This is a genomic window from Pseudomonas sp. ASL7 (genome assembly GCF_056680375.1).
Window position 1 is genome coordinate 115,344 of record NZ_CM155279.1, and the last position, 229,455, is coordinate 344,798.

Sequence of the window (229,455 nt, forward strand, 5' to 3'; positions counted from 1 at the left end):
TGTGGCTGCAAAGCCTGGGGGCTGAGGTCACAGGTTTTGCCCTGGACCCGTCCACTGAACCGAGTCTGTTCGAACTGGCGCGAGTGGCTGAAGGCATCAACGATCAGCGTGGCGACCTGCGTGATCTGGCGGCCTTGCTGGAACTGATCGCCGAGGTTCAGCCGGAAATCGTCCTGCATCTGGCAGCCCAGCCGTTGGTACGCGAAGGCTACCGTGATCCGCTCGGGACTTACTCCAGTAACGTCATGGGCACCCTTAATCTGCTTGAGGCGATTCGCCAGATCGGCGGGGTGCGCGCCTGTGTGCTGGTGACCACCGACAAGGTCTACGCCAATCAGGAATGGTTGTGGCCATATCGCGAGAATGAAGCGCTGGGCGGTCATGACCCTTACAGCAGCAGCAAGGCCTGTTGCGAATTGTTGGCGCAGTCTTACGCCGCCTCGTTTTTCCCTGCCGAGCAGCATGCCGAGCACGGTCTGGCATTGGCCACGGCACGTGCCGGGAATGTGCTCGGTGGCGGCGATTTTGCCCCGGAACGTTTGATTCCCGATGTGCTCAAGGCGTGGTCGGCGAATGAGCCGGTGACCCTGCGTTACCCACAAGCCGTCCGCCCTTGGCAGCACGCGCTGGAACCTCTGGCCGGTTACCTGCAACTGGCGGCGGGCCTCTATGAGTACGGTCCGCAATTCGCCGGCGCCTGGAACTTCGGGCCGAGTGAGAGCGATATGTGCAGCGTCGGTGACGTGGTCGAATTGCTCGCCAAGCGTTGGCCGCATGCGCGCGGTTTGCGTGTAGAACCCAGTGAGTTGCATGAGGCCGGCCTGTTGCGCCTGGACAGCAGTCGCGCCCGTCAGTTGTTGGCATGGCAACCGCGCTGGTCGTTACAGGATTGCCTGACGCATACCCTGGATTGGCACCTGGCCTGGGAAAATGGCGACGACATGCGTGCGGTTACTTTGAGCCAGTTGCACCTGTATCGGGGGCTGCGGTGAGCGAATTGCGCATCAGTGCGTTGCCACTCCAGGGCTTGTTCAGCGTTCAGCACACACGCCATGAAGATCAGCGTGGGCACTTCGCCCGGCTGTTCTGCGAAGGCAGCCTGAGCGCGTTTAGCCAGCGATTCCACATTCGCCAGATCAACCATTCCTGCACGCGTGAGCGTGGCAGCGTGCGTGGTCTGCATTATCAGAATGCCCAGGCCCCGGAAGCCAAGCTGATTACCTGTATGCGCGGAGAGGTCTGGGATGTGGCAGTGGACTTGCGACCCGACTCGCCGACCTTTTTGCAGTGGCACGCTGAACACCTGCGTGCTGGCGATGGCCGTGGTTTGTTGATTCCGGCTGGTTTTGCCCATGGCTTCCAGACCCTCACGGACGATGCCGAGCTGTTGTACCTGCACAGCGCTGACTATGCGCCGGAACATGAAGGCGGGTTATCGGTAAACGATCCACGACTGGCGATCACTTGGCCATTGCGTGTCAAAAATCTGTCAGCCAGGGATGCGAATCATCCCTGGCTGGATGAACACTTTTCTGGAGTGCCTCTATGAACTGCCGTGGTTGCGCTACTCCGCTGGTCTTGCCGTTGATCGATCTGGGCACCTCGCCGCCGTCCAACGCCTATGTGCGCGCCGATCAGCTCGAACAAGCGGAGCAATGGGTTCCGCTCAAGGTCGCTGTCTGTCAGGAGTGCTGGTTGGTCCAGACCGAGGACTACACCCGCGCCGACAGTCTGTTTGATGCCGAGTACGCCTATTTCAGTTCGTTCTCCAGCACCTGGCTGGCTCACGCCGAGCGTTATGTGGCCGAGATGGCCGAGCGCTTTGGACTGGACGCAGACAGTCGCGTGGTGGAAATCGCCGCCAACGACGGCTATCTGTTGCAGTACCTGGCCGGGCGCGGCATTCCTTGCCTGGGCGTCGAGCCGACACGCAGCACCGCGCAAGCGGCCCGTGAAAAAGGCCTGGAAATCCGCGAGCTGTTTTTTGGCCGCGAGACAGCCCGGCAACTGCGTGAAGACGGTTGGGCGGCGGACTTGATGGCCGCCAACAACGTGCTTGCCCATGTTCCGGACATCAACGATTTTCTCGGCGGTTTTGCCACGCTGCTCAAGCCTGCCGGTGTGGCGACGTTCGAGTTTCCGCAGCTGCTGACACTGATGGCCGGACAACAGTTCGACACGCTGTACCACGAGCACTATTCCTACCTGTCGCTGACCGCCGTGCAACGTCTGTGCGAGCGCAACGGCCTGGAAGTGTTCGACGTCAGTCAGTTGTCGACTCACGGTGGCTCGTTGCGGGTATTCGTTCAGCGGATGGACGGCCAGCGTCGTGAAGTACAGCCTGCGGTTGCGCAACAGTTGCAGGTCGAGCTGACGGCCGGGGTCATGACGCCCGAGTATTACGCGACCCTGGCTCCGGCCGCCGAGCGGATCAAGCACGAGTTGCTGCGTTTCCTGTTGCAGGCCAAGGCGCAGGGCAAACGCGTGGTCGGCTATGGCGCCGCGGCCAAGGGCAATACCTTGCTCAATTATGCGGGGGTCAAACCGGACCTGCTGGCCTGGGTCGCTGATGCCAATCCGCACAAACAGGGCAAGTTCCTGCCGGGCAGCCGTATTCCGATCGTGGCGCCGCAGCGTCTGGCCATCGAGAAGCCGGACTACATTCTGGTGCTGCCATGGAACCTGTTGCATGAAGTCAGTGAGCAGCAGAGTCAGGCGCGCGAGTGGGGCGCACGTTTCGTGATCGCCGTGCCTGAGTTGACGGTGCTGTGAAGAGCATGAAGGTGTTGGTCACCGGCGCCACCGGCTTTGTCGGTCGCCACCTGGTCTCGGCGTTGCTCGCGCAGGGCTGCGAGGTCCGGGCGGTGGCACGTCGTGCCGAGGTCGCACAAGGCCTGCCGTGGATCGATGCGGTGGAGTTCGTCGCCGCGGATATTCATGCCGCCGACCTCGATGTCGAGGCGTTGACCGAAGGCATCGATGCCCTGGCGCATCTGGCATGGCCCGGTTTGCCGAACTATCAGGCGTTGTTTCACTTTGAACATAACCTGATGGCCGACTACCGGTTCATCAAGCGTGTGGTCGAGGCGGATGTGTCTCAAGTGCTGGTCACCGGCACCTGTTTCGAATACGGGATGCAGAGCGGACCGCTGAGTGAGGGGACGCCGCCGCAGCCGAGCAATCCTTACGGTCTGGCGAAGAATACCTTGCGCCTGTTCCTTGAGGCGTTGCAGCACGAGCGGCCATTTACCCTGCAGTGGGCGCGTCTGTTTTATCTGTATGGCGCCGGGCAAAACCCCAACAGCCTGCTGGCCAGTCTTGACCGTGCCATCGAGGCGGGTGATGCATCGTTCAATATGTCGGCCGGTGAGCAGCTGCGCGATTACCTGCCGATTGAAACCGCTGCCGGCTACTTGGTGACGGTGTTGCAGCACAGAGAGTTTGACGGCGTGATCAATTGTTCCAGCGGCAGGCCGATATCGGTCCGAGCGCTGGTCGAGCAGCGGCTGCGCGAACGCAACGCATCGATCACGCTCAATCTGGGTCATTACAGTTATGCCACCCATGAACCCATGGCGTTCTGGGGCGTGGCCGAGCGGTTGCAACAGCTAACGGGAGCTGAGCATGGTGCATGAGTTGTATCGGGTCGCCGACCTGCCGGTCTTGCAGAACCGGACCTTTGCCGACGCGGCTTCGGCCAGGGCGTCTGCCTGCGCCGACATCGTGCTGGTGCAGGATGCGATCAGTGGGCTGATCTTCAATCAGGCCTTCGACGCAGACAAGTTGAGCTACGACAGCGACTACCAGAATGAGCAGGCGCATTCGGCCGAGTTCAAGAAACACCTGGACGATGTCGAAGCCATCATTGCCCGACACTTCAAGGGCCAGAACCTGATTGAAGTCGGTTGTGGCAAGGGTTACTTCCTTGAGCAGCTGCGTGGTCTTGGCTATGCCATCACCGGGATCGATCCGGCCTACGAAGGCAGTAGCGCCGATGTGATCAAGGCACCGTTCACCCGAGGTCTCGGGTTGTCGGCGGATGCCATCGTGCTGCGTCACGTGCTGGAACACATCGCTGATCCGGTGACTTTTCTGGCGCAGATTTGCGAAGCCAATCAGGGCGGTCAGATCTATATCGAAGTGCCGTGCTTTGACTGGATCGTCGAGCACCGTGCCTGGTTCGATGTGTTTTACGAGCACGTGAACTACTTCCGTCTCGATGATCTTCGTCGCTTGTTCGGTACCGTGCATGAAGCCGGACATCTGTTCGGCGGCCAGTACCTGTACATCGTGGCGGATCTGGCGAGTCTGCACGTGACGTCCACTGAATCCGTGCGCCGGATGGACATGCCGACGGGCTTCACCGCCAGCATCGAACGCGCGGTGCAGATCATTCAGGACGCGCCCCAACAAGGCTCCGGCATCTGGGGAGCGTCCTCCAAAGGCGTGATTTATTCGTTGTTCCTGCAGCGAGCAGGCGTGGCGGTGGATCAGGTGGTGGATATCAATCCGGCCAAGCAAGGTCGTTATCTGCCGCTGAGCGGTGTGCGCGTTTCATCGCCGCAAGAGGCCATGGATGCGTTGCCCGATGGCGCCAATCTGTTTGTGATGAACTCGAATTACCTCGAAGAAATCAAGCGAATGACGGGGGGACGTTACGTCTACCACGCCGTCGACAGTGCTTCGTTCCAATGACTTGTTAATGAGACCGGACAATGACCAATAACGTAACCAAAGCCTTTGAAGCCGAATGCCAGGCAGAAATCGCCCGTCAGGGCGATGACCAGAAACTCAAGGGGCTGGCGCGCGACTTCTTCAATGAGTCTGCCAAGCACAAGTACAGCTACCACTACTCCTGGATGGGGCGCCCGATCATCCAGCTGCCTCAGGACATGATGGCAATGCAGGAGATCATCTGGCAGGTCAAACCGGACTTGGTGATCGAGTGCGGTATCGCCCATGGCGGCTCGATCATCTACTACGCCTCGCTGCTGGAGCTGCAAGGCCACGGTGAAGTGCTGGGCATTGACCTCGACATCCGCCCGCACAACCGCGAAGCCATCGAAAGCCACCCGATGAGCAAACGCATCTCGATGATCGAAGGTTCGAGCATCGATCCTGCAATCGCCGCGCAAGTGCGTGCCGCTGCCGAAGGCAAGAAAGTCATTCTGGTGCTGGACTCCAACCACACCCACGACCACGTGCTTGAAGAGTTGCGTCTCTACGCTCCACTGGTTTCGGTCGACAGCTACTGCGTAGTCATGGACACCGTGGTCGAAGACATGCCGCTGGAGTTCTTCCCGGATCGTCCGTGGGGCAAGGGCGACAACCCGAAAACCGCGGTCTGGGCGTACCTGGAAGAGAATCGTGATTTCGAGATCGATGTGCAGATGGACAACAAACTGCTGATCAGCGTGGCTCCAGACGGCTATCTGCGTCGGGTTCGTTAAGTAACAACACCATTGTTGAGTTCATAGGGCGAAACGCCGGTTGTGGGGAAGAATATGCAAGGCAAGTACGGTTCTGAAAGCGGATTACCACTGAGCGAGTTGTTGACGGTGGTGCTGATTACCCACAATCGTCCGGCTTTTTTTCGCCGGGCCTTGAAGTATTACAGCGCCTTGCCTTGCAAAGTTCTGGTGCTGGACTCCTCGAACGAGCGTCCCGAGGGTGACTTCTCTGCGGTCGACTATCAGCACGTTCCGCAGTTCGCCTATTGGGGCATGCAGGCCAAACTGGCCTATGGTATCGAGCAACTGACCACGCCTTATATGGTTCTGGCGGCCGACGACGACTTCATCGTTCACGATGCGGTGTTTGAATCGGTGAGGTTCCTGGAGGCGAACCAGGACTACGGCATGTGTCATGGTTATTGCCTGATGTACCTGACGCTCGCCGGCGGCGTGAGCTACTACCGACGTGACAAGAAAGTTTGCGAAGACTACTCGTCCGAGCGCGCCCAGGACCGTGTGCTGGACTACATGCATCAGTACCTTCCGCCATTCTACGCAGTGACTCGCACCTCACTGTTGAAACAATGGCACGCCGCACTGCCCAAAGGCACCAGCTTCGAGTGGCAGGAAATCGGCCATGTGTATTACATGCTGGCCTGTGCCAAGGCGCGGATTCTGCCGACGGCGTATATAGTGCGTGAGATCAACTATGGCCGCTCGGAACACAGCACCGAGGTGTATCACTCACTGACCTATACCGACGCCAAGTCGGTGGCCGAGCGTGAAGCCTTTGCCGAATTTCTGGCGTCGCTGCCCACCGGCATCAAGGACCTCGATCCACAGCAGGCCAAGCAGTTTGCGCTGGAGAGTTTCGAGGCCATGACCGACAGCCTGCAAACCGGGCGGTCGCTGACGGCCGAGCTGATTTTCCAGTCCACCTGGAGCAACACCCTGAAGGCCCCGGAGCGACGCTTCGGGCCCAAGCAATACGTCGAAATGCCGTTCTACAACCAGGCGTTTTTCGATCAGCTGACCCAGTTCGAATTTTTGCTTCACGCTATGCCGGCCGGCCATGTTCAGCTGCAAGGGCTTGAAGGTGTATGGGCGCGCCAGGAAGACCTGCTGCGGCCGCACAACAACGATACCCCCGAGAGCATTATCGACCGCTTGTGGTTGGCCCACGACTGCAACGCATTCAATCGTACGGTGGTGACACGTCTGGCTGCGCAGCTGGACAGCCTGGGCGAGACCGAAGATGCACAGGCGATGCACGACTGGGTCGCACGCCTGGATGAAGTATCGACCCCGGATCATCGCCAGACGTTCGAGAAGATGCGGTCCGGCCGTCTGCTCAAGTGGCTGGCCCCTCGCGTCCCGAATACCGAAGAGGGCGAGTCGATTGCCCGGTATCTGGCGGCCAATGATGGTGGTCCGAAGTTCGGCATCCTGTTGCTGGACCTGGACAATGACGTCGTCAAATTGCAGGTCACCCTCGACAGTCTGCTCGAAGGTCATAGCAAGGCGTTCAATGTGGTGGTTTTCACCACCGGTGAACCACCGGCGGCAACGACCGCGCAAAACACCCTGCACTTTGTCCGTGTCACTCAGAGTAACTATGTCGACAAGCTGAACCAGAGCGCCCGTCAATCCACCTGTGACTGGGTGCTGTTGGCCGAGGCGGGCGATGAGTTCACCGCTGGGGGCCTGTTGCGTGCGAGTCTGGAGCTGTTATCGGCTCCCCAGTGCCGAGCGGTCGCCACTGACGAAATCCAGCGCAACGCCGATGGCGCTCTGGTGGATGTGTTCCGTCCGGGCTTCAACCTGGACTTGCTGCAAAGCCTGCCGGCATTGATGGCGCGGCACTGGCTGATTCGCCGGGACGTGCTGCTCGAGGCCGGTGGTTACCAGGCCGATTTCAGCAAGGCGCTGGAATTCGATCTGTTGCTGCGAGTTATCGAGCAGGGCGGCATGAACGGGCTGGCCCACCTGGATGAGCCATTGCTGATCACTCAGGCTCCGACGCTGGAGGAAAACCCTCACGAGCGTCTGGCATTGTCGAGACATCTGGGCAACCGGGGTTACAAAGCGAAAATCACTTCGGCGGTGCCAGGCACCTACCGGATCGATTACCGCCATACCGAGCGTCCGCTGGTTTCGATCATTGTGCCGGCCGGGGACGACATGTCCGTGCTGCAACGCTGCCTGGAAGGTGTGTTGTTGCGAACCCGTTACACCCGCTATGAAGTGCTGGTCGCGGCTAACCCGAATCAGTCAGCTGCCGTCGCCGATTGGCTGGGCATCCAGCAAAATGCAAAAGTACGCATCCTGCGTGCCGATCAGCCGTTGAGCGAGGCAGCGCTGTTCAATGCGTCCAGCCAGGGGGCTCAGGGCGAGTATCTGGTGTTGCTGGCGGCCGACAGCGAAGTGGTCAATCCGAACTGGATCGAATCCTTGCTTAACCACGCACAGCGTCCGGAAGTGGGCATTGTTGGTCCCAAGCTGATCGATCGCGACGGCAAGGTCACCCAGGCCGGACTGATTCTGGGGATGAACAGTGCGGTTGGCTCGGCCTTTGTCGGCGAGCCTCAGGATGCCAGTGGCTACCTGCATCGTCTGGCGCTGGAGCAGAACTACTCGGCGGTCTCGGCTACTTGCCTGATGGTCCGTAAAGCGCTGTTCGAAGCAGTGGGAGGGCTTGATGAAGCCGCTTTCGCCGAAGGCTTCAGTGATGTCGATTTGTGCCTCAAGGCGGGTCAGGCCGGTTACCTCACAGTCTGGACGCCGCAGGTACAGGTCATTCATTCAGGCGCTGTGCCGCAGGTGCCGCAGGCCCTCGACGCGTTGCGTGAAAAATGGGCGGCAGCGTTTGAACAGGATCCGGCTTACAACAAGAACCTGGCCCTGACTGGCAAGGGCTTTACTCTAGGCGCGGCTTGCACTGTGGGCTGGGCGCAGTTGCTTGCATAAGCCTGGCTGACAGGAAAAGGACTCAAGGCATGTTCAACGGCAAATCGATTTTCATCTCCGGCGGCACCGGCTCGTTCGGTCGCAATTTCATCCGCCGTTTGCTCGAGCAGTACCAGCCCAAGCGCGTCGTGGTGTTCTCCCGCGACGAGCTCAAGCAGTACGAAATGCAGCAAACCTTCAACGCGCCCTGCATGCGTTACTTCCTGGGCGACGTGCGCGATGCCGAGCGTTTGCGTCAGGCGATGCGCGGGATCGATTACGTGGTGCATGCCGCGGCCCTCAAGCAGGTGCCGGCGGCAGAGTACAACCCCACCGAATGCATCCGCACCAACGTCAACGGCGCAGAAAACATCATTGCTGCGGCCATCGATAATGGCGTGAAAAAGGTCGTCGCCCTGTCTACCGACAAGGCCGCCAGCCCGATCAACCTGTACGGTGCGACCAAGCTGCTCTCGGACAAACTGTTCGTTGCGGCGAACAATATCGCTGGTGATCAGCAAACCCGGTTTGCGGTGGTGCGCTATGGCAACGTCGCCGGTTCGCGGGGTTCTGTGGTGCCGTTCTTCAGCAAACTGATTGCCGAGGGCGCGAAAGAGCTGCCGATCACCGACGAGCGCATGACTCGCTTCTGGATCACCCTCGATCATGGTGTGCAGTTCGTGCTCGACAGCTTCGCGCGAATGCATGGCGGCGAAATTTTCGTGCCGAAGATTCCATCGATCCGCATTGTCGATCTGGCGCGGGGGATGGTCGAGCACTTGCCGCACAAGATCGTCGGGATTCGTCCAGGTGAAAAGCTTCATGAGTTGATGGTGCCGCTCGATGACGCACGGATGACCCTGGAGTTTGCCGATCACTACACCATCGAGCCATCGATTCGCTTTACGCACGTCGACATCGATTTTTCGCTGGACAGTGTGGGTGAGCAGGGCCGGCGCGTGAGCGAGGACTTTGAGTACCGTTCCGACACCAATGCGCAGTTCCTCTCGGTCGGGCAGATCGCCGAGTTGCACGCTGAGTTGTCGGCATGATTCCGTATGGTCGGCAAAGCCTTGATCAGGCGGATATCGACGCAGTGGTCGCGGTGTTGCAAACCGACTGGTTGACCCAAGGGCCGACCATCGAACATTTTGAACAGGCCATGGCCCAACGTTGTGAAGCCGCTCACGCGGTGGCGGTGTGCAACGCCACTGCGGCGTTGCACATTGCTTGTCTGGCCGCCGGGTTAGGGCCGGGCGATCGACTCTGGACCAGCCCGAATACCTTCCTGGCGTCAGCCAACTGCGGACGTTATTGCGGCGCCGACGTCGATTTTGTCGATATCGATCCGTTGACCTGGAATCTCGATGCCGGGGCATTGGCGTTGAAACTGCAAGCCGCTGAACGCGAAGGCACGTTGCCGAAGGTCGTGGTGGCGGTGGCGTTTTCCGGGCAGAGCTGCGACTTGCGGGCGATCGGTGAACTGGCTGAGCGTTATGGCTTCACCGTGATTGAAGATGCCTCCCACGCAGTTGGCGCCTCCTATGCCGGGCGTCCGGTAGGCTGCGGTGAATTTGCCGCGATGACGGTGTTCAGTTTTCACCCGGTGAAAATCATCACCAGCGCCGAAGGGGGCATGGTCCTGACCAATCGCCCTGAACTGGCCGAGCGTTTACAGCGCTTGCGCAGTCACGGCATGACCCGCGACCCGCAGCAGATGACCGAGCCCAGCCACGGCCCCTGGTATTACCAGCAGGTGGAGCTGGGTTTCAATTACCGGATCACTGACCTTCAGGCGGCTCTGGGGCTTTCGCAACTGGGCAAGCTCGACGGTTTCATTGCCCGGCGTCGTGAGCTGGTAGCCCGTTACGACCGACTGCTGGCGGATCTGCCGCTGACGTTGCCCGGTGCTCAACCGCAGGCATCATCGGCCTGGCACCTTTATGTGGTGCGCTTGCAGCTGGAACGGATCAAGCAGAGTCACCGGCAGGTCTTCGAGGCGTTGCGTGCAGCCGGGATTGGCGTGAACCTGCACTACATTCCTGTGCACTTGCAGCCGTATTACCGCGAACTCGGGTTTTGCGACGGCGATTTCCCTGAGGCCGAGCGTTATTACGCCGAGGCCATCAGCTTGCCGATGTATCCCGGCTTAAGTGATCAGCAACAGGACTATGTGGTCGAACAATTGCGCCGAGCGATCGGTTGAACACTTTTGGAAAGAGCGAACCATGCGTGAGATGAGCGAGCAGGAAGTGTTTTGGCAGGGCGAATTCGGTGACGCCTATGTGGCACGCAATCTGGGGCAGACGCTGGTGGCCGCCAACCTGGCATTGTTTGCCAAGGCGCTGGCGCGCACCGGGCGAATCGATAGCCTGCTGGAGCTTGGCACCAATGCCGGTAACAACCTTCTGGCCTTGCGTCAGTTACTGCCTGAATGCGACCTGCACGGTGTGGAGATCAATGCCAGAGCGCATGCCGAGGCGCAAGCGCTGGGGATTGCCAAGGTCTGGCAGGGTTCGCTGTTCGATTATCCGTGCGAGCGAAGTTTTGATCTGACCTTGAGCAAAGGCGTGTTGATTCATCTGGCGCCGGAGTCACTGCCGGCGGCCTACGCACAGCTCTATGAACTGAGCCGGCGGTATATCCTGATTGCCGAGTATTACAACCCGGTACCGGTTGAAGTGTCTTATCGTGGTAACAGCGGCAAGTTGTTCAAACGCGATTTTGCCGGGGAAATGCTCGACCGTTACAGTGATCTGCAACTGCTCGATTACGGGTTCAGCTATCGACGCGACCCGCAGTTCCCGACGGACGATATCAACTGGTTTCTGTTGGAAAAACGCCCTTGAGTGCAATCGCAATTATCCCGGCCCGTGGCGGCAGCAAGCGCATCCCGCGCAAGAATCTCAAGCTGTTTCACGGCGCGCCGATGATTGCTCACTCGATTCGCGTCGCCCTGGAATCGGGCCTGTTCGATGACGTGATAGTCAGCACCGAAGACGAGGAAATCGCCGCGCTCGCCCGGACCCTGGGTGCGCAGGTGCCGTTCATGCGACCGGCAGAACTGGCGGATGATTTCACCGGTACGGCGGCGGTGATGTCGCATGCCCTTGAGACGTTGCAGCAGCAGGGGCATTTTTTTGATCAGGCCTGCTGTATTTACGCAACCGCACCGTTGCTGCAAAAACGCTATTTGCGTCAGGGGGCAGAGTTGCTGGCTCGGCATCCGGAAAAATCCTTTGCCTTTTCCGTCTGCGATTTCGGTTTTCCGGTGCAGCGCGCCTTGACCCTCAACCCGCAGGGTGCCTTGACGCCCTTGTATCCCGAGTATCGCAACACACGCTCCCAGGACCTGCCGACTGCCTATCAGGATGCCGGGCAATTCTACTGGGGACGTAGCGAGGCCTGGCTGCAAGGGACGATTTTGTACTCTGAGCAGAGCGTGCCGGTGATACTGCCCCGGCATCTGGTCCAGGACATCGATACCGAAGAGGACTGGGTGCGCGCGCAATACTTGTACTCGGCACTTAAAGCGGCCGGGGAGCTGGAGTCGTGAAAGTCCTGATCCGCGCCGATGCGTCGTCAGCCATTGGCAGCGGCCATGTGGCGCGTTGTTTGACCTTGGCTCAAGTGTTGCGCGATAGCGGTGCCGAGGTTCTGTTCGCCTGCCGTGCGTTGCCGGGCAATTCGTTGGCGCGCCTGCAAGCGCAGGGCTTTCGCACGCTTGCTTTGCCTGCGGTCTATCCGGGAGAAAACCCGTCGCTGGGGATCGAGGCGCTGTTGCCCTGGCAAGCAGACATCGCCGCACTGGGTGATTGTCTCGCGGCGCAGGGGCGTTTTGACTGGATTGTGGTGGATCACTACGGTCTCGATCACCAGTGGCAAGGCGCGGCCCGTCAGTGGGCTCGGTGCATCGCCGCGATCGATGACTTGAACAATCGCGAGCATGCGGTCGATCTGCTGTTCGATCAAAACCTGACGGCCAACGATCCGGCGTACGCACAACGTGCTCAGTACCCTTGCCGGCAACTGTTCGGCCCTCGTTATGCGCTGATTCGCGATGAATTCCGGCGTGCGCCCTTGCCGATCAACCCTCGAGCAGCTCGGGTTCTGGTGAACTTCGGCGGCCTTGATGGCGCGGGTGAGACCTGGAAGGCCATGCGCGCGCTGGCCGATTTTACCGAACTGGAAGTGGATTTCATTGCCGGTGCTGCCAATCCGGCTCTGGAGCAGATGCAAGCAATGGCGGCGCAGCGTCCCCAGTGGCGGGTGCAGACCTTCGTCAGTGACTTTGCGCAGTTGATGGCGCAGGCGGACCTGTTCATTGGCGCGGGCGGTGGAACCACTTGGGAGCGCGCAGCGTTGGGACTGCCGACCATTTGCATTGCCGTGGCAGGAAATCAGCAAGCTAATGCCGAGCGTCTGGCTGCAGCGGGTGCCCATGTGTACCTGGGCACCAGCGAGCAGGTGGATGTCGATTGCCTGCGTCAGGCCACCGGTTTTGTGTTGAGCAACATCAGCCTGCGGCAAAGCCTGGCGCAATGCTCTCGCCGATTGGTCGATGGCCTGGGGGCTCGGCGATTTGCCGTCGCGTTGAGCGGCGAGAGCCTGCAACTGCGTCTGGCGCAAAGCGCTGACGAACGGCTGTTGTTTGACGGGCGCAATGCCGAGGCAGTGCGTCGCGGGTCGATTAGCCAAGCTCCGATCAGTTGGCCGGCTCATCAAACCTGGATGGCGGCCAGCCTGGTCAATGCGCAGCGCTTGTTGCTGATCGGACAGGCGGCCGACGGCCCGGTGGGAGTGCTGCGCTATGACCGCTGCGGCACACGGGCCGAGGTTTCGGTATATCTCTTCGAAGGTCGTTTCGGCGTGGGCTGGGGCAGGGCGCTGTTGGCGCGTGGTGAGGCGTTCGTGAGCCAGCATTGGCCAGATCTGACGGCTATCGAGGCTCAGGTGCTGCCCGCCAATATCGCTTCGATCAAGCTGTTTGATGAGGCCGGGTACACTCAGTCGGCCTGTCGCTTCGTGCGCGTATTAAAGGATCGGAACAATGACTAGCTTCAGTATTGGCTCGCGTTTGATCGGAGCGCAGGCGCCACCGTTCATCATCGCCGAGATGAGCGGCAACCATAACCAATCCCTGGAGGTCGCGTTGCAGATCGTCGAGGCGGCGGCCAAGGCCGGTGCGCACGCCTTGAAGCTGCAAACCTATACCGCCGACACCATGACCCTGGACCTGGACCACGGTGAGTTCTTTATCAAGGATCCCGATAGCCTTTGGGCAGGCTCTTCGCTGTATGCGCTGTATGAGAAGGCACACACCCCGTGGGAATGGCATGCGCCGATTTTCGCCCGGGCCAGGGAACTGGGCATGCTGGCATTCTCGACACCATTCGATGAGACGGCCGTGGATTTCCTCGAAAGCCTGGGCGTGCCGGCCTACAAGATCGCCAGTTTTGAAAACACCGACCTGCCGCTGATTCGCCGGGTGGCGGCCACCGGTAAACCGTTGATCATCTCCACCGGGATGGCCAGCATCGCCGAGCTCGATGAAACCGTGCGTGCGGCGCGCGAGGCAGGTTGCAAGGATCTGGTGCTGCTCAAATGCACCAGTACCTATCCAGCCACGCCGGCCAACAGCAATGTGCGAACCATTCCACACCTGCGCGAGCTGTTTGGTTGCGAAGTAGGGCTGTCTGATCATTCCATGGGCGTCGGGGTCGCGGTGGCGGCGGTGGCCCTTGGGGCTACCGTGGTGGAAAAACACTTCACCCTGGATCGGGCTGCGGGAGGCGTCGACGCGAGTTTCTCGCTGGAACCGGCCGAGCTGGCCAGCCTGGTGGTCGAGACCGAACGCGCCTGGCAGGCCATGGGGCAGGTGCGTTATGGCGTCACCGAGGCCGAGCAGAAGTCGCTGGTGTATCGCCGTTCGCTTTATGTCGCCCAGGACATGGCCGCCGGCGAGGTGTTCACACCTGACAACCTGCGGGCCATTCGTCCAGGTTTTGGCCTGGCGCCCAAACACGCTGAAAGCATCTTCGGACGACGTGCCCGCGAGCCTCTAAAGCGCGGTACACCGCTGGCCTGGACACTCGTCGAGTGACGGCTTATGTGGCTGTTTGCGCAAAATAGAGTGACCTGCGAGTCATAACGCGCATCTTCACTGTATTGTATTGATCGGGAAGATGGCGCCTGGCCGGTCATCGGCTCAGTGATGGCCCTTTAGGCTTTCCGTGGTTGCCCGTTGCGGGTAGCGCAAACTCTATGTGTCGGCGCCCCTCGATTCGTGCGAACGGGGGTATTCAGCTGTTAATTATTGGGAAGCCGTAATGATTGGCATAAAAAGCATTGCGAGCTACATACCTGTAGCCGGCGTGGACAATTACGCACAAGGTGCAAAATTCGAAAAGGATGAAGAATTCATCCTGGGCAAGATCGGTTCCGCTTTCCTGCCGCGTAAAGACGCCGGGCAGGAAACCTCGGACCTGTGTGTCGAAGCGGTCAATACGCTGTTCGCCAATAACCCTGAACTCAAGCGCGAGTCGATCGATGTGCTGATCGTCGTCACCCAGAATGGTGACGAAGAAGGTCTGCCGCACACCGCTGCGATCGTTCAGGACAAACTCGGTCTGCCCACCACCGTTGCCGCCTTCGATATTTCCCTGGGTTGCTCCGGCTACGTTTACGGTATCTACGCGATCAAGGGCTTCATGGAAGCTGCAGGCCTGAAGAACGGCTTGTTGGTGACCGCCGACCCTTACTCTAAAATCGTCGATCCCGAAGACCGTAACACCACCATGCTGTTCGGTGATGCCGCCACTGCCACCTGGATGGGCGAAGACGCCACGTGGCAGTTGGGCAAGGCCAAGTTCGGTACCGATGGCTCCGGAGCACCGCACCTGAAAGTCACTGACGGGGTGTTCTTCATGAACGGTCGTCAGGTGTTCAACTTTGCACTATTGAAAGTCCCGGCGCATTTACGCGAGCTGCTCGACGAGTCCGGCCTGCACGCCGACGATATCGATGCGTTCTGCATTCATCAGGGTAGCGCGGCGATTGTCGATGCCGTGGCGCGGCGCTTTGAAGGTGATCCGGAAAAATTCATCAAGGACATGGTCGAGACCGGTAATACCGTGTCTTCGAGCATTCCGTTGTTGTTGGAAAAACACGTACTCGATTCCAAATGGAAGCGCGTTGCGCTGAGCGGTTTTGGTGTAGGACTCTCATGGGGGTCGGCGATCATTTATCGCCCTTAAGCTAAATTTTATGTCATAAAAAAATAGCGTCCAAGGTGTACCTTGAACGCTATTTTTTTTGCCTGAATGACCATCGAGGTGGCATGAGCGTTAGCGTTGAACCCAATTTTCAGGTGATAGAACGTCGCTGGCCGGCGCTGTATGTGCGGTTGATGACGGAAGACAGTGCAACGGTTCAGGCTGAGTTGGTGGACGGTTTGGGTTCGACCCTCAGCATTGCCGGCATCCAGCTCACCAGTCGCCATGACCGTACGCGTGAAGCGCGGTTGCAAGCAGCCAGCCTGCCACCCGCGAGTTCTGTGGTGCATGTCTACGGCACCGGTCTGGGTGACTTGCAGTCTGTATTGCTTGAAAACACCGAACTTCAGCGTTTGTACGTGCATATCCTCAATGGCGCGATTTTTTCGTTGACGCTGCAGTTGTTCGATCAGCGACAGTGGCTCAGTGATCCGAGGGTCGAGTTGATCTATGCTGGTGAGCTGTCGGACATCCACCTGCCATTTTTTGCGCTGCCGTCCGAGATGCTGCTGGCAGATGATTTCAACGCCAAAATTCGCGATCGGCTGATCAGCGAAGTGCACCTGGGCTTCAATAATCGCGAGTTCGATCCGCAGTCCCCTGCGATCATCCAGCGGCTGGAAGAGAGTCGTGAACTTGTTAGCCGTGATCGCGATGTGGCCGAGTTGTTCGCGACGTGTACCGGTCGGGAAGTCTATGTGATCGGCACCGGGCCAAGTCTTGAACTGCATTTTGATCAGCTTCGGGCAATACGCGAACGCGAACAGCGGCCCTTGTTCATCAGCGTCGATACTGCCTATCGACCGTTGCGCGAGCATGGCATCACGCCGGACCTGGTGGTCAGTATCGACCGACGAATCAGTTTCAGGCACCTGCCGTCCGAGGACACCGACAGCATTCCGTTGGTGTACCTGCCCATGAGCGATCCTCAGGTGTTGAAGGCCTGGAAGGGCGTGCGTTACGTGGGGTACTCCGCCAGCCCGGTCTATGCCGCTATCCGCCAACAGATCAGCAAGGCTGAACTGTATGTCGGTGGCAGCGTGATCCATCCTGCAGTGGACCTGGCGGTGAAGATGGGCGCGGACCGGGTTACCCTGTTCGGCGCCGACTTTGCGTTCCCGATGAACAAGACCCATGCCGGCTGGAACGATGGCGATCTGGGGCAGGGGGTCAACCTGGCCAGACACTGGGTGCTCGACGGGCACGGGCTACGGGTTCGAACGCAATTGAACTTCCGCAGCTACCTGTGTGAACTGGAGCGCTACATTGCCGGGCATCCGCAAGTACGTTTTTTTAACAGTAGCCGGGCCGGGGCGATGATTGTGGGGACGACGTTCAATCAGGAGTTCGTGCAATGAGCGGGTTTGCACACTGTGTCATCGATTGCCGACAGTGCGCCAGGTTGTTTCGTCTCGGGCGTGATGTTGAGGCGGCGCTGACCATGGTCGATGTATTCGATGAGATGCAACGTCTCTTGAGCCAGGCCTCTGAGGATACCCGGCAACAGTGGGCGCAATTGCTCGTGTCGATGTTGGCCGCTCAGGAGGCGCAGGACTGGCTGGGGTTGGCCGACACAATGGAGTATGAGTTGATCGACTTGCTGGAAGCCGGTGACGCTCACCTCTGAACTGTTTACTACCGGCCAAAGCGGCTTTCTCGCGTCTTCGTTGCCGGCAATTTCCTGACGTCATTTTTCTCTTGTGGGGCTCGTACAGGCCTTGGTTTTCGCGGGGGTGGCAGGGTGATGGCATTTTTTTTTAAAAAAGCCCTCAAGCAACTTGCTGTCGCGACGATAACTATTACGAAGGTTCTCTAGGCCATACCCGGCGGTTGCCAGGGCCGGAAGCCGCAGTACCCAACCCATGAGGAACTCAGCATGTTAAGCGTAAACACTAACGTTACATCGTTGGCAGTTCAGATGAACCTGAACCGTGCATCCGATGCTCTGTCGACTTCGATGACTCGCCTGTCTTCCGGCCTGAAAATCAACAGCGCTAAAGACGACGCTGCCGGCCTGCAGATCGCTACTCGTATGAGCAGCCAGATCCGCGGTCAGAACGTCGCGGTGAAAAACGCCAACGACGGTATCTCGATGGCTCAGACCGCTGAAGGCGCTTTGCAGGAATCCACCAACATTCTGCAGCGTATGCGTGAACTGGCTGTTCAAGCCCGTAACGGCACCAACGGCACTGCTGACCAGACCGCAACCAACTCCGAATTCGCTCAGATGTCTGACGAATTGACCCGTATCTCTGCTGCGACCAACCTGAACGGCAAAAACCTGCTCGACGGTTCCGCCGGTATCATGACTCTGCAAGTGGGTGCCAACACGGGCACTGCCAACCAGATCAGCCTGACCCTGAGCAGCAAGTTCGACGCCGTCAGCCTGTCGGTAGGTAGCGGTACTGTTGTTCTGACCGGTGCTACCAGCGCTGCTGCTGCTTCGAACATCGACAACGCGATCACCGCGATCGACGCTGCAATCGCTTCCATCGGTGCCACCCGTGCCAACCTCGGTGCTTCGCAGAACCGTCTGACCAGCACCATCTCCAACTTGCAGAACATCACTGAAAACGTGACTGCCGCTCAAGGTCGTGTACAAGACACCGACTTCGCCGCAGAAACAGCTAACCTGACCAAGCAGCAAACCCTGCAACAGGCTTCTACTTCTGTTCTGGCCCAGGCTAACCAGCTGCCTTCCGCTGTACTGAAGTTGCTTCAGTAATTTCGGAATGAGTTTTGGCGGGGGGGTGCGCTTGCGTGCTCTCTCGCTTTTTACTTTTTAAGGTGATGGTCATGGACATGAGCGTGAAGCTGAACCTGTCTTATCCGGCGGTAAAACCGGCAAGTAGTGTTGCCGACAAACCGGCCGAAACGTCTCGCGTTGAAGGCGTCAAGGCTGTCGCTGGAAATAATGATCCTGACTCTGAAAAGTTGAAGAAAGCAGTGCAGGATATTGAGAAGTTCGTTCAATCGATCAAGCGCAATCTGGAATTTTCGATTGATAAGACGTCCGGCAAAGTGGTCGTCAAAGTGATTGCCAGCGAGTCTGGCGAAGTGGTCAGGCAGATTCCTTCAGAAGAAGCCCTTAAACTGGCAGACAGTTTAAGCACGGCCAGTAACGTGTTGTTCGACGCAAAAGCCTGACACTGGCATGAAATTTGTTTGCTGGGTTGCTTGACCGCAGATAGTGGTCAATAGACCGGCGGCACACTGAAAGGGAGATGTACATGGCAAGTCCAATTTCATCGACTACGGGGCTGGGTTCCGGTCTCGATATCGGTTCGATCGTCACGGCGTTGGTCAATTCTGACAAATCGGCAAAGCAGGATCAGATCACCAGTCAGGTCTCGGATACCACCGCACGAATTTCTGCTGCGGGCGCGTTGAAGTCGGTTCTGGCAGCCTTTCAGACAGCCATGACCGGTCTCAATAACCCCAGTGCACCGGCTTTCTCTGGCTTTTCTGCCACTTCCGGCACGCCGACGACCCTGACCGCAACGTCCGATAACACGGCGGTTAACGGTAGCTACAATGTCGTAGTCAACAATTTGGCCACCAGTTCGAAAGTTGCCAGTGCAGCGTTTTCCGGCGGTGCCACCAGTGCCATTCCGACTGGTACCCTGACAGTCAGTCAAAATGGCATTAATTACGCCGTCAATATTCCGTCCGGTGCGACCTTGCAGTCGACCCGTGACGCTATCAACAGTACTCTGCAAGGCAATGGCATTACTGCCAACATCGTCACTGATACCAATGGCTCTCGGTTGGTGGTGGGTTCGACCACGACAGGTGCCGGCTCGGATATTTCCCTGAGTGGCATTGCCGGGCTGACGGTCAATGGCACCACCAAGATGGACGGTACAGCGACAGGTGCCGGCTATATCAGTGCATTAGCCACAGATGCATCCTTTAGCGTTGATGGCCTGGCGATGACCAGCAAGAGCAACACCGTCAGCGGGGCCGTTGGTGGCCTCAGCATGACGTTGCTCGCGGGAAATGGGGCGTCGTCGGTTGTCACGGTCGGTACCAACAGCACAGGCTTGCAATCGAGCCTTCAGACCTTTGTTGATGCTTACAACAAAGTGATCACTACCCTGGCCAGCTATACGGCGCCAAGTCAGGACGCCAACGGCAATCCTGTTTCCAATGCAATGACGGGTGACTCGCTGCCTCGCGACCTGATTTCGGCTGTGCGCAACCAACTGGTCAATGTCCCGGCCGGTACGGGCGGGAATGGTCAGTTGGCCGTGTTGGCGCAGTTGGGGATTCAGACAGATCAGATCGCTGGGACCCTGAGTATCGACAGCACCAAGTTCACCGCGGCGATGGCCAGTGGGCTGGGTGGTCAGGTGCAGGCGCTATTCAGCGGCACCAACTCCACCAATGGCCTGTTGTCGCGCATGAACAATGCGATCACTCCATACACCCAGATTGGTGGCATCCTGGATCAGCGCACCACCACTCTGAACGCGACCCAGAGCGACTTGACCAACCAGCAGTCCGCTCTGGATCTGTACGTCAGTAACCTCACCACCACGTTGACCGCCAAGTACAATGCCATGGACCTGTTGGTCGGGCAAATGAAGGCGACAGCCACTAGCATTACGTCGTTCTTCACATCGATGAACGCACAGAAATCCAGCTGATCGTGAGCTGACGCCAAAAACCCGGCTACGCTTTCAGGCGTGCCGGGTTTTTGTCTTCTGATCTAAAGTTTTTTGACTTGCAGACGATACAGTTGTTAATGAGTTATTGAGTTGAGATGAGGTAGAGCATGAATCCGATGTTAGCTCTTCGGCAATACCAAAAGGTGGGAGCGCAAGCCCAGACTTCCGAGGCGAGCCCGCACCGGCTGGTGCAAATGCTGATGGAGGGCGGCCTGGACCGTATCGCTCAGGCCAAGGGCGCGATGGAGCGCAACGATATTCCCGGTAAGGGTGTATTGATCAGCAAGGCTATCGGGATTGTCGGTGGTCTGCGTGAAGGTCTGGATCTGGAAAACTCGGCAGAAGCAGTAGGTGACCTGGACAGTTTGTACAGCTATATGATGAAACGTCTGGCTGAGGCCAATATCCAGAGTGATCCCAATATTCTCGACGAAGTCGCAGGTTTGCTTCGCACCGTGAAGGAAGGCTGGGATGCCATTGCTGCACCGGGCCCGCAGTTTTAAGGAGATCACCATGAGTCTTGTACTGCAGCGTATCGAACATACCCGTGAAGCCCTGGTCGGGGCATTGGCCGAGCGCAACTGGGAAGCTATCGGTCAATTGGACCTTGATTGCCGTTCCTGCATGGAAGATGTATTGATTGAACCTTCGCTGGACGAAGTGGCGTTGCGGGCCAACCTGGAGGAGTTGCTGGGGGTCTACAAGGAGCTTCTCGAGGTCGCGATGGGGGAGAGGCAGGCGATTGTCGACGAGATGTCTCAGATCCATCAAGCACGGAACGCCGCAAAGGTTTACCATCTGTTTGGTTAATCCTCTGTTAATCCAAACATAGTGCGCCATAAATTTGACTGTGCACGTTTTTTTGACTTAACTAGTGGCTGTTTCCAGATTTCAGGCGTCTACAGGCGTAACGTGTCTGCAAGCGTCTAGCTTGCCCCAGCATTTGGGCATTGAGTTGACTAGGGAAGTTGCTATTGCATGTGGCGTGAAACCAAAATTCTGCTAATTGATGACGATAGCGTCCGCCGCCGCGATTTGGCGGTGATTCTAAATTTTCTCGGCGAAGAAAATTTACCCTGCGGTAGTCATGACTGGCAGCAGGCTGTCGGGTCTTTGTCGTCAAGTCGTGAAGTGATCTGTGTCCTTATCGGGACGGTCAATGCTCCTGGCGCACTTGCGGGCTTGTTAAAGACACTCGGAACCTGGGATGAGTTCCTTCCGATTTTGTTAATGGGCGATAATTCGTCCGTTGACCTGCCGGAAGACCAGCGCCGCCGAGTGCTTTCGACCCTCGAAATGCCACCCAGCTACAGCAAATTGCTCGACTCCCTGCACCGTGCCCAGGTCTATCGCGAGATGTACGATCAGGCCCGCGAGCGCGGTCGTCACCGTGAACCCAATCTTTTCCGCAGTCTTGTCGGCACCAGCCGGGCGATTCAACACGTGCGCCAGATGATGCAGCAAGTCGCCGACACCGATGCCAGCGTGCTGATCCTCGGTGAGTCCGGGACCGGCAAGGAAGTGGTTGCGCGTAACCTGCACTATCACTCCAAGCGCCGCGACGCGCCGTTCGTACCAGTCAACTGCGGGGCGATCCCGGCCGAGTTGCTGGAAAGCGAATTGTTCGGCCACGAGAAGGGGGCCTTCACGGGGGCTATCACCAGCCGTGCCGGACGTTTCGAGCTGGCCAATGGCGGTACCCTGTTCCTCGACGAGATCGGCGACATGCCGCTGCCGATGCAGGTCAAGTTGCTGCGCGTATTGCAGGAGCGCACCTTCGAGCGCGTGGGGAGCAACAAGACCCAGAGCGTCGATGTGCGGATCATCGCGGCGACCCACAAGAATCTCGAAAGCATGATCGAGATCGGCACCTTCCGTGAAGACCTTTACTACCGTCTGAACGTGTTCCCGATCGAAATGGCGCCATTGCGCGAGCGTGTCGAAGATATCCCGTTGCTGATGAATGAGTTGATCTCGCGCATGGAGCACGAGAAGCGCGGTTCGATCCGTTTCAATTCCGCGGCGATCATGTCGCTGTGCCGCCATGGCTGGCCAGGCAACGTCCGCGAACTCGCCAACCTGGTGGAGCGCATGGCGATCATGCATCCCTACGGAGTGATCGGCGTGGTCGAGTTGCCGAAGAAATTCCGTTATGTCGATGACGAAGACGAGCAACTGGTCGATAGCCTGCGCAGCGATCTTGAAGAGCGAGTAGCCATCAATGGTCACGCGCCGGACTTTGCGGCGGGTGCCTTGCTACCACCAGAAGGCCTGGACCTGAAGGACTACCTCGGCGGTCTGGAACAAGGCCTGATTCAGCAAGCGCTGGATGATGCCAATGGCATTGTGGCGCGAGCGGCAGAGCGGCTGCGCATTCGTCGCACCACCCTGGTGGAAAAGATGCGCAAGTACGGCATGAGTCGTCGCGAGGGTGATGAACAGGCGGATGATTGACGCCTGTTTTTCAAGTCCTTCATTTTTGGGCGGTTTTTTTTAGGCACGGGTATTGCTACATCCCTCGTAACGTTCCGTTTAACTGACGGTCAGCCTAGCGAGAGAGCACAATGCCCCAAGCCGCCCAGATGTCTCCTGTCCCTGACGTTTCGGGGCAACCGTCGTCCGTAGAGCAGGCAAGCCGGCTTGGTCTTGAGCAGGCTTTCGCACTGTTCAGCCAGATGTCGAGCCAGTTGACTGACTCCTACAGCATGCTCGAAGCCCGGGTCACCGAGCTCAAGGGTGAGCTGGCGGTTGTCAGTGCTCAACGCATGCAAGAACTGGCGGAAAAAGAACGCCTGGCCAACCGTCTGCAAAACCTTCTGGATCTGTTGCCCGGCGGTGTCATCGTGATCGACGCCCAAGGCATCGTGCGCGAAGCCAACCCCGCCGCCTGTGAATTGCTCGGCCTGCCCCTCGAAGGCGAGTTGTGGCGCCAGATCATTGCGCGTTGCTTTGCGCCGCGTGAAGACGATGGTCATGAAGTCTCCCTCAAGGATGGTCGTCGCTTGTCGATTGCCACTCGCTCACTGGATGCCGAGCCCGGTCAGCTGGTGCTGCTCAACGACCTGACTGAAACCCGTCACCTGCAGGATCAACTGGCCCGCCACGAACGTCTTTCGTCCCTCGGTCGCATGGTTGCGTCGCTGGCCCATCAGATTCGTACACCGTTGTCCGCCGCTCTGCTTTACGCCAGTCATTTGACTGAGCAAGAGCTGCCTGTCGCCACTCAGCAGCGATTTGCCGGACGCCTTAAAGAGCGCCTGCATGAGCTGGAGCATCAGGTTCGCGACATGCTGGTGTTCGCGCGCGGCGAATTGCCGCTGACCGATCGCGTCACTCCCAAGCTGTTGATGCAGGCGCTGCAAGCGGCGGCGCTGACGCACGTGCAGGATTTGCCAATCCGCTGGCAGTGCGACAGTCATTCCGGCGAGCTGCTGTGCAATCGTGACACGTTGGTCGGGGCGATCCTGAATCTGATCGAGAACGCTATCCAGGCCAGTCCCGGCGATGTTCGTTTGAAGGTCCATCTCTATACCCGAGACAACCACCTGCGTCTGTGTATCAGCGACAGCGGCAGCGGCATCGACGCCAAGGTGCTGGCCCGTTTGGGGGAGCCGTTTTTCACCACAAAAACCACCGGAACCGGCCTCGGCCTGACCGTGGTCAAGGCAGTGGCTCGTGCCCATCAGGGAGAATTGCACCTGCGTTCGCGGCTGGGTCGTGGCACTTGCGCGCAGGTGATTCTGCCGCTTTTTTCGGATGAAAAGCACAGCGCTCGGGATGCGGAGTGACCGGCATGGGGATCAAGGTTCTATTGGTCGAGGATGATCGCGCACTCCGGGAAGCGCTGGCGGATACGCTGTTGCTCGCCGGGCACGATTACAAGGCCGTCGGTTCGGCAGAAGAGGCGCTGACGGTGGTGGGTGTCGAGGCCTTTAATCTGGTGGTCAGCGACGTCAACATGCCGGGCATGGACGGCCATCAGTTGCTCGGACTGCTGCGCGCTCGCCAGCCTCAATTGCCCGTTTTGCTAATGACGGCTCACGGCGCGGTAGAGCGGGCGGTCGATGCGATGCGTCAGGGGGCGGCGGATTATCTGGTCAAGCCATTTGAACCCAGGGCGTTGCTCGATCTGGTGGCGCGGCATGCGCTGGGTAGTCTCGGCGCGACCGAGAGCGAGGGGCCGGTGGCGTTCGAACCGGCCAGTGCGCAATTGCTGGAGCTGGCCGCGCGTGTCGCGCGCAGTGATTCCACGGTATTGATCTCCGGCGAGTCCGGGACCGGTAAAGAAGTGCTGGCGCGCTACATCCATCAGCACTCCCATCGCGCCAGTCAGCCGTTCATTGCGATAAACTGCGCCGCCATTCCTGACAACATGCTTGAAGCGACGCTGTTCGGTCATGAAAAGGGCTCGTTCACCGGCGCCATCTCGGCACAGGCCGGCAAGTTCGAGCAGGCTGACGGTGGAACCATTCTGCTCGACGAAATTTCCGAAATGCCCCTTGGTCTCCAGGCCAAGTTGCTGCGTGTACTGCAAGAGCGCGAGGTCGAGCGGGTCGGTGCCCGCAAGCCGATTGCACTGGATATTCGAGTCGTCGCGACCACCAACCGTGATCTGGCCGGGGAAGTGGCGGCGGGGCGTTTTCGCGAAGATCTTTACTATCGCCTGTCAGTCTTTCCTTTGGCCTGGCGCCCATTGCGCGAGCGTACTGCGGACATCCTGCCGCTGGCCGAGCGACTGCTGGCCAAGCACGTCAATAAAATGAAGCATGCTGTGGCGAGACTGTCGCCCGAAGCTCGGGCGTGCCTGATCGCTTATCCATGGCCGGGCAATGTGCGCGAGCTGGACAACGCCATTCAGCGGGCGCTGATTCTGCAGCAGGGTGGTTTGATCCAGCCTCAGGATTTTTGCCTGTCCGGGCCGGTCGCTTGTGCACCATTGCCGGCATTGCCGGTGCGAGCCGTGGAGGTTGAGTCCGAGTCGGCGGGGGCGTTGGGCGATGACTTGCGTCGTCGTGAGTTCCAGATGATCATCGACACCTTGCGCTCCGAGCGCGGCCGTCGCAAAGAAGCTGCCGAGCGTCTGGGTATCAGTCCACGCACGCTGCGCTACAAGCTGGCGCAAATGCGTGACGCTGGAATGGACGTGGAAGCCTATCTGTTCGCCACCTAAACGTTGACGGCGGCAACACCGATCTAATTGTGGGAGCGAGCGTGCTCGCGAAGAGGGAGTGTCAGTCGACATTTATGTACCTGTCACGCCGCCTTCGCGAGCAGGCTCGCTCCCACAATGGTTTTGCGGTGATTCACGCTTAAGGCAAAGCTGGGACGGGCTTTTGTTCAGCGTGGCCATGGAGCTGGCACCCTTGTTGCTAACACCTCACTACCCGCCGAGTGAGTGTCAAAAAATTGCGGGTCGCCAATGAGAGTAGACCATGAGCCAAGGTATTGAATTTAATCGGTTGATGCTGGATATGCGCTCCATGCAAATGGATGCCATGTCTGCGTCGAAATCGACTGCCGCAGTCCCTGAACTGGGTGGCAGCAGCTTTTCCGACATGCTCGGTCAGGCCGTCAATAAAGTGAACGACACTCAACAGGCGTCCAATCAGTTGGCCAGTGCCTTCGAGATCGGCAAGAGCGGCGTCGACCTGACGGACGTGATGATTTCCTCGCAGAAGGCCAGCGTGTCCTTCCAGGCGTTGACCCAAGTGCGTAACAAACTGGTTCAGGCCTATCAAGACATCATGCAGATGCCGGTTTAAGGACGAGATTGAGTCATGGCAGAAGCAGTCGCCGATAATGTTCCGGCCAAGGCCTCCCCGATAGACGGCAAACCGCCGCTGTTCGGCTTGTCCTTCCTGGAAAACCTCTCCGAGATGACCATGTTGCGTCAGGTGGGCCTGTTGGTTGGCCTGGCTGCGAGCGTGGCGATTGGCTTTGCCGTGGTGTTGTGGTCCCAGCAGCCGGACTACCGGCCTCTGTACGGCAGTCTTGCCGGTATGGACGCCAAACAGGTCATGGATACCCTGGCCTCCGCTGATATCCCTTATACCGTTGAACCCAATTCCGGAGCCTTGCTCGTCAAGGCCGATGACCTGTCCCGTGCGCGGCTCAAGCTTGCGGCCGCTGGTGTCACTCCCAGCGACGGCAACATCGGTTTTGAAATCCTCGACAAGGACCAGGGCCTGGGGACCAGCCAGTTCATGGAAGCCACCCGCTATCGTCGCGGCCTCGAAGGTGAACTGGCCCGGACCATTTCCAGCCTGAACAATGTCAAGGGTGCCCGCGTGCACCTGGCGATTCCGAAAAGTTCGGTGTTCGTGCGCGACGAGCGCAAGCCGAGCGCTTCAGTGCTGGTGGAACTGTATTCCGGCCGTTCGCTGGAGCCAGGTCAGGTGGTGGCGATCATCAACCTGGTCGCGACCAGTGTTCCGGAACTCAGCAAATCCCAGATCACCGTTGTCGACCAGAAGGGCACGCTGCTCTCGGATCAGGCGGAAAACTCTGAACTGACCATGGCTGGCAAGCAATTCGATTACAGCCGTCGCATGGAAAGCATGCTCACCCAGCGTGTGCACAACATTCTGCAACCGGTGCTGGGCAACGACCGCTATAAGGCCGAAGTCTCGGCTGACGTGGATTTCAGTGCCGTTGAATCCACCTCCGAGCAATTCAACCCGGATCAACCGGCGTTGCGCAGCGAGCAGTCGGTGAATGAACAACGCACCGCCAGCAATGGTCCGCAAGGTGTGCCGGGTGCTTTGAGCAACCAGCCACCAGCGCCTGCCTCCGCGCCGCAAACCACCGGTGGCTCTGCCGCGTCGGCCGGCATGGTACAGCCAGGCCAGCCACTGCTTGACGCCAACGGCCAGCAAATCATGGACCCGGCCACCGGGCAGCCGATGCTTGCACCTTACCCGGCGGACAAGCGTCAACAATCCACCAAGAACTTCGAACTCGACCGCTCCATCAGCCATACCAAACAACAGCAGGGCCGTTTGAATCGCCTGTCGGTGTCGGTGGTGGTGGATGACCAGGTCAAGATCAACGCTACCACCGGTGAAACCACCCGGGCGCCATGGAGCGCCGACGAATTGGCGCGCTTCACACGTCTGGTGCAGGACGCCGTCGGCTTCGACGCCAGCCGCGGCGACAGCGTCAGCGTAATCAACATGCCGTTCTCCGCCGAGCACGGTGAAGTGATCCCCGATATTCCGTTCTACGCCCAGCATTGGTTTTGGGACATCGTCAAGCAAGTGCTGGGTGTCTTGTTCATCCTGGTGCTGGTATTCGGTGTGCTACGCCCAGTACTCAACAACATCACCGGTGGTGGCAAAGGTAAACAGCTGGCAGGCATCGGCAGCGATGTCGAGTTGGGAGGCATGGGCGGCCTGGACGGCGAACTCGCCAACGATCGCGTCAGCCTTGGTGGCCCGCAAAGCATCCTGCTGCCGAGTCCGAGCGAAGGCTATGACGCACAGTTGAATGCAATCAAGAGCCTGGTGGCCGAAGATCCGGGTCGTGTGGCCCAGGTCGTGAAAGAGTGGATTAACGCAGATGAGTGATAACCGAGCCGTTGCCGCCAAACTTTCCAAGGTCGACAAAGCTGCGATTCTGCTGCTATCCCTCGGTTCGACCGATGCTGCCCAAGTGTTGCGCCACATGGGGCCTAAAGAGGTCCAACGTGTGGGTGTAGCGATGGCCCAGATGGGCAACGTGCACCGTGAGCAGGTCGAACAGGTCATGAGCGAATTCGTCGAGATCGTCGGCGACCAGACCAGCCTGGGCGTCGGCTCCGACGACTACGTACGCAAAATGCTCACCCAGGCCCTTGGCGAAGACAAGGCCAACGGCCTGATCGACCGGATCCTGCTCGGCGGCAACACCAGCGGGCTCGACAGCCTGAAGTGGATGGAGCCGCGCGCGGTTGCCGACGTGATCCGTTACGAGCACCCGCAGATCCAGGCGATCGTCGTGGCGTATCTCGACCCCGACCAGGCCGGCGAAGTGCTGGGCAACTTCGACCATAAGGTGCGACTGGACATCATTCTGCGGGTTTCCTCACTCAATACCGTACAGCCAGCGGCGCTGAAAGAACTCAACCAGATTCTCGAGAAACAGTTCTCGGGCAACTCGAATGCTTCGCGCACCACCCTGGGTGGCATCAAGCGCGCGGCCGACATCATGAACTTCCTCGACAGCTCGATCGAAGGTCAGTTGATGGACTCGATCCGTGAAGTCGACGAAGACCTGTCCGGTCAGATCGAAGACCTCATGTTCGTGTTCAACAACCTGTCCGATGTCGACGACCGCGGCATTCAGGCGCTGTTGCGCGAAGTGTCTTCCGACGTGCTGGTACTGGCCCTCAAAGGCTCGGACGAAGGCGTCAAAGAGAAGATCTTCAAGAACATGTCCAAACGGGCTGCCGAACTGTTGCGCGACGACCTCGAGGCCAAAGGCCCGGTGCGCGTCAGCGACGTGGAAACGGCGCAGAAAGAAATCCTCACCATTGCCCGCCGTATGGCCGAAGCCGGAGAAATCGTTCTCGGCGGGAAGGGCGGCGAAGAGATGATCTAAGGTCACTATGTCGTCCAAACATGATGAGTCCCAGACCGACCTGATCCGTGCCAAGGACGTCGGTGGTTTCGATGTCTGGTCGCTGCCCAGTTTCGACCCGTTCGTGCCGGAGCCTGAACCTGAGCCCGAGCCTCCACAAATGGAAGAAGTGCCGCTGGACGAAGTCCAGCCACTGACCCTTGAAGAACTCGAAAGCATTCGCCAGGAAGCCTACAACGAAGGCTTCGCCACTGGCGAAAGAGAAGGCTTTCACAGCACCACGCTCAAGGTCCGTCAGGAAGCCGAAGTGGCGTTGACGGCCAAAATTACTAGCCTGGAGCAGTTGATGGGCCACCTGTTCGAGCCTATCGCCGAGCAGGATACCCAGATTGAAAAGTCGTTGGTCGACCTTGTGCAACACATCACCAAACAGGTGATTCAGCGCGAACTGGCCATTGACTCGACCCAGATCGAGCACGTCATGCGCGAAGCGCTCAAACTCCTGCCGCTGGGGGTGGGCAATGTGCGGCTGTACATCAATCCACAGGATTTCGAACAGGTCAAAGCCCTGCGCGAACGCCATGAGGAAACCTGGCGCATCGTCGAGGACGAGGCCCTATTGCCGGGTGGTTGCCGGGTCGAGACCGAGCACAGTCGCATCGATGCCACAGTCGAAACCCGTGTTACGCGGGTCATGGACAAACTGTTCGATCAGTTGCACGAGCAGGCGCTGCACCCGGCCACGTCGGATCTGAGCCTGGAATTGCCGATCGACGACAAGCCAGCGGTTGCGCCAGCACCGGACGCTTCCGATGCGCCTTGATCGCACCAGCTTCGCCAAGCGCCTCGGCAGTTACGCCGAGGCTACGGAGTTGGCCGGCGCACCGATCCTCGAAGGCCGCTTGTTGCGCATGGTCGGCCTGACCCTCGAAGCCGAAGGCTTGCGCGCCGCCATGGGCAGCCGCTGCATGGTCATCAACGACGACAGCTATCACCCGGTACAAGTCGAAGCCGAAGTCATGGGCTTCTCTGGCAGCAAAGTCTTCCTGATGCCGGTTGGCAGCGTCGCCGGCATCGCTCCCGGTGCCCGTGTGGTTCCGTTGGCCGACACCGGTCGCTTGCCGATGGGCATGAGCATGCTCGGGCGGGTGTTGGACGGCGCCGGTCGTGCGCTGGACGGCAAGGGCGGGATGAAGGCCGAAGACTGGGTGCCGATGGATGGCCCGACCATCAACCCGCTCAAGCGCGAACCGATCAGCGAGCCGCTGGACGTGGGCATTCGCACCATCAATGGTTTGTTGACGGTCGGTCGTGGTCAACGGCTTGGGCTGTTCGCCGGTACGGGCGTCGGCAAGAGTGTGCTGCTGGGCATGATGACTCGCTTCACCGAGGCCGACATCATCGTCGTGGGCCTGATCGGTGAGCGGGGTCGTGAAGTTAAAGAGTTCATCGAGCACATCCTCGGTGAAGAAGGGCTCAAGCGTTCGGTCGTGGTTGCATCACCGGCGGACGATGCGCCGCTGATGCGTCTGCGGGCGGCCATGTATTGCACGCGCATCGCCGAGTATTTTCGCGACAAGGGCAAGAACGTCCTGTTACTGATGGACTCCCTGACCCGTTTCGCCCAGGCCCAGCGGGAAATTGCCTTGGCCATCGGCGAGCCACCCGCGACCAAGGGTTATCCGCCATCGGTGTTCGCCAAGTTGCCCAAGCTGGTGGAGCGGGCCGGTAACGCCGAGAAGGGCGGCGGCTCGATCACCGCGTTCTACACCGTATTGTCCGAAGGCGATGACCAGCAGGATCCGATTGCCGATGCGGCGCGGGGCGTGCTCGACGGGCACATCGTCCTGTCCCGGCGTCTGGCCGAGGAGGGGCATTACCCGGCCATCGACATCGAGGCGTCCATCAGCCGGGTCATGCCGTCGGTGGTGTCGCCGGAGCACATGATGCGTGCCCAATACTTCAAGCAACTGTGGTCGCGCTATCAACAGAGTCGAGACCTGATCAGTGTCGGTGCTTATGTCGCCGGCGGTGATCGGGAGACCGACCTGGCGATTTCCCTGCAACCGCAGTTGGTCAAATACCTGCGCCAGGGCCTGAACGACAGCATTAGCCTGGGTGAAAGCGAAGCCTATCTCGGCTCGATCTTCGCCCCTGCGGCCGGGGGCTAATCGATCATGGCCCAGAGTCGGGCAGGGCGCTTGGCGCCGGTGGTCGAAATGGCCGAAAAGGCCGAAAAAACGGCCGCCCAGCGGTTGGGGCACTTTCAGGGCCAGGTGCGCCTGGCCGAAAGCAAGCTCGCCGACCTTGAAGCGTTTCGCCTCGATTATCAGGAACAATGGATCGTGCGCGGCAGCAGCGGTGTGTCGGGGCAATGGCTGCTGGGTTATCAAGGCTTCCTTGCGCAACTGGGCACCGCCATCGATCAGCAGCGACAAAGCCTGGTTTGGCATCAGAACAATCTGAGCAAGGCGCGGGAATCCTGGCAGCAGGCGTTTGCTCGGGTCGAAGGCTTGCGCAAGCTGGTTCAACGCTACGCGTATGAAGCGCGGCAGCTGGAAGACAAGCGCGAGCAGAAGCTGCTGGATGAGTTGTCTCAGCGGTTGCCGCGCCAGGATCCGTATTGATTGTTTGGCGGTGGCAATGCCCCCCCTGTAGGAGCAGCCGGTCGACGCTCGATTGCTCGCGATGGTCGTCAACGATAACGCTGTTTTCCTGATACCCCCGTGCGCGCTCAGGTTCATCGCGAGCAAGCTCGCTCCTGCACTTGCCCCCATCTGCGCCAAATGCTAAACCTTGTACACGTACGTTCCCCCAAGACAAGGAAGCCGTTCAATGTCAGTCGTTACCGAAGTCTCCCAGGATGGGCAAAAGCTGACGATATCGATCAAGGGACGATTCGATTTCGCCAAGCATCAGGAATTTCGCGAGTCCTACGAAAACCTTGCGCCAAAGCCCCAGTCCTTCGAGGTGAACTTGAAAGACGCCACCTACCTCGACAGTTCAGCGCTGGGCATGCTGTTGCTATTGCGTGATCACGCTGGTGGCGAGAGTGCCGAGGTCACATTGAGCAACGCCAATGCCGATGTGCGCAAAATTCTCGCCATCTCCAACTTTGAACAAATATTCGACCTGGCATGAGCGTCCAGCTTCCCCCGTTCGAGTCGCTGACGATACTGATCGCAGAAGACAGCGCGGCCGATCGCATGCTGTTGTCGAGTATCGTTCGTCGCCAGGGCCATCAAGTGCTCACGGCGGCAAACGGTGCTGAAGCGGTCGAAGCGTTTCGCCAGCAACGTCCGCAATTGGTGTTGATGGACGCGATGATGCCGGTGATGGATGGTTTCGAGGCGGCGCAACAGATCAAGGTGCTGGCCGGGGAAACCCTGGTGCCGATCATCTTTCTGACCTCGTTGAGCGAAAGCGAAGCGCTGGCCCATTGTCTGGAGGCCGGGGGCGATGACTTTTTGGCAAAGCCTTACAACCAGGTAATCCTCGCTGCCAAGATCAAGGCGATGGACCGCTTGCGGCGCTTGCAGGCCACCGTATTGCAGCAGCGCGACCAGATCGCCAGGCACCACGACTACCTGCTCAATGAGCAGCGTGTGGCCAAGGCCGTGTTCGACAAAGTGGCCCACTCCGGTTGCCTGAGTGCCCCGAATATTCGCTACCTGCAATCGCCCTATGCGTTGTTTAACGGCGACCTGCTGCTGGCTGCGTTCACCCCGGCCGGCGACATGCACGTGCTGCTCGGCGATTTTACTGGCCACGGGTTGCCAGCGGCGGTCGGGGCTATGCCCCTGGCCGAAGTTTTTTACGGCATGACCGCCAAAGGTTACGGCTTGTCAGAAACCTTGCGCGAGATGAATGCCAAGCTCAAACGCATCCTGCCGGTGGACATGTTCTGTTGTGCAACGTTGCTGTGCCTGAGCTTTCAGCGGCGCTCGGTGGAAGTCTGGAATGGTGGCATGCCGGACGGTTACCTCCACAGTATTGCCAGTGACACGCGGACGCCGCTCAAAGCGCGCCATTTACCACTCGGCGTGCTGAGCCCGCAAACGTTTGATGACCGCACTGAAGTGTTTCCCATGGCGGTCGGGGATCGGGTCTTCCTGTTGTCCGACGGAGTGATCGATACCTGCGACGTAAACGAGCAATTATTCGGCGTAGAGCGCTTGCAGCAGGTGTTTGCAGCCAATCGCCACCCTGATGAGCTGTTCGAAGAGATCGAACAGGCGCTACGGGACTTTCGCGGTGAGGCTCGTGACGATGTCAGTATGGTCGAAGTCCGGTTGCTGGAAGCTGCGCAGCTTAGTCCGCCGGCCCTGGTCTATTCCGACAGCGGTCAGTCCTGCCCGCTGGACTGGTCGGTGAGCTTCGAGTTTCGCGCCGCCACGCTCAAACGCTTCAATCCGCTGCCGTATCTTCTGCAATTGCTGCTTGAGGTCCATGGTCTACGGGCCCAGAGCGGAGCGCTTTACAGCGTGCTGGCTGAACTTTACTCCAATGCGCTTGAGCATGGTGTGCTGGGTCTGGACTCAAGTCTCAAGCGCGATGCCTCAGGTTTTTCTCGCTATTATCAAACGCGTAACGCGCGCCTGGACGCGTTGCAGGATGGCTATGTGCGGGTGAATTTGCAGGTGGCGCCAAAGGGCGAGGGCGGTTGCCTGACGATTCGTGTCGAAGACAGTGGCCAGGGATTCGATGTGGCGAAAGTGATGGCGCGGCCCCTCGATGGCATCCGTTTGTCTGGGCGCGGGGTCAGTCTTGTTCGCCAACTGGGCCGCAACGCCAGCTGGTCCGACGAGGGTCGAAGTGCCCGCGTGGAATTTTTCTGGGAGGCTCTGGCATAATCCACGCATTCTTGATCAAGGAGTGAGCAAGTGGCTAACCCACATCTGGACCGAAACGTACTGAGCGCATTGCAGGAAGTCATGGAGGATGAGTATCCGACGTTGCTGGATACCTTTCTCGCCGATTCCGAAGAGCGTTTGAATCTGTTACGCAACACTGACGATGCCGCGCAGCTCATGGAAACTGCCCATAGTTTCAAGGGTAGCAGCAGTAATCTGGGCGCGATTCGCTTGGCCGAGTTGTGCCATGGGCTTGAGCAGCGGGCCAAAAACGAAGGTCTCGTCGGTATTGCACAGCTCGTCGGTGAAATCGACCGTGAATTTGCCATCGTGCGACCACTCTATGAGGCAGAGCGCCAGCGCTCTCTCGCAGCCCATCCCACCGTTCGGCGCTATTAGCACCAATTGGAAAAAGCTGGCTCGACCTTTGCAGTAATCTCCCTCAACTGTACCTACGATCCCAGTGCAGCGGAGCCCGTGTCATGCCCGTTACCCCCAATACCCTTCTTCAGGCTGCCGCGCAGGCCAAGACTCAGGCCAAGACTCAGGCCGCCTCCGCCAATACCCCGGCGCTGGCCGCTGAGCCTGCGGACAAGGCCTCCAGCTTCGCCAAGCTCTACGCCAATCATGCCCAGATCAAACCCTCCGCCGTGAACAACGAGCCGGCAAAGCCGGTACGTGATCACGCCCCGGACCGTAACGGCAAAAAAGACGTCTGCCACGACAAGTCTGCCGCCCCGGAACCGGCGGTTGCCGATAGCGGCAATTCCTTGCCCGCCGATAAACCGGCGCCGGCCGACGGCCAGACCGCGAGCAATGATGCGTCGAATACACCTGATACGCCGGTGACCGATGCCGCGCCTGTTGACCCGGCGCTCGATCCTGCGTTGATGCAGGTAGTACAGTCGGCGGTTGCAGCGCCAGTGACGACCACTGCGCCAGTGACGACCGCCGCACCCGTGGCGGCCACCGAGCAACCACCGGTCGTTGCGGCTGCAACGCTCCCCCCTGCATCCTCGCCAACGACCGGTGCCGCAACTGATACCACTTTCGATCCCGAAGCCGATCCCCTCGACGCGCTGCCGGCCCTGCGCATGGCCATGGAGCAGAGCGGGCACGTTTCCGCCTCCAGCCAGGCACAGCCTAAAGCGCCGCCGACCTCGGCTCAGACCCAGGCCGACGGTGATCTGACCTCGGCGCAAAACTTTGCTGCGGGTATGGCGACCATGCTCGATGTCAAAGCCGACAAAGACAGCACCAGTCAGGGCGGTGACAAAGCATTCAGCGGGCTGATCGATGACGGTCTCAAGGACCTGAAGTCGGCCAGTAGCGATACCCGTGTCGACGATTTTGCCAACCGTCTGGCGGCGCTGACACAGGCCGCCACGCCGAAAACCGCCAATGCAGTGCCGGTTAACCAGCCGATCGCCATGCATCAGAGTGGCTGGACCGAAGAAGTGGTGAACCGGGTCATGTACCTGTCCAGCGCTAATCTCAAGGCGGCCGATATCCAGTTACAACCGGCCGAGCTGGGGCGCCTCGACATTCGGGTGAACATGATTCCGGACCAACAGACCCAAGTAACGTTCATGAGTGCGCATGCAGGTGTTCGTGAAGCGCTGGACGGCCAGATGCACCGCTTGCGTGACATGTTTGAGCAGCAAGGCATGGGCCAGGTCGACGTCAACGTTTCCGATCAGTCCCGTGGCGGGCAGGGACAGGGACAGGCGCAGGGACAGGCGCAGCAGGGCCAAGGCCAGGGCGGGCGCACCAGCGCCAGTGGTGGTCGAGTTGATTCCATGGATGAAGCGGTCGCCTCGAACGTTGCTGAAGTAACAGCAACGACTACCAGCGTGATCGGCTCCAGCGCCGTCGACTACTACGCCTGATCCACCCCCCTGTAGGAGCGAGCCTGCTCGCGATGGTCGCCAACGATACCCCGCCAAACCTGACACCCCGCGGCGGCCTCGGGCTTTTCGCGAGCAAGCTCGCTCCTACATGGCATTTGGCTTCAGCGCCGCCGATTATTACGCCTGATCCCCCCTGTAGGAGCGAGCCTGCTCGCGATGGTCGCCATCGATAACCCGCCAAACCTGACACCCCGCGGCGGCCTCGGGCTTTTCGCGAGCAAGCTCGCTCCTACAGGGCATTTGGCTCCAGCGCCGCCGATTATTACGCCTGATCCACCCCCCCTGTAGGAGCGAGCCTGCTCGCGATGGTCGCCAACGATAACCCGCCAAACCTGACACCCCGCGGCGGCCTCGGGCTTTTCGCGAGCAAGCTCGCTCCTACATGGCATTTGGCTTCAGCGCCGCCGATTATTACGCCTGATCCCCCCTGTAGGAGCGAGCCTGCTCGCGATGGTCGCCATCGATAACCCGCCAAACCTGGCACCCCGCGGCGGCCTCGGGTTTTTCGCGAGCAAGCTCGCTCCTACAGGGCATTTGGCTCCAGGGCTGTCGATTACAACGCCTGGTCCACCCCCCCCCCTGTAGGAGCGAGCCTGCTCGCGATGGTCGCCAACGATACCCCGCCAAACCTGACACCCCGCGGCGGCCTCGGGTTTTTCGCGAGCAAGCTCGCTCCTACATGGCTTTTGGCTCCAGGGCTGTCGATTACAACGCCTGATCCACCCCCCCCCCTGTAGGAGCGAGCCTGCTCGCGATGGTCGCCAACGATAACCCGTCAAACCTGACACCCAGCGGCGGCCTCGGGCTTTCGCGAGCAAGCTCGCTCCTACATGGCATAACACTTGCTCTTGCCTTGCCGTGCGACTGTGAAAACCCGAATAGTGACGGATTATTGGCATGGCGAAGAGCGACGCAGCAGTAAAAGATCCCGCAACCAAAGGCAAACTCAAGCTGATCATAGTGATCGTGGTGGCCCTGCTGCTGGCGATCGGCTTGTCCGTGGGGGCGACCTGGTTCTTCATGCACAGTGCCCAGAGCAAGCCGGTCGTCGCGGCTGATACAGCGTCTGTTGGCAAGCAACCCGCGATTTTCGAGCCCATGGCCCCGGCCTTCGTGGCCAACTACAACCAGAACGGTCGTCAGCGTTACATGCAGGTGAGCATCACCCTGCAGGGGCGCAATCAGGCTGATCTGGATGCGCTCAAAGTCCACATGCCGGTGATCCGCAATAACCTGGTCATGCTGTTCTCCGGCCAGGACTTCGCCACCCTGGCGTCGCCGGTAGGCCAGGAAATGTTGCGTCAGAAAGCCACGGCCAGCGTCCAGGAAGTGGCGCAGAAAGAACTCGGCAAAGTGGTGATCGAACAGCTGCTTTTCACTAATTTCGTACTGCAGTAGGAACACGACATGGCCGTGCAGGACCTGCTGTCCCAGGATGAGATCGATGCGCTGTTGCATGGCGTCGACGATGGTCTGGTTCAGACCGATATCGCTGCCGAACCCGGCACCGTTAAAAGCTACGACCTGACCAGCCAGGATCGCATCGTCCGTGGACGCATGCCGACCCTGGAAATGATCAACGAGCGTTTCGCCCGCTACACCCGCATCAGCATGTTCAACATGCTGCGCCGCTCGGCGGACGTTGCCGTCGGTGGCGTGCAGGTGATGAAATTCGGCGAGTACGTGCACTCGCTGTACGTACCGACCAGCCTCAACCTGGTCAAGATCAAACCGTTGCGCGGCACTGCGCTGTTCATCCTCGACGCCAAACTGGTGTTCAAACTGGTGGACAACTTCTTTGGCGGCGACGGCCGTCACGCGAAGATCGAAGGGCGTGAATTCACCCCGACCGAACTGCGTGTGGTGCGTATGGTGCTGGAACAGGCCTTCGTCGACTTGAAGGAAGCCTGGCAGGCGATCATGGAAGTGAACTTCGAGTACATCAACTCGGAAGTAAACCCGGCCATGGCCAACATCGTCGGTCCAAGCGAAGCGGTTGTCGTGTCGACGTTCCACATTGAGCTCGATGGCGGTGGCGGTGATCTGCACGTAACGATGCCGTACTCGATGATCGAGCCGGTGCGCGAAATGCTCGACGCCGGCTTCCAGTCGGACCTCGACGATCAGGACGAGCGCTGGGTCAACGCCTTGCGCCAGGACGTGCTGGACGTCGACGTGCCAATCGGCGCCACGGTCGCCCGTCGCCAGCTGCGTCTGCGGGACATCCTGCACATGCAGCCGGGGGACATTATCCCGGTCGACATGCCGGAAGAAATGATCATGCGCGCCAACGGCGTTCCTGCGTTCAAGGTCAAGATGGGCTCGCACAAAGGCAACCTCGCGTTGCAAGTGATCGAGCCGATCGAGCGCCGCTGATTCGCTTTAACTGACCGCACCTTATTGAATTTTTGCCCGCCGAGGACAAATGATGGCTGACAATATGAATACCCAGGACGACCAGGCGCTGGCCGATGAATGGGCTGCGGCCCTGGAAGAAACAGGCGATGCCGGCCAGGACGACATCGATGCCTTGCTGGCTGCCGACGCTGCCGGTTCGCGGTCCAACCGTCTGCCGATGGAAGAGTTCGGCAGCGTGCCGAAGAACAACGACCCGGTCAGCCTGGAAGGCCCGAACCTGGATGTGATTCTCGACATTCCAGTGTCGATTTCCATGGAAGTCGGCAGCACCGAAATCAACATCCGCAACCTGCTGCAGCTCAACCAGGGTTCGGTGATTGAGCTCGATCGTCTGGCCGGTGAGCCGCTCGACGTACTGGTCAATGGCACACTCATCGCTCACGGCGAAGTGGTCGTGGTCAACGAGAAGTTCGGCATTCGCCTGACTGACGTGATCAGCCCAAGCGAACGCATCAAGAAGCTGCGCTAAGTGAAAAAAGTTCTGGGTTCTTTGCTGGGGTTAGCGCTGGCGTTGCCGTTCAGCGTGCTGGCTGCCGAGCCGATGGCTAACGCAGCCGCCGCGGCCACCACGGCGGCTGCGCCTGCGGTCAGCAGCGGTGTGGCCGGGCAATTGACGCAGTTGGTATTCGGCTTGCTGCTGGTGCTGGGGTTGATCTTCTTCCTCGCCTGGCTGTTGCGCCGGGTCCAGCAGGCCGGGCCTGCCGGTAAAGGGCAGGTGATCGAATTGATCGGCTCCCGCGCGCTCGGCCCTCGTGACCGATTGGTGCTGGTGCAAGTGGGCAACGAGCAGATTCTGCTCGGCCTGAGCCCCGGCACCATCACCGCGTTGCATGTGCTCAAGGAGCCGGTGCAAGTGCCGAGCACCGAGAAGGCGACACCCGAGTTCGCCCAGCGCCTGATGGAGCTGTTGGGCAAGGATCAGAAGGATAAGAAGTAATGGGTGCGCTACGCATCGTCTTGACGCTGGCCCTGATGCTGGCGGCGCCGTTGGTATTCGCCGCCGATCCGTTGTCGATTCCGGCGATCACCCTGGGCACCAACGCCAATGGCGCTCAGGAATACTCGGTCAACCTGCAAATCCTGCTGATCATGACTGCGCTGAGTTTCATTCCAGCGTTCGTCATGCTGATGACCAGTTTTACCCGGATCATCATCGTCTTCTCGATTTTGCGTCAGGCCCTGGGCCTGCAGCAGACGCCATCGAACCAGATCCTCACGGGCATGGCGCTGTTCCTGACCCTGTTCATCATGGCGCCGGTGTTTGACCGGGTGAATCAGGACGCCTTGCAGCCCTATCTCGCGGAAAAAATGACCGCTCAGGATGCCGTGGCCAAGGCGCAGGTGCCGATCAAGGGCTTCATGCTCGCCCAGACGCGCAGCAGCGATCTGGAGTTGTTCATGCGCTTGTCCAAACGCACCGATATCGCGTCGCCGGACCAGGCGCCGTTGACCATTCTGGTCCCGGCATTCGTCACGTCCGAGCTGAAAACCGCGTTCCAGATCGGTTTCATGATCTTCATTCCATTCCTGATCATCGACCTGGTCGTGGCCAGTGTGCTGATGGCCATGGGTATGATGATGCTGTCGCCGCTGATCATTTCCCTGCCGTTCAAAATCATGCTGTTCGTGCTGGTGGATGGCTGGGCATTGATTATCGGCACGCTGGCGAGCAGTTTCGGCGGTGTTTCGCCATGACCCCGGAAGTTGCGGTAGACATCTTCCGGGAAGCGCTGTGGCTGACCACCATGATGGTTGCGGTGCTGGTGATCCCGAGCTTGCTGGTCGGTTTGCTGGTGGCGATGTTCCAGGCCGCCACCCAGATCAACGAACAAACCCTGAGCTTTCTGCCGCGCTTGCTGGTGATGCTGGTGACGCTGATCGTGGCTGGCCCGTGGATGTTGCAGACCTTCATGGAGTACATCCTGCAGTTGTACGGCAGTATTCCTCAGGTCATTGGCTAAGCCATGTCGCTGCTGCAACTGACCGATACCCAGATCGGCACGTGGGTGGCAACGTTCATGTTGCCGCTGTTTCGCGTCGGCTCCCTATTGATGGTCATGCCGGTGTTTGGTACGACCCTGGTGCCCAAGCGCGTGCGTCTTTACCTTGCACTGGCGATTACCGTGGTGATTGCGCCCGGCCTGCCACCGATGCCGCCGGTCCATGCATTGGACTTGAGCGGCCTGCTGCTGATTGCCGAGCAGATTCTCGTCGGCGCGGTATTGGGGTTCTCCCTGCAGCTGTTCTTCCAGGCCTTTGTGGTCGCCGGGCAAATCATCGCGATTCAGATGGGCATGGGCTTCGCGTCCATGGTCGACCCTACTAACGGCGTGTCGGTGGCGGTGATCGGGCAGTTTTTCACCATGCTCGTGACGCTGATGTTCCTGTCGATGAATGGCCATCTGGTGGTCTTCGAGGTCCTCACCGAAAGCTTCACTACATTGCCCGTCGGCAGCGGCTTGATGGTCAATCACTACTGGGAACTGGCCGGCAAACTGGGCTGGGTGCTCGGGGCAGCGTTAATGCTGGTGCTGCCGGCGGTCACCGCGCTGCTGGTGGTCAACATCGCCTTTGGCGTGATGACCCGGGCGGCACCGCAGCTGAACATCTTCTCCATTGGCTTCCCGCTGATCCTGGTACTGGGGCTGGTTATTCTCTGGGTCGGGCTGGCGGACATTCTCAATCAGTATCAACCGCTGGCCGTCGAGGCCTTGCAGTTTTTACGCGAATTGGCGCGGGCGAGCTGAGTCATGGCTGAGAGTGAAAGCGGTCAGGACAAAACAGAAGACCCCACGGACAAGCGCAAAAGTGACTCTCGTGAGAAGGGTGAGGTTGCGCGTTCCAAGGAACTCAATACCCTGGCGATCATGCTGGCCGGTGCCGGCGCTCTGCTGATTTTCGGCGGCGCACTGGCTCAGGACATGATGGAGGTCATGCGGATTGACTTCTCGCTCTCGCGGGAAGTCATACTGGATCAGCGCAGCATGGGCACCTTCCTGCTGCACTCCGGGTGGATCGCGCTGGTGGCCATTCAGCCGGTGATGATCACCTTGCTGTTGGCCGCGCTGATTGGCCCGATCTCGCTCGGCGGCTGGCTGTTTGCAGCGGGCTCCATGGCGCCGAAGTTCAGTCGCATGAACCCTGGCCCGGGGCTCAAGCGAATGTTCTCGACCAAGGCCCTGGTGGAATTGCTCAAGGCCCTGGCGAAGTTTTTCATTGTGTTGTTCGTGGCACTGGCGGTGTTGTCCTCAGACATTGACGACCTGCTGCGCATTGCCCATGAACCGCTGGATCAAGCGATCACACACAGCCTGCAAGTGGTTGGTTGGAGCACCTTGTGGATGGCCTGCGGCCTGATCATCATCGCCGCCGTCGACGTGCCCGTGCAGCTGTGGGAGAGCCACAAGAAACTGCTGATGACCAAGCAGGAAGTGCGCGACGAGCACAAGGATCAGGAAGGGCGGCCGGAGGTCAAACAGAGGATTCGCCAGTTGCGGCGCGAAATGTCCCAGCGCCGGATGATGGCGGCGATTCCCAAAGCGGATGTGGTCATCACCAACCCGACCCACTACGCCGTGGCGCTCAAGTACGACCCGGACAAGGGCGGGGCACCGACGTTGATTGCCAAGGGCAGTGATTTCCTGGCCCTCAAAATCCGCGAAATCGCCGTGGCGAATGAAGTGTTGTTGCTGGAGTCACCGGCGCTGGCGCGGTCGATCTATTACTCCACCGAGCTTGATCAGGAAATCCCCGGGGGCCTCTATCTCGCCGTCGCCCAGGTGTTGGCCTACGTCTACCAGATTCGACAGCACCGGGCTGGCAAGGGCAAGCGTCCGGATCCGCTCAAGGACGATTTGCCGATTCCGCCGGATTTGCGCAGAGATTCCTGATACAGCGATAAATCCTGTAGGAGCGAGCTTGCTCGCGATGGTGTGTCAGACACATTGATGTCAACTGACACACCATCGCGAGCAAGCTCGCTCCCACAGGGGATTGCCTCGGCTCAAGGCATTCGCTAGCCCTGCGGATCGATGTTATCCAGCGCGCGATTCACCGTCAGTTCTCCCAGCATGATGATCTGCTGAATCGCCAGCATCGTATTGCGCTGCGGCCCCTCCAGACATCCCGCGAAATCACTGGCCAACACACTCGCCGAAGCCAGGGACTCACAGGCATGCGCCAGCAGGCTTTCGGTATCGATGCCGGGCGCAATGACGAACATCGTGCTGGGCTTTCGCGTGGTGGCGTTTATGCGGGCGGACAGGTTGACGAAGTCATCGAGCGCGCGGTCGGCGGCTTCGTGGAGTTTTTGCGGATCGATTGAGGGGGAGTCGTCGGCTTTCGGCGGGTTGGGTGTTGGTTTGAACATGGATGAAACTCCAGGTAAGACATAAGGAGCCATCACCCTCGCTACCAAACGAAGGGTGGCGGCCATACGCAGGTTGGTAGACCGGTTACCTGGAGCAAAAGCCCGGCGCGTCCGAGGACGCCCTACGCATGACCACCATAAAAACAGAAGACGAAGAAGCATCTGCATTACGTTGTATTATGCGACAGGTAACCGGGCTACCAAACCCGATCGCTGTTTTTCAGCGACCCGGCAACGATAGAACCCGGCCCTTAGACGCACAAGCCGGCGGATTCTGGCGTAGTCGTAGGCAGTGGCGCAAGGATGTGTAGGCTCTATAGGTATCTGGAGATGTCGATTAAACATAAATGTTTAAAATCAAAAGATCGCAGCCTGCGGCAGCTCCAAGTGTTCATCGATCCCCTGTAGATACCGTCTTGAACCTCACCGAGCAAGCGCCAGTACCGGGCTGGCAAGGGCAAGCGGCCTGATCCATTGAAGAATGATTTGCCGACTCCGCCTGATTTAGGGCGGAACTCCTAGAACTGGATGTTTAGTTGATTGATGTCTCTAAAATTCAAGAGGTAAAGGGGACGGATTTATTTACATTGCAGGCCTGCCTTGCCCTCGACCAATTATTCGAAGCCCTGTGATGTGTTCGATTTCATCTACGAAACGGGAAGTCCCTGTCAGCTGCCCGCGCTGAAGAGCATCTCTTATTAGCTCCACCTCGCCACTCGGAGCGACCTGCTCTACAAATTCTTTGTAGCGATTACGGCGAACGAGCTCAGTATCGCCAAGCGCTTGAAAGCAGGGGTCGATATCCAACCAGTTATTTTCTGCAGGCTCTATCACGCGAAGACGGTAGCTTGACCACGGATAGTTCTCTGCTCGCGACACGATATGAGCCCTCACGGGGTTCAGCTCAATATATCGGCTGCACGCCAGAAGATAGGTGTCAGATTGAACAACACTGGATTTGTAACGACTCTCCCATAGGGTGCCCGATCGTCCTTCCAGCTTATTACGATAGCGAGTCATGCGAGCCGCGAGGGCTTTCATCAGTTGACCCAGGCTTGATGCAGTGTCACCAGGGGCAAGCAAAAGATGGACATGATTGGTCATCAAGCAATAAGCATAAACGCTTACACCAAAGGCCTCTTTTAGCTCGCGCAGATCGGAGAGATAGTATTCAAAATCACCTGCATCAGCGAAAACGACCTGTCGATTATGGCCTCGCTGTACGACATGGTGGGGGTAGTTGGGCAGCACAACGCGTCCTATTCTGGGCATACATTTTCCTACTTCCTTGTAGTGATCAGTAGAGATTAGTGGGAGCGAATACCTCCGTTCCTTTTTGTTGTTAGTAAATTTTTCAATTTCTTTGCTGTTAAAATAAATCTGTCCCCTTTTCTACTGAAGATTCGTGAAATTGCGGTGGCGAATGAAGTGTTGTTGCTGGAGTCGCCGGCGTTGGCTCGGTCGATTTATTACTCCACGGAGCTGGAGCAGGAAATTCCGGGTGGGCTGTATCTGGCGGTTGCTCAGGTGCTGGCTTACGTCTACCAGATTCGACAGCACTGCGCGGGCAAGGGCAAGCGGCCGGATCCGTTGAAGGATGACTTGCCGATTCCGCCGGATTTGCGGCGGGATTCGTAGTAGCGTGATATATCGTTCGATGAGCGAATTTACCTTACTAGGATTGGGTCATAATCACGAAGGGCTGGTGAATCGGGATGAACCCCTCTTATTTCACCATTCAGAGCTTTTGCTTTTAGATCTATTATTGCTTGCTTATTGTAAGTGCCTCTTAATTTCCATTCGGCATTTAGGTAGTTTGCCATATTTACAGTGTCGTCGATCATTGGAAGCATTCCGGTGTTGTGCAGCTTTTTTAAAGCTTTGCCTTCTAACATGGAATAGCTCAGTTCTTGAAGGGTTGCTTTTGGATTGATCATTTTTAGCTCGCCATGTTTATCTTGGATTTCTATCCAGTTAGGGAAGCTGCGCTCGGTCATCTCTTTCATTGGGAGGGGGGTGCGATTAGGGTCTGCAGATATTAGGTATTTATTGCGTTGTAATTTTTTAGCAGTGGGAGTCGTTGTTGCAGGTTTTTTGAGATGATTGAGCATTGTTGTGGATTTTACTTCTTTTTGTATATTGATGCGTTTTAGTAAGCTTTGCATTAGGTTTGATGCGTCGGCGAAAAAAGAAATGTGTCCGTTGGGATCGCTAAGATTGACTGGGTCTCCCAAGCAGTACGTGTACGCGTTCAGTCCACCCTTCCCAAACGGACTCAAACTATCCGGACTATTAAATCGCAACAACACGGGATTAAACGCCCGATACCCATTCCCCAACAAATAATGCCCAGTCACTGGATCCGGCCGTTCGCCGTTGAACCCGAGCAGGCTGAGTAACCCGTTTTCAACGGAGCGGTGGCCATAGGGCGCATAGGCGATGGATTGTCGTGGATAATTGGTCTTAAGCGCGTGCAACACCGAACGCTGTTGATCGGTGGCCAGCAGCGTGGCATCGAGTGCTTCGCCCTCGCTCTGCTGTTGCGCCAGCAGGTGGTCACCGTGCTGGAATATCGAATATTGGTTCGCGCCCTGGATCTCGGTGGCCAGCCGGCTTTTGCAATAAAAGCGTTGGCACCCGGGCGTACTCGGCAGCTCATTGGCGATCAGCCGGTCGAGGGCGTCGTAGCGATATTGGCAGAGCGGAGTTTCGTGCTGTGAGGGCATGAGTGAGTGCTCCAAAGGTCCGAAGGACTGGCACTCAGTATTGGCGGTTTCGCAAGGGTTGGGTACTAGCAGAACTGATAGGTTCGCTGGGGTTTGCCCGTTCGATTGGCTTCTGCGTCGAGCTTGGCTCACCGGATAGGCAGCACGATTCCCGAGCGACGCTTGTAGCAGCTGCCGAGCCCGCGAGGCTGCGTTCGAGGACGAAGTCCTCGCCAGGATTTCACGACTGCTGCGCAGCCGGACGCAGCCTCGCAGGCTCGGCAGCTGCTACATGAGGTAAGCCGTGAGTCCAGACATTCCTGTTCTCCAAATCAAAAGATCGCAGCCTTCGGCACCTACAGTGAAATGCGTACACCTGTAGCTGCCGAAGGCTGCGATCTTTTTTGTCTGCGAAATCCCGCTATTTAAAACCCCGCCTAAAGTTGGAAAGCTTCTTGCAGTACCCGCTCTGCGCCTGCTTGTGGCGTCAAAAGATTGCTTTAAAGGAACGGGGAAAACCGGTGGATCGCTCTCAGTTACTCAACAGTGCCCGCACCAACGTTGCCGACTTAAGTCGGGGCAATCTGGGCGTGCCGTTGTTGCTGCTGGTCATGCTGGCGATGATGATGTTGCCGGTGCCACCGTTCCTGCTCGACGTGTTTTTCACGTTCAACATTGCGTTGTCGATTGTCGTGTTGCTGGTCTGTGTCTACGCCTTGCGGCCGCTGGATTTCGCGGTGTTCCCGACCATTCTGCTGATTGCGACACTGTTGCGACTGGCGCTGAACGTGGCCTCCACGCGGGTGGTGATGCTGCACGGGCAGGACGGCCATGCCGCAGCCGGCAAGGTGATCCAGGCCTTCGGCGAGGTGGTGATCGGCGGTAACTACGTGGTCGGTATCGTGGTCTTCGCGATTTTGATGATCATCAACTTCGTCGTGGTGACCAAGGGTGCCGGGCGGATTTCCGAGGTGAGCGCACGCTTCACCCTCGATGCGATGCCCGGCAAACAAATGGCGATCGACGCCGACCTGAACGCCGGTTTGATCGATCAGAACCAGGCCAAATTGCGCCGGATGGAAGTGGCTCAGGAAGCCGAGTTCTACGGTTCCATGGACGGTGCCAGCAAATTCGTGCGCGGTGACGCCATTGCCGGCCTGCTGATTCTGTTCATTAACCTGATCGGCGGCATGGCGGTGGGTATCTTCCAGCACGGCATGGGCTTCGCCGACGCCGGCAAGGTTTACGCGCTGCTGACCATCGGTGACGGTTTGGTGGCGCAATTGCCATCACTGCTTTTATCCACAGCTGCAGCGATCATGGTGACGCGTGCTTCCGGTTCGGAAGACATGGGCAAGCAAATCAATCGCCAGATGTTCGCCTCGCCCAAAGCGTTGGCGGTGGCTGCTGGCTTGATGGCGGTCATGGGCCTGGTGCCCGGCATGCCGCACTTCTCCTTCCTCAGCATGGCAGCCCTGGCGGCAGGCGGTGCGTACCTGTTCTGGAAGAAGCACAACATCGTCAAGGTTCAAGCCCTGCAAGAGGTCAAGCGTCAGCAGGAACTGTTGCCTTCGCCGGCCCGCGCTCAGGAAACCAAGGAGCTTGGCTGGGACGACGTCACCCCGATCGACATGATTGGCCTGGAAGTCGGCTATCGCCTGATTCCTCTGGTGGACCGCAACCAGGGTGGCCAGTTGCTGGCGCGGATCAAAGGCGTGCGCAAGAAGCTTTCCCAGGATCTGGGCTTCCTGATGCCGACCGTGCACATCCGTGACAACCTCGACCTGGCGCCGAGTGCTTATCGGCTGACGCTGATGGGGGTGATCCTGGCCGAAGCGGAGATTTACCCGGATCGCGAACTGGCGATCAACCCTGGGCAAGTCTACGGTTCGCTCAATGGCATCACCGCCAAAGATCCGGCTTTCGGCCTGGAGGCGGTCTGGATCGAGGTCAGTCAGCGTTCCCAGGCGCAATCACTCGGTTATACGGTGGTCGATGCCAGTACGGTGGTGGCCACGCACTTGAACCAGATTCTGTACAAGCACTCCAGCGAGCTGATCGGTCACGAAGAAGTGCAGCAACTGATGCAGTTGCTGGCGAAAAGCTCGCCGAAACTGGCGGAAGAGCTGGTGCCGGGCGTGGTTTCGCTGTCGCAATTGCTCAAGGTGTTGCAAGCGCTGTTGGCGGAGCAAGTGCCGGTACGCGACATTCGCAGCATTGCCGAAGCAATCGCGAACAATGCCGCCAAGAGTCAAGATACTGCCGCATTGGTGGCCGCGGTGCGCGTTGGCGTCTCGCGCGCTATCGTCCAAAGCATTGTAGGGACTGAGTCCGAGCTGCCAGTTATCACCTTGGAGCCAAGGTTGGAACAGATATTGCTCAATAGTCTTCAGAAGGCAGGACAAGGCTCGGAAGAAGGCGTTCTGTTGGAACCAAGCATGGCAGAGAAGCTGCAACGCTCGTTGATCGATGCGGCACAGCGTCAGGAAATGCAAGGTCAACCGGTGATTCTGCTGGTAGCCGGTCCGGTTCGCGCCATGCTTTCGCGATTCGGCCGACTGGCAGTCCCGGGTTTGCATGTGTTGGCTTACCAGGAAATTCCTGACAACAAGCAAGTGACCATCGTTGCGACAGTAGGGCCCAACGGCTGAGGTAGTGGTTTATGCAAGTTAAGCGTTTTTTCGCCGCCGATATGCGTCAGGCCATGAAACTGGTTCGTGATGAGCTGGGCGCTGACGCCGCTATCATTGGCAATCGCCGGATCGCCGGTGGTGTCGAGTTGACGGCTGCCCTGGATTACAAGTTGTCGGCGCTGGCACCGCGTGTTCCGAACATGGAACTCGAAGACGAGCTGCGCAAGACCCAATCGCGGATCGTGACCGCCCAGGCCGAACTGAGCCTGCGAGGCGACGGCGAGAGCGACAATAGCACCAACCGCCAGTTGTTCGCCGGCCTGCCGCTGACCGCTGCCGAGCCATTGATCGAACCGACATACACCCAACCCCGTCGTCCTGCGCCGGCCCCTGCACCGGCCTCATCCGGTGTGGATCCTCGGGCGTTCGACTCGATGCGTTTCGAGCTCAATAGCCTGCGCGAGTTGATGGAAGTACAGCTTGGCTCCTTGGCGTGGAATCAGCTGCAAGGCAGCCGTCCGGCCCAGGCTAACCTCTGGCGTCGCCTGCAACGCATCGGCCTGTCCGGCCCGTTGTCGCGCGATTTGCTGGCGATGATTACCGACATTGAAGAGCCCCGCCAGGCCTGGCGCATGTTGCTGGCGTACCTGGCGCGAATGATCCTCACACCGGAGATCGAGCCTCTGGAAGAGGGCGGTGTGATTGCCATGGTCGGTCCTGCCGGTATGGGCAAGACCACCACCCTGGCCAAACTGGCCGCCCGCTACGTGCTCAAGTACGGCGCGCAAAACATCGCACTGGTGAGCATGGACAGCTACCGTATCGGTGCTCAGGAACAGCTCAAGACCCTCGGCCGGATCCTCAATGTGTCGGTGACACACGTCGACCCGGGCCAGTCGCTGGTTCAGGCGCTGGATCCATTGCTGCGCAAGCGCGTGGTGCTGATCGATACCGCCGGCCTTCAGGCCAGCGACCCGGCACTGCGCATGCAGCTCGAAAGCCTCGCGGGTCGTGGCATCAAATCGAAAAATTACCTGGTTCTGGCAACCACCAGCCAGAAACAGGTTCTAACGGCCGCTTATCACAGTTACAAGCGCTGCGGGCTGGCCGGGTGCATCCTGACTAAACTGGATGAAACGGCAAGTCTGGGCGAGGTGTTGAGCCTGGCCATCAGTCATGAATTGCCGGTGGCGTACCTGACCGATGGCCCACGGATCCCGGATGATTTGCATCTGCCGCGCCGTCATCAGTTGGTCAGTCGCGCCGTGAGTGTGCAAATGCAGGAAGAACCCAGCGAAGAAGCCATGGCTGACATGTTCGCTGATATTTACCACAGCCCGACCAAACAGGTCGGCTGAGGTAGTAATGAACAGTTTTTATACCTACATCGATGGTCTGCCATGCATTGTTCCATCTGTGAACGCGCAGCCAGTAATGTGGCCTCCGTCTATGCAAGACAAGGTAAAGAAATAACATGGGCAGCATGCATCCCGTACAGGTGATCGCGGTGACCGGCGGCAAAGGTGGCGTCGGCAAGACTAACGTGTCAGTGAATTTGTCACTGGCCCTGGCTGAACTCGGCCGTCGCGTCATGCTGTTGGACGCCGACCTGGGTTTGGCGAACGTCGACGTCCTGCTGGGACTGACACCCAAACGCACCCTGGCCGACGTGATCGAAGGCCGATGTGAGCTGCGCGACGTTCTGTTGCAGGGCCCTGGCGGCATCCGCATCGTCCCGGCTGCGTCCGGCACCCAGAGCATGGTTCATCTGAGCCCGGCTCAACACGCCGGCCTGATCCAGGCGTTCAGCGATATCGGCGACAACCTCGACGTATTGGTGATCGACACGGCCGCGGGCATTGGTGATTCGGTGGTCAGTTTCGTCCGCGCCGCGCAGGAAGTCCTGCTGGTGGTGTGCGATGAACCGACTTCGATCACGGACGCCTATGCACTGATCAAACTGCTTAACCGCGATTACGGCATGAACCGCTTCCGCGTCCTGGCCAACATGGCCCAGAGCCCGCAGGAAGGTCGCAATCTGTTCGCCAAGTTGACCAAGGTCACGGATCGCTTCCTCGACGTCGCCTTACAATACGTCGGTGCAGTGCCATACGACGAAAGCGTGCGCAAGGCCGTACAGAAGCAACGTGCCGTCTATGAGGCGTTCCCGCGTTCCAAGTGCTCTCTGGCGTTCAAGGCCATTGCGCAGAAGGTTGATACGTGGCCGCTGCCTGCCAATCCCCGCGGGCATCTGGAGTTTTTTGTCGAGCGCCTCGTGCAACAAACGGCAGGACCGGTTCTATGACAGCCAGCGGTTACAACTTCTACAAGAAGTCGGCACGTGACGCGCAGTACGAGCTGATCGAGCGTTACGCGCCACTGGTTAAACGCATTGCTTACCACTTGCTGGCCCGTCTGCCGGCCAGTGTCCAGGTCGAAGACCTGATCCAGGCCGGGATGATCGGTCTGCTGGAAGTATCGAACAAATACGACCCCAGCAAAGGCGCGAGTTTCGAGACGTACGCGGGCATTCGAATCCGCGGCGCAATGCTCGATGAAGTCCGCAAGGGGGATTGGGCGCCACGTTCGGTCCACCGCAATACCCGGATGGTCAGCGACGCAATTCGCTCGATTGAAGCTAAAACCGGTCGTGACGCTAAAGATCACGAAGTTGCGGCCGAACTCCAATTGAGTCTCGACGATTATTACGGGATTTTGAACGACACCCTGGGTAGCCGCTTATTCAGTTTCGACGATCTGTTGCAGGACGGCGAACACGAAGGGCTGCACGAGGATGGCGCAAGTGCTCATCTCGAGCCGTCACGCGATCTGGAAGATGAACGCTTCCAGGCGGCGCTGGCGGACGCGATTGCCAATTTGCCGGAGCGTGAGCGACTGGTGTTGGCGCTGTACTACGACGAAGAGCTGAATCTGAAGGAAATCGGTGAGGTCCTGGGGGTCAGTGAATCGCGGGTCAGCCAGTTACATAGCCAGTGCGCGGCCCGTTTACGGGGGCGTTTGGGGGAGTGGCGAGCGCGCTGAAGGCAGTGTGGGGACACTGCGAACGTGGCTGGTGTGGTGTTGAACTGCGCCGGTCTCGATCTGTTGTGCTCCAGACAGTCATTGAGTGCTTTGCCAGATTGATTGAAATGGCGCGTCCAGGTGCTGGGCGCGTTTAAGACTGCTTGGAGGTCGAATTGGACAAGAACATGAAAATCCTCATCGTTGATGACTTCTCAACGATGCGGCGGATCATTAAAAACCTGTTGCGTGACCTTGGGTTCACCAACACGGTCGAGGCCGACGATGGCACCACTGCCATTCCGGTTCTTAACAGCGGGAGCATCGACTTTCTGGTAACGGACTGGAACATGCCTGGCATGACCGGTATCGATCTGCTGCGCCACGTGCGCGCCGATGAAAAGCTCAAGCACCTGCCGGTGCTGATGGTTACCGCTGAAGCCAAGCGCGAGCAGATCATCGAAGCGGCCCAGGCCGGCGTTAACGGCTATGTGGTCAAACCCTTCACGGCCCAGGCGTTGAAAGAAAAAATCGAGAAGATTTTCGAACGCATCGGTTGATGGACTGCGCCACGGGGGAGCTATGGAGCATAAAGAATCTTCACTGGGCGATTTTGAATCGACCCTGAAAAAACACGCGGTCGAATTGGTCGAGAGCCTTGAAAAAGGCAAATTCGGCGACGCTGTGCAATTGATCCATGAGCTCAATCAGACCCGTGACCGCGGCCTGTATCAGGAAGTGGGCAAGCTCACCCGGGAGCTGCATAGCGCGATCGTCAATTTCCAGATTGACCCGACCATGCCGCAAGCCGAGGAAGTCTCGCAGATCACTGATGCCACGGAGCGTCTGGGCTACGTGGTCAAGCTGACCGAGGCGGCGGCCAACCGCACCATGGATCTGGTGGAAAACGCCACGCCGCTGGTCAACAGCCTGAGCGAAGAAGCCCAGGCCTTGAGCACGGACTGGGGGCGGTTCATGCGTCGCGAAGTCGGTGCGCAAGAGTTCCGCGAACTGGCCCGGCGCGTCGACGGTTTCCTGACGCGCAGCCGTGAAGACAATCGCGTCGTGTCGAGCAATCTCAACGACATTTTGCTCGCGCAGGATTACCAGGACCTCACCGGCCAGGTGATCAAGCGTGTGACCCAATTGGTCACCGAAGTTGAAAGCAACCTGCTCAAGCTCGTGCTTATGGCCAGTCAGGTAGATCGCTTTGCGGGCATCGAACATGACCGTGAAGCGATACTTGCAGAAAAAGATCCACAAAAACATCTCTCTCAGGGTGAAGGTCCGCAGATTCATGCCGATAAAAGAGAAGACGTTGTGTCCGGTCAGGACGATGTGGACGATTTGCTATCCAGCCTAGGGTTTTAGAACTTTAGGTATTTTAGGTTTTTAGACCTGTTAGGAGCACACCCTTAATGAGCTTCGGCGCCGATGAAGAGATCCTTCAGGATTTTCTGGTTGAGGCCGGCGAGATTCTAGAGCAACTGTCCGAACAGCTGGTCGAGCTTGAAAGTCGACCTGATGATGCGGACTTGCTCAATGCAATTTTTCGCGGTTTTCACACTGTAAAAGGGGGCGCCGGCTTCCTCCAGCTCAACGAGCTGGTGGAGTGCTGTCACATCGCCGAGAACGTGTTCGACATCCTGCGCAAGGGTGAGCGTCGCGTCGACTCGGAACTGATGGACGTGGTTCTCGAAGCGCTGGACGCGGTGAACAGCATGTTTACCGAAGTCCGCGAACGCAGCCCGATCACGGCTGCAACGCCTGAATTGCTCGCAGCGCTTGCCCGTCTGGCCGAGCCGCAAACCGCTGATGAGTCGGCGCCGGTTGCCGAAGTCTTCGAAGCGCCTGTCGCTGAAAGCGAGTCGGGCGACATCACCGATAACGAATTCGAACAACTGCTGGACTCGCTGAATGCCGTCAAGGCACAAGCCGAGGCCCCCGTGGTGGCTGCGCAGCCTGCTTCGCTGCCTGCCGGCAATGCAGCCGCCAGCGACGAAATTACCGATGCCGAGTTCGAGTCGTTGCTCGATCAACTGCACGGCAAAGGCCAGTTCGCCGTCGATGCGATAGCCGCACCCACCGCACCCGCGGCTGCCCCGAAAGCGGCAGGCGACAGCTCCGACATTACCGACGACGAATTCGAGGCACTGCTCGATCAGTTGCACGGCAAGGGCAACTTTGCGGTCGACGCGCTGGAGTCGGCCATTGCCGCGGTGCCGACCCCGGCCGCGCCCGCCGCAGCGGCGGCGGGCAGCGATCTGATCTCCGATCACGAATTCGAATCGCTGCTCGACGAATTGCATGGCAAAGGCAAGTTCACTGAAGTCGGTAGCGCTTCGGCGACTGCCTCTGCTGTTGCTTCAGTGCCGGCTTCTGTTGCCAAGGCTGCACCGAAACCGGTGGCCAAGGCGCCCGAGCCTCAAGCCGAAACAGCGAAGCCTGCTGCAGCGGCTCCGGCCCGTGCACCGTCCGCGCCGCCCGCCGAAAAGCCGGCCAGCGAAGCCGAGACCACGGTTCGGGTCGATACGGCGCGTCTCGACGAAATCATGAACATGGTCGGCGAGTTGGTACTGGTGCGTAACCGTCTGGTTCGTCTGGGCGCCAACAGCGCTGATGAGGCCATGTCCAAGGCCGTGTCGAACCTCGACGTGGTCACGGCTGACCTGCAAACCGCGGTCATGAAGACCCGGATGCAACCGATCAAGAAGGTTTTCGGGCGCTTCCCGCGCCTGGTTCGCGACCTGGCTCGCCAGCTCAAGAAAGAAATCAACCTGGAATTGGTCGGCGAAGAAACCGATCTCGACAAAAACCTTGTCGAGGCGCTGGCCGATCCGCTGGTCCACTTGGTGCGCAACGCGGTCGACCACGGCATCGAGTCGCCGGAAGAGCGCGAAGCCTCGGGCAAGTCCCGCGGCGGCAAGGTGATCCTTGCGGCGGAGCAGGAAGGCGACCACATCCTGTTGTCGATCTCCGATGACGGCAAAGGCATGGACCCGAACGTCTTGCGATCCATCGCAGTAAAACGCGGTGTGATGGACAAGGACGCGGCCGATCGCCTGAGCGATACCGAGTGCTACAACCTGATTTTCGCGCCAGGGTTCTCGACCAAGACCGAGATCTCCGACGTGTCGGGCCGTGGCGTCGGCATGGACGTGGTGAAAACCAAGATTTCCCAGCTCAACGGTTCGATCAATATCTTCTCGGCCAAGGGGCAGGGCTCGAAGATCGTCATCAAGGTCCCGTTGACCCTGGCGATCATGCCGACGCTGATGGTCATGCTCGGCAATCAGGCGTTTGCGTTCCCGCTGGTAAACGTCAACGAGATTTTCCACCTCGACCTGTCGCGCACCAACGTGGTGGACGGTCAGGAAGTGGTGATCGTGCGGGACAAGGCGCTGCCTCTGTTTTACCTCAAGCGCTGGCTGGTCAGCTCCGCCGCTCACGAAGAGCAGCGCGAAGGCCATGTGGTGATCCTTTCGGTGGGCACCCAGCGAATCGGCTTCGTCGTCGATCAGTTGGTGGGCCAGGAAGAAGTGGTCATCAAGCCATTGGGCAAAATGCTCCAGGGAACTCCGGGCATGTCCGGCGCCACCATTACCGGTGACGGCCGCATTGCACTGATTCTCGATGTTCCGAGCATGCTCAAGCGTTACGCCGCACGGCGTATTTGATTCTGGCGGGGCGGGGCGACTGTGCCTCGCTCCGTCTAACGGAGTGTTTATGGCAGTCAAGGTCCTGGTGGTGGACGATTCGGGGTTTTTCCGCCGCCGCGTCTCGGAAATTCTTTCAGCGGATCCGAATATCCAGGTCGTCGGCACGGCGACCAACGGAAAAGAGGCGATCGATCAGGCACTGGCGCTCAAGCCCGATGTGATCACCATGGACTACGAGATGCCGATGATGGATGGCATCACGGCAGTGCGGCACATCATGCAGCGCTGCCCGACACCCGTATTGATGTTTTCCTCGCTGACGCACGAAGGCGCCCGGGTCACCCTGGACGCACTGGACGCTGGCGCGGTGGATTTCCTGCCGAAAAATTTCGAAGACATCTCGCGCAATCCCGAGAAGGTCAAGCAACTGCTGTGCGAGAAGATTCTCAGCATCTCGCGCAGTAACCGTCGTGCCAGCACTTACAGCGCTCCGGCTCCCGTCGTTACGCCGCCCCCGACCCCGACGCTTTCGAGCGTCAGCAGTTATGGCAGCAGCGTGCCGGCGCGTCCGGCACCGGCACCGATCCCTGTGCGTACGCACGCGCCTGGATCAGCCGGTCCGTTGTCGCCCGCGCCGAAACGCAAAGCCTACAAATTAGTTGCCATTGGCACCTCCACTGGCGGCCCGGTGGCGCTGCAGCGGGTGCTGACCCAATTGCCGGCCAATTTCCCGGCGCCGATCGTATTGGTCCAGCACATGCCGGCTGCCTTCACCAAGGCGTTCGCCGAGCGTCTGGACAAGCTGTGCCGTATCAGTGTCAAGGAAGCCGAGGATGGTGACATCCTGCGTCCGGGCCTGGCGTTGCTGGCACCGGGTGGCAAGCAAATGATGATCGACGGCCGTGGTGCGGTGAAAATCCTCCCTGGCGACGAGCGTCTGAATTACAAACCGTGCGTGGACATTACCTTCGGTTCCGCGGCCAAGTCCTACGGTGACAAAGTTCTGGCGGTCGTGCTGACCGGCATGGGCGCCGACGGTCGCGAAGGCGCGCGTCTGCTCAAGCAGGGCGGCAGTTCGATCTGGGCTCAGGACGAAGCCAGTTGCGTGATCTACGGCATGCCGATGGCCATCGTCAAAGCTGAACTCGCCGATGCCGTGTACAGCCTCGACGACATTGGCAAGCACCTGGTCGAGGCGTGTGTCTGATGGATGTTCTAAGCCTTATCGGGATCATCATGGCGTTCGTCGCCATTATTGGCGGCAACTACCTTGAGGGAGGGCACCTCGGCGCGCTGGCCAACGGCCCGGCGGCGTTGATCGTGCTCGGCGGGACCATCGGTGCAGCGCTGCTGCAATCACCGATGAGCGCTTTCAAGCGCGCCATGCAGATACTGGCCTGGATCCTGTTTCCGCCTCGCGTGGATCTGGCCGGTGGTATCGATCGTGTCGTGAACTGGAGTCTGACGGCGCGCAAGGAAGGTTTGCTCGGTCTGGAAGGGATGGCCGATACCGAGCCCGACAGCTACTCGCGCAAAGGCTTGCAACTGCTGGTGGACGGGGCGGAGCCGGAAGCGATTCGCAGCATCCTGGAAGTGGATTTCTACACTCAGGAAAGCCGCGACATCGAAGCGGCCAAAGTCTTCGAAAGCATGGGTGGCTACGCGCCGACCATCGGCATCATCGGTGCGGTGATGGGCCTGATCCATGTCATGGGCAACCTGGGTGATCCATCGCAACTGGGCAACGGCATCGCCGTCGCCTTCGTCGCCACCATCTACGGCGTGGCCAGTGCCAACCTGGTGCTGCTGCCGATTGCCGCCAAACTCAAGTCCATAGCGTTGCGCCAGTCGCGTTATCGCGAAATGTTGCTTGAAGGCATCCTGTCGATCGCCGAAGGTGAAAACCCTCGCTCTATTGAGTTGAAGCTTCAGGGCTTCATGGATTGATGGGGGTAATGGATTATGGCTCGTCGTCGTCAGCCTGAAGAACACGTCAACCACGAGCGCTGGCTGGTGTCCTATGCCGACTTCATCACCTTGCTGTTCGCTTTTTTCGTGGTGATGTACTCGATCTCTTCGATCAACGAAGGCAAGTACAAAGTCATCTCGGAAGCATTGATCGGGGTCTTTACCGACTCCGACCATGCGCTCAAGCCGATCCCGATTGGTGACGAGCGGCCGAAGACCGTGACCCCGGCCAAGCCGTTGGTCAAGGACAGCGAGCAGATCGATGCCGGCATCGCCCAGGCTGCCAACGACCCGCTCAAGAGCATCGCCGATGACATCAGCGCGGCGTTCGGCGACTTGATCAGCTCCAACCAGATGACCGTTCGCGGCAACGAACTGTGGGTCGAGATCGAACTCAATTCCAGCCTGTTGTTCGGCAGCGGTGACGCCATGCCCAGCGACATCGCGTTCAACATCATCGACAAGGTCGCCGGGATTCTGAAGCCGTTCGACAACCCGATTCACGTCGAAGGTTTCACCGACGACCAACCGATCCGGACCTCGCAATACCCGACCAACTGGGAGTTGTCGTCGGCCCGTTCGGCCAGCATCGTGCGCATGCTGGCGATGCAGGGGGTGAACCCGGGTCGCCTGGCGTCGGTGGGTTACGGTGAATTCCAGCCAGTGGCCAACAACGCCACCGCCGAAGGCCGGGCGCGTAACCGTCGCGTCGTGCTGGTGGTATCACGAAATCTCGATGTCCGTCGCAGCCTCACCGGTACCGGAACCGCGAATGCGAAACCGGATGCCGCATTGAAGCGTGCTGGCACACAAACTGCACCGACCCCGGTCAAGTCGCCGGGACGAGAGAGCGCCGTCAATTCTCCGTCACCCGCATTAACACGCTGAGCTATTTCTCGGTCGGCCATTTCGACCGGGAGGAACTATCTGAATGAGAGTCTGGGCAGTCGCCAATCAAAAGGGTGGTGTCGGTAAAACCACTTCCTCTATCGCTTTAGCCGGTTTACTGGCCGAGGCGGGCAAGCGTGTGGTCATGGTCGATCTCGACCCCCACGGCTCCATGACCAGCTACTTCGGCTACGACCCCGACAGCCTGGAACACAGCAGCTACGACCTGTTTCTGCACAAGGGCAGCGTGCCGCAAGGCTTGCCCGGTCAGTTGTTGTTGCCCACCAGTCACGAGAGTATTTCGTTGTTGCCGTCGAGCACCGCGCTGGCGACCCTTGAACGCCAGTCGCCAGGCCAAAGCGGTTTGGGCCTGGTGATTGCCAAGAGCCTGGCGCAGTTGTGGCAGGACTTCGATTACGCCGTTATCGACAGCCCGCCATTGCTCGGCGTGCTGATGGTCAATGCCTTGGCGGCGAGCCAGCAGTTGGTGATCCCGGTGCAGACCGAACACCTGGCTGTCAAAGGCCTGGAACGGATGGTCAATACGCTGGCGATGATCAATCGCTCACGCAAACAGGCGCTGCCCTTCAGTATCGTGCCGACCCTGTTCGACCGCCGCACGCAAGCGTCCCTGGGGACGCTGCGCGTCTTGCGTGACATGTACCCGGAAGAAATCTGGCAGGGCTACATCCCGGTCGATACCCGCTTGCGTGACGCCAGCCGGGCCGGGCTGACGCCTTCGCAATTCGACGGCAAGAGCCGTGGTGTTCTCGCTTACCGCGCACTGCTCAAGCATTTGCTTGCTCAGCAGCTCGTTCCGCAGGTGGCTTGAGATGAATCGGCCGGTAAAAATCACCTCCCGTCCGCAACTGGCGCTCCAGTCTTATCTGGACAGCTTGCTGCAGGATGCGACCGAAGAATTGCCGGTTGAAGTTGAAGCGCTTGTAGAAGTGGTCGCGGTTGTTGAGGCTGTCGAGGTTGAAGCTGCACTGGACGAGTTCCAGGCGGCAGTGCTCGAAGAGCAGGCTCGCGATGCACATAAACCGGCCGTGGTGGCTGCCCCGGTTCCGGCACCGGTTGCAAAAGCCCCGGTTGCGCTGTTCGAAGCTCCAGCACCGATCCTTGCGCCGGTATCGACCATCGCTCCGTTGCTGCAAACCCTGGTGCCGCCAGTCGTCGACGTTCATCTGCCACCCAGCAATACGCCGCCACCGGTGGAAACCGACGGTCGCCCGGCATGGGCTGCCGAGCCGTTCGAATGCCTGTTGTTCGATGTGGCCGGTTTGACCCTTGCCGTGCCGTTGGTGTGCCTGGGCTCGATTTATTCCCTGGCCGGTCACGAACTGACACCGCTGTTCGGGCAGCCGGAGTGGTTCCTCGGGATCCTGCCGAGCCAGGCCGGCAACCTGAAGGTGCTGGATACCGCGCGTTGGGTCATGCCCGATCGCTATCGCGAAGATTTCCGTCAGGGCCTGCAATACGTTATTTCGGTTCAGGGCTACGAGTGGGGGCTGGCGGTGCATCAGGTCAGCCGCTCGTTGCGCCTGGACCCGAACGAAATCAAATGGCGCAGCCACCGTGGTCAACGGCCATGGTTGGCGGGCACGGTGATTGAACACATGTGTGCATTGCTCGACGTTTCCGAATTGGCCGAATTGATCGCCAGTGGCGGGGCGAAGCACATGGACTTGGGCGGCAGCAAGCCAACCCATAAACCGACATAAAAACACGCGGGGCAAGTTGATTGCCATCGCACAGAACACACACCGCTAGGGCGGTTTTTCGAGGGGTCAGGGTATGAATGATAAGGCGTCGTCTGCAAAGGGTTCCGAAGATCCGATCCTGCAATGGGTAACCTTCAAACTGGACAACGAAACCTACGGCATCAACGTGATGCGCGTTCAGGAAGTCCTGCGTTACACCGAAATCGCCCCGGTCCCGGGTGCTCCAAGCTACGTGCTGGGCATCATCAACCTGCGCGGTAACGTGGTTACCGTGATCGACACCCGTCAGCGCTTTGGCCTGATGAATGCCGAGATCAGCGACAACACCCGTATCGTTATCATCGAAGCCGACAAACAGGTTGTCGGGATCATGGTCGACAGCGTGGCCGAAGTGGTTTACCTGCGTCAGTCGGAAATCGAAACCGCGCCGAACGTGGGTAATGAAGAGTCCGCGAAGTTCATTCAAGGCGTGTGCAACAAGAACAATGAATTGCTGATCCTGGTCGAGCTGGACAAGATGATGAGCGAAGAAGAATGGTCGGACCTGGAGAACATCTGATTGATTCTTGAGGTGGCGGTCATTGTCCTGTTCCTGTTTTGGGCAGGCACGCTGGTGATGTTCCTGGCGTACATTCGCGGCCAACGGCAGATCGCTGCGCAACAGGCAAAGAGCGATGCGCTGCGTGATCAGCGCATCAAGGAGCTGGCCAGGCGCGTCGACAACTACCAGAGCGGCAATGTACGCATGGGTGAAGACCTGCACGAACTGCGTGCGGTGGTCGGGCCGTTGCCGGACAAGCTGGCTCAACTGGAACAGCGCGATCCGTCGAGCCTGTCGTTTGCCCAGGCGGCAAAACTGGTCGGGATGGGCGCCAGTGTCGATGAACTGACTCAGTCTTGCGGGTTGACCCAGGCCGAGGCGGAGTTGATGAGCAAGTTGCACAAGAACTGACACAGCCAATCGCGAGCAGGCTCGCTCTCACAGGGGACCGGTGATGGACACGGAATGTGTGAATGCCGCCAATCCACTGTGGGAGCGAGCCTGCTCGCGATGGCGTCCTCGAAAACTTAGTAATCATCCCCGCGCTCGGTAATGTCCTTTTCCACCATTACCGCATGCGGATCATGTCCTGCCGGAAACTTGCCCTTCAAACGCCACGCAAACGCAATGATCTCGGCGATCGTGCGGTACAACTCTTCCGGAATGCTGTCTCCCAGCTCCATCCTCGCCAGCAGCTTCACCAGCTCGGCATTCTCGTAGATTGGCACGTCATAATCGCGGGCGATTTTCAGAATGGTTTCAGCCAGTTCTTCATCACCTTTGGCCGTGAGGGTAGGGGCGTGGGTGCCGTCGTACTTGAGTGCGATGGCCTGGCGCGGCGTGTCGGAATGTCTCATGCGGTTTCGTCGACCCAGCGTTGTTCGAGGCGGGTTTGCGGGCCTTGCGGCGGTGTGCCGAGGTGGCAATCAAGATCGCCGACGTTGAGGCCTGAGGCCTGCAAGCGTTCGCGTAGCCCGGCCAGATTGCTTTCGATCAGGTGGGCGGTGTAAGGGCGCTCAGCCCAGAGTTGGCTGGAAAGGCTGCCTTTGATCAGCTGCGCCTGAACCTGTAGCGGGCCTAACGGCTCCATGTCGAACGCCAGACTCACTCGCCACAGTGGTTGCTTGGGCTCGCGTTCGTCGCGGCGTTCGTGCGGTTGTTCTTTGTCGGGCGCTTCTTCGCGCTGGAACTTGACCTGCAATGGCACGATGTCCTGCAAGTTGCGCATCGGGATTTCCAGCTGCCAGGTGCTGAGCAGGCGACCGTCGTCAGTGACACCGGTCTGTTCCAGGCTCGACAACTGGTGGCTTTGCAGGCGCGAAACCGCTGCCGCTGCCAGTCGCAACAAATGCTCCAGATCACCTTCACCGTCCATGCTCTGCAACAAACGCTCCGGGATCGGGAAACTGGTCGGCGACGGTTTGGCGCTGACTTGGCCGAGCATGCCGAGGGCGCTGCGCACGAAGCTCGGCATCGTCTGGACGAGGGTATTGGCGGCGATGATTGCGCCGAGGGTGGTGTTGGCCGGCAGCCCCGGTGTCAGTTGGGCGATCAGCTTGAGCAAATCGCTTTTCATGTCCGGTGCCAGCGTCGGGTTTTGCCCGGTCAGCAGTTTCGCTTCGAGGAACAGGCCGCTATTGGCCAGCGCCTGGGCCAGGCCTTTTGGTGAGCTCAGTTGCTGAACATCGGGCAGGCCCGCGAGTAATTTGTCCACGGCAGCGCTCAGGTCGCTGGACGTCTGATCCGACTGCGGCAGATTTTGCAGGGCGTTGATCAGACCATCCAGCGAGCCTTGGCGGCTTTGCTGGCTGACCAGTTGTTGGGTGACTGCCAGCTGCTCCTGGCGGCTGCTCAATGGCACGAATTCCAACGTCTGCGTGTCCTGCACCAAGGCGCTCAATAGTGTGCCGATGCGCAGGGGTGTCGGGCTGTCGATGCTCAGCATGCTGCCACTCAACGCGGTGTTGATCAGGCTGACTATCGAGCGAAACACCGTCGGTTGGCCCGGAACCTGCGGCATGACTTGCGAGGTCAGTACTTTGCCCTGCAACAAGGTGCCGACGGGCAGTTGTGCCGTGTCGATGCGGGTAAGCGTGGCGACGCTGGAGGCGATGGCCTGTTGCACGGTGACCGCCAGATTGCTCGCCGTGGGCTGAGTGACCAACAAGCTGGTGCCTTGAGCCAACGGCTGGGTGCTGGTGGCCTGGACCGTGGTCTGACGGCCGCTGTCGAGGGTGACCTTGAGCAGCAATTGAAAAGTCTGATCCGCCTGCTTGAGCGACAGCACTTCGGCGTTGGCGGTCTGACCGGCGGTGATCAGGCCCTCCATCGGCGTCAGCAGCTTGATCAGCTCGCCACTGACCACCAGCGGACGTGTAGTCGCCGGGTTAGTCTGCGGTAGCGGGAGGATGTTCATTTCGCCTGTCATACGCGGTCACAACCTTGGGAAAATGCACGCTTGAGAGTAGGGCATGGCATGTATAATGCCGCCCGTCTTTGCGAGAGTGGCGAAAACATTGCAATTGTTTGACGCAGCTCTACTAGAACAAAGCGTCATTGCATCTATGCTGCATCCCTTTAACGGCCGCGCCAGAGCCGACTTGAACCGTATAAGGCCCGTGAACCCTTGACCAGTCCTGTCCTGCAAACCGTTGCCCTCGCCTGTGAGCGAGACCTTCGGCTGCTCTTCGAAAATCTCGAATTGAGACTGGCCAGTGGCGAAATGGTACAAATCAGCGGCCCCAACGGCAGCGGCAAGACCAGCCTTTTACGCTTGCTGTGTGGCCTGATGCAACCGACCGCCGGTCAAGTGCTGCTCAACGGCCAGCCGCTGAACGAGCAACGCAGCGAGCTGGCGCGCAATCTGTTGTGGATCGGCCATGCCGCCGGCATCAAGGACCTGCTGACGCCGGAAGAGAACTTGAGCTGGCTTTGCGCCCTGCATCAACCAGCCTCCCATGACGCCATCTGGCAGGCGCTGGCGGCGGTCGGACTGAGTGGTTTCGAGGATGTCCCTTGCCACACCCTGTCTGCCGGGCAACAACGACGCGTGGCATTGGCGCGCTTGTATCTGGACAGCCCGCCGCTGTGGATTCTCGACGAGCCGTTCACCGCGCTCGACAAACAAGGCGTAGCACAACTCGAAGAGCACCTGGCCGCACACTGCGAACGGGGCGGTATGGTGGTGTTGACCACTCACCACACGCTGACCCGGATGCCGGCCGGCTATCGTGACATTGATCTGGGGAACTGGGCCGTATGAGTGTTTTCGGCCTGTTGGTCGCCCGTGAGGCCCGTTTGTTGTTCCGCCGCCCTGCGGAGTTGGCCAATCCGCTCGTGTTCTTCGCGATCGTGGTGTCCCTGTTCCCGTTGGCGGTCGGCCCCGAGTCTCAATTGTTGCAAACCTTGTCTCCGGGACTGGTGTGGGTGGCAGCCCTTTTATCGGTGCTGCTCTCGCTGGACGGGCTTTTCCGCAGCGATTTCGAAGATGGATCCCTTGAGCAGTGGGTCCTTTCGCCGCACCCCCTGCCTCTTCTGGTTTTGGCCAAGGTGCTGGCACACTGGTCGTTTTCCGGCCTGGCACTGGTTTTGCTCGCACCTTTACTGGCATTGATGCTCGGTTTACCAACCGCCTGTCTGCCAGTGTTGCTGCTTTCGTTATTGCTCGGTACACCAGTGCTGAGCCTGCTCGGTGCGGTGGGCGCAGCCTTGACGGTGGGATTGAAGCGCGGTGGCCTGTTACTGGCACTGCTGATTCTGCCGCTGTACATCCCGGTATTGATTCTTGGCAGTGGCGCCTTGCAGGCAGCCTTGCAGGGCATGCCGGCGACCGGTTATCTGTTGTGGCTTGGCAGCCTGACCGCCCTGGCGATAACCCTGACACCCTTTGCAATCGCTGCTGGCCTGAAGATCAGCGTCGGCGAATAATAATGAGGCCTGATCAATTTCTGATCACTTCTTTTTGAAGAAAGGCAGACTCCTGGCGCTTGATAGCCAAGAGCAACCGTGATGGAAACAGTAATGAACTGGACCTGGTTTCATAAGCTCGGCTCGCCCAAATGGTTTTACGGCATCAGTGGCAAACTGCTGCCGTGGCTGAGCGTCGCGGCGTTGCTGCTGATCGGCGTTGGCGTGGTTTGGGGCTTGGCCTTTGCGCCGCCGGACTACCAGCAAGGCAACAGCTTTCGCATCATCTATATCCATGTTCCGGCCGCCATGCTGGCGCAGTCCTGCTACATCATGCTGGCTGTGTGCGGCATCGTCGGACTGGTGTGGAAAATGAAACTGGCCGATGTCGCCCTGCAATGCGCGGCCCCCATCGGTGCCTGGATGACCGCCGTGGCGCTGGTCACCGGCGCGATCTGGGGCAAGCCGACCTGGGGTTCGTGGTGGGTCTGGGATGCCCGACTGACGTCCATGCTGATTCTGCTGTTTCTGTACTTCGGTCTTATTGCGCTGGGCAACGCGATCAGTAATCGTGACAGTGCCGCCAAAGCCTGCGCGGTACTGGCGATTGTCGGCGTGATCAACATCCCGATCATCAAATATTCGGTGGAGTGGTGGAATACCCTGCATCAGGGCGCGACCTTCTCCCTCACCGAAAAGCCGGCAATGCCGGCCGAGATGTGGCTGCCGTTGCTGCTGACGGTGCTGGGTTTCTACTGTTTCTTCGGCGCGGTATTGCTGCTGCGTATGCGCCTTGAAGTGCTCAAGCGTGAAGCCCGGGCCAGTTGGGTCAAAGCTGAAGTGCAGAACAGTCTGGAGGCCGCTCGATGAGTTTTGCTTCATTCGGCGACTTCCTCGCCATGGGCCATCATGGCCTGTATGTCTGGTCAGCCTATGGCATTTGCCTGGCAGTGTTGGCCCTTAACGTGGCGGCGCCAATCCTGGCCCGCAAGCGGTATCTGCAACAAGAGGCGCGTCGTCTGCGCCGGGAGAACGGCAAGTGAATCCGCTGCGTAAAAAGCGTCTTATCATCATTTTCGCCATCCTGGTCGGTGTCGGCGCTGCCGTCGGCCTGGCCCTGAGTGCCCTGCAGCAGAACATCAATCTGTTTTACACCCCGACCCAGATCGCCAACGGCGAAGCCCCGCAAGACACACGCATTCGCGCGGGCGGCATGGTCGAGAAGGGTTCGCTGCAACGTTCCGGCGACTCGCTGGACGTGAAATTCATCGTCACCGACTTCAACAAATCCGTGACCATCACCTACCGCGGCATCCTTCCGGACCTGTTTCGCGAAGGGCAGGGCATCGTTGCCTTGGGCAAACTCAACGCCGACGGCGTGGTGGTCGCTGATGAAGTCCTGGCCAAGCACGACGAGAAATACATGCCGCCGGAAGTGACCAAGGCCCTGAAAGATAGCGGCCAGTCGGCACCCACTCCCGCCAAAGAGGGCTAACTGATGACGTCTGCACTTTATAGCTCAGGGCTGTTCATTCCCGAACTGGGCCACTTGGCCATGATTCTGGCGCTGTGTTTCGCGTTGGTTCAGGCCATCGTGCCGTTGCTCGGTGCCTGGCGCGGTGACCGTTTGTGGATGAGCCTCGCTCAGCCGGCCGCCTGGGGCCAGTTCACCTTTCTGGTGTTCGCCTTTGGTTGCCTGACTTACGCGTTCATGACCGATGACTTCTCCGTCGCCTACGTCGCCAGCAACTCCAACAGTTCGTTGCCCTGGTACTACAAATTCAGCGCCGTCTGGGGCGCGCACGAAGGCTCGTTGCTGCTCTGGGCTTTGATTCTCGGTGGCTGGACGTTCGCGGTGTCGGTGTTCTCCCGGCAGTTACCGCAGGTCATGTTGGCGCGGGTTTTGGCAGTAATGGGCATGATCAGCACGGGTTTTCTGCTGTTCCTGATCCTCACGTCCAACCCGTTCAAGCGCATCCTGCCGCAAGTGCCCAGCGATGGCGCCGATCTCAATCCGTTGCTGCAAGATATCGGCCTGATCGTTCACCCGCCGATGCTGTACATGGGTTACGTCGGTTTCTCGGTGGCATTCGCCTTCGCCATCGCGGCGCTGATGGGCGGTCGCCTTGATGCCGCGTGGGCTCGCTGGTCGCGTCCGTGGACCATCGTCGCCTGGGCGTTCCTGGGTATCGGCATCACCCTCGGGTCGTGGTGGGCCTACTACGAACTTGGCTGGGGTGGCTGGTGGTTCTGGGACCCGGTGGAAAACGCCTCCTTCATGCCTTGGCTGGTGGGTACGGCGCTGATTCACTCGTTGGCGGTCACAGAAAAACGGGGCGTGTTCAAGAGCTGGACCGTATTGCTGGCAATCGCCGCATTTTCGTTGAGCTTGCTCGGAACCTTCCTGGTGCGCTCTGGGGTGCTGACCTCGGTTCACGCGTTTGCGTCCGACCCTGAACGCGGTGTGTTCATCCTGATTTTCCTGCTGTTCGTGGTCGGTGGTTCGCTGACGCTGTTCGCCCTGCGCGCTCCGGTGGTCAAGAGCCACGTCGGGTTCAATCTCTGGTCCCGGGAAACCCTGCTGCTGGGCAATAACCTGGTGCTGGTGGTCGCCGCATCAATGATCCTGCTCGGCACGTTGTACCCATTGATTCTGGATGCGATGACGGGCGCCAAGTTGTCGGTGGGCCCGCCGTATTTCAACGCGCTGTTCATTCCGTTGATGGCGTTGTTGATGGTGGTGATGGCGGTCGGCATGTTGGTGCGCTGGAAAGACACCCCGGTCAAATGGCTGATGAATATGCTCACGCCGGTGCTGCTCGGCAGCGCCGTGTTGGCCGTTGTGGCTGGCGTCGCCTATGGCGATTTCAACTGGGCGGTGATCGCGACCTTTATGCTCGCCGCGTGGGTACTGCTGGCCGGTGTGCGTGACATCTTCGACAAGACGCGTCACAAAGGTCTGATCAAAGGCCTGCCGACCCTGACCCGCAGCTATTGGGGCATGCAGCTCGCGCACTTGGGCATCGCCGTGTGCGCCCTGGGTGTCGTGCTGTCGAGCCAGAACAGTGCCGAGCGCGATTTGCGCCTGGCACCGGGCGAGTCCATGGACCTGGCCGGTTATCACTTTGTGTTCGAAGGCGCCAAGCACGTCGAAGGCCCGAACTTCACGTCCGACAAAGGCACCATTCGGGTGATCCGCGATGGCAAGGAAGTCAGCGTGCTGCACCCGGAAAAACGTCTCTACACCGTGCAGAGGTCGATGATGACCGAGGCCGGGATCGACGCCGGTTTCACCCGCGACCTTTACGTCGCGCTCGGCGAACCGCTGGGCGATGGCGCCTGGGCTGTACGCGTCCACGTCAAACCGTTTGTGCGCTGGATCTGGTTCGGTGGCCTGCTGACCGGTTTGGGTGGGTTGCTGGCGGCGCTGGATCGCCGTTATCGGGTCAAGGTGAAAAGCCGTGTGCGTGAAGCACTGGGCATGACAGGAGCCACTGCATGAGACGTTGGTTGATGCTGTTGCCTCTGGTGATTTTTCTGGTGGTCGCTGTGTTTCTTTATCGCGGGCTGTACCTGGACCCGGCCGAGTTACCTTCGGCGATGATCAATAAGCCGTTCCCTGCGTTTTCCCTGCCAGCCGTGCAGGGCGACAAGACCCTGACCCAAGCTGACATTCTGGGTAAACCTGCGCTGGTCAACGTCTGGGGCACCTGGTGCATTTCCTGCCGGGTCGAGCACCCGGTGCTGAACAAACTGGCCCAGCAGGGCGTGGTGATTTATGGCATCAACTACAAAGACGTCAACATCGACGCCTTGAAGTGGCTGGTGGAATTCCACAACCCCTATCAACTCGACATCCGCGACGATGAAGGCACCCTCGGCCTGAACCTCGGTGTGTACGGCGCACCGGAAACCTTCTTTATCGACGCCAAGGGCATCATCCGCGACAAATTCGTCGGCGTGATCGACGAGCAGGTCTGGCGCGAAAAACTGGCGGCCAAATATCAGGCGCTGGTCGATGAGGCCAAGCCATGAAGCGCTGGATAGCTGCCGCCGTTTTGGGTTTGAGCATGGCCGGCGTGGCACACGCCGCCATCGATACTTACGAGTTTGCCAAAGAAGGCGACCGTGAGCGCTTTCGCGAGCTGACCAAGGAACTGCGTTGCCCCAAGTGCCAGAATCAGGACATTGCCGATTCCAACGCACCGATCGCCGCGGACCTGCGCAAAGAGATTTTCCGCATGCTGGGCGAGGGCAAGGACGATCAGCAGATCATCGACTTCATGGTCGACCGCTACGGTGATTTCGTTCGCTATAAACCCGCCCTCAATGCCAAGACCGCCTTACTCTGGTTCGGCCCGGCCGGCCTGTTGCTGGGCGGTTTTGTGATCATCGCCGTGATCGTCCGCCGTCGTCGCGTGCAACGCGCTGATACCAAGGATGAGCTTTCCTCTGATGAGCGCGAGCGCCTCGACCACCTGTTGGATAAAAACCAAGAATGATTGATTTCTGGCTCGCTGCAGGTCTGCTGCTTCTGGTTGCCCTGAGTTTTCTGTTGATCCCCGTTTTGCGCGGCCGCCGCGCCCAGCTTGAAGAGGATCGTACTGCCCTGAACGTCGCGCTGTATCAAGAGCGCGTGGCTGAGTTACAGACTCAGCAGGAAGAGGGCGTACTCGATGCCGCGCAAATGGACGCCGGTCGCGCCGAAGCGGCCCGTGAATTGCTGGCGGATACCGAAGGCGTCGCGGCGCCTCGCGTGTCGCGACTGGGCAAGCCATTGCCATTGCTGGCGGCGATTCTGGTGCCGGCGCTGGGTCTCGGGCTGTACCTGCATTTCGGGGCCAGCGACAAAGTCGAACTGACCCGCGAATTCTCCCAGGCGCCACAATCGATGGAAGAGATGACCCGTCGCCTGGAGCGCGCAGTCGCGGCGCAACCGGATTCGGCTGAAGGCTTGTACTTCCTCGGTCGTACCTACATGGCTCAAGACCGTCCTGGCGATGCGGCGAAGATCTTCGAACGCACCGTGAACCTGGCCGGTCGTCAGCCGGAACTGCTCGGCCAATGGGCTCAAGCCCAATACTTCGCCGACGGCAAGAAGTGGTCGGACAAGGTCCAGGCGCTGACAGATGAAGCATTGAAAGCGGATCCGAAAGAAGTCACCAGTCTTGGTCTGCTCGGGATTGCTGCGTTTGAAAGCCAGCGGTATCAAGACGCGATCGACTACTGGAACCGGCTGCTGGCGCAATTGCCACCGGACGACAATTCCCGCGAGGCGCTGCAAGGCGGGATCACCCGGGCCACCGAGAAACTCGAAGCCAGCGGCGGCAAGGTTGCCCAGGCACCTGCGGCCAAGGTTGCGGCGCTGCTCAAGGTTCGCGTGGATCTGGCGCCAGACCTGAAAGCCAGCGTCCAACCGGGCGATAGTGTGTTCATCTTTGCTCGCGCCACCTCGGGTCCACCGGCACCGCTGGCCGCCAAGCGCCTGACCGTGGCCGACTTGCCGGCAACTGTCGAACTGGGCGATGCCGACGCAATGATGCCGCAGTTGAAACTGTCGAACTTCCCTGAAGTCCAACTGGTTGCACGCGTCTCCCGCGCCGGACAACCGACTGCCGGGGAATGGATCGGTCGCAGCCAGCCTCTGGCCAGCAGCACCACCGCGCCGCAACAACTGACCATCGACAGCCCAGATAAATAATAGGAATATCCGTTATGACCGCCATCGCTCGTATCACCCTGCTCAGTCTGGTTATGGGGCTGAGCGCTTGTGCGGTCCAACGGCCCGAGCCAACAACGCTGCCACCGATCCCGCCGTCGCAGCCCAGGCCCACGCCGTCTACATCACCCACGCCCGGCAAACCGGGCATTCCAGCCAAACCCGGCAAGCCGATGCCAAGCACTTCCGCCAGCTTCGCGCCACCGCCGGGTGGAAACAGCCATTGGGACGCCAAGCTCGGCGTCTATGTGCTGGATGACCAGCCCAATACCTTCTACCGCCAGCGCACCTACTACCGCTGGGACAATGGCTGGAGCCGGTCGATCAGCCCGAACGGGCCGTGGGAAGAGACGGATATCCATGGCGTACCGGGTGGCCTGGGGCGGCAATTCGGGCAGTAACGCAAAGGCGACCTCGGGTCGCCTTTTTTGTGCCTGCTGAAAAAGCTGATTCAACCGAAAAACCCTGTAGGAGCGAGCTTGCTCGCGATGGTGTGTCAGCCACATTGACGTCGACTGACACTCCATCGCGAGCAAGCTCGCTCCTACAGGGTTCTTCGCATGATCAAAAAAGTCAGGTCGGCGCGGGCGCTTCAACCTTTCATCAAATGGTTATTCCCGCGACTTGTGCGAATCATAGGGCTAACACAGCCCATGCCTAAAGTCGGTTGAACTTGGGCATACCTTCGATGCCTGGTTGATGCAGCACCGCGGCCAATTGCCGGGGAATGTCGCTGTGGGCTTTGACGGTTGCGTGCTTTAGCGGTTGCTTTCTGGCGCTTGAAAAGATCGCAGGCTTCGCCAGCTCCAGGATCGTGTATGACGATGATTCGTCGGTATGCGCGGTCAATGCAGGAGCTGGCGAAGCCTGCGATCTTTTGATCTTGATTCGGCGATTTCTCAAGCCAACAGCCCCTGCACATACTCCACAAACGCACGAGCCTTGGCGCTGGCCATTCTGCCGGTCGGGAACGCGGCCCACAGGTCCAGATTCGGCAGCCGCCAATCCTTCATCACTTCCCTGACCGCACCGCTGGCCAACTCCGGCGCAAACATCCACTCGGACACCATGCTCAGCCCCTGGTGGGCGAGCACGGCTTCACGTAAACCTTCGGCGGCGTTGACGCGGATTCGACCGTTGATAATGACGGCTTGCTCCTCTGTCTTGTTGCGGAACTGCCAATTGGCGCCACCGCCCAACGTGTAAACGACTGCCTGATGCTTGCACAGGTCGGCCGGGCAGGCGGGTTCACCGTGTTTTTCGAAGTACGCCGGGGTACCCAGCACCACGCGCCGGCATTCGGCGATCTTGCGGGCCGTGAGGCCGGAGTCGTTCAATGCCCCCATGCGCAGGGCGATGTCGACGCCTTCTTCCACGAGATTGACGTTGCGGTCGTCGAGCATCAGGTCGATGTTCAGTTCCGGATTTTGCTCAAGGAACGGTCCGAGGTGTGGAACGATATGCAATCGGCCGAAAGTCACAGCGGCGCATATGCGCAAGTTGCCGGTGAGGCCGCTGGCGGCACCGCGTGCGGCATTGTCGGCCTCATCGGCTTCTTCGATGGCACGCTTGGACCGTTCGAAAAACGCCAGACCGGCTTCGGTGGGCGTCAGGCCGCGGGTCGAGCGCAAAAGCAGCCGGACAGCCAGCCGCGCCTCCAGTTGTGCGATGGCCTTCGACACGGCGGGCTGGCCGATATTCAGGCGCCGGGCAGCGGCGGAAAATGAACCGGTTTCCACCACGTAGACGAAAGTTTCCATTGCGCTGAGGCGATCCATCTTAAGTCCTTGTAAAGATCAAAATGTGGGAGCGAGCCTGCTCGCGAAAGCGGTCTTTCAGTCGGCATCAATAGTGGTTGTTACGTCGCCTTCGCGAGCAGGCTCGCTCCCACAGGGGATTTGTGTTGCCGGTCAGAATGCAGCTTTGCCGATCGAAGCGCCTCCGTCGACAAACAAGGTTTGTCCGGTAATGAACCCACTCTGCTCCGATAACAAAAACGCAATCGCCGCCGCGATTTCCTGTGGCTGACCCAAACGTCCCATTGGCACGCCGGCCAGGTAACGTGCCTCGCCTTCGCTGCCCAGCGGATTGTTGGCGCGAAACAGTTCCGTTTCAGTCGGTCCCGGCGCCACGGCGTTTACCGTCACACCGGTTTGTGCCAGCTCCAGCGCCCATGATCGCGTGAAGCTGATCAGCGCCGCTTTGGCGGCTGCATAAGCTGTGCGTTGAGTGATGCCAAGCACGGTCAGGCTGGAGATGTTCACCACCCGGCCCCAGCCGTTGGCGCGCATGTTCGGCAGCAGTGCTTGAGTGGCCTGCAAGGCCGAATGCAGGTTGACCCGCATCACGTCATCGAACGTATCCAGGTCGATTTCGCCCAGCACTTGTGGGCGCACCAGGCCGACGTTATTCACCAGCCCGTCGAACTCGTAAGTCCTGGCCAGATCCGCCAGCACTTCCTGAGTCAGCGCCCGGTCGCTCAGGTCCAGCGGAAACAATATGCCCGGAAAGCTCAAGTCAGGTGATCGAGCAATGCCGACCACCCGGTGCCCCGCACGGTCCAGGTGCTCGGCCACCGCTCGGCCAATGCCTTTGCTGGCGCCGGTGATGAGAAAGGTACGTCGGGTCATTGCAAGCTCCTTGAGCGAACACGCCGCGGGTCAGGCGGCCTTTGAAAGGGTCAGCCGCGAATAGCATCCAGCATCGCTTCAGGCTCCGGACGATGAGTGTAATCCGGGTTGACCTCGGCGTAACGAATCACGCCATCCTGACCGATCGGGGCATAAGGAGTCATGCCTGTACGGAATGAACTTGCCTTGAATCACACTCTGTAAAACAACCGAACGTCGCGATGCGGATTTTTATGCTTGAGTAAAGATAACTCTAGGGTTATTTTTGTTGGGCCTGGGCAAGGAGGCTATTGGTGCAGAGCAGGCAATTGATCAAGGAATTGGAGGAAGCCGGTTGGATACTGTATCGGATTACCGGCAGTCATCACCTCTTCAAACATCGATACAACCCGTACACGATACCCGTCCCCCATCCGAAAAAGAATTTGCCGATCGGGACGGTCAAAAGCATCAGGAGGCGAGCCGGGTTGTATTGCCCGGGAGCCAGTTATGCAGGAGATCCATAATGCAATATCCAATCTGTATCGAGTGGGGCGACGAGAACACCGCCATCGGTATTCAGATCCCCGATATTCCAGGCGCCGTAACGGCCGGGGATACGTTTGAAGACGCCTACAATGCGGCAGTCGAGATTGCCCACATCATGCTTCAGGAAATGGCCGCTGACGGGGAGTCGATTCCGATGCCTACATCGGCGGCGGCTCATCGCGGCAATCCGGATTTTGCCAACATGGGCTGGGGCATGCTGGAGCTGGACATCGCGCCGTACATGGGCAAGACCGAGAAGGTCAACGTGACGTTGCCTGGTTATGTTATCCAGCGCATTGATCGATATGTGCGTGAGCATAATGTCAAAAGCCGCTCCTCCTTTCTGGCCGATGCGGCGATGGAGAAGTTGGTTCGACATTGAGTGCCGTCAGCCCAATCGCATTCGCGAGCAGGCTCGCTCCCACAAGTTGTCAGTTACCCTGTGGGAGCGAGCCTGCTCGCGAAGCTTTTAGCGATTAAGCCGTCGCCAACGAAGCCTCTTTGGACACACTCAAAAACCGCAACAACGCCAATAACGGAAACACGCTACCCACGATCACGATCCACAACCAGCCGCCGTGTTCATACACCACACTGGCCACCGAGGAACCAAACGCGCCGCCGATAAAGATGCTGGTCATGTACAGCGCGTTCAGACGACTGCGGCTTTTGGCGTCGAGGGCGTACACCGCGCGTTGACCGAGGACCATATTCATCTGTACGCAGAAGTCGAGTACCACGCCCGTTGCCGCGAGGCCGATGACGCTATAGACCGGATGGACGAACGCCGGCAGGAAGCTCAGGCTCGCGAACAGCAAGGCCAGCAGCGAAGCGATGCGGGTGTGTCCGGCATCGGCCAGTCGACCGGCGATAGGTGCGGCGATGGCGCCGATGGCACCCACCAGGGCGAAGATCGCTATCTGTGTTTGTGACAGGCCATGATTGCGCGCCAGTTCAAGCGGCACGGCGGTCCAGAACAGGCTGAACGTGGCGAACATACAACCCTGGTAAAACGCGCGCTGACGCAATACCGGTTGCTGGCACAGCAGCGTCCACAGAGAACCCAGCAACTGCCCATAAGAAGCGCTGTGATCAGGCTGGCGCTTGGGAATGGTCAGCGCCAGCACGATGCTGATCGCCGCCATCAACCCCGCCGCAATCACAAACATCGCCCGCCAGCCGAAGTGGTCAGCCACCACGCTGGACACTGGTCGAGCCAACAGAATCCCCAGCAGCAACCCTCCCATGATCCCGCCGACCACTCGGCCGCGGGACTCTTCCGGCGCGAGGTGCGCGGCCAGTGGAATCAGGATTTGCACCGACACCGAACTGAAACCCACCAACAGCGAAATGAGCAAAAACAGGTTCGGCTTATCGGTTAACGCTGCAGCCAGCAGACTGGCGATCGCCACCAGGGTGGTGATGATCATCAACCGGCGGTTTTCCAGCAGATCGCCCAATGGCACCAGGAAGAACAGGCCCAGCGCGTAACCAATCTGGGTCAGCGAAACAATCAGGCTGGCCAAGGTGCTGGTCAGGCCGATGTCCGGCGCGATCAAACCAATGATCGGTTGGGCGTAGTAAATATTGGCAACAATGGCGCCGCAGCAGAAGGCGAACAGCAGCACCATGCCTCGGGTCATCGTCGCGGTGCCGTGGGGCACTTGGGTCGCTGGGTTCATAACAGGTCTCGCTGAACAATAGGGCAATGCGTGCAGGCTAAGTGGCAGGCCAAAACGGCGGAAGAGAGGTTGGCGTGATAGCACTCATTCCATTGCGGAATCAGTGACGCAGGTCTGGGCGGGCCGCCGATGAACCTTGCGTCCGGACATAGAGCACCGATAATACATTCACTTACATCCTGTTCGATAGCGTGCTTATGTTCACGCCTAACGTTTCATAACCGGAAGACTCCTCCATGAATGCGATGTTCCGTCACCTGATTCGCGGCGCTTCAGCGTTTACCTTGATCACCTTATTTACCGCAGGCCTGGCCCAGGCCGACGACGCGCCAGGCATGCGTATCGGCGTGCGTGGCGAGATCACCGAGGTCAGCCCTGATGTGTTGAAAGTCCACGTCAACAGCGGCGAAAACGTGATCATCCATCTGAACCCGGACACTAAAGTCCGCGCCGTCACCCTGGCCAATATCGATGACATCAAACCCGGCAGCTACATCGGTTCGGCGGCCATTCCACAGGAAGATGGCACCCTCAAGGCGCTGGAAGTCCACGTCTTCCCACCGGAACTGGCCGGCAGCGGTGACGGCCATCGGCCCTTTGATTTAGTCAAGGGCAGCAGTATGACCAATGGCAGCGTGGGCGATTTGGTGGTCAGTAATGGTCGCGTATTGACCGTTAACTACAAGGGCGGCCAGAAGAAGATTCTGGTGCCGGAAGATGTGCCGATCGTGAACCTGGTGCCGGGTGATCGCAGCTTGCTGAAGGTGGGAGTGAAGATCGTGACATTCGTCACCCAAAGTGCCGATGGAACGCTGACGGCTCAATCCATCTCGGCCGGCAAGGACGGCGTAACCCCGCCGATGTAACTGCCTGTCGCAGACACTGTGGGAGCTAGCCGGCTCCGGGCGGCGTTCCGACGAAGACGACCTGACAAACGACGCATCATTTGCGGTGTAGGCAACACAGGCCGTATCGCAATGCCTGCTGGGTAAACCTGCGGTGAAATTGTGGCGAGGGAGCTTGCTCCCTCGCCACAGAGATGCATAACGGATACCGGGTTATCGCGAGCAACCTGGTGCTCACAAAAAAGGCGACCTGAGAAGGTTAATGCCAGTCAGTTAAGCCGTAACGCGATCTGTAGCAGCTGGCGAAGCCTGCGTTCGGCTGCGTAGCAGTCGTAAAACCTGAGCGCAAGGTCTTCCTGAAGCACCGCGCCGCCTGATTTTACGACTGCTACGCAGCCGAACGCAGGCTTCGCCAGCTGCTACCAAGAGCGTGTTTCGCCTGAGATTTTCTTAACTGACTGGCATTAACCTTCACAGGTCGCCTTTCCATTGGACTCAGGACTTACTGGCCGTTGTAAATCTGGTCAAAGATCCCGCCATCGTTGAAGTGAGTCTTCTGCACGGTGCGCCAGTCACCGAAGGTCTTCTCTACCGACAGGAAGTCCACTTTCGGGAAGCGATCGGTGTACTTGGCCAGCACCGCCGGATCACGCGGACGCAGGTAGTTTGCCGCTGCGATTTCCTGGCCTTCCGGTGACCACAGGTACTTCAGGTAGTCCTCAGCCGCTGCGCGAGTGCCTTTCTTCTCGACTACTTTGTCGACCACCGACACCGGTGGCTCGGCTTCAGCAGAAACGCTCGGGTAGATCACTTCGAACTGATCACGGCCGAACTCACGGGCAATCATTTCCGCTTCGTTTTCGAAGGTTACCAGCACGTCGCCGATCTGGTTGGTCATGAACGTGGTGGTGGCGGCGCGACCGCCGGTATCGAGTACTGGCGCTTGTTTGAACAGTTTGCCGACGAAGTCTTTGGCCTTGTTTTCGTCGCCGCCGTTTTTCAGCACATAACCCCAGGCCGACAGGTAGGTGTAGCGGCCGTTGCCCGAGGTTTTAGGGTTGGGCACGATCACTTGCACGCCGTCCTTGAGCAGGTCGGGCCAGTCTTTCAGGGCTTTCGGGTTGCCTTTGCGGACGATGAACACGGTGGCCGATGTGAACGGTGCACTGTTATTCGGCAGGCGGGTGACCCAGTTGTCGGGGACCAGTTTGCCATTGTCCGCCAGGGCGTTGATGTCGGTGGCCATGTTCATGGTGATGACGTCCGCCGGCAGGCCGTCGATCACCGAACGCGCCTGTTTGCTGGAGCCACCGAAGGACATCTGCACGATGATGTTTTCATTGTGCTCGGCTTGCCAGTGTTTCTGGAAGGCAGTGTTGTAGTCTTTGTAGAAATCTCGCATCACGTCGTAGGAAACGTTAAGCAGGGTCGGTGCGGCCTGAACCACGCTGGTCAGTGCCAGGCCGGCGGCCAGCAGTGAGGCGGCAAAGATTTTTTTCACTGCGCATTCCTTGTTCGAAAGGTTTTTATTCAAAAGTGAGGCCATTTGCCAGCGACTATAACTGCGCTCTTATAGTCCTTTAAAGATTAAAAAGTACTTTGCTTATTCCAGTTTTTTGAACAATGGATTGCCGCAACGCGAGCAGAACGCCGCGTCATGTTCATGGCTGTTTTTCTTGCACACCGGGCAGTCGTGTTGCAGCTGTTCGCCGCGCATGGCGTTGGCCAGTTCGGCGGTGAAAATCCCGGTAGGCACCGCGATAATCGAGTAACCGGTGATCATCACCACCGATGAAATCACCTGACCCAACGTTGTCTTCGGCACGATGTCGCCGTAGCCAACAGTGGTCAATGTCACGATAGCCCAGTAGATGCTTTTGGGAATGCTGGTAAAGCCGTGTTCCGGACCTTCGATCACATACATCAGCGTGCCGAACACGGTCACCAATGTGCAGACGCTGGCCAGGAACACCACGATTTTCTGTTTGCTGCCGCGCAGCGCCGACATCAAGTAGTTGGCTTGCATGAGGTACGGGCTGAGCTTGAGCACACGGAAAATCCGCAGCATCCGAATGATCCGGATGATCAGCAGGTACTGCGCATCGGCGTAATACAGCGCGAGGACGCCGGGCACGATCGCCAGTAAGTCCACCAACCCATAGAAGCTGAACGCATAGCGAAATGGCTTGGGCGAGCAGTACAGGCGCAAGCCGTATTCAATGGCGAAGATGATCGTGAAGCCCCACTCGGTGTACGCCAGCAAGTTGGCGTAGTCCTGGTGGATGGCGTCGATGCTGTCGAGCATCACGACGATGATGCTCGCGAGGATGATCAACAGCAGGATGCCGTCGAAGCGACGTCCTGCCTTGGTGTTGCTGTGGAAAACCATGACGTAAAGCTCTTTACGCCAGTTTTTACTGCTGTCCATGGATACCGCCCGAACCAATGATCAGCGAAGCCTAGGTTGATTCTCCTTCAAAGCGCAAGGCGCGCTGTCTATCGTTGTCTGGCGCAACAGGCGAAGGCTGGCGCGGATCAGCCAGCAGGCGAGGATGAATGGCGCGGTGAGCGTGGCCAGACCGAGTGCGGCGAAAGCCGGTGTGAGCAGTATTGCCAGTGTAATGCCCAGCAGCGGCAGCCAGGGGTGGCGGCGAACCTGGCTGAAGGCAAGGGCGGCCAACACGGGGTTGTAGCTGTTCAAACCGAGCAATGCGCTAGACGTTTCGTGATGCAGCAAGGCGAAGCCGAGGCCGGCAGCGGACGCCAGCAGCGCCCATAAAAACGCACGGCGGTCGGCGATCAGCAAGCCGAGGGCAATCAGCGCTCCCGCCAATGGATGACCCAGAAACATCACCTGGCCAAGCCCTTTCAGTGAAGCGGCGAGCAGGTTGAGCGTGTTCATTTCGAGGAGCGGCGCGGGGGCTTGGGGGGCTGCGAACGACAGCAGCAACCAGCTTATGCCGACAAAGGGCGCGGTGTAGGCGGGCGGGTAATGAAGGTCGCGGGCGCGTTTGAGCCATTGCTCAGTGAGCATTGCACTCAGTCCGCCAGCGGCGATGATCACCAGCGGCAACATCGCTGACCAAGGGAAATAGAGACTCAGCAGCAAGCCGAGCAAAACGCCGTTGTAACTGAACAGCCCGGCCTGACGATCGGCCTTGGCATAGCCGCGACGTTGCGCAGTGAGCAATCCGGCGACGCCACCCAACAGCGCACCGCCGAGCAGGGTTGGCGCGGTAAAAAGAATCGCCAACAGGCACAGCAGGCCGCACAGCGGATGGCGCTGGAGGAAGATCTGGCTGAAGCCGTTGAGCAGGGCAGTCGCCCAATCGGGGCAGTGGGTGTTGAAGTGATTGGCAGGCATGGTGGAATCTATAAAGTTTCAGGTGAATCGTGGCGCCTGCATCGCGAGCAAGCTCGCTCCCACATTGAATCTCTGTTCAGTTGATGGATTTGTGAACAATACAAATCCACTGTGGGAGCGAGCTTGCTCGCGATGAGGCCAGTACAGGCGCTAAATCAACGTTTCGATGCGCAATGAGTTAGTCGACCCCGGCTGCCCGAAAGGCACACCTGCCGTGATCAATAACGTATCGCCACGCTTGGCCATGCCCTGTGCCTGTGCAATCTCCAACGCCGTCGAGCACACCTCATCCACCTGGCGCAGCCGGTCGTTGACCACCGAATGCACGCCCCACGCCACGGTCAACCGGCGTGCGGTCTGCAAGTTCGGCGTCAGGTTCAGAATCGGTACCGTTGGCCGTTCCCGCGCCGCACGCAGACTCGACGTACCGGACTCGCTGTAGTTGACCAACACCGCCACCGGCAGCACATTGCTGATGCGACGGATCGCGCAACTGATTGCATCGGACACCGTCGCTTCAGCCTTCGGCCGGCTCACATCCAGTTGCGTCTGATAGTCCGGGCCGTTTTCCACCTGGCGGATGATTTTGCTCATCATCTGCACGGCTTCCAGCGGGTACTCGCCGGACGCGGTTTCCGCCGACAACATCACCGCATCGGCACCTTCGGCGACGGCGTTGGCAACATCAGTCACCTCGGCACGGGTCGGTGCCGGGGAGAATCGCATTGACTCCAGCATCTGCGTCGCCACCACCACCGGTTTGCCCAGTTCGCGGCAAGTGCTGATGATGTTCTTCTGAATCTGCGGCACGCTTTCGGCCGGCACTTCAACGCCGAGATCTCCGCGAGCGACCATAATTGCGTCGCTCAACTCGGCGATTTCCCGCAGCTGTGTCACCGCGGATGGTTTTTCGATCTTGGCCATCAAAAATGCTTTATCGCCGATCAGTTCGCGGGCTTCACGAATGTCTTCCGGACGCTGTACGAACGACAGCGCCACCCAGTCCACACCCAGCTCCAGACCGAAGCTCAAGTCGCGACGATCCTTGGCTGTCAGTGGGCTCAGTTCCAGCACCGCTTGCGGCACGTTCACGCCTTTGCGGTCCGACAGCTCGCCGCCATTGAGCACGGTGGTGTCGATGGCATCGGCATACTTGGTCACCACCCGCAGGCGCAGCTTGCCGTCGTCCAGCAACAGGTCCATGCCCGGCTCCAGCGCCGCGATGATTTCCGGGTGTGGCAGGTTGACCCGGCGCTCATCCCCCGGCGTCGGGTCCAGGTCCAGGCGCAAGGCCTGGCCACGATGCAACTGCACCTTGCCCTCGGCGAACTTGCCGACCCGCAGTTTCGGACCTTGCAGGTCCATCAGAATCCCGAGCGGGTAATTGAGCTGGCGCTCGACTTCGCGAATCCACTGATAGCGCTGGGCGTGGTCGGCGTGATCGCCATGGCTGAAGTTCAGGCGGAAGATGTTGACCCCGGCCAGCACCAGCTCACGGATGTCGTCGATTCCGTCGGTGGCCGGGCCGAGGGTGGCGAGGATTTTGACTTTTTTGTCAGGCGTCATGTTTAGGGCTCTCGAGAATCAGGATGGCGCGGAAGTCGTTGACGTTGGTACGGGTCGGCTCGGTGACGATCAGTGCGTCCAACGCCTCGAAATAGCCGTAGCCATTGTTGTTATCCAATTCGTCGCTGGCGCTCAGGCCCAGGGCGATGGCGCGGGCGTAGCTGTCCGGGGTCATGATCGCGCCGGCGTTGTCTTCGGAACCGTCAATGCCATCGGTGTCACCGGCCAGCGCGTAGACACCGGGCAGGCCTTTGAGGCTGTCGGTCAGGCTCAGCAGAAATTCGGCGTTGCGTCCGCCCCGGCCATTGCCGCGTACGGTGACGGTGGTTTCACCGCCGGAGAGGATCACGCACGGCGCCGCCAATGGCTGGCCATGCAAGACCACTTGCCGCGCGATGCCGGCGTGAACCTTGGCCACTTCGCGGGATTCGCCTTCCAGGTCACCGAGGATCAGCGGGCTGAACCCAGCCTGGCGGGCTTTCACCGCGGCCGCTTCGAGTGACTGTTGTGGACGGGCGATCAACTGGAAATGACTGCGTTCAAGACTCGGATCGCCGGGTTTTACCGTCTCCGATTCCGCACTTTGCAGCCAGTTGCGTACCGACGCCGGGACGTCGATGCCATAGCGCTTGAGGATTGCCAACGCTTCAGCCGAGGTGCTTGGATCGGCCACGGTCGGGCCGGAGGCGATAACCGTGGCGAGGTCGCCCGGTACATCGGAAATCGCATAGGTATAAACAGTGGCAGGCCAGCAGGCTTTGCCGAGGCGGCCACCCTTGATCGCCGAGAGGTGCTTGCGCACGCAGTTCATCTCGCCGATGGTTGCGCCGGATTTGAGCAGGGCTTTGTTGATGGATTGCTTGTCCGCGAGGGTAATGCCGGCCGCAGGCAGGGCCAGCAGGGCAGAGCCGCCGCCCGACAGCAGGAAGATCACGCGATCGTCTTCGGTCAGGTTGCTGACCAGTTCCAGCACCCGTTTGGCCACGGCCAGACCCGCCGCGTCCGGCACCGGATGAGCGGCTTCGACGACTTCGATTTTTTCGCAGGGGGCGCCGTGGCCATAACGGGTCACCACCAGACCTGAGACTTCACCCTGCCAGCAGCGCTCGACGACTTGAGCCATGGCGGCTGCAGCTTTGCCGGCGCCAATGACGATCACCCGACCGCTGCGGTCTTTGGGTAAATGAGCTTCGAGGACTTGCTGTGGATGGGCCGCGTCAATGGCTGTGGCAAACAGCTCGCGCAGGAATTGTTGCGGATCGACCGACATGGCGGGCTCCCGGAATTCTTGTTATTGGGATTAAACGACAGCAGGTGTTGCGACGCGGTCCTGTGGGAGCTGGCTTGCCTGCGATTCAGGCGACGCGGTCTCTCAGGCAGACCGAGGCGATGCCATCGCGAGCAAGCTCGCTCCCACAGGGGACCGAGCCAGCTTCAGGCCGGTGTTACTTATCGCGAATCGAGAAATTCGCCATATGCTCCAGGCCCTTGATCAGTGCCGAGTGGTCCCAGTTGCTGCCACCGATGGCCGCGCAGGTGCTGAACACTTGCTGGGTGTTGGCGGTATTCGGCAGGTTGATGCCCAACTCACGTGCGCCAGCCAGGGCCAGGTTAAGGTCCTTCTGGTGCAGGCTGATGCGGAAACCCGGGTCGAAAGTGCCTTTGATCATGCGCTCGCCGTGCACTTCGAGGATCTTCGAAGAGGCGAAACCGCCCATCAGCGCTTCACGCACCTTGGCCGGATCAGCACCGTTTTTCGACGCGAACAGCAGGGCCTCAGCCACGGCCTGGATGTTCAGCGCCACGATGATCTGGTTGGCCACTTTGGCGGTTTGACCGTCGCCATTGCCGCCCACCAGGGTGATGTTCTTGCCCATGGCCTGAAACAACGGCAGAGCGCGTTCGAAGGCATCGGCATCGCCGCCGACCATGATGCTCAAGGTCGCAGCCTTGGCGCCGACTTCACCGCCGGACACCGGCGCGTCGAGGTACTGAGCGCCTTTTTCGTTGATTTTGGTCGCGAAGGTTTTGGTGGCGGTGGGCGAGATCGAGCTCATGTCGATCACGATCTTGCCTTTGCCAACTCCGGCTGCAACACCGTCGGCACGGAACAGCACGTCATCGACCTGCGGGGTATCCGGAACCATGACGATGATGAACTCGGCTTCCTGCGCGACTTCTTTCGGGTTCGCCAGAGCGACGGCGCCCGCGGCGATCAGGTCGGCCGGCGCAGGGTCGTGGTGCGCCGACAGGAACAGGCTGTGACCGGCTTTCTGCAGGTTCAATGCCATTGGGTGGCCCATGATGCCGGTGCCGATAAATCCGATTTTAGCCATGAGAAAATCCTCTTGTTTTTGTCTTGCTCAAGCAAATATGGGAGCGCTGCTTTTGTAGGCGCGAGCTTGCTCCGGGCGGCGTTCCGACGATGGACGATTTCGCGCCCGGTCCATCCAGGCGGTACGCGTTATCGTTGGCGTCCTTCGCGAGCAAGCTCGCTCCTACAGGGTTTTGTGTCAGATCGCGTTGTGGGTTTTGAGCCAGCCCAAACCCGCTTCTGTGGTGGTCAGCGGTTTGTACTCGCAGCCGATCCAGCCCTGATAACCGATGCGGTCCAGGTGTTCGAACAGGAAGCGGTAGTTGATTTCACCGGTGCCTGGTTCGTTCCGCCCCGGGTTGTCGGCCAACTGGATGTGGTTGATTTCGCCCAAGTGCGTGGCCATGGTGCGGGCCAGGTCACCCTCCATGATTTGCATGTGGTAGATGTCGTATTGCAGGAACAGGTTGGCGCTACCGACCTGTTCGCGAATCGACAGGGCTTGCGCCGTGTTGTTCAGGTAAAAGCCCGGGATGTCGCGGGTGTTGATCGCTTCCATCACCAGTTTGATGCCCGCCGCTTGCAGCTTGTCGGCCGCATATTTGAGGTTGGCAACGAAGGTTTTTTCCACGGTGGCATCGTCGATGCCTTGTGGGCGGATGCCGGCCAGGCAATTGACTTGGGTGTTGCCCAGCACTTTGGCGTAGGCAATCGCCAGGTCGACCCCGGCGCGGAACTCCTCAACCCGGTCCGGCAGGCACGCGATACCGCGTTCGCCCTTGGCCCAGTCACCGGCCGGCAGGTTGAACAGCACCTGGGTCAGGCCGTTGGCATTGAGTTTGGCCTTGATCTCGGCGGAACTGAAGTCGTAAGGAAACAGGTACTCGACACCACTGAAACCGGCCTTGGCGGCCGCTTCAAAACGGGCAAGAAAATCCTGCTCAGTGAACAGCATGGACAGGTTGGCTGCGAAACGCGGCATGGTGGTCTCCTGTAAAAGTAGGTGCCTGTAGCAGCTGCCGAGGAACGAGGCTGCGTTGGGCTGCGAAGCGGCCCTCGGCGGCGGTCCTGCGGACACGCAACGCAGCCTCGTACCTCGGCAGCTGCTACAGGTATCAGGTCAATTTAATCGAGCAGCGAAATCGCGGTCGGCGCGTCGTTGCCGACCAGAGCCAGGTCTTCGAATTCGTTGACCGCGTTGATTTCGGTACCCATGGAAATGTTGGTCACACGCTCCAGAATAATCTCGACGATCACCGGCACCTTGAACTCTTCGATCAGTTCCTGAGCCTTGCGCAGGGCAGGCTGGATCTGACTCGGTTCGAACACCCGCAGGGCCTTGCAGCCGAGGCCTTCGGCGACGGCAACATGGTCGACACCGTAACCGTTGAGTTCCGGAGCGTTCAGGTTATCGAAGGACAGCTGCACGCAGTAGTCCATGTCGAAACCGCGCTGAGCCTGACGAATCAGCCCCAGGTACGAGTTGTTTACCACCACGTGGATGTACGGCAGCTTGAACTGCGCGCCCACCGCCAATTCTTCGATCATGAACTGGAAGTCGTAGTCGCCCGACAATGCCACGACCTTGCGGGTCGGATCGGCCTTGACCACGCCCAGCGCAGCCGGGATGGTCCAGCCCAACGGGCCGGCCTGACCGCAGTTGATCCAGTGACGCGGCTTGTAGACGTGCAGGAACTGCGCGCCGGCAATCTGCGACAGACCAATGGTGCTGACGTAGCAAGTGTCTTTGCCGAACACCTGGTTCATTTCTTCGTACACGCGCTGCGGCTTGACCGGCACGTTGTCGAAGTGAGTCTTGCGTTGCAGGCTGGCCTTGCGCTGCTGGCAGTCTTGCAGCCAGGCGCTACGGTTTTTCAGCTTGCCGGCGGCTTGCCATTCGCGAGCCACTTCGATGAACACGGTCAGCGCGGCAGCGGCGTCGGACACGATGCCCAGGTCCGGGTTGAACACGCGGCCGATTTGCGTCGGCTCGATGTCGACGTGAATGAACTTGCGGCCTTCGGTGTACACGTCGATCGAACCGGTGTGACGGTTGGCCCAACGGTTACCGACACCCAGCACCACGTCGGACTTGAGCAGCGTGGCGTTGCCGTAGCGGTGCGAAGTCTGCAGACCGACCATGCCGACCATCAATGGATGATCGTCCGGGATCGTGCCCCAGCCCATCAGGGTCGGGATCACAGGAATACCGGTCAACTCGGCGAACTCCACCAGCAACTCGCTGGCATCGGCATTGATGATGCCGCCACCGGCCACCAGCAGTGGGCGCTCGGCCTGATCGAGCATGGCCAGGGCCTTCTCGATTTGCACGCGGTTAGCCGATGGCTTGGCCAGCGGCAGTGGTTCGTAGGCGTCGATGTCAAATTCGATTTCAGCCATCTGCACGTCGAACGGCAAATCGATCAGCACCGGGCCGGGACGGCCGGAGCGCATTTCGTAGAAGGCTTTCTGGAACGCATAAGGCACCTGGCCCGGCTCCATGACGGTAGTTGCCCACTTGGTCACTGGCTTGACGATGGTGGTGATGTCGACCGCCTGGAAGTCTTCCTTGTGCATACGGGCGCGGGGTGCTTGCCCGGTGATGCAAAGGATCGGGATCGAGTCGGCCGAGGCGCTGTAGAGCCCGGTGACCATGTCGGTACCGGCAGGCCCGGAAGTACCGATGCACACGCCGATGTTGCCGGCCTTGGTGCGGGTGTAGCCCTCGGCCATGTGCGAGGCGCCTTCAACGTGGCGAGCGAGGACGTGATCAATGCCGCCGACCTTTTGCAGGGCGGAGTACAGAGGGTTGATGGCTGCACCCGGGATGCCAAAAGCGGTATCAACCCCTTCACGGCGCATCACCAGAACGGCGGCTTCGATTGCTCTCATTTTGCTCATGGTTTTGTGCCTCTTACGTTTTGTAATTGTATACAAGTGGCTTTGCGCAGAGTGTATTCACGGCGGACGGCGCAGGTCAATCCATTTTCTCAAGCGGTCGTTTCATTCGTCGAAAGCCGGTTCTGCTGTGGCTTTTCGTCGCATGTGGCGCTTTTCGAAAATTATTGTATACAAAAAAATAAGTTGTTGTGTTCTATTTGTCCTATCGGACTTCTGAACAAAACGAAGGCCTACCGCTTTCCGTATAACAAAATGAGGACGGCACCATGAGCGCTTTAACCTTGAAAGTTGCAGTCAACCTGACCAGTCAGGCCATCTCCGCGGGACGTGCAATCTCGGCGGCTCCGTTGACCATTGCCGTGCTGGATGCCGGTGGGCACCTGGTGTCCCTGCAGCGCGAAGACGGCGCCAGCCTGCTACGCCCGCAGATCGCCATCGGCAAAGCCTGGGGCGCCATCGCCCTGGGCAAAGGCTCACGCCTGCTGGCGCTGGACGCACAACAACGCCCGGCGTTCATCGCGGCTTTGAACAGCCTGGGGCAGGGCAGCGTGGTGCCGGCACCGGGCGGTGTGTTGATTCGGGATCAGGAAGGGAACGTGTTAGGGGCGGTGGGGATCAGTGGTGATCTTTCTGATGTCGATGAGCAATGCGCAATCAATGCGATCGAGGCGTTGGGATTGCGGGCGGATGCTGGGGTTAGTGCTTGATTTGTGGTGATTGAACTGCCGCCATCGCGAGCAAGCTCGCTCCCACAGGGGGGCGAGTGTTCACATATTTTGTGTTCATCCCAAATCCACTGTGGGAGCGAGCTTGCTCGCGATAGCTATCTTCAGGACACATCCAGCTAAAAGTCTGCCTCACCCTCAAGCATTCACGGGCCTAGTCTTCACATGACTTAAATCATGAGAGCGGCAAAGGAATGCCTGATCTTCCAGCTTCACATCGACTACGCCTTGGGCGCTATGCCGAACCAAACCGAATCTATCTACTGACCACCAATACACTTGGCCGAGAGCCTGTTTTCAAGGACTTCTCTCTGGGCCGGTTGATCGTGGGTCAGTTTCGTTATGCTCAAAATCAGGGTTGGGCGAATTCACTGGCTTGGGTGGTTATGCCTGATCACTTCCACTGGTTGATTGAGTTGCAGCAGGGATCATTGAGTGAACTGATGCAAAAGACCAAATCACTGAGCACGCGAGCGGTGAACATGTCCACCGGTCGCCAGGGCAGCCTTTGGCAGCAGGGCTATCACGATCGAGCATTGAGGCGAGACGAGGATTTGGTGAAGCTAGCTCGTTATGTCGTGGCCAACCCATTGCGGGCTGGCTTGGTAGAGCGGCTTGGCAACTATCCGCTGTGGGATGCTATCTGGATTTGATCAGATACCGAGTTGCCGCTATCGCGAGCAAGCTCGCTCCCACAGGGGATTTGTGAATGCCTGAGATCAAGTGTGGGAGCGAGCTTGCTCGCGATGGTCTCGACTCGGTCTACCGATCCGGCTCACACCCCTTGAGCACCAACCGGATGATCGTCTGCGCCGCCGCTTCGTAATCTTCTTCATCGAGCTTGGCCTTGCCGGTAATGGCCGTGATCTGCCAGTCAAAGTCGGCGTAGGTCTGGGTTGCGGCCCAGATGCTGAACATCAGGTGATTGGGGTCGATGGGGGCGATCTGGCCGCGGTCGATCCAGGTCTGGATGCAGTCGATGTTGTGCCTGGCCTGACCGTTGAGCTGCTCGACCAGGTCGGCGCTCAAGTGCGGGGCGCCGTGCATGATTTCGCTGGCGAACACCTTGGAGGCGAAGGGCAGGTCGCGGGAGATGCGGATTTTCGAGCGGATGTAGCCGCTGAGCACTTCGCTTGGCACACCGTCGGCGTTGAACGGCGTCGAGGCCTGCAGGATCGGCTCGATGATACTTTCAAGGACCTCGCGGTAGAGGTTTTCCTTGGATTTGAAGTAATAGTAGACGTTGGGCTTGGGCAATCCCGCCTTGGCTGCGATGTCGCTGGTTTTGGTCGCAGCGAAGCCCTTGTCGGCAAATTCTTCACTGGCGGCACGCAGGATCAATTCTTTGTTGCGCTCGCGGATGGTGCTCATAAACCAGGTGGTTCCTTGCCTGTGCTGGCGGTTGCGCATGTTAGCACCGGGCTCGCGCGGCGCTCAAGAATGCTCAGGGTCTGGTACTCGTCGCATCAGGCTGTCGCGTATCTGAACAAACTTGCCATCCTTCAGGCTGAGAACTGGGGCGCTGCTAGAGTGTAGGCAGCAATCAGATGCAAGGGGCGGGCAGCCGTGGAGAAACACAGGCAAGGCAAGTTCGTTCTTATCTTCGGCGTGGTGCTGTTGCTGGTGTTCGCCCTGTGGTTTTACCTGAGCGGCGGCCAGCACAAAGCCAAACCGCCGCCACCGGCCGAACCCGTGGCGGCGGTGGCGGTGAAGTTGCAGGACGTACCGGTTTACATCGACGCCCTCGGCACCGTGACGCCGACCCGTAGCGTCACGGTGGTGAGCCAGGTGGACGGCATTCTCAGTACCGTGGAATTCAAAGAGGGCCAGCGCGTCAGCAAAGGCCAGGTCATCGCCCGGATTGACGACCGCGCACTCAAGGCTCAACTGGCCGTGGCTAAAGGCACCCTGGCCCACGATCAGGCGGTGCTGAGCAACAACCAGCGCGATCTGGCGCGGTTTCGCGAACTGATCAAAATCGGCTCCACCAGCCAGCAAACCCTCGATACTCAGGCCTCCCTCGTCCAGCAACAGCAGGGCACGGTCGCGGCCGATCAGGGCAACGTGCAAAACCTCGAGGTGCAATTGAGTTATTGCACCATCACCTCGCCCATCGACGGTGTGGTCGGCCTGCGGCTGGTGGATCCGGGTAATTACGTGACCAACGGCAGCGTCACCGGGATCGCGGTGATTACTCAGATGAACCCGGCCACCGTGGTTTTCGCCGTGCCCGAGGATGATCTGGGCTCGATCAATCAGGCGCTGGCCCGTGGCCCGGTAACGGTGCTGGCCTACGACCGCAACAAGCACAATCTGCTGGCCACCGGCAGCCTGCTGGCCCTGGACAACCAAGTGGACATCAGCACCGGCACGATTAAGGTCAAGGCGCAGTTCGATGACTCAGGCAATGCGCTGTTTCCCAACCAGTTCGTCAATGCCCGGCTCAAGGCTGACACCCTGAGCCAGGCGCCGGTGGTGCCGACCACCGCGATCCAGCATGGCAGCAAGGGCGATTTCCTGTTCGTGGTCAACAGTGACAAGGCCAGCCTGCGCAACATCAAGGCTGGCCCGGCAATGGGCGATGTCACGGCGATTCTCGACAACGGCGTCAAGAACGGTGAGCAAGTCATCACCGAGGGCGGGGACAAACTCGACGATGGCTCGACGGTGAAGGTCGTCGGCCAGTGAGGAGTCGCTCGCCATGAATGTCTCGCGTCCCTTTATCGAACGGCCGGTTGCCACCACTTTGTTGATGGTTGCGGTGCTGTTGATGGGGATGCTCGGTTACCACTTGCTCTCGGTCTCGGCCCTGCCGGAAGTCGATTACCCGACTATTCAGGTATTTACCCAATACACCGGTGCCAGCCCGCAAGTAATCAGCTCGTCGATCACCGCGCCGCTGGAACGGCAACTGGGGGAAATGCCCGGGCTCAAGTCGATGAGCTCCACCAGCTCCGACGGGGCTTCGGTGATCACCCTGCAATTCGACCTGGCGCTGTCTCTCGACGTCGCCGAGCAGGAAGTGCAGGCCGCGATCAATGCCGCCGGCACCTTCCTGCCGACCAACCTGCCGTACCCGCCGGTGTACAGCAAGGTCAATCCGGCGGACGCCCCGGTGCTGACCCTGTCGCTGACTTCCGATGTGCTGCCGCTGACCAAAATCGAAGACCTGGCCGACACCCGGCTGGCGCAGAAAATTTCCCAGATCAGCGGCGTCGGACTGGTGACCATCAGTGGCGGTCAGCGCCCGGCGGTGCGGGTCCAGGCCAATACCTCGGCGCTGAATAACCTCGGGCTGTCGATGGAGGATTTGCGCACGGCGCTGAGCAACGCCAACGTCAACCAGGCCAAGGGCAACATCGACGGCAAGTTCCAGGCGTATTCGATTGGCGGCAACGATCAACTGCAATCGGCCGAGGAATACCGTGACCTGGTGATCGCCTATAAAAACGGTGCGCCGATCCGGCTGGCGCAGATCGCCAGTTCGATTCAGGGCCCGGAAAACCCGCGTCAGGCCGCGTGGACCGACCGTACGCCATCGATTGTGCTGAACATCCAGCGCCAACCCGGCGCTAACGTCATCGATGTGGTCGATCGTGTGCAGCAGCTGCTGCCGAAACTGCGCGCCAGCCTGCCGGGCACGCTCAAGGTCGCGGTACTCACCGACCGCACCCAGACCATTCGCGCCTCGGTCACCGATGTGCAATACGAACTGGCGGTGGCCGTGTTGCTGGTGGTGATCGTGATTTTCATCTTCCTGCGTAACATCGCGGCCACAGTGATTCCGGCAGTGACCGTACCGCTGACTCTGGTCGGCACCCTGGCCGTGGCTTATGTCCTGGGTTTTTCCCTGAACAACCTGACGCTGATGGCGCTGACCATCGCCATCGGCTTTGTGGTCGATGACGCCATCGTCATGATCGAGAACATCACGCGCTACATAGAGGCTGGCGACTCGCCGCTGGACGCTGCGCTCAAGGGGGCGGAGCAGATCGGTTTCACCATTATTTCGCTGTCTATTGCACTGATCGCAGTGATGATTCCGTTGCTGTTCATGGGGGATGTGGTGGGCCGGTTGTTCCGCGAATTCGCCATGACAGTCGCGGTGACCATTGTGATTTCCACGCTGATCTCCCTGACCCTGACGCCCATGATGTGTTCGCGGATGCTCAAGGCGAAAAAAGGCGAGCGTCGGGTCGACTTCTTCGACCGGATCAACGCCTATTACGTGCGGGGGCTGGACTGGGTGCTGGTGCACCGGACCCTGACGTTGATCTCGGTGGTGTGCACCGCGCTGTTGACGCTGATGGTCATCATGATCATGCCCAAGGGCTTTTTTCCCGAACAGGACACGGGTCTGATCCAGGGGATTTCCCAGGCCGCGCCGACCATTTCCTTCCAGCAGATGCAGGTCGAGCAACAGCGGCTGGCAGACCGTATCCTGCACGATCCGGCAGTGGCCAGCCTGTCGTCCTTCGTTGGCATCGACCAGACCAATCCGACGATCAACCAAGGCAACCTGCTGATCAACCTCAAGCCCCGAGGCGAGCGCGACAGCAGCGCGACGGTGATCCGTCGACTGGCAGATGCCAACGCCGATGATTCGGGGATTCGCCTGTATCTGCACGCGGTGCAAGACCTGACCCTCGACGCCACCGTATCGACCACCCGTTACCGCGTCGGCTTGCAGGCCACCGACCCGGACGTGCTGGAACTGTGGGCCGGCAAATTGCTGGAGGCGATAAAGAAAGACCCGATGTTTACTGACGTGCAGAGCCAGGCGTTGCAATTCGGCAATCAGATCCAGCTGACCTTTGACCGCGCCACGGCCTCACGGCTGGGCATCACGCCCCAGGCCATCGACGATGTGCTGTACGACAGTTTCGGTCAGCGCCAGGTGTCGACCATTTACACCCAGCTCAACCAGTATCACGTGGTCATTGCCACCGATCATCCGCCGCACAACCTGTCCGACCTGCTGACCGGGCTCTACGTCGACATCCCCGGCGGCGGGGTGGCGCCGCTGTCGAGCATGGCCATCCTGCACGTGGTGCGCACGCCGATCACCCTCAATCGCCTCGGGCAGTTTCCGTACGCCGATGTCTCGTTCAACCTCGCGCCAGGCCAGACCCTCGGCGCCGCCGTCAACCGCCTGAAGGACATCGAAACGCAGTTGGCTTTGCCTCTGACCGTACAGGCGTCTCTGGAAGGCGCGGCGGCGACCTTTGAGGCGTCGTTGTCGAATCAGGTGTTTCTGGTGCTGGCGGCGATTGTCGTGGTGTACCTGATGCTGGGGATTCTTTACGAAAGTTTCGTGCACCCGGTCACCATCCTGTCGACACTGTTGTCGGCGGCCCTCGGCGCCTTGCTGGCGTTGCTGATCACCGGGACACAGTTCGACATCATCGGGCTGATCGGCATCGTGCTGTTGATTGGCATCGTCATGAAGAACGGCATCATGATGGTCGACTTCGCCCTGGAGCTGGAACGCAAGGGCGGCCTTGACGCTGTCGCGGCGATTCGGCAGGCCGCCGAGTTGCGTTTTCGACCGATTTTGATGACCAGCATGGCTTCGTTGTTTGGTGCGGTGCCGTTGGCGCTGGGCACCGGGATCGGGTCTGAGCTGCGCCATCCGCTGGGTATTGCCATCATCGGCGGTCTGTTGTTGAGCCAGTTGCTGACGCTGTTCTCGACGCCGGTGATCTTCCTCGCCATGCATTCGCTGGAACGGCGCTTCGGTGGTCGACGTTCTGCTGATCCAGAGCTACGGCAATGAACCTCAGCGCGCCGTTTATCCAGCGTCCGATCGCCACCACCTTGCTGGCGACAGGCCTGGCGTTGTTCGGCATGTTGGCGTTTACCCTGCTGCCGGTGGCGCCATTGCCGGAGGTGGATTTCCCGACCATTAGCGTGCGCGCCTCTTTGCCCGGTGCCGATCCGCATACCATGGCGACCTCGGTAGCGACGCCGCTGGAGCGTCAGTTCGGGCAAATCGCCGGGGTCACCCAGATGACCTCTGCGAGCACGTTGGGCTCGACCCGGATCACCCTGCAATTCGACTTGAACCGCAACATCGACGGCGCCGCACGGGACGTGCAGGCCGCGATCAACGCGGCGCGGACCAACCTGCCGAGTGATCTGTCCGGCAATCCGACCTACCGCAAGGTCAACCCGGCCGACTCACCGATACTGATCATCAGCCTGACCTCTGACAACGCCACGCCGGGGCAAATGTATGACGTCGCCTCGACCCTGCTGGAGCAGAAGCTGTTGCAGACCACCGGCGTGGGTGACGTTACGGTCGGCGGTGGCGCCTTGCCAGCGGTGCGCATCGAACTCAACCCGGATCGGCTCAACCATTACGGCGTCAGCCTGGAGCAGGTGCGGGCGGTGGTTTCGGCGTCCAACGCCAACTTGCCCAAAGGCTCGGTGGCGATCGGCGCCGAGAGCCACGGCATCGCGGCCAACGACATGCTCTACCAGACGCAAGACTATGAGCCACTGGTGGTCAAGCAAAGTAACGGCGACGTGGTGCACATCGCCGACCTTGGCTATGTACGCGAAGACGTCGAAGACTTGCGCAATTTCGGCCTGTTCAACGGCAAACCGGCGGTTCTGCTAGTGGTGTTCAAGCAGCCGGGGGCCAATGTCATCGAAGCCGTGGACGCGGTGAAAGCGGCGCTGCCGTTTTTGCAGAGTTCGATCCCGGCCAACATCAAGCTGAGCCTGCTGATGGACCGCACCACGACCATCCGCGCCTCGCTGCGCGACGTCGAGTTGTCGTTGATCGCCTCGATCCTGCTGGTGACGTTGGTGACCTTTGTGTTCTTTCGCGACTGGCGCAGCACGCTGGTACCGGCAATCGTGGTGCCGCTGTCACTGCTCGGCACGTTCGGCGCGATGTATTTTTTGGGCTACAGCCTGAACAACCTGTCGCTGATGGCATTGACCATTTCCACCGGGTTCGTGGTGGACGACGCCATCGTGGTCGTGGAAAACATCATGCGCCACCTGGAAAACGGTGAAAGCCGCCTGCAAGCGGCATTGGCCGGGGCGCAGGAAGTCGGGTTCACGGTGCTGACCATCAGCGTCTCGCTGGTGGCGGTGTTCATTCCGTTACTGTTGATGGGCGGGATTGTCGGGCGGCTGTTCCGTGAGTTTTCTATTTCGTTGTCGGTGGCCATCGTCATTTCGATGCTGATTTCCCTGACAGTCACGCCGATGCTGGCCAGCGTGCTGTTGCGCAGCAAGGGGGCGGCAACAGGGGACAGCGATCATCCGGATTCACGGTTTCACCGCTTCTATGATCGGACCCTGGGTTGGGTCATCGAGCATTCGATTTTGATGGGCCTGATCACGGTACTGGTGATTGTCCTCGCGGTGGTGCTGTATGTGCTGGTGCCCAAGGGCTTCTTTCCACAGGAAGACACGGGGCGGCTGTCGGGGAGCATCGTGGCACCGCAGAGCATTTCCTATGCGGCGATGCAGCGACAATTCAGCGAGATCAATCGCAAGGTCATGCTCAACCCGAATGTGCAGACCGTCGGCGGTTTTGTCGGTGGCGGAGGTGGCGGAGGTGGGGCGATCAACAGTGCGCAGCTATTCATTAACCTCAAGCCGCTGAACCAGCGCAGCGACAGCGCCGATCAGGTCATCGCCCAGATCCGTCACACGCTGGGCGACATGCCTGGCACCCGCTTGTATTTGCAGTCGGCCCAAGACATCACTGTCGGCGGTCGGCAGAGCGGTGCGCAGTACCAATACACCCTGACCGCCGACGACCAGAGCACGCTCGATGAATGGGTTCCAAAAGTCGTCGCGGTGCTGCATACCTTGCCGCAACTGACCGACATCAACACCGATCAGCAGGACAACAGCCTGCTGGCCAACGTGAAGATCAATCGCGATGCGGCGGCGCGACTCGGGGTGAGTATTTCGGCGATTGACCAGACCCTCTACGACGCGTTCGGCCAGCGTCAGGTGTCGACCATTTACCGCGCTGCCAACCAATACCACGTGGTGATGGAAGTCGCGCCGCCCTACTGGACCGACCCGAGCACCCTCGGCTCGATCTATGTGCCAGTGGGCACCGTTGTCCCGACCAGGGGCAGTAACGTCGCACCGGACCTGAGCGCTAACGCCAACCCGCAACTGCTGCCGTTGTCGGCGATTGCCGAATATTCGGTAGACCGCACGGCGATCTCCATCAGTCACCAGGGCACTTTTCCGGCGGTGACCGCCTCCTTCAATCTTGCCCCCGGCGTCGCCATCGGCCAGGCCACGGCGCTGGTGGACAACGCCGTGGCACAGCTGCTGATGCCCTCCAGTGTGGTCGGTCAGTTCGCGGGCACGGCCCAGGTGTTTCAGTCGTCGGTGGCCAGCGAACCGTTGCTGATCGTCGCGGCGCTGCTGTCGGTGTATCTGGTGCTGGGGATTCTCTATGAGAATCTGGTGCATCCGCTGACGATCCTGTCGACTTTGCCCTCGGCGGGCGTCGGTGCGCTGATCGCGTTGCTGCTGACCGGCACCGAGCTGTCGATCATCGCGCTGGTCGGGGTGATTCTGCTGATCGGCATCGTCAAGAAAAACGCGATCATGATGATCGACTTCGCCATCACCGAGCGCAAACAGCAAGGCCTCGGCGCCAAGGAGGCGATTCATCGAGCCTGCTTGATTCGCTTCCGGCCGATCATGATGACGACGCTGGCGGCGATTCTCGGCGCATTGCCGCTGGTGCTCGGCAGCGGTTATGGCTCGGAGCTGCGCAGGCCGCTGGGCATTTCGATCATTGGCGGGCTGGTGTTCAGCCAACTGCTGACGCTGTACACCACCCCCGTGATCTACCTCTGGCTCGACCGGGCGTCACAACGCCTGCACGGCAAGGAGAAATAGATGAATCGTCGCATTCCTGCTTTACCTGTGGGAGCGAGCTTGCTCGCGAAGGCATCAGGTCAGCCAACATTTATGTTGAACGTTAAGCCGCTTTCGCGAGCAGGCTCGCTCCCACAGGGTTTGGCGGTGTTATTTCTGGCTGCGTTACTGAGCGGCTGCATGGTCGGGCCGGACTATCAAAAACCGGCCATCGAGTTGCCGATGTCGTTCAAGGAAGGCACCCAGTGGGAGCGTGCTGTGGCCAATCCGCAAGGGGCGTTGGACAGTCAATGGTGGCTGGATTATCACGATCCGATACTCAATGACCTGGTGAATCGTTCGGCCACGGCTAATCAGTCGATCATCGCGGCCGAGGCGGCGTATCGCCTGGCCCAGGCCCAGGTGGCGTCGAGCCGTGCCGGGCTGTGGCCGACGGTGGGCGTCGGGCTGGCGGGGACGCGTGGCGTCGTCGGCGGGGGGAATGTCAGCAGTTCCAACACCGTGTCCGGCAGCAGTTCCGCACGCGTCCAGCAAACCGTCAGCGCGACGTTGAGCGCCAGTTGGGAGCCGGACCTGTGGGGCGCCGTGCGCCGTAACATTGAGTCAAGCAAGGCTTTGGCCGAGGGCTCCGATGCGCTGCTGGCGGGTGTGCGGTTGTCGATCAGCGCCAGTGTGGCGAGCAATTATCTGGGGCTGCGGCAATTGGATATCGACATCGGATTGCTGGAGCAACAGCAGCGGATCAACCAACAGTTGCTGGACATGATCCAGGTCGATTTCGTCCAGGGCACCGCGTCCAACGATCAGCTGCTGGTGGCCCAGGATCAACTGACCACGGTGGTCGCCGCGTTGCAGACCGCCCAGCGTTCACGGGAGCAGTTCGAACATGCGTTGGCGGTGTTGGTGGGCGTAGCGCCGGCGGATTTCAATTTGCCGCCCAAGAGCACATACACCTTCGTCCTGCCCAAACCGCCGCTGACGCTGCCGTCGACGCTGTTGCAACGCCGGCCCGACGTGGTGGCCGCCGAACGTGCCGCTGCGGCGGCGAATGCCCGAATCGGCGTGGCTGAGGCCGCGTTCTATCCGACGCTCGACCTGAGTGCCGAGGCCGGCTATCGCGGCACCGCCCTCGGTGGCCTGTTCTCAGTGCCCAACCGTATCTGGACCCTCGGCCCCGCCCTGGCGGAAACCGTGTTCGAAGGCGGTGCCCGGGAAGCAGCGGTGCAGCAAGCCCAGGCGAGCTACGATCAGGATGTCGCCAATTACCGAGGCACCGTGCTCGGTGCGTTGCAGAACGTCGAGGACAACCTGTCGGCGATCAATCACCTGCAACGGCAGGCCGAGGCGTTCGGGCAAATTTATCAGCGCAATCAGCAATTGTTCGGCAGCCAGGAGGCGCAGAAGCGCGCCGGCACGGTCAGCCAGCAAGCGGTGCTGACCCAGCAATTGGTGTTGGTACAAACCGAGCAGAGCCTGCGCGATACCCAAGGCCTGCTCAGCCAGGGCAGCGTTGCGTTGATTCAGAGCCTGGGCGGTGGTTGGCAAACGCCTTGAGCGCTATGCTTCGCGCACTTTGTTTGTATAGGGAAGCCTGACCCATGGCAGGAAGCAGTTTACTGGTGCTGATCGACGACATCGCCGCGGTACTCGACGACGTTGCGTTGATGACCAAAATGGCCGCGAAGAAGACGGCTGGCGTGCTCGGCGACGACCTGGCGCTCAATGCCCAGCAAGTCAGCGGTGTGCGTGCCGAACGGGAAATCCCGGTGGTCTGGGCCGTGGCCAAGGGCTCATTTTGCAACAAACTGATTTTGGTACCGTCGGCACTGGCCATCAGCGCATTCATTCCGTGGCTGGTCACGCCGCTGTTGATGGTCGGTGGCGCTTACCTGTGCTTCGAAGGGTTCGAGAAACTGGCCCACAAGTTTCTGCACAGCCAGGCTGAAGATGACGCCGACCATGCGCAACTGGCCAAGGCAGTGGCCGATCCGGCGACCGATCTGGTGGCGTTCGAGCAGGGCAAGATCAAAGGCGCCATCCGCACTGACTTCATTCTTTCGGCGGAAATCATCGCCATCACTTTGGGCACCGTGGCGGGGGCGTCGCTGACTCAGCAGGTGATCGTGCTGTCGGGCATCGCCATCATCATGACCGTTGGTGTCTATGGCCTGGTGGCGGGCATCGTCAAACTCGACGATCTGGGCCTGTGGCTGACCCGCAAGCCTGGACAGATGGCCAAAAGCATCGGCGCCGGAATATTGCGTACGGCGCCGTACATGATGAAAAGCCTGTCGGTGATCGGCACGGCAGCGATGTTCCTGGTGGGCGGCGGGATCCTCACGCACGGCGTGCCGGTGGTCCATCACTGGATTGAAAGCGTTAGTGCGGGGGCGGGTAGCGCCGGGTTTATAGTGCCGACGTTGTTGAATGCGGTGGCGGGGATTGTGGCGGGCGCGGTGGTGCTGGCCGGGGTGATGGCTGCCAGCAAAATCTGGAAGGCACTGAAAAACTGAAGTCAGCACATAACAAATGTGGGAGCGAGCTTGCTCGCGATGGCGGTGTAACAGTCAACATAGAGGTTGAATGTTATGGCCTCATCGCGAGCAGGCTCGCTCCCACAGTTATTTTTGACTGTCGCAATTACTCGGCGATCTGCAATTTACGCGCCTCGGTGTACACGTAACGCACTTTCTCGTATTCGAACGGCGAGTTCAGCTGGCCGTAGCGGAAGGTGGTCTGGTAGCGCTTGTCGATGCCGCGCAGGAGCCAGATTTCCGGGTGGTTTTCGCTGACGTGGGAGACGTTCAGGAAGTTGATTGCCGATTCCGCGGAGAAGTCGAACACCAGGCCGCCCGTGTCGCGAATGTTCGAAGGTCCGAGGATGGGCAGCACGAAGTAGGCGCCGCCCGGTACACCGTAGAAGCCCAGTGTCTGACCGAAGTCTTCGTTCTTGCGCGGCAGGCCCATGGCAGTGGCGGGGTCCCACAAGCCGGCAATACCGATGGTGGTATTGAGCAGCAGGCGCCCGGTGATATCCATCGAGCGCTGGCCCTTGAACTGCAGCAAGCTGTTCAACAGGTTCGGCACGTCACCGAGGTTGTTGAAGAAGTTGCTGACACCGGTGCGCAGGAAACTCGGGGTGATGTAGCGATAGCCGTTCACCACGGGCAGGAACACCCATTGGTCGAAGCGGTAGTTGAAGTGATAAACCCGGCGGTTCCACTCTTCCAGCGGGTCATAGACGTTCAGCGCGTTGAGCGTCGAACGTTCGAACTCGCGCTGATCCATCCCCGGGTTGATTTTCAATTTGCTCAGTGGCTCCTTGAAGCCGTCACTGTCGACCACAACAGGCGCGTTGGCCTTGCTGTCGTCGGCATTGGCGACGCCTGCACAGAGTAACGCAGCGATAAGCAGGAGGTGTTTAGCCACGGAAAAACTCCAGCATGGCGTCGCTGTTGACGCGGTAATTAAGGTTGCCGCAATGGCCGCCCAGTGGATAAACAGTCAAGCGATCGCCGAACGTCCTGCGTAGAAAACCGAGGTCGCCCGGGCCGAGGATCACGTCGTCAGCGTTGTGCATGACGGCGATTTTCGGGCTGTCGTGCAGGTAGTCTTTCAGCGCATACAGACTCACCTGATCGATCAGTTGCAGCAGGCTGCCGCCATCGGTGCGGGCGCGCCACATTGGAATGAGCTGCTCGGTGATGTAGCAGTCGAAGTCGCATTGCAGCGCACGCTTGAGGAACGGCGTGAGGCTGGTGCCTTCGGTGATCGGGTACTTCGGTGGAGTGATCAGGCCCCGACGGTTGATCAGGTCCGAGGTGAAGGCAATGTCGGCCGCCGAGAAGCGGAACGAGGTGCCGATCAGCATGGCCATCTGTTCGTTCGTCAGGTGTTCCTTGGACTGCTGGATGTCGTAGAGCAGGGCATCGTTGAGGTCGATATAGCCTTTTTGCTGGAAGTAGCGGGTCAGTTTGTTCAGCACAAGCTCATAGAACGTGGTGGTGCTGTTGATGCCCTTGACCTCGGTCTGGACCAGTTTGTCCAGGTTGGTGATCGAGGTGTAAAGGTTGACCGGCGGATTGAGCAGCAGGACTTTCTTGAAGTTGAAGCTGCGGCGGGTTTCGTCCAGGTGCGCGACGAACGCGGCATCCAGTGCGCCCAGGCTGTAACCGGTCAGGTAGTAATCGGTGACGGGCACTCTCGGGTTCTGCGCGCGAACGGCCTGCATCACCCGGTACATGTCTTCGGCGTCTTCCTTGGTGATGCCCGGGGTGGCAAAGCGTGAGGCGGCACTCATGAAGTCGAAGCTGGTAGGCGACGACAGTTGCACCACGTGGTAGCCAGCCTTGTAGTAGAGCTTTTTCAGGAATTCGTTGAGGCTGCTGTCATAGCGCGCGCCGGTGCCGGCGATCAGGAAGATCAGCGGCGCCGCTTTATCTTGAGTGGCGATGCGGTAGGTGAGCTTCTTTACCGGCCAGAAGTTGTCCGGCAGTTCGAATGCTCGCTCCGGGCGCAGGGTGATGCTGCGATCCGACTGGTTGATGTCCTCGTCCCGCGGCAACTCTGGGCGCAGGTCCGGCGGAGTCGTGGCAATTGTCGCCTCGAACGGGTTGGTCAAGGGGTAGCCATAACTGGCGGCGTCGATGTCCACCGCCAGTGCGGACGCACTCAAAATAATGCCGCCAAACAGGGCGGCGAAGCGCAAGGAACGGAGCATGACTAGATCCCTTAGAAAAGGTGCCGAATGAGTTCGCAGGCTATGACCACTGGATTTGCGCCAAAGTGCCGTGTATCGGCAACAAACAGGCCTAATTCTGAGTAATAGTAGCTGGACGATACACTTTGCAGCGATTGGCTGGCCAGTTAACTGTTGTTAACGCTTGCGTAAGGCCGTCGGGAGATTAAGCTGGCCGCCGTTTTTGGTTAATTGGAGTGCTTCATGTCCCGCCGTCTGCCCGTGGTTTTGCTGCTTGTTTTGCTGCCCTTATGGTTGGCCGCTAGTTATGGCGCGCGCTATGGCTTCATGGAGGATGCGCAGTGGGTCGGCCTCTGCGTGGATGACGCGAACCGGTGGGAATGCCTGGTTCGTTCGAATCTGGGGTTGATGATTCACTTTGCTGTGTTGGGCTGGGCGGCACTGGCCGCGGCCGTGATCGGCTTCGTGTTGCCGGGGCGGGCAGGGTGGTGGTTGGCCGTGTTGGCGCTGGTGTTCGGTTTTCCGGCGTTGGCGTTGTACAACACGACGTTGGCGGTGTTTGCGGTGGTGATTGCCGGGTTGCGGCTGGTCAGGGCTTCCCGTAGCGCCTGATAGTCCGTATTCGCGAGCAGGCTCGCTCCCACATGTGACCGCGTTCTCATGATCGATGCGGTGGAGTGTGGGAGCGAGCCTGCTCGCGAAGAGGCCAGGAGGCTGGCGAAGTTTCCTCTCAATTCCTATCAGTTCTGATAGTAGACAGTCGTCCTCATAACTCCGAATCTAGCAGTCCAAGCCCTTGGATACGAAACGGAGCAACGCCATGACTGCTCAGCGCGAAACGTTGCTCTGCCGCTATCAATACGATCCGCTGGATCGGGTTGTTGGTTGTACGCCGCTGAATCGCGACAGTGTTCAGCGCTTTTACCGAAAAAATCGTTTGGCCACGGAAATACAGGGGCAGGCGCAGTACTCCGTGTTTGAACACGAGGCTCAGCTATTGGCGCAGCGTCGGTTTGAAGCGGATAGCGTCGACTGTGCGTTGTTAGCCACCGACCTGCAGCGTTCGGTCTTGCACTCCATCGCCGTCGGTCAGCACCAGCAACCCGTTTATTCCCCCTACGGTCATCGTTCTCCCGAAGGCGGCTTGATCAGTCTCCTGGGTTTCAACGGTGAACGACGGGACCCGGTGACTGGGCATTACTTGCTTGGGAACGGATACCGCGCTTTCAATCCGGTGTTGATGCGATTCAACAGTCCGGACAGTTTGAGTCCGTTTGGGAAAGGGGGGGTGAATGCTTATGCGTATTGCGCGGGGGATCCGCTTAATCGGGTGGATCCGATGGGGAATTATTTTGTTCCAGCGCTTGTTGCCGGGTTGGCTCGAGGGGCGATGGCACGGCGTGTCTTCAATATCGTGGACCATGTGATTTCAGTCCCAACAGCCGCTGTAAATAAGGTGGTTGGTGGGTTTTCCTCGGCGAGTAAGCGGGTTGGGAATTTTTTAGATGAGGTTTCTGGAAATGCGCGACATAACAGACTTGTCGGTAAAAAAAATGCAGCTATTAATGCTCTCAATGATTTCAAAGATTCATCAGTAAAAAATTTCGAAGAGCTTACAGGGCAGAAAGTGACGTTCGACAAGCTCAGGACGCATGCAGAGCAATTGAAAACTAATCTTCAAACCCAAGAGGCTCATCTGAAGAAATTTGGCTCCTTCGACAATCTTTCAGTCGAAGACGTTAAATTATTTAAAGCGACGGAAAGTAGCATGCAGCTAGGGAGAGTTTCCGAGAAAAGGGTCGGCAATTTGCTTGAGAAACTCCAGCCATTAGAATTCAACGTGTATAGGTATGAGGTTAAGCTAAATCATCCGGGGCTACAGTCTGAAGTCCGATTTGCACATCTAAAGAACAAACTCGTCCGCAAGCAAAGCTAAGCGCACCCACGGTAGTGCGGATGCGCTTTCTGTCAGCCCTTACGAACCCGCAAACTGCGCCACAACGCCACCAACATCAACACACTCACCAGCGCCCAACCCCAGGCCTGCTGGTTCTGCAGGCCTTCACGAAACAGCTGCGGCGCAATGCCGGCGCCGATGATGAAGGTCAGCAGGGCGATCTCGCGACGTGGGACGCTCACCGGGCGGCACAGGTACACCAGCGCTGGCACGATGAACGCGACACTCGGGAAACTGCGATAGCGCGGATCGAACACCATCTCCAGCATCATTACCGCCGCCGCAAACCCTGCTGTTGCCAGCAGCCAGCCCGCCCGCCGCTCCAGCACGTCGAAGGCCCGCCCACGCCAGCCAGTGCGAGCGCTCAGCGTCAGCGCGGCATGCGCCAACACCAGCACATTCAAACCAGTCAGCAGAGCAACCCACCACCATTCACTGGCAAACCGAGTGCTGACCCGTGCGAGATCGCCCCAGGCGCCAATCGAGCACGCCGCCAACGCCCCCAGCAGCGGCAGAACCAGCGCCGCGCGAGTATTGCGTACACGACCACCGAAAATCAGCGTGCCGAGGAAAATCAAGCCGCCCACCGCCAGCCACTGTTTCCAGTACGGCACGTTCGACACTGGGCCTGCCAGCACGCCCTTGTCCTGGCGATCGGCATCGAACAGGCCCCAGTAACCACCGACCGCGCCTTCGCTGGCGCGTTTCCATGGCTGGTCGAAGGCTTCGATCAGGTTGTAATGCCAGCCGTGCTGCTCGGCCATGGTCACAAAACCACGAATGAATCGGGCTTCATTGACCCTGCTAGGCAGGGCGGTTTCGCGCTGGCGGCCTTCGCTTGGCCAACCGGTTTCGCCAATCATCACGTCCTTGGGCGCGAATTTGTTGCCGAACACCTGGCGGACTTCGGCTACATGCTGCAGTGCGGCGTCGATGTTCGACGGATCGTCTTCCCAGTACGGCAGCAAGTGGATGGTCAAGAAGTCCACCGCCGGCGCGACTTCCGGGTGCTTGAGCCAGAACTCCCAGACGTCGGCATAAGTGACAGGCTGTTTGACCTGGCTTTTGACCTTGTTGATCAGCTTGGCCAATTGCGCGCCGGTGACTTCCTTGCGCAGCAGCGTCTCGTTGCCGACGATCACCGCGGTCACCACATCCGGGTTGGCATTGGCCGAGGCGATCAACAGGTCAACTTCCTTGGCGGTGTCCACCGGGTTGCTGTTGACCCAGGCGCCGATCATCATTTTCAGCCCGTGCTTTCGCGCGAGATCCGGCAGCGCCTCAAGGCCGGTCATCGAATAGGTGCGGATGCATTCGAAGCGAGTCGCCAACAGTGCAAGGTCGGCGTCCATACGCTCGGGGCGCAACTTGAATGGCTGATCGAACGGCGATTGGTCCTTGTCGAACGGCGTGTAGGACGCGCATTGCAGCTTGTGTGTCGCGCTGGCCACGTCAGCCAGAATCACCGGTTTGCCGAGGCCGTACCAAAAGCCACCCAAGGCAAAAAGCCCGAGCAGGCAGGCGAATAGATAAGCAAAAAAGGGGAAGCGTGATGTCGCGGGCATGGTCAGGCCGTCTGGGAGCAAAGCCGCGCATGTTACCTGCATTTGCCGCGCGCTTGGTGGCTTGCAGTGTTTTGACATGCAAAGTTCGGGCGGATTGACTAGCCTGTTTCCCATGCTCGAGATTAATGGCGTTCTGATGTCGTTTCTCGATGCATTGAGGTCGCAGACAGCACAGGTCGCGGTTGGCGTCAGGTTGATTATCGAGGCGTCAGTACTCCGCTGATGTTCGAACGAGTTTGCGGTTGGGCGTGATGGGGGCGCGGTGCACCATAACAATACGTTGACGCGACTCGGCATCCGTCGAGCGCAGCACTTTCGGGGAAGTAACGATGAAGATGCGACGACTTTTAGGCGCGGGTGCCGCACTGGTACTTGCGATTGGCTCCACTATGGCCAATGCCGAGAGCAAAACCCTGAGCATCGGTTATGTCGACGGCTGGTCCGACAGCGTCGCGACGACCCATGTGGCCGCTGAAGTGATCAAGCAGAAGCTCGGTTATGACGTGAAGCTGCAAGCAGTGGCCACCGGGATCATGTGGCAAGGTGTGGCGACTGGCAAACTGGACGCCATGCTGTCTGCCTGGCTGCCGGTGACCCACGGCGAATACTGGGCCAAGTACAAGGACCAAGTCGTCGATTACGGCCCGAATTTCAAAGACGCAAAAATCGGCTTGATCGTGCCTGAGTACGTCAAGGCCAAGTCCCTCGCCGATCTGAAAACCGATGACAGTTTCAAAGATCGCATCGTCGGCATCGACGCCGGTTCGGGTGTCATGCTAAAAACCGAGCAGGCGATCAAGGACTACGATCTGACTGGCTATCAACTCAAGGCCAGTTCCGGCGCCGGCATGATTGCCGAGCTGACCCGTGCCGAGAAGAAAAACGAATCCATTGCCGTCACCGGTTGGGTGCCACACTGGATGTTCGCCAAGTGGAAACTGCGCTTCCTGGACGACCCGAAAGGCGTTTATGGCGCCGCTGAAACCGTGGACAACATCGGCAGCAAAGAACTGGCAACGAAGGCGCCGGAAGTGGCCAAGTTCCTGAAGAACTTCCAGTGGGCCTCGAAAGACGAAATTGGCGAAGTCATGCTCGCAATCCAGGATGGCGCCAAGCCTGAAGTCGCTGCGAAGGACTGGGTAGCCAAGCACCCGGATCGTGTTGCAGATTGGATTAAATGATTTGAGCTGACGCGTCTGGTCAGCACCTCTCAAGGCCGCTTGGCGTAATTGCCAAGCGGCCTTTTGCTTATCCATGTGGGAGCGAGCCTGCTCGCGAAAGCAGTGTGTCAATCGACATCAACGTTGACTGACACGCCGTCTTCGCGAGCAGGCTCGCTCCCACATTTATTTAATGCGCGCCGGAAATTGGCGAAAACGTCATGTCGTTCTAATACTAAGGTCGTCTGGAACCTGTCCTTGAGCCGAATAGAGTGGATATGTTCCAACTTAATCTGTGCTGCGAGGATAAAAACAATGAACGACAGCATTTACCTCTCGATTCAAAACAGCCCGCGCTTCAAGGAGCTGGTTCGCAAGAGGGAACGATTCGCCTGGATTCTTTCGGCGATCATGCTTGGGCTCTACTCCGGATTCATCCTTTTGATTGCTTACGGGCCGCACATATTGGGTGCGAAAATCAGCCCTGAGTCATCGATTACCTGGGGGATACCGATTGGTGTCGGGCTGATTGTTTCGGCCTTTGTCCTGACGGCAATCTACGTACGACGCGCCAATGGCGAATTCGACGACCTGAACAATGCGATTCTCAAGGAGGCTCAGCAATGATCCGGCGTCTAATGGCTCTATTGAGCATCGCAGCCTTTGCACCAGGTGCCTGGGCGGCTGAAGCCCTGACGGGCGAAGTACACAAACAACCGCTCAACGTTTCCGCGATCCTGATGTTCGTGGGGTTTGTCGGTTTGACTTTATGCATCACCTACTGGGCTTCCAAGCGCAGCAAATCGGCGGCCGACTACTACGCGGCGGGTGGCAAGATCACCGGTCTGCAGAACGGTCTGGCAATTGCCGGTGACTACATGTCGGCGGCGTCCTTCCTGGGTATTTCCGCCCTGGTGTACGCCTCGGGCTACGATGGCCTGATTTACTCGATCGGCTTCCTGGTGGGCTGGCCGATCATTCTGTTCCTGATCGCCGAGCGCCTGCGTAACCTGGGTAAATACACCTTTGCCGACGTGGCGTCCTACCGCCTCGGGCAAACCCAGATCCGCACACTGTCCGCTTGCGGTTCGCTGGTGGTGGTGGCGTTTTACCTGATCGCGCAAATGGTCGGTGCCGGCAAGCTGATCCAGCTGCTGTTCGGTCTCGATTACTACGTCGCGGTGATCCTGGTCGGTATCCTGATGTGCCTGTACGTATTGTTCGGCGGCATGCTGGCAACCACGTGGGTGCAGATCATCAAGGCCGTGCTGTTGCTGTCCGGTGCCTCGTTCATGGCGCTGATGGTGATGAAACACGTCAACTTTGATTTCAACACCCTGTTCTCCGAGGCGATCAAGGTTCACCCTAAAGGTGAAGCGATCATGAGCCCGGGCGGTCTGGTGAAAGATCCAATCTCGGCGTTCTCGCTCGGCTTGGCACTGATGTTCGGCACTGCAGGCCTGCCGCACATCCTGATGCGCTTCTTCACCGTGAGTGACGCAAAAGAAGCTCGCAAGAGCGTGTTGTATGCCACCGGCTTCATTGGCTACTTCTACATCCTGACCTTCATTATCGGCTTCGGCGCGATCCTGCTGGTCAGCACCAACCCGGCCTTTAAAGATGCGACTGGCGCGCTGTTGGGCGGCAATAACATGGCGGCGGTGCACCTGGCCGACGCGGTAGGTGGCAGTATCTTCCTGGGCTTTATCTCGGCAGTAGCCTTCGCGACCATTCTGGCCGTCGTTGCCGGTCTGACCCTGGCCGGTGCTACAGCGGTGTCTCATGACCTTTACGCCAGTGTGATCAGGAAGGGCAAGGCCAACGACAAGGACGAGATCCGCGTCTCCAAAATCACCACCATCTTCCTCGGGGTGCTGGCGATCGGTCTGGGTATTCTGTTCGAAAGCCAGAACATCGCGTTCATGGTGGGCCTGGCGTTCTCCATCGCGGCGAGCTGTAACTTCCCGGTGCTGTTGCTTTCCATGTACTGGAAGAAGCTGACCACCCGTGGTGCGATGATTGGGGGCTGGATGGGGCTGATCAGTGCTGTTGGCTTGATGGTGCTTGGGCCAACCATCTGGGTGCAGATCATGCATCACGAGAAGGCTATCTTTCCGTATGAGTACCCGGCGCTGTTCTCGATGGCCATTGCTTTTGCCGGGATATGGTTCTTCTCGATTACTGACAAGTCGACCGCGGCTGACAATGAGCGGGCGCTGTTCTTCCCGCAATTTGTTCGCTCGCAGACTGGGTTGGGGGCGAGTGGGGCGGTTTCTCACTAAGGGTTTGGGTTTGTTTGGTTAAGTGACGTTAAACGGAAATGCCCTGGTCGAGAGATTGGGGCATTTTTTTTTTTGATGGTTTGGTGGTTTGGTGGTTTGGTGGTTTGATTGTGTGAATATCCGTTTTTTTGGTAGTGGCTGCTGGCGGTTTCGCTTTTACAGCGACTCACTTTTGCAGACGCCCAAAAGTAAGCAAAACGCTTTGCCCCTCCATTCGGTGCCTCGCTAAGGCTCGGCATGCCCTCACTCCGGCATTGCTCCGGGGGCCCGCCGCCATCGGCCATCCATGGCCGGGGGCGGCTACCGCGGCATCCTTGCCGCGGTGCCCCCTGCGCAACGCCTGCGTTCGGCCTCTGGGAAAGGGGCGGCAGATCTAAAGCCGAAGCAACGGCAACGGCAAGATCAACAGCTTCGCGAGCAGGCTCGCTCCCACAGTGGATCGGTGCACGGAAATTGTTTTTCACCACCCACAATGGCGCGGCGTGCCGCTTTTGATTCTCACCACTCATCGGGCCGAGCGTTAGCTCGCCTGCAGCTTTTGATCTCGATGCACCGCCCCCTCGAGAGGCTGAGTGGAGGTTCTGCGCAGTGGGCAACCCGGCAAGGATGCCGGGTTAGCCGCCCCCGGCCATGGATGGCCGATGGCGGCGGGCCCACGGAGCAGGACCGGAGCGAGGGCATGCCGAGCCTAGGCGAGGCACCGAACGAAAGGGGCAAGAGCGTTTGGTTACTTTGCGCTTTTCAAAGTGACCCGCCGTAAGGGCGGAACCAATAGCCGCCATCACCAAAAAAACGGATATACCCCCAATCAAAGACCCAACCGCCATAAACAAAAACGGCCTCTATATATAGAGGCCGTTCTCGGTACAACTTAAGACGTTATCGCAAGACAGGTCTTATTTGCGGTCTTCCAGCTTGGTAATGTCACGCGACTCGTAGCCAGTGTACAACTGGCGCGGGCGGCCGATCTTGTACGGGCTGGAGAGCATTTCTTTCCAGTGGGAGATCCAGCCGACAGTCCGCGCCAGGGCGAAGATCACGGTGAACATACTGGTTGGAATGCCGATCGCCTTGAGGATGATCCCCGAGTAGAAGTCGACGTTCGGGTACAGCGAACGTTCGATGAAGTACGGGTCGGTCAGGGCAATCTCTTCCAGGCGCATGGCCAGTTGGAGTTGCGGATCGTTGTTGATACCCAGCTCTTTCAGCACTTCGTCGCAAGTCTGCTTCATAACCGTGGCGCGTGGGTCGCGGTTTTTGTAAACCCGGTGACCGAAGCCCATCAGTTTGAACGGATCATTCTTGTCCTTGGCCTTGGCGATGTACTTGTCGATGTTCGAAACATCGCCAATTTCATCGAGCATGGTCAGAACGGCTTCGTTCGCGCCGCCGTGGGCAGGGCCCCACAGTGCAGCGATACCGGCGGCGATACAGGCGAACGGGTTGGCACCCGAAGAGCCGGCCAGGCGTACGGTGGAAGTCGATGCGTTCTGCTCGTGGTCGGCATGGAGGATGAAGATCCGGTCCATGGCCTTGGCGAGCACCGGGCTGATCGGTTTGATCTCGCACGGGGTGTTGAACATCATGTGCAGGAAGTTTTCCGCGTACGTCAGGTCGTTGCGCGGGTACATCATGGGTTGGCCCATGGAGTACTTGTAAACCATCGCTGCCAGCGTCGGCATCTTGGCAACCAGACGGATCGCGGAGATTTCGCGATGCTGCGGGTTATTGATGTCCAGGGAGTCGTGGTAGAAGGCCGAGAGGGCGCCGACTACACCGCACATGACGGCCATCGGGTGGGCGTCGCGACGGAAACCGTTGAAGAACGTCTTGAGCTGCTCGTGAACCATGGTGTGGTTCTTGACGGTGCTGACGAACTGGGCCTTCTGTTCTGCGGTCGGCAATTCGCCGTTGAGCAGCAGATAGCAGGTTTCCAGGTAGTCCGACTTTTCAGCCAGCTGTTCGATCGGGTAGCCGCGGTGCAGCAAAATGCCGTTGTCGCCGTCGATATAGGTGATCTTCGACTCGCAGGAAGCAGTCGACATGAAGCCAGGGTCAAAGGTGAAACGGCCCGTGGCCGTCAGGCCCCGAACATCGATAACATCGGGACCAACGGTGCCGGTTAAAATGGGCAGCTCGACGGGGGCTGCGCCCTCGATGATCAACTGCGCTTTTTTGTCAGCCATGTGGCCTCCTATTTATGCTTGAAATCATCAGACAGACCCCCCACGCAGGGCCCGCACCACTATAGTGAGATAAATTCGAATGTCAATTTGCCTAAAGTCTTGCTCCAGAAGGCTTTAACCGGACTTTTTCCTCGAATTTGACTGCCATTTACGCCTTTTATCCAACTTGTGCAATGCGCTATTTGGGGTAGGTGAACGCGTTGTCATTAGTAGCCTAACTGTCTATACTCGGCCTCCGACCGCCAGGGGCTTTTGGGCCTGCTTTATTGGGGGTCGCACTCCCTGGGTGGTGGGTACCTGACCAGTGCACTCCCCAACAACTTTGCCCTGATTGTTAGGGGCTCTTCAGTGTGAAAAAAAGCCGTGAATAGCCAACGACCTGTAAACCTAGACCTAAGGACCATCAAACTCCCAGTCACTGCTTACACGTCCATTCTTCACCGAATCTCCGGTGTCATCCTCTTTGTCAGCCTGGCCATCATGCTTTATGCATTGGACAAATCGCTGAGCTCAGAAGAAGGCTTCGGTCAGGTGAAAGCGTGTCTGACCAGTCCGCTAGCCAAGCTAGTGATTTGGGGAATCCTGTCCGCCTTGCTGTATCACCTGGTTGCCGGTGTGCGCCATTTGATCATGGACATGGGCATCGGCGAGTCGCTTGAAGGCGGCAAACTGGGCTCGAAAATCGTTATCGCCGTTTCCGTGGTGGTAATCGTTCTGGCAGGAGTTTGGATATGGTAACTAACGTCACGAACCTGTCGCGTTCGGGCCTCTATGACTGGATGGCACAACGTGTGTCTGCGGTCGTTCTCGCGGCTTACTTCATTTTCCTGATCGGATACGTCGTCGCCCATCCTGGCCTCGGCTACGCCCAATGGCATGAACTGTTCGCAAGCAACTGGATGCGTATTTTCAGTCTCCTGGCTCTCGTTGCCCTCGGCGCTCACGCCTGGGTCGGCATGTGGACCATCGCGACCGACTACCTGACGCCAATGGCGTTCGGCAAGTCCGCGACTGCAATACGTTTCCTCTTCCAGGCTGTATGCGGCGTCGCGATGTTCGCGTACTTCGTCTGGGGTGTGCAGATTCTTTGGGGTATCTGATTCATGTCTACTACAGTTAATACGCTTTCGTTCGACGCCATCATCATTGGCGGCGGCGGTGCTGGCATGCGCGCTGCTCTGCAGCTGGCACAAGGTGGTCACAAGACTGCCGTGATCACCAAGGTTTTCCCGACTCGTTCGCACACTGTATCCGCCCAGGGTGGCATTACCTGCGCCATCGCTTCGGCAGATCCGAACGATGACTGGCGCTGGCACATGTACGATACCGTCAAGGGTTCCGACTACATCGGTGACCAGGACGCTATCGAATACATGTGTTCCGTAGGCCCGGAAGCGGTCTTCGAACTCGAGCACATGGGCTTGCCGTTCTCCCGTACCGAACAAGGCCGCATCTATCAGCGTCCGTTCGGCGGTCAGTCGAAAGACTTCGGTAAAGGTGGCCAGGCTGCACGTACGTGTGCCGCTGCCGACCGTACCGGTCACGCACTGCTGCACACCCTGTACCAGGCCAACCTCAAGGCCGGCACCGTATTCCTCAACGAATACTACGGCGTCGACCTGGTGAAGAACGAAGACGGTGCCTTTGTCGGCATGATCGTCATCTGCATCGAAACCGGCGAAACTTCCTACGTCCGCGCTAACGCCACCGTATTGGCGACTGGCGGTGCAGGCCGTATCTACTCGTCCACCACCAACGCCCTGATCAACACCGGTGACGGCGTCGGCATGGCTCTGCGTGCAGGCGTGCCGGTACAAGACATCGAAATGTGGCAGTTCCACCCGACCGGCATCGCCGGCGCCGGTGTACTGGTTACTGAAGGCTGCCGCGGTGAAGGCGGTTACCTGATCAACAAGCACGGCGAGCGTTTCATGGAGCGTTATGCTCCGAACGCCAAAGACCTGGCGGGTCGTGACGTTGTTGCTCGCTCGATGGTTAAAGAGATCATCGCCGGCAACGGTTGCGGTCCGGATGGCGACCACGTAATGCTGAAACTCGATCACCTCGGTGAAGAAGTTCTGCACAGCCGTCTGCCAGGCATCATGGAACTGTCCAAGACCTTCGCTCACGTCGATCCAGCCGTGGCGCCGATTCCGGTCGTTCCAACCTGCCACTATATGATGGGCGGCGTTGCCACCAACATTCATGGTCAGGCAATCACCCAGGACGCCGACGGCGTAGACCAGATCATTCCTGGTCTGTTCGCAGTAGGCGAAGTGGCTTGCGTATCGGTTCACGGTGCCAACCGTCTGGGCGGTAACTCGTTGCTCGACCTCGTGGTATTCGGTCGCGCCGCCGGCCTGTTCCTGGAACAGACCCTGAAAGCAGGCGTTGATTACGCTCGCCCTCGCCAGTCCGACATCGACGCAGCCTTGGCTCGTCTCGATGGCCTGAACTCGCGTACCGAAGGCGAAGACGTCGCCACGCTGCGTAAAGAACTGCAAAGCTGCATGCAGAACTACTTCGGTGTATTCCGTACCGGCGAATACATGCAGAAGGGTATTGCTCAACTGGCTGATCTGCGTGGCCGTATCGCCAACGTCAAGATCAACGACAAGAGCCAGGCGTTCAACACCGCTCGTATCGAAGCGCTGGAGCTGCAGAACCTGCTGGAAGTGGCCGAAGCCACCGCCATCGCTGCAGAAATCCGCAAAGAGTCCCGCGGCGCTCACGCCCGTGAAGACTACGAAGACCGCGACGACGAAAACTGGCTGTGCCACACCCTGTACTTCCCGGGTGACAAGCGCGTAACCAAGCGCGCCGTGAACTTCTCGCCGAAGACTGTTCCGACTTTTGAACCCAAGATTCGGACTTATTAAGGGTGGCCGCCATGTTGCAAGTCAGTGTTTATCGCTACAACCCTGATCAGGACGCTGCGCCGTTCATGCAGGAATTCCAGGTCGACACCGGTGGTAAAGACCTGATGGTGCTGGACGTGCTGGCCCTGATCAAAGAGCAGGACGAAGGTTTCTCCTATCGTCGCTCTTGCCGTGAAGGTGTTTGCGGTTCCGACGGCATGAACATCAACGGCAAAAACGGTCTGGCGTGCGTTACGCCGCTGTCTTCTGTCGTAAAAGGTAACAAGCTGATCGTTCGTCCGCTGCCAGGTTTGCCGGTTATCCGTGACCTGGTCGTCGATATGAGCATCTTCTACAAGCAATACGAGAAAGTTAAGCCATACCTGCAGAACGACACGCCGGCTCCGGCCATCGAGCGTCTGCAGACCCCTGAAGAGCGTGAAAAGCTCGACGGTCTGTACGAGTGCATCCTGTGCGCTTGCTGCTCGACCTCTTGCCCGTCCTTCTGGTGGAACCCGGACAAGTTCCTGGGTCCAGCTGCCCTGCTGCAAGCGTACCGCTTCCTGGCAGACAGCCGTGACACCAAGACTGCCGAGCGTCTGGCTTCACTGGATGACCCGTTCAGCGTATTCCGCTGCCGCGGGATCATGAACTGCGTCAACGTCTGTCCGAAAGGCCTTAACCCGACTAAGGCCATCGGTCACGTACGTAACATGCTGCTGCAAAGCGGCGTGTGATTCAGCTGCTGTACCTGTAACACCGCGGTACCTGTAGATGCTACGGCGCAGGCTTCAACCGGCGCCGTAGTTTTAACCTGAGCAGCAGCTCATAAAGCTGCGGCTCTTATTTTGAAGAAATGAGACAAGCAGGGGCATCCGGGCTGGTACCCGGACTATCAGCGTGATCCTAAGTGGCTTGTTTTGGTCGCTGCATTCGGACTTCTGCAAGCGTGCTCGGTGTCGACGCCGGTGGTGTTCCCCTAACCGAGGGTGACCAAGCATGCAAGAAAGCGTGATGCAGCGCATGTGGAACAGCGCCTACCTATCCGGTAGTAACGCTGCCTATGTGGAAGAGCTCTACGAGCTCTACCTGCACGACCCTAACGCTGTGCCAGAAGAGTGGCGCACCTACTTCCAGAAGTTGCCTGCTGACGGCAACACTGCCACCGATGTTTCGCACTCCACAATTCGCGATCATTTCGTCTTGCTGGCAAAGAACCAGCGCCGCGCCCAACCGGTTTCCGCCGGAAGCGTGAGCAGTGAGCACGAAAAGAAGCAAGTTGAAGTGCTGCGGTTGATCCAGGCCTACCGTATGCGTGGCCACCAGGCAGCCCAGCTTGACCCGCTGGGGCTGTGGCAGCGTCCTGCACCTGCAGACCTGTCGATCAATCATTACGGCTTGACCAATGCCGATCTTGATACGACCTTCCGTGCCGGCGACCTGTTCATCGGCAAAGAGGAAGCGAGCCTACGCGAAATTCACGAAGCGTTGCAGCAGACATATTGCCGCACCATTGGCGCTGAATTTACGCATATCACCGATTCCGAGCAGCGCCAGTGGTTCCAGCAGCGTCTGGAAAGCGTGCGCGGCCGTCCGACGTACTCCGCCGACATCAAGAGCCACCTGCTCGAGCGCGTCACCGCGGGCGAAGGTCTGGAAAAATACCTGGGGACCAAATACCCGGGTACCAAACGTTTTGGTCTGGAAGGCGGCGAGAGCCTGATTCCGATGCTCGATGAGCTGATCCAGCGTTCCGGTTCCTACGGCACGAAGGAAATCGTCATCGGCATGGCCCACCGTGGTCGTCTGAACGTGCTGGTCAACACCTTCGGCAAGAACCCGCGCGAGCTGTTCGACGAGTTCGAAGGCAAGAAGAAGGTCGAGCTGGGTTCCGGTGACGTTAAATATCACCAGGGCTTCTCGTCCAACGTAATGACCGCCGGCGGTGAAGTTCACCTGGCCATGGCCTTTAACCCGTCCCACCTGGAAATCGTTTCTCCAGTGGTCGAAGGTTCGGTTCGCGCCCGTCAGGATCGTCGTAACGACCCTACCGGTGAGAAGGTCCTGCCGATCTCCATCCACGGCGACGCTGCAATTGCAGGTCAGGGCGTGGTGATGGAAACCTTCCAGATGTCGCAGACCCGCGGTTTCAAAACCGGCGGCACCGTGCACATCGTGATCAACAACCAGGTTGGTTTCACCATCAGCAACCCGCTGGACGCGCGCTCCACCGAGTACGCGACCGACGTTGCGAAAATGATCCAGGCGCCAATCCTCCATGTGAATGGTGACGATCCGGAAGCTGTATTGTTCGTGACCCAGCTGGCCATTGACTACCGCATGCAGTTCAAGCGCGATGTGGTCATCGACATGTTCTGCTACCGTCGTCGCGGCCACAACGAGGCCGACGAGCCAAGCGGTACCCAGCCTCTGATGTATCAGCAGATCACCAAGCAGCGCACGACCCGTGAGCTGTACGCCGATCGTCTGACGCAAAGTGGTGTGCTGGACGTCGAGCGTGTTCAGGCGAAGATCGATGAATACCGCAACGCGCTGGACAACGGTCTGCACGTAGTGAAAAGCCTGGTCAAAGAGCCGAACAAAGAGTTGTTCGTGGACTGGCGTCCGTACCTGGGCCACGCCTGGACTGCGCGTCACGACACTCGCTTCGACTTGAAAACCTTGCAGGAACTGTCTGCCAAGCTGCTGGAAATTCCAGAAGGCTTCGTGGTTCAGCGCCAGGTTGCCAAGATCTACGAAGATCGCCAGAAAATGCAAGTCGGCGGCCTGCCGATCAACTGGGGTTATGCCGAAACCATGGCGTACGCGACCCTGGCGTTCGAAGGTCACCCGATTCGCATGACTGGCCAGGACATCGGCCGCGGTACGTTCTCGCACCGTCATGCTGTCTTGCACAACCAGAAAGACGCTGGCAGCTACATCCCGCTGCAGCATCTGTACGACGGTCAGCCACGTTTCGACCTGTACGACTCGTTCCTGTCCGAAGAAGCGGTGCTGGCGTTTGAGTACGGTTACTCGACCACCACGCCAAATGCGCTGGTTATCTGGGAAGCCCAGTTCGGCGACTTCGCCAACGGTGCCCAGGTGGTTATTGACCAGTTCATCACCAGTGGCGAGCACAAGTGGGGCCGTCTGTGCGGTCTGACCATGTTGCTGCCACACGGTTATGAAGGTCAGGGGCCAGAGCACTCCTCGGCTCGTCTTGAGCGTTACCTGCAGCTGTGCGCCGAGCACAACATCCAGGTGTGCTTGCCGACAACGCCGGCTCAGATCTACCACTTGCTGCGCCGTCAGGTGATTCGCCCGCTGCGCAAACCATTGGTCGTCCTGACGCCGAAGTCGCTGCTGCGCCACAAGCTGGCCATCTCGACGCTGGAAGATCTGGCCGAAGGTTCGTTCCAGACCGTTATCCCGGAAATCGATGCTCAAGACCCGAAAAAGGTTGAGCGCATTGTTCTGTGTAGCGGCAAGGTCTACTACGACCTGCTGGAAAAACGCCGTGCCGAAGGCCGTGACGATATCGCCATCGTGCGTCTTGAGCAGCTGTACCCATTCCCTGAGGACGACTTGAATGAAGTCCTGGCTCCGTACACCAACCTCAAACATATCGTTTGGTGTCAGGAAGAGCCGATGAACCAGGGTGCCTGGTACTGCAGCCAGCACCACATGCGCCGCATCATTGGCAATCACGACAAGTCGCTCGTACTCGAGTACGCGGGCCGTGATGCTTCTGCTGCACCTGCGTGCGGTTATGCATCGATGCACGCTGAGCAGCAGGAAAAACTGCTGCAAGACGCCTTTACTGTTTAACGCCTTCGCGCACCTGAAACCGAATTTAAGGAACCACAGATAATGGCTATCGAGATCAAAGCCCCCACTTTCCCGGAATCGGTCGCCGATGGCACCGTTGCCACCTGGCACAAAAAACCGGGCGACGCCGTCAAGCGTGATGACCTGATCGTCGACATCGAAACCGACAAGGTTGTGCTGGAAGTGTTGGCGACTGCCGACGGCGTACTGGGCGCTATCGTCAAGAACGAAGGCGACACCGTTCTGTCCGACGAAGTCCTGGGCTCCATCGAAGCGGGCGGTGCTGCTGCCGCTCCAGCCGCTGCCGCTGCTCCGGCTGCTGCACAGGCCGCTGCTCCAGCTGCCGAAGGCGAAGACGATCCTGTTGCTGCACCGGCTGCTCGCAAGCTGGCTGAAGAGAATGGCATCAACATCGCTTCCGTTGCCGGCACTGGCAAAGGCGGTCGTGTGACCAAGGAAGACGTGGTAGCGGCTGTTGCTGCCAAGAAAGCCGCTCCGGCTGCCGCACCTGCCAAGGCGGCTGCTCCTGCCGCTGCTGCACCGGTGTTCGCTGCTGGCGATCGCATCGAGAAGCGCGTACCGATGACCCGCGTGCGGGCCACCGTTGCCAAGCGTCTGGTTGAAGCTCAATCGAACATGGCAATGCTGACCACGTTCAACGAAGTCGACATGACCGAAGTCATGGCCCTGCGTTCGAAGTACAAGGACCTGTTCGAGAAGTCCCACAACGGCGTACGCCTGGGCTTCATGTCGTTCTTCGTCAAGGCTGCCACCGAAGCGCTGAAACGCTTCCCGGCTGTCAACGCGTCGATCGACGGTGCGGACATCGTTTACCACGGCTACGCTGACGTCGGTGTGGCTGTTTCCAGCGACCGCGGTCTGGTCGTACCGGTTCTGCGTAACGCCGAACTGATGAGCCTGGCTGAAATCGAAGGCGGCATCGCCACCTTCGGCAAGAAGGCTCGTGATGGCAAATTGTCGATGGACGAAATGACTGGCGGTACTTTCACCATTACCAACGGTGGTACCTTCGGTTCGATGATGTCGACCCCGATCGTCAATCCGCCGCAAGCGGCAATCCTGGGCATGCACAACATTCTGCAGCGTCCTATGGCGATCAACGGTCAGGTCGTTATCCGTCCGATGATGTACCTGGCTCTGTCCTACGATCACCGTTTGATCGATGGCAAAGAAGCTGTGACCTTCCTGGTTACCATCAAGAACCTGCTGGAAGACCCGGCTCGTTTGCTGCTGGATATCTGATAGAAGCAGCTGCAGGTTTCAAGCTACAAGCTGCAAGAAAGGGCAGCTTGGCTTGAGGCTTGTGGCTTCAAGCTTGCCAAAAGAGGATTTTTTGAATGTCGCAGAAATTTGACGTAGTAGTGATCGGTGCGGGCCCTGGCGGCTATGTGGCTGCCATCAAAGCAGCGCAGCTTGGCCTGACGACTGCCTGCATCGAGAAGTACACCGACAAGGAAGGCAAACTGGCTCTGGGCGGTACTTGCCTGAACGTCGGCTGCATTCCATCCAAGGCGCTGCTGGACAGCTCCTGGAAGTACAAGGAAGCCAAAGAAGGCTTCGCGATCCACGGTATCAATCACGCTGGCGTGACCATGGACGTGTCAGCGATGGTCGGCCGTAAAGCCAATATCGTTAAAGGCCTGACTTCCGGTGTTGCCACCCTGTTCAAGGCTAACGGCGTTACTTCCCTGCAAGGCCACGGCAAACTGCTGGCCGGCAAGAAAGTTGAACTGACCAAGCCAGACGGCACCGTCGAAATCATCGAAGCCGAGAACGTGATTCTGGCTTCGGGCTCGCGTCCGATCGACATTCCACCGGCTCCGGTTGACCAGAACGTGATCGTCGATTCGACTGGCGCGCTGGAATTCCAATCCGTACCTAAGCGTCTGGGCGTGATCGGCGCTGGCGTTATCGGTCTGGAACTGGGTTCGGTATGGTCGCGTCTGGGTTCTGAAGTGGTTGTTCTGGAAGCGCTGGAGAAATTCCTGCCGGCTGCTGACGACGCTGTGTCCAAAGAAGCCTACAAGACCCTGACCAAACAAGGTCTGAACATCAAGCTGGGTGCTCGCGTTACCGGTTCCAAAGTGAACGGCAACGAAGTCGTGGTGAACTACACCGATGCCAACGGCGAACAGAGCATCACGTTCGACAAGCTGATCGTTGCCGTTGGTCGCCGTCCAGTGACCACCGAACTGTTGGCTGCCGACAGCGGTGTGACCCTCGACGAGCGCGGTTTCGTATTCGTTGACGACCAGTGCGCGACCAGCGTTCCGGGCGTTTACGCCATCGGTGACGTGGTTCGCGGCATGATGCTGGCGCACAAGGCGTCTGAAGAAGGCATCATGGTTGTTGAGCGCATCAAGGGTCACAAGGCCCAAATCAACTATGACCTGATCCCTTCGGTTATTTATACTCACCCGGAAATCGCGTGGGTTGGTAAAACCGAGCAGACCTTGAAAGCAGAAGGCGTTGAAGTTAACGTCGGCACTTTCCCGTTCGCAGCTTCTGGCCGTGCCATGGCCGCCAACGATACCGGTGGTTTCGTCAAGGTCATCGCAGATGCCAAGACCGACCGCGTATTGGGTGTTCACGTCATTGGCCCGAGCGCTGCAGAACTGGTTCAACAGGGCGCGATCGGTATGGAATTCGGCACCAGCGCTGAAGACCTGGGCATGATGGTCTTCTCCCATCCGACCCTGTCCGAAGCCTTGCACGAAGCAGCGCTGGCGGTGAATGGCGGCGCCATCCACATTGCCAACCGCAAGAAGCGTTAAGACATAATAAGAAACCACGGCGGTTTGGCCCGTCGTGAGCCTTGCATGCAAGACTCACCGCGGAATATCCGCTGGACGCAGTCTTGCGTAGCTGCACCGGTTGTCCGGAAAGGCTACGCAAGCAGCAGTCACAGGTGGTGCGGCACTTGAACAAGTGCAGCACCGAATGCGCAGTACCTAACGAAGACGGTAATAAGCATGAATCTTCACGAGTATCAGGGTAAGCAGCTGTTCGCTGAATACGGCCTGCCAGTTTCCACCGGTTACGCAGTAGACACCCCGGAAGCAGCAGCAGAAGCTTGCGACAAAATCGGCGGCACCGAGTGGGTTGTCAAAGCCCAGGTCCACGCGGGTGGTCGCGGTAAAGCGGGCGGCGTCAAGCTGGTTCGCAGCAAAGAAGACGCCAAGGCATTCGCACAGCAGTGGCTGGGCAAGCGTCTGGTGACTTACCAGACTGACGCCAATGGTCAGCCAGTCACCAAGATCCTGGTTGAATCGTGCACTGATATCGCTAAAGAGCTGTACCTGGGCGCTGTCGTTGACCGTTCGAGCCGTCGCATCGTGTTCATGGCTTCCACCGAAGGTGGCGTGGACATCGAGAAAATCGCTCATGACACCCCTGAGAAAATCCTCAAGGCCACTATCGATCCACTGGTTGGCGCTCAGCCATTCCAGGGTCGCGAGCTGGCATTCCAGCTGGGTCTGGAAGGCAAGCAAGTTGCTCAGTTCGCCAAGATCTTCGTAGGTCTGGCCAAGCTGTTCAAGGATCACGACCTGGCTCTGCTGGAAGTGAACCCTCTGGTGATCAAGGCTGACGGCGATCTGCATTGCCTCGACGCCAAGATCAACATCGACGCCAACGCCATGTACCGTCAGCCTAAGCTGAAGACTTTCCACGATCCGTCGCAAGACGATCCGCGCGAAGCGCACGCTGCCAAGTTCGAACTGAACTACGTAGCACTGGAAGGCAACATCGGTTGCATGGTCAACGGTGCTGGCCTGGCCATGGGTACCATGGACATCGTCAACCTGCATGGCGGCAAACCAGCCAACTTCCTCGACGTGGGCGGCGGTGCTACCAAAGAACGCGTTACCGAAGCGTTCAAGATCATCCTGTCCGACACTAACGTCGCTGCAGTATTGGTCAACATCTTCGGCGGCATCGTTCGCTGCGACATGATTGCCGAAGGCATCATCGGCGCTGTGAAAGAAGTCGGCGTGAAAATCCCGGTTGTTGTTCGCCTTGAAGGCAACAACGCTGAGCTGGGCGCTAAAGTACTGGCAGAAAGCGGTTTGAACATCATCGCTGCTACCAGCCTGACCGACGCTGCTCAACAAGTCGTTAAAGCTGCGGAGGGCAAATAATGAGCGTCCTGATCAATAAAGACACCAAAGTTATCTGCCAGGGTATTACCGGTTCGCAAGGTAGTTTCCACACCCAGCAAGCCCTCGAATACGGCACCAAGATGGTCGGTGGCGTTACTCCGGGTAAAGGCGGCACCGAACACCTGGGTCTGCCAGTGTTCAACACTGTGAAAGACGCTGTAGCTGCCACTGGCGCCACCGCCAGCGTGATCTACGTTCCAGCTCCTTTCTGCAAAGACTCCATCCTGGAAGCAGCCTTCGGCGGCATCAAGCTGATCGTTTGCATCACTGAAGGCATTCCTACCCTGGATATGCTGGATGCCAAGGTCAAGTGCGACGAGCTGGGTGTAGTCCTGATCGGTCCTAACTGCCCAGGCGTGATCACTCCAGGCGAATGCAAGATCGGCATCATGCCGGGTCACATTCACTTGCCAGGCAAGGTCGGTATCGTTTCCCGTTCCGGCACCCTGACTTACGAAGCTGTCAAGCAAACGACTGACGCCGGTTTCGGCCAGTCGACTTGCGTCGGCATCGGCGGTGACCCGATCCCAGGTTCGAACTTCATCGACATCCTGAAGCTGTTCCAGGAAGACCCGAAGACCGAAGCGATCGTCATGATCGGTGAGATCGGCGGTTCGGCTGAAGAAGAAGCGGCTGCCTACATCAAGGCACACGTGACCAAGCCGGTTGTTTCCTACATCGCTGGTGTGACTGCCCCTGCGGGCAAGCGCATGGGCCATGCTGGCGCAATCATCTCTGGCGGCAAAGGCACTGCAGACGAGAAGTTTGCTGCCCTGGAAGACGCAGGCGTTAAAACCGTGCGTTCGCTGGCAGACATCGGCAAGGCTTTGTCCGAGCTGACCGGTTGGGCGATGAAGTAAGCCTCGCGCTTAATTCACGCTTCACCAAACAAAGGCCACCTTCGGGTGGCCTTTGTCGTTTGTGGCTTCCGGGTTATGGGTGCTGGCTTCTTCGCGAGCAGGCTCGCTCCCACAGGAATGGACGCACCATTTAGGGTGGGAGCGAGCCTGCTCGCGAAGGCGGACTGATAGGCACCCACCAATTACATGCAAAAACGCGACACAGAGATGTCGTAGAGCGGATAGTTCGCCCCTAAACAGTGCGTTTATTACCCAAATTCGTTAGGCTAGCAGCCATTTTTGCGTCCGCGGCCCACAAGGCAGCTACGCGCTAAAGGGTCAGTCCTATACGGGCCGACAGCATTTCCCTCACCCATATGGGAAATCCCTCTCTAAATTCCGATTCAGTAGTGTGGTATTTCCTTAATGAAAGTGTTGAAAGGCCAGGACATCCTGGCACTTGGTTTTATGACGTTTGCCCTGTTTGTCGGGGCTGGCAACATCATCTTCCCGCCCATCGTCGGTTTGCAGTCCGGACCTCATGTCTGGATGGCGGCGCTGGGTTTTCTGATCACGGCGGTCGGATTGCCGGTGATTACCGTGGTTGCACTGGCCAAGGTCGGTGGCGCAATGGATGCGTTGAGCAGCCCGATCGGTAAAGTCGCCGGCGGTTTACTGGCCGCCGCGTGCTACCTCGCCGTTGGCCCGCTGTTCGCGACACCGCGTACCGCAACGGTCTCCTTTGAAGTGGGGCTGGCGCCGCTGACGGGCGAGAGCCCGCTGGCGCTGTTCCTCTATAGCTCGGTGTACTTTCTGCTGGTGTTCTTCATCTCGCTCTACCCGGGCCGTTTGCTGGATACCGTAGGACGTTTCCTCGCACCGCTGAAAATCATCGCCCTGGCTGCGCTGGGTATCGCGGCGTTTGCCTTGCCGGCCGGTGATATTGGCGTGGCGACCCCGGAATACGTAGCGGCGCCGTTCTCCCAAGGGTTCATCAATGGTTACCTGACCATGGATACTCTGGGCGCATTGGTGTTCGGCATTGTTATCGTCAACGCCATCCGTTCCCGTGGCGTCGATTCGCCAGTGCTGATCACCCGTTACGCAATCATTGCCGGGTTGATTGCCGGCGTCGGTCTGGCACTGGTTTACGTCAGCCTGTTCCGCCTCGGTTCGGGCAGTCACGAAGTTGCAGCGGGTGCCACCAATGGCGCGGCGGTGTTGCACGCTTATGTGCAACACACCTTCGGTTCGTTGGGCAGCGGTTTTCTGGCGGTGTTGATCTCGCTGGCCTGCCTGGTCACTGCGGTGGGTCTGACGTGCGCTTGCGCGGAATACTTCAGCCGCGTGCTGCCACTGTCCTACAAGACGCTGGTCATTATCCTGGCCGCGTTCTCCCTGCTGGTGTCCAACCTGGGCCTCACCAAGCTGATCGCGTTCTCGATCCCGGTACTGACCGCTATTTACCCGCCGTGCATTGCCTTGGTGGCGTTGAGCTTCTGCAAGGACTTCTGGCATGAGCAAGGCCGCATCGTCGGTCCGGTCATGCTGGTGTCGTTCCTTTTCGGCCTGATCGACGCCCTCAAGGGCGCGGGTCTGGCGGACTGGATGCCGACTCAGTTGTCCCACCTGCCGCTGAGCGAGCAGGGGCTGGCATGGCTGGTGCCGTCGGTCATGACGCTGGTGGTCGCCGTAGCCTGCGACCGTCTGCTGGGCAAGCGTGAAGAAGTGCTGGCTTAAGCCACTGCAAGGCCTGTCACAAGCGGGTCGTGAGCAGTAACAGAAATGCCCCGTATCAATCGATACGGGGCATTTTTTATGGGCGTGCTGCAGTGTCTTTTTCCTTGAGCTAACGTCGAAGCATTGCAATTCCCATGTGGGAGCGAGCCTGCTCGCGAAGGCGGTGTGACAGTCAACGATGATGTTGAATGTGATGTCCTCTTCGCGAGCAGGCTCGCTCCCACAAGACTTCAGTAAATCGCAAACCCATCACAAGGACCTGCATGTCGTTCATCCACGCCAACCTGATCCACATCCTCGCCGCGCTCTGGTTCGTCATCTGCTGGGGTGGTTACACCCGTTATGCCTCGTGGAAGGGCCGCGACACCGCGTGCCTGGCCAGCGTGCTGCACTTGTACCGCGAAGACTGGATGCGCCGCATGCTGCTGCGCGATAACCGCATCGCTGACGCCAGCGTGGTGGGCAATCTGGAACGCAACGCCTCGTTCTTTGCCTCAAGCACGCTGATTATCCTGGCTGGTATTCTCACTGTACTCGGTGCGTCCGAAAGGGCCGTCTCGTTGTTGGCGGACATTCCAATGGTGCAACAGGCGTCCCAGGGAATGTCTGAGATCAAGTTGCTGTGTCTGGCGTTGGTGTTCGTCTACGCGTTCTTTACGTTCAGCTGGTGCATGCGTCAGTACAACTTTGCAGCCATCTTGATTGGCTCGGCGCCGATGGTCGGTGAGCGCCATGTCTCCGAGCAGGAGCGCAAAGCGTTCGCGTCCCGTGCGGCGCGTGTCATCTCCATGGCCGCCAACCAGTTCAACTTCGGCCTGCGCTCCTATTATTTCGGCATGACCATGCTGGCCTGGTTTGTCAGCCCCTGGTTGTTCATGTTGATGAGTACCGGCGTCGTGTTGGTGTTGTATCGCCGGGAGTTTCATTCCGACGTTCTCGACGTGATGGTCTATACCCCTACAGAGGCACCATTGCCTGAGGCGAGTAAAGAGGCTGCTTGATGAGTATTCCGTTCTGGTGTGTGTTTATCAGTGCCTTATTGATTTACGTAGCTCGTATACCAGTGGCCAAGGCCATGAAAGAGCAGGGGGGTTACAACAATCACTTGCCGCGTCAGCAACAGGCACAACTCACGGGCTTGGGTGCCAGGGCGTTGGCGGCCCATCAGAATTGTTTCGAGGCGTTCATCTTGTTTGCGGTGGGGGTGTTGATGGCCCACACCACACAGACAGCGGGATGGTTGATCGACGCGCTGGCAATCATCTTTGTGATTTTGCGGATCATTTACTTGCTGTGTTATTGGATTGATCTTGCCTGGCAGCGCAGTCTGGTGTGGTTTGTCGGTCTGGTTTGTTCGTTGCTATTGATGATTAGTCCGACTTTTAGAACTTTTTTGCTCTAACGGGATAAATCACAGACAAAAGAAAACCCGCATTTGGCAAATGTCGTCTTTGTAGGAGCGAGCTTGCTCGCGATGGACTCAAGAACGGCGCCTTCATTCAGAAAGCGCGCATTATCGTTAACGTCCATCGCGAGCAAGCTCGCTCCTACATGATCGGCATTACCACCATTTTGCGGGTTTTCTTTATTACGCTAAAAACTATTTAGTTTTTAGGTGCTTCTTTCGCAGCGGCTTCGTTCGATTCAGCCTGAGCTTTGGCGGATTCGGCGTTTTCTTTAGCCGCGTCGTTCACTTTATCCTGAGCTTTGCTCATGTCTTGCTGAGCTTGTTCAGCATGTTGGTTAGCTTCTTGAGCTTTGTCCTCGGATTTTTTACCGCAAGCGGCGAGACCGAGGGAAGCGGTCAACATCAAGGCAATAGCTAAAGTTTTACGCATGGGGTGTTTCTCCTATGGAAAATATCTACTGGCCTTTCGAGCACAGCCCACAGCGTTAAGTTCCTCAATTCGTTCAAATATATAAGATTATTCCCACGGGAACTTTTACCGAATATGCCTCGTGCGATGTTCCAATACTAAGAAGAGTTCTTATCAAATGGCGGAAAACCCCGTTTTTGAACGCGCAATGCGATTTATGTCGGCGCTGCGACATTGTCAGGTGCTGGGGCTGCGGGTTCACAGTGCGAGCAGCGACGGCCTGACCGTCATTCTGCCGTACAGCACGCAGATCGTTGGCAACCCGCAAACCGGCGTGATTCACGGGGGCGCCCTGACCACGCTGATGGACACGGCCTGCGGCATGTCCACCCTCTGCGTGTTGCCGGCATTCGAAGTCTGCCCGACCCTCGACCTGCGGATCGATTACATGCATGCCGCCGAGCCCTATAAAGATGTCTACGGTTTTGCCCAATGCTACCGGGTGACGACTGACGTGATATTCGCCCGGGGTTTCGCCTATCAGGATGATCCCGAGCAACCCATCGCCCACGTGGTGGGCACCTTCATGCGCATGGGCACCGCCATCAAAGGCACAAAAGGCTTTGGTGGCGTCATCGCCGGAGGTGCGAAATGACCGATTTCAAGGCTCAGCTGCAACAGGCGCATGAAAAGGGCGACTACGCGTCGCTGCTGCACCTGATTCCCTACGCCAAGCTGATAGGCGTCGACTGTTCGCGTGTAGGCGATGAGCTGCTGTTTCGCCTGCCGGCCAACAAGGACAACATTGGTAACCCTTTATTGCCGGCGATTCATGGGGGGGTGATTGCCGGGTTCATGGAACTGTCCGCCGCGCTGCACCTGCTGATTTGCACGGGCTCGCCGGGCATACCGAAGATCATCGACTTCTCCCTCGACTATCTGCGTGCCGGGCAGTTTCGCGATACCTGGGCTCGATGCCAGGTTTGCCGTCAGGGGCGGCGGGTCGCCAATGTGGCGATTACGGCCTGGCAAACCACCGAAGCCGAGCCCATTGCCACGGCCCGGGCGCATTTCAAAATTGAAGAGCCCTTGAAATCCGAGTCGCAGCCCCAACCTTGATGACATCCCGCCGCCAACCCTTTCGGGCGCGGCCAATGCCATCCAAGTTGGAGTTTGATGACTATGAGCGTGGAAACTCAAAAGGAAACCCTGGGCTTCCAGACCGAGGTGAAGCAACTGCTGCACCTCATGATCCATTCGCTGTATTCCAATAAGGAAATTTTCCTTCGCGAATTGATTTCGAACGCCTCTGACGCTGTCGACAAATTACGTTTCGAAGCCCTGTCCAAGCCTGAACTGCTGGAAGGCGGCGCGGAACTGAAAATCCGTGTGAGCTTCGACAAGGACGCTAAAACTGTCACCCTCGAAGACAACGGCATCGGTATGAGCCGTGAAGACGCGATTACCCACCTGGGCACTATCGCTAAATCCGGCACTGCCGATTTCATGAAACATCTCTCTGGCGATCAGAAGAAAGACTCCCACCTGATTGGTCAATTCGGTGTTGGTTTCTACTCGGCCTTCATCGTCGCCGATAAAGTCGATGTATTCAGCCGTCGTGCCGGTGTTGCCGCCAGCGAAGGCGTGCACTGGTCGTCCAAAGGTGAAGGCGATTTTGAAGTTGCCACCGTTGAGAAAGCCGACCGCGGCACCCGTATCGTCCTGCACCTGAAGTCCGGTGAAGACGAGTTCGCCGATGGCTGGCGTCTGCGCAACATCGTCAAGAAATACTCCGACCACATTGCTCTGCCGATCGAGTTGCCGAAAGAAGTGGCCGCCGCCGAGGGTGAAGAGAAGCCGGCTGTTGAATGGGAAACCGTCAACCGCGCCAGCGCCCTGTGGACCCGTCCTCGCACCGAAATCAAGGAGGAGGAATACCAGGAATTCTACAAGCATATTGCCCACGACTTCGAAAATCCGCTGAGCTGGAGCCACAACAAGGTCGAAGGCAAGCTCGAATACAGCTCGCTGCTGTACGTGCCGACCCGCGCTCCGTTCGACCTGTACCAGCGTGAAGCGCCGAAAGGCCTGAAGCTGTATGTGCAGCGCGTTTTTGTCATGGACCAAGCCGAATCGTTCCTGCCGTTGTACCTGCGCTTTATCAAAGGCGTGGTCGATTCCAACGACCTGTCGCTGAACGTGTCGCGGGAAATCCTGCAGAAAGATCCGATCATCGACTCCATGAAGTCGGCGCTGACCAAGCGTGTGCTGGACATGCTGGAAAAACTGGCGAAGAACGAGCCTGAGCAATACAAAGGCTTCTGGAAAAACTTCGGTCAGGTCATGAAAGAAGGCCCGGCAGAAGACTTCGCCAACAAAGAGAAAATCGCTGGCCTGCTGCGTTTTGCGTCCACTCAGGGCGAAGAAGGTGAGCAGGTTGTGGGTCTGGCCGAGTACCTGGCACGCGCCAAGGAAGGTCAGGACAAGATTTACTACCTGACCGGCGAAACCTACGCGCAAGTCAAAAACAGCCCGCACCTGGAAGTCTTCCGCAAGAAAGGCATCGAAGTGCTGCTGCTGACTGATCGCATCGACGAGTGGCTGATGAGCTACCTCAGCGACTTCGACGGCAAGAGCTTTGTCGACGTGGCGCGCGGTGACCTGGACCTGGGCAACCTGGACTCGGAAGAGGACAAGAAAGCGGCGGAAGAAGTCGCCAAGTCCAAAGAAGGTTTGGTCGAGCGTTTGAAAACGGCCTTCGGCGACTCCGTTGCTGAAGTGCGGGTTTCCCACCGTCTGACCGATTCCCCGGCGATTTTGGCCATCGGCGAGCAAGACCTGGGCATGCAAATGCGTCAGATCCTCGAAGCCAGCGGTCAGAAGGTTCCGGATTCGAAGCCGATCTTCGAATTCAACCCGGCTCACCCGCTGATCGAGAAGCTCGACAACGAGCAAAGCGACGAGCGCTTCGGCGACCTGTCGCACATTCTCTTCGATCAGGCTGCCCTGGCCGCCGGAGACAGCTTGAAGGACCCGGCCGCCTATGTACGCCGTCTGAACAAGCTGCTGGTTGAACTGTCGGTTTAACACTTTGTAGGAGCGAGCTTGCTCCGGGCGGCGTTCCGACGATGGACTCAAGAACGCCGCGTTTAGCCAATAAACACGCGTATTCGTTAACGACCATCGCGAGCAAGCTCGCTCCTACAATCCGGCATTACCCGCTTCGGCGGGTTTTTTTATTCTGGTGTCTTTTACTGGGAGTTAGTCATGAGTCAAATCACTGTTCGTTCGGTTGCTTACCAGCTTGATGGCCAGTCCTTTGAAAGCCGTCTGGCATTTGATGCCAACCACAAAGGCCCGCGCCCGGGATTGTTGATGGCGCCAAACTGGATGGGTATCAGCGCCGGCGCCGAGGAAATCGCCAAGTCGGTGGCGTCCAAGGGGTATGTGGTGTTGATCGCGGACGTTTATGGCCAATCGGTTCGTCCACAGAACGGCGACGAGGCGGGGGCGGCGATGATGCCCCTGAAGAATGACCGTGCGTTGCTGCGCAAGCGCTTGCAGGCGGCATTCGAACAGTTGCAGAGCCAAGGCGAGGCCGCAGTCGATACCTCGAAACTGGCGACGTTCGGTTTCTGCTTCGGCGGTTGCTGCGCGTTGGACCTGGCCCGTACGGGTGCGCCAGTGAAGGCGGCAGTCTCGTTCCACGGGAGTCTGGATTCACCGAGTCCGGCCGATGCCAACAACATCAAGGGTTCGGTGTTGGTGTTGCACGGCGCCTCTGATCCACTGGTGCCAAAGGAGCAACTGCCCGCGTTCGAAAATGAAATGAATGCGGCGGGGGTGGATTGGCAGTTGCTGAGCTATGGCGGCGCCGTGCATTCGTTTACGGACCCGCATGCGAATGTGCCGGGGATGATGATGTATGACGCGAAGACGGCCGCTCGGGCGTTTACGTCGATGCATAATCTGCTGGATGAAGTGTTTAAAGGTTGATTGCTGTTTTCTCCACTGAAAATATCGCTGTCAGTGCTGGCCTCTTCGCGAGCAGGCTCGCTCCCACAATGGAATGCATTCCCCCTGTGGGAGCGAGCCTGCTCGCGATGGCGGTGTAGCTACCACCGAGGATTCTAGGGCAGTTCGATCCGCTCACTTTCCCCCGGCACCGTCGGCCAATCCCCGGCCGCCCAACGTCGCCGGGCTTCATCGATGACTGCCGGATCGCTCGCCACAAAATTCCAGTTGATCCGTCGCGGCCCATCCAGCGGCGCCCCACCAAACAGCACTGCATGACAGTCACTCTCGGCGAACAGGGTCATCTCTTCGCCGGCCGGCAGCACCACCAGCGAATTCAGCTCCAGCGGCTCACCCTCAAGCAGCGCCTCTCCGCTCAACACATACAACGCCCGCTCTTCATGTTCGGTGGGAATCAGCAATGTCGTTGCCGTTTGCAGGTTCAACTCCGCATACAACGTAGGAGAAAGCACCGGTACGGGTGATTCCAGGCAAAAGCCTGACCCGGCAATCATCCGGATCTTCACGCCAAGGTTGTCGCTCACGGGCAATGTGGCGGCTGGATGGTGGCTGTAGTGTCCCGGGCCCTGCTCACGATCCTTGGGCGATGCCAGCCAGATTTGCAAGCCGTGCAGGGTGAACCCGTTGCTCTTCAATGCCTCGGGCGTGCGCTCGACATGGGCAATCGCGCTACCAGCGGTCATCCAGCTGACATCGCCGGCATCCACGATCTGATCGGACCCGAGGCTGTCTTTGTGCTGGATTTGCCCCTGGAACAGGTAGGTGAGGGTGGAGAGGCCGATGTGCGGATGCTGGCGGATGTTCATGCCTTTGCCCGCCGGATAGTGGGTTTCCAGCATGTGGTCGAAAAACACGAAAGGTCCGACACTGCGGCATTTGGCGGATGGCAGCGGGCGAAGAATCGGCTGGCCTTCGACATCTTCGGCGCGGGGGCGGATCACGAGCGGAGTGTTCATGGTGCATTCCAGGCTGAGCGGGTGACGCATGGAGCATAACCCGCTTGTGCAGCCCTTGCCGCTATTGGCTGAAGGCACCTTCGGACAAGTGGGTTTCAATGCTGACGTCGGTAGTGGTCATCAGCTTGTGGACCGGGCAGCGGTCGGCCACGCGGTGCAGTTCTTCGCGCTCGGCGTCGGTGAGCACACCCTTGAGCGTCAGTTTGACATGCAGTGCATATTTGCCTTTTTGCTCTTCGCTGTTGTCGCGTTTGACCTCGACCGTCACGCCCGTCAGCGGGATGTTTTTCTTCTTGGCATACATCTTCAGGGTCAGGGCTTTGCAGGTGCCGAGGGCGGCGTCGAAGTAGTCGTGTGGCTCCGGTGCCGAGCCTTCGCCGCCTACGGATTGAGGCACATCGGCAAACAGTTCATGTTCATCGATCTGCACGCTGTGACGAAAACCTTCGCTGGAGAGGGTATTGACGGTAACGGACATGGGAAGCCTCGCAGGCAGTAGGAAAAGTCAGTCGATCAAAAAAGACCTTGAAGTTATAGAGCATTCCTCTTAACGGGCGTTCCACTATTTGCAACCCGCTCGTGATCACGCTGAATCAATACGACGATGCGACCGACTGGCTGCGCACGGTTGCGAGTGGGCCAATCCCGGCCTATGGTCCAAGCGATGCCCAGGTGTGACTGGCACGCGATGACTCGCCGCCGGTTGCTGTCCATCCAGTGGGATTCCCACCTCGAGGTGACGACATGCCGAACGACTCCCGCCCTGCCGTACTCGAACTGATCGGCAATACGCCACTCGTGCGCGTCAGCCGTTTCGATACCGGCCCTTGCACCCTTTTTCTCAAGCTCGAATCGCAGAACCCGGGCGGTTCGATCAAGGATCGCATCGGCCTGGCGATGATCGACGCCGCCGAACGTGATGGCCGCCTGCGGCCCGGCGGCACTATCGTCGAAGCCACCGCCGGCAACACCGGCCTCGGCCTGGCCCTGGTCGGCCGCGCCAAGGGCTATCGGGTGGTGTTGGTGGTGCCGGACAAGATGTCCTCCGAGAAAGTCTTGCACCTGAAAGCGATGGGCGCCGAGGTGCACATCACCCGCTCCGATGTCGGCAAGGGTCACCCTGATTATTACCAGGACGTCGCTGCGCGGCTGGCGCAGGAAATTCCCGATGCCTTCTTCGCCGATCAATTCAACAACCCGGCTAACCCGCTGGCCCACGAGTGCAGCACCGCGCCGGAAATCTGGGCGCAGACCCAGCACGACCTGGATGCCATCGTCGTTGGCGTCGGTTCGGCCGGCACGCTGACCGGGCTGACCCGTTTCTTCCGCCGGGTGCAGCCGGACCTGGTCATGGTGCTGGCCGATCCGGTCGGCTCGGTGATGGCCGAGTACAGCCGCAGCGGCACCCTCGGTACGCCCGGCTCCTGGGCGGTCGAAGGCATCGGCGAAGACTTCATTCCGTCGATTGCCGACCTGTCCAGCGTACGTCACGCTTATTCGATCAGCGACGAGGAAAGTTTCGATCATGCCCGTCAACTTTTGCGCGCCGAAGGCATTCTCGGCGGTTCTTCGACCGGCACCTTGCTGGCGGCGGCGCTGCGCTACTGCCGCGAGCAAACCGAGCCGAAGCGGGTGGTCAGCTTTGTCTGCGACACCGGCACCCGCTACCTGTCGAAGGTCTATAACGATCAGTGGATGAACGATCAGGGGTTGCTTGCGCGTAAGCCTTATGGCGATCTGCGTGATGTGATCGCGCGGCGCTTCGAGGACGGCCGGGTGATCAGCGTGGGCCCGGATGACACGCTGCTCACGGCCTTCCAGCGCATGCGCCTGGCGGATGTATCGCAACTGCCGGTGCTGGAGGGCGGGCAGCGGTTGGTCGGTGTGATTGACGAGTCCGACATTCTGCTCGGCATGCAGGAAGACCCCTCGCACTTCCGCCTGACCGTTGCCAGCGCGATGACCGACACATTACAAACCCTGCCGCCCGGCGCCAGTATGGCTGAACTACGGGCGGAGCTGGACCGTGGGCTGGTGGCGATCATCGCCGACGCCTCAGGCTTCCACGGCTTGATTACTCGAGTCGACATGCTCAATCACTTGCGGAGATCCCTGACATGAGTCAACACGATGAAACCGCTGCGCCACGTGGCTTTGCCACGCGGGTGATCCATGCCGGACAGTCGCCGGACCCTACCACCGGGGCGCTGATGCCGCCGATTTACGCCAACTCCACCTATTTGCAGCAGAGCCCGGGTGTGCACAAGGGCTTCGACTACGGGCGCTCGCACAATCCGACCCGCTTTGCGCTGGAGCGTTGCGTGGCGGACCTCGAGGGCGGCACGCATGCGTTCGCCTTTGCTTCGGGGCTGGCAACTATTTCCACTGTGCTCGAACTGCTCGACACGGGCGCCCATATCGTCTCCGGCAATGACCTGTACGGCGGTACTTTTCGGTTGTTCGACAAGGTGCGGCGCCGTAGCGCCGGGCATCGCTTCAGTTTCGTTGATCTGACTGATCTGTCGGCCTTTGAAGCGGCGCTACAGGACGATACGCGGATGGTCTGTGTCGAGACGCCCAGCAATCCTTTGCTGCGTCTGACGGACCTCGCTGCCATCGCGCGCATCTGTCGTGATCGAGGCATCATCTGTGTGGCCGACAACACCTTTGCCAGCCCGTGGATACAGCGCCCGCTGGAACTGGGCTTCGATATCGTGGTGCATTCGACGACCAAGTACCTGAATGGCCACTCTGACGTGATCGGCGGTATTGCGGTGGTCGGGCAGAACGTCGAGCTGAGTGAGCGTCTGGGCTTCCTGCAAAACGCGGTGGGCGCTATCGCCGGGCCGTTCGACGCTTTCCTTACCCTGCGCGGAGTGAAGACACTGGCGCTGCGCATGGAGCGCCACTGCAGCAATGCGCTGGAGCTGGCGCAATGGCTGGAGCGTCAGCCGCAGGTGGCGCGCGTCTATTATCCGGGCCTGCCGTCGCACCCGCAGCACGAACTGGCGAAGCGGCAGATGCGCGGTTTCGGCGGGATGATTTCCCTCGATCTGAACAGCGACCTGGCGGGCGCCAAGCGTTTCCTCGAGAGCATGCAGATTTTCGCCTTGGCCGAGAGCCTGGGCGGGGTGGAAAGCCTGATCGAACATCCGGCGATCATGACGCACGCGACGATTCCCGCAGATACCCGCGCGCAACTCGGCATTGGCGATGCGCTGGTGCGTTTATCGGTAGGGGTCGAGGATGTCGAAGACCTGCGTGTCGACCTGGCCCAGGCACTGGCGCGGATTTGAATGCAACAGGCATAAAAAAATCCGGAATCCTTATCGGATTCCGGATTTTGGTGTCGATCCGGATCAGCTGCCTTTGACAGTCTTGCCGTTGACCGTGCCGTCGAGGAGCATGATGTTGTACTCCTTGCCGTCGGTTTCAACTTGTTGCAGGCGGACCAGCAGGTAATCCCAGTCCTTGGCAAACCACAGGACGGTGATGCGTTTGTTTTGTGTCGGGTCGCGTACACGCTCGACCTTGATCGCATCGATGTTGCCAGCCTTGGTCTCGACCTTTTCCGAGCCCAGCACGCGGAAGTCGTAGGTATCGACGTCGTTGCCGTCAACTACCTGATAGCTCATGCTTTTTTTGCCGGCGGCGACGTCGCGCTGCAAGGCCAGTTGATAAGTGGATTTGTCGACCATGCCAGTGTTTAGCGGGACCTTGACCGGGTCGCCGCGATCCGTGCCAGTGACCATCTTGGTGGTCCAGTCGAAATCCAGATCCGACTTCTTGGCTTTGCCCAGGCCGCTACGTTCAAAGTGGTAGGACTGAGGCAGCAAAGTGTCCTTGTCCAGGGTCAGGGTGCTTTCTTCAGTCAGGCTGGCGATCATCATCGACGCCTTGAAACTGAGTTTCCAGGCGCTGTTGGCTTCTTTGGTCAGGCTTCGTTCAGCCGTGCCGCTCATGGGAAGTTGCTTCCAGTCGGCGGTATAGCTGGCGGAGAAGGGGTGAAGGTCCGCAGCCTGCGCCAAGGGCAGGGCGAGCAGAGCGCAAGCGAAGAGCAGGGCGCGACGCATAAAATCTCCTAGGTTCGAATCAAGTGACCGCTGGCCGCAAGTAACTGACCATCCAGTAAAGCACCTTGTTCACCGAGTGATAAACGACCTTCGGCAAACCAGAGTACGGCCATCGGGTAGATCAGGTGTTCCTGAGCGTGGACCCGCTGCGCCAGACTCTGCGGCGAATCGTGCAACTCTACCGGTATTACTGCCTGTACGACCAGTGGTCCGCCATCGAGTTCCTCGGTGACGAAGTGCACGGAGCAGCCGTGTTCACTATCGCCAGCGTCCAGCGCGCGCTGATGCGTGTGTAACCCTTTGTATTTGGGTAGCAGCGAGGGATGGATATTAAACAGGCGACCCTGATAGTGGCGCACGAAGTCAGCGCTGAGAATGCGCATGAAACCGGCCAGTACCACGAGCTTGGGATTGAAAGCGTCGATCAGTTCGATCAGCGCGGCGTCGAAGGCTTCACGGCCTTCGAACGCCTTGTGATCCAGGGTGCGGGTGTCGATACCCGCGTCCCTGGCGCGTTGCAGGCCATAGGCGTCGGCGCGGTTGGAAATCACCGCAGCGATGCGGACGGGGCTCTCGCCGGTCCGCGTGCTGTCGATCAAGGCCTGCAAATTACTGCCGGTGCCGGACAACAGCACCACGACATCACAGGTGACGGACATTAGTGCGCCTTTAGGTTCTTCAATTCGACCTGGGCCGCGCCTTCAGCCGCGGTGGAGATCTGCCCGATGACCCACGGTTGCTCGCCGGCTTCACGCAGCACGTTCAACGCGGTTTCGACGTGCTCTTGAGCCACGCAGATAACCATGCCGACGCCGCAGTTCAACACGCGGTGCATTTCGTTTTCGTCGACGTTGCCTTTCTCTTGCAGCCAGTCGAACACGGCAGGGCGTGTCCAGCTTGCCACGTCAACCACCGCTTGAGCGCCTTTTGGCAGAACGCGCGGGATGTTGTCGAGCAGGCCGCCACCGGTGATGTGGGCCATGGCTTTGACGGCGCCGGTTTCCTTGATCAGCTTGAGCAACGGCTTCACGTAGATGCGGGTTGGGGCCATCAGCAGGTCGGTCAGCGGTTTGCCTTCGAGCTGGATGTTTTCGATGTCTGCACCAGCAACTTCAATGATCTTGCGGATCAGCGAGTAGCCGTTGGAGTGCGGGCCCGAAGACGGCAGGGCAAGCAGTGCGTCGCCGGCAGCAACTTTGGAGCCGTCGATGATTTCGGATTTTTCCACGACGCCGACGCAGAAGCCGGCCAGATCGTAGTCTTCGCCTTCATACATGCCCGGCATTTCAGCGGTTTCGCCGCCGACCAGGGAGCAGCCGGACAGTTCGCAGCCAGCGCCGATGCCGGTGACGACCTGGGTCGCGGTTTCGACGTTCAGTTTGCCGGTGGCGTAGTAGTCGAGGAAGAACAGCGGCTCGGCGCCGCAGACCACCAGGTCGTTTACGCACATGGCAACCAGGTCGATGCCGATGCTGTCGTGCTTGTTCAGGTTCAACGCCAGGCGCAGCTTGGTGCCGACGCCGTCAGTGCCGGAAACCAGCACAGGCTGCTTGTAGCCGGCCGGGATTTCGCAGAGGGCGCCGAAACCGCCCAGGCCGCCCATGACTTCCGGGCGCGCAGTGCGCTTGGCGACGCTCTTGATGCGTTCGACCAATGCTTCACCGGCGTCGATGTCTACACCGGCGTCCTTGTAGCTCAGGGAGGGTTGCTTGCTCATGATCCAGGCCTTTAGGGGGGATTCAGGGGTAACGACCGAGTCCAGTGGGACCGCCGAAATATACGAGGACGAGTGCCGAGCGCATATTTCTGGGTGCCCGGCTGTTGCCGGTCTGCGAAGGCGCGCGATTTTATCAGGCTTGAGGGGCAGCGGCCATCCTCACACCGACGGCAGGGGCATATCGCATTAAAAAAATTGATATTGACGGTGTGGATGACGTCTCGCATGGCTGTATAAGGTATCGCCATTAACCGTCTATCGTTATGACAGTGCGAAAACTTCCAGTGATCGTGTGAATGTTTTGCGCAAGGAGGTAGTCACAGCCTTGCCCGATCATCTTCATGCGGTCTGTTCCAGCCGCTCTTGTCGTCAGGAATCTTCCATGCGTCTGTGTAACTTCGTGTTTGTGGGCTGTTTGTCATTTTTCAGTGTGGCGAGCCATGCCGAAACCGTCAAAGGTCTTTATCAGGTTCGCGAGCCTGTCAGTAGTCAATCGCAGGAGGAGCGCGATCAAGCGACACAGCGTGCGCTGGATACGCTGGTCCTGCGCCTGACCGGCGATCCCAAGGCGGCGCAAAGCCCGGGTCTGGCGGCTGTACGTAAAGATCCGCAGCAAATCATCAGTCAGTACGGCTTTGACGCCGGTCCGCCGCAAGTGCTGAAAGTCGATTTCGATCCGGCGACCACCGAACAAGCGTTACGCCGGGCCGGGCTGTCACTGTGGGGGGCTGATCGGCCGTCTATTCTCGGTTGGTGGTTGAACGATACCACCGAGGGTTCGAGCCTTGTGGGCGATGCCCAGGCCAGCGCGGTGCCGCTGCGCCGAGCGGCGCAACACCGGGGTTTGCCATTGCGTTTGCCACTGGCGGACCTGAGTGAACAACTGGTCGCCACGGCGCCCAATCTTGAAGGCTCGGACGCGGCGCCACTGCGTGGCGCCTCGGAACGTTACAACGCTGACGCCTTGCTGGCGGTGCATGCCCGCGAAGAGGGTGGCCAGTGGCAGGCTAAATGGCATTTGTGGCTGGGCGATAAGAAAGAAGCGGGGACCGTGCAGGGCGCGGATCAGGCCGCTGTGGCCGATGCGGTGATGCTGGCGGTCAGCGAGCGTCTGGCGCCGCGATTTGTGGTGAAGGCAGGTGTTTCGGGCGAACAATTGCTGGAAGTGCAGGGCATGAACCTGGAGCACTATGCTGCGCTCGGGCGTTTGCTGGAGCCGTTTGGTGCGCGCCTGCAAAGCGTTGATGGCGACCGCATTCTTTACCGGGTCAATGGCAGTGCCGAGCAATTGCGGTCGCAGTTGTCGCTGGCGAAGTTGCAAGAGGTGCCGGCCGGACAGGCGCCGGCCCCGACGGCCCCCGTTCAACCGGTCGCCGATGGGGCGGCACCTGCTGTAGCGCCAGCCCCTGCACCGACGCCGCAATTGCGTTTCCGCTGGTAGATTTTTCTTTCCTTCCTTTTATATAAGTGCTGAAGCAGGAGTGGTTCATGGCCGATACGCGGCGTTGGTTCTGGTTGGGTGGGGTCGTCCTGCTCTGCGCGTTTGTCTGGCTGTTGCATCCGATCCTGACACCGTTTCTGGTCGCACTGCTATTGGCCTATCTGTTCGATCCACTGGTGGATCGGCTGGAAAAGGCCGGGCTGTCACGCACCTGGGGTGTCATCGCGGTGTTTTCGCTGTTCACCCTTATCTTTACGACGCTGCTGCTGGTGTTGGTGCCGATGCTTGCCAGGCAGCTCTTTCGTTTGTACGAGCTGGCGCCGCAAATGCTTGACTGGTTGCAACACACCGCCTTGCCGTGGGCGCAATCGAAGTTGGGGTTGGCGAATAACTTCTGGAAATTCGACAAGCTCAAGGCGGCGATCAGCGAGCACATGGGCGAGACCTCGGACATTGTCGGTGTGGTGCTGAGCCAGGCGACGGCTTCGGGGCTTGCGTTGATCGGCTGGCTGGCGAATCTGGTGCTCATTCCTGTGGTCAGTTTCTACCTGTTGCGGGACTGGGACGTGATGATGACCAAGATTCGCAGCCTGCTGCCCCGCAATCGCGAAGAGCGTGTGGTCGCCCTGGCGGATGAGTGCCATGAAGTGCTGGGGGCGTTCGTTCGCGGACAGTTGCTGGTGATGCTGGCGTTGGGCGTGATTTACGCGGCGGGCCTGATGCTGGTGGGGTTGGAGTTGGGGTTGTTGATCGGCCTGATTGCCGGTCTGGCGGCGATTGTGCCGTACATGGGGTTCGTCATCGGCATCAGCGCGGCATTGGTTGCCGGTCTGTTCCAGTTTGGCGGGGACCTGTATCCCATGATCGGCATCGTCGCGGTGTTCATGGTCGGCCAGGCGCTGGAAGGCATGGTGCTGACCCCATTGCTGGTGGGGGACCGCATCGGTTTGCACCCGGTGGCAGTGATTTTCGCGATTCTGGCGGGTGGCGAGCTATTCGGCTTTACCGGAGTCCTGTTGGCGCTGCCGGTGGCGGCGGTGATCATGGTGCTGGTTCGCCATATGCACGATTTGTATAAGGATTCCGATATGTACAGTGGCGTCGACAAGCTGGAACTCTGACGTGCGTCGAGCGTGCGTGGCGGGCAGCCTGGTTCGATAGCAGGTGGGCCCGCCTCTTGCGTGCGGCTGTCACATGCACCGCCAAAGAAACTGTCATAAAACCAGTGTGTTAACGCAAACCTTTGATTTTGCTTGTGGTCTGTCGCATTGTGCGACCCGCGTCACGGGTATAAACTTCGCAAACTTTACACAGAGGCCACTAACGGTTCCGTTGGAACTGTTCAGTCAGCATGAAACCGATTCAGCTGCCCCTAGGTGTGCGTCTGCGTGATGACGCTACCTTTATCAATTACTACCCAGGCGCCAATGCCGCAGCACTCGGCTATGTCGAGCGGCTATGCGAAGCCGACGCCGGCTGGACCGAAAGCCTGATTTATCTCTGGGGCAAGGACGGGGTAGGGCGTACCCACTTGTTGCAGGCGGCGTGCCTGCGCTTCGAGCAATTGGGCGAGCCGGCGGTGTATTTGCCACTGGCTGAGCTGCTGGATCGCGGCACCGAAATCCTCGATAACCTCGAACAATACGAACTGGTCTGCCTGGATGATTTGCAGGCAGTCGCCGGGCGCGCGGATTGGGAAGAGGCGCTGTTCCATCTGTTCAATCGTCTGCGTGACAGTGGACGGCGTTTGCTGATTGCCGCTTCGACCTCCCCGCGTGAACTGCCGGTGAAGCTGGCGGACCTCAAGTCTCGTTTGACCCTGGCGCTGATCTTTCAGATGCGGCCGCTTTCCGACGAAGACAAATTACGGGCCTTGCAACTACGCGCTTCGCGTCGCGGCCTGCACCTGACCGATGAAGTCGGGCATTTTATTTTGACTCGCGGCACCCGCAGCATGAGTGCGCTTTTCGAGTTGCTGGAACGTCTCGATCAGGCCTCACTTCAAGCCCAGCGCAAGCTCACCATCCCGTTTCTAAAAGAGACACTGGGCTGGTAAAACCTAGTGCCTACAAGGTTTTTGGCAGATTTCAGGCGCCAAAAAATCCGCTGTCCTACAGGGCGTAGGACACGCAGGTGTCTAAATGGGGCATTAGCGCTTAGATGTAATCGCGAAACCGGAAAGTCACATAAAGATCGATTGAATTTGCAAATGAGGTTGATAGCGGGCATAGTCTCGCCTTCTTTACAACTATCAGCCACGGTCGTGCCCATGCTAAATCGCTTTGCACCCCTCGTGCCCCTCGCACTCGTCACCCTGTTGTTCGGTTGCGCTGCTCACTCTCCAGTGTCCCAGCAAGAGCAACAACAGCAGGTTCAAAATTCTGTTACTGCCCAGTCTTCCGCTCTTTACCAGGAAGAGATGGCCACCGAAAAAGAACTGGCCGACTTTGCTGGCGGCAAGTCGTACAAGCTTCCGGGTCTGGCCGACAGCATCCTCGAACGTGGCATGTCCCTGATCGGTACCCGTTACCGTTTCGGCGGTACCTCTGAAGACGGTTTCGATTGCAGCGGTTTCATCGGTTACCTGTTCCGTGAACAGGCCGGCATGAATCTGCCGCGCTCCACTCGCGAAATGATCAACGTCGACGCGCCACTGGTTTCTCGCAGCAAGCTGCAGCCGGGCGACTTGCTGTTTTTCGCCACCAATGGTCGACGCGGTCGCGTCAGTCATGCCGGGATCTACCTGGGTGACAACCAGTTCATCCATTCCAGCAGCCGCCGCAGCGGTGGTGTCCGGATCGATAGCCTGGGCGACAGTTACTGGAACAAAACCTTCATCGAAGCCAAGCGCGCACTCGCGATGGCCCCGACCGCAGCCCCGACGATCGTCACGGCGCGCCAATAAGCGGACAGTTTGTAAGGTGAACTTAAAGTCTTACTTGAAGTTTGCCGTTTAGCCGCTAGAATCCAGATCTATTATTGATGGCAAACCGCCTGCGTCCTGCGCAGGCGGTTTTCTTTTCTGCGTCCCCTGCAGAAAAAGCCGCAGCCAGATCAGGATGTTCTGCCATGACGACGTCGGCCCGCCTCGCAATCATGTTCTTTGCCGCGCTGCTTGGCGCCTGCGCGAGCCGCCCACCGCCTCCTGCTCCGGTGGTTCGCGCGCCGATCATTTTCGGCTCATCCCAAGCCTTCTCCCCCGAAGCAGAAGAAGTACTGTTCCGCGCGTTGGGCCTGGTCGGCACACCTTATCGCTGGGGCGGCAACACGCCAGACTCCGGATTTGATTGCAGCGGCTTGATCGGCTACGTCTACCGTGATGTCGCCGGTATTTCCCTGCCGCGTACCACCCGCGAGCTGATCAGCATGCAGGCGGCTAATGTGGGCAAGGAAGGCCTGCAAACCGGTGACCTGATTTTCTTCGCCACCCATGGCGGCTCCCAGGTCAGCCACGCCGGCATTTATGTCGGCGAAGGCCGATTCGTCCATGCGCCAGCCACCGGCGGCACGGTGAAGCTTGACAGCTTGTCCAAAGCGTATTGGCAGAGAGCCTACCTGAGCGCCAAACGTGTCCTGCAACCTGAGCATCTGGCGCGTAACCCATAGTTCGCAGAGGTTGTCATGACCGCTCGCACGCTCAATCTCGACGATTCCCTGTATCAATACCTGCTCGACGTTTCCTTAAGGGAAACGTCGGTGCTCAAGCGCTTGCGCGACGAAACCCAGGCGCTGCCCATGGCTCGCTGGCAGGTGGCGCCGGAGCAGGGGCAATTTCTCGCGTTACTGGTGAAGATCACCGGTGCCAGGCATTTGCTTGAAGTGGGCACCTTCACAGGCTACAGCGCCTTGTGCATGGCGGCTGCATTGCCGGATGACGGTTCGCTGATCTGCTGTGATATTCCCGGCGACTACAACGCCATCGCGCGCCGCTACTGGCAGGAGGCGGGGCTCACCGAGCGGATCGATCTGCGTTTGGCGCCTGCACTGCAAACGCTCAACCAGCTCAATCAGCCAGGCCACTTCGATTTGATTTTCATTGATGCCGACAAGGCTAACTATCCAGCCTATCTTGAGCACGCCCTGCGTTTGCTGCGCGTGGGTGGTCTGGCGGTGTTCGATAACACGCTGTGGAGCGGGCGGGTACTTGAGGAGCATTCCGAGAGCGCAGACACCCGGGCCATCCAGGCACTCAATCGTGCCTTGAAGGATGACTCGCGCGTGGATCTGTCGTTATTGCCGTTGGGCGATGGATTGACGTTGTGCCGTAAGCGCTAAAACGTCGGGCCCGTGTAGGAGCGAGCTTGCTCGCGATGGTGGGTCAGTTACATCGATGTCGCCTGACACACCATCGCGAGCAAGCTCGCTCCTACAAGGTGATGTGTTCGGCGGTAATGCCTTATTTAACCGCCGAAACGCGCCACACCTTGTTCCCCACATCATCCGCCACCAGCAAATCCCCCTGCTGATCAATCACCACGCCCACCGGACGACCCATGGCCTCTTCTTTGGCGTTGAGGAAACCGGTGAGCACATCAATTGGCTGCCCGATTGGTTTGCCTGCGCTGAACGGCACGAAAATCACTTTATAGCCACTGTGCGGATTACGGTTCCACGAGCCGTGCTGGCCGATGAATGCCCCTTCCTTGAACGGCACCGCAAGTGTGTTGCCTTCAGCAAATGTCAGGCCCAGCGACGCAGTATGCGGGCCGACTGCGTAGTCCGGAGGGATCGCCTTGGCGACCAGGTCCGGGTTTTGCGGATCGACCCGAATGTCGACATGCTGGCCGTAATAGCTGAACGGCCAGCCATAAAACGCGCCGTCCTTGACCGAGGTGATGTAGTCCGGCACCAGGTCGCTACCGATTTCGTCTCGCTCGTTGACCGCCGTCCACAAGGCGCCGCTGTGCGGCTCCCACGCCATGCCGTTGGGGTTACGCAGGCCCGAGGCGAAGATCCGGTGATTGCCGGTGGCTCGGTCAACCTCCCAGATCGCCGCGCGACCTTCTTCCTTATCCAGGCCGTTTTCGGCGACGTTACTGTTCGAGCCCACCGTGACGTACAGCTTGCTACCGTCTTTGCTGGCGATGACGTTTTTGGTCCAGTGATGATTCAGCGGGCCGGCTGGCAAGTCGACCACTGTGATCGGCGGCGAGGTGATCGCCGTATCGCCGTTTTCATAGTGGAAGCGCAACAAGCGGTCGGTGTCGGCCACGTAGAGGTCATTGCCGACCAGCGTCATGCCGAAGGGGGAGTTCAGGTGTTCGAGGAACACCGTGCGGGTTTCGGCAATGCCATCGTGGTCCTTGTCTCGCAGCAGCGTGATGCGGTTCGGACTCGGTACGGCCGCGCCGGCGCGGCCCATGACTTTGCCCATGATCCAGCCGCGAATACCTTTGCTGTCATCGGGTTTCGGTGGTGCGTTGGTTTCGGCCACCAGCACGTCGCCGTTGGGCAACACATAGAGCCAGCGAGGGTGATCGAGGCCTTCCGCAAAGGCCGCGACCTGAGTTCCGGCGGCTGCAATGGGTTTTGCGCCAGCCGGCCAGCCAATCGCCGGGGCGATGTTCACCGTCGGGATCAGGGTCTTGTTGGGTTCTGGCAGTTTTGGCGACGGACCCGTGCCGTCGGAGACTTGCAGGCTGGCGGTTTCACCACAGCCGGCGAGCCCTCCGGCGAGCGCGATGACAATGATGAGTTGGAGCTTGCACATGCCGGTCGTCCCTATGAATGCCCTATCTATTCATAGAGACGCCGAGAGGATTGAAGGTTCAACCGGTCAGCCGCGTGCTTCCTTGAATAGCACGGCGATGCCCGGGTGATAGTTGCCCGCTTCATTGCGCAATTTTCGGTAAGCGTAGGGGAAATACCAGGCGACGGCGCAGCTGTGTTCCTTCTGCAGGTCGTCGACCATGTCCTGGAGTTCTTCCGGCGTGGCGCCATGCTGGGCCTTTTGCGGCGCGACAAACAGGCAGCCGAGTTTCAGGTCGCTGGCGTAGCTGATTTTCTTCGCGTCGCTGGTGATATCGAGCAAGGCTTGAGTCAGGTTCAGGCTATTGACCCGAGGCCAGCGCTGCGTGGCCTGGAGGTAAGCGCGTTCTTCAGGGGTGGCGATAAACAGATCGGCGCGCGCATTGCGTTCGCCTTCTTCGGTTTGCTTACGGGTCGACGTTTGTTGCAGCGTGACCATTTCCGCCATCCAGGCTGCAGTGGAAAGCAGCCCGAGGTTGGCTTTTTCATCGAACCAATACGGGGTTTCGTTATCGCCGCGCACAGCGTTGTAGCGGTCGATACAGACAAACCAGCGCTCCAGCACCGGGCGCAGGAATTCCAGCTTCGGATTGCTGATGATCATGCCTTGCATGTTGCTCACCCTTGTTATTTTGATTGCGGTTATGGCTCTTTGATATCACTGCTCGCGCTGTGACACAACCTTGGCGTCAGCCGATTGACCGGCGGCAGTATATCGTTCACCGGGGTTCTGTCTTCATTTGACGCTCCACCCCCAACCCTCTAACCTTCGCGGCTTGTTTCAGGTGCTCTGTGACCCTGGTCGACAGAGTGAAACAGGGAAGCCGGTGAGTCATCCCTTCAAACGAAGGGGGTCACGATCCCGGCGCTGCCCCCGCAACGGTAAATGAGTGAAGACTGCGCCTTGAGCCACTGTGTCGACTGTCGACATGGGAAGGCGCGCAGTCCGGCGTATCGCCGCTTATGAGCCCGGAGACCGGCCTGATTCATCCAGCGGCATCACGGTGGGCGATGCCAGGCTTTTTGCCGTCAATTCTTGTGCCTGCCCGCCGTTATCCAGCCTCAACGGAGAGCTCCCCCATGACTGATTCCCCTGATCGTGACGAACGCCATCTGGCGCGCATGCAGCGCAAAAAAGCCGTGATCGACGAACGCATCGCCAACTCCCCGAATGAATGCGGCCTGCTGTTGGTGCTGACCGGCAACGGCAAAGGTAAAAGCAGTTCAGCCTTCGGCATGCTGGCCCGGTCCATGGGCCATGGCATGCAATGCGGCGTGGTGCAGTTCATCAAAGGTCGCAACAGCACCGGCGAAGAGTTGTTCTTCCGGCGCTTCCCGGAGCAGGTGCGTTTTCATGTGATGGGCGAGGGCTTCACCTGGGAGACCCAGGATCGCCAGCGCGATATCGCTGCCGCCGAAGCCGCCTGGGCCGTGTCGCAGCAATTGCTGCGCGATCCGTCGATTGGCCTGGTGGTGCTCGACGAGTTGAACATCGCGCTGAAGCACGGCTATCTGGATCTCGATCAAGTGCTCAGCGATTTGCAGGCCCGTCCGCCGATGCAGCACGTGGTCGTCACCGGTCGCGGCGCCAAGCCTGAGATGATCGAACTGGCCGATACCGTCACCGAAATGGGCGTGATCAAGCACGCGTTCCAGGCCGGGATCAAAGCGCAAAAAGGCGTCGAACTGTGAGTCAACCACGTCATTGCCCGGCGGTACTGATTGCCGCGCCGGCTTCCGGTCAGGGCAAGACCACCGTCACCGCCGCGCTGGCCCGTTTGCATCGCAATCAGGGGCGCAAGGTTCGCGTGTTCAAATGCGGCCCGGACTTTCTCGACCCGATGATTCTCGAGCGTGCCAGCGGTGCGCCGGTGTACCAACTGGACATGTGGATGGTCGGCGAGCAGGAGAGTCGCCGGCTATTGTGGGAAGCCGCTGGCGAAGCCGACTTGATCCTGATCGAAGGCGTCATGGGGTTGTTCGACGGTACGCCGTCCAGCGCGGACCTGGCGCGGCACTTCGGTGTGCCGGTGCTCGCTGTGATCGACGGCACGGCCATGGCGCAGACGTTTGGCGCACTGGCCCTGGGGCTCGCGCGTTATCAGCCGGACTTGCCATTTGCCGGTGTGTTGGCCAACCGCGTCGGCACGCTGCGTCATGCGCAATTGCTCGAAGGCAGCCTGACCGAAGGGCTGCGCTGGTACGGCGCCTTGTCCCGGGAAACCGGGATCGAATTGCCGAGTCGGCACCTGGGGTTGGTTCAGGCCAGCGAGTTGAACGATCTTGATGTGCGCCTCGATGCGGCGGCGGACGCCTTGGCCAGCAGTTGTGAGGTCGCGCTGCCGCCAGCGGTGGAATTCGCCGCCCCGGATGTGATCGCTGCTGAGCCTTTACTGGCAGGGGTGCGGATAGCGGTCGCCCGCGACGAAGCGTTTGCTTTCACCTATGGCGCGAGCCTGGATTTGCTGCGAGCCATGGGCGCCGAGTTGCTGTTTTTCTCGCCGATCCGTGACGCCCGATTACCAGAGGCAGACAGCCTTTACCTGCCGGGCGGTTATCCTGAATTGCACCATCTGGCGCTGTCACAGAATGCCACGATGCTGGCTGCGATCCGTGCGCACCACGTGGCGGGCAAACCGTTGTTGGCCGAGTGTGGCGGCATGCTTTATCTGCTCGATTCGTTGACCGATGTCGAAGGCACTCGCGCTGAGCTGGTTGGCCTGCTGAGCGGTGATGCGGTGATGCAGAAGCGTCTGGCCGCGTTAGCGTTACAAGCGGTCGAACTGCCCGAAGGTGTGTTGCGCGGGCATACCTATCATCACTCGTTGACCAGCACCGAGCTGGAACCGATTGCTCGTGGTTTAAGCCCTAACGGCGGGCGCGGGGCGGAGGCGGTTTATCGTGAGGGGCGGATGACCGCTTCCTACGTGCACTTCTATTTTCCCTCCAATCCGACCGCTGTAGCCGCGTTGTTTGCGCCTGATCATGACACCGCCATCGCGAGCAGGCTCGCTCCCACATTTGAGAGTGTGTTGCCTGAAGAAATGCTGTCCACTGTGGGAGCGAGCCTGCTCGCGAAGAGGCCATGACCGATAACGCATTCTCCGAAGCCGAACGCGCGGCGGTCTACCGAGCCATCGGCGAACGCCGCGACATGCGTCACTTCAGCGGCGGCAGCGTCGAGCCAGAGTTGCTCAGGCGCCTGCTCGAAGCCGCGCATCAGGCGCCGAGCGTCGGCCTGATGCAGCCTTGGCGTTTCATCCGCATCAGCGATCGGGCCCTGCGCGGCAAGATTCAGGTGCTGGTGGAAGAAGAGCGTATCCGCACCGCCGAAGCCCTCGGCGAGCGCACCGACGAATTCATGAAGCTCAAGGTCGAAGGCATCAACGACTGCGCCGAAGTTCTGGTCGCCGCGTTGATGGATGATCGCGAGCGGCATATTTTCGGCCGTCGCACCTTGCCGGAAATGGACATGGCCTCGTTATCGTGTGCGATCCAGAACCTCTGGCTGGCCTCCCGCGCCGAAGGGCTGGGCATGGGCTGGGTCTCGCTGTTCGAACCGCAAGCGTTGGCGGACCTGCTGGGGTTGCCCATCGGCGCAAAGCCGATGGCGGTGCTTTGCCTCGGACCGGTCAAGGAGTTCTACCCGGCGCCGATGCTGGTGCTCGAAGGCTGGGCGCAGGCGCGTCCACTCAGCGAATTGCTGTATGAGAATTATTGGGGAGAGAGTCAATGAGTGTGGCGTTGTTGAGTGTTGCCGCCGTGGCGCTGGATGCGCTGCTGGGTGAACCCAAACGCTGGCATCCGCTGGTGGCGTTCGGCCGTTTTGCCGACCGCATCGAGCAACGATTCAATGGTGGCGGTCGCGGCTGGCGCAGTCACGGCGTCACCGCGTGGGTGATCGCGGTAGTACCGCTGACGCTGCTGGTCACGGCATTGTCCTGGGCGCCTTATGTCGGCTGGATCGTCGAGATTCTCGCACTCTATTGCGCCCTTGGCCTGCGCAGCCTTGGCGAGCATGTCGTGCCGGTGGCCAGCGCGTTGCGCAGCGACGACCTGGACCAGGCGCGCCAACGCGTGAGTTACCTGGTCAGCCGTCAGACCAGTGAACTGGATAAAACCGAAGTCGCCCGTGCGGCCACCGAGTCGGTATTGGAGAACGGCAGCGACGCGGTGTTTGCCGCGCTGTTCTGGTTTGCCGTGGCTGGCGCGCCGGGCGTGGTGCTCTACCGTTTGAGCAATACGCTGGATGCGATGTGGGGCTACCGCAATGAACGCTTCGAACGTTTCGGTTGGGCCGCGGCAAAAATCGACGACATCCTCAACTACATTCCAGCGCGACTGGTGGCATTGACCTACGCGCTGCTGGGCAAAACCCGACTGGCGCTTAAATGTTGGCGCACCCAAGGCCCGACCTGGGACAGCCCGAATGCCGGTCCGGTAATGGCCGCCGGTGCGGGAGCACTTGGCGTCGAGTTGGGCGGGGCGGCGATTTATCACGGTGAACTGCATCAGCGTCCACCACTGGGCGAAGGCGTGCCGGCGGATGCCGACGCCATTGACCGTGGCTGGCAATTGGTCCAGCGCGGCGTAGGGTTATGGCTGCTGATTCTCTGCGTGGGGGCTGAATTTTATGCTTGAACACGGTGGTCGGTTACGTAAAGCGGCGCTCGATTTCGGCATTGCCGAAGCCGATTGGCTCGACTTGTCCAGTGGCCTCGCGCCCTGGCCGTTTGCGGTTCCGGAGATTGCGCAGCAGATCTGGGCGCGTTTGCCGGAAACCGATGATGGCCTGGAGCAGGCCGCTTGCGATTATTACGGCGCCGCCCAGGTGTTGCCGGTTGCCGGTTCGCAAATGGCGATCCAGCTGCTGCCACGATTGCGTCGGGCCGGCAAGGTCGGCGTGCTATCACCCTGTTACGCCGAACACGCCGAAGCATGGCGACGCAATGGCTACATTGTGCGCGAGGTGATAGAGCAGGAAGTCGACTTCTATCTCGACAGCTTCGACGTGCTGGTGGTGGTCAATCCGAACAATCCCACTGGCCTGAGCCTGCCCCCAAGCAGGCTGCTCGACTGGCATGCACGACTGGCTCAGCGCGGTGGCTGGCTGGTGGTCGACGAGGCGTTCATGGACAACACGCCGTCCTTGAGCCTGGCGCCTTTTACCCATCAGGTCGGTTTGATTGTGCTGCGCTCCTTCGGCAAGTTTTTCGGCCTGGCCGGTGTGCGGCTGGGTTTTGTCCTGGCCGAGCGCAAGCTGCTCAAGTTGCTGGCCGAACAAGTGGGGCCGTGGGCGGTCAGCGGGCCTACCCGGGTGGTCGGCCACGCCTGCCTGCTGGATACCGAAGGGCACGTCAGGCAACGGGCGCGCACCGAAGCGGCCAGCGAGCGTCTGGCGCTGCTGCTTGAGCAGCACGGCTTCAAGCCCCAGGGTGGTTGCGCGCTGTTCCAATGGCTGATCACCGAACGCGCCGAACAGCTGCATGAATTCATGGCCCGGCGCGGCATCCTGCTGCGGCTATTCACCCATAACAGCAGCCTGCGTTTTGGTTTGCCCGGCAATGAAGCGGACTGGGCGCGTCTCGCGCAAGCGTTCGGTGCCTACGCTGAGGAAAACCGATGACTGAGTTGATAGCTCCGAGCGCCACTTCGATGGTTCCGAGCGCCACTTTGATGGTGCAAGGCACTACGTCGGACGCCGGCAAAAGCACACTGGTGACAGCGCTGTGTCGTTGGGTCACGCGTCAAGGCGTGCGCGTCGTGCCATTCAAACCGCAAAACATGGCGCTCAACAGCGCAGTGACTGCCGACGGTGGCGAGATCGGGCGCGCGCAAGCGGTGCAGGCCCAGGCGGCCAACCTTGAGCCGCACACCGACATGAACCCGGTGTTGCTCAAACCCAACAGCGACACCGGTGCCCAGGTGATCATTCATGGCCGCGCTGTCACGACGATGAACGCCGTCGCCTATCACGATTACAAAGCCATCGCGATGCAAGCGGTACTGGCCTCCCATGCACGGTTGAGCGCGGCGTATCCGGTGGTGATGGTTGAAGGTGCCGGCTCGCCCGCCGAGATCAATCTTCGCGCCGGTGACATTGCTAATATGGGCTTTGCCGAGGCGGTGGATTGTCCGGTTGTGCTGATTGCCGACATCAATCGCGGCGGTGTCTTCGCCCATCTGGTGGGGACCCTGGAACTGTTGTCGCCAAGCGAACAGGCGCGGGTCAAAGGTTTCATCATCAACCGCTTTCGCGGCGACATCGCCTTGCTGCAATCGGGCCTCGATTGGCTGGAGGCGCGCACCGGCAAGCCGGTGATCGGCGTGTTGCCCTACGTGATGGATCTGCACCTGGAAGCCGAAGACGGCATCGATCAGCGTCAGATCGACAAGGCAGATCAGGTGCTGAAAGTACTGGTGCCGGTGCTGCCGCGCATCAGCAACCACACGGATTTCGATCCGCTGCGCCTGCATCCACAAGTGGATCTGCAATTTATAGGTCCCGGCCAGACGATTCCGCCCGCGGATCTGGTTATTCTCCCCGGTTCGAAAAGCGTGCGCAGCGACCTTGAGTATCTGCGGGCCAGCGGCTGGGATAGCGCTATTGCCCGACACTTGCGCTACGGCGGCAAAGTGTTGGGGATCTGTGGCGGTCTGCAAATGCTCGGCGAACAGGTGCACGACCCTCTGGGGCTCGAGGGCGCGCCGGGTTCCAGTGCCGGTTTGGGCTTGCTGGCGTTCGACACGCAGCTCGAAGCAGAGAAGCAATTACGTAACGTGCGCGGGCGTCTGGCGTTGGAAAATGCAGCCGTCAGCGGCTACGAAATTCATGCCGGCGTGACGACTGGGCCGGCCCTGGAAAACGCCGCCGTGCAGTTGGACGATGGGCGCTGCGATGGTGCACAAAGTGTCGATGGGCAGATTTTCGGAACGTATCTGCATGGGCTCTTCGAATCACCGGCGGCGTGCAGTGCGCTGTTGCGCTGGGCGGGTTTGCAAAAGGTCCAGGAGGTCGATTACCACGCATTGCGCGAGCGCGATATCGAGCGGTTGGCGGATTTGGTGGAGAAGCATCTGGATACTCGGCTATTGCGCGAACTCTGCGGGATTTAAGGTGATTTGAAGTAAGCCATCGCGAGCAAGCTCGCTCCCACATTGGATTTTCGGCGTTCACAGAGCCCCTGTGGGAGCGAGCTTGCTCGCGATGAGGCCCGTCGCTCCACCGCCAATTAGAAGGTTATAAGTATGCTGCAACTGATCCTCGGCGGCGCCCGTTCCGGTAAAAGTCGCCTGGCCGAAAAACTCGCGTCCGACAGCGCTCTGGCGGTCACCTACATCGCCACCAGCCAAGCCCTCGACGGCGAAATGAACGAACGGGTGGCCCATCACCGCGCCCGTCGTCCGGCCGAATGGGCGTTGATCGAAGAACCACTGGAACTGGCCCGCGTGCTGCGCGAAACCGCCAGCGAAGAGCATTGCTTGCTGGTGGACTGCCTGACGCTGTGGATGACCAATCTGCTGATGCTCGACAATTCCGAGCGCCTGACGGCCGAACGGGAGGCCTTGCTGGACTGCCTGGCGTCATTGCCAGGTGAAATCATTTTTGTCAGCAACGAGACCGGAATGGGTGTCGTACCGCTGGGCGAATTGACTCGCCGCTACGTCGATGAAGCCGGTTGGCTGCATCAAGCTTTGGCCGAGCGCTGTCAGCGAGTCGTCTTGACCGTCGCCGGCCTGCCCCTGACTTTAAAAGGAACCGCGTTATGACTCAATCCTGGTGGCTGAACCCGTGCAAGCCGATCGATACCCAAGCGGTCGAGCAGGCAGAGGCCCGTCAACAGCAGCTGACCAAACCCGCCGGTTCCCTCGGTCAACTGGAGGCGGTGGCAGTGCAACTGGCGGGTTTGCAGGGGCGGGTCAAACCGCATCTGGATGAACTCTGGATCGCCATTTTTGCCGGTGACCATGGCGTGGTGGCCGAAGGCGTGTCGGCGTTTCCCCAGGAGGTCACGGGGCAGATGCTGCACAACTTCGTCAGCGGTGGTGCGGCGATCAGCGTGTTGGCGCGACAGCTGGGGGCTGCTCTGGAGGTGGTTGATCTCGGCACCGTGACGCCGTCCTTGAACCTGCCGGGCGTGCGTCACCTGAATCTCGGTCCGGGCACGGCGAATTTCGTCGAGGGCCCCGCCATGACGGCGGCCCAAGGCGAGCTCGCCCTGCAGGCGGGTCGCGACAGTGTGCTACGCGCCATTGCAGCGGGCACGCAGTTGTTTATCGGCGGTGAGATGGGCATCGGCAATACCACCGCGGCCAGCGCGTTGGCCTGTGCGTTGCTGGATTGCCCCGTGGTGCATTTGACCGGGCCGGGCACCGGGCTGAACGCGGCGGGTGTCAGCCATAAAGCCCGGGTCATCGAGCGCGCGTTGGCGGTGCACCAGGCTCAGCGCGGTGATCCGTTGCAAACCCTGTTTAACCTCGGCGGTTTTGAAATTGCCGCACTGGTCGGTGCGTACCTGGCCTGTGCTCAGGAAGGCGTCGCGGTGCTGGTAGACGGGTTCATCTGCAGCGTCGCCGCGTTGGTGGCAGTGCGATTGAATCCTGCGTGCCGTCAGTGGCTGTTGTTCGGTCATCGCGGCGCCGAACCGGGTCATCGTCATGTGTTGGAAACCCTGAACGCTGAACCCTTGCTGGACCTCGGTCTGCGTTTGGGCGAGGGCAGCGGCGCTGCATTGGCTGTGCCGCTGCTGCGTCTGGCCTGCGACCTGCACGGGCAAATGGCGACTTTCGCCGAAGCTGCGGTGGCGGATCGCCCGGCATGACCTTGCGCCTCGATCTGTTGCGCCACGGTGAAACCGAACTCGGTGGCGGCTTGCGCGGCAGCCTCGACGATGCGCTGACCGACAAGGGCTGGGCGCAGATGCGTGCGGCAGTGGTTGAGCAGGGGCCCTGGGATCGCCTGGTCAGCTCGCCGTTGCAGCGTTGTGCGCGGTTCGCCGAAGCGCTCGGGGCGCAACTGGGGTTGCCGGTGCAGCTGGAGAAAGACCTGCAAGAACTGCACTTCGGTGCATGGGAAGGGCAGAGCGCTGCAGCGCTGATGGAAACCGATGCCGAAGCGTTGGGGCTGTTCTGGGCCGACCCTTATTCGTTCACCCCACCTCAGGGTGAGCCCGTCGCGGACTTTTCAGCGCGAGTGTCGGCGGCGATCGATCGGTTGCACGCGACCTGTGCCGGCGAGCGCGTGTTGCTGATCAGTCACGGCGGCGTCATGCGTTTGTTGCTGGCGCGGGCACGGGGACTGCCCCGTGAGCAGTTGCTCAACGTTGAAGTCGGTCATGGTGCGTTGTTTTCGCTGTCGGTCGAGTCGGGTGGCCAGCTTAAGGAAGTGCTCTGATCATGTTGCCGTTCTGGATCGCCCTGCAATTCTTGAGCAGCCTGCCGATTCGTCTGGCGGGCATGCCGACGCCAGAGGCGGTGGGGCGGTCGCTGTTGTTTTATCCGCTGGTCGGTCTGCTGTTTGGCGTGATTTTGTGGGCGCTGAACTGGGTTTTGCAGGGCGCACCGTTATTGCTCCACGCCGCGTTGCTGCTGACGGCGTGGGTGTTGCTCAGCGGCGCGCTGCACCTGGACGGCCTGGCCGACAGTGCCGATGCGTGGCTCGGTGGGTTCGGCGACCGTGAGCGCACGCTGACGATCATGAAAGACCCGCGCAGCGGGCCGATCGCGGTCGTGACGCTGGTGCTGGTGTTGTTGCTTAAATTCGCTGCGTTGCTGACATTGATCGAGCAGCAGCATGGCGCTGTGCTGATCATCGTTCCATTGATGGGGCGTGGCGCAATGCTGGGCTTATTCCTGACCACGCCTTATGTGCGTGCCGGTGGTTTGGGGCAGGCGCTGGCCGATCATCTTCCACGTTCGGCTGGCAAGCAGGTGTTGGCGGTCAGTGCGTTAGCCTGTGTTCTGATTGCAGGCCTCAGCGCTGTGTGGGCGCTTGCGTTGTCGGCGGTGGTGTTTGTCTGGCTGCGGAAAACGATGCTCCGGCGATTGGGTGGCACGACGGGTGATACGGCGGGGGCATTGCTGGAATTGCTAGAGGTTGCGGTGTTGGTGGGGTTGGCATTGACCTGATATTTATGTGGTTGATGTGCTGGCCCCTTCGCGAGCAAGCTCGCTCCCACATTGGAATGTGGTCACCTGTGGGAGCGAGCTTGCTCGCGATTGCGGTTTACCAGACACTCTCAAAACCTCTGAACGAACTCATCTGTAACTTGATTTAATACAACCGCGGGTATATACACGCACCATGCTCGACTCTCAATGTTTATGCATCAATCTGCGACGCGCCGCCCGTGGCGTCAGCAGGCATTACGACGGCGCTCTCGACGGCTTCGGGATCAACGTTGCCCAGTATTCTCTGTTGTGCAATCTACAGCGTCTGGACCAACCGAGTATTTCCACCCTGGCCGAAGCGATGGGGCTGGATCGCAGTACTCTCGGGCGCAATTTGCGAGTACTGGAAGGCGAAGGGTTGCTCACGCTGGTCGAGGGCGAGGACATGCGCAACCGCATTGTGAGGCTTACCGAGGCCGGTGTTGAACGGCTGGCAGCTGCGTTGCCTGCGTGGGAAGCGGCGCAGCAGCGCTTGATTGATCGCCTGGGCGCCGAGAAGCGCGAAACCTTGCTGAGACTGCTGGACGAACTGGCTTGAGGCCAGTTTGTATGATCTTAAGCGGGTATATACCCGCTACCGGAGAACAAGAATGACATCGATGTGGCGTACGTGCGGGTGGGTTCTGTTGGGGAGTGCGCTGATTCTTGCGTTGTCGCTGGGCGTGCGGCACGGCTTCGGGCTGTTTTTGGCGCCGATGAGTGCGGAGTTTGGTTGGGGGCGCGAGACGTTTGCTTTTGCCATCGCCTTGCAAAACCTGATCTGGGGGCTGGCGCAGCCATTCACCGGTGCGTTGGCTGACCGTTTCGGCGCCGCGAAAGTGGTGCTGGTTGGCGGTGTGCTGTATGCCTTGGGCTTGATGTTCATGGGCTTGTCCGACTCGGCGGTGACATTGTCCCTGAGTGCGGGTCTGTTGATTGGTATCGGCCTGTCGGGTACGTCGTTTTCGGTGATTCTTGGCGTGGTCGGGCGCGCAGTACCGGCGGAGAAACGCAGTATGGGCATGGGCATCGCCAGTGCCGCCGGCTCTTTTGGCCAGTTCGCCATGTTGCCGGGGACGCTGGGGCTGATCGGCTGGCTCGGCTGGTCGGCGGCATTGCTGGTGCTGGGCTTGTTAGTGGCATTGATCGTGCCGCTGGTGAGCATGCTCAAGGATAAGCCATTGCCGCTGCTGGGCCATGAACAAACCTTGTCCGAAGCCCTGCGCGAGGCGTGCTCGCATTCGGGTTTCTGGCTGCTGGCGTTCGGCTTTTTTGTCTGCGGTTTCCAGGTGGTGTTCATTGGCGTGCATTTGCCGGCGTATCTGGTGGATCAGCATCTTCCGGCCACCGTGGGCACCACGGTGCTGGCGCTGATCGGGCTGTTTAATATCTTCGGTACTTATACCGCTGGCTGGCTCGGCGGGCGGATGTCCAAGCCGCGTTTGCTCACCGCTCTGTATGTGCTGCGGGCAGTGGTGATCGGGTTATTTCTGTGGGCGCCGGTGACGACCACCACCGCGTATCTGTTTGGCATGGCGATGGGCTTCTTGTGGCTGTCGACGGTGCCGTTGACCAACGGCACTGTGGCGACTTTGTTCGGTGTGCGAAATCTGTCCATGCTCGGCGGGATTGTTTTCCTGTTCCACCAAATTGGATCGTTCCTCGGCGGGTGGTTGGGCGGGGTCGTGTATGACCGGACCGGAAGTTACGACTTGATCTGGCAGGTGGCGATTCTCTTGAGCCTGGTGGCCGCTGCCCTGAACTGGCCGGTGCGTGAGCGGCCGGTGGCGCGTCTGCAAACCCAAATGAGTGTGGCATGAACAGTCTCTGGCCGCGTATCGCTGTAAGCGCCGTCTGCGCCTTGCTGCTGGCCCTGGCGTGGTGGGGGTGGCATCAGGGCGGGTTGGCATTGATGCAGCTGGGCATGGGTGTTTGCTAGCACGATGTAAGGACGAATAACGACGCCCACTAAAAAGCCCCGCCTCTGTACAAGAGAGCGGGGCTTTTTCAATTCAGGCGGCGAGGGGTTCAGGTCCGCCGTGAATCATCAGAAGCGGTAGGTCGCGCCAACACCGAAACCGTTCGCACTGTTTTCGTACTTGGCGTTGTAGGACTGACCCAAAGCGTTAGAGTCGTTGACAGTGACAGATTGTTCCTTGAGGTAAGAGTAAGCCACATCAATGGTCCAGTCGTCGGTTGGGCTGAAGCCCGCACCGACACTGAAGATAGTCCGGTCGCCGGTAGGAATGCGTGGTGAACGATCAGTGTTGTTGGTGGGCGACTGGTCAAGGGAGAGACCGGTACGCAGTACCCACTGCTTGTTCAACTGGTAGGAAGTACCCACGGCGTAGGCCCAGGTGTCATGCCAGTTCTGTTCTTCCGTGATGGTACCAACGATTGGTGGGGCGAGGGCGCCACCGCTTTGTGCCGTTACGCCTTCGTTGTTGATCGTGATGTCTTTCAGGCGGCTCCAGCGAGTCCAGGTAGCACCGGCATAGAGCTTCCAGGCTTCATTCAGATCTTGAGTCACGGAAAGGTCATAGGACTCAGGTGTTTCGATCTTCAGCGAGGCATCGTAACGGTTGGATTTGAGCAGCTGAGGTGGCACGCCAGCGGCGGCAGTCACATCGGTGTGGCCGTCGAGCTTGTAATTCACTTTCGAGTGATAGGTCAGGCCCACGCGAGTGGTGTCGGTGGCTTGCACCAGGACGCCGGCGTTAAAGCCCAAGGCCGTATCGTCGCCCTTGACCTCCACATTGTTGTCGCCAGTGCGGGGGATAGGGAGACCAATGTCCGATTCCAGGGTGCCGGAAATCCGGTTGATGGTAGGGCCAAAACCGATCGATACTTTATCGTTGAATGCGTAGCTGACGGTTGGCTGCAGAGTGACGACTTTGACTTCGCTCTTGCTGCCGAAAGCGCGGCCCTGAAAGCCGTTTTCGTAGTTGGTGACCAGCCCGAACGGAGCGTAGACACCAAAACCAACAGCCCATTCATCGTTGAGTTTATTTGTATAGAAACCCATCGGTACTGTAGTGAACGGGACCATATCGCCTTTGTTGGTTCCGCTGGAACGGCCGCCGGTATCGCTGATATCGGTCTTGGCGTCGATCGATGCGATACCTCCAGTGATTTGCTGGCCTTTGAGGCGGGCCATACCGGCAGGGTTGCCGACAACTGTACTGGCATCATCGGCAGATGAAGAGCGCCCCGCAAAACCAGTCCCCATTCCGCTGATGCTCTGTTCGTTAAGGGCAAAGCCACTCGCAAAGATCTGGGAGGATGCCAAGGCAACGGCGAGGCTAATGGTGGTTTTGAGCATTACTTTTTTCATTATTAGAACTCCTTGTGATCACCGTGGCGAAAATTACCAACATTTTCGTCCCAGCGCCATAGGCTGTATTGCTTGATTTAGAGCGGTTTTGTAGGACAATCAGACCAGATTCGCGACCTGATGTGCGATCTTGTGGAAATGGCGGATCAGCAGGCGACCTGATTCAACGATGAAACACAGGTTTGCCAGGCGTAGGTGAAGTCTCTCAGGCGTCCTTGAGGCTGGAAGGTCTGGCGCCAGATTCGGGCCATTCCCAGCAGGTCGTCTGCTTCGGGGAGTGGGGTGTTCTGTTCTTCTACCAGCAGCCACGCGATAGCGGTGGCGTAACGCAGGTTGACGGTCAATTCGAGGTGCGGGCTACTCAGGAAGGCATGTTGGCTGGCCAGGCCGCGGACCAGGCTTGCGCGTTCCGGGTCAAGTGCCAGGTACCGGTCCCAGAGTGCCTGGTGGCGGGGTTCGGCGATTCGGTACAGGCCGTGTCCGCGGCGGTCATGCAGGGCGGTACCAAGGGCAGACTGGCTGGCGGCGATGCCCAGCAGCAGGGATTCGGCAGTTGCGCTATGGCGTCCGAGATAGATCAATGTCGGACGGATTACATAGCGGCACAGTTCGCTGGCAGCGATACCCATAAAACCCTCGAAACATCAAATGGGCGGCGATACCTGAAGGGGCCTTGGCAGCAGTGATCGGTTCAGGCTCGCCGGAAGCGGAACAAAGGCCGCTTGAGTTGAAGTGTAGTGTCATATTTGCGCTATAAAGGACTGTTTTTAAAATATTTCCAGCTTCGAGTTATAACCGTTATATCGGTTGGTGCTTAGGCGTAGTTGGCCAAAAGAGAAATATCGGGCAATAAAAAGCCCCGCTTTTTGAGCAGGGCTTTTGGGGGTTTCAGTCTTTGCGGCGTATCAGGCAACCAGTGCCTGACGGGTACGCTCGATCACAGCCTGCAGCGGTTCGGCGCTGGAATATTGATCGGGGTACAGGCGTTCGCTGTGACGAGCGATGCCGTGTTCATTGACCAGAGTGAAGCTGAAGCAGCCTTTGCGAGCGGCCATGATCAGGCAGTTCATTGGTGCAAAAGCGTTGGTGAGGGTGCGAATGGCATCCTGGGTATGGATTTGAGTAGACATAATTGGTGTTCCTGCAAGCGACACGGATAAGAACCGTGCAAAGTTAAAACGTTCCAGTGACGACGACCACCATTGGTCGAACGAAGAACCCGACTGGAACAAAGCAGCCAGTTTGAAGCGCTAATGAGTTTGGCGCGCTTGGGCTGGCAGGTAGGTACTTAGGAGGGCAGGCAACACATCAAGGGCAAAGGTTCTGGGCCCGGGGTGAAGATCCTGATCAATTTGCAGGTTGGTTCGGTCAGAGTAAGTGAGCTTGGCAACACCCTTTGCTTTCGATTCAAAGGCTGTGTTGGTGCAAGGTTTACCTGGAAACCATCGAGGTGGTCGATCCCGCTTTTTCGGTTGAAGCTTCTTTCGGGAAGGCTGTCCGGGGGATTTGTTCGACCAGAATTGACTTTCAGCTTGGTACTAACGCCGCGGATACTAACGGATTGAATTGCCGAAGGGAAGCGTGTTAGCAAAAAAATCCCTGAAGTCCATTCAAGCGATAACGCAGGCTTCGCCAGCTGCTACGGAGTATGCGGGCAGCTGAATGTGTTTAACCCGCCCTGTAATAGCACAAAATCCGACGGCTGGTCGTCGACCTTCGTCCTGCCAGGGCCTGCCTGAATCAAGGGTTTGCGCAGGTTTATCCCCAGGCTCAGGTAAAAAATGCGCCGAAAAAGAGCGTCGATATAACCGCCTCGAAGGGACTTGTGCACATATGTCGGGCAGCCTGTCACCGCGCTGTCATCTTCCCTTCAACTGCAGTGGGTGCCTGTAACCAAAATTTAAGTCAATGAAAAACATCGCTTTTTTTTACTGGTGAAAAAATCGTCAGTTTGACTGCGAGCCCCATTCCATAGGGCTTTGCGAGAGTTCAAGGGCGGTTGTCCACTGAGTTATCCACAGCTTCTGTGGATTGTCCCGAGCGCTTGCTCTAGGACGGGCGTGCAGGTTTTTTTAGACTTTACCTGTAAGAAAAAAAGAGTAGAGTTGCGCGCCTTCCGATCCGCCCCACAGAACTTTATGAAGTTTCGCTCTGCATCAATCTCCGCAACCGCTACACCTGTCGGTGTTGTCCCACCCAAGCGCTTTTCGATACGGCTGGCCGAGTGGCTTCTGGATAGCCCGCGACTGGGTGATAACCCCAACGTGAAGCATTTTGCCGGACGTTTGCTCAAGCAGCCGGCCCGCGAAGGGGTTGTGGTCGCGCAAAGTCGCCTGGGCCAGTTGATGTGCCGTGAATGCGGCAATGCCCGGGACCGCCGGATTGGTCATGATCTTTTGCGTCAGGCCGCGCGGGCAGGGGATCGGCGCGCCCAGCAGGAACTTGGCCAGATCGAAGACTGAGCTGTCCAAGACCTGACGCCTTGGTTAACCTTCAAGTTTTATCTCATCGGCAGGAGTCGCTATGGCTATGGACTTGACCAGCATTTTGCTCGGTCTGGCGGGCGCTGCATTGCCGTTACTGGTACTGGCCTGGCAACTTCAACGCCGGGCGAGCACCACGCAGTCAGCGGTAGCGTTGCTGGAGGAGCGTCTGGCCATCGCCCATCTGGCGCAGGATGGCTTGAACGCTCAACTCGAAGCGTGTCGCGACGAAATTGCCGATCTGGGTCAGGCCAATGCCGCCAAACAGGCAGACCTGGCCGCCGTGCGCCGTGAAGTCGAACTGCTGCAGATCGAACGTGACGATGCCCGCGACGCTTCCCACGCCTGGAATCTCGAGCGAGCCGGTAAAGATGCCGAGTTGCGCCGTCTGGATGCTCAGGCGGCCTCGCTCAATGCAGAATTGCGCGAGCAGCAGGAAAGCCATCAGCAGCGCCTCAGCGACCTGCAGGGCTCGCGAGACGAGTTGCGCGCGCAGTTTGCCGAGCTTGCCGGGAAAATCTTCGACGAGCGTGAGCAGCGTTTTGCCGAAACCAGTCAGCAGCGATTGGGACAATTGCTCGATCCCTTGAAGGAACGCATCCAGTCTTTCGAAAAACGTGTCGAAGAAAGCTATCAGGCTGAAGCCCGTGAGCGCTTTTCCCTGGCCAAGGAACTGGAGCGCCTGCAACAGCTCAACCTGCGTCTGAGCGACGAAGCCACCAACCTGACCCGCGCGCTGAAAGGTCAGAAAACCCAAGGTAACTGGGGCGAGCTGATTCTAGAGCGAGTGCTTGAGCATGCGGGGCTGGAGAAGGGCCGCGAGTACCAGACCCAGGTTAATCTCAAGGGGCCCGACGGTGAGCGGTTTCAGCCGGACGTGATCATTTATCTGCCGGGCGACAAGCAGGTCGTGGTCGATTCCAAAGTCAGCCTCACGGCCTATCAGCAATACGTGGCAGCGGAAGACGATGCCATTGGCCAAATTGCTATCAAGCAGCACGTGCTGTCACTGCGTAGTCATGTCAAAGGCTTGGCCGGCAAGGATTACAAACGTCTCGACGGCTTGCACAGCCTGGATTTCGTCTTGCTCTTCGTACCGATCGAAGCGGCGTTTTCCGCCGCATTGCAGGCTGAGCCGACGCTGTTCCAGGAGGCTTTCGACCGCAATATCGTGATTGTCAGCCCGACTACTTTGCTGGCCACACTTCGGGTCATCGACAGCCTGTGGAAACAAGAACGGCAGAGCCAGAACGCCCGGGAAATCGCCGAGCGCGCCGGGTGGCTGTACGACAAGTTCGTATTGTTCATTCAGGATCTGGATGAAGTCGGCAATCGCTTACAGCAACTGGATAAGGCCTATAGCTCCGCGCGCAACAAGCTGACAGAAGGACGCGGCAACCTGGTCAGCCGCAGTGAGCAGCTCAAGCTGCTGGGCGCGCGCGCTAGCAAGAGTTTGCCAGCGGACTTGCTGGAGCGGGCAATGACCGATGTCGATGGGCTGGCGGAATTGCCGGAATAAAGATCAAAAGATTGCAAGCTTCGCCAGCTCCTACACACTACTGATCTTGTAGGAGCGAGCTTGCTCGCGATGAACTCAAGAGCAACGCGTTTACTCCGGAAAAACGCGTTATCGTTAACGTCCTTCGCGAGCAAGCCAGCTCCTGCATTGATCGTGTGCAAACCCGATCTTTTAGCGCCTACAACGGCAAATGCCGACTCAACAGCGCTCGCAACGCCGCCGGTTTCACCGGTTTAGCCAGATAATCCAGTCCTGCTGCGTGCACCTGGGCCACCGTCTCCGGTCGTCCATCCGCGCTGATCACCACCCCCGGCACCGGTTCACCCAAGCGCGTGCGCAACCATGCCATCAGTTCGGTTCCCGTCTCGCCATGGTCCAGGTGGTAATCCACCAGTGCCAATTGCGGGCGAACTCCATCGCTCAGCAGCGCGGCACATTCATCGCGATTGCGCGCCGTCCAGACCTGGCAGCCCCAACGGGTGAGCAGGCTGTTCATGCCGATCAGGATGCTGTCTTCGTTGTCGATACACAGCACCTGCGCGCCGCTCAGCACTTTGCCATTGAGCGGCGCGACCTTGGCCGGCATCGCGGTTTGCGCCTGGGCCAACGGCACGCTGACGCTGAACACACTGCCGCGACCCGGCCAGGAACGAACCTGCAATGAATGACCCAGTACGCGACACAGGCCATCAGCGATCGCCAAGCCCAACCCCAGGCCTTTCTCGGCTCGGGTCTGATGGCTGTCGAGGCGTTTGAATTCCTCGAAAATCACCTGCTGTTTATCTTCCGGAATGCCCGGTCCACGGTCCCAGACCTCCAGACACAGCTCACCCTTGCGCCGCCGAACCCCCAACAACACCGGCCCTTGGGCGTAACGGAAGGCGTTGGTCAGGAAATTCTGCAAGATCCGGCGCAGCAGTTTGATATCGCTGTCGACCCGCAACGTGCTGCCCCGGACGCGGAATTTCAGTCCCTGGTCTCGGGCCAGTGCCTGGAATTCGGCACCCAGAATGTCGAACAACTCATTGAGCACGAACGGTTTGGGATCGGGGTTGATCTTGCCGTTCTCCAGGCGGGAAATGTCCAGCAGATCGCTGATCAAATCCTCAGCCGAGCGCAGTGAGGAGTCCAGGTGATGGACCAGTTTCTGCGCCTCGCTGGACAGGCCATCGTCTTGATGGGACAGGGCCGCGGAGAACAACCTCGCAGCGTTCAGCGGTTGCATCAAGTCATGGCTGACAGCGGCCAGGAAACGGGTTTTCGACTGGTTCGCCAATTCGGCAGTACCCTTGGCTTCGGTCAGGGCCACGTTGAGTTGCGAGAGTTCGTGGGTTCGCTCGGTGACGCGCTGTTCCAGGCCTTCGTTGGCTTCGGTCAGCGCTTGCTCGGCTTCGCGGAACGCGGTGATGTCGGTGAAACTCATGACGAACCCGCCGCCAGGCATTGGGTTGCCGATCAGTTCGATCACCCGCCCATTGGGGAACAGACGCTCGGACGTGTGGGCCCGGCCCTGACGCATCCAGTGCAGACGGCGGGCGACGTGAACTTCGGCTTCACCGGGACCGCACAGACCGCGCTCGGCATTGTAGCGAATGATGTCGGCAATCGGTCGGCCGACGCTGATCAAACCCTCCGGGTAATTGAACAGCTCCAGGTAACGGCGATTCCAGGCCACCAGTTTCAGCGACTGGTCGACCACGCTGATGCCCTGGGTAATGTTCTCGATCGCCCCTTGCAGCAACGCGCGGTTAAATTGCAGCACTTCCGAGGCTTCGTCGGCGATACGCACGACATCCTCCAGTTGCATCTCCCGACCTTCGATGGCGGCTTTTACCACGGCCCGAGTCGAAGACGCACCAAGCACACCGGCCAGCAAGCGTTCGGTGTGGGCGATCCATTCGCCGTCGGCATTCTGGTTCGGGTTGAAGCCTTTGCCCTGACGGTAGGCGAAACGGATGAAACTCTGCCGGGCGCGTTCTTCACCGACGAAGCGGGCGGCCAGTTGCAGCAAATCGTCGATTTGTACGGACAGCAGCGAGCGGGCGCTGGGACGGGCGCTGATTTCCTGACCGATGAAACGACCGGCCTGCCAGTGTTCCGAAACCCGTGTACGTGACAGCACCGACACCCAGGCGAACAGGGTGAAGTTGGCCGCCAGCGACAACACCACGCCTTGGGTCAGCGGGGTGAGCGGCAGATTCAACGGGTTGCCATGCAGCCAGGCCAAGCCAGGGAAACTGCTCAGCGACCAACCCAGGCTACGGGCGGCAATCGGCAGGATCAGCGTGTAGAACCAGAGGAATGTCCCGGCAGCGAGGCCGGCAAAGACACCACGGCGATTGGCCTGTTTCCAGTACAGCGCACCGAGCATGGCCGGCGCGAGTTGAGTCACGGCAGCGAAGGCGATCTGGCCGATGGTCGCCAGGCTCGCGGTCGACCCCAGCAGGCGGTAACTGACGTAGGCCAGCAGCAGAATCACCACGATACTGACGCGGCGTACCGAGAGCATCCACTGGCGGAACACTTCAAAGGGCCGCTCGGCATTGTTGCGGCGCAGCAACCACGGTAACAACATGTCGTTGGAGACCATGGTCGACAGCGCCACACTGGCCACAATCACCATGCCGGTCGCCGCCGAGGCGCCCCCGATAAATGCCAGCAGCGCCAACGCAGGGTGCGCCTGAGCCAGTGGCAGGCTGATGACGAAAGAATCCGGCAACACCGAACTCGGCAGCATCATCTGACCCGCAAGCGCGATCGGTACTACAAACAATGCAGCCAACGCGAGGTAGGCCGGGAACACCCACTTGGCCAGGCGCAGATCCTGAGGATCGATGTTTTCCACAACCGTCACATGGAACTGTCGGGGCAGGCAGATGATTGCCATCATCGCCACACCGGTCTGCACCACCATCGACGGCCAGTTGACGGTTTCCTTCCAGTACGCTTCCAGGCGTGGGGCGAGCATGGCCTGGTCGAACAGGTCGTCGAAGCCGTCATACAGGCCGTAGGTCACGAATGCGCCGACCGCCAGAAAGGCGAACAGCTTGACCAGCGCCTCGAACGCAATCGCCAGCACCATGCCGCGGTGGTGTTCCGTGGCGTCGAGGTTGCGAGTACCGAAGACGATGGTGAACAACGCCAGCACCAGTGACACGATCAGCGCAGTATCCTGCGCGCGAACTCCCATGGCATCGGCGCCCGCGCCAATCAACAGGTTCACCCCGAGCACGATGCCTTTGAGTTGCAACGCAATGTAGGGCAGCACGCCGACCAGGCAGATGAGCGCCACCACCACCGCCAGTGACTGCGATTTGCCGTAGCGCGCGGCGATGAAGTCGGCAATGGAGGTGATGTTCTCCTGCTTGCTGATCATCACCATTTTTTGCAGGACCCACGGCGCACAGACCAGCAGCACAATCGGCCCGAGGTAAATCGGCAGGAATGACCAGAGTTGCTCGGCGGCCTGGCCCACCGCGCCAAAGAAAGTCCAGCTGGTGCAGTAGACCGCCAGTGACAGACTGTACACCCAGGCTCGCACCCGCGGCGGCAATGGCGCGCTGCGTCGATCGCCGTAAAAGGCGATGGCGAACATGATGGCCATATAGGCAAGGGCGACGGCTGCGATCAGCCCGCTGGACAGCGACATGAGAACTCCAGGCAAAAGACTCCCGGGACTCCCGCCCGGTCTAGACAGTCTCGCACGATGACAGGGGTTAGTCAGTGTCGACCAAGGTCGCGGGGCGGCGGGGTGTCGCAGGGTGTGCATCAGGTGTCTGGGTGAGTTTACTGGCCCCTTCGCGAGCAGGCTCGCTCCCACACAGGAACGCGATCACCTGTAGGAGCGAGCCTGCAGGCGAAGGGCTTGAAAGCAACGCATTCATTCAGGACGAACGCGTTATCGTTAACGTCCTTCGCGAGCAGGCTCGCTCCCACACGGGCGCGCGATCACCTGTAGGAGCGAGCTTGCTCGCGAAGGGCTTGAAAGCAACGCATTCATTCAGGACGAGCGCGTTATCGTTAACGTCCTTCGCGAGCAGGCTCGCTCCCACACGGGAGCGCGATCACCTGTAGGAGCGAGCTTGCTCGCGAAGGGCTTGAAAGCAACGCATTCATTCCGGACGAACGCGTTATCGTTAACGTCCTTCGCGAGCAGGCTCGCTCCCACGCGGGAGCGCGATCATCTGTAGGAGCGAGCTTGCTCGCGAAGGCGTTGTTAAGGTCGAAGCTTTTTATCATCTGTAAAATAGATAACAGTTAGAGATATTACCCGTTATATCGATATTCGATTTGGATCTACCATGAGCTCCACCCCACCAGGGGACAGGAGATCGCCATGACATGCCTCAATAGCGCCAAGCCCGGTATCAAACCGTTCACTCACTTGCAGCACCCGCGCGAAGTCATTCGCCAGTTCACCCCCAACTGGTTCGCGGCCACCATGGGCACCGGCGTATTGGCGTTGGCGCTGGCGCAATTGCCCGTCGCGATGCCCGGCTTGCGAGTGTTTGCCGAAGCCCTATGGCTGTTCAATATCGTCCTGTTCATTTTGTTCACGGCGGTTTACACCGCGCGTTGGGCGCTGTTTTTCGACGAGGCGCGGCGGATCTTCGGCCACTCCACGGTATCGATGTTTTTCGGCACTATCCCCATGGGCCTGGCGACGATCATCAATGGTTTTCTGGTGTTTGGTCTGCCGCGCTGGGGCGACGGCGTAATTCATGTCGCCGAGGTGCTGTGGTGGCTGGACGTGGCGATGTCGCTGGCCTGCGGTGTGCTGATTCCCTACTTGATGTTTACCCGTCAGGAACACAGCATCGACCAGATGACCGCTGTTTGGCTGTTGCCGGTGGTGGCAGCGGAAGTAGCAGCTGCCAGCGGTGGTCTGTTGGCGCCGCATCTGGTGGATGCCCATTCGCAACTCGTTGTACTGGTGACCAGCTACGTGCTTTGGGCCTTTTCCCTGCCGGTAGCGTTCAGCATCCTGACCATCCTGTTGCTGCGCATGGCGTTGCATAAATTGCCCCACGAAAACATGGCAGCGTCGAGTTGGCTGGCGCTTGGTCCGATTGGCACCGGGGCGCTCGGCATGTTGCTGCTGGGCGCCGACGCGCCGGTCATCTTTGCCGCCAACGGCTTTGCGGGCATCGGTGAAATCGCCGCCGGACTAGGGCTGGTGGCAGGCATTACGCTGTGGGGGTTTGGTTTGTGGTGGATGCTGGTGGCGGTGCTGATCACGGCGCGTTATCTGCGCTCCGGCATCCCGTTCAACCTCGGCTGGTGGGGCTTCACCTTTCCGTTGGGGGTCTATTCTTTAGCGACGTTGAAACTGGCCAGCACCTTGAACCTCACCTTTTTCAGTGCTTTTGGCTGTGTGCTGGTGGCGTTGCTGGCAGTGATGTGGGTGATCGTCGCCAGGCGTACCGTGCAAGGCGCGTGGCGGGGCGAATTGTTTGTTTCGCCGTGCATTGCAGGATTAAAGAAATAACCCCTAAAGATTAGGTAATGTGTGGCCTGGATCGATGTTCGGCATTCCAATAACAGAATCCACGCCACTCTATGCCAGTCAGGGACACACGGAAGATGAGCCACCCCTCACAGTTCACCTTGCTTCGCACCCGGCGCTTCTTGCCGTTTTTCGTGACACAGTCCCTCGGGGCGTTCAACGACAACATTTTCAAGCAGTCGTTGATCCTTGCCATTCTGTACAAATTGACTATCGAGGGTGATCGCTCTATTTGGGTCAACCTGTGTGCGCTGCTATTCATCCTGCCGTTCTTTCTGTTCTCGGCGCTGGCCGGTCAGTTTGGCGAGAAGTTCGCCAAGGATGCGTTGATCCGTCTGATCAAGCTCGGGGAAATCGCCATCATGGCGGTCGGCTCGGTCGGTTTCCTGTTCGATCATCTGTCGCTGATGCTGGTGGCGTTGTTTGCCATGGGCACGCACTCGGCGCTGTTCGGGCCGGTGAAATACTCAATCCTGCCCCAGGCCTTGCATGAAGACGAGCTGGTGGGCGGCAACGGGCTGGTGGAAATGGGCACCTTCCTGGCGATTCTCGCCGGGACCATTGGCGCCGGAATCATGATGTCGTCCGCTCATTACGCGCCCATCGTCTCCACGGCGATCATTGGTGTCGCAGTGCTTGGCTATCTGGCCAGTCGCAGCATTCCTCGCGCCGTAGCGGCATCGCCGGAAATGCGCCTGAACTGGAATATTTTCAGCCAGTCCTGGGCCACGTTAAAACTGGGCCTGGGCCAGACTCCGGCCGTGTCGCGCTCGATTGTCGGCAACTCGTGGTTCTGGTTTGTCGGGGCGATTTATCTGACGCAGATCCCGGCGTATGCCAAGGAGTGGATGCACGGTGACGAAACCGTGGTGACGTTGATTCTGACGGTGTTTTCGGTCGGTATCGCACTCGGTTCGATGCTCTGCGAGAAACTCTCCGGGCGCAAAGTCGAGATCGGTCTGGTGCCGTTCGGGTCTTTCGGTCTGACGGTGTTTGGTTTGCTGTTGTGGTGGCATTCCGGTGGAATCCCGGACAGCGTCGAGGGCCATGGCTGGATTGCCGTCCTCGGTTTTGGCCACGCCTGGCTGGTGTTGATGGATGTCCTTGGGTTGGGGATTTTCGGTGGCTTCTACATTGTGCCGCTGTACGCACTGATCCAGTCGCGTACGCCGGAGAAGGAACGGGCGCGGGTGATCGCCGCCAACAACATTCTTAATGCGTTGTTCATGGTGGTGTCGGCGATTGTCTCGATCGTTTTGCTGAGCATCGTCAAACTGTCGATCCCGCAGCTGTTCCTGGTGGTTTCGCTGTTGAACATCGGTGTTAACGCCTACATCTTCAAAATTGTCCCCGAGTTCAGCATGCGCTTCATGATCTGGCTGCTCAGCCATTCCATGTACCGCGTGGAGCATCGCAACCTGGAGTTGATTCCCGATGAAGGCGCGGCATTGCTGGTCTGCAACCACGTGTCGTTTGTTGATGCCTTGCTGATTGGCGGTGCGGTGCGTCGGCCGATTCGTTTTGTGATGTATTACAAAATCTACAACCTGCCGGTACTGAACTTCATTTTTCGCACCGCCGGGACTATTCCGATCGCCGGGCGTCAGGAGGATATTCAGATTTACGAAAAGGCCTTCACCCGGATTGCCCAGTACCTGAAGGAGGGTGAGCTGGTGTGCATCTTCCCTGAAGGCAAGTTGACCGCCGATGGCGAGATCAACGAGTTCAAGGGCGGGCTGACGCGGATTCTCCAAGAGACGCCAGTGCCGGTGATTCCGTTGGCTTTGCAGGGGCTGTGGGGGAGTTTTTTCAGCCGCGATCCTGGCAAGGGGTTGTTCCGTCGCCTGTGGTCTCGGGTTACGCTGGTGGCGGGACCTGCGGTGGCCGTCGAGGTGGCAGAGCCGGCCAGATTGCAAGGTTTGGTAGGGGCGTTGCGTGGCGCTGTTCGCTGACGTCAACCTGTAGGAGCGAGCTTGCTCGCGATGTACGTGAGGGCGCCGCGTTCATCCAGGCAGCCCCCGTCATCGTTGACGATCATCGCGAGCAAGCTCGCTCCTACAGGTCAGCGGGGTTCAACCCGCCATTGCTAAGCGGTTACGTCCCTCGCGCTTGGCCACATACAGTGCACTGTCGGCACGTCGCAACAGGCTTTCGACAGATTCGCCGGGCAACAGGGTCGAGCAGCCAAGGCTGACCGTCAGCTCGATCACGCTGCCATCGGCCGAATAGTCATGGGCCTGCACTGCAAACCGCAGTCGTTCGCCAACCATGGCGGCGGCTTCCCGGCTGGTGTTGGACAGCAGGATCAGGAACTCTTCGCCACCAAACCGGAACACCATGTCCACGTTGCGCAACTGCTCTTTGATCGAGGTGGCGACAGCTTTGAGCACGTCATCGCCGGCACTGTGGCCGTGGGTGTCGTTGATGTGTTTGAAGTGATCGATGTCCAGCATCAACAGCGACAGAGGCTGCAGGTGGCGCCGCGACATCTCGACTTCCCGCAGTAGCGTCTGATCCATCGCGATGCGGTTTCCGGTGCCGGTGAGCGGATCGCGCAATGCACTTTGGGTGGCGGCGCGGTATAGCAGGGCGTTGCGCATCGGAAACAGCAGCGCAGACAGTGACGACTCGAGGTTGCCCTGTTCCTGATCGCTGAAGCGTTGATTACGGCGGAAGACCAGTTCACCCAGGTGTTCGCCTTCATGGCTGAGACTGTAACTGATCGAGTGATGGCCGCGCAGGCCGAACTCCAGGCGTAAGTCACTGGACTTGTGCTCATAGCTCAAGGCGTCCAGCGGTATCAGTTTCTGAATTTCACGAAAGAACAGCCCGAGGATGCGTTGTGGCTCAAGACTGGTTTGCAATTGCAGGTTCAGTTGCTGGCGCAATTGCGCAAGGTTGACTGGCCTCGTCAGAAGGGGCGGCTGTTGACCAAAGCCCAGGCGTTGCAATTTGGCGCTATCGAAGTCAATTGCGTTGGTCTGGGAAGGTGATTTCATATGGTGTGCGCCCCTTAGCGGTAAGGCTGTCTTACAGGCTGGGCGAGAGCGGCTTTGGGCTGCGCGTCGTACTGGTCCGTCAGTCCCGTAGGACATTTCGTACAAGTCTAATCCGCTTTTCCGGGGATTAGTAACCTATCGACTTTAGCGCTAACCACAACTGCTTTCACACGGCGTGTCTTAGGGAATTTAGAGCGAAAGTCGTGCCATTCGGTTCAGTCGATTAAAAATCGTTTTAAATCAGTATCTTGATGGCTTTTAGGCAGAGGTGGTGGAGTGCGGCGGCATTTGTTTGACTTTAAACAGGTGCAGTTGCGACGCGCTTTGAGTGCCGCGACAGGAATTCGTCGCGGCACAAATGCGACGCGCGGCGCAAGCGCGTGGCGTCACTGAGCGTTGAACGCCTGACCGTTGATGCCCTTGCTGTCCGCTCCCATCAGGTAGAGATAGACCGGCATGATCTCCTCGGGCGTCGGGTTGTTCAGCGGGTTTTCGCCCGGGTAGGCCTGGGCGCGCATGCTGGTGCGGGTGGCGCCGGGGTTGATGCTGTTGGAGCGCACTGGAGCCACGGTATCGACTTCGTCGGCCAGGGTTTGCATCAAGCCTTCGGTGGCGAACTTGGAGACGCCGTAAGCGCCCCAGTACGCACGACCCTTGCGGCCGACGCTGCTGGAAGTGAACACCACCGAGGCATCCTCAGACAGCTTGAGCAGTGGCAGCAGGGTGCTGGTGAGCATGAACATGGCGTTGACGTTGACGTGCATCACCCGCATGAAGTTTTCGCCGGAGAGTTGCTCGATCGGCGTGCGCGGACCAATGATCGACGCGTTGTGCAACAGGCCATCAAGGTGGCCGAACTCGGTTTCGATCATCGCCGCCAGCTCATCGTATTGATGGGGCAGGGCGGTTTCCAGATTGAACGGAATCACGGCCGGTTGGGGATGGCCAGCGGCTTCGATTTCGTCGTATACCTGAGTGAGGTTGGCTTCGGTCTTGCCCAGCAACAGCACGGTCGCACCGTGAGCGGCGAAGGTTTTCGCAGCGGCAGCCCCAATGCCCCGGCCAGCGCCGGTGACCAGGATGACCCGGTCCTTGAGCAGTTCGGGGCGGGCGGAATAATCAAACATAAAAAAACCTCAACAAATCAGAATACGGGCGCCCCCTGTAGGAGCAGCCGGTCGACGCTCGATTGCTCGCGATGGTCGTCAACGATGACGCGACAAACCTGACACCCAGCGGCGTTCTCGGGTTTTTCGCGAGCAAGCTCGCTCCTACAATTACAGGCTCAGCAGCTACAGAGGGCGCTATCCAGCACCTTGCGCAACTCCAATGGATGATCCACCACCACATCCGCGCCCCAATGCCGCGGATTATCATCCGGATGAATGTAGCCATAGGTCACAGCGGCAGTCTTGGTCCCGGCATCGCGACCGGACTCGATGTCGCGCAAGTCATCACCCACAAACAGTACGCTGGCAGGGTCCAGGTCGAGCATCTTGCACGCCAGAATCAACGGCTCCGGGTCGGGTTTGCTGTTCTTCACATGATCCGGGCAGATCAACAGCGCCGAGCGCTCGGCCAGCCCCAGTTGCTGCATGATCGGCTCGGCGAAGCGCAGCGGTTTGTTGGTGACCACGCCCCAGATCAGGTTGGCTTTTTCGATATCGGCCAACAATTCGGCCATGCCGTCGAACAGCGCGCTATGAACTGCGCAACCTTTGACGTAACGCTCAAGGAACTCCAGGCGCAATTCCTCGAAACCCGGCGATTCCGGGTCCATGGAGAAGGTCACGGCAACCATCGCCTTGGCGCCACCGGAAATCTCGTCGCGAATGTGTTGGTGGTTCATCGGCGGCAAGCCACGGTCGGCGCGCATGGCCTGACAAATCGCAATGAAGTCCGGCGCGGTGTCGAGCAGCGTGCCGTCCATGTCAAAAAGGACTGCTCTGATACGCATCGGCTTACTCCTCGCGCAGGGTCTGGATCATGTAGTTGACGTCCACGTCGGCCGCCAGTTTGTAATGCTTGGTCAGCGGGTTGTACGTCAGGCCAATGATGTCCTTGACGGTCAGGCCAGCCATGCGGCTCCAGGCACCCAGCTCGGAAGGGCGGATGAATTTCTTGAAGTCGTGGGTGCCGCGCGGCAGCAACTTCATGATGTATTCGGCACCGACGATGGCGAACAGATACGCCTTCGGGTTGCGGTTGATGGTGGAGAAAAACACTTGGCCACCGGGCTTGACCATGCGGAAGCAGGCGCGGATCACCGACGACGGGTCTGGCACGTGCTCGAGCATTTCCAGGCAGGTGACGACGTCGAACTGCTCGGGCATTTCTTCTGCCAGGGCTTCGGCGGTGATCTGCCGGTACTCGACGCTCACGCCCGATTCCAGCTGATGCAGTTGAGCGACCGCCAGCGGCGCTTCGCCCATGTCGATGCCCATGACGGTCGCGCCGCGTTGGGCCATGGCTTCGCTGAGGATGCCGCCACCGCAACCGACGTCGAGGACTTTCTTGCCGGCCAAGTTGACGCGTTCGTCAATCCAGTTGACCCGCAGCGGGTTGATGTCGTGCAGCGGTTTGAATTCGCTTTCCCGATCCCACCAGCGATGGGCCAGGGCTTCGAATTTGGCGATTTCGGCGTAGTCGACGTTGCTCATGGTTAAGTCCTCTAAAACTTGAAAAATCCTGTCGCCCCGGTGATTGGACCGGGGAGCTTACGATTCGTTATGGCCGCTGATGCGCTGGCCCCAGGCCTTGGCGGTGGCGCAGAGCTGCTCTTCGTCCAGGCGGGTCAGGCGGCGGTCGTCGAGCAGTTGCTTGCCGGCGACCCATAGGTGTTTCACGCAGTCCCGGCCGGTGGCATATATAAGCTGCGAAACCGGGTCATAGACCGGTTGCTGCGCCAGCCCCGAGAGATCGAACGCCACGATGTCCGCGGCTTTGCCCACTTCCAGCGAGCCGACTTCAGTCTCGATTCCCAGCGCGCGGGCGCCGTTGAGCGTGGCCATGCGTAGCGCCCGATGGGCGTCGAGTGCGGTGGCCGAGCCGGCAACGGCTTTGGCCAGCAGCGCGGCGGTGCGGGTTTCGCCGAGCAGGTCCAGGTCATTGTTGCTGGCCGCGCCATCGGTGCCGACGGCCACATTGACGCCGGCCTGCCACAAACGCTCGACCGGGCAGAAACCGCTGGCCAGCTTCAGGTTCGACTCCGGGCAATGAATCACACTGGTATTGCTTTCTACCAGCAACACCAGGTCTTCATCGCTGATCTGGGTCATGTGAACGGCCTGGAAGCGCGGGCCCAGCAGGCCCAGGCGACCGAGTCGTGCCAACGGGCGTTCGCCGCGCTGCTCGACCGACTGCTGCACTTCGAAGGCGGTCTCGTGGACGTGCATGTGAATCGAAGCGTCCAGTTCTTCGGCAATCACCCGGATTTTCTCCAGGTTCTCGTCGCCCACCGTGTAGGGGGCGTGGGGGCCGAAGGTGACTTTGATGCGCTCGTGGTGCTTCAGATCGTTGAACAATTCGACGCCCTGACGAATGGCGTCGTCCGCCGTGCTGGCGCCCGGGATCGGGAAATCGAGGATCGGAATGGCGATTTGTGCGCGAATGCCGCTGTTATGGACGCGGTCGGCGGCAACCTTCGGGAAGAAATACATGTCTGAGAAGCAGGTGATGCCACCTTTGATCTGTTCGGCGATCGCCAGATCGGTGCCATCGCGTACAAAGGCCTCGTCGACCCATTTGGCTTCGGCCGGCCAGATATGGTTTTCCAGCCAGGTCATCAGGGGCAGGTCGTCGGCAAGACCACGGAACAGTGTCATCGCCGCATGGCCATGGGCGTTGATCAGGCCTGGGCTGAGCAGTACGTCCGGCAGTTCACGGACTTCGGTTGCGTTAAGCTTCAGCGCGGCGGAACGTGGGCCGATGAAGACGATGCGCCCGTCGCGGATACCCAGCGCATGTTCCTTCAGGACAACACCAGCGGGTTCGACGGGTACCAGCCAGGTCGGCAGCAATAACAGGTCGAGCGCAGCGGCAGTGTTCGGCATCGAGGATTGGTTCCAGTGCTTTTGTAAAGGATGGCGAAGTATACCCGAGCGTCTTCGCGGAGGGATCGCTATAATCGGCGGCTTTTGTTCATGAGTGCGGGGTATAGGATGCGCGATCGACTGTTGGCTGCGGAGAAGGTGAAGGCCATCGATTGGCGTGATGGCGGCCTGTACCTGCTGGATCAGCGTATTTTGCCGTTCGAGGAAACGTGGATCGCCTACACCAGCGCTGCTGGCGTGGCCGAGGCCATTCGTTCGATGGTGGTGCGTGGCGCGCCGGCCATTGGCATCAGTGCCGCCTATGGCGTTGTGCTGGCGGCTCGTGCCCGGTTTGCCGAAGGAGGCGACTGGCATGCGGCGCTTGAAGAGGATTTCGCGCTGCTCGCCGACTCCCGACCGACCGCCGTCAATCTGTTCTGGGCCCTGGGGCGGATGCGCGAACGGCTCGAGCGACTGAAAAAACACACCGACCCGCTGGCGGTGCTGGAAGCTGAGGCCATTGCCATTCATGAGAGTGATCGTGAAGCCAACCTGACCATGGCGCAACTCGGTGTGGACCTGATCCGCAAGCACCAGGGCAACGCCCAGGCGATCCTGACCCACTGCAATACCGGCGCCCTGGCCACTGGCGGCTTTGGAACGGCGCTGGGCGTCATTCGCGGGGCGTTCATTGAAGGGATGGTCGAGCGTGTCTACGCCGACGAAACCCGCCCATGGCTTCAGGGTTCTCGATTGACGGCGTGGGAATTGGCCAACGAAGGCATTCCCGTCACCCTCAATGCCGACTCCGCCGCTGCCCACATCATGAAAACCAAAGGCATTACCTGGGTGATCGTCGGCGCCGACCGGATCACTGCCAATGGCGACGTGGCCAACAAGATCGGTACCTATCAACTGGCGGTGAACGCCATGCACCACGGCGTGCGTTTTATGGTGGTGGCGCCCAGTTCGACCATCGACATGAACCTGGCCAGCGGCGATGACATTCCCATTGAAGAGCGTGATGGTCGCGAGTTGCTGGAGGTTGGCGGCAAGCGGGTCGGGGCAGATGTCGATGCGTTCAACCCGGTGTTCGATGTGACCCCGGCGGACTTGATTGACGCGATCGTCACCGAAAAAGGGATTGTCGAGCGGCCGGACACAGCGAAAATGGCGCAGTTGATGTGCCGTAAGCGTCTGCATTAAGCATCTCCGGCGCCTGTTAGATCGCTATCGCGAGCAAGCTCGCTCCCACAGGTTTTGTGAACGCCGCAGAACAATGTGGGAGCGAGCTTGCTCGCGATGGGGCCCGCAAAGTCAATAAATCAGCTTGAATTCGGCATTCAGTAACCCTCTAAGCCTCTCTCGTCCCCTATCAGCCTGTCACCGGTCAACTAACTATGCTCCATGCGCATCAGGGGGATAGGTGCGTGGCGGCTCTTGTGATAACATCCGGCGGTTTCCAAGGTAGCCCGATGTGGCTACCTTTACTGCGCAGATCCATGGCATAACTCGTTGATTTGTCGTAAGTCGGTGCATGGCACTCAGCCTGCAGCGGCGAGCTTCGTTCGTCCCATATGGATGTGACGAAGTTTCACCAGAAAAAGGAATCAGGCTTCTCATGGGCGAACTGGCCAAAGAAATCCTCCCGGTCAATATCGAAGACGAGCTGAAGCAGTCCTACCTCGACTACGCGATGAGCGTAATTGTCGGGCGGGCACTGCCGGATGCGCGCGATGGCTTGAAGCCCGTGCACCGGCGTGTGCTGTTCGCGATGAGCGAGCTGGGTAACGACTTCAACAAGCCGTACAAGAAATCTGCCCGTGTTGTCGGTGACGTGATCGGTAAGTATCACCCGCACGGTGATACCGCGGTGTACGACACCATCGTTCGGATGGCGCAGCCATTTTCGCTGCGCTACCTGCTGGTAGACGGTCAGGGCAACTTCGGTTCGGTGGACGGCGACAACGCCGCGGCCATGCGATACACCGAAGTGCGCATGACCAAGCTGGCGCACGAGCTGCTGGCTGACCTGCACAAAGAAACCGTGGACTGGGTGCCGAACTACGACGGCACCGAAATGATCCCGGCGGTCATGCCGACCCGTATTCCCAACCTGTTGGTCAACGGCTCCAGCGGTATCGCCGTGGGCATGGCGACCAACATCCCGCCGCACAACCTCGGTGAAGTCATCGACGGTTGCCTGGCGCTCATCGACAACCCTGAGTTGACCATCGATGAGCTGATGCAGTACATCCCCGGCCCGGACTTCCCGACCGCCGCGATCATCAACGGTCGCGCCGGCATCATCGAAGCCTACCGCACCGGTCGCGGCCGCATTTACATGCGCGCCCGCTCGATGATTGAAGACATCGACAAGGTCGGTGGTCGCCAGCAGATCGTCATTACCGAACTCCCTTACCAGCTGAACAAGGCCCGTCTGATCGAGAAGATCGCCGAGCTGGTTAAAGAGAAGAAGCTCGAAGGCATCACCGAACTGCGCGACGAGTCCGACAAGGACGGTATGCGCGTCGTGATCGAGCTGCGTCGCGGCGAAGTGCCAGAGGTGATCCTCAACAACCTCTACGCCCAGACCCAGCTGCAAGCTGTATTCGGTATCAATATCGTCGCGCTGATCGACGGCCGTCCGCGGATCCTGAACCTCAAGGACCTGCTGGAAGCGTTCGTTCGTCACCGTCGCGAAGTGGTGACCCGTCGTACCGTGTTCGAGCTGCGTAAAGCCCGCGAACGTGGCCACATCCTTGAAGGTCAAGCGGTTGCCCTGTCGAACATCGACCCGGTCATCGCCCTGATCAAGGCGTCGCCAACCCCGTCGGAAGCCAAGGAAGCGCTGATCAGCACAGCCTGGGAATCCTCCGCCGTGGTCGCGATGGTCGAACGTGCCGGTGCCGACTCTTGCCGTCCAGAGACCCTGGACCCGCAATACGGTCTGCGCGAAGGCAAGTACTTCCTGTCGCCGGAACAGGCGCAAGCCATTCTGGAACTGCGTCTGCACCGTCTGACCGGCCTGGAACACGAAAAGCTGCTGGCCGAGTATCAAGAGATCCTCAACCAGATCGGCGAGCTGATCCGCATCCTCAACAGCGCCACGCGCCTGATGGAAGTGATCCGCGAAGAACTGGAAGTGATCCGCGCCGAATACGGCGACGTGCGCCGCACCGAGATTCTCGATGCCCGTCTCGACCTGACCCTGGGTGACATGATCCCTGAAGAAGAGCGCGTCGTGACCATTTCCCACGGTGGCTACGCCAAGACCCAGCCATTGGCTGCGTACCAGGCTCAGCGTCGTGGCGGTAAAGGTAAATCGGCTACTGGCGTCAAGGATGAGGATTACATCGCTCACCTGCTGGTCGCCAACAGCCACACCACGCTGCTGCTGTTCTCCAGCAAAGGCAAAGTGTACTGGCTGAAAACCTACGAAATCCCGGAAGCGTCCCGCGCCGCCCGTGGTCGTCCGCTGGTCAACCTGCTGCCGCTGGACAGTGATGAATACATCACCACGATGCTGCCGGTCGATGAATACACCGAAGGTCACTTCATCTTCATGGCCACTGCCAAAGGCACCGTGAAGAAGACCCCGCTGGAATCCTTCAGCCGTCAACGCAGCGTCGGCCTGATCGCGCTGGAGCTGGACGAAGGCGATGTACTGATTTCTGCCGCCATTACCGATGGCGAGCGCGAAGTCATGCTGTTCTCCGACGGTGGCAAGGTCACTCGCTTCAAGGAAACCGACGTTCGCGCCATGGGCCGTACCGCTCGCGGTGTCCGCGGCATGCGTCTGCCGGAAGGCCAGAAGCTGATTTCCATGCTGATCCCGGAAGAAGGCAGCCAGATCCTCACCGCTTCGGCGCGTGGTTTCGGCAAGCGCACGGCGATCACCGAGTTCCCTGAGTACAAGCGTGGCGGTCAGGGCGTTATCGCCATGGTCAGCAACGACCGTAACGGCCGCCTGGTCGGCGCGGTCCAGGTGCTCGACGGCGAGGAGATCATGCTGATTTCCGACCAGGGCACGTTGGTTCGTACCCGTGTCGACGAAGTCTCCAGCCTGGGTCGTAACACCCAGGGTGTGACCCTGATCAAACTGGCCAGTGACGAAACGCTGGTAGGTCTGGAGCGGGTTCAGGAGCCGTCGGAAGTCGAAGGCGAAGAGCTGGAAGGTGAAGAGGGTGCAGTGTTCGACAGCGAAGTCGTGATCGACGACGTTGTTGAAGATCAGCCACTCGACGCCGCCGCTGACGAAGAACCACAGGAGTAAGCGGGCAAGCAGGGGGCGGATGAAAATTCGCCCCCTTGTTGTTTGTCCCTATTGAAAATATCGACACCCCTGTAGGAGCGAGCTTGCTCGCGAAGAATGTTAACGATGACGCGGGTTTTCTGATTAAACGCGGCGCCCTCAAGTACATCGCGAGCAAGCTCGCTCCTACAGTGTTTGATTTATTGCGTGATACCACCAAATCAGAGCGAGATTGGATGTGAGCAAGAGAGCCTATAACTTCTGTGCCGGTCCTGCGGCACTTCCCGAAGCTGTCCTGCAGCGCGCCCAGGGTGAACTCCTTGATTGGCACGGCAAGGGCCTCTCGGTCATGGAAATGAGCCATCGTAGTGATGAGTTCGTGTCCATCGCCACCAAGGCCGAGCAGGATCTGCGTGATCTGCTGAATATCCCTTCGAACTATAAAGTGCTGTTTCTGCAAGGTGGCGCCAGCCAGCAATTTGCTCAGATTCCTCTGAACCTGTTGCCGGAAAGCGGCACCGCCGACTATATCGACACCGGTATCTGGTCGCAGAAAGCCATCGAAGAAGCTTCGCGCTACGGTCACGTCAATGTTGCCGCGACTGCCAAGCCTTACGATTATTTCGCCATTCCCGGTCAGAACGAATGGAAGCTGTCGAAAGATGCGGCTTACGTTCACTACGCGCCGAATGAAACCATTGGCGGTCTGGAATTCCAGTGGATTCCGGAAACCGGTGATGTTCCGCTGGTCGCCGACATGTCTTCGGACATCCTGTCGCGTCCTATCGATGTTTCGCGCTTCGGCATGATCTACGCCGGTGCCCAGAAAAACATCGGCCCGAGCGGCATCGTTGTGAACATTGTTCGCGAAGACTTGTTGGGCAAGGCCCGTTCGCTGTGCCCGACCATGCTCAACTACAAGGTCGCGGCCGATAACGGCTCGATGTACAACACACCGCCAACCCTGGCCTGGTACTTGTCGGGTCTGGTATTCGAGTGGCTGAAAGAGCAGGGTGGTGTTGCAGCCATCGGCAAACTCAATGACGTGAAACAGCGCACGCTGTATGACTTCATCGACGCCAGTGGCCTCTACAGCAACCCGATCAACAAGTCGGATCGCTCGTGGATGAACGTGCCGTTCCGCCTGGCGGACGATCGTCTGGACAAGCCATTCCTGGCCGGTGCCGACGAGCGTGGCCTGTTGAATCTCAAGGGTCACCGTTCCGTGGGCGGCATGCGCGCCTCCATCTATAACGCCGTCGACATCGTTGCGGTCAACGCACTGATTTCGTACATGGCAGAGTTCGAGAAGGAACACGGCTAATGTCTGAGCAAGAACTCAAGGCACTGCGCCTGCGCATTGATGCCCTGGACGAAAAAGTCCTGGAGTTGATCAGTGAGCGCGCACGCTGCGCCCAGGAAGTTGCGCGAGTAAAGATGGCCTCGCTGGCCGAAGGCGAAGTGCCGGTGTTCTATCGTCCTGAGCGCGAAGCTCAGGTGCTCAAGCGCGTGATGGAGCGAAACCAGGGGCCGCTGGGCAACGAAGAAATGGCGCGGTTGTTCCGCGAAATCATGTCTTCGTGCCTGGCCCTCGAGCAGCCGCTGAAAGTGGCTTACCTCGGCCCTGAAGGCACCTTCACCCAGGCGGCGGCCATGAAACACTTCGGCCACGCCGTGATCAGCAAGCCGATGGCGGCGATCGATGAAGTGTTCCGTGAAGTGGCCGCCGGTGCGGTGAACTTTGGCGTGGTCCCGGTGGAAAACTCCACCGAAGGCGCGGTCAACCACACCCTGGACAGCTTCCTCGAACACGACATGGTCATCTGTGGCGAAGTCGAGTTGCGGATTCACCACCACTTGTTGGTGGGTGAAAACACCAAGACCGACAGCATCAGCCGCATCTATTCCCACGCCCAGTCCCTGGCCCAGTGCCGCAAGTGGCTGGACGCCCATTACCCGAATGTCGAGCGCGTGGCGGTGTCCAGCAACGCCGAAGCGGCGAAGCGGGTCAAGGGTGAGTGGAACTCGGCGGCGATTGCCGGCGATATGGCGGCAGGTTTGTACGGGCTGACCCGTCTGGCCGAGAAAATCGAGGACCGCCCGGACAACTCCACGCGATTCCTGATGATCGGCAGCCAGGAAGTGCCGCCAACCGGCGACGACAAGACGTCGATCATTGTCTCGATGAGCAACAAACCCGGCGCGCTGCATGAGTTGCTGGTGCCGTTCCACGACAACGGTATCGATCTGACGCGCATCGAGACACGTCCTTCGCGCAGCGGTAAGTGGACCTACGTGTTCTTCATCGATTTCGTCGGTCATCACCGCGACCCATTGGTCAAAGGTGTGTTGGAAAAGATCAGTCAGGAAGCAGTAGCACTCAAAGTGCTGGGCTCCTACCCGAAAGCAGTTCTCTAAGGGCGGTAGCAAATGAGTGGCAACTTCCTCGCTCTGGCACAGCCGGGCGTGCAACAACTTTCGCCTTACGTTCCGGGCAAGCCCGTGGATGAACTGGCTCGCGAGCTGAACATCGATCCGGTCAGCATCGTCAAACTGGCGAGCAACGAAAACCCGTTGGGCGCGAGCCCCAAGGCGTTGGCGGCCATTCGTGAAGCATTGGCCGAATTGACCCGTTATCCAGACGGCAACGGTTTTGCACTGAAAACCTTGCTGGCTGAACAGTGCCGTGTCGAACTGAATCAGGTGACGTTGGGCAATGGTTCCAACGACATTCTGGAGCTGGTTGCGCGTGCCTATCTGGCGCCAGGTCTGAACGCCGTGTTCAGCGAGCACGCGTTCGCGGTCTACCCGATCGTGACCCAGGCCGTTGGCGCCCAGGCCAAAGTGATCCCGGCCAAAGACTGGGGTCATGACCTGCCGGCCATGCTGGCCGCGATTGATGCCGACACCCGTGTGGTCTTCATTGCCAACCCGAACAACCCGACCGGGACCTGGTTTGGCGCCGAAGCGCTGGACGAATTCCTGCAGGACGTGCCAGAGCACGTGCTGGTGGTGCTGGATGAAGCGTACATCGAGTACGCCGAAGGCGGTGACTTGCCGGATGGTCTGGATTTCCTGGCGGCGTACCCGAACCTGCTTGTCTCGCGTACCTTCTCCAAGGCTTACGGGCTCGCGGCGTTGCGGGTCGGTTATGGCTTGTCCACTGCCGTGGTTGCGGATGTGCTGAACCGTGTGCGTCAGCCGTTCAACGTCAACAGCCTGGCCCTGGCTGCCGCGTGCGCGGCATTGCAAGACGCCGAGTACCTGGCTGAAAGCCGTCGCCTGAACGAATCCGGGATGCAGCAACTGGAAGCGGGTTTGCGCGAATTGGGGCTGACCTGGATTCCGTCCAAGGGCAACTTCATCTGTGTGGATGTGGGGCGCGTTGCGGCTCCGGTTTTCCAGGGCTTGCTGCGTGAAGGCGTGATCGTGCGTCCGGTGGCCAACTACGGCCTGCCGAGCCACCTGCGCATCACCATCGGTTTGCCGGCTGAAAACAGCCGCTTCCTTGAGGCACTGACCAAGGTTCTGGCTCGTGGTTGATGTGACTGTCCCTTCTGCTGAGCCTGGGATCGGCCGCCTTGTGGTGGTCGGTCTGGGGTTGATCGGTGGTTCGTTTGCCAAAGGCTTGCGTGAAAGTGGCCTGTGCCGCGAGGTGGTCGGGGTTGATCTCGATCCACAATCGCGCAAGCTCGCCGTAGAGTTGGGCGTGGTAGATCGCTGCGAAGAGGATCTGGCCGTTGCTTGCCAGGGGGCTGATGTCATTCAGCTCGCCGTACCGATCCTCGCCATGGAAAAAATGCTCGGCCGCTTGGCCAGCATGGACCTGGGGCAAGCCATTCTTACTGACGTCGGCAGCGCCAAAGGCAATGTGGTGCGTGCGGCCACCGAGGCGTTTGGCGGCATGCCGTCGCGTTTCGTGCCTGGGCACCCGATTGCCGGTTCCGAGCAGAGCGGGGTAGAGGCTTCCAATTCCGAGCTGTTCCGTCGCCATAAAGTGATCCTGACGCCGTTGGATCAGACCGATCCGGCCGCCCTGGCCGTGGTCGATCGCTTGTGGCGTGAATTGGGCGCCGATGTCGAGCACATGCAGGTGGAGCGTCACGACGAAGTGTTGGCGGCGACCAGCCATTTGCCGCACTTGCTGGCGTTCGGTTTGGTCGATTCGTTGGCCAAGCGCAATGAAAATCTAGAGATCTTCCGCTACACTGCGGGCGGTTTCCGCGATTTCACAAGAATCGCCGGGAGCGACCCGGTCATGTGGCACGACATCTTCCTCGCCAACCGCGAAGCTGTCCTGCGCACACTCGATACATTTCGCAGCGACCTCGACGCCTTGCGCGACGCGGTCGATGCAGGGGACGGGCACCAATTGTTGGGCGTATTCACTCGCGCCCGGGTTGCCCGCGAGCATTTCAGTAAAATCCTGGCCCGCCGGGCCTATGTGGACGCTATGAACTCCAACGACCTGATTTTCCTGGCACAACCTGGTGGCCGCCTGACTGGGCGGATTCGTGTACCGGGCGATAAATCGATTTCCCACCGCTCGATCATGCTCGGCTCCCTGGCCGAGGGCGTCACTGAAGTGGAAGGTTTCCTTGAGGGCGAAGATGCCCTGGCGACGCTGCAAGCTTTTCGCGACATGGGGGTCGTGATCGAAGGTCCGCACCACGGTCGCGTGACCATTCACGGTGTCGGCCTGCATGGCCTGAAACCTGCGCCGGGCCCGATCTATCTGGGCAACTCTGGCACGTCGATGCGTCTGCTCTCTGGCCTGTTGGCTGCGCAGAACTTCGACAGCACCCTGACAGGCGACGCGTCGCTGTCCAAGCGTCCGATGAATCGCGTGGCCAATCCACTGCGTGAAATGGGTGCGGTGATCGAAACGGCGGCGGAAGGTCGTCCACCGATGACCATTCGTGGTGGCAACAAGCTTAAAGGTCTGACCTACACCATGCCGATGGCCAGCGCCCAGGTTAAATCCTGCCTGCTGCTGGCGGGCCTGTATGCCGAAGGCAAGACGACTGTCACCGAGCCCGCACCGACTCGCGATCACACCGAGCGCATGCTGCGTGGCTTCGGCTATCCGGTCAGCGTCAACGGCGCAACCGCGTCGGTCGAATCCGGCCACACGTTGACCGCGACCCACATTGAAGTGCCGGGTGATATCTCGTCGTCGGCGTTCTTCCTGGTGGCCGCGTCGATTGCCGAAGGTTCGGAGCTGGTGCTCGAGCACGTAGGCATTAACCCGACCCGTACCGGCGTGATCGATATTCTTCGTTTGATGGGCGCCGATATCACGCTGGAAAACCAGCGTGAAGTGGGCGGCGAGCCGGTTGCTGATTTGCGCGTGCGTGCAGCTAAACTTAAAGGTATCGAGATTCCGGAAGCGCTGGTTCCGCTGGCCATCGACGAATTCCCGGTGCTGTTCGTCGCAGCTGCGTGTGCCGAAGGGCGGACCATTCTGCGTGGCGCCGAAGAGTTGCGAGTCAAGGAGTCGGACCGTATCCAGGTGATGGCCGATGGCTTGCTGGCGCTGGGCGTCAAATGTGAACCAACCCCGGACGGCATCATTATCGATGGCGGCCTGATCGGCGGCGGCGAAGTGCATGGCCACGGCGACCACCGGATTGCCATGGCATTCAGTGTTGCGTCGCTGCGTGCCACTGCACCGATCCGCATCCATGATTGCGCCAACGTCGCGACGTCGTTCCCCAACTTCCTCGCGCTGTGCGCGCAGGTCGGTATCCGGGTTGCTGAAGAGGCTCAGTCGTGATCAATAAGTCGCCAGTTATCACCATCGATGGTCCGAGTGGTTCCGGTAAGGGCACCATCGCCGGGATATTGGCGAAGCGCCTGGGCTGGAATCTGCTGGACTCAGGCGCGCTGTACCGTTTGCTGGCATTCGCGGCGCACAATCACGGTGTTGATCTGACCAATGAAGAGTTGTTGAAGGCGCTTGCCGCTCATCTGGATGTGCAATTTATCGCTGCGACGGACGGTCAGTTGCAGCGAATCATCCTGGAAGGCGATGAAGTCAGTGATGTGATTCGGACTGAAAGTGTCGGCGCTGGCGCGTCCCAGGTCGCGGCGCTGCCCGCCGTACGCGAGGCGCTGCTGCAGCGCCAGCGGGCATTTCAGGAGGCTCCGGGGCTGGTGGCCGATGGTCGCGACATGGGCACCGTAGTTTTTCCGGATGCGCCGCTGAAGATTTTCCTCACTGCCAGTGCCGAGGAGCGTGCGCGCCGTCGATACTTGCAGTTGAAGGGCAAAGTCGATGGTGTTAGTCTGTCGAGTCTGCTAGATGAGATACGTGTTCGCGATGAGCGTGACACCCAGCGAGCGGTAGCCCCGCTCAAACCGGCGGCTGACGCCATACAGCTGGATTCCACGGAATTATCCATCGATCAGGTGCTGGAACGCATCATGAGCGAGATCGCCATTCGCGATATCGCCGGGTGACCAGAAGCGACCCAGGGGACCAGTCATAGTCCTGAGTCGTTTCTTCTAATGAACGTAACCCACGTCGTCTGGGATGTGGAGATGGGCGTATCCTTCGCCCTTATTCAACAGGAATTAAAATGAGCGAAAGCTTTGCGGAACTCTTTGAAGAAAGCCTAAAAACCCTGAACCTTCAGGCAGGCTCCATCATCACCGGTGTTATCGTTGATATCGATTACCAAGCTCGCTGGGTAACCGTTCACGCTGGCCTGAAGTCTGAAGCACTCATCCCGCTTGAGCAGTTCTACAACGACGCTGGCGACCTGACTATCAACGTCGGTGACGAAGTTCACGTTGCTCTGGACTCGGTTGAAGACGGCTTTGGTGAAACCAAGCTGTCCCGTGAAAAAGCCAAGCGCGCTGAATGCTGGATTGTTCTGGAAGCAGCCTTCGCAGCCGAAGAAGTGGTCAAGGGCGTTATCAACGGTAAGGTTAAAGGCGGCTTCACTGTCGACGTTAACGGCATCCGTGCGTTCCTGCCAGGTTCTCTGGTTGACGTCCGTCCAGTGCGCGACACCACGCACCTGGAAGGCAAAGAGCTGGAATTCAAGGTCATCAAGCTCGACCAGAAACGCAACAACGTTGTCGTTTCCCGTCGCAGTGTCCTCGAAGCCGAGAACTCCGCCGAGCGTGAAGCTCTGCTGGAATCCCTGCAGGAAGGCCAGCAAGTCAAAGGTATCGTCAAAAACCTCACCGATTACGGCGCATTCGTCGATCTGGGTGGCGTCGATGGCCTGCTGCACATTACCGACATGGCTTGGAAGCGTATCAAGCATCCTTCCGAAATCGTCAACGTTGGCGACGAGATCGATGTCAAGGTTCTGAAGTACGATCGCGAACGCAATCGTGTTTCCCTGGGCCTCAAGCAACTGGGCGAAGATCCATGGGTTGCTATCAAAGCCCGTTACCCAGAAAGCACTCGCGTTACCGCTCGTGTAACCAACCTGACCGACTACGGCTGCTTCGCTGAGCTGGAAGAAGGCGTTGAAGGCCTGGTACACGTTTCCGAAATGGACTGGACCAACAAGAACATCCACCCTTCGAAAGTCGTACAAGTCGGCGACGAAGTGGAAGTTATGGTTCTGGACATCGACGAAGAGCGTCGTCGTATCTCCCTCGGCATCAAGCAGTGCAAATCTAACCCATGGGAAGATTTCTCTGGCCAGTTCAACAAGGGCGATAAAATCTCCGGCACCATCAAGTCGATCACCGATTTCGGTATCTTCATTGGTCTGGACGGCGGCATCGACGGTCTGGTTCACCTGTCCGACATCTCCTGGAACGAAGTGGGCGAAGAAGCCGTTCGCCGCTTCAAGAAGGGCGACGAGCTGGACACCGTTATCCTGTCGGTTGACCCAGAGCGCGAGCGTATCTCCCTGGGTATCAAGCAACTGGAAAGCGATCCGTTCTCCGAGTACGTTCAAGAGAACGACAAAGGCGCAATCGTTAAAGGCATCGTGAAAGAAGTTGACGCTAAAGGCGCCATCATCACTCTGGCCGACGATATCGAAGCAACTCTGAAAGCCTCCGAAATCAGCCGTGACCGCGTTGAAGACGCGCGCAACGTTCTGAAAGAAGGCGAAGAAGTAGAAGCCAAGATCATCAGCGTTGACCGTAAGAGCCGCGTAATCCAGCTCTCGATCAAGTCGAAAGACGTTGAAGACGAGAAAGAAGCAATCCAGAGCCTGCGCGACAAGCCAGCGACTTCGGAACCTGCTGCTGGTCCTACCACTCTGGGCGACCTGTTGCGTGCACAGATGGAAAAACAGAACTAAGTTCTGTCAGACCATGAAAAAGGGCGACTTCGGTCGCCCTTTTTTGTGCCTGGAATTTGGCGAGCCTGCGCTCGCGCAGGCGCTATGTCGCTTGATCATGAAACCAACGGGTCCCGCACGATGTCTCTTTCTTTAATCGGATCAATCGCTTATTTATAGCTAGTCTTTAGTCTGTAGTGAACGGCAGTCGGGCAGGGTGTCCGGCATAGGGAAGTGGATGAACAAGCTCATTGTCGCAGTAGTTGTACTGACATTGGCGGGGTGTACCACTGGCGCCAAGACTCACGCGGTGCGTGGGGTCAGTGGCATCGAGATCGATTGCTCGGGGTTGGGGTCCGGATGGGAGAAGTGTCAAAAGAGGGCGGCCAAGGAGTGCGGTGCGGCGGGTTACAAGGTCGTGGCAAGGTCTGATGATGCCAAAGATGAGGATGAGTTTCCTTTTGGTTTCAATCCGGCGGGCTATCTGACACGCACCATGCTGGTTATCTGTGGATGAGTGCGCAAAGCGGAATCGGTGTTCCGTAGGTCTGAAATCGGGCGTCTCATAGTTGATAAAGATATGTCGGGAGTCGGGCTGTTCAAATTCATCCGGGCGTGCTAAAACCTTTGAAGCGCTGATCTAGCTGCTTGAAAAAGAAGGGAAAAATATGACGAAGTCGGAGTTGATCGAACGAATTGTCACCCATCAAGGGCTGCTCTCATCAAAGGATGTGGAGCTGGCCATCAAGACCATGCTTGAACAAATGTCCCAATGTCTGGCCACCGGTGATCGCATCGAAATTCGTGGTTTCGGCAGCTTCTCACTGCACTATCGTGCGCCTCGCGTAGGCCGTAATCCAAAAACCGGTCAGTCTGTCAGTCTCGACGGCAAGTTCGTTCCTCATTTCAAGCCGGGTAAAGAACTCCGGGACCGTGTGAATGAGGATGAGGAAGAGGGCGAGGGGCTTTGACGGTCTTTATTCAAGGAGCGGCTCATGCATAACCTCAAACGCATACTCCTCGGCGTCTTTGTTGTGTTGCTGGTTTTGGCAGTAATGATATTCGTGCTGGAAAACCAACAGTCGGTTTCGCTCCTGTTCCTGGGGTGGACTGGGCCGCAATTGCCGATATCGGTAGTTATGGTTCTGGTGCTGCTAATAGGGATGGTGATCGGTCCGATCCTTGGCTGGTTCGCTCGCAAAGCCAGAATGTCGCGAAAGTACCGCGCCTGACCGCGACAAAGACGGGGTTGGCATCGAATTTGTGCCACGGTTTGTCTATATTCATTAGTAAAACCTTTATTAAACTGTAAAATGTTACGCCTGCCCGAATAGCTGCTCATTCTCCATTCGGTTCAGGCTGACTCTTTCAGAAGCCTTTGCTAAACCAGGTGGCTTCTGCATTTATGGATTAGGCAGTGCTCGGTAGGCAGCCCTGTCAGCAACTCAAGGGTATGGTTTCGCGTGAAAATTCTAGTAACCGGCGGTGCCGGATTTATTGGCTCTGCAGTCATTCGTCACATCATCTCCAATACTGCAGATTCCGTAGTCAATGTGGATAAGCTGACCTACGCTGGCAACCTTGAGTCGTTGGCTGAAGTGGACCAAAGCCCGCGCTATGTGTTCGAGCACGTCGACATCTGCGATCGCGAGCAGGTTGACCGCGTCCTTCGTGATCATCAGCCCGATGCCATCATGCATCTTGCCGCTGAATCTCATGTTGATCGCTCGATCTCCGGTCCTTCCGAGTTCATCCAGACCAACATCATCGGCACCTATACACTGCTGGAGGCTGCGCGCCAGTATTGGAACGTGCTGGATGAGGAGCGCAAAGCCAAATTCCGCTTCCACCATATCTCGACTGACGAAGTCTACGGAGACCTCGAAGGTCCGGAAGACCTCTTCACCGAAACTACGCCGTACCAGCCAAGCTCGCCGTACTCGGCCAGCAAGGCCAGTTCCGATCACCTGGTTCGCGCCTGGAGCCGTACCTACGGCCTGCCGACCCTGGTCACCAACTGTTCGAACAACTACGGCCCGTGCCACTTCCCTGAAAAGTTGATCCCACTGATCATCCTCAATGCACTGGAAGGCAAGCCGCTGCCGGTCTATGGCAAAGGTAATCAGGTTCGCGATTGGCTCTATGTCGAAGACCACGCCCGTGCCCTGTACAAAGTCGTGACCGAAGGCGTTATCGGTGAGACGTACAACATCGGTGGCCACAACGAAAAGCAAAACATCGAAGTAGTGCACACCCTGTGCGCATTGCTCGATGAACTGCGTCCGGACTCCGCTCATCGCCCGCACGCCAGTTTGATCACCTACGTCCAGGATCGCCCGGGCCACGATCAGCGCTACGCGATCGACGCGAGCAAAATTCAGCGCGAATTGGGTTGGGTGCCTGAAGAGACTTTCGAAACCGGTATTCGCAAGACTGTCGAGTGGTACCTGAACAACACTGAGTGGGTAGCTCATGTGAAGAGCGGCAGCTATCAGCAGTGGATCGACAAGAACTACGCGGATCGTTCGAACAAAGCATGAAAATCCTCTTGCTGGGAAAAAACGGCCAGGTGGGCTGGGAACTGCAACGTTCCCTGGCACCACTTGGCGAGTTGATTGCCCTGGATCGTCATACGGTCGATGGTTTGTGCGGTGACCTGTCGGATCTCGACGCATTGCGCGCCACGATCCGCCTGGTCAAACCCGATGTCATCGTCAATGCTGCGGCCTATACCGCTGTCGATAAAGCCGAGTCCGAGACCGAGCAGGCTGATCGCGTGAACAGTCAGGCAACTCAGGTCATGGCTGAAGAAGCTGCGGCCCTGGGCGCCTGGCTGATTCACTATTCGACTGACTACGTCTTCAGCGGCCAGGGTTCGACGTCATGGCGGGAAACAGATGCAGTCGCTCCCGTGAATCACTACGGCGCCAGCAAACTGGCTGGCGAACAGGCAATTGTCGCATCTGGCTGCAAACACCTGATATTCCGCACCAGTTGGGTCTACGGTGCTCGCGGCAACAACTTTGCCAAGACCATGCTGCGACTGGCCAAGGATCGCGAGACCTTGAGCGTCATCGCTGATCAGGTCGGTGCTCCAACCGGTGCCGACCTAATTGCCGACATCACCGCGCTGGCCATTCAAAAAGTCATGCGCAGCCCTGAGCTCGCTGGCATTTACCACTTGGCTGCCAGTGGCGAAGTTTCTTGGCATGGCTATGCTAGTTATGTGATTGATTTTGCCCGTCGCCACGGTGAACAACTCGTGGTGACCGAAGTCAATCCGATCGAGACTACGGCCTATCCAACACCGGCTCGCCGCCCGCTGAACTCGCGTCTGAACACTCAGAAGCTGCACGACAATTTCTCTCTACACTTGCCGGAATGGCAAAGTGGCGTAGCCCGAATGCTTATGGAAATCCTGAATAAATGACCACGATCAATCGTAAAGGCATCATCCTCGCTGGCGGTTCAGGTACGCGCCTGCACCCGTTGACCCTTGGCGTGTCCAAGCAGATGCTGCCGATCTACGACAAACCGATGATCTTCTATCCGCTATCGGTGTTGATGCTCGCGGGCATGCGCGAAATTCTGATCATCTCTACCCCGGAAGACTTGCCCTGCTTCCGTAAGCTGCTCGGTGACGGAAGCCTGTACGGCATCAAGCTGACTTACGCCGAGCAGCCTAGCCCGGACGGTCTGGCGCAAGCGTTCATCATCGGTGAAGAGTTCATAGGCAAGGATCCTTGCTGTCTGATTCTGGGCGACAACATCTTCTACGGTCAGCACTTCTCGGACAACCTGCGCTCCGCCAGCTCTCAACAGCATGGCGCTACGGTGTTCGGTTATCACGTGTCTGACCCCGAGCGTTTCGGTGTGGTTGAGTTCGACGCCTCCGGTCGCGCCCTGAGCATCGAAGAAAAACCACTGAAGCCAAAATCCAGCTATGCGGTCACCGGCTTGTACTTCTACGACAACCAGGTTGTCGAGATCGCCAAGAAAATCAAGCCATCAGAGCGGGGCGAGCTGGAAATCACCGACGTTAACCGCGCCTACCTCGAGCAGAACACCCTCAATGTCGAAATGCTGGGGCGCGGTTTTGCCTGGCTGGATACGGGGACTCACGACTCGTTGCTCGAAGCCAGTCACTTCGTGCACACGATCGAGCAGCGTCAAGGCTTGAAAGTGGCCTGCCTGGAGGAAATCGCCTACAACAACGGTTGGATTACCGCTGAGCAGTTGAGCGCTCAGGCCGATAAGCTGAAAAAGACTGGTTATGGTCAGTACCTGCAAAAACTGCTGGATTTGGGTTCCCTCTGAGTCGAGAGGGTTTACTTTCAAACCTAGCGTTTAATCCGTGCAAGCAGGAATAGCATGCCAGTAAAACATCCCAAGGTTGCAGTTTTGCTGGCTGCGTACAACGGAATGCAGTGGATCGAGGAGCAACTGGTCTCGATTCTCGGCCAGTTAGCGGTCGACGTTACCCTGCACATTAGCATCGACCCCTCCACTGACGGCACCGAGGCGTGGTGTGAAGCTTATGCGGCTGAGCATCCAGCAGTTGTAGTGCTCCCAGGTGCCGATCGCTTCGGCGGCGCATCGCGCAACTTCTTTCGGTTGATCCGGGACGTTGACTTCGAGGGCTACGACTTCGTCGCCTTCGCCGACCAGGACGACATCTGGTATCCCGACAAGCTGCACAGAGCAACCCAGGCACTGCAGGCTCGTGGAGTAGATGCCTACTCCAGTAACGTGACGGCGTTCTGGCCAAACGGTAGAACCCTGCTGCTGGATAAGGCGCAGCCTCAGGTCGCCTGGGATTTTTTGTTCGAGGCCGCGGGGCCTGGCTGCACCTATGTCTTTAGAAAAAGCCTGGTAGAAGCCTTGAAAGGTTCGATGCTCGCCAACTGGCAGCAACTGCAAGGTGTAACTTTGCATGACTGGTATTGCTACGCCTTTGCGCGCAGTCATGGTTACCGCTGGTATATCGATCCGGTACCCAGCATGGATTACCGGCAGCACGAGCGTAATCAGGTCGGTGCCAACACAGGCCTGAGTCCCTTGATCGCTCGTTACAAAACCATTCATGACGGTTGGTGGTTCAGTCAGGTGCGCCTGATTGCAGATCTGGTGGGGCAGGGGGCGAAGCCCTTCGAAAGCGTTTTGCTGCAACTGCGGCGAACAGAACTGATGAAACTGTCCTTCAGTGCCTGGCAATGCAGGCGCCGGGTGCGGGATAAGATTTTCTTCTTTTTTATCTGTTGGGTCACCGCGTTGATAGGAAACAAAGCTCAATGACAGCCCCAAAGGTATTGGTCACGGGGGCAGGCGGTTTCGTGGGTGAGGCGCTGGTTTTCAGGATGTTGGTGGACAAACAGTTCGCCCCGATCGCAGCAGCTCGTAGTCCCACGCGGTTACAGGGTTTATGTCCAGTTGTGCCTTTTGATCTGAGCAATCCTAAAGCTTTGTCTGAGCTGAATGATATAAGTGTGGTCGTCCACGCGGCGGCCAGAGTTCATGTGATGAACGAAATCGCTTCTGACGCCTTGGCCGAGTTTCGCAAGGTCAATGTGGAGGGCACTCTTCGGTTGGCAAAGCGCGCCGCTGAATCGGGAGTCAAACGCTTCATCTTCATCAGTTCGATCAAGGTCAATGGCGAAAGCACCCTTCCCGGCAAGCCGTTCAAGGCTGATGATGTTCCGGCCCCGGTGGATCCTTATGGCGTGTCCAAGCACGAGGCTGAACAAGCCCTGAGGCAACTTGCTCGTGAAACCGGAATGGAAGTGGTGATTATTCGCCCGCCATTGGTCTATGGGCCGGGGGTTAAAGCCAATTTTCTGAGTATGTTGCGCTGGCTCAGCAAAGGTATTCCGTTACCGTTGGGAGCAATCAGCAATCAGCGTAGCCTTGTGGCGATCGGAAACCTGGTGGACCTTATAATCACCTGCATGGATCATCCTGCCGCAGCGAACCAGACCTTTCTGGTCAGTGATGGCCAGGACTTGTCCACAACCCAAATGCTACGTCGCTTGGGCAATGCACTCGGGACGAAGGCCCGGCTCTTGCCATTGCCAGAGTGGTTGCTGGTAGTGGCGGCTGCGGCATTGAGAAAGCAATCCGTTGCTCAACGGATCTGCGGGTCATTGCAGGTCGACATCAGCAAAAATCGTGAATTATTGGGGTGGACGCCACCCATCAACATGGACGAAGCCATGCGCCAAACCGCAGGCCACTATCTGGACGCGCAGACGAAATGACTTTTTTGTGGCTGCTGCTTGCAGTATTCATTATTTCCTGGGGGCTGACGCTTATTTTACGCCGTTATGCTTTGGCTAAGAGCTTGATGGATATACCAAACGAGCGCAGCTCTCACTCTGTGCCCACTCCTCGGGGTGGAGGTGTCGCTATTGTTGTTTCCTTTCTGCTGGCGCTTCTGATCCTCCGCGGCCTTGATCTGATGAGTCTGGCGACGCTCTATGGTTTGCTGGGGAGCGGTTTATTGGTCGCGATTATCGGTTTTGCCGATGATCACGGGCATATCGCTGCAAGGTGGCGCTTATTGGGACATTTTGCTGCCTCGATATGGGCGTTATATTGGCTGGGAGGCGCTCCTTCCATCACGCTCTTTGGCGCTACCGTTGATCTAGGATGGATTGGGAATATTTTGTTTGCGCTGTATTTGGTTTGGATGCTGAATCTTTACAACTTCATGGATGGCATCGACGGCTTGGCGAGTGCTGAGGCGATCAGTGTCTGCCTTGGAATGATTCTGGTCTATTGGTTTGGCGCAAACCTTGAACTGGCGTGGGGGCCTCTGGCTCTGGTGGCAGCAGTCGCGGGTTTTCTCTGTTGGAACTATCCGCCGGCGAAAATTTTCATGGGCGACGCAGGCAGCGGTTTTTTGGGGGTTGTATTGGCAGGGATGTCCATTCAGGCAGCTTCTAAGTCGCCCGAGTTGCTCTGGAGCTGGTTGATCATGCTTGGTGTTTTCATTGTTGATTCGACGTGGACCCTGATCCGTAGGCTTTTTCGAGGTGAAAAAGTATATGAAGCCCACCGCAGTCATGGTTATCAGTATGCCTCTCGGAAGCACCGTAGCCATAAAGCAGTAGTGCTGGCATCTATTGCTATTAATTTGGTATGGCTGATGCCGCTATCGATCGCTGTAGCCAGTGGGTGGATTTCTGGATTTGTTGGAATGGTTGTGGCTTATGCTCCACTTCTATTTATCGCATGTGCCTATAAAGCTGGAGAGTCGGAGCAAGTAGTGTAATTAAAAAGCGTCAGAAACACATGTCAACACAGGTTTGCATAGTTGTCTCTCTTGTAGAGTGTCTTAGGGTATGCCTACTGCTGATGTTGTGATATTTGCAGGTCGCTAAGTTGCATTGGTTAGGAGTTTCGATTTGATGAGTGATTTATTCGGTATGGTTATTTCAAAGATTTGGCAAGTCGTAATGCGTTTTTTCCGAGGGCTGCGCTTTTTTTTGGCTAAGTCCAAAGCGTTCATTCGACCCTTTTATCAAAAGTTTCCTTTCCTTGTGTGGGTTCGTGTTCGTATACATTTGTTCTTCAAGCGTTTGCGCGAAAATATAATGTTGGTGATTAATTCGCGGAATAATACCAAGGCTATACAGGCTATATTGGATCGGCGTTTCTCACCGCAGCAGAACTCGTCGGTCGCTCAGGCGCAGCCAGTTATTGATGTGTCGGTAGTGACGTTCAATAGCAGCAAGTGGATTGATGGTTTTTTTGAATCATTAAAGGCGCAGAGTTACCCTCTCAGCAAATTGAAGATGTTCTTTGTTGATAACGGGTCTTCGGACAGCACCCTCGAAGCATTGCAGCGTTGGCAGGCAGTGCTTGGTCAGGAAGTGGCTGGTTTCGATATTCTGAAAGGCAACAATGTGGGTTTTGGTGCCGGGCATGAAAAGGCAATCCAAAAAGGAGACGCTGAGTATTTTCTTGTCAGTAACGTCGATATCGTTTTTGCCAAAGACGCTATAACCAGAGTGGTAAACGCTGCGCTGGCCGACGCCAAGGCCGAGGTGGCATCCTGGGAGTTGAGGCAGGCACCTTATGAGCATCCTAAATATTACGACCCGGTAACGTTGGAAACCAACTGGTCGTCCCATGCTTGCGTACTCATAAGAAGGTCGGCTTACGTTGAAGTCGGTGGATACGAGCGCGAGATCTTCATGTATGGCGAAGACGTCGAGCTGTCCTATCGCTTCAGGTCCTTTGGATACCAACTCAAGTATGTCCCGTCTGCAGTCATCTATCATTATACCTATGAGCATGAACATCATATAAAGCCGATTCAGTATACCGGCAGCACGCTGGCCAATGCTTATATCAGGCTGCGCTATGGGAATTTAAGCGATAGAGTGGGTGGTTTTATCTTGCAGTGCCTGCTTTTGCTCCGACCAGAACCCTATGCTGGTGCTCGTCGCGATGTGTTCAGGAACTTCGGTGTCATATTCAAGAAGGCCCGGCATTTTATGCGCGGTAAGGGGCCGATTGAAAACTGCTATTTCCCTTTCCGGGGATTTGATTATGAGATGATAAGGGATGGGGCGTTCTGGGAGGTGGGTGAGCCCTTGGCCGAATATCCTCTTGTTAGTGTCGTGACTCGTACTTACAAGAATCGGGGAGAGTTTCTCAAGCAGTCCATGGTGTCGGTGCTTAATCAGACTTATCCGAATATCGAGTTGATAGTCGTTGAGGATGGTGGTTCAACGATGAGCGCTGTGGTGGCTGACTTTGAATTTCCGGAGGGGATGAATGTCAGTTACTACTCCCTCGATAAGGTCGGTCGGTCGGTTACCGGTAATTATGGCCTGGAAAAGGCTGCCGGAAAATATTGTATGTTTCTCGATGATGATGATTTGCTTTTTGCGGATCATGTCGAGGTGCTTGTTGGTGCGTTAGCGAAAAGTCCTGATGCTGTAGCGGCCTACTCATTGGCCATGGAAGTCGGTACTGTTGCAAGTGGCGTGGACGAGAAATATTTTGAGGTGAGTCATGATGTTCCTCCGATCCTCAAGCAAGAATATGACTATGATGTTCTGCTAGATCACAACTTTATTGCGATCCAGTCTCTCCTTTTTCAAAAGGATCTCTACTTGGAACGGGGTGGATTTCAAACCGACATGAGTAGTCTTGAAGACTGGAACCTTTGGTTGCGGTATGGTTATGGTAATAAATTTATTTACGTGCCAAAAACAACGTCTTTGTTTAGAACCCCTGGCGACCCAACTGTACGGGTGGAGCGGCACATGCAGTTGCATGAAGCTTACTATATTGCCAAGAATCACGCGGTGAAGACGTGTAAGAGTTATACCTGAGTTCGTGCTTTTAGCGGTTTCGGCGTTGAATTTTGAAAATTGAGTCACTCCTTGTGAGTGGCTTTTTTTTTGCTCCGCAATATCTTGGTTTTTATCGAGGGAGGGGTAGCCCTTTAGGTAAGCAAATCAGGCTGGTTTGGAGGGCGGAGGCCTAAGCCAGGATGGTTTGGAACGGTACGCCCTCTGTGTCCCGCCAACGATTCACTCAACCTCGGATGTGCTTGAGATTGAGGTGCTTTTCGCTCTTGGCGGCAGGGGCTTGAGCCTTTCTTGTTGGGGGTTGCGGCTAGGCCGTACGTAAGAAATCTAGTATTTCTGAGCTGTTTTGAATGTTATGATCAAAAAATGTTATAAATCAGTCGTGACTGGCTTCGCGCTTGTTTGCTCTGAGTCAGTGACCGCGGCTGTGGTTCGGTCGGCCCAAGGGGGCTAACGTCGTCGATGTAGAGTCGTCGCTGGAGCCGGGGAGTGGTCATTTGCAGTGTTACCCTTTTATGTAGGCCTATGGTTGTGGCCGTCTTACAGGGTTTTCGGATTAGTGCAGATAATTTACTTGTTTGGAAGTGCGTTGCTGAGAGTCAGCATGCCCATAGGATTTTTTGACGCATATGCTAAATATTAGTGATTTGTCATCAGTGGACAAACAAAAAGTCTTCGACTATCTCAAGTGGAACAGTTTCCGTTCCGAGAAGTACAAGGTTTTATACGTTAGTATCCCCAAGGTTGCGAGTACTTCCCTGAAGTGGTGGTTTGCGTCACTGGAAGGTTATTCGCAGGCCTTGCGCGGCGTCGGTGAGGCTGCGGGAAGCAATTCTGATCAAGTTGTTCACGAGTTTCACAAGGTTGCGCCCCATGTCAGCGGGCTGGAAATAGACGACCTTTTGGAACCTCTTCTTTCTGATACATATTTTCGATTTGCCGCCGTACGAAACCCTTATAAGCGCATCTTCTCTGCATGGCAATCGAAAATACTGTTGCAAGATCCGGAGCAGGTCGCATCGTATCCAAAGTTTGAGTTGTTACAGCAGCCGGTAAAAAGCGTAGCGGATGTTGCTTCGGCTTTTGAGGCGTTTCTGGAGTATCTCGCTAGCAATAGCGCATCTTCACCTGAAAAAGATTTTTGGGCGCCTCAAGCCACGCTATTGCGTCCGGATTTGATCAATTATTCCTTGTTGGTCAAAATTGAAAATTCCTCTGAACTCCATAAAGCATTATCGGAGCACTTCGGTGAGCAGGCCACCGATCCTTTCGCAGAGCCTTCGCCAAGTGAAAATGTCATTCCCTTTCTTCCTGCTTTTATAACGGAACGAAGTGCAAGTTTTATTAAAGAGTTGTATGCCGAAGATTTTGATGTCTTCGGATATGACAGGCAGGTACCAGAACGTACAGAAGCGTTTACGGTAGAGCAGTTGGATCTCGCGTTTGACGCGGCCAGGCTGATTCGGGAAAGTCGTCAACAAATAGGTGCGCGCGCCCTTCAAATCCAGGACTTGACTCAACAGATCGAGGATTTGAATCAGCGAATTGCGTCATTGAATCCGACTCTGTTCGAACGTGAATCGCAGTTAAAAGAGCTCATGGGTTCTTTGGTTAAGCGTGACCGGCATATCGCCAGTCTTGAGCAATCTGTGGGTGTGCTCAACAGGCAGTTAGTCGATCTCAAAGCCGTTTTGGTTGATTACGAAAAAGAGAATGTCAGTCTGAAGGCTGATCTGCTCAAGACGCAGCAGGAACTCCAGGCATTACTCTCTTCGCATTCCTGGCGTTTAATGTCGTCTGTGCGCATGGTTTCAGGGTTTGTGCGAGAGTCCGTCCATAACGTCAGAACGCTGACATGGAGTAAAGTTGTCGACTCGTTAAGGCGTCGTCGAGAGCTTTATAACGAAAACACTCTTCGTGAGATTCAAGAAAGCGGGTTGTTTGATCCGGACTATTACCTGGCCAATAATGCAGATGTGCGTGCAAAAGGCACTGATCCACTCAAGCACTACATGCTCAAGGGCTGGATAGAAAATCGCAATCCTTGCGCCGCTTTCAGTCCTTCGAATTATCTGTTGGCCAACCCTGATGTTGCCGAGGCTCAGGTCCATCCGCTGCTTCACTACATTCAATGCGGACAGCTCGAAGGTCGTCCAATCAGATTGCCAGTTCGCATTTGCGAAATGACGGCGGTCAAGCGTCGTCCCGTCGGGCGCAATGCGGTTTTCAAGCCGTATGGTGAATATACACCGATACCGGTACTCAAGGCTGTGCTCGAGGCACAGATCGAAGCCGTCAAAAAGTCAGGATTGTTCGACGAGAAGTACTACCTTGCGATGTACAGCGATGTACCGGAGGTCTCGGTAGATCCGCTCAGGCACTACTGTGAACAGGGCTGGCGCGAAGGTAAAAATCCTTCCATGGACTTTGATACGCGCGCCTACCTCGCACTTTACAAAGACATTCAACACATTGGTCTCAACCCGCTTTGGCATTACATTGTCACTGGTGCGGCGGAGCATAGAATAGCGGTACCGGATGCACTCATTAATCACGAAAACGACATCCGTTTTGGTGAAGTTAACAGCGACATCAAGTTGCTCGCGTTCTATGTATCGCCTGACTGGGAAGCGTTGCGTAGTGCCAGATTCGCTGCCAAGGGCAATTCGCAGCGACCACGTCCTGACAAGATGCTTGGGTTGTATGATTCGTTGGATGGGCGTGTGCTCACCCAGCAGGCACTCAGTGCCAAAAGTCATGGCTTTTTTGGCTTTTGCTTCAAACTGAGCGCAGATACGGTTGTGCAAGCGTCGCCACAGCCTCTGGACATTTTTCTTGCCCATACAGAAATCGACTTTAATTTCTGCGTTCAAATAGATTTGCATCAGGAAGGCCTGGCGAACAACTTGATTACGCCTGTTGTTGCAGTTCTAGCTGATAAGCGATGTGTGCAGGTTGATGAGCGACCCGTCATCGTGGTTAAGCTCAATGAGTACGACGAAGACATCGTTGATTCAATTCGCAAGCTACGTGAGCGATTGAATGAACTGTGTGACGGCGTGTACCTGATTGCTCAGTTTGGTTTCGCGGGTTCGGAAGAGTTGGCGCAGGACCTCGATGGTTTGTGTGACGCCGCGCTTGATCTTTCTGCAGATCCTGTGCCGGGCGAAACTGGCGTATTTCTACCGCAAAACAAGAATGGGATAGATACCGTTCCGTATAACCTTGTTGCTTCGCAAGGGATCGTGCGAGCGCAGAAAACACATCTTCGTACTACTCCGGTTTTCCACGCTATTTCATTAGGACGTGATGAAACTGCGCTTAAGCAATATTCTCCTCTGGTGTATTCGCGCTTTCATATTCGTGACTATGGACGTTGGCTTGACGCGGCGATCAGAGGCGCGAGAAAGGCTCTCCCCGAGGATCGCCGTCTACTGTTCGTGAATGCCTGGAACAATTGGCAGGAAGGGCTTTTCCTTGAGCCGGACAGTATCACCGGTTTTGGTCGGCTGAACGAAACAACCCGCGCTTTGCTGGATATTGATTCCAGTATTGTTATGCCAAAGGTTTCGGTAATTGTTCCAAATTACAATCATGAGAGCTACCTTGCTCGTCGGCTGGATAGTATTTATGGGCAGACTTACAAGAATATAGAAGTTATCCTGATGGATGACTGTTCGACTGATGATAGCCGTTCGGTGTTAACTGGTTATGCGGAAAAGTACCCTGATATAACGCGCTTGTTGTTCAATGAGACGAATTCGGGTGGCGTTTTTCATCAGTGGGCTAAGGGGATCAAGGCGGCCAAAGGTGACCTGGTATGGGTCGCTGAAAGCGATGACTACTGTGATGAGCGTTTCCTGGAGGCGCTTGTTAGTTGTTTTGATGATGAAGCCGTCATGCTTGCGTACTCCAAATGTGAGTTCGTAACCACGGACGAAGTTGTTATGCCGGACCAGTTTCTTAATTATGTAAGTGATCTGGAGTGTGCGAATAAATGGGCGGGTTCCTATGTAAGCACGGCGCATAACGAAGTGCGCTCGGCGTTGGGTATTAAAAATACAATACCTAATGCCAGTGGCGTGCTTTTCAAGCGTCCCGTTGATATGCCACTGTTGGATGATCAGTCGTGGCTATCAATGAAAGTTGCCGGTGATTGGGTCTTCTATTTGCACATCCTGCGCGGCGGAAAAATTGCTTACTCCACTGAGGGTACAAACTACTTCCGTCGACATTATGCAAGTACTGCCAACACCACTTATCGCAAAGAGGTCTTTTATCGCGAACTCGGGGTGGCGAACAGAACGGTCCAGTCCCTCTACAATGTTCCGATGTCGGTGCTCGAGGCTTGCGAGGAATCCAGCAAGAAGCTGTATGACCACTATGTCGGGGGCTCCGCAGAAGAGTTTCTACGCTGGTACGACCATGATTCGATTGTTCGTGCAAGGGCTGACCGACTGCCGAACGTGATGGTTTCCACCATCGGCTTCTATCCGGGCGGTGCCGAAATTCTTCCGATTCGACTGGCAAACGAGTTCAAGCGCCAGGGTATTTCCGTTTCCTTGTTTAGCGCCGGGATACCAAAACGCGAAGACGGTGTTCGCAAGATGCTGAGAAACGACGTGCCGGTGATCGAGACGTCGAATATCGAATCAGTGAAAGCGATCATTCATGATTTCGGAATTGAAGCGCTTAATAGCCACCAGTGGTACGTTCAGAAGTACCCAGTCGATGTCCCGGATGTTTTTTCCGAGCTTGGCGCCCACGTGGCTGCTCTGCACGGGATGATTGAGCATGGCAATGGAGTGACTGATGAACAGTTGCGCATTGCTGATAAAGGTGTCAGTACATGGGTCTATACCGCTGAGAAGAATCTTGTTCCTTTCTCGGACATCTCGCTGTACGACAAGTCTTCTCCCCGTTTCGTCAAGGTTCCTAACGGGTTGCAGCCGCCGGAAATCGTTCCAATCTCGCGCGTGCAGATGGGTATACCGGAGGATGCTTTTGTATTGTGTTGTGTCAGTCGGGCAATTCCCGATAAAGGCTGGGGCGAAGCTATCCAGGCGGTAGAACTTGCGCGATCACTTTCCGGTCGAGACATCCGTATTATATTGGTCGGTAATGGCCTGGTGTACGATGAGTACTGTCAAGCAGGTGCGCCGGACTTCGTTTACCTGGCTGGCTTTAGCGATAACTCCGTAGGCCATTATGCTGCCGCAGACATGGGCATCATGTTGTCGACCTTCAGGTCCGAGAGTTTCCCTCTGACCATTGTCGATTGCCTGTTTGCCGGCAAGCCATACATTGCCACAGACGTCGGCGACATCAAAAACATGTTGACGATAGAGAGCGGCGTTGCCGGGGAGATTATCGAGTTGGAAGATTGGGTCGTCCCAATCGAGAGCGCGGGCCGCGTAATCGCAGCGTTCGCGACAGATGAACGGAAATACAAGGAAGCCGTCGGCCTGGTGAAAGACGTTTCCAGTCGATATCGAATTGACGCTGTTGCCTCTCAATATCTTCGTTTGTTCGAGCGTGACATTCAGCAGCGCAGGGTGGAGTCGACGAAGTCCGAAGGCGCTGGCATGGCTGTCCAAGACCTGTAGCCGGACATGCTGTAGGCAGGACGGCTAGCGTTGGGGAGGGCTCACAGGGCAGGTCCGGCTGATTGCCAGGCCTGCACTGAGAGCGAGACGGGCGTCTCCGGCAATTTGGTAAGCCGCGTCTCTTGACGTATCATTAGCCGTCACAGTGTGTTCCGTTAAATAATAAAGTGTAGGTCGTTGCAATGGTTGCCAAGGATGGGGCAGGTCGAGCCCGCCTTGTCTGCTGCTGCACAAGGCGGCAGTTTCAACCATATCAAGCGCTGGAGGGCAACGTTGAATAATTCCGAGAACACTTCCCCTGATCCCGTTAAGCGGTCCCTGGTTCTGGGGGGGCGTGGTTTCATAGGCACCCACTTGATAGACGCATTGCTCGATCAGGGGCATTTTGTGCGCTGTTTCGATCGTCCTAACGTGGTGCCGCTGGGTGAATCTCACTTCAATCATCCTAATTTCGAGCTTTGCGAAGGCGACTTCACCAGTGAGGCCGAAGTCGCCCGGGCATTGGAAGGTTGCGATGTTTGCTATCACCTTGTGTCTACTACGCTCCCCAAGTCTTCAAATGCTGATCCCGTCTTCGATGTGGAGAGCAATGTCGTTGCGACCATCCGCTTGCTAAACCTTGCGGTAAAGTCCGGCCTGAGGAAGATTATTTTTATCTCCTCCGGTGGCACGGTGTATGGCGACCCTACGCAAGTACCTATTCCAGAAACCCATGCGACTGACCCTGCCTGTTCCTATGGAATTGCCAAGTTGGCAATCGAGAAGTATCTGGCGCTTTTTCATCGCTTACACGGCCTTGACTATACTGTTCTACGTCTTGCAAACCCGTTTGGTGAGGGGCAGCGCACCTATGCCAGCCAAGGCGCGGTTGCCGTATTTCTGGGTAAAGCCCTGCGTGGCGAGACGGTTGAGATTTGGGGTGATGGCACGGTAGTGCGTGACTACATACACGTCTCTGATGTGGTGCAAGCGCTGTTGGCATCGTTGGCGCGATCCGGTGAAGAACACGTGTTCAACATCGGTTCAGGGCGCGGACATAGTCTCAATGAAGTACTTGATGCGATCGAGCGAGTCACGGGGCGAGATGTAAGTCGTCATTACGTGTCGGGTCGTGGGTTTGACGTGCCTGTAAGTATCCTGGATATAGAGCGTGCCAAACAGTCTTTAGGGTGGGGGCCTGCCGTGAGTTTCGATCATGGATTGGAGCGCTTTGCCGCCTGGTTATTGGAAAATCCGGAATAAGCACATTCGTTTAACGATGTCCCCCCCTTAAGCCGATTTCCTGGAAGTGGGCTTATGGGGGCGGTTACAAAAAATCGGGAGGTCTGGTACGCCATCCGGCATCAAGTTGCAGCTTTGAATGTGGGAGGCTTCAAAGGCAGTGGCGAATGCGGCGTCAAATCGACTTGTAGAACGTCACCATCCGGCTGGGTTGTGACGAAAGAAAAATCCTTCCAGAATATTACGTATAAGAGCGCCGATTTGTTAGATATGTTTGCATCCGCGAACATGATCAATCAAATCGGCGTTCTTGTTTCTGTATGCCCTCACCCGTGAAAGACCTTTTTACGCCCCTGTACCTGATTTGTCGGGATCGGCAGGTGCGTCTTATAAGCTAGGCTTCAATAGACCAATTGTTTTTCTTTCAAGAGTTTTCGGGTGATTGAATTGACCTGCTTAACCCACCAGTCATCAAAGCGAGAGAGTGGCACTGCTAGTGCAATTGAAGTGGTGGCGGTTACGATAAATACGATAATTAAACTTGATGTGTTGCTGACTCCGTGATTTGCAAGTTTGAGATATACGTAGCTTGATAACGAGCAGATCACAAGAGTGTGGACAAGATACAGTGGAAAACTAATTTTTCCAATGCCTCTTAAAAGTTTTCCATTCAGGTTTTTAAACACCTTTTGATTGCTCATGGTTGCGAATATTATGCAGGCGGAGCCCAGTGTATGGAGTAGGGTTTGGGTATGCACTTTCATAATATCTGGGATGGCTGAAGCCCATGCGTATGATTTTTCTGGGGTTATATATCCGAGCATGTATAGCCCGAATACAATTAGCGCTATGGATACATGGAGAGGGATTTCATTTTTGTTTTTGGCCAGATAGGCAGAAAGAAATGTACCGGCAACAAAGGGGAATATGAGGGTGTTGTAGAATAGTGCTGATATTGAAATAACTATAAAGGCGTAAATAAGGTGGCGGTATCCGAGTACTACGGAAATAAAACATGCAAGCATAAAGACAATCATGCTGCCGAAAAATTCGGCTTTCATAGTCCAAAGGTTTGTATTGTAATTGTCTTCGCCTGTGAAAAAAGTTGTCATCCCCTGCGTTAGAGCGTCCCAAAAGCTTGGCTCAAACCCTGGCTTCAATCCTTGGGCGAATGTTGCTAGCCATGGGCTCAAGCTAAGTTGCGAGGCATCATGAAAGTAATAAAAATTAAGTTTGAATAAGCAATAACTTGCGACAGTGCTAATCGTTACGATAGCGGCCAATCTCGGAAATCTTTTAAGAAATGCCAGAAGGAGGTTTTGTGGGTTTTCATGATTAAAATAGGACCAGCACAAAACAAACCCGGAAAGTGTGAAGAAAAAACCGACAGCCGCTGTGCCGTTAAAAAGAGCAAAAAATGGCTGCCCTATTAAACTGTCTTTGTTTCGTGTTTCTGCTAATAATCCTGTTGTTGATGGGGAAAACCCTAAAAAAAAATGGTGAACAAGCACAATAAATGCAGCTATTCCCCTATAGGCTTCAAGAGGGAACAGTCTATTGCTTGCGTATTCCAATTTTGCTGACATGTCAGGCCTTGAATATTTATCGTTTGAGCTAAAAGTGCGGGATGATAGGCATATTTATTTGTTTTGGCTAGCCTTGGCCCTAGCTTGGGGGGGGGGCGGGGCTGCAGTTGGAGTCGACTCTCTCCACGTTGCGGAGTTTGTCACACGGTTGCCGAATTTGTTGGGGCGCACGTAAAGCGCAGGTGGGTGAATACCGTCACCATGATGACCAGTTCAACCGGGGCTGTGAGGCCGTCGATAGATTTTTGAAAGTTGACTGGTTTTGGATGCAGATAGACCTTTTCGACTTTTGCGTCGGGTCACATCATGCGAGGCCAGCTCCGGAAAGAAATCGGGAGCGCAGCATTCGGGTTCAGGTGGTGGAGTTGTGTCTGGGGAGCCTGGGGAGGTTAGGTCTATGCTGCAATGTCAACGCGGCTACTTTCATAAAGAACCTATGTTTATCTTGACTTGATAACGTAGATTTTTTTATGAGTTCACCGGTTTATTGGCTTAATGACGGTTACAGGCGCGGCGGAAAATATTAGTGTCCAAAATAAGCTCGGGTAACTGTTTCGGGATCCGAGTCCATTTTTATTTTGCCGTGCTCCAGCCAAATGACCCGATTGCATGTATGCAGCACCAGGTCACGGGAGTGGCTGGCTATCACCAAAATGCTGGTGGCTTGGACCAGTTCGTTCATCCGAGCTTCTGCTTTGTGCTTGAAGCCTTCGTCCCCTACCGACAGCCATTCGTCCATGATCAATATTTCAGGTCTGATGGTCGTCGATACCGCAAAGGCCAGGCGCAAGTGCATACCGGAAGAGTACGTGCGAACCGGCATGTCAATGAAGTCACCCAGTTCTGAAAACTCAATAATTTCGTCGAGTTTTTCTGCAATATCACTTTTTGTCATCCCGAGCAGGATGCCGCGCATGAAGATGTTTTCCCTGCCCGATGCCTCCGGGTCTATCCCTAATGAAATATCAATGAGGGAAGCGACTTCACCGCTGATACTGGCGGTGCCGGCGGAGGGGGCGTATACGCCGCTCAGCAGTCTGAGTAATGTGCTTTTGCCAGCGCCGTTATGACCGAGCAATCCAACCCGGTCTCCGTCATTGAGGGAGAAAGTAAGGTCTTCCAGTGCTCTGACGATCACTCGGCCTTGCTCGTTGGCACTGAGTTTGCCGCCTGTAGCGACTTGAATCAGTCGCTTTTTCAGAGAGCGAGCACTAGCGTTATAGATAGGGAAATCAACGCATGCGTTATGAAATTCAATAAAAGCCATAATAGTTTTCTTCTTAGAGCCAATAAGCAATGCGACGTTTATAGAGGCCATAGATGACGATCGCTATGCACCAGCCAAACAGAGCCATGCCCCCGGCCACGCACCAGCTAACAGTGCTCACATCCTGTCCGAGCAAGGGAGCCCTGACGATTTGTATGAGGTGATAGATGGGGTTCATATCCAGTAAATAGGTGCCGGCTCGGCCAGGTAGCAGGCTTGGAAGCCACATGATTGGCGTCAAGTAAAAGGCAATTTGCAAGACGCTCGCAATGATCTGCGGGAGGTCGCGATATCGAGCGCATAAAAGGCTCAATATCAAGCTGATCCATGCCAGATTGAGAACAAGCAGTGCAAAGCCCGGGATACTCAGCAGCGCGCCAAGACCCAATGGTTTCTGAACAGCCAGCAGCACAAGCGGGAAAATGACGATGTTGTGCGCGAGGATCAAAGTATTGCGCCATATTGTGCGTAAAATATGCACGAATAATGGGATGGGGAGTTGTTTGATAATGCTTTCTGCGGCGATGAGGCTGGTGCAGCCCTCTAACACGCAGGTAGAAATAAAACTCCAGAGAATCATACCTGCTGCGAGAAATGGCAGGAATTCTTTCATGGGGGAATTAAATATTTGGCCAAATACGAGGCCAATAGTACCAATCATAACGCCCATGCTGATGGTAAGCCAAAACGGTCCGACAGCAGAGCGCCTATACCGTTGACGTACATCCTGCCATCCGAGCATGCCTACCAGAGAATAGCGCTTTACAGCCGTCGCTATATCTGCCATGGCGGCGGTAATTGAGTTGTTTAGCATTCGAAACACCAGGTTGTCAAAACAGTCAATGATTGTAATCTTGTAGGAGGGGTGAGTGTCACTTTTTCCATCCCGTCTAGTTTCCAGTTTTTTACGATCGCGGGATGTACTCCACGTAGAATGCCTCTCTGTTGCAAGGAGGGGGCATAAAGTCTGCAGCTATTTCGTATGGCGCGCGCGCTATCATCACAAGCTTGAGCTATTCGTTAAAAAAAGCAGTGCTTGCGTCAAGCGGTTTAGGTGTGCTAGCGCTAAAAATAACGTCTCTGCCGGATAGTTTGCACTTTTTCTATCATCCCACGGTCAGAGGTGAACGCCCAAGAAATTTCCCTCGCCCCAGAAGCGCATTTGAGCTAATTCGCAGGTCTGATCGTAAACGCTCCCTATAACTCGCCTGATCGAAAGCGGGCAGAGCGATCAGCTAATGGTTGCCGACGAGTAGTTCTATGGCGGCAGCGTTTCGTGGTTTTCAACCGAATTTCGCGTCTGTGCGTTGTCTGTCCGGTAGGCCAGTCAGAGGGGCGAATTATAGCGGCGCTTTCAGTAAAATGCTCCTTCCTGGGCCCTGCCATGTGCAAGTATTGGGCGATCTTGTCCTCATTGAGGTTACAATGCCAATCGACGACCGCGTAAAAGGAGAGGGCTGCGTGCTCGAAAGCTTGAATGGATAAAGTACGGAGAGTTTTGCTGGGTTTGCCTCGTAGGCAAAAAAGACTGATACAAGTCGCCACCGATGTGGTTTTGGTGTGGGTCGCTTTGTGGCTGGCCTTTATTGTCCGCCTCGGTATCGACGACGTGTACAATCCGCTAAAGACCCATTTCTGGCTCTTCGTCAGTGCCTCGATTATTGCCATTCCCCTTTTCGTACGCTTTGGCATGTACCGCGCTGTCATGCGCTACTTCGGTAACGATGCGCTGATTGCCATCGTCAAGGCGGTCAGTCTTTCCTCGTTGATCCTCGCCGTGGTGGTCTATTGGTACAGCAATCACGAAGTCGTGGTGCCGCGCTCCATCATCTTCAATTATTGGTGGCTAAGCCTGGTAATCATTGGCGGCCTGCGTCTGTGCATGCGTCAGTACTTCATGGGCGATTGGTTCACCGCTGCGCAGCATGTACCGTTTGTCAATCGAGACGATGGCTTGACCAAGGTCGCCATTTACGGCGCCGGCGTGGCGGGCAACCAGTTGGTTGCTGCGTTGCGTATGGGCCGCGTGATGCGTCCTGTGGCGTTTATCGATGACGATTCCTCTATAGCGGATCGTTCGATTGCCGGGTTGCAGGTCTTTAAGCCCAAGCATATTCAGCAGATGATCGACGTGACGGGTGCGCAGGAAATTCTTCTGGCGTTGCCGTCTTCGACTCGTGCCCGGCGTAGGGAGATTCTCAATTTTCTGGAGGACTTCCCGCTCCATGTGCGCAGTGTCCCGAATTTCACTGATCTGGCCAGTGGTCGGGTCAAGGTGGACGACATTCAGGAAGTCGACATTGCTGACCTGTTGGGGCGGGATTCGGTGCCGGCTCAGCCTGATCTGTTGGCCAGATGCGTCAAGGGCAAGACGGTTTTGGTGACGGGGGCGGGCGGTTCGATCGGTTCCGAGCTCTGTCGTCAGATTTTCTCCCTGGGGCCAACCACGCTGTTGTTGTTCGATCATAGCGAATTCAATCTCTACAGCATTTTGTCCGAGCTCGAGCATCGTATTGCTCGTGAGTCGTTGCCTGTCCGGTTGTTGCCGATACTGGGTTCGATTCGTCATCCCCATAAACTTCTGGATGTGATGAAGACCTGGAATGTGGACACGGTTTATCACGCGGCGGCCTATAAGCACGTGCCGATGGTTGAGCACAACATTGCTGAAGGTGTGCTGAACAATGTGATCGGGACGCTCAATACCGCTCAGGCTGCATTGGAGGCAGGTGTTGCAAACTTTGTGCTGATCTCGACCGATAAGGCCGTACGCCCGACCAATGTCATGGGCAGCACCAAGCGGCTGGCCGAGTTGACCTTGCAAGCCCTCAGTCGTGAGTTGGCGCCGGTGTTATTCGGAGACAAGTCCAATGTGTCCCGAGTCAACAAGACCCGTTTCACCATGGTGCGGTTCGGTAATGTGTTGGGCTCATCGGGATCGGTTATTCCACTTTTCCACAGCCAGATCAAAACGGGCGGGCCTTTGACGGTTACCCATCCGAAGATTACCCGTTACTTCATGACCATTCCCGAGGCGGCACAGCTGGTAATACAGGCTGGCTCCATGGGGGAGGGCGGTGATGTGTTTGTGCTGGACATGGGCGAGCCGGTCAAGATAGTCGAGCTGGCGGAGAAGATGATTCACCTGTCTGGCCTGAGCATTCGCTCGGAGAAAAACCCGCACGGCGATATTGCCATTGAGTTCACTGGACTGCGTCCTGGGGAAAAGCTTTACGAAGAGTTGCTGATCGGCGACAACGTGTCTGCTACCCGGCATCCGATGATCATGAGCGCCAAGGAAGATCATTTGCCTTGGGAAGTGCTCAAAGGCAAGTTGATGGAGTTGCTGTCTGCCGTTGAGCTGGATGATTATTCGCGGGTTCGCCAACTTCTGCGTGACACTGTCAGTGGTTACGCCCCGGATGGTGAAATCGTCGACTTGATTTACCAGCAGCGTCGCCTCGAACCCTGACTGTTCACACGCTGTAACGGACACGTTTTTGACAGAATTGTCCCATGACTAAGGTTTGGGAGGCAGCTTCGGAAAAGCTGTTCTTCCTTATCAATGTCATGGAGCGTCACTTAGGCGTACGGGCTACTTCTACTCTCTGGTGTCTCGACTTTCCGATCGAGATTCTCGGCACGCTGCATCAACTGCGCCGCCAGAGCGCGCAGTTGTTCAGGGTTTAAGTGGTCGAGATTAGGAAGCGAAGTCATGCCGCCGATTTTGCAAATAGCATGTGTCGATTCTATCGAAGCAAAGCAACTGAACTTTACTTAGCAAGTATCACGGCAGCGATCTTTCTGATCTTTCCTTTCCACGATCCTGGAGCGCCCTCATTCTGTCGTTGAGTCATGACTGACACTTCCAACGCAAGCTTCTCCTGTGTCAGCTGCTCTATCACCGCTTGTAGCTCCGCGATCGTCGCACAGCGCTCTTTATACCCCGTATCAACTTTCATCCATTCTTCGAACATTCTATTTTTTTCAGATATCAAATGCCCGATTTCTTGCGCTCTCTGGCGTTTTATATCCAGATGATTCTGTAGCTGGTTTCTGTGATACGCATGCAATGGCGGAACAAGGGCAGCACTGTCCAGCCCGCTGGAAAAAGCTTTCAATAAAGCTTCTTGCGAGTAGTAACGCTCAAAATGCTGCAATGCGGATGCGGCGTGCCGCTTCAACAACGGCTGGTCCCACTGCTTGAAAATCCGACCGAGTTCTTCATATTGGCTCCAGGTATAGCTGTCAGGATAAGTAAGATCGGATCCGGAGTGATAACGGGAGCGATATGATTCGTGAGTAACGACAGGCACTCCGATCGACATCGCCTCGATTAACGATTTGCCGCCTCCAAGCGGGAAAGAAGAAACGTATACATCCACCGCGTTTTCGATCAGCGCCTGAGAAAGTGAAGCGACCCACGGTATGTGAATGAACCGGTCATGGCTTACGTTCTCAGCATCGAGTTCCTCGTGGATTTTCTGCAGAAATGCATCGGACAAATCCCCGATATGCACATGGTAGCCGCGCGAGGCTTTTAGGATGCAGGCCACTGCACGTTCATAGCGAACCGCGTATGATCCCGATTCGAACTTGGACATACGACCGCATGAGCAGGTCGTCAAGACCCCTCGGTCGAGGAATCGGGTTTTGATTTGGGATGTACGGACAGCGCTGATCGGCCAATAAAGCTGTTGCGTGACTCCAATCTCGTTTTTGCACAACTCATAAGACATGTTGTGCAAGTCGACATGCTGAAACGCTTCGCAAGTCACACCAAGAGACAGATGGTGATCGCCATGGTGAATGTAGTAGCGGTTCCTGATGCCTGGGGCGTGGGCTGCCACGATGCACACGATGTCCTGATTATGACCGAGGGTCAAAACGGTGGAAGGATTCCACTCGCCAAGCCGCGCGGTCAGGGCGTCGAGTTTGCCATCGAGCCCGGTTTCGGTCATAACGAAGACTTCGCAGCCGAGCAGAGACTCCCATTCGTTAATCGAGGCGTGATCGATACGATTGAACAGATCGGTCAAGGCGACGCGAACCGGGCTCTCGAACAGTCCGAGAGCCAGATAGTCCTTGATCAGTTCGACATGCCCTCCGGCCTTGACCAGTTCGGACGCCAGAATGACGGTGCCCTGGCCTTCCCTCTCGGGCACATGGCAACGATCGGCATAGTAGGCATCGGCTAGCATCCGGCACAGCGCATCGAGCTCGCGGCTCGCGAACACAACACCAATCGACGCGGGATCGTTGATGACTTGGTCGGCAAATGACTTGATGCACTCCATCGCATCGCCGTAGTGCGACTGGGAAATATATTCCACAACCGTTTCTTGCAGGCGGTCGAGATCGAAATCACTCATTACTGAAAACCCGCAATGGTTTCACAAACGTAAGCCGCTTGCTCGAGGGTCATGTGTGGCCCGATCGGCAGGCTGAGCTCAGTCTCGGCCAGTGCCTCCGCAATGGGGAAAGCGCCCTTTTCGAAACCAAGGAACTGGTAAGCCTGCTGCATATGAGGAGGAATCGGGTAATGAATCAGCGTTTCGATACCGGCCTCCTTCAGCCTCGCATGCAAAGCATCACGCTGCTGCGAAAAAACGGGGAACAGATGCCACGACGACGTGCAATCCGGTTGCGGAGGCGGCACCCTCACACCGGTATTTTGCAAGTGCTTCCGGTAATAGGCGGCAATCTCCCCGCGACGCGCGTTCCATTCGTCGAGGAACGGCAGCTTGACGGCCAGTGCCGCGGCGTGGATCGGATCGAGCCGGCTGTTTAGGCCACAAACCTCATTGACGTATTTAACCTTAGAACCATAGTTTGCAATCGTCCGAATTCGCTCTGCGAGTTCGGCGTCGTTGGTAGTGATACCGCCCCCGTCACCGAACGCGCCGAGATTTTTGCCGGGATAGAAGCTCCACGCCACGGCATCTCCGTGCCCGCCGATGCGCGTACCACGATAACGTGCGCCGTGCGCCTGTGCGCCATCCTCGAGGACCTGAACCCCCTTGTGACGGGCCAGTTCGAGGATCGGTCCCATTGGTGCAGGCTGCCCGTACAGATGAACGGGTAGAATGACCTTGGTCTTACTGGTCATGGCCTGCTCAATGCGTTGTGGATCGATATTGAGGGTGTCGACGTCGGGCTCGACAGGCACGGGTCGTGCTCCGCACTGTGTCACGGCGAGCCAGGTAGCAATATAGGTATTGGACGGCACGATGACTTCGTCCCCTTCGGACACCCCCATCGCCATCAACGTGATACGCAAGGCGTCGAGCCCGTTGCCGACCCCGATCGCAAAACGGGCGCCCGCATAGTCGGCAAACGATTTCTCGAATTGGGTAACTTCTTCCCCGAAGATATACCACCCAGAATCGAGAGCCCGCGCGACCGCATGGTCGAGTTCGGACTTGAGCTCGAGATAGGCGTTGCGGACATCAAGAAATGGCACTTTCACAATCATGCTCCTAACTTCGAATGGAATTGCATTGGCCGCACATTCGTAGCACCTGACGATAATTGGCGATGCGCGAACATATACTGGACGCCTGCCCGCCTAACGACGCATTCGTCGTATCGGCGGGGTGTCCCTGCGCACGCAATCGAGACCATTCTGGCGCGGCGATTGAAGGTATGGCTATCGAGGCGGCCAGGTCTCGCAGAAACTCAACGAGACCGGACGGCGGCGATAAACTCGTCGTAGTCCCGATAATAATCGGACTCGTCGAATTCCATGGATACAAGGACCAGGCAGACAGATCCGGGATCGAAATTGAGCTCGGCCGCCCAGATCATCGGGGGGATATGCAAACCTTGCCACGGACGATTGAGGTGGATCGTCGACTTCTCCACCCCGTCGTCAAGCGTGACATCGAAACTGCCGGACAGGCAGATCAACAGCTGGTGCAGTTCCTTGTGTGCATGCGCGCCACGGCCTTCCCCGGTCGGGATATCGTACAGGTAAAATACACGCCTGATATCGAAGGGAACGTGTCGTCCACTTTCCAGGAAAGTCAGGTTTCCCCGCGGATCGGTGATCTTGGGTAAATTGATAATCTTGCAATCAGACACAGGCATGCTGAACACCTAATAGATCAATATCGTAATATTCGTGCACAGCGCCTCCGCCTCCGTATTCATGCTTGTACTGGTAGAGGCCTTCATTGAGAACTGTGCCCTCACACTCGTTGCTCGTACCGAAGTCGAAATACCGGACCCCGGCTGAAAGGGCCTCGGCCGTGGCGCGATCGAACACTGCATCCAGCGCGGAAACCGAATAGGCTACCTCACTCGCCGCAATGTATTGCGCATGCCATGCCGTGTGCGCTTTGAACACCACGACCCCCGCCTCGACTTGCCCATCGATCTTGGAGCAGAACAACTCGATCCCCCCAGGGACAAGAGTGATCAACTGCTCCATCTCTTCCACGCTGTGTACGGGAGCCGCGCCGTGCTTGCGCTCCAGATTATCGGTCAGCACCTGCCACAATGCCCGCACCTGCTCGGTCCCCGTCACCACTGACACCGATTTGAGCGCCTTTTTCAGCCCGCGTCGGCGGCGTTCTGAAGGTTTTGCGCGATCGGCCAGATCAATTGTGCACGACAAGTCGCAGCGCGATCGGCGTGCGCCGAGCCGGAACAAGGCATATAGATCGTCCTGCGACGGTCGAGATTGGTAGATATGGGGGACTGCCTTATATCGAAGACGGTCGTATCCGCTCTTTCGGTAGTGCTCGCACAACCGCTCCAGCGCTTCGATCATCCTGGTTCCGCATAGGTAGCCACCGTGGACAATGCCGCCATAGGTGATACCTGGATGGCTGACGACCATGGAGCTATCTGCAGGGGACTCCGCGGCAGGGAAAACGCCGACAATGCTGTCGGCGTGCATGAGCACGACCGATGTATCCAGAAACCGGTCGCCATGGTAATCGAGAAAACGGCGCGAGTGCAGGAACGTGGCGTTTGCCGCATTCGCGCAGAATGCATTCCACGCTTCACTCAGTGCTGGTTGATAGCGCACGATCTCGATGGTCACGGAATCAGCTCCGCGACGCAGAAGCCCTGCTCGCCAAAATTATTGCCGTTATAGAAACAGTACGTTTTGGCCCCAACCGATATCACGGCGGAATACATGATCGCCTCCGCATCCACGCCCGTCGGCGATACATCGAGTCCCATTTCTTCATCTCGACGTACCCATTCAACCCCATCGCTGGACTCGGCATAGCCGAGACGATAGGCGGCAAAAGAACAGCGTCTAATCGAATAGAACATCTGATAATCACCGCGGTCGCGTTTGACGATCCACGGGCGGCCAAAACCGTGCTCGTCGTCACCGGTGAGCGCCATGGACAAGATACCGCGATCCGACCATGTCACTCCGTCGGCCGACTCCTGGTACCTCAAGTCGTACACAGGCATCGATTTTCCCCGCAGTTCGGTCCAGTCGCTGCCCGCGATGTACCACATCTTAAACACATCACCTTCCTTGACGACAAAACTCCCACAGCGAAACGCCCGTTCGCTATCGCTTCGATCCAGGATCGGGGCCTTGCTATAGCGCTGGAACGTCTCGCCGCCATCGTAACTGATAGCGAGTCCCGTAAAGATCCGGTACCGCACATTCACGCAGAGCTCGAATCCCGCATAGTACATATACACAGTTTGCGCATCGACAGGGACAAGGCTCAGGGCCATCAAACCATTGTCATCAAACGTCCCCGGTTCGCCGATATCGAGCAATGGCGTTGTCGCGACCTTCAACACCCGGGTCGGATCCGAGCTTGAGACATCGATATAACCCGGGCGACCGCGTCCCTTATCATCCAGGCATGTCAGATAGACACGGATGACATCATCGTTGAGTCGGAAAGGTATCGGGCCCATCGCATGTGTTCTGGCCCAATCGAGAGATCCATCAGGCGTCCAGACAACGCCCAGTTTATTCCACTTCATGTTCTGGCCTTGAAAAAACGCCGTGCGGATACTTTGGCTGGCTCCGGATGCTCGCTTTTGAAAATACAATCAGGATCCGTGTTCTTGAGGATATTGACCCCAACACCCAGCCAATTATCGGCGCCGATGACGACGTTATTGGCAATCGCCGAATTAACGCCAATGAAAGTATTTTTCCCGACCGTGCAAAATCCGGAAATAACAGCGTGAGAGGAGATAAAGCAATTGTCCTCGATCACCGAATGATGGCCAACGTGGTTTCCGCTCCAAAGCACGACGTTATTGCCAATTTTGACGAATGGCTGGATCGTATTATCTTCAAAGATAAAGCAGTGTTCGCCCAGAACTGCATTAGGCCATACAAATGCCCGGCTACTGATATAACTCGCTGGCCGATACCCCTTCGTCTTCGCCTCCTCGTAAAACCGCGTTCTCAGCCGATTAAGCTGGGAGTAAACAAGCGCCGCGTAGAACTCGACCTGGTCGGGATCGAAGAAGCGCTCAATCTCCTCAAGCGGTACGACAGGCAGACCAAACAACTCATTACGTTCAAGAAATGCAGAGTTGACAGAGAAGCCGACGACTTCGTATTCAGAGTCGCGAGTAAAGCATTCATAAGCGACCTCGGCGAAGGCACTGTCGCCCAGAATGACAACCTTTTTCGTCTTTATCATTTCCTGCTCTCAAGGTCTGATGATGAGGATATCTTCGCGCCGATTCGCCATCGGAAGTGCCTGGTCCTGCGGTAACAGATAGGCATCGAATCCCTGGAGCCGTGCCCGCTGGATGATCGACATCACGACGGCATCGTCAATCTGATCGTGCTCGATCTGGTTGAATTCGACGACAGGCGCCTCATCGGTCTTCATATAGTCTTTATGAAAACTCACACCGGTTTCGCTGGAAAAAAAGCGTTTGCGCTTGGAGATATTCGGTATGTCGCCTATCAACATCTGTCCGCCAGATGCCAACAAGGAAAGCGAAACATCGAGAAATCGAAAGAAACCTACATCGACCAAAACATAGTGCAGCACGCTATAGCATAGGATCGCGTCGACCTTTCCTGCCTTTCCCGCAACCCAATCCGGGCATTGCGGGTACATCGCTGGCACCTTTTCGATGAAGGGGGCGCTCTCAAGCTGATCCAGCATTTCCTGGCTGTCGATCAGCGTCAAGGCATGGCCATTCGAGGCGCACAGGTTGATCAACATCTTGGGCAGATCGCTACAGCCCGGACCGATATCGACAACTTGCTGGCCAGCTTTCTTCAGGTTGGTCAGTTTTGCGCAAATATCTTCGAAGATAATTGCTTCATAACCCTGACGATATGAGTCGGGAAACCCGATGCGCTCATATTTAGACAGCGACTCATCCTGTGCAAAGCGTCGGAAATCATCGAAGCCAACATGCTCAATTCGGTTAGGTGGCGCCATGTTCAATCCTCTAGAGCAACATATTCCCTTTACGCCGCAACGCTCGGGCCCATCTCTTTAATGTCGAAAGCGACAACCTGTGTCGGATCTCAGAAAAGCTGATCCCTGTCTCCCGCCAATTCAGGGGCGAGTCCATCACTTCCGGGATCGCGGAAGCCCATCATCCCAGAAAAAATGAAACAATCCGAGGCGGCTCACAGAAAAAATGTCATCCGCCCCACCTGGGTGGAAACCGCCTGAGTGTTTATCAGATACCAGACGAGTCGATTCAGAAAGTGTTCGGCCTCGACGCGAGAGACAAAAATGCCTCGGTCGATTTCGCTTTCGATCATGCGCACCCAAGCTTGGGCATCAGCTTTTGTTTCGAAGGAACTTCGGTCATCCATTGATCGGTGACTTCGAAAAGGAAATTCGGGTTTTCTGCCGGCGGCACGTCGGTAAAGCGAATGCGCCAATAGACTTTGACCAGGGCGAAAGTGGCATCGGTCCAGGCGAACAAGCCCGCCGCCCAAGCCGAGCTAGGGGCAACGACCGTCTTATTCGTGCCGGTGTCCCAGTACTGAACGCCGGGGTCGACCATGAACAGGTTGCGACTGCCGAAGTTATCGGCGTAGAGCATGGCGGCCCCATCCGTGGTGGTAAAAGTGGTTCAGGTCGCCGACGCCGACAATGCCAGCCCCAATCTGGGCGAAGGCTGGCGACTGCTAGCGGTGGCGCTTTTTTCGCTCAGAAGGGCTCGGATTTTTGTTTTAATAGGACAATGCTTTAGGCAATCCATTTTAAGAGTCCAAAAATGCCCTTCTTTCCCTGTTTTTTGTCTGCCGTGTTTGTGGTGCGAAACCAGTCAGCAAGTATTGAAAATATCCTGTCTGAGGCGGTGGCTATCATTGCGGACATCGTCAGTGATTATGAATTGATCGTGGTGGATAACGCCTCGGATGATGACAGCATTTTAGTGTTGAAGCGGCTGACCGCTGAAAATGGATTGGCCAATTTACAAGTGTATGCTCTGACCAAAGAGGTGGATGCGGATACCGCCTCGTGGGTTGGGCTGGAGAATGCGCTTGGTGATTTCGTTGTCGTTGTCGATCCGTTGGTCGATGACATTAGCTTTGTCCCTAAGATGCTCGATCAAGCGGTCAGCGGTGCTGATGTGGTGTTTGCTAATAATGCGCAAAAGCCCGCTCAGAGCCTTGCTTATCGTGGGGCTAACGCCGTGTTTCATAGCCTCTACAATCGCCTCAATGGTGTCGATCTGGCCAAGGAAGCGCCGCAATACCGCGTTCTAAGCAAGCGGGTGATCAATTTCATCCTGCAGCATCCACAGCCGGCGATGACCTATAGGCACCTTCCTGCAACGGGTGGATTCGCGCGTGCTTACCTGGACTACAGCTCCGCGCCGCAGGCATCTCGGCCCAAGCGATTGGGCGAGAGCATCGACCGTGGCATGCGCTTGCTGGTCTCGACCACGCGTGCGCCGATGCGTTTGGTGACCTCGCTCTCCCTGTTTGGTGCCGTTGCCAACCTGGTGTACTGCGTTTATGTACTCGCGGTTGGCATTTTAAAAACCGATGTTGCGCCGGGCTGGATCAGCTTTTCGCTGCAACAGTCGGGCATGTTCTTTCTGATCTCGCTCGTTCTGCTGGTCTTAGGCGAATACATTCTGAACATGGCCAGCCTGTCGAATGAGGGCCCGCTTTATCATGTAGGCCAAGAGTTCACCAGTGCCCGCATGACCCGGCTTGAAAAACTGAACATCGAAGAAGTGGTGTCAGATTCAGCCGAGGCGAGAACCCCGACCATTGAACGTGTTTCCTGATGTCGCGCCTCGATCCAAGCCAACCCCGTCAGGATGCCGTGATAATTGGGGGTGGGTTCTACGGTGCGGCTATCGCTGTGTATCTGGCCAAGCAACGTGGCCTTAAGCGCATCCTGCTGATTGAACGTGAGCCGGCGCTGCTGATGCGTGCCTCTTACAACAATCAGGCGCGTGTGCATAACGGCTATCACTACCCACGCAGTTTCACGACCGCTTATCGAAGTCGGGTAAACCTACCAAAATTTGTACGGGACTGGCCACTCGCTGTGAAGCAAGACTTCACCAAGCTCTACGCTATTGCCCGGCGAAACTCGAAAGTCACGGCCAAACAGTTCGAACGCTTTTGTCGGGAAATCGGGGCGGATATCCAGCCAGCAGATCCCGTGTTGCGGGCCTTGTTTGAACCCCGTCTGATCGAAGATGTGTACCTGGTCGAAGAATATGCGTTCGACACCACACAGCTCGCGATCTGGGCAGAGCGCGAGCTGAAAGAAAGCGGGGTGAAAATCCACTACCAAACAAGGGTGACCGCGATCTTGAAAGGGGCACAAGCGCCGTTGCAGGTTGTGGCCGAGATGAAGCAGGGGAGCCAGGAGGTAATCACCTGTCGCTATGTATTCAACTGCACCTATAGCGGCCTTAATCAGTTTAAGGGCGATTTTCCCGGTGTTAGTACCGATCTTAAGCAAGAACTTACGGAAATGGCCCTGATGCAGATGCCCGCATCACTCAATGGTTTGGGTATTACGGTGATGGATGGCCCGTTCTTCTCTATGATGCCCTTTCCGGCGCGTGGACTGCATACCTTGTCCCATGTTCGCTATACGCCGCACATGCACTGGAATGACCAGCTAGGGGTTGACCCTTACGAAAAATTGCGTCTTTACGAACGCGATACCCGCGTGGATCGGATGGTTAGAGACGTTGGTCGGTATATTCCTGAAATATTGAAAGCTAAGCACATCGACTCGCTATTCGAGATTAAAACCGTTTTGGTGAAGAGCGAGGGCAATGACGGAAGGCCAATCCTTTTTGAAAAGCACGCAGAGTTACCAGGCTGTTATTCGGTACTGGGCGGTAAAATTGACAATATTTATGACGTTCTTGAAACGCTTGAAGCTGAAAACATTATCGGCATCGATGATCAAAAAAAATCTACATTTGGAGAGGTGAATGTTTAATTCGCTTATTGGTTATTCGGGTTACGTGGGCGGCACCCTTCTTAAGCAGGAAAATTTCACATCGCTTTATCGCTCAACCAATATTGGCGATATCGATAATCAATCATTTGATACGGTAGTGTGTGCCGGTGCTCCGGCGCAGAAGTGGATCGCCAACCGGGAGCCAGAAGCGGATCGACAAAAAATTGAGGAGCTGATCGAACACCTCAAAACCATCCAGTGCAAAATTTTTATTTTGATCAGTACGGTGGATGTCTTTAAGAGTCCCATAGGCGTTGACGAGGACAGCCCTGTCGATGAGTCGGGCCTGCATGCCTATGGTCTGCATCGTCGATTGCTGGAAACATTCGTCGAAGAGCATTTCCCGAACCACCTGATTGTTCGTCTGCCAGGGCTGGTTGGCCCAGGTCTGCGCAAGAACGTCATCTTCGATTTTCTGAATGACAACAACCTTCAGTCAATTGATAGCCGGGGGGTGTTCCAGTTCTACCCGATGGTTAACCTTTGGTATGACATTCAAACGGCACTCAATGCCGGTTTGAAATTGGTTCACCTCACGGCAGAGCCCGTTAGTGTGGAGGACATTTCCCAACTGGGTTTCGGTAAATCCTTCACCCATACCTTGGCCAACCCCGCTGCGACCTACGACCTGCAGACGAAGCACGCCCAAGTATTTGGTGCGTCGGGCGGCTATCAATACAGCGCCCGCGAAACGATCCTGGCGGTTAGAGCCTACGCGCAGTCCGAGCCGCTCACGATTAAAGCCGATACGGGGACGAGCGTATGAGGTTGGCGATTTCCAATATTGCGTGGGATATCAACGAAGATGAAGCAGTCGCTACGCTGCTTCAGCGGTTTGCGGTTGATGCTATAGATATCGCACCTGGCAAGTATTTTCCAGAACCCGCCAAAGCTACGAATGAGGATATTGCTCAAGTCAAAGACTGGTGGGCTGAGCGCGGGATTGAGATCACCGGCATGCAGGCGCTGTTGTTCGGCACCACGGGGCTGAATGTCTTTGGCTCCGCTGAAAGCCAGGCGGCCCTGCTAACGCATTTGGCGGCGATATGCCGTATCGGCGCTGGCCTGGGGGCGACTCGGGTGGTTTTTGGCTCACCGAAGAATCGTGATCGCAGTGGGTTGAACGATCAAGAGGCTTTGGACATGGCGATTCCTTTTTTCCGGCAGTTAGGGGATATCGCTCAGGCTTCCGGGGTGACTATCTGTCTTGAGCCCAACCCCACCTGTTACGGCGCAAATTTTATGACCACCAGTGCGGAGACCGCTCAGGTGGTGAAGTGCATTGCGCATCCAGCGATCCAGATGCAGCTAGACACCGGTGCGCTCACTATTAACAGCGAAAATTCGCTGGTGGTCTTGCACGACTGTGCCGCGCTGATTGGGCATGTACATGCCAGCGAGCCCGACCTGTTGCCTTTGGGCGATGGTGGTACTGAGCATGGACAAATGGCTGCCGCTCTGTCGCAGTACCTGCCCACTCATGTGGTCACCATCGAGATGGTGGCAACCAAGGATGAGTCGCATGTGGTGTCGATTGAACGAGCCCTTCAGGTGGCGACGCAACATTACCGCGGGACTGGTGTTGAGGTGAGTGTATGAGCATGAAGTGGCTAATCCTCATTCTCGGCATTCTCTCCAATGCTTCCGCCAGTGTGCTGGTGAAGATGGCTATGATGCCCCCGCGCAAGTTTCCCTCCCTCAACGACCCCATGACGGCGTTGAGTAATTGGCCATTTTGGCTAGGGCTTGGGCTTTACGGTGCGGCCTTTCTGCTCTATGCCGCTGCCTTGGCGCGTCTGCCGCTGAATGTGGCACACCCGGTTCTGACCGCCGGAGCTGTGGCGACTGTCGCCTTGTTTTCGGTCGTATTTTTTCGTGAATCCTTCCACTGGACTACAGGGGCAGGGATCGTACTGGTAATCGCCGGCGTAGGGCTGATTACAGCTCGCGTAGCTTGATGGTAAACATGATGACCTCTCTCGATATTGCTCCTGCAGCCCGCGACGCGTGGCAAGTACCCGCCTTTGACACGCGACTCTGGCTTGGCCGCCAACACCCTTGTTGCGTGGTGATACCCGTCATCAATGAGGGGGAACGAATTAAGAGCCTGCTCGCCAAAATGGCGGCGCTCAAAATCGAAAATATTGCAGATATCATCATCGTAGATGGTGGTACCACGGATGGTTCACTGGAGTTGCAAGCGCTGAAACAAATGGGGGTGCGCGGGCTGCTGGTTAAAACGGCGTCTGGCAAATTAAGTGCCCAGCTCCGTTGCGCCTATGCCTTTGCGCTCGACCATGGCTATGAGGGCATCATTACTATTGACGGTAATGACAAGGATGAACCTGATGCCATTGCGCGCTTTATTGAAGCGTTGGAACAGGGCGTGGATTTTGTGCAGGCCTCGCGCTTCGTGGCGGGAGGTGTGGCCGAGAACACGCCAAAATCGCGAAATTTTGCGATTCGTTTTATCCATGCGCCGATGCTGAGACTTTCCTCTGGGTTTAAGTGGACTGATACCACTCAAGGCTTTCGTGCTTATAGTCGGAAAATGCTTCTTGACCCAAAAGTGGCCCCGTTCCGTGATGTATTCATGACTTACGAACTGCTGGCTTACCTTTCGTATCGGGCACCGAAGCTGGGATATAGCTGTGTCGAGCTTCCTACAGTTAGACGTTACCCAAAAGGTGAAGTGCCGACCAAGATCAGTAGTGTTAAAGGTAATATTTCAGTGTTGAGTATTCTGCTAAAAAGTTGTTTTGGGCACTACAATGTTAAGAGAGAAAGCGATAAGTGAACAGTTTCTTTAGCGCTTTCAATATACATAAAATAAACGGTAATTTAGAGTCTTTGTTAGGGAAATACAAGGCAGAGGGGTTGGCCTTTCTAGCCGTTTTTGTTCTTGTTTTCTCCTCGTTGAAAATGTATTCGGTGGCATTCTCAAATGGGAACGTTGAACAATGGGCAAATTTAACTAATCAGATGTTCTATGGGGGGCAGGACTTTCTGTTTAGTTATGGGCCGCTTTATTGGTTGACTGGAAACAGTTCGTCGCAGTACAACGAGCCTACATACTGGGGGTCTATAATATTCCTGAGTGTTTTAAATGCATGTTTTTGGTCAGTTATTTTCACACTGGTCAGTAAGGCGCGCACATATATATTTTTTGCAGTGGCGTTTTTTCTATTTTTTAGCAGTTTGATTTTTCCGGCGGCACTATTTATTTTGCCATTTGCTGTCGTTGCCTATTTTGAATTCTCAAAGGATAAGCCATTAGTTGTCAAGTCGCGATTTATGGTAGTTATTGGTGTTGTGGTTGGTTTTTTGTTTTATGTAAGATTTTTCTACGGTCTCGTTGGGTTGGCGACATTTGGGTCTTACTTCTTTATTCGTTTTTTTTCTGAAAAGAAAGTTTCGAGATTGGTTTTGTTTGTTGTGGGCGTAGTTGTAAGTTATGTTTTTTTTGGGCTGATCATTTTTCATGATAAGGTCAGTTTGGTTAATTATTTGGTTATTAATAAGAATCTGAGTTTTGGTAACTCGGTAGATATGACGCAGGATGTTGTAAATTCGGGAAGTACTTTTATCGCCGCGCTGCTGGTGATTATTTTTTTAAATGTGTATCTTTTGTTTAGGCGTAGATCGCTTCTGCTAACGGTAAACGTTTTATTGCTGCTTCTTTTTAAACTTGGGTTTAGTCGCACGGATCACTACGTCGGGTATTTCGTCATCCCAACAGCCGCATTAGCACTTGTAATGATTTTTGATAAAAGCAGGTTGGGGCGACTGCTGTTCGTGCTAGCTATGGCTGGTTTGTATTATCTTTCAACTAATCCAAGCTACCCAGGCGCTCCAACTAGAAGCGCACTGCTTCCGGCAATAGATTTTAGTGAAGGATACGAAGATCGGATGCAGAGCTTGTATGTTGACTATAAGCTTGAAGATGATCTGCTAAGAAGGATTGGTAAGTCGACAATCGACGTATATCCATATAATAATGAGTATGCTTTTGCAAATAAATTGAATTACAAATATCGTCCATCATTTCAGAATTATATGACGCTTACGCCTGCACTGGATTTGATGAATAAAAAATTCTTTGAGTCTTCGGAACGTCCAAAATTTGTTCTTTTTACGTCTGGCATAAATTGCGGGTCTGAAAAATGCAATGTATTTGATGATTTTGATCAAAAACTTTCACTGAACGAGGATCCACTGACAGTAAGCTCTATTCTTCTGAATTATCATACTGTTAGCGTGTCGAAAGGTAAAAATGGTATACCGTTGATTCTTTTAGAAGAAAATGATGGGTATACCGTTTATTCTGAATCGCCAATATCTGAAAAAACAATGAATTTTGGTGAGTGGTACAAGGTGCCTAGAGCTGCGGATGGGGTAACCAAAATAATTCCAGACTTTAAACTTACCAATTACGGGCACATAAAAAATTTACTATTCCGTGGAAGTGTTCTAAAGGTCAGGTATAAGTTTTTTTCAGGGGATGTTCGTGAATACAGACTAAATATCATAAACTCAAAGAGTGGGGTTTGGGTATCCCCGCTGCTGGATAACTTTGAGCTTTCTGGCGATGCTGTTGATTCAGTCATGTTTGTATCACAATCATCTAATTATTTTAATCCGAAATTCAAATCTAGATGGGTGAAGGTTCACATTCCAGGGGTGCATACTAAACCCATTCCAAGGACATATACTAAAGATGTCATACTTAATGATATATTAACATCAATCCCTGACGTTAATAAAAATGTAGAAATTGCTTGCGATGGCTCAATTGATTCGATTAACGGAGCTCCCCCAGCCCCATCTGAACTTAATTTTAACGCAATGGAGCTTTTGAAGGTACATGGATGGCTCGCACTCTCAACCAAAGATGGCACATTGTTTGATAAAACATTTGTGACACTTACTGACGTCAACGGTAAAAGAACTTTTATATCGACGAATGGCCAAGTCCGGGATGACGTAGGGGCAGCCTTCAAAAAAACCAGCCTTAACGCGGCAGGTTACAATACGCTAATTGACCTTTCGACGCTAAACGGAACCTACACTCTAGGAATTGGGGGGATACACAATCACGAGTTTTATAGCTGTAGCCAATATACAATCCCTGTGACTATAGATAAATAAAATAATGCTTAGGTGGGCCTGGATCATTCAGGCCTTTCTTAACATGTTGCAAATATCCTGAGTTATGCGACAGGTTGTGGTTTGCCGATATTGTTGCCTAGAGCCTGTCGCTCGATACCGTACCGCTAGTTGATCAGATTCAGGGCTATATGGGCGCGCCCGGTTTTGCCCTTGGGTGGCACTTTTTGCGCCTCGACAAACTTGCGTCGCGCATGGGCCCAGCAGCCTAAACGGTCGACACCGGCCTGCGCGTCCAAGGCATCATAGCCGGCGTAATCGTCGGTCATCAGATAGTCGCGATAACCTTCGAGCAGACGCGATGGCATCTCTTGCGCTCGGCTGGTCGAGTAAAAACAAAGGATCACTGGCTGATTCGGTGGTCCGCCGGTTTGTACCCACCTCCTGAATTGGCTAGTCGGCTCTCGATATGGCTCTTTCATCACCTGGACACGCGTTTCGTCGCAGTGGATTACGCGACTTTCCAGCAGCCGGTCACGCATCAAGTTGAGCAAGGGTTGCAGATGTTCGCCGCACTGGATAATCCAACGTGTCAAGGTTTGTCGTGGAATATCGACGCCGTGACGACCGAGTACTTTTTTGAAGCGATGCAGTGGCCGGCCATCGACGTATTTGGTGGTCAGCAACATCGCCAACACACTGGGGCTGGCCATGCTCTTTTCGATCAATTGTGCTGGCTTGTCAGCGGTGACCGGCGCGGTTTCACAGCCACGGCAGGCGTAGACCTTTCGGATGTGTTTGATGCTTCATCGGTGTGATCGGGCGATGTTTTGGAGCGTCGGATTCAAGGCGTTTGAGCCAAAGGCAAAAGCCGTTACGTTCCCAATACAAAATCTTCACCCGACTGTGGGGTTTGTTGAGAAAGACGAAAAGTACCGGATCGAACACCGCCACTTTGATATCCAGCCCCATCAGTGCGGTTGGGCCGTCGATGGATTTTCGAAAGCCTACGGGTTTAGGGTAGAGGTACACATACCGATGCAGGCGTAACGCAATATCTACGCCACTGGTGGCGGCACGGATCGCGCCTGGAGCTTCGCCGCGCCGATGCCGCCCGTGCCGACGGATGCCGAGCTTAGGGCGGCGGCCATGGCTCAGCGCGATGCGCTTTTGTTTGTCGCTAGCGACGCCACTGCTGGCATGGCAGAAGCATACATTGCCGGCTTGCTGGATGCGGACGATACCGCGACCTTCAAGGCTTTCACTGCTTACCAACTGGCGCTGAACAATATCGATACTCAGTCGGGCTATCCGACCACCATCGACTGGCCTATAGCCCCGGCAAACTGAGTCTTGGATACAGGCGAGACAGCGCTTGCATGCGATACCCCGATGACCTGTAAATCCTTACGGAGCGAGTGAAGATAAGGTAGCATTCCGGCCCCCAACAATTTATCGCCAGGATATTAGCCTTCATGGACAATAAGGGCATGATCGACAGCCTGACTTCGCTCCGTTTTTTCGCGGCTTTCGCAATCGTATTGCATCACGCAAAAGGATTGGTTTTTTCCAGCGAGTTCATGAAGGGAGTTCCGCTTCCTTCTGGAGTGAGTTTTTTCTTTGTTTTATCAGGATTCATACTGAGTTATGTATACTCAGGGCGAATGGGGTCTATCGGTCTTTATAAGTTCTATACTTCGCGATTCTCAAAAGTATGGCCTCCGCATATCTTGACGTTTGTGCTGCTTATGGTGTTTATCCCTACAAAGGAAGGGTGGTTTATAGCGTTGCTTAACGCATCGCTTCTTCAATCTGCCGTGCCTATTCCGGCGTATTATTTTTCATTCAATAGCGTCTCTTGGAGTATTTCTACAGAGTTATTCTTCTACGCGGCGTTTCCATTGCTACTGGCAGGTCTGAATAAAAATTGGTACTTTAAACTGGTGGCTTTGCTTTTGCTAGGCGGAGTTGGCGCTTATATCATCGACTTGTCCGGTGTAAATTATTATTCTCCAGATAAATGGACTGAATTTTCCGCGCACGGTCTGGCATATATTAGTCCGCTATTCAGGATTCAAGAGTTTTTTATGGGGATGCTGCTATTTAAGGTCTTTGACTATATTAAGGAGTGGAAGGGATTCGGATTTGCTCTGTGTACCGTGCTTGAGGTTTTTTGCGTAGCGGGTGTTGTATTTTTGACGCAAGGCATTGCGGAGACTATTTCAATTTCGCTCATTGGCATTGAGAATAATGCTTCCGGTGAATTCTGGGCGCACTGCACCCTAGGCGTGTTTTTTGGTTTGGTGATAGTGTGCTTTGCCATAAACAAAGGATTAATATCCCAAATCCTAAGGCTTCGACTATTTGTGGTTTTAGGTGAAATCAGTTTTTCCATGTATCTGGTTCATCAGATTGTGTTCAGGTTCTATGATGTGCACAGGGTTATGTTTGAGTCTGTACCGAAACAAATGATATTTCCTTTGCTTTTAATTGCTATTTTTGTTTTCGCATATGGTATCTGGCGATTTGTTGAGTTGCCGGCCCAAGCCAAACTAAAGAATATTTTTTCTAAGCTGGGTCGAAAGAAAGAGAGTCAAAATTCAACTGCATTAACTTGATCGAATGATTAAAATAAACCCGCTCCGGCGGGTTTTTTACGCGTGCGCCAGGCATGGCGCGTTGCGCGCAAGCGCAATCAGCTTGGCTGTGGTGGCCTCGCTGATGACTTGGAGGTGAAAGTCCTCTACACACCCGGCAAGGGGAAGTGTTAGCCAGAGGCAAGGGTGTCGCGGGTGACTGCGAATCTGAAGGAAGCCCGAGGCAAAATGCTGGCCTGACGAACAGGAAGACGGATAGAGGCGGCGCAGCGGGGTAGGGGGCGTGTTTCCTCAAAGCCCAATACTTGCACGGGACGCTGCGACGTAGACGCGAACATTTATGTGCGCAGTCGCCGTGCGGGTGAACAAGTGATGGTCAGTGTTGAGCGCTTCCTGAATCAGCGCCTGAAACTGAGGGTGAACCGGGAAAAGAGCCGAGTAGCCGGGTCGTGGATGTGTGATTATTTGGGCTACGGGGATGGGCTGGCATTAACAGCCGAGACTGAGAGTTGCGACGATGCGCCTGGGTCGCTTGCGCGACCGGCTCAGAGACCTGCTGCGCGGAGCGCGGGGCCACAAGATGGTGAGCGTCATCGAGCGGATAAACCCGGTGCTGCGTGGCTGGGCGGGCTACTTCAAGTTAAGCCAGAGTAAGCGACCACTTGAGGAAATTTATGGCTGGGTGCGTCGCAAGCTTCGCTGCGTCGTCTGGCGTCAATGGAAGCAGCCCTCAACGAGGGCACGCAACTTGATGCGCTTGGGGCTTAGCGAACCACGCGCCTGTAAATCAGCCGTCAATGGTCACGGCCCATGGTGGAGTTCGGGGGCATCTCATATGAATCAGGCGTTGCCGAAGAAACTGTGGGATCAACTCGGGCTAGTCTCGATACTGGATACGATAAATCGGCTTAGCCGCATAGCTTGAACCGCCGTATACGGAACCGTACGTACGGTGGTGTGAGAGGACGGCGGATGTAAATCCGCCTCCTACTCGATCTGTCCTTAACACGGCAATGCAGCGCTATCAGATCGTCAGCGCCAAGCGTGTCGCCGCGTTCATTGCGCAGATCAGCCATGAATCAGTCCAACTGATCAACATCCGCGAGCGTTGGGGAGATACTCTGGCTCAGGCTATCTATGGGGCCGCAATGACCTGTGGAACACTGAGGTTGGTGACGGCTTCCAATTCATGGAGCGCTTACGTTCGACATTGTCAGTAAGCGCACAACAATCAGATGTCATCGGTAGAATCTGAAAAGTATTACGCAATGAGCTTGGGGGGTAAGAAAATCCGGGACGATTCAGCCTTTCTCAGGCCCGCTCCTAGGAGCGTAGCCGCTCCATAAACCCTGCCTCTGGAAGGTGAGGTTTATGGAGCATTTACTTTTTTAGCGGTGCCCTGCACGTGTGTTAATAGGTGATCCCCGGAACCACGGTGGTGACGATGTGTTTGCCATCGTTGCGGCAGGCTTCAGCTAACAGACGGGCAAGGATCTGTTCCTGCTCTACGGCAGTAAGCTTCAGGCTCTTTAACGTCGACTTCCAACCGTCGGCATTAGCGAGCAACGTGTTCAAAATTGTTGGCGCCCCCCAGAATGATCCATTTACCGGGTACGGACGGTGGTATGAAGCGGGCGCCTCGAATCCAAGAGACTGACATAGGCTTGAAATGATTTCCGCATCGGCGGTAGCGTCATGAATGTTAGGGTCTTCCGGGAAAACCAGCCCCAGAGCGGTATCAGATGAGTCGCTGCTGAGGAGACCCGCGATGACTCCCAATGCATCGTACTTGCCGCCTATCATGTTTTCGATCAGGTACTGCTGATAGGTTTCCCGGTCGCTGAAATCGATGTCAATCGGGTCGGTGCTCAAATTGATATGCGCGATCGCTGTGTAATCCAGGTAAGGAACGCTCGCCAGGTGTTTGAAGATCGCAAGTAATGGCTGATCTTCACTCACCAGTATGCTCAGTACTGAGTATTGCTCTTTCTGAAGACATTGCTTGATGGTAAGAGCGGCCAGTTCGTCCGGAACAAGAATGACGACATCAATCTGGGCTGACTTTTTCACGAGAAGCTTTACGATTTGCTCGATAGAGTCTGCAGAGCGCAGGCTTATAAATATCAGCGACTTACTATCGGTGGATGTGGAGGAATGATCTTTCCACGAAAGGTTCTGCCAGTTCCATGGCCCTTCGGGGTGGCCGGCACTCAGAAAGTGCGCTAATGGATCCTGAGCTCCGATCACCGAGGCATTCATATCCTTGTAAACGAGGGGATCAAAGCCCGGGAACAACTTGCGTCGCAACACGCCGCGCGTCCACGAGCGCACGTATCGGCGAATAGCTTCAGTAGCTCCTGATAGCTGCACACCTGCCGGTGGGTAGTAGTCTAAATCAACAACCTCGGCCTGTTGTATCGTGGCTGCGTCAACCTGCTCCTGACGGGACAGGGCTGCGTTACCCTCTGTAAGGGCGAGTAATTGTTCGACGTAACGGGGCATATTGAATTCGCGTGCAGCCAGAGATCGGGCCTGCTCTCCGACCTTATCCCGAGCTTCTTTCGACGAGGCCAGTTGAATGATTTTGTCAGCCATCTTATGGGTGTCCAGATAAGGCGCGACGCACTCTTCCTGGAGGCCATTACGCTTAAGAATGTCTGCAACACCCGTTGTGTTGTCGAAACAGAGAACTGGCAGGCCCAGTACCATGGCGTCAATAGCAACGTTGGGCAATGGGTCCAAACGGGCGGTCAACAGCATCATGTCGCTCAGGGCATAGACATGCTCAATGGCAGCTGTTTCGGAAATGATCTTGAATCGCTCCGAGATTCCGGCGCGCTGAATCTGATCCTGAAGGTAAATAGAGTAATCAGTATCTTTCTCTGGATTGTAGTTATTACCGATCCAGACAAAACGGCACTTGTGACCTATAGGTGAATTGATTACACGGGTCGCGCACTCGATAAACAGGTCTACACCCTTGCGGATTTGTACCCAGCCGGCGCCTAATATAACGATCGTGTCATCTTCAGGTCCATCCGGACGCATAATCTTTTGCAGCATCGCCTTCTCTGCTTCGATATGAGCTGGATCATGTGCCTCGCCAGGGACAATGCTTTTGCCTTGCGCCAACACGGGAAGTTTGCACGAAGCTAGTTCAGGCAGTACCTGTATTGCGCTGTTGAGTGTAATGTCGGCAGAGAAAACGGTTTGACTTGACCATAACAATGCATTTTGGATTCGCGTGCGGGGGCGAATATATACAGCGAACTCGTGGATTAAACTGATTGTCGGGATATAGCGATCGGCCAAGGGCTTGAGTACTATATGGGATTCCACACTGTTCACAATCGCAAATTGAAATGAGTAGGTGTCGAGGAACTTGCCTAATACCCAATTGGCGAAAGTCTCTTTGTGGTAAAGATCCACAGGGCCGGCAACTATCGCTCCAGCCTCGATAAAAGACTCTTCCAACGGGCCGCCACGAAGCAGCAGTGTCACTACATTGAATTTCGAGGTGAGTTGCTGGACGATATTCAGGCTAAGAATTGGGGCGCCGGTTCTCGAAGCTTCATGACTGACTAGCAGAATGGTGGGCTTATCAATAGGCAGCGACTCGATGGGTCGACTCAAAGCGATAAGCGGAATACGGCCAAGCAGGCCTTCGACCCGCCCGTGATCCAGGAAGTGTCGTTCCGGATCAGCGAGCGAGGCGAGAACTGGATACATGGCCCGATAGAAGTCGGCGTTGAATGGCTCTGTCGGTTCATGGAGCAGTCCGCCAGCGAGAACCTGCTTTTCGCCTGCAAAGTCGCGAGAAGCCTGCGAAATCGACTTTGGAACACCTAGGCGGCCTTCCTGGATGCCGTGGCACAGATAGTGTACGACTGCGGGAATGCCGGTCGCTTTAACATCGGGATAAGTTTCGAGGTAGTAGTTTTCGTCAAAAGCTTCTCCATTGGGAAGAATTATCGACGGAAGCCTTTTTTTTATGTCCGTTAAACTGATCAGGCGCCAGAATCGTGAGTTAAATAAGCGCTCCCACGAGTTGGACATTGTTTGAATATACTCTTGTTTCAGCCCCGCCTCAGAGGCTTTCCATTTTTCCAGATTTATTTCAAGGTTTTTGTGCTGGGAACTTAGATCCGCCAGTTCAGATTTGAGGCGGGCATTTTCATCGGAAAGTTTAACGATGGTGGATTGTTCTTGATCTACTTGTTCGTTGTTTTTCATGGTCGTCTTCGACGGTAAGTTGCTGTTGGATGTTGTGGCACCGTGTGCCACTTCAGTCTCGGTATTTAGCGCTTCGATCTGCGTTTTTAAAGAAATACTTTCCAGGTTGGCATTGGCAAGTATTTTTGGCTCAATCGGGTTGTTGAGCCGTTCGCTTTCGAGGACCGTAGCGTGACGTAAATCAGGGGCTAGAAACTCATTAATGTATTTCGATATCTCATCTTCGGTCGGCGCTGGGAGATCAAGCGCCGATGAAATGCGAAGAAGTTCCTGACGGGGATTGTTCAGTAAGTTATCGTAACCCATGATCAATCGATTCTCGGAAGTCGTGTCAGCAACCGCTTGCAGCATAGGCTCCAGCCCATTCAACGGGCTGTGTAATACGATGACATAGCTTATGTCGAATTCGAGCTCTTTCAGCAGTTTCTGCCAGAAAGGCAATAGCTGCAGGATCAGCGGATCCTTCATGCCCCATATCTGTATGTCAGGCGCTTTGTCGGCGATGAGAGCCTTGGCTTCCTGATAAATCTCATCGATGACGGCGTCGCCATTCAGATCGACATCCAACACACGGTCCCTGCCATAGGCAGAGTCGAGCCGGCTTAACAGCTTGTTGTTGACGGCAATGACGCCTCTGTCTTCCCAAAAACTGGCCGAATTATCCATACCCATCGGATGGAGGGTGTCACCTCGATCAACGCCCATGGTGCTTAGTGCACGCGTAAGTGTGATGGTTTCACTGCGGTGCATGCTCAGAACGATAATTATTTTCTTGGCAATCAAATGGCTATCGTCCTTGGAAGAAATTCAGCAACTGGTAAACAGGGTGAATGCAGG

The 229,455-nt window shown here is 57.6% G+C and carries 203 protein-coding genes, 4 pseudogenes and 1 riboswitch (1 of these 208 cut by a window edge); of the genes and pseudogenes, 155 read left to right on the forward strand and 52 right to left on the reverse strand.

The annotated features are described in order from the left end of the window. The 42 genes from rfbG to flhB all read left to right on the forward strand — a co-directional run. On the forward strand, positions 1-992 hold the 3' portion of the coding sequence (rfbG, locus tag AC1MDT_RS00520) for a CDP-glucose 4,6-dehydratase (RefSeq protein ID WP_480420210.1). Its footprint begins 91 nt before the window's first position; the window shows 992 of its 1,083 coding nt (coding positions 92-1,083); the start codon falls outside the window, past its left edge; its stop codon occupies positions 990-992. Then, on the forward strand, positions 989-1,549 hold the full coding sequence (locus tag AC1MDT_RS00525; RefSeq protein WP_480420211.1) for a dTDP-4-dehydrorhamnose 3,5-epimerase family protein: 561 nt from the start codon (positions 989-991) through the stop codon (positions 1,547-1,549). The genes rfbG and AC1MDT_RS00525 overlap by 4 nt, the downstream gene beginning before the upstream one ends. Next, positions 1,546-2,772: a methyltransferase domain-containing protein gene (locus tag AC1MDT_RS00530; protein ID WP_480420212.1), complete on the forward strand. Its 1,227-nt coding sequence runs from the start codon at positions 1,546-1,548 to the stop codon at positions 2,770-2,772. Before AC1MDT_RS00525 ends, AC1MDT_RS00530 begins: the two co-directional genes overlap by 4 nt. Before the next feature lie 5 nt (positions 2,773-2,777). After that, complete coding sequence (locus tag AC1MDT_RS00535; protein ID WP_480420213.1) at positions 2,778-3,635, forward strand: NAD-dependent epimerase/dehydratase family protein; 858 nt, start codon at positions 2,778-2,780, stop codon at positions 3,633-3,635. Then, positions 3,625-4,695, forward strand: coding sequence for a class I SAM-dependent methyltransferase (locus tag AC1MDT_RS00540; RefSeq protein WP_480420214.1), 1,071 nt, complete (start codon positions 3,625-3,627; stop codon positions 4,693-4,695). The genes AC1MDT_RS00535 and AC1MDT_RS00540 overlap by 11 nt, the downstream gene beginning before the upstream one ends. A 20-nt stretch (positions 4,696-4,715) precedes the next feature. Further along, complete coding sequence (locus tag AC1MDT_RS00545) at positions 4,716-5,450, forward strand: cephalosporin hydroxylase family protein (RefSeq protein WP_480420215.1); 735 nt, start codon at positions 4,716-4,718, stop codon at positions 5,448-5,450. A 54-nt stretch (positions 5,451-5,504) separates the two neighbouring features. Further along, positions 5,505-8,420, forward strand: coding sequence for a TIGR00180 family glycosyltransferase (locus tag AC1MDT_RS00550; RefSeq protein ID WP_480420216.1), 2,916 nt, complete (start codon positions 5,505-5,507; stop codon positions 8,418-8,420). 29 nt (positions 8,421-8,449) lie between these two features. Further along, positions 8,450-9,451, forward strand: a complete 1,002-nt coding sequence (pseB, locus tag AC1MDT_RS00555; protein ID WP_480420217.1) for a UDP-N-acetylglucosamine 4,6-dehydratase (inverting) — start codon at positions 8,450-8,452, stop codon at positions 9,449-9,451. Then, positions 9,448-10,605 (forward strand): UDP-4-amino-4,6-dideoxy-N-acetyl-beta-L-altrosamine transaminase, encoded by a 1,158-nt coding sequence (gene pseC, locus AC1MDT_RS00560; protein ID WP_480420219.1) that lies wholly within the window; start codon positions 9,448-9,450, stop codon positions 10,603-10,605. The genes pseB and pseC overlap by 4 nt, the downstream gene beginning before the upstream one ends. Positions 10,606-10,627: 22 nt before the next feature. Continuing rightward, entirely contained in the window at positions 10,628-11,248 is a 621-nt protein-coding gene (locus AC1MDT_RS00565) for a pseudaminic acid biosynthesis-associated methylase (RefSeq protein WP_480420220.1), read from the forward strand. Further along, the gene (gene pseF, locus AC1MDT_RS00570) at positions 11,245-11,955 is read left to right on the forward strand and encodes a pseudaminic acid cytidylyltransferase (RefSeq protein WP_480420222.1); all 711 of its coding nucleotides are present in this window, start codon (positions 11,245-11,247) and stop codon (positions 11,953-11,955) included. Before AC1MDT_RS00565 ends, pseF begins: the two co-directional genes overlap by 4 nt. Then, positions 11,952-13,457, forward strand: coding sequence for a UDP-2,4-diacetamido-2,4,6-trideoxy-beta-L-altropyranose hydrolase (gene pseG / locus AC1MDT_RS00575; protein WP_480420223.1), 1,506 nt, complete (start codon positions 11,952-11,954; stop codon positions 13,455-13,457). The genes pseF and pseG overlap by 4 nt, the downstream gene beginning before the upstream one ends. Then, a complete protein-coding gene (gene pseI, locus AC1MDT_RS00580) occupies positions 13,450-14,502 on the forward strand; it encodes a pseudaminic acid synthase (protein WP_480420224.1) in 1,053 nt (350 codons plus the stop codon). Before pseG ends, pseI begins: the two co-directional genes overlap by 8 nt. Positions 14,503-14,728: 226 nt before the next feature. Next, on the forward strand, positions 14,729-15,655 hold the full coding sequence (locus tag AC1MDT_RS00585; RefSeq protein ID WP_480420225.1) for a ketoacyl-ACP synthase III: 927 nt from the start codon (positions 14,729-14,731) through the stop codon (positions 15,653-15,655). An 83-nt stretch (positions 15,656-15,738) separates the two neighbouring features. Then, entirely contained in the window at positions 15,739-17,031 is a 1,293-nt protein-coding gene (locus AC1MDT_RS00590) for a motility associated factor glycosyltransferase family protein (RefSeq protein WP_480420226.1), read from the forward strand. Continuing rightward, positions 17,028-17,300: a hypothetical protein gene (locus AC1MDT_RS00595; RefSeq protein ID WP_480420227.1), complete on the forward strand. Its 273-nt coding sequence runs from the start codon at positions 17,028-17,030 to the stop codon at positions 17,298-17,300. Before AC1MDT_RS00590 ends, AC1MDT_RS00595 begins: the two co-directional genes overlap by 4 nt. Positions 17,301-17,549: 249 nt before the next feature. Next, on the forward strand, positions 17,550-18,398 hold the full coding sequence (locus tag AC1MDT_RS00600) for a flagellin domain-containing protein (protein WP_480420228.1): 849 nt from the start codon (positions 17,550-17,552) through the stop codon (positions 18,396-18,398). A gap of 71 nt (positions 18,399-18,469) precedes the next feature. Next, positions 18,470-18,820, forward strand: a complete 351-nt coding sequence (locus AC1MDT_RS00605) for a flagellar protein FlaG (RefSeq protein WP_480420229.1) — start codon at positions 18,470-18,472, stop codon at positions 18,818-18,820. Between the two features lie 83 nt (positions 18,821-18,903). After that, positions 18,904-20,322: a flagellar filament capping protein FliD gene (gene fliD, locus AC1MDT_RS00610; RefSeq protein ID WP_480420231.1), complete on the forward strand. Its 1,419-nt coding sequence runs from the start codon at positions 18,904-18,906 to the stop codon at positions 20,320-20,322. A 128-nt stretch (positions 20,323-20,450) separates the two neighbouring features. Next, positions 20,451-20,846 (forward strand): flagellar export chaperone FliS, encoded by a 396-nt coding sequence (gene fliS, locus AC1MDT_RS00615; RefSeq protein ID WP_480420232.1) that lies wholly within the window; start codon positions 20,451-20,453, stop codon positions 20,844-20,846. A 10-nt stretch (positions 20,847-20,856) separates the two neighbouring features. Further along, positions 20,857-21,153 carry a flagellar protein FliT gene (fliT, locus tag AC1MDT_RS00620; protein WP_480420233.1) on the forward strand — a complete coding sequence of 99 codons (297 nt, stop codon included), beginning with the start codon at positions 20,857-20,859 and terminating at the stop codon, positions 21,151-21,153. A 168-nt stretch (positions 21,154-21,321) separates the two neighbouring features. Beyond that, positions 21,322-22,797: a sigma-54 dependent transcriptional regulator gene (locus tag AC1MDT_RS00625; protein ID WP_480420235.1), complete on the forward strand. Its 1,476-nt coding sequence runs from the start codon at positions 21,322-21,324 to the stop codon at positions 22,795-22,797. Between the two features lie 128 nt (positions 22,798-22,925). After that, on the forward strand, positions 22,926-24,131 hold the full coding sequence (locus AC1MDT_RS00630) for a sensor histidine kinase (RefSeq protein ID WP_480422887.1): 1,206 nt from the start codon (positions 22,926-22,928) through the stop codon (positions 24,129-24,131). 5 nt (positions 24,132-24,136) lie between these two features. Then, positions 24,137-25,513: a sigma-54-dependent transcriptional regulator gene (locus tag AC1MDT_RS00635; protein WP_480420236.1), complete on the forward strand. Its 1,377-nt coding sequence runs from the start codon at positions 24,137-24,139 to the stop codon at positions 25,511-25,513. 262 nt (positions 25,514-25,775) lie between these two features. After that, positions 25,776-26,105, forward strand: a complete 330-nt coding sequence (fliE, locus tag AC1MDT_RS00640) for a flagellar hook-basal body complex protein FliE (protein WP_140670752.1) — start codon at positions 25,776-25,778, stop codon at positions 26,103-26,105. Positions 26,106-26,120: 15 nt separating this feature from the next. After that, a complete protein-coding gene (gene fliF / locus AC1MDT_RS00645) occupies positions 26,121-27,908 on the forward strand; it encodes a flagellar basal-body MS-ring/collar protein FliF (protein ID WP_480420237.1) in 1,788 nt (595 codons plus the stop codon). Next, positions 27,901-28,920 carry a flagellar motor switch protein FliG gene (gene fliG, locus AC1MDT_RS00650; RefSeq protein WP_480420238.1) on the forward strand — a complete coding sequence of 340 codons (1,020 nt, stop codon included), beginning with the start codon at positions 27,901-27,903 and terminating at the stop codon, positions 28,918-28,920. The genes fliF and fliG overlap by 8 nt, the downstream gene beginning before the upstream one ends. 7 nt (positions 28,921-28,927) lie before the next feature. After that, complete coding sequence (fliH, locus tag AC1MDT_RS00655) at positions 28,928-29,722, forward strand: flagellar assembly protein FliH (protein ID WP_480420239.1); 795 nt, start codon at positions 28,928-28,930, stop codon at positions 29,720-29,722. After that, on the forward strand, positions 29,712-31,070 hold the full coding sequence (fliI, locus tag AC1MDT_RS00660) for a flagellar protein export ATPase FliI (RefSeq protein ID WP_414906099.1): 1,359 nt from the start codon (positions 29,712-29,714) through the stop codon (positions 31,068-31,070). The genes fliH and fliI overlap by 11 nt, the downstream gene beginning before the upstream one ends. A 6-nt stretch (positions 31,071-31,076) precedes the next feature. Further along, positions 31,077-31,526: a flagellar export protein FliJ gene (gene fliJ, locus AC1MDT_RS00665; RefSeq protein WP_480420240.1), complete on the forward strand. Its 450-nt coding sequence runs from the start codon at positions 31,077-31,079 to the stop codon at positions 31,524-31,526. Positions 31,527-31,734: 208 nt separating this feature from the next. Continuing rightward, a complete protein-coding gene (locus tag AC1MDT_RS00670) occupies positions 31,735-32,040 on the forward strand; it encodes an STAS domain-containing protein (RefSeq protein WP_480420241.1) in 306 nt (101 codons plus the stop codon). Beyond that, the gene (locus tag AC1MDT_RS00675) at positions 32,037-33,752 is read left to right on the forward strand and encodes an ATP-binding SpoIIE family protein phosphatase (protein WP_480420242.1); all 1,716 of its coding nucleotides are present in this window, start codon (positions 32,037-32,039) and stop codon (positions 33,750-33,752) included. Before AC1MDT_RS00670 ends, AC1MDT_RS00675 begins: the two co-directional genes overlap by 4 nt. 30 nt (positions 33,753-33,782) lie before the next feature. Next, positions 33,783-34,151: an Hpt domain-containing protein gene (locus AC1MDT_RS00680; RefSeq protein ID WP_480420243.1), complete on the forward strand. Its 369-nt coding sequence runs from the start codon at positions 33,783-33,785 to the stop codon at positions 34,149-34,151. Positions 34,152-34,234: 83 nt separating this feature from the next. After that, positions 34,235-35,641 carry a flagellar hook-length control protein FliK gene (locus AC1MDT_RS00685; protein WP_480420244.1) on the forward strand — a complete coding sequence of 469 codons (1,407 nt, stop codon included), beginning with the start codon at positions 34,235-34,237 and terminating at the stop codon, positions 35,639-35,641. A 918-nt stretch (positions 35,642-36,559) separates the two neighbouring features. Continuing rightward, positions 36,560-37,060, forward strand: a complete 501-nt coding sequence (fliL, locus tag AC1MDT_RS00690) for a flagellar basal body-associated protein FliL (protein ID WP_480420245.1) — start codon at positions 36,560-36,562, stop codon at positions 37,058-37,060. 9 nt (positions 37,061-37,069) lie between these two features. Then, positions 37,070-38,038: a flagellar motor switch protein FliM gene (fliM, locus tag AC1MDT_RS00695; protein ID WP_201118848.1), complete on the forward strand. Its 969-nt coding sequence runs from the start codon at positions 37,070-37,072 to the stop codon at positions 38,036-38,038. A gap of 52 nt (positions 38,039-38,090) precedes the next feature. Beyond that, positions 38,091-38,549 carry a flagellar motor switch protein FliN gene (fliN, locus tag AC1MDT_RS00700; protein ID WP_414906091.1) on the forward strand — a complete coding sequence of 153 codons (459 nt, stop codon included), beginning with the start codon at positions 38,091-38,093 and terminating at the stop codon, positions 38,547-38,549. Then, a complete protein-coding gene (gene fliO / locus AC1MDT_RS00705) occupies positions 38,550-39,017 on the forward strand; it encodes a flagellar biosynthetic protein FliO (RefSeq protein WP_480420246.1) in 468 nt (155 codons plus the stop codon). Continuing rightward, complete coding sequence (fliP, locus tag AC1MDT_RS00710) at positions 39,017-39,775, forward strand: flagellar type III secretion system pore protein FliP (RefSeq protein WP_480420247.1); 759 nt, start codon at positions 39,017-39,019, stop codon at positions 39,773-39,775. The genes fliO and fliP overlap by 1 nt, the downstream gene beginning before the upstream one ends. After that, entirely contained in the window at positions 39,772-40,041 is a 270-nt protein-coding gene (gene fliQ, locus AC1MDT_RS00715; protein WP_480420248.1) for a flagellar biosynthesis protein FliQ, read from the forward strand. The genes fliP and fliQ overlap by 4 nt, the downstream gene beginning before the upstream one ends. 9 nt (positions 40,042-40,050) lie before the next feature. Further along, positions 40,051-40,827, forward strand: a complete 777-nt coding sequence (gene fliR, locus AC1MDT_RS00720; protein WP_480422888.1) for a flagellar biosynthetic protein FliR — start codon at positions 40,051-40,053, stop codon at positions 40,825-40,827. 3 nt (positions 40,828-40,830) lie between these two features. Next, positions 40,831-41,970, forward strand: a complete 1,140-nt coding sequence (gene flhB, locus AC1MDT_RS00725) for a flagellar biosynthesis protein FlhB (protein WP_480420249.1) — start codon at positions 40,831-40,833, stop codon at positions 41,968-41,970. Between the two features lie 125 nt (positions 41,971-42,095). Here the strand turns inward: flhB and AC1MDT_RS00730 are convergent, their stop codons facing one another. Both AC1MDT_RS00730 and AC1MDT_RS00735 read right to left on the reverse strand, forming a co-directional pair. Then, positions 42,096-42,449 carry a DUF6124 family protein gene (locus tag AC1MDT_RS00730; RefSeq protein WP_480420250.1) on the reverse strand — a complete coding sequence of 118 codons (354 nt, stop codon included), beginning with the start codon at positions 42,447-42,449 and terminating at the stop codon, positions 42,096-42,098. A 582-nt stretch (positions 42,450-43,031) separates the two neighbouring features. Beyond that, complete coding sequence (locus AC1MDT_RS00735; protein ID WP_480420251.1) at positions 43,032-43,721, reverse strand: transposase; 690 nt, start codon at positions 43,719-43,721, stop codon at positions 43,032-43,034. A gap of 123 nt (positions 43,722-43,844) precedes the next feature. Between AC1MDT_RS00735 and AC1MDT_RS00740 the strand changes: the two are divergent. Next, positions 43,845-44,087, forward strand: a pseudogene (locus AC1MDT_RS00740) (EscU/YscU/HrcU family type III secretion system export apparatus switch protein); the annotation flags it as partial. Positions 44,088-44,116: 29 nt separating this feature from the next. On the opposite strand, the gene AC1MDT_RS00745 reads toward AC1MDT_RS00740, so the two are convergent. Then, a complete protein-coding gene (locus AC1MDT_RS00745; RefSeq protein WP_480420252.1) occupies positions 44,117-45,175 on the reverse strand; it encodes an RHS repeat-associated core domain-containing protein in 1,059 nt (352 codons plus the stop codon). 500 nt (positions 45,176-45,675) lie between these two features. On the opposite strand from AC1MDT_RS00745, the gene flhA reads away from it, so the two are divergent. From flhA to AC1MDT_RS00815, 14 genes are all read left to right on the forward strand, one after another. Then, positions 45,676-47,805 carry a flagellar biosynthesis protein FlhA gene (flhA, locus tag AC1MDT_RS00750; RefSeq protein WP_480420253.1) on the forward strand — a complete coding sequence of 710 codons (2,130 nt, stop codon included), beginning with the start codon at positions 45,676-45,678 and terminating at the stop codon, positions 47,803-47,805. Between the two features lie 11 nt (positions 47,806-47,816). Beyond that, positions 47,817-49,145 carry a flagellar biosynthesis GTPase FlhF gene (gene flhF, locus AC1MDT_RS00755; RefSeq protein WP_480420254.1) on the forward strand — a complete coding sequence of 443 codons (1,329 nt, stop codon included), beginning with the start codon at positions 47,817-47,819 and terminating at the stop codon, positions 49,143-49,145. A gap of 116 nt (positions 49,146-49,261) precedes the next feature. Beyond that, positions 49,262-50,092 carry a flagellar synthesis regulator FleN gene (gene fleN / locus AC1MDT_RS00760; RefSeq protein ID WP_008001746.1) on the forward strand — a complete coding sequence of 277 codons (831 nt, stop codon included), beginning with the start codon at positions 49,262-49,264 and terminating at the stop codon, positions 50,090-50,092. After that, positions 50,089-50,829 carry an RNA polymerase sigma factor FliA gene (gene fliA, locus AC1MDT_RS00765; RefSeq protein WP_480420255.1) on the forward strand — a complete coding sequence of 247 codons (741 nt, stop codon included), beginning with the start codon at positions 50,089-50,091 and terminating at the stop codon, positions 50,827-50,829. Before fleN ends, fliA begins: the two co-directional genes overlap by 4 nt. Positions 50,830-50,996: 167 nt before the next feature. Next, positions 50,997-51,368: a chemotaxis response regulator CheY gene (locus AC1MDT_RS00770; RefSeq protein ID WP_003183998.1), complete on the forward strand. Its 372-nt coding sequence runs from the start codon at positions 50,997-50,999 to the stop codon at positions 51,366-51,368. A 22-nt stretch (positions 51,369-51,390) separates the two neighbouring features. Next, on the forward strand, positions 51,391-52,179 hold the full coding sequence (locus tag AC1MDT_RS00775; protein WP_480420256.1) for a protein phosphatase CheZ: 789 nt from the start codon (positions 51,391-51,393) through the stop codon (positions 52,177-52,179). A gap of 47 nt (positions 52,180-52,226) precedes the next feature. Then, positions 52,227-54,485 carry a chemotaxis protein CheA gene (locus AC1MDT_RS00780; protein ID WP_480420257.1) on the forward strand — a complete coding sequence of 753 codons (2,259 nt, stop codon included), beginning with the start codon at positions 52,227-52,229 and terminating at the stop codon, positions 54,483-54,485. Positions 54,486-54,534: 49 nt separating this feature from the next. Continuing rightward, a complete protein-coding gene (locus AC1MDT_RS00785; protein ID WP_480420258.1) occupies positions 54,535-55,674 on the forward strand; it encodes a protein-glutamate methylesterase/protein-glutamine glutaminase in 1,140 nt (379 codons plus the stop codon). After that, positions 55,674-56,414 carry a flagellar motor protein gene (locus tag AC1MDT_RS00790; RefSeq protein WP_414906079.1) on the forward strand — a complete coding sequence of 247 codons (741 nt, stop codon included), beginning with the start codon at positions 55,674-55,676 and terminating at the stop codon, positions 56,412-56,414. Before AC1MDT_RS00785 ends, AC1MDT_RS00790 begins: the two co-directional genes overlap by 1 nt. 15 nt (positions 56,415-56,429) lie before the next feature. Further along, the gene (gene motD, locus AC1MDT_RS00795) at positions 56,430-57,323 is read left to right on the forward strand and encodes a flagellar motor protein MotD (RefSeq protein ID WP_480420259.1); all 894 of its coding nucleotides are present in this window, start codon (positions 56,430-56,432) and stop codon (positions 57,321-57,323) included. Positions 57,324-57,366: 43 nt separating this feature from the next. Next, the gene (locus AC1MDT_RS00800; protein ID WP_480420260.1) at positions 57,367-58,155 is read left to right on the forward strand and encodes a ParA family protein; all 789 of its coding nucleotides are present in this window, start codon (positions 57,367-57,369) and stop codon (positions 58,153-58,155) included. Between the two features lies 1 nt (position 58,156). Continuing rightward, positions 58,157-59,047: a CheW domain-containing protein gene (locus AC1MDT_RS00805; protein WP_480420261.1), complete on the forward strand. Its 891-nt coding sequence runs from the start codon at positions 58,157-58,159 to the stop codon at positions 59,045-59,047. Positions 59,048-59,120: 73 nt separating this feature from the next. Continuing rightward, positions 59,121-59,606: a chemotaxis protein CheW gene (locus AC1MDT_RS00810; RefSeq protein WP_131061597.1), complete on the forward strand. Its 486-nt coding sequence runs from the start codon at positions 59,121-59,123 to the stop codon at positions 59,604-59,606. Next, the gene (locus tag AC1MDT_RS00815; RefSeq protein WP_480420262.1) at positions 59,607-59,999 is read left to right on the forward strand and encodes a DUF2802 domain-containing protein; all 393 of its coding nucleotides are present in this window, start codon (positions 59,607-59,609) and stop codon (positions 59,997-59,999) included. It begins immediately after the preceding gene. 116 nt (positions 60,000-60,115) lie between these two features. Here the strand turns inward: AC1MDT_RS00815 and AC1MDT_RS00820 are convergent, their stop codons facing one another. Both AC1MDT_RS00820 and fliK read right to left on the reverse strand, forming a co-directional pair. Beyond that, entirely contained in the window at positions 60,116-60,445 is a 330-nt protein-coding gene (locus AC1MDT_RS00820; protein WP_480420263.1) for an EscU/YscU/HrcU family type III secretion system export apparatus switch protein, read from the reverse strand. Continuing rightward, positions 60,442-62,016, reverse strand: a complete 1,575-nt coding sequence (gene fliK, locus AC1MDT_RS00825; RefSeq protein WP_480420264.1) for a flagellar hook-length control protein FliK — start codon at positions 62,014-62,016, stop codon at positions 60,442-60,444. The genes AC1MDT_RS00820 and fliK overlap by 4 nt, the downstream gene beginning before the upstream one ends. Positions 62,017-62,214: 198 nt before the next feature. On the opposite strand from fliK, the gene ccmA reads away from it, so the two are divergent. The 10 genes from ccmA to AC1MDT_RS00875 all read left to right on the forward strand — a co-directional run bounded on the left by ccmA (position 62,215) and on the right by AC1MDT_RS00875 (position 69,614). Further along, entirely contained in the window at positions 62,215-62,850 is a 636-nt protein-coding gene (ccmA, locus tag AC1MDT_RS00830; RefSeq protein ID WP_480420265.1) for a cytochrome c biogenesis heme-transporting ATPase CcmA, read from the forward strand. Continuing rightward, positions 62,847-63,515, forward strand: a complete 669-nt coding sequence (ccmB, locus tag AC1MDT_RS00835; protein ID WP_059407539.1) for a heme exporter protein CcmB — start codon at positions 62,847-62,849, stop codon at positions 63,513-63,515. Before ccmA ends, ccmB begins: the two co-directional genes overlap by 4 nt. Before the next feature lie 93 nt (positions 63,516-63,608). Beyond that, entirely contained in the window at positions 63,609-64,364 is a 756-nt protein-coding gene (locus AC1MDT_RS00840) for a heme ABC transporter permease (RefSeq protein WP_480420266.1), read from the forward strand. Then, positions 64,361-64,537: a heme exporter protein CcmD gene (ccmD, locus tag AC1MDT_RS00845; RefSeq protein WP_008055370.1), complete on the forward strand. Its 177-nt coding sequence runs from the start codon at positions 64,361-64,363 to the stop codon at positions 64,535-64,537. The genes AC1MDT_RS00840 and ccmD overlap by 4 nt, the downstream gene beginning before the upstream one ends. Next, positions 64,534-64,989, forward strand: a complete 456-nt coding sequence (gene ccmE / locus AC1MDT_RS00850) for a cytochrome c maturation protein CcmE (protein WP_019692353.1) — start codon at positions 64,534-64,536, stop codon at positions 64,987-64,989. Before ccmD ends, ccmE begins: the two co-directional genes overlap by 4 nt. Before the next feature lie 3 nt (positions 64,990-64,992). Further along, entirely contained in the window at positions 64,993-66,996 is a 2,004-nt protein-coding gene (locus AC1MDT_RS00855; RefSeq protein ID WP_480420267.1) for a heme lyase CcmF/NrfE family subunit, read from the forward strand. After that, on the forward strand, positions 66,993-67,529 hold the full coding sequence (locus tag AC1MDT_RS00860) for a DsbE family thiol:disulfide interchange protein (protein ID WP_480420268.1): 537 nt from the start codon (positions 66,993-66,995) through the stop codon (positions 67,527-67,529). Before AC1MDT_RS00855 ends, AC1MDT_RS00860 begins: the two co-directional genes overlap by 4 nt. Beyond that, a complete protein-coding gene (locus tag AC1MDT_RS00865) occupies positions 67,526-67,996 on the forward strand; it encodes a cytochrome c-type biogenesis protein (protein WP_201118798.1) in 471 nt (156 codons plus the stop codon). Before AC1MDT_RS00860 ends, AC1MDT_RS00865 begins: the two co-directional genes overlap by 4 nt. Further along, on the forward strand, positions 67,993-69,195 hold the full coding sequence (gene ccmI, locus AC1MDT_RS00870; protein ID WP_480420269.1) for a c-type cytochrome biogenesis protein CcmI: 1,203 nt from the start codon (positions 67,993-67,995) through the stop codon (positions 69,193-69,195). Before AC1MDT_RS00865 ends, ccmI begins: the two co-directional genes overlap by 4 nt. Before the next feature lie 14 nt (positions 69,196-69,209). Then, positions 69,210-69,614 carry a hypothetical protein gene (locus tag AC1MDT_RS00875; protein ID WP_480420270.1) on the forward strand — a complete coding sequence of 135 codons (405 nt, stop codon included), beginning with the start codon at positions 69,210-69,212 and terminating at the stop codon, positions 69,612-69,614. 498 nt (positions 69,615-70,112) lie between these two features. Here AC1MDT_RS00875 and AC1MDT_RS00880 read toward each other — a convergent pair whose 3' ends face one another. Next, the gene (locus AC1MDT_RS00880) at positions 70,113-70,991 is read right to left on the reverse strand and encodes a LysR family transcriptional regulator (protein ID WP_480420271.1); all 879 of its coding nucleotides are present in this window, start codon (positions 70,989-70,991) and stop codon (positions 70,113-70,115) included. Between the two features lie 132 nt (positions 70,992-71,123). Next, positions 71,124-71,843, reverse strand: coding sequence for an SDR family oxidoreductase (locus tag AC1MDT_RS00885; RefSeq protein ID WP_480420272.1), 720 nt, complete (start codon positions 71,841-71,843; stop codon positions 71,124-71,126). A gap of 293 nt (positions 71,844-72,136) precedes the next feature. On the opposite strand from AC1MDT_RS00885, the gene AC1MDT_RS00890 reads away from it, so the two are divergent. Then, entirely contained in the window at positions 72,137-72,349 is a 213-nt protein-coding gene (locus AC1MDT_RS00890; protein WP_480420273.1) for a type II toxin-antitoxin system HicA family toxin, read from the forward strand. Continuing rightward, positions 72,349-72,753 carry a type II toxin-antitoxin system HicB family antitoxin gene (locus AC1MDT_RS00895; protein WP_480420274.1) on the forward strand — a complete coding sequence of 135 codons (405 nt, stop codon included), beginning with the start codon at positions 72,349-72,351 and terminating at the stop codon, positions 72,751-72,753. Before AC1MDT_RS00890 ends, AC1MDT_RS00895 begins: the two co-directional genes overlap by 1 nt. A 94-nt stretch (positions 72,754-72,847) precedes the next feature. On the opposite strand, the gene AC1MDT_RS00900 is transcribed toward AC1MDT_RS00895, so the two are convergent. Further along, positions 72,848-74,053 (reverse strand): MFS transporter, encoded by a 1,206-nt coding sequence (locus AC1MDT_RS00900; RefSeq protein WP_480420275.1) that lies wholly within the window; start codon positions 74,051-74,053, stop codon positions 72,848-72,850. 236 nt (positions 74,054-74,289) lie between these two features. On the opposite strand from AC1MDT_RS00900, the gene AC1MDT_RS00905 reads away from it, so the two are divergent. Beyond that, positions 74,290-74,919, forward strand: a complete 630-nt coding sequence (locus tag AC1MDT_RS00905; RefSeq protein WP_480420276.1) for a hypothetical protein — start codon at positions 74,290-74,292, stop codon at positions 74,917-74,919. Between the two features lie 481 nt (positions 74,920-75,400). On the opposite strand, the gene AC1MDT_RS00910 is transcribed toward AC1MDT_RS00905, so the two are convergent. The 8 genes from AC1MDT_RS00910 to gcl all read right to left on the reverse strand — a co-directional run bounded on the left by AC1MDT_RS00910 (position 75,401) and on the right by gcl (position 85,043). Further along, a complete protein-coding gene (locus tag AC1MDT_RS00910) occupies positions 75,401-76,399 on the reverse strand; it encodes a sulfate ABC transporter substrate-binding protein (RefSeq protein ID WP_480420277.1) in 999 nt (332 codons plus the stop codon). A gap of 102 nt (positions 76,400-76,501) precedes the next feature. After that, positions 76,502-77,326 carry an ion transporter gene (locus AC1MDT_RS00915; RefSeq protein ID WP_480420278.1) on the reverse strand — a complete coding sequence of 275 codons (825 nt, stop codon included), beginning with the start codon at positions 77,324-77,326 and terminating at the stop codon, positions 76,502-76,504. 21 nt (positions 77,327-77,347) lie between these two features. Then, positions 77,348-78,262: an urea transporter gene (locus AC1MDT_RS00920; RefSeq protein WP_480420279.1), complete on the reverse strand. Its 915-nt coding sequence runs from the start codon at positions 78,260-78,262 to the stop codon at positions 77,348-77,350. A 150-nt stretch (positions 78,263-78,412) separates the two neighbouring features. Continuing rightward, the gene (pyk, locus tag AC1MDT_RS00925) at positions 78,413-79,828 is read right to left on the reverse strand and encodes a pyruvate kinase (protein ID WP_480420280.1); all 1,416 of its coding nucleotides are present in this window, start codon (positions 79,826-79,828) and stop codon (positions 78,413-78,415) included. Continuing rightward, positions 79,818-81,098: a glycerate kinase type-2 family protein gene (locus tag AC1MDT_RS00930; RefSeq protein WP_480420281.1), complete on the reverse strand. Its 1,281-nt coding sequence runs from the start codon at positions 81,096-81,098 to the stop codon at positions 79,818-79,820. The genes pyk and AC1MDT_RS00930 overlap by 11 nt, the downstream gene beginning before the upstream one ends. A 175-nt stretch (positions 81,099-81,273) precedes the next feature. Continuing rightward, positions 81,274-82,164: a 2-hydroxy-3-oxopropionate reductase gene (locus AC1MDT_RS00935; protein ID WP_480420282.1), complete on the reverse strand. Its 891-nt coding sequence runs from the start codon at positions 82,162-82,164 to the stop codon at positions 81,274-81,276. 177 nt (positions 82,165-82,341) lie between these two features. Further along, on the reverse strand, positions 82,342-83,124 hold the full coding sequence (gene hyi / locus AC1MDT_RS00940) for a hydroxypyruvate isomerase (protein WP_480420283.1): 783 nt from the start codon (positions 83,122-83,124) through the stop codon (positions 82,342-82,344). Between the two features lie 143 nt (positions 83,125-83,267). Beyond that, a complete protein-coding gene (gene gcl, locus AC1MDT_RS00945; protein WP_480420284.1) occupies positions 83,268-85,043 on the reverse strand; it encodes a glyoxylate carboligase in 1,776 nt (591 codons plus the stop codon). Positions 85,044-85,309: 266 nt separating this feature from the next. Here gcl and AC1MDT_RS00950 point away from each other — a divergent pair, with 266 nt between their 5' ends. Both AC1MDT_RS00950 and AC1MDT_RS00955 read left to right on the forward strand, forming a co-directional pair. Further along, on the forward strand, positions 85,310-85,750 hold the full coding sequence (locus tag AC1MDT_RS00950) for a GlcG/HbpS family heme-binding protein (protein ID WP_414906047.1): 441 nt from the start codon (positions 85,310-85,312) through the stop codon (positions 85,748-85,750). A 212-nt stretch (positions 85,751-85,962) separates the two neighbouring features. Beyond that, positions 85,963-86,421, forward strand: coding sequence for an REP-associated tyrosine transposase (locus tag AC1MDT_RS00955; protein WP_480420285.1), 459 nt, complete (start codon positions 85,963-85,965; stop codon positions 86,419-86,421). 109 nt (positions 86,422-86,530) lie between these two features. On the opposite strand, the gene AC1MDT_RS00960 is transcribed toward AC1MDT_RS00955, so the two are convergent. Continuing rightward, positions 86,531-87,139, reverse strand: coding sequence for a TetR/AcrR family transcriptional regulator (locus tag AC1MDT_RS00960; protein ID WP_438662594.1), 609 nt, complete (start codon positions 87,137-87,139; stop codon positions 86,531-86,533). A 195-nt stretch (positions 87,140-87,334) separates the two neighbouring features. Here AC1MDT_RS00960 and AC1MDT_RS00965 point away from each other — a divergent pair, with 195 nt between their 5' ends. From AC1MDT_RS00965 to AC1MDT_RS00985, 5 genes are read left to right on the forward strand one after another with little or no spacing between them, the layout of a single operon-like run. After that, positions 87,335-88,456, forward strand: a complete 1,122-nt coding sequence (locus AC1MDT_RS00965; protein WP_480420286.1) for an efflux RND transporter periplasmic adaptor subunit — start codon at positions 87,335-87,337, stop codon at positions 88,454-88,456. Between the two features lie 13 nt (positions 88,457-88,469). Next, positions 88,470-91,544 (forward strand): efflux RND transporter permease subunit, encoded by a 3,075-nt coding sequence (locus tag AC1MDT_RS00970; protein WP_480420287.1) that lies wholly within the window; start codon positions 88,470-88,472, stop codon positions 91,542-91,544. Then, positions 91,541-94,660, forward strand: coding sequence for an efflux RND transporter permease subunit (locus AC1MDT_RS00975; RefSeq protein WP_480420288.1), 3,120 nt, complete (start codon positions 91,541-91,543; stop codon positions 94,658-94,660). Before AC1MDT_RS00970 ends, AC1MDT_RS00975 begins: the two co-directional genes overlap by 4 nt. After that, the gene (locus AC1MDT_RS00980; protein WP_480420289.1) at positions 94,661-96,193 is read left to right on the forward strand and encodes an efflux transporter outer membrane subunit; all 1,533 of its coding nucleotides are present in this window, start codon (positions 94,661-94,663) and stop codon (positions 96,191-96,193) included. 44 nt (positions 96,194-96,237) lie between these two features. Then, positions 96,238-97,152 (forward strand): DUF808 domain-containing protein, encoded by a 915-nt coding sequence (locus tag AC1MDT_RS00985; RefSeq protein ID WP_480420290.1) that lies wholly within the window; start codon positions 96,238-96,240, stop codon positions 97,150-97,152. Positions 97,153-97,279: 127 nt separating this feature from the next. Here AC1MDT_RS00985 and AC1MDT_RS00990 read toward each other — a convergent pair whose 3' ends face one another. Together AC1MDT_RS00990 and AC1MDT_RS00995 are read right to left on the reverse strand one after the other, a co-directional pair. Further along, positions 97,280-98,068: an MlaA family lipoprotein gene (locus tag AC1MDT_RS00990; protein ID WP_480420291.1), complete on the reverse strand. Its 789-nt coding sequence runs from the start codon at positions 98,066-98,068 to the stop codon at positions 97,280-97,282. After that, positions 98,061-99,359 carry a serine/threonine protein kinase gene (locus AC1MDT_RS00995; protein WP_480420292.1) on the reverse strand — a complete coding sequence of 433 codons (1,299 nt, stop codon included), beginning with the start codon at positions 99,357-99,359 and terminating at the stop codon, positions 98,061-98,063. The genes AC1MDT_RS00990 and AC1MDT_RS00995 overlap by 8 nt, the downstream gene beginning before the upstream one ends. Positions 99,360-99,581: 222 nt before the next feature. On the opposite strand from AC1MDT_RS00995, the gene AC1MDT_RS01000 reads away from it, so the two are divergent. Together AC1MDT_RS01000 and AC1MDT_RS01005 are read left to right on the forward strand one after the other, a co-directional pair. Continuing rightward, the gene (locus AC1MDT_RS01000; protein ID WP_480420293.1) at positions 99,582-99,950 is read left to right on the forward strand and encodes a hypothetical protein; all 369 of its coding nucleotides are present in this window, start codon (positions 99,582-99,584) and stop codon (positions 99,948-99,950) included. A gap of 208 nt (positions 99,951-100,158) precedes the next feature. Further along, positions 100,159-101,274, forward strand: coding sequence for an RHS repeat-associated core domain-containing protein (locus AC1MDT_RS01005; RefSeq protein WP_480420294.1), 1,116 nt, complete (start codon positions 100,159-100,161; stop codon positions 101,272-101,274). A gap of 32 nt (positions 101,275-101,306) precedes the next feature. On the opposite strand, the gene AC1MDT_RS01010 is transcribed toward AC1MDT_RS01005, so the two are convergent. Then, positions 101,307-102,902, reverse strand: coding sequence for a glycoside hydrolase family 17 protein (locus AC1MDT_RS01010; RefSeq protein WP_480420295.1), 1,596 nt, complete (start codon positions 102,900-102,902; stop codon positions 101,307-101,309). A gap of 287 nt (positions 102,903-103,189) precedes the next feature. Here AC1MDT_RS01010 and AC1MDT_RS01015 point away from each other — a divergent pair, with 287 nt between their 5' ends. The 3 genes from AC1MDT_RS01015 to AC1MDT_RS01025 all read left to right on the forward strand — a co-directional run bounded on the left by AC1MDT_RS01015 (position 103,190) and on the right by AC1MDT_RS01025 (position 106,302). Beyond that, positions 103,190-104,041 carry a glycine betaine ABC transporter substrate-binding protein gene (locus AC1MDT_RS01015; RefSeq protein WP_480420296.1) on the forward strand — a complete coding sequence of 284 codons (852 nt, stop codon included), beginning with the start codon at positions 103,190-103,192 and terminating at the stop codon, positions 104,039-104,041. 294 nt (positions 104,042-104,335) lie between these two features. Further along, complete coding sequence (locus AC1MDT_RS01020; protein ID WP_414906039.1) at positions 104,336-104,647, forward strand: DUF485 domain-containing protein; 312 nt, start codon at positions 104,336-104,338, stop codon at positions 104,645-104,647. Next, the gene (locus tag AC1MDT_RS01025) at positions 104,644-106,302 is read left to right on the forward strand and encodes a cation acetate symporter (protein ID WP_480420297.1); all 1,659 of its coding nucleotides are present in this window, start codon (positions 104,644-104,646) and stop codon (positions 106,300-106,302) included. The genes AC1MDT_RS01020 and AC1MDT_RS01025 overlap by 4 nt, the downstream gene beginning before the upstream one ends. Positions 106,303-107,198: 896 nt before the next feature. On the opposite strand, the gene gltA is transcribed toward AC1MDT_RS01025, so the two are convergent. Further along, entirely contained in the window at positions 107,199-108,488 is a 1,290-nt protein-coding gene (gene gltA, locus AC1MDT_RS01030) for a citrate synthase (protein WP_480420298.1), read from the reverse strand. Between the two features lie 363 nt (positions 108,489-108,851). On the opposite strand from gltA, the gene sdhC reads away from it, so the two are divergent. The 12 genes from sdhC to AC1MDT_RS01090 all read left to right on the forward strand — a co-directional run bounded on the left by sdhC (position 108,852) and on the right by AC1MDT_RS01090 (position 123,339). Then, positions 108,852-109,226 (forward strand): succinate dehydrogenase, cytochrome b556 subunit, encoded by a 375-nt coding sequence (sdhC, locus tag AC1MDT_RS01035; protein ID WP_027922413.1) that lies wholly within the window; start codon positions 108,852-108,854, stop codon positions 109,224-109,226. Continuing rightward, a complete protein-coding gene (gene sdhD, locus AC1MDT_RS01040; RefSeq protein WP_059402221.1) occupies positions 109,220-109,588 on the forward strand; it encodes a succinate dehydrogenase, hydrophobic membrane anchor protein in 369 nt (122 codons plus the stop codon). The genes sdhC and sdhD overlap by 7 nt, the downstream gene beginning before the upstream one ends. 3 nt (positions 109,589-109,591) lie before the next feature. Continuing rightward, complete coding sequence (sdhA, locus tag AC1MDT_RS01045; protein WP_480420299.1) at positions 109,592-111,367, forward strand: succinate dehydrogenase flavoprotein subunit; 1,776 nt, start codon at positions 109,592-109,594, stop codon at positions 111,365-111,367. Between the two features lie 11 nt (positions 111,368-111,378). Then, the gene (locus AC1MDT_RS01050) at positions 111,379-112,083 is read left to right on the forward strand and encodes a succinate dehydrogenase iron-sulfur subunit (RefSeq protein WP_010456852.1); all 705 of its coding nucleotides are present in this window, start codon (positions 111,379-111,381) and stop codon (positions 112,081-112,083) included. Positions 112,084-112,345: 262 nt separating this feature from the next. Further along, the gene (locus AC1MDT_RS01055) at positions 112,346-115,177 is read left to right on the forward strand and encodes a 2-oxoglutarate dehydrogenase E1 component (RefSeq protein ID WP_480420300.1); all 2,832 of its coding nucleotides are present in this window, start codon (positions 112,346-112,348) and stop codon (positions 115,175-115,177) included. 42 nt (positions 115,178-115,219) lie between these two features. After that, positions 115,220-116,440 carry a 2-oxoglutarate dehydrogenase complex dihydrolipoyllysine-residue succinyltransferase gene (gene odhB, locus AC1MDT_RS01060; RefSeq protein WP_010456848.1) on the forward strand — a complete coding sequence of 407 codons (1,221 nt, stop codon included), beginning with the start codon at positions 115,220-115,222 and terminating at the stop codon, positions 116,438-116,440. A gap of 95 nt (positions 116,441-116,535) precedes the next feature. Then, entirely contained in the window at positions 116,536-117,972 is a 1,437-nt protein-coding gene (gene lpdA / locus AC1MDT_RS01065) for a dihydrolipoyl dehydrogenase (RefSeq protein WP_480420301.1), read from the forward strand. 198 nt (positions 117,973-118,170) lie between these two features. Continuing rightward, a complete protein-coding gene (gene sucC, locus AC1MDT_RS01070) occupies positions 118,171-119,337 on the forward strand; it encodes an ADP-forming succinate--CoA ligase subunit beta (protein WP_007898980.1) in 1,167 nt (388 codons plus the stop codon). Then, positions 119,337-120,218, forward strand: a complete 882-nt coding sequence (gene sucD, locus AC1MDT_RS01075) for a succinate--CoA ligase subunit alpha (protein ID WP_027922418.1) — start codon at positions 119,337-119,339, stop codon at positions 120,216-120,218. Before sucC ends, sucD begins: the two co-directional genes overlap by 1 nt. A gap of 405 nt (positions 120,219-120,623) precedes the next feature. After that, positions 120,624-121,937: a branched-chain amino acid transport system II carrier protein gene (gene brnQ / locus AC1MDT_RS01080; protein WP_480420302.1), complete on the forward strand. Its 1,314-nt coding sequence runs from the start codon at positions 120,624-120,626 to the stop codon at positions 121,935-121,937. Between the two features lie 263 nt (positions 121,938-122,200). After that, entirely contained in the window at positions 122,201-122,938 is a 738-nt protein-coding gene (locus tag AC1MDT_RS01085) for a DUF599 domain-containing protein (RefSeq protein ID WP_480420303.1), read from the forward strand. Continuing rightward, complete coding sequence (locus tag AC1MDT_RS01090; protein ID WP_480420304.1) at positions 122,938-123,339, forward strand: MAPEG family protein; 402 nt, start codon at positions 122,938-122,940, stop codon at positions 123,337-123,339. Before AC1MDT_RS01085 ends, AC1MDT_RS01090 begins: the two co-directional genes overlap by 1 nt. Positions 123,340-123,541: 202 nt before the next feature. On the opposite strand, the gene AC1MDT_RS01095 is transcribed toward AC1MDT_RS01090, so the two are convergent. Continuing rightward, on the reverse strand, positions 123,542-123,775 hold the full coding sequence (locus AC1MDT_RS01095) for a hypothetical protein (protein ID WP_480420305.1): 234 nt from the start codon (positions 123,773-123,775) through the stop codon (positions 123,542-123,544). Between the two features lie 157 nt (positions 123,776-123,932). Here AC1MDT_RS01095 and AC1MDT_RS01100 point away from each other — a divergent pair, with 157 nt between their 5' ends. The 4 genes from AC1MDT_RS01100 (at position 123,933) to AC1MDT_RS01115 (ending at position 127,750) form a co-directional block, all read left to right on the forward strand. Further along, positions 123,933-124,409 (forward strand): PaaI family thioesterase, encoded by a 477-nt coding sequence (locus AC1MDT_RS01100; RefSeq protein ID WP_480420306.1) that lies wholly within the window; start codon positions 123,933-123,935, stop codon positions 124,407-124,409. Then, positions 124,406-124,873 carry a PaaI family thioesterase gene (locus tag AC1MDT_RS01105; RefSeq protein WP_480420307.1) on the forward strand — a complete coding sequence of 156 codons (468 nt, stop codon included), beginning with the start codon at positions 124,406-124,408 and terminating at the stop codon, positions 124,871-124,873. Before AC1MDT_RS01100 ends, AC1MDT_RS01105 begins: the two co-directional genes overlap by 4 nt. 63 nt (positions 124,874-124,936) lie before the next feature. Next, positions 124,937-126,841, forward strand: a complete 1,905-nt coding sequence (htpG, locus tag AC1MDT_RS01110; RefSeq protein ID WP_480420308.1) for a molecular chaperone HtpG — start codon at positions 124,937-124,939, stop codon at positions 126,839-126,841. 180 nt (positions 126,842-127,021) lie between these two features. Further along, complete coding sequence (locus AC1MDT_RS01115; RefSeq protein ID WP_480420309.1) at positions 127,022-127,750, forward strand: dienelactone hydrolase family protein; 729 nt, start codon at positions 127,022-127,024, stop codon at positions 127,748-127,750. A gap of 134 nt (positions 127,751-127,884) precedes the next feature. Here the strand turns inward: AC1MDT_RS01115 and AC1MDT_RS01120 are convergent, their stop codons facing one another. Together AC1MDT_RS01120 and AC1MDT_RS01125 are read right to left on the reverse strand one after the other, a co-directional pair. Continuing rightward, positions 127,885-128,745 (reverse strand): pirin family protein, encoded by an 861-nt coding sequence (locus AC1MDT_RS01120; RefSeq protein ID WP_480420310.1) that lies wholly within the window; start codon positions 128,743-128,745, stop codon positions 127,885-127,887. Positions 128,746-128,806: 61 nt separating this feature from the next. Next, a complete protein-coding gene (locus AC1MDT_RS01125) occupies positions 128,807-129,223 on the reverse strand; it encodes an OsmC family protein (RefSeq protein WP_480420311.1) in 417 nt (138 codons plus the stop codon). Positions 129,224-129,489: 266 nt separating this feature from the next. Here AC1MDT_RS01125 and AC1MDT_RS01130 point away from each other — a divergent pair, with 266 nt between their 5' ends. Both AC1MDT_RS01130 and AC1MDT_RS01135 read left to right on the forward strand, forming a co-directional pair. Next, entirely contained in the window at positions 129,490-130,866 is a 1,377-nt protein-coding gene (locus tag AC1MDT_RS01130) for a pyridoxal-phosphate dependent enzyme (RefSeq protein WP_414908485.1), read from the forward strand. Beyond that, positions 130,863-132,041, forward strand: a complete 1,179-nt coding sequence (locus AC1MDT_RS01135; RefSeq protein WP_480420312.1) for a cystathionine gamma-synthase — start codon at positions 130,863-130,865, stop codon at positions 132,039-132,041. Before AC1MDT_RS01130 ends, AC1MDT_RS01135 begins: the two co-directional genes overlap by 4 nt. A 63-nt stretch (positions 132,042-132,104) precedes the next feature. On the opposite strand, the gene AC1MDT_RS01140 is transcribed toward AC1MDT_RS01135, so the two are convergent. From AC1MDT_RS01140 to purM, 3 genes are read right to left on the reverse strand one after another with little or no spacing between them, the layout of a single operon-like run. Next, positions 132,105-132,818 carry a DUF3108 domain-containing protein gene (locus tag AC1MDT_RS01140; protein ID WP_480420313.1) on the reverse strand — a complete coding sequence of 238 codons (714 nt, stop codon included), beginning with the start codon at positions 132,816-132,818 and terminating at the stop codon, positions 132,105-132,107. Between the two features lie 8 nt (positions 132,819-132,826). Next, positions 132,827-133,477 (reverse strand): phosphoribosylglycinamide formyltransferase, encoded by a 651-nt coding sequence (purN, locus tag AC1MDT_RS01145; protein ID WP_480420314.1) that lies wholly within the window; start codon positions 133,475-133,477, stop codon positions 132,827-132,829. Further along, on the reverse strand, positions 133,477-134,535 hold the full coding sequence (gene purM, locus AC1MDT_RS01150) for a phosphoribosylformylglycinamidine cyclo-ligase (protein WP_480420315.1): 1,059 nt from the start codon (positions 134,533-134,535) through the stop codon (positions 133,477-133,479). Before purM ends, purN begins: the two co-directional genes overlap by 1 nt. 382 nt (positions 134,536-134,917) lie before the next feature. Between purM and AC1MDT_RS01155 the strand changes: the two genes are divergently transcribed. The 6 genes from AC1MDT_RS01155 to AC1MDT_RS01180 all read left to right on the forward strand — a co-directional run bounded on the left by AC1MDT_RS01155 (position 134,918) and on the right by AC1MDT_RS01180 (position 140,251). Further along, a complete protein-coding gene (locus AC1MDT_RS01155; RefSeq protein ID WP_480420316.1) occupies positions 134,918-135,976 on the forward strand; it encodes a DUF2066 domain-containing protein in 1,059 nt (352 codons plus the stop codon). A 47-nt stretch (positions 135,977-136,023) separates the two neighbouring features. Further along, on the forward strand, positions 136,024-137,097 hold the full coding sequence (locus AC1MDT_RS01160) for an AI-2E family transporter (protein ID WP_480420317.1): 1,074 nt from the start codon (positions 136,024-136,026) through the stop codon (positions 137,095-137,097). A gap of 230 nt (positions 137,098-137,327) precedes the next feature. After that, positions 137,328-138,032: a DnaA regulatory inactivator Hda gene (gene hda, locus AC1MDT_RS01165; protein ID WP_157713295.1), complete on the forward strand. Its 705-nt coding sequence runs from the start codon at positions 137,328-137,330 to the stop codon at positions 138,030-138,032. A gap of 213 nt (positions 138,033-138,245) precedes the next feature. Continuing rightward, complete coding sequence (locus AC1MDT_RS01170) at positions 138,246-138,881, forward strand: C40 family peptidase (protein WP_480420318.1); 636 nt, start codon at positions 138,246-138,248, stop codon at positions 138,879-138,881. 164 nt (positions 138,882-139,045) lie between these two features. Next, complete coding sequence (locus tag AC1MDT_RS01175) at positions 139,046-139,582, forward strand: C40 family peptidase (RefSeq protein ID WP_480420319.1); 537 nt, start codon at positions 139,046-139,048, stop codon at positions 139,580-139,582. A 15-nt stretch (positions 139,583-139,597) separates the two neighbouring features. Beyond that, positions 139,598-140,251 carry an O-methyltransferase gene (locus tag AC1MDT_RS01180; RefSeq protein ID WP_480420320.1) on the forward strand — a complete coding sequence of 218 codons (654 nt, stop codon included), beginning with the start codon at positions 139,598-139,600 and terminating at the stop codon, positions 140,249-140,251. A gap of 121 nt (positions 140,252-140,372) precedes the next feature. Here the strand turns inward: AC1MDT_RS01180 and AC1MDT_RS01185 are convergent, their stop codons facing one another. Further along, positions 140,373-141,686 (reverse strand): PQQ-dependent sugar dehydrogenase, encoded by a 1,314-nt coding sequence (locus AC1MDT_RS01185; protein ID WP_480420321.1) that lies wholly within the window; start codon positions 141,684-141,686, stop codon positions 140,373-140,375. A gap of 66 nt (positions 141,687-141,752) precedes the next feature. Continuing rightward, a complete protein-coding gene (locus AC1MDT_RS01190; RefSeq protein ID WP_480420322.1) occupies positions 141,753-142,337 on the reverse strand; it encodes a hypothetical protein in 585 nt (194 codons plus the stop codon). 153 nt (positions 142,338-142,490) lie between these two features. Beyond that, a riboswitch (cobalamin riboswitch) is annotated at positions 142,491-142,723 on the forward strand. A gap of 81 nt (positions 142,724-142,804) precedes the next feature. On the opposite strand from AC1MDT_RS01190, the gene cobO reads away from it, so the two are divergent. The 13 genes from cobO (at position 142,805) to AC1MDT_RS01255 (ending at position 153,812) form a co-directional block, all read left to right on the forward strand. Next, the gene (gene cobO / locus AC1MDT_RS01195) at positions 142,805-143,416 is read left to right on the forward strand and encodes a cob(I)yrinic acid a,c-diamide adenosyltransferase (protein ID WP_201118629.1); all 612 of its coding nucleotides are present in this window, start codon (positions 142,805-142,807) and stop codon (positions 143,414-143,416) included. Next, positions 143,413-144,813 carry a cobyrinic acid a,c-diamide synthase CobB gene (locus AC1MDT_RS01200; protein ID WP_480420323.1) on the forward strand — a complete coding sequence of 467 codons (1,401 nt, stop codon included), beginning with the start codon at positions 143,413-143,415 and terminating at the stop codon, positions 144,811-144,813. The genes cobO and AC1MDT_RS01200 overlap by 4 nt, the downstream gene beginning before the upstream one ends. Beyond that, positions 144,810-145,460: a 5,6-dimethylbenzimidazole synthase gene (gene bluB, locus AC1MDT_RS01205; protein ID WP_480420324.1), complete on the forward strand. Its 651-nt coding sequence runs from the start codon at positions 144,810-144,812 to the stop codon at positions 145,458-145,460. The genes AC1MDT_RS01200 and bluB overlap by 4 nt, the downstream gene beginning before the upstream one ends. After that, positions 145,457-146,365 carry an adenosylcobinamide-phosphate synthase CbiB gene (cbiB, locus tag AC1MDT_RS01210; RefSeq protein ID WP_480420325.1) on the forward strand — a complete coding sequence of 303 codons (909 nt, stop codon included), beginning with the start codon at positions 145,457-145,459 and terminating at the stop codon, positions 146,363-146,365. The genes bluB and cbiB overlap by 4 nt, the downstream gene beginning before the upstream one ends. Then, positions 146,358-147,350, forward strand: a complete 993-nt coding sequence (gene cobD, locus AC1MDT_RS01215) for a threonine-phosphate decarboxylase CobD (protein ID WP_480420326.1) — start codon at positions 146,358-146,360, stop codon at positions 147,348-147,350. Before cbiB ends, cobD begins: the two co-directional genes overlap by 8 nt. 29 nt (positions 147,351-147,379) lie before the next feature. Then, a complete protein-coding gene (locus AC1MDT_RS01220) occupies positions 147,380-148,840 on the forward strand; it encodes a cobyric acid synthase (RefSeq protein WP_480422677.1) in 1,461 nt (486 codons plus the stop codon). A 132-nt stretch (positions 148,841-148,972) separates the two neighbouring features. After that, positions 148,973-149,494, forward strand: coding sequence for a bifunctional adenosylcobinamide kinase/adenosylcobinamide-phosphate guanylyltransferase (gene cobU / locus AC1MDT_RS01225; protein WP_480420327.1), 522 nt, complete (start codon positions 148,973-148,975; stop codon positions 149,492-149,494). Continuing rightward, positions 149,491-150,546: a nicotinate-nucleotide--dimethylbenzimidazole phosphoribosyltransferase gene (gene cobT, locus AC1MDT_RS01230; protein ID WP_480420328.1), complete on the forward strand. Its 1,056-nt coding sequence runs from the start codon at positions 149,491-149,493 to the stop codon at positions 150,544-150,546. Before cobU ends, cobT begins: the two co-directional genes overlap by 4 nt. Further along, complete coding sequence (gene cobC / locus AC1MDT_RS01235; RefSeq protein ID WP_480420329.1) at positions 150,543-151,118, forward strand: alpha-ribazole phosphatase family protein; 576 nt, start codon at positions 150,543-150,545, stop codon at positions 151,116-151,118. Before cobT ends, cobC begins: the two co-directional genes overlap by 4 nt. A gap of 2 nt (positions 151,119-151,120) precedes the next feature. Continuing rightward, entirely contained in the window at positions 151,121-151,852 is a 732-nt protein-coding gene (locus AC1MDT_RS01240; RefSeq protein WP_480420330.1) for an adenosylcobinamide-GDP ribazoletransferase, read from the forward strand. 175 nt (positions 151,853-152,027) lie between these two features. Continuing rightward, positions 152,028-152,432: a MarR family winged helix-turn-helix transcriptional regulator gene (locus AC1MDT_RS01245; RefSeq protein WP_157710851.1), complete on the forward strand. Its 405-nt coding sequence runs from the start codon at positions 152,028-152,030 to the stop codon at positions 152,430-152,432. Positions 152,433-152,484: 52 nt separating this feature from the next. Next, on the forward strand, positions 152,485-153,693 hold the full coding sequence (locus AC1MDT_RS01250; RefSeq protein WP_480420331.1) for an MFS transporter: 1,209 nt from the start codon (positions 152,485-152,487) through the stop codon (positions 153,691-153,693). Next, the gene (locus tag AC1MDT_RS01255) at positions 153,690-153,812 is read left to right on the forward strand and encodes a hypothetical protein (RefSeq protein WP_480420332.1); all 123 of its coding nucleotides are present in this window, start codon (positions 153,690-153,692) and stop codon (positions 153,810-153,812) included. The genes AC1MDT_RS01250 and AC1MDT_RS01255 overlap by 4 nt, the downstream gene beginning before the upstream one ends. A 108-nt stretch (positions 153,813-153,920) precedes the next feature. On the opposite strand, the gene AC1MDT_RS01260 is transcribed toward AC1MDT_RS01255, so the two are convergent. From AC1MDT_RS01260 to AC1MDT_RS01270, 3 genes are all read right to left on the reverse strand, one after another. Then, positions 153,921-155,207 (reverse strand): OmpP1/FadL family transporter, encoded by a 1,287-nt coding sequence (locus tag AC1MDT_RS01260; protein WP_480420333.1) that lies wholly within the window; start codon positions 155,205-155,207, stop codon positions 153,921-153,923. Between the two features lie 146 nt (positions 155,208-155,353). After that, the gene (locus AC1MDT_RS01265; protein ID WP_480420334.1) at positions 155,354-155,836 is read right to left on the reverse strand and encodes a hypothetical protein; all 483 of its coding nucleotides are present in this window, start codon (positions 155,834-155,836) and stop codon (positions 155,354-155,356) included. 276 nt (positions 155,837-156,112) lie between these two features. Further along, a complete protein-coding gene (locus AC1MDT_RS01270; protein WP_007898912.1) occupies positions 156,113-156,337 on the reverse strand; it encodes a hypothetical protein in 225 nt (74 codons plus the stop codon). A gap of 1,008 nt (positions 156,338-157,345) precedes the next feature. Here AC1MDT_RS01270 and AC1MDT_RS01275 point away from each other — a divergent pair. After that, the gene (locus AC1MDT_RS01275) at positions 157,346-157,669 is read left to right on the forward strand and encodes a sel1 repeat family protein (RefSeq protein WP_480420335.1); all 324 of its coding nucleotides are present in this window, start codon (positions 157,346-157,348) and stop codon (positions 157,667-157,669) included. A gap of 175 nt (positions 157,670-157,844) precedes the next feature. Then, positions 157,845-159,209: a DNA recombination protein RmuC gene (locus AC1MDT_RS01280; protein ID WP_480422678.1), complete on the forward strand. Its 1,365-nt coding sequence runs from the start codon at positions 157,845-157,847 to the stop codon at positions 159,207-159,209. Between the two features lie 178 nt (positions 159,210-159,387). Here the strand turns inward: AC1MDT_RS01280 and AC1MDT_RS01285 are convergent, their stop codons facing one another. Then, positions 159,388-162,858, reverse strand: coding sequence for a hybrid sensor histidine kinase/response regulator (locus tag AC1MDT_RS01285; RefSeq protein ID WP_480420336.1), 3,471 nt, complete (start codon positions 162,856-162,858; stop codon positions 159,388-159,390). A gap of 687 nt (positions 162,859-163,545) precedes the next feature. Here AC1MDT_RS01285 and AC1MDT_RS01290 point away from each other — a divergent pair. After that, on the forward strand, positions 163,546-164,697 hold the full coding sequence (locus AC1MDT_RS01290) for a TDT family transporter (RefSeq protein ID WP_480420337.1): 1,152 nt from the start codon (positions 163,546-163,548) through the stop codon (positions 164,695-164,697). A 95-nt stretch (positions 164,698-164,792) separates the two neighbouring features. Beyond that, the gene (locus tag AC1MDT_RS01295; RefSeq protein ID WP_480420338.1) at positions 164,793-166,667 is read left to right on the forward strand and encodes an MFS transporter; all 1,875 of its coding nucleotides are present in this window, start codon (positions 164,793-164,795) and stop codon (positions 166,665-166,667) included. A gap of 120 nt (positions 166,668-166,787) precedes the next feature. Here AC1MDT_RS01295 and AC1MDT_RS01300 read toward each other — a convergent pair whose 3' ends face one another. From AC1MDT_RS01300 to AC1MDT_RS01320, 5 genes are all read right to left on the reverse strand, one after another. Then, positions 166,788-167,714, reverse strand: a complete 927-nt coding sequence (locus AC1MDT_RS01300) for a GGDEF domain-containing protein (protein WP_480420339.1) — start codon at positions 167,712-167,714, stop codon at positions 166,788-166,790. A 386-nt stretch (positions 167,715-168,100) separates the two neighbouring features. Next, positions 168,101-168,841: a YciK family oxidoreductase gene (locus tag AC1MDT_RS01305; protein WP_480420340.1), complete on the reverse strand. Its 741-nt coding sequence runs from the start codon at positions 168,839-168,841 to the stop codon at positions 168,101-168,103. Positions 168,842-168,999: 158 nt separating this feature from the next. Continuing rightward, on the reverse strand, positions 169,000-169,671 hold the full coding sequence (gene mupP, locus AC1MDT_RS01310) for an N-acetylmuramic acid 6-phosphate phosphatase MupP (RefSeq protein WP_480420341.1): 672 nt from the start codon (positions 169,669-169,671) through the stop codon (positions 169,000-169,002). Positions 169,672-169,675: 4 nt separating this feature from the next. Beyond that, positions 169,676-170,374: a bifunctional 2-polyprenyl-6-hydroxyphenol methylase/3-demethylubiquinol 3-O-methyltransferase UbiG gene (gene ubiG / locus AC1MDT_RS01315; protein ID WP_046042598.1), complete on the reverse strand. Its 699-nt coding sequence runs from the start codon at positions 170,372-170,374 to the stop codon at positions 169,676-169,678. Between the two features lie 57 nt (positions 170,375-170,431). Further along, positions 170,432-171,766 carry a TRZ/ATZ family hydrolase gene (locus tag AC1MDT_RS01320; RefSeq protein ID WP_480420342.1) on the reverse strand — a complete coding sequence of 445 codons (1,335 nt, stop codon included), beginning with the start codon at positions 171,764-171,766 and terminating at the stop codon, positions 170,432-170,434. 108 nt (positions 171,767-171,874) lie between these two features. Here AC1MDT_RS01320 and mtnA point away from each other — a divergent pair, with 108 nt between their 5' ends. The 20 genes from mtnA to AC1MDT_RS01420 all read left to right on the forward strand — a co-directional run bounded on the left by mtnA (position 171,875) and on the right by AC1MDT_RS01420 (position 200,426). Beyond that, entirely contained in the window at positions 171,875-172,951 is a 1,077-nt protein-coding gene (gene mtnA, locus AC1MDT_RS01325) for an S-methyl-5-thioribose-1-phosphate isomerase (protein WP_480420343.1), read from the forward strand. Between the two features lie 415 nt (positions 172,952-173,366). Next, positions 173,367-176,021, forward strand: a complete 2,655-nt coding sequence (gene gyrA, locus AC1MDT_RS01330) for a DNA gyrase subunit A (RefSeq protein ID WP_480420344.1) — start codon at positions 173,367-173,369, stop codon at positions 176,019-176,021. 217 nt (positions 176,022-176,238) lie between these two features. After that, complete coding sequence (serC, locus tag AC1MDT_RS01335) at positions 176,239-177,324, forward strand: 3-phosphoserine/phosphohydroxythreonine transaminase (protein ID WP_480420345.1); 1,086 nt, start codon at positions 176,239-176,241, stop codon at positions 177,322-177,324. Then, complete coding sequence (pheA, locus tag AC1MDT_RS01340; RefSeq protein ID WP_007899727.1) at positions 177,324-178,418, forward strand: prephenate dehydratase; 1,095 nt, start codon at positions 177,324-177,326, stop codon at positions 178,416-178,418. The genes serC and pheA overlap by 1 nt, the downstream gene beginning before the upstream one ends. 12 nt (positions 178,419-178,430) lie before the next feature. Beyond that, a complete protein-coding gene (gene hisC / locus AC1MDT_RS01345) occupies positions 178,431-179,543 on the forward strand; it encodes a histidinol-phosphate transaminase (protein WP_480420346.1) in 1,113 nt (370 codons plus the stop codon). Beyond that, positions 179,536-181,776 carry a bifunctional prephenate dehydrogenase/3-phosphoshikimate 1-carboxyvinyltransferase gene (locus AC1MDT_RS01350; RefSeq protein WP_480420347.1) on the forward strand — a complete coding sequence of 747 codons (2,241 nt, stop codon included), beginning with the start codon at positions 179,536-179,538 and terminating at the stop codon, positions 181,774-181,776. Before hisC ends, AC1MDT_RS01350 begins: the two co-directional genes overlap by 8 nt. Further along, positions 181,773-182,462 (forward strand): (d)CMP kinase, encoded by a 690-nt coding sequence (cmk, locus tag AC1MDT_RS01355; RefSeq protein ID WP_414908525.1) that lies wholly within the window; start codon positions 181,773-181,775, stop codon positions 182,460-182,462. Before AC1MDT_RS01350 ends, cmk begins: the two co-directional genes overlap by 4 nt. Positions 182,463-182,581: 119 nt before the next feature. Continuing rightward, positions 182,582-184,276, forward strand: a complete 1,695-nt coding sequence (gene rpsA / locus AC1MDT_RS01360) for a 30S ribosomal protein S1 (protein WP_201118498.1) — start codon at positions 182,582-182,584, stop codon at positions 184,274-184,276. Between the two features lie 217 nt (positions 184,277-184,493). Continuing rightward, complete coding sequence (locus AC1MDT_RS01365; protein WP_480420348.1) at positions 184,494-184,772, forward strand: hypothetical protein; 279 nt, start codon at positions 184,494-184,496, stop codon at positions 184,770-184,772. A gap of 151 nt (positions 184,773-184,923) precedes the next feature. Next, positions 184,924-185,226, forward strand: coding sequence for an integration host factor subunit beta (gene ihfB, locus AC1MDT_RS01370; protein ID WP_480420349.1), 303 nt, complete (start codon positions 184,924-184,926; stop codon positions 185,224-185,226). Between the two features lie 24 nt (positions 185,227-185,250). After that, positions 185,251-185,487 (forward strand): lipopolysaccharide assembly protein LapA domain-containing protein, encoded by a 237-nt coding sequence (locus AC1MDT_RS01375; RefSeq protein ID WP_480420350.1) that lies wholly within the window; start codon positions 185,251-185,253, stop codon positions 185,485-185,487. Positions 185,488-185,718: 231 nt separating this feature from the next. Next, entirely contained in the window at positions 185,719-186,795 is a 1,077-nt protein-coding gene (gene rfbB, locus AC1MDT_RS01380; protein WP_480420351.1) for a dTDP-glucose 4,6-dehydratase, read from the forward strand. Continuing rightward, entirely contained in the window at positions 186,792-187,685 is an 894-nt protein-coding gene (gene rfbD, locus AC1MDT_RS01385; RefSeq protein WP_480420352.1) for a dTDP-4-dehydrorhamnose reductase, read from the forward strand. Before rfbB ends, rfbD begins: the two co-directional genes overlap by 4 nt. Beyond that, positions 187,682-188,572, forward strand: a complete 891-nt coding sequence (gene rfbA / locus AC1MDT_RS01390) for a glucose-1-phosphate thymidylyltransferase RfbA (protein WP_480420353.1) — start codon at positions 187,682-187,684, stop codon at positions 188,570-188,572. The genes rfbD and rfbA overlap by 4 nt, the downstream gene beginning before the upstream one ends. A 54-nt stretch (positions 188,573-188,626) precedes the next feature. Continuing rightward, a complete protein-coding gene (locus tag AC1MDT_RS01395; RefSeq protein WP_480420354.1) occupies positions 188,627-189,550 on the forward strand; it encodes a glycosyltransferase family 2 protein in 924 nt (307 codons plus the stop codon). Beyond that, positions 189,547-190,509: a UDP-glucose 4-epimerase family protein gene (locus AC1MDT_RS01400; protein ID WP_480420355.1), complete on the forward strand. Its 963-nt coding sequence runs from the start codon at positions 189,547-189,549 to the stop codon at positions 190,507-190,509. Before AC1MDT_RS01395 ends, AC1MDT_RS01400 begins: the two co-directional genes overlap by 4 nt. After that, entirely contained in the window at positions 190,506-191,525 is a 1,020-nt protein-coding gene (locus tag AC1MDT_RS01405; protein ID WP_480420356.1) for an MraY family glycosyltransferase, read from the forward strand. The genes AC1MDT_RS01400 and AC1MDT_RS01405 overlap by 4 nt, the downstream gene beginning before the upstream one ends. Before the next feature lie 136 nt (positions 191,526-191,661). Further along, on the forward strand, positions 191,662-193,599 hold the full coding sequence (locus AC1MDT_RS01410) for a glycosyltransferase family 2 protein (protein ID WP_480420357.1): 1,938 nt from the start codon (positions 191,662-191,664) through the stop codon (positions 193,597-193,599). Positions 193,600-194,207: 608 nt separating this feature from the next. Then, positions 194,208-199,184 (forward strand): glycosyltransferase, encoded by a 4,977-nt coding sequence (locus tag AC1MDT_RS01415; protein WP_480420358.1) that lies wholly within the window; start codon positions 194,208-194,210, stop codon positions 199,182-199,184. 216 nt (positions 199,185-199,400) lie between these two features. Beyond that, positions 199,401-200,426, forward strand: coding sequence for an NAD-dependent epimerase/dehydratase family protein (locus AC1MDT_RS01420; RefSeq protein ID WP_480420359.1), 1,026 nt, complete (start codon positions 199,401-199,403; stop codon positions 200,424-200,426). A gap of 380 nt (positions 200,427-200,806) precedes the next feature. On the opposite strand, the gene AC1MDT_RS01425 is transcribed toward AC1MDT_RS01420, so the two are convergent. The 3 genes from AC1MDT_RS01425 to AC1MDT_RS01435 form a co-directional block, all read right to left on the reverse strand. Beyond that, positions 200,807-201,991 (reverse strand): acyltransferase family protein, encoded by a 1,185-nt coding sequence (locus tag AC1MDT_RS01425; RefSeq protein ID WP_480420360.1) that lies wholly within the window; start codon positions 201,989-201,991, stop codon positions 200,807-200,809. Between the two features lie 523 nt (positions 201,992-202,514). Further along, a complete protein-coding gene (locus tag AC1MDT_RS01430) occupies positions 202,515-203,258 on the reverse strand; it encodes an ABC transporter ATP-binding protein (RefSeq protein ID WP_095130189.1) in 744 nt (247 codons plus the stop codon). A gap of 13 nt (positions 203,259-203,271) precedes the next feature. Continuing rightward, the gene (locus AC1MDT_RS01435; protein WP_480420361.1) at positions 203,272-204,072 is read right to left on the reverse strand and encodes an ABC transporter permease; all 801 of its coding nucleotides are present in this window, start codon (positions 204,070-204,072) and stop codon (positions 203,272-203,274) included. A 663-nt stretch (positions 204,073-204,735) separates the two neighbouring features. Here AC1MDT_RS01435 and AC1MDT_RS01440 point away from each other — a divergent pair. Together AC1MDT_RS01440 and AC1MDT_RS01445 are read left to right on the forward strand one after the other, a co-directional pair. Then, entirely contained in the window at positions 204,736-206,730 is a 1,995-nt protein-coding gene (locus AC1MDT_RS01440) for a polysaccharide biosynthesis protein (RefSeq protein WP_480420362.1), read from the forward strand. A 44-nt stretch (positions 206,731-206,774) separates the two neighbouring features. Further along, positions 206,775-206,948 carry a hypothetical protein gene (locus AC1MDT_RS01445; RefSeq protein ID WP_480422889.1) on the forward strand — a complete coding sequence of 58 codons (174 nt, stop codon included), beginning with the start codon at positions 206,775-206,777 and terminating at the stop codon, positions 206,946-206,948. Positions 206,949-207,031: 83 nt separating this feature from the next. Here AC1MDT_RS01445 and AC1MDT_RS01450 read toward each other — a convergent pair whose 3' ends face one another. The 8 genes and pseudogenes from AC1MDT_RS01450 to AC1MDT_RS01485 form a co-directional block, all read right to left on the reverse strand. Further along, complete coding sequence (locus tag AC1MDT_RS01450) at positions 207,032-208,630, reverse strand: glycosyltransferase family 4 protein (protein ID WP_480420363.1); 1,599 nt, start codon at positions 208,628-208,630, stop codon at positions 207,032-207,034. After that, positions 208,630-209,727, reverse strand: coding sequence for a DegT/DnrJ/EryC1/StrS family aminotransferase (locus tag AC1MDT_RS01455; protein ID WP_480420364.1), 1,098 nt, complete (start codon positions 209,725-209,727; stop codon positions 208,630-208,632). The genes AC1MDT_RS01450 and AC1MDT_RS01455 overlap by 1 nt, the downstream gene beginning before the upstream one ends. A gap of 209 nt (positions 209,728-209,936) precedes the next feature. Then, a complete protein-coding gene (locus AC1MDT_RS01460; RefSeq protein WP_480420365.1) occupies positions 209,937-210,347 on the reverse strand; it encodes a sugar 3,4-ketoisomerase in 411 nt (136 codons plus the stop codon). After that, positions 210,334-211,308, reverse strand: coding sequence for a GNAT family N-acetyltransferase (locus AC1MDT_RS01465; RefSeq protein ID WP_480420366.1), 975 nt, complete (start codon positions 211,306-211,308; stop codon positions 210,334-210,336). The genes AC1MDT_RS01460 and AC1MDT_RS01465 overlap by 14 nt, the downstream gene beginning before the upstream one ends. After that, the gene (locus AC1MDT_RS01470) at positions 211,305-212,228 is read right to left on the reverse strand and encodes a glycoside hydrolase family protein (protein ID WP_480420367.1); all 924 of its coding nucleotides are present in this window, start codon (positions 212,226-212,228) and stop codon (positions 211,305-211,307) included. Before AC1MDT_RS01470 ends, AC1MDT_RS01465 begins: the two co-directional genes overlap by 4 nt. After that, on the reverse strand, positions 212,225-212,902 hold the full coding sequence (locus tag AC1MDT_RS01475; RefSeq protein WP_480420368.1) for an acetyltransferase: 678 nt from the start codon (positions 212,900-212,902) through the stop codon (positions 212,225-212,227). The genes AC1MDT_RS01470 and AC1MDT_RS01475 overlap by 4 nt, the downstream gene beginning before the upstream one ends. 9 nt (positions 212,903-212,911) lie before the next feature. Further along, a complete protein-coding gene (locus AC1MDT_RS01480) occupies positions 212,912-213,661 on the reverse strand; it encodes a class I SAM-dependent methyltransferase (protein WP_480420369.1) in 750 nt (249 codons plus the stop codon). Between the two features lie 328 nt (positions 213,662-213,989). After that, positions 213,990-214,298: pseudogene (locus AC1MDT_RS01485) on the reverse strand (hypothetical protein); the annotation flags it as partial. 156 nt (positions 214,299-214,454) lie between these two features. On the opposite strand from AC1MDT_RS01485, the gene AC1MDT_RS01490 reads away from it, so the two are divergent. From AC1MDT_RS01490 to AC1MDT_RS01520, 7 genes are read left to right on the forward strand one after another with little or no spacing between them, the layout of a single operon-like run. Beyond that, positions 214,455-215,480, forward strand: coding sequence for a glycosyltransferase (locus tag AC1MDT_RS01490; RefSeq protein ID WP_480420370.1), 1,026 nt, complete (start codon positions 214,455-214,457; stop codon positions 215,478-215,480). Next, positions 215,480-216,661 carry an NAD(P)/FAD-dependent oxidoreductase gene (locus tag AC1MDT_RS01495; RefSeq protein WP_480420371.1) on the forward strand — a complete coding sequence of 394 codons (1,182 nt, stop codon included), beginning with the start codon at positions 215,480-215,482 and terminating at the stop codon, positions 216,659-216,661. Before AC1MDT_RS01490 ends, AC1MDT_RS01495 begins: the two co-directional genes overlap by 1 nt. After that, a complete protein-coding gene (locus AC1MDT_RS01500; RefSeq protein WP_480420372.1) occupies positions 216,654-217,448 on the forward strand; it encodes an NAD-dependent epimerase/dehydratase family protein in 795 nt (264 codons plus the stop codon). The genes AC1MDT_RS01495 and AC1MDT_RS01500 overlap by 8 nt, the downstream gene beginning before the upstream one ends. Beyond that, positions 217,445-218,281, forward strand: a complete 837-nt coding sequence (locus tag AC1MDT_RS01505) for a sugar phosphate isomerase/epimerase family protein (protein ID WP_480420373.1) — start codon at positions 217,445-217,447, stop codon at positions 218,279-218,281. Before AC1MDT_RS01500 ends, AC1MDT_RS01505 begins: the two co-directional genes overlap by 4 nt. Before the next feature lie 2 nt (positions 218,282-218,283). Further along, positions 218,284-218,640: an SMR family transporter gene (locus AC1MDT_RS01510; protein WP_414928544.1), complete on the forward strand. Its 357-nt coding sequence runs from the start codon at positions 218,284-218,286 to the stop codon at positions 218,638-218,640. Positions 218,641-218,648: 8 nt separating this feature from the next. Continuing rightward, on the forward strand, positions 218,649-219,479 hold the full coding sequence (locus AC1MDT_RS01515; RefSeq protein WP_480420374.1) for a glycosyltransferase family 2 protein: 831 nt from the start codon (positions 218,649-218,651) through the stop codon (positions 219,477-219,479). Then, positions 219,476-221,830: a hypothetical protein gene (locus AC1MDT_RS01520; protein ID WP_480420375.1), complete on the forward strand. Its 2,355-nt coding sequence runs from the start codon at positions 219,476-219,478 to the stop codon at positions 221,828-221,830. Before AC1MDT_RS01515 ends, AC1MDT_RS01520 begins: the two co-directional genes overlap by 4 nt. A gap of 128 nt (positions 221,831-221,958) precedes the next feature. Here AC1MDT_RS01520 and tnpC read toward each other — a convergent pair. Next, positions 221,959-222,591 (reverse strand): annotated as a pseudogene (gene tnpC, locus AC1MDT_RS01525) (IS66 family transposase); the annotation flags it as partial. After that, complete coding sequence (tnpB, locus tag AC1MDT_RS01530; protein ID WP_480420376.1) at positions 222,551-222,820, reverse strand: IS66 family insertion sequence element accessory protein TnpB; 270 nt, start codon at positions 222,818-222,820, stop codon at positions 222,551-222,553. The pseudogene tnpC and the gene tnpB, both read right to left, overlap by 41 nt. A gap of 75 nt (positions 222,821-222,895) precedes the next feature. Here tnpB and AC1MDT_RS01535 point away from each other — a divergent pair, with 75 nt between their 5' ends. The 3 genes and pseudogenes from AC1MDT_RS01535 to AC1MDT_RS01545 all read left to right on the forward strand — a co-directional run. Continuing rightward, the gene (locus AC1MDT_RS01535) at positions 222,896-223,138 is read left to right on the forward strand and encodes a tail fiber assembly protein (protein ID WP_480420377.1); all 243 of its coding nucleotides are present in this window, start codon (positions 222,896-222,898) and stop codon (positions 223,136-223,138) included. Positions 223,139-223,278: 140 nt separating this feature from the next. Beyond that, a complete protein-coding gene (locus AC1MDT_RS01540) occupies positions 223,279-224,406 on the forward strand; it encodes an acyltransferase family protein (RefSeq protein ID WP_480420378.1) in 1,128 nt (375 codons plus the stop codon). Between the two features lie 306 nt (positions 224,407-224,712). Further along, positions 224,713-225,310, forward strand: a pseudogene (locus AC1MDT_RS01545) (group II intron maturase-specific domain-containing protein); the annotation flags it as partial. Positions 225,311-225,795: 485 nt separating this feature from the next. On the opposite strand, the gene AC1MDT_RS01550 reads toward AC1MDT_RS01545, so the two are convergent. Beyond that, positions 225,796-229,401, reverse strand: a complete 3,606-nt coding sequence (locus AC1MDT_RS01550) for a glycosyltransferase (protein ID WP_480420379.1) — start codon at positions 229,399-229,401, stop codon at positions 225,796-225,798. Positions 229,402-229,455 lie beyond the last annotated feature (54 nt).

Excerpts from the sequence above, each read along its gene's own strand:
- AC1MDT_RS01375 (WP_480420350.1), top strand. The coding sequence starts at position 185,251 with ATGCATAACCTCAAACGCATACTCCTCGGCGTCTTTGTTGTGTTGCTG.
- AC1MDT_RS00800 (WP_480420260.1), top strand. The coding sequence starts at position 57,367 with ATGAGAGTCTGGGCAGTCGCCAATCAAAAGGGTGGTGTCGGTAAAACC.
- brnQ (WP_480420302.1), top strand. The coding sequence starts at position 120,624 with ATGAAAGTGTTGAAAGGCCAGGACATCCTGGCACTTGGTTTTATGACG.
- AC1MDT_RS01265 (WP_480420334.1), bottom strand. The coding sequence starts at position 155,836 with ATGGGTATCGCTGCCAGCGAACTGTGCCGCTATGTAATCCGTCCGACA.
- ihfB (WP_480420349.1), top strand. The coding sequence starts at position 184,924 with ATGACGAAGTCGGAGTTGATCGAACGAATTGTCACCCATCAAGGGCTG.
- AC1MDT_RS00810 (WP_131061597.1), top strand. The coding sequence starts at position 59,121 with ATGAATGATAAGGCGTCGTCTGCAAAGGGTTCCGAAGATCCGATCCTG.
- AC1MDT_RS00915 (WP_480420278.1), bottom strand. The coding sequence starts at position 77,326 with ATGGACAGCAGTAAAAACTGGCGTAAAGAGCTTTACGTCATGGTTTTC.
- AC1MDT_RS01105 (WP_480420307.1), top strand. The coding sequence starts at position 124,406 with ATGACCGATTTCAAGGCTCAGCTGCAACAGGCGCATGAAAAGGGCGAC.
- AC1MDT_RS00840 (WP_480420266.1), top strand. The coding sequence starts at position 63,609 with ATGAACTGGACCTGGTTTCATAAGCTCGGCTCGCCCAAATGGTTTTAC.
- fliA (WP_480420255.1), top strand. The coding sequence starts at position 50,089 with ATGACAGCCAGCGGTTACAACTTCTACAAGAAGTCGGCACGTGACGCG.
- AC1MDT_RS00785 (WP_480420258.1), top strand. The coding sequence starts at position 54,535 with ATGGCAGTCAAGGTCCTGGTGGTGGACGATTCGGGGTTTTTCCGCCGC.
- fliN (WP_414906091.1), top strand. The coding sequence starts at position 38,091 with ATGGCTGACAATATGAATACCCAGGACGACCAGGCGCTGGCCGATGAA.
- pseC (WP_480420219.1), top strand. The coding sequence starts at position 9,448 with ATGATTCCGTATGGTCGGCAAAGCCTTGATCAGGCGGATATCGACGCA.
- AC1MDT_RS00930 (WP_480420281.1), bottom strand. The coding sequence starts at position 81,098 with ATGTCGGTCGATCCGCAACAATTCCTGCGCGAGCTGTTTGCCACAGCC.
- AC1MDT_RS01275 (WP_480420335.1), top strand. The coding sequence starts at position 157,346 with ATGAAGTTTCGCTCTGCATCAATCTCCGCAACCGCTACACCTGTCGGT.
- ccmB (WP_059407539.1), top strand. The coding sequence starts at position 62,847 with ATGAGTGTTTTCGGCCTGTTGGTCGCCCGTGAGGCCCGTTTGTTGTTC.
- ccmD (WP_008055370.1), top strand. The coding sequence starts at position 64,361 with ATGAGTTTTGCTTCATTCGGCGACTTCCTCGCCATGGGCCATCATGGC.
- AC1MDT_RS00955 (WP_480420285.1), top strand. The coding sequence starts at position 85,963 with ATGCCTGATCTTCCAGCTTCACATCGACTACGCCTTGGGCGCTATGCC.
- sucC (WP_007898980.1), top strand. The coding sequence starts at position 118,171 with ATGAATCTTCACGAGTATCAGGGTAAGCAGCTGTTCGCTGAATACGGC.
- fliT (WP_480420233.1), top strand. The coding sequence starts at position 20,857 with ATGAGTCTTGTACTGCAGCGTATCGAACATACCCGTGAAGCCCTGGTC.
- AC1MDT_RS01025 (WP_480420297.1), top strand. The coding sequence starts at position 104,644 with ATGATCCGGCGTCTAATGGCTCTATTGAGCATCGCAGCCTTTGCACCA.
- AC1MDT_RS00860 (WP_480420268.1), top strand. The coding sequence starts at position 66,993 with ATGAGACGTTGGTTGATGCTGTTGCCTCTGGTGATTTTTCTGGTGGTC.
- bluB (WP_480420324.1), top strand. The coding sequence starts at position 144,810 with ATGACCGATAACGCATTCTCCGAAGCCGAACGCGCGGCGGTCTACCGA.
- flhF (WP_480420254.1), top strand. The coding sequence starts at position 47,817 with ATGCAAGTTAAGCGTTTTTTCGCCGCCGATATGCGTCAGGCCATGAAA.
- AC1MDT_RS00735 (WP_480420251.1), bottom strand. The coding sequence starts at position 43,721 with ATGCCCAGAATAGGACGCGTTGTGCTGCCCAACTACCCCCACCATGTC.
- AC1MDT_RS01425 (WP_480420360.1), bottom strand. The coding sequence starts at position 201,991 with ATGTCAGCAAAATTGGAATACGCAAGCAATAGACTGTTCCCTCTTGAA.
- AC1MDT_RS01085 (WP_480420303.1), top strand. The coding sequence starts at position 122,201 with ATGTCGTTCATCCACGCCAACCTGATCCACATCCTCGCCGCGCTCTGG.
- AC1MDT_RS01500 (WP_480420372.1), top strand. The coding sequence starts at position 216,654 with ATGTTTAATTCGCTTATTGGTTATTCGGGTTACGTGGGCGGCACCCTT.
- AC1MDT_RS00540 (WP_480420214.1), top strand. The coding sequence starts at position 3,625 with ATGGTGCATGAGTTGTATCGGGTCGCCGACCTGCCGGTCTTGCAGAAC.
- AC1MDT_RS01050 (WP_010456852.1), top strand. The coding sequence starts at position 111,379 with ATGTTGCAAGTCAGTGTTTATCGCTACAACCCTGATCAGGACGCTGCG.
- fliS (WP_480420232.1), top strand. The coding sequence starts at position 20,451 with ATGAATCCGATGTTAGCTCTTCGGCAATACCAAAAGGTGGGAGCGCAA.
- AC1MDT_RS01435 (WP_480420361.1), bottom strand. The coding sequence starts at position 204,072 with ATGCTAAACAACTCAATTACCGCCGCCATGGCAGATATAGCGACGGCT.
- AC1MDT_RS00905 (WP_480420276.1), top strand. The coding sequence starts at position 74,290 with ATGAATGCGATGTTCCGTCACCTGATTCGCGGCGCTTCAGCGTTTACC.
- AC1MDT_RS00880 (WP_480420271.1), bottom strand. The coding sequence starts at position 70,991 with ATGGATCGCCTCAGCGCAATGGAAACTTTCGTCTACGTGGTGGAAACC.
- mtnA (WP_480420343.1), top strand. The coding sequence starts at position 171,875 with ATGCGCGATCGACTGTTGGCTGCGGAGAAGGTGAAGGCCATCGATTGG.
- sucD (WP_027922418.1), top strand. The coding sequence starts at position 119,337 with ATGAGCGTCCTGATCAATAAAGACACCAAAGTTATCTGCCAGGGTATT.
- AC1MDT_RS00900 (WP_480420275.1), bottom strand. The coding sequence starts at position 74,053 with ATGAACCCAGCGACCCAAGTGCCCCACGGCACCGCGACGATGACCCGA.
- AC1MDT_RS01185 (WP_480420321.1), bottom strand. The coding sequence starts at position 141,686 with ATGTGCAAGCTCCAACTCATCATTGTCATCGCGCTCGCCGGAGGGCTC.
- AC1MDT_RS01240 (WP_480420330.1), top strand. The coding sequence starts at position 151,121 with ATGTTGCCGTTCTGGATCGCCCTGCAATTCTTGAGCAGCCTGCCGATT.
- AC1MDT_RS01535 (WP_480420377.1), top strand. The coding sequence starts at position 222,896 with ATGCCGCCCGTGCCGACGGATGCCGAGCTTAGGGCGGCGGCCATGGCT.
- AC1MDT_RS00585 (WP_480420225.1), top strand. The coding sequence starts at position 14,729 with ATGATTGGCATAAAAAGCATTGCGAGCTACATACCTGTAGCCGGCGTG.
- cobT (WP_480420328.1), top strand. The coding sequence starts at position 149,491 with ATGACTCAATCCTGGTGGCTGAACCCGTGCAAGCCGATCGATACCCAA.
- AC1MDT_RS01400 (WP_480420355.1), top strand. The coding sequence starts at position 189,547 with ATGACAGCCCCAAAGGTATTGGTCACGGGGGCAGGCGGTTTCGTGGGT.
- AC1MDT_RS01450 (WP_480420363.1), bottom strand. The coding sequence starts at position 208,630 with ATGAGTGATTTCGATCTCGACCGCCTGCAAGAAACGGTTGTGGAATAT.
- AC1MDT_RS00630 (WP_480422887.1), top strand. The coding sequence starts at position 22,926 with ATGTCTCCTGTCCCTGACGTTTCGGGGCAACCGTCGTCCGTAGAGCAG.
- sdhA (WP_480420299.1), top strand. The coding sequence starts at position 109,592 with ATGTCTACTACAGTTAATACGCTTTCGTTCGACGCCATCATCATTGGC.
- AC1MDT_RS01490 (WP_480420370.1), top strand. The coding sequence starts at position 214,455 with ATGCCCTTCTTTCCCTGTTTTTTGTCTGCCGTGTTTGTGGTGCGAAAC.
- AC1MDT_RS01135 (WP_480420312.1), top strand. The coding sequence starts at position 130,863 with ATGAGTCAACACGATGAAACCGCTGCGCCACGTGGCTTTGCCACGCGG.
- AC1MDT_RS01475 (WP_480420368.1), bottom strand. The coding sequence starts at position 212,902 with ATGATAAAGACGAAAAAGGTTGTCATTCTGGGCGACAGTGCCTTCGCC.
- AC1MDT_RS00535 (WP_480420213.1), top strand. The coding sequence starts at position 2,778 with ATGAAGGTGTTGGTCACCGGCGCCACCGGCTTTGTCGGTCGCCACCTG.
- AC1MDT_RS00970 (WP_480420287.1), top strand. The coding sequence starts at position 88,470 with ATGAATGTCTCGCGTCCCTTTATCGAACGGCCGGTTGCCACCACTTTG.
- pseB (WP_480420217.1), top strand. The coding sequence starts at position 8,450 with ATGTTCAACGGCAAATCGATTTTCATCTCCGGCGGCACCGGCTCGTTC.
- AC1MDT_RS00550 (WP_480420216.1), top strand. The coding sequence starts at position 5,505 with ATGCAAGGCAAGTACGGTTCTGAAAGCGGATTACCACTGAGCGAGTTG.
- AC1MDT_RS00590 (WP_480420226.1), top strand. The coding sequence starts at position 15,739 with ATGAGCGTTAGCGTTGAACCCAATTTTCAGGTGATAGAACGTCGCTGG.
- gltA (WP_480420298.1), bottom strand. The coding sequence starts at position 108,488 with ATGGCTGACAAAAAAGCGCAGTTGATCATCGAGGGCGCAGCCCCCGTC.
- AC1MDT_RS00745 (WP_480420252.1), bottom strand. The coding sequence starts at position 45,175 with ATGCCCTCACAGCACGAAACTCCGCTCTGCCAATATCGCTACGACGCC.
- AC1MDT_RS01255 (WP_480420332.1), top strand. The coding sequence starts at position 153,690 with ATGAACAGTCTCTGGCCGCGTATCGCTGTAAGCGCCGTCTGCGCCTTG.
- AC1MDT_RS01095 (WP_480420305.1), bottom strand. The coding sequence starts at position 123,775 with ATGCGTAAAACTTTAGCTATTGCCTTGATGTTGACCGCTTCCCTCGGT.
- ccmI (WP_480420269.1), top strand. The coding sequence starts at position 67,993 with ATGATTGATTTCTGGCTCGCTGCAGGTCTGCTGCTTCTGGTTGCCCTG.
- AC1MDT_RS01510 (WP_414928544.1), top strand. The coding sequence starts at position 218,284 with ATGAAGTGGCTAATCCTCATTCTCGGCATTCTCTCCAATGCTTCCGCC.
- hyi (WP_480420283.1), bottom strand. The coding sequence starts at position 83,124 with ATGCCGCGTTTCGCAGCCAACCTGTCCATGCTGTTCACTGAGCAGGAT.
- AC1MDT_RS01285 (WP_480420336.1), bottom strand. The coding sequence starts at position 162,858 with ATGTCGCTGTCCAGCGGGCTGATCGCAGCCGTCGCCCTTGCCTATATG.
- AC1MDT_RS01250 (WP_480420331.1), top strand. The coding sequence starts at position 152,485 with ATGACATCGATGTGGCGTACGTGCGGGTGGGTTCTGTTGGGGAGTGCG.
- AC1MDT_RS01270 (WP_007898912.1), bottom strand. The coding sequence starts at position 156,337 with ATGTCTACTCAAATCCATACCCAGGATGCCATTCGCACCCTCACCAAC.
- AC1MDT_RS00605 (WP_480420229.1), top strand. The coding sequence starts at position 18,470 with ATGGACATGAGCGTGAAGCTGAACCTGTCTTATCCGGCGGTAAAACCG.
- AC1MDT_RS01020 (WP_414906039.1), top strand. The coding sequence starts at position 104,336 with ATGAACGACAGCATTTACCTCTCGATTCAAAACAGCCCGCGCTTCAAG.
- AC1MDT_RS01140 (WP_480420313.1), bottom strand. The coding sequence starts at position 132,818 with ATGCGTCGCGCCCTGCTCTTCGCTTGCGCTCTGCTCGCCCTGCCCTTG.
- fliE (WP_140670752.1), top strand. The coding sequence starts at position 25,776 with ATGAGCCAAGGTATTGAATTTAATCGGTTGATGCTGGATATGCGCTCC.
- rpsA (WP_201118498.1), top strand. The coding sequence starts at position 182,582 with ATGAGCGAAAGCTTTGCGGAACTCTTTGAAGAAAGCCTAAAAACCCTG.
- AC1MDT_RS01010 (WP_480420295.1), bottom strand. The coding sequence starts at position 102,902 with ATGCAGGTAACATGCGCGGCTTTGCTCCCAGACGGCCTGACCATGCCC.
- AC1MDT_RS01130 (WP_414908485.1), top strand. The coding sequence starts at position 129,490 with ATGCCGAACGACTCCCGCCCTGCCGTACTCGAACTGATCGGCAATACG.
- AC1MDT_RS01125 (WP_480420311.1), bottom strand. The coding sequence starts at position 129,223 with ATGTCCGTTACCGTCAATACCCTCTCCAGCGAAGGTTTTCGTCACAGC.
- AC1MDT_RS01515 (WP_480420374.1), top strand. The coding sequence starts at position 218,649 with ATGATGACCTCTCTCGATATTGCTCCTGCAGCCCGCGACGCGTGGCAA.
- fliD (WP_480420231.1), top strand. The coding sequence starts at position 18,904 with ATGGCAAGTCCAATTTCATCGACTACGGGGCTGGGTTCCGGTCTCGAT.
- AC1MDT_RS00985 (WP_480420290.1), top strand. The coding sequence starts at position 96,238 with ATGGCAGGAAGCAGTTTACTGGTGCTGATCGACGACATCGCCGCGGTA.
- AC1MDT_RS00565 (WP_480420220.1), top strand. The coding sequence starts at position 10,628 with ATGCGTGAGATGAGCGAGCAGGAAGTGTTTTGGCAGGGCGAATTCGGT.
- sdhD (WP_059402221.1), top strand. The coding sequence starts at position 109,220 with ATGGTAACTAACGTCACGAACCTGTCGCGTTCGGGCCTCTATGACTGG.
- lpdA (WP_480420301.1), top strand. The coding sequence starts at position 116,536 with ATGTCGCAGAAATTTGACGTAGTAGTGATCGGTGCGGGCCCTGGCGGC.
- AC1MDT_RS00790 (WP_414906079.1), top strand. The coding sequence starts at position 55,674 with ATGGATGTTCTAAGCCTTATCGGGATCATCATGGCGTTCGTCGCCATT.
- AC1MDT_RS01440 (WP_480420362.1), top strand. The coding sequence starts at position 204,736 with ATGGATAAAGTACGGAGAGTTTTGCTGGGTTTGCCTCGTAGGCAAAAA.
- purN (WP_480420314.1), bottom strand. The coding sequence starts at position 133,477 with ATGTCCGTCACCTGTGATGTCGTGGTGCTGTTGTCCGGCACCGGCAGT.
- AC1MDT_RS00595 (WP_480420227.1), top strand. The coding sequence starts at position 17,028 with ATGAGCGGGTTTGCACACTGTGTCATCGATTGCCGACAGTGCGCCAGG.
- rfbA (WP_480420353.1), top strand. The coding sequence starts at position 187,682 with ATGACCACGATCAATCGTAAAGGCATCATCCTCGCTGGCGGTTCAGGT.
- AC1MDT_RS00545 (WP_480420215.1), top strand. The coding sequence starts at position 4,716 with ATGACCAATAACGTAACCAAAGCCTTTGAAGCCGAATGCCAGGCAGAA.
- AC1MDT_RS00855 (WP_480420267.1), top strand. The coding sequence starts at position 64,993 with ATGACGTCTGCACTTTATAGCTCAGGGCTGTTCATTCCCGAACTGGGC.
- AC1MDT_RS01460 (WP_480420365.1), bottom strand. The coding sequence starts at position 210,347 with ATGCCTGTGTCTGATTGCAAGATTATCAATTTACCCAAGATCACCGAT.
- AC1MDT_RS01365 (WP_480420348.1), top strand. The coding sequence starts at position 184,494 with ATGAACAAGCTCATTGTCGCAGTAGTTGTACTGACATTGGCGGGGTGT.
- fliG (WP_480420238.1), top strand. The coding sequence starts at position 27,901 with ATGAGTGATAACCGAGCCGTTGCCGCCAAACTTTCCAAGGTCGACAAA.
- AC1MDT_RS00895 (WP_480420274.1), top strand. The coding sequence starts at position 72,349 with ATGCAATATCCAATCTGTATCGAGTGGGGCGACGAGAACACCGCCATC.
- AC1MDT_RS01395 (WP_480420354.1), top strand. The coding sequence starts at position 188,627 with ATGCCAGTAAAACATCCCAAGGTTGCAGTTTTGCTGGCTGCGTACAAC.
- htpG (WP_480420308.1), top strand. The coding sequence starts at position 124,937 with ATGAGCGTGGAAACTCAAAAGGAAACCCTGGGCTTCCAGACCGAGGTG.
- AC1MDT_RS00820 (WP_480420263.1), bottom strand. The coding sequence starts at position 60,445 with ATGAGACATTCCGACACGCCGCGCCAGGCCATCGCACTCAAGTACGAC.
- rfbD (WP_480420352.1), top strand. The coding sequence starts at position 186,792 with ATGAAAATCCTCTTGCTGGGAAAAAACGGCCAGGTGGGCTGGGAACTG.
- AC1MDT_RS00885 (WP_480420272.1), bottom strand. The coding sequence starts at position 71,843 with ATGACCCGACGTACCTTTCTCATCACCGGCGCCAGCAAAGGCATTGGC.
- AC1MDT_RS00600 (WP_480420228.1), top strand. The coding sequence starts at position 17,550 with ATGTTAAGCGTAAACACTAACGTTACATCGTTGGCAGTTCAGATGAAC.
- hisC (WP_480420346.1), top strand. The coding sequence starts at position 178,431 with ATGAGTGGCAACTTCCTCGCTCTGGCACAGCCGGGCGTGCAACAACTT.
- purM (WP_480420315.1), bottom strand. The coding sequence starts at position 134,535 with ATGAGCAAGCAACCCTCCCTGAGCTACAAGGACGCCGGTGTAGACATC.
- AC1MDT_RS01055 (WP_480420300.1), top strand. The coding sequence starts at position 112,346 with ATGCAAGAAAGCGTGATGCAGCGCATGTGGAACAGCGCCTACCTATCC.
- fliF (WP_480420237.1), top strand. The coding sequence starts at position 26,121 with ATGGCAGAAGCAGTCGCCGATAATGTTCCGGCCAAGGCCTCCCCGATA.
- hda (WP_157713295.1), top strand. The coding sequence starts at position 137,328 with ATGAAACCGATTCAGCTGCCCCTAGGTGTGCGTCTGCGTGATGACGCT.
- AC1MDT_RS00935 (WP_480420282.1), bottom strand. The coding sequence starts at position 82,164 with ATGGCTAAAATCGGATTTATCGGCACCGGCATCATGGGCCACCCAATG.
- AC1MDT_RS01260 (WP_480420333.1), bottom strand. The coding sequence starts at position 155,207 with ATGAAAAAAGTAATGCTCAAAACCACCATTAGCCTCGCCGTTGCCTTG.
- AC1MDT_RS01480 (WP_480420369.1), bottom strand. The coding sequence starts at position 213,661 with ATGGCGCCACCTAACCGAATTGAGCATGTTGGCTTCGATGATTTCCGA.
- AC1MDT_RS01090 (WP_480420304.1), top strand. The coding sequence starts at position 122,938 with ATGAGTATTCCGTTCTGGTGTGTGTTTATCAGTGCCTTATTGATTTAC.
- AC1MDT_RS01120 (WP_480420310.1), bottom strand. The coding sequence starts at position 128,745 with ATGAACACTCCGCTCGTGATCCGCCCCCGCGCCGAAGATGTCGAAGGC.
- AC1MDT_RS01470 (WP_480420367.1), bottom strand. The coding sequence starts at position 212,228 with ATGAAGTGGAATAAACTGGGCGTTGTCTGGACGCCTGATGGATCTCTC.
- fliQ (WP_480420248.1), top strand. The coding sequence starts at position 39,772 with ATGACCCCGGAAGTTGCGGTAGACATCTTCCGGGAAGCGCTGTGGCTG.
- AC1MDT_RS00635 (WP_480420236.1), top strand. The coding sequence starts at position 24,137 with ATGGGGATCAAGGTTCTATTGGTCGAGGATGATCGCGCACTCCGGGAA.
- AC1MDT_RS01160 (WP_480420317.1), top strand. The coding sequence starts at position 136,024 with ATGGCCGATACGCGGCGTTGGTTCTGGTTGGGTGGGGTCGTCCTGCTC.
- cobC (WP_480420329.1), top strand. The coding sequence starts at position 150,543 with ATGACCTTGCGCCTCGATCTGTTGCGCCACGGTGAAACCGAACTCGGT.
- AC1MDT_RS00920 (WP_480420279.1), bottom strand. The coding sequence starts at position 78,262 with ATGCCTGCCAATCACTTCAACACCCACTGCCCCGATTGGGCGACTGCC.
- AC1MDT_RS00960 (WP_438662594.1), bottom strand. The coding sequence starts at position 87,139 with ATGAGCACCATCCGCGAGCGCAACAAAGAATTGATCCTGCGTGCCGCC.
- motD (WP_480420259.1), top strand. The coding sequence starts at position 56,430 with ATGGCTCGTCGTCGTCAGCCTGAAGAACACGTCAACCACGAGCGCTGG.
- AC1MDT_RS00950 (WP_414906047.1), top strand. The coding sequence starts at position 85,310 with ATGAGCGCTTTAACCTTGAAAGTTGCAGTCAACCTGACCAGTCAGGCC.
- pheA (WP_007899727.1), top strand. The coding sequence starts at position 177,324 with ATGTCTGAGCAAGAACTCAAGGCACTGCGCCTGCGCATTGATGCCCTG.
- AC1MDT_RS00780 (WP_480420257.1), top strand. The coding sequence starts at position 52,227 with ATGAGCTTCGGCGCCGATGAAGAGATCCTTCAGGATTTTCTGGTTGAG.
- fliM (WP_201118848.1), top strand. The coding sequence starts at position 37,070 with ATGGCCGTGCAGGACCTGCTGTCCCAGGATGAGATCGATGCGCTGTTG.
- AC1MDT_RS01170 (WP_480420318.1), top strand. The coding sequence starts at position 138,246 with ATGCTAAATCGCTTTGCACCCCTCGTGCCCCTCGCACTCGTCACCCTG.
- flhB (WP_480420249.1), top strand. The coding sequence starts at position 40,831 with ATGGCTGAGAGTGAAAGCGGTCAGGACAAAACAGAAGACCCCACGGAC.
- AC1MDT_RS01540 (WP_480420378.1), top strand. The coding sequence starts at position 223,279 with ATGATCGACAGCCTGACTTCGCTCCGTTTTTTCGCGGCTTTCGCAATC.
- AC1MDT_RS01100 (WP_480420306.1), top strand. The coding sequence starts at position 123,933 with ATGGCGGAAAACCCCGTTTTTGAACGCGCAATGCGATTTATGTCGGCG.
- AC1MDT_RS01405 (WP_480420356.1), top strand. The coding sequence starts at position 190,506 with ATGACTTTTTTGTGGCTGCTGCTTGCAGTATTCATTATTTCCTGGGGG.
- AC1MDT_RS00685 (WP_480420244.1), top strand. The coding sequence starts at position 34,235 with ATGCCCGTTACCCCCAATACCCTTCTTCAGGCTGCCGCGCAGGCCAAG.
- gyrA (WP_480420344.1), top strand. The coding sequence starts at position 173,367 with ATGGGCGAACTGGCCAAAGAAATCCTCCCGGTCAATATCGAAGACGAG.
- fleN (WP_008001746.1), top strand. The coding sequence starts at position 49,262 with ATGGGCAGCATGCATCCCGTACAGGTGATCGCGGTGACCGGCGGCAAA.
- AC1MDT_RS01495 (WP_480420371.1), top strand. The coding sequence starts at position 215,480 with ATGTCGCGCCTCGATCCAAGCCAACCCCGTCAGGATGCCGTGATAATT.
- AC1MDT_RS01430 (WP_095130189.1), bottom strand. The coding sequence starts at position 203,258 with ATGGCTTTTATTGAATTTCATAACGCATGCGTTGATTTCCCTATCTAT.
- odhB (WP_010456848.1), top strand. The coding sequence starts at position 115,220 with ATGGCTATCGAGATCAAAGCCCCCACTTTCCCGGAATCGGTCGCCGAT.
- AC1MDT_RS01290 (WP_480420337.1), top strand. The coding sequence starts at position 163,546 with ATGACATGCCTCAATAGCGCCAAGCCCGGTATCAAACCGTTCACTCAC.
- AC1MDT_RS00980 (WP_480420289.1), top strand. The coding sequence starts at position 94,661 with ATGAATCGTCGCATTCCTGCTTTACCTGTGGGAGCGAGCTTGCTCGCG.
- AC1MDT_RS01415 (WP_480420358.1), top strand. The coding sequence starts at position 194,208 with ATGCTAAATATTAGTGATTTGTCATCAGTGGACAAACAAAAAGTCTTC.
- AC1MDT_RS01115 (WP_480420309.1), top strand. The coding sequence starts at position 127,022 with ATGAGTCAAATCACTGTTCGTTCGGTTGCTTACCAGCTTGATGGCCAG.
- AC1MDT_RS01295 (WP_480420338.1), top strand. The coding sequence starts at position 164,793 with ATGAGCCACCCCTCACAGTTCACCTTGCTTCGCACCCGGCGCTTCTTG.
- AC1MDT_RS01300 (WP_480420339.1), bottom strand. The coding sequence starts at position 167,714 with ATGAAATCACCTTCCCAGACCAACGCAATTGACTTCGATAGCGCCAAA.
- AC1MDT_RS00975 (WP_480420288.1), top strand. The coding sequence starts at position 91,541 with ATGAACCTCAGCGCGCCGTTTATCCAGCGTCCGATCGCCACCACCTTG.
- fliJ (WP_480420240.1), top strand. The coding sequence starts at position 31,077 with ATGGCCCAGAGTCGGGCAGGGCGCTTGGCGCCGGTGGTCGAAATGGCC.
- AC1MDT_RS01445 (WP_480422889.1), top strand. The coding sequence starts at position 206,775 with ATGACTAAGGTTTGGGAGGCAGCTTCGGAAAAGCTGTTCTTCCTTATC.
- fliK (WP_480420264.1), bottom strand. The coding sequence starts at position 62,016 with ATGACAGGCGAAATGAACATCCTCCCGCTACCGCAGACTAACCCGGCG.
- AC1MDT_RS00530 (WP_480420212.1), top strand. The coding sequence starts at position 1,546 with ATGAACTGCCGTGGTTGCGCTACTCCGCTGGTCTTGCCGTTGATCGAT.
- AC1MDT_RS01505 (WP_480420373.1), top strand. The coding sequence starts at position 217,445 with ATGAGGTTGGCGATTTCCAATATTGCGTGGGATATCAACGAAGATGAA.
- AC1MDT_RS01190 (WP_480420322.1), bottom strand. The coding sequence starts at position 142,337 with ATGCAAGGCATGATCATCAGCAATCCGAAGCTGGAATTCCTGCGCCCG.
- AC1MDT_RS00805 (WP_480420261.1), top strand. The coding sequence starts at position 58,157 with ATGAATCGGCCGGTAAAAATCACCTCCCGTCCGCAACTGGCGCTCCAG.
- AC1MDT_RS01005 (WP_480420294.1), top strand. The coding sequence starts at position 100,159 with ATGACTGCTCAGCGCGAAACGTTGCTCTGCCGCTATCAATACGATCCG.
- cobU (WP_480420327.1), top strand. The coding sequence starts at position 148,973 with ATGCTGCAACTGATCCTCGGCGGCGCCCGTTCCGGTAAAAGTCGCCTG.
- gcl (WP_480420284.1), bottom strand. The coding sequence starts at position 85,043 with ATGAGCAAAATGAGAGCAATCGAAGCCGCCGTTCTGGTGATGCGCCGT.
- fliL (WP_480420245.1), top strand. The coding sequence starts at position 36,560 with ATGGCGAAGAGCGACGCAGCAGTAAAAGATCCCGCAACCAAAGGCAAA.
- AC1MDT_RS00625 (WP_480420235.1), top strand. The coding sequence starts at position 21,322 with ATGTGGCGTGAAACCAAAATTCTGCTAATTGATGACGATAGCGTCCGC.
- AC1MDT_RS01155 (WP_480420316.1), top strand. The coding sequence starts at position 134,918 with ATGCGTCTGTGTAACTTCGTGTTTGTGGGCTGTTTGTCATTTTTCAGT.
- AC1MDT_RS01175 (WP_480420319.1), top strand. The coding sequence starts at position 139,046 with ATGACGACGTCGGCCCGCCTCGCAATCATGTTCTTTGCCGCGCTGCTT.
- AC1MDT_RS00865 (WP_201118798.1), top strand. The coding sequence starts at position 67,526 with ATGAAGCGCTGGATAGCTGCCGCCGTTTTGGGTTTGAGCATGGCCGGC.
- AC1MDT_RS01410 (WP_480420357.1), top strand. The coding sequence starts at position 191,662 with ATGAGTGATTTATTCGGTATGGTTATTTCAAAGATTTGGCAAGTCGTA.
- AC1MDT_RS00730 (WP_480420250.1), bottom strand. The coding sequence starts at position 42,449 with ATGTTCAAACCAACACCCAACCCGCCGAAAGCCGACGACTCCCCCTCA.
- AC1MDT_RS01320 (WP_480420342.1), bottom strand. The coding sequence starts at position 171,766 with ATGCCGAACACTGCCGCTGCGCTCGACCTGTTATTGCTGCCGACCTGG.
- AC1MDT_RS00875 (WP_480420270.1), top strand. The coding sequence starts at position 69,210 with ATGACCGCCATCGCTCGTATCACCCTGCTCAGTCTGGTTATGGGGCTG.
- mupP (WP_480420341.1), bottom strand. The coding sequence starts at position 169,671 with ATGCGTATCAGAGCAGTCCTTTTTGACATGGACGGCACGCTGCTCGAC.
- fliP (WP_480420247.1), top strand. The coding sequence starts at position 39,017 with ATGGGTGCGCTACGCATCGTCTTGACGCTGGCCCTGATGCTGGCGGCG.
- ubiG (WP_046042598.1), bottom strand. The coding sequence starts at position 170,374 with ATGAGCAACGTCGACTACGCCGAAATCGCCAAATTCGAAGCCCTGGCC.
- fliI (WP_414906099.1), top strand. The coding sequence starts at position 29,712 with ATGCGCCTTGATCGCACCAGCTTCGCCAAGCGCCTCGGCAGTTACGCC.
- AC1MDT_RS01305 (WP_480420340.1), bottom strand. The coding sequence starts at position 168,841 with ATGTTTGATTATTCCGCCCGCCCCGAACTGCTCAAGGACCGGGTCATC.
- pseI (WP_480420224.1), top strand. The coding sequence starts at position 13,450 with ATGACTAGCTTCAGTATTGGCTCGCGTTTGATCGGAGCGCAGGCGCCA.
- fliH (WP_480420239.1), top strand. The coding sequence starts at position 28,928 with ATGTCGTCCAAACATGATGAGTCCCAGACCGACCTGATCCGTGCCAAG.
- cobO (WP_201118629.1), top strand. The coding sequence starts at position 142,805 with ATGACTGATTCCCCTGATCGTGACGAACGCCATCTGGCGCGCATGCAG.
- AC1MDT_RS01245 (WP_157710851.1), top strand. The coding sequence starts at position 152,028 with ATGCTCGACTCTCAATGTTTATGCATCAATCTGCGACGCGCCGCCCGT.
- AC1MDT_RS01015 (WP_480420296.1), top strand. The coding sequence starts at position 103,190 with ATGAAGATGCGACGACTTTTAGGCGCGGGTGCCGCACTGGTACTTGCG.
- pyk (WP_480420280.1), bottom strand. The coding sequence starts at position 79,828 with ATGACGCCTGACAAAAAAGTCAAAATCCTCGCCACCCTCGGCCCGGCC.
- AC1MDT_RS00670 (WP_480420241.1), top strand. The coding sequence starts at position 31,735 with ATGTCAGTCGTTACCGAAGTCTCCCAGGATGGGCAAAAGCTGACGATA.
- AC1MDT_RS00995 (WP_480420292.1), bottom strand. The coding sequence starts at position 99,359 with ATGCTCCGTTCCTTGCGCTTCGCCGCCCTGTTTGGCGGCATTATTTTG.
- AC1MDT_RS00770 (WP_003183998.1), top strand. The coding sequence starts at position 50,997 with ATGAAAATCCTCATCGTTGATGACTTCTCAACGATGCGGCGGATCATT.
- AC1MDT_RS00775 (WP_480420256.1), top strand. The coding sequence starts at position 51,391 with ATGGAGCATAAAGAATCTTCACTGGGCGATTTTGAATCGACCCTGAAA.
- cobD (WP_480420326.1), top strand. The coding sequence starts at position 146,358 with ATGCTTGAACACGGTGGTCGGTTACGTAAAGCGGCGCTCGATTTCGGC.
- cbiB (WP_480420325.1), top strand. The coding sequence starts at position 145,457 with ATGAGTGTGGCGTTGTTGAGTGTTGCCGCCGTGGCGCTGGATGCGCTG.
- AC1MDT_RS01220 (WP_480422677.1), top strand. The coding sequence starts at position 147,380 with ATGGTTCCGAGCGCCACTTTGATGGTGCAAGGCACTACGTCGGACGCC.
- AC1MDT_RS01000 (WP_480420293.1), top strand. The coding sequence starts at position 99,582 with ATGTCCCGCCGTCTGCCCGTGGTTTTGCTGCTTGTTTTGCTGCCCTTA.
- AC1MDT_RS00675 (WP_480420242.1), top strand. The coding sequence starts at position 32,037 with ATGAGCGTCCAGCTTCCCCCGTTCGAGTCGCTGACGATACTGATCGCA.
- AC1MDT_RS01180 (WP_480420320.1), top strand. The coding sequence starts at position 139,598 with ATGACCGCTCGCACGCTCAATCTCGACGATTCCCTGTATCAATACCTG.